The organism is Microbacterium capsulatum (assembly GCF_030865425.1).
Classification (GTDB): Bacteria; Actinomycetota; Actinomycetes; order Actinomycetales; family Microbacteriaceae; genus Microbacterium; species Microbacterium capsulatum.
The window spans coordinates 29,974-254,632 of sequence record NZ_JAVFCB010000005.1 but is presented as its reverse complement, the minus strand read 5'-3'; the positions used below and the strand labels follow the sequence as shown (position 1 = coordinate 254,632).

At 70.2% G+C, this 224,659-nt stretch carries 212 protein-coding genes, 2 tRNA genes, 1 other RNA gene and 1 pseudogene (1 of these 216 cut by a window edge); 62 read left to right on the top strand and 154 right to left on the bottom strand.

Annotation, left to right across the window (positions count from 1 at the left end; genetic code table 11):
* From topA to RBR11_RS10725, 6 genes are all read right to left on the bottom strand, one after another.
* On the bottom strand, window positions 1–2,369 hold the 5' portion of the coding sequence (gene topA, locus RBR11_RS10750) for a type I DNA topoisomerase (RefSeq protein WP_308489325.1). Its footprint begins 469 nt before the window's first position; 2,369 of the gene's 2,838 nt are visible here — the first part of the coding sequence; the start codon lies at window positions 2,367–2,369; its stop codon lies beyond the left edge, outside the window.
* Between the two features lie 62 nt (window positions 2,370–2,431).
* The gene (locus RBR11_RS10745) at window positions 2,432–2,773 is read right to left on the bottom strand and encodes a helicase (RefSeq protein WP_308489324.1); all 342 of its coding nucleotides are present in this window, start codon (window positions 2,771–2,773) and stop codon (window positions 2,432–2,434) included.
* Window positions 2,774–2,819: 46 nt separating this feature from the next.
* A complete protein-coding gene (locus RBR11_RS10740; protein ID WP_308489323.1) occupies window positions 2,820–3,221 on the bottom strand; it encodes a TadE family type IV pilus minor pilin in 402 nt (133 codons plus the stop codon).
* Window positions 3,218–3,427, bottom strand: a complete 210-nt coding sequence (locus RBR11_RS10735; protein WP_308489322.1) for a DUF4244 domain-containing protein — start codon at window positions 3,425–3,427, stop codon at window positions 3,218–3,220. The genes RBR11_RS10740 and RBR11_RS10735 overlap by 4 nt, the downstream gene beginning before the upstream one ends.
* Before the next feature lie 57 nt (window positions 3,428–3,484).
* Window positions 3,485–4,486 (bottom strand): type II secretion system F family protein, encoded by a 1,002-nt coding sequence (locus tag RBR11_RS10730; RefSeq protein WP_308489321.1) that lies wholly within the window; start codon window positions 4,484–4,486, stop codon window positions 3,485–3,487.
* A 5-nt stretch (window positions 4,487–4,491) separates the two neighbouring features.
* Window positions 4,492–5,481, bottom strand: a complete 990-nt coding sequence (locus RBR11_RS10725) for a TadA family conjugal transfer-associated ATPase (RefSeq protein WP_308489320.1) — start codon at window positions 5,479–5,481, stop codon at window positions 4,492–4,494.
* Between the two features lie 348 nt (window positions 5,482–5,829).
* On the opposite strand from RBR11_RS10725, the gene acs reads away from it, so the two are divergent.
* Entirely contained in the window at window positions 5,830–7,794 is a 1,965-nt protein-coding gene (acs, locus tag RBR11_RS10720; RefSeq protein WP_308489319.1) for an acetate--CoA ligase, read from the top strand.
* A gap of 162 nt (window positions 7,795–7,956) precedes the next feature.
* On the opposite strand, the gene RBR11_RS10715 is transcribed toward acs, so the two are convergent.
* Window positions 7,957–8,415 (bottom strand): RidA family protein, encoded by a 459-nt coding sequence (locus tag RBR11_RS10715; RefSeq protein ID WP_308489318.1) that lies wholly within the window; start codon window positions 8,413–8,415, stop codon window positions 7,957–7,959.
* A 2-nt stretch (window positions 8,416–8,417) separates the two neighbouring features.
* Entirely contained in the window at window positions 8,418–8,636 is a 219-nt protein-coding gene (locus RBR11_RS10710; protein WP_308489317.1) for a Sp36 family protein, read from the bottom strand.
* A 75-nt stretch (window positions 8,637–8,711) separates the two neighbouring features.
* Here RBR11_RS10710 and RBR11_RS10705 point away from each other — a divergent pair, with 75 nt between their 5' ends.
* From RBR11_RS10705 to RBR11_RS10695, 3 genes are all read left to right on the top strand, one after another.
* Complete coding sequence (locus RBR11_RS10705) at window positions 8,712–11,333, top strand: transglycosylase domain-containing protein (protein WP_308489316.1); 2,622 nt, start codon at window positions 8,712–8,714, stop codon at window positions 11,331–11,333.
* The gene (locus tag RBR11_RS10700) at window positions 11,330–12,265 is read left to right on the top strand and encodes a metallophosphoesterase (protein ID WP_308489315.1); all 936 of its coding nucleotides are present in this window, start codon (window positions 11,330–11,332) and stop codon (window positions 12,263–12,265) included. Before RBR11_RS10705 ends, RBR11_RS10700 begins: the two co-directional genes overlap by 4 nt.
* A gap of 73 nt (window positions 12,266–12,338) precedes the next feature.
* Window positions 12,339–12,412, top strand: a tRNA-Pro gene (locus RBR11_RS10695).
* Window positions 12,413–12,513: 101 nt separating this feature from the next.
* Here the strand turns inward: RBR11_RS10695 and RBR11_RS10690 are convergent.
* The gene (locus tag RBR11_RS10690) at window positions 12,514–12,954 is read right to left on the bottom strand and encodes a hypothetical protein (RefSeq protein ID WP_308489314.1); all 441 of its coding nucleotides are present in this window, start codon (window positions 12,952–12,954) and stop codon (window positions 12,514–12,516) included.
* A 69-nt stretch (window positions 12,955–13,023) separates the two neighbouring features.
* Here RBR11_RS10690 and RBR11_RS10685 point away from each other — a divergent pair, with 69 nt between their 5' ends.
* Window positions 13,024–13,800 carry an HAD-IIB family hydrolase gene (locus RBR11_RS10685; protein ID WP_308489313.1) on the top strand — a complete coding sequence of 259 codons (777 nt, stop codon included), beginning with the start codon at window positions 13,024–13,026 and terminating at the stop codon, window positions 13,798–13,800.
* A 144-nt stretch (window positions 13,801–13,944) separates the two neighbouring features.
* On the opposite strand, the gene RBR11_RS10680 is transcribed toward RBR11_RS10685, so the two are convergent.
* The 8 genes from RBR11_RS10680 to RBR11_RS10645 form a co-directional block, all read right to left on the bottom strand.
* On the bottom strand, window positions 13,945–15,204 hold the full coding sequence (locus tag RBR11_RS10680) for an alpha-hydroxy acid oxidase (protein WP_308489312.1): 1,260 nt from the start codon (window positions 15,202–15,204) through the stop codon (window positions 13,945–13,947).
* Window positions 15,201–15,941: a FadR/GntR family transcriptional regulator gene (locus RBR11_RS10675; protein WP_373889793.1), complete on the bottom strand. Its 741-nt coding sequence runs from the start codon at window positions 15,939–15,941 to the stop codon at window positions 15,201–15,203. The genes RBR11_RS10680 and RBR11_RS10675 overlap by 4 nt, the downstream gene beginning before the upstream one ends.
* Before the next feature lie 242 nt (window positions 15,942–16,183).
* The gene (locus RBR11_RS10670) at window positions 16,184–16,798 is read right to left on the bottom strand and encodes a thymidine kinase (protein WP_308489310.1); all 615 of its coding nucleotides are present in this window, start codon (window positions 16,796–16,798) and stop codon (window positions 16,184–16,186) included.
* 10 nt (window positions 16,799–16,808) lie between these two features.
* Window positions 16,809–18,224: a malate dehydrogenase (quinone) gene (mqo, locus tag RBR11_RS10665; RefSeq protein WP_308489405.1), complete on the bottom strand. Its 1,416-nt coding sequence runs from the start codon at window positions 18,222–18,224 to the stop codon at window positions 16,809–16,811.
* A 123-nt stretch (window positions 18,225–18,347) separates the two neighbouring features.
* On the bottom strand, window positions 18,348–19,412 hold the full coding sequence (locus RBR11_RS10660; RefSeq protein WP_308489309.1) for an aspartate-semialdehyde dehydrogenase: 1,065 nt from the start codon (window positions 19,410–19,412) through the stop codon (window positions 18,348–18,350).
* A 241-nt stretch (window positions 19,413–19,653) separates the two neighbouring features.
* Window positions 19,654–20,934, bottom strand: a complete 1,281-nt coding sequence (locus RBR11_RS10655) for an aspartate kinase (RefSeq protein WP_308489308.1) — start codon at window positions 20,932–20,934, stop codon at window positions 19,654–19,656.
* Window positions 20,935–21,037: 103 nt separating this feature from the next.
* Window positions 21,038–21,655: a response regulator gene (locus RBR11_RS10650; protein ID WP_308489307.1), complete on the bottom strand. Its 618-nt coding sequence runs from the start codon at window positions 21,653–21,655 to the stop codon at window positions 21,038–21,040.
* The gene (locus RBR11_RS10645; protein WP_308489306.1) at window positions 21,652–22,842 is read right to left on the bottom strand and encodes a histidine kinase; all 1,191 of its coding nucleotides are present in this window, start codon (window positions 22,840–22,842) and stop codon (window positions 21,652–21,654) included. Before RBR11_RS10645 ends, RBR11_RS10650 begins: the two co-directional genes overlap by 4 nt.
* Window positions 22,843–22,938: 96 nt before the next feature.
* On the opposite strand from RBR11_RS10645, the gene RBR11_RS10640 reads away from it, so the two are divergent.
* Window positions 22,939–23,406: a DUF2871 domain-containing protein gene (locus tag RBR11_RS10640; protein ID WP_308489305.1), complete on the top strand. Its 468-nt coding sequence runs from the start codon at window positions 22,939–22,941 to the stop codon at window positions 23,404–23,406.
* Here RBR11_RS10640 and RBR11_RS10635 read toward each other — a convergent pair.
* The 3 genes from RBR11_RS10635 to RBR11_RS10625 are packed head-to-tail and all read right to left on the bottom strand — an operon-like array spanning window position 23,372 to window position 27,408.
* On the bottom strand, window positions 23,372–24,382 hold the full coding sequence (locus tag RBR11_RS10635; RefSeq protein WP_308489304.1) for a DMT family transporter: 1,011 nt from the start codon (window positions 24,380–24,382) through the stop codon (window positions 23,372–23,374). The genes RBR11_RS10640 and RBR11_RS10635 overlap by 35 nt on opposite strands.
* Entirely contained in the window at window positions 24,379–24,972 is a 594-nt protein-coding gene (recR, locus tag RBR11_RS10630) for a recombination mediator RecR (protein ID WP_308489303.1), read from the bottom strand. The genes RBR11_RS10635 and recR overlap by 4 nt, the downstream gene beginning before the upstream one ends.
* Window positions 24,973–24,993: 21 nt before the next feature.
* Complete coding sequence (locus RBR11_RS10625; protein ID WP_308489302.1) at window positions 24,994–27,408, bottom strand: DNA polymerase III subunit gamma and tau; 2,415 nt, start codon at window positions 27,406–27,408, stop codon at window positions 24,994–24,996.
* Window positions 27,409–27,716: 308 nt separating this feature from the next.
* On the opposite strand from RBR11_RS10625, the gene RBR11_RS10620 reads away from it, so the two are divergent.
* Complete coding sequence (locus RBR11_RS10620; protein ID WP_308489301.1) at window positions 27,717–27,896, top strand: DUF1918 domain-containing protein; 180 nt, start codon at window positions 27,717–27,719, stop codon at window positions 27,894–27,896.
* Window positions 27,897–27,951: 55 nt separating this feature from the next.
* Here RBR11_RS10620 and RBR11_RS10615 read toward each other — a convergent pair whose 3' ends face one another.
* The 3 genes from RBR11_RS10615 to ffs form a co-directional block, all read right to left on the bottom strand.
* Window positions 27,952–30,444, bottom strand: a complete 2,493-nt coding sequence (locus RBR11_RS10615) for a glycoside hydrolase family 65 protein (protein WP_308489300.1) — start codon at window positions 30,442–30,444, stop codon at window positions 27,952–27,954.
* 23 nt (window positions 30,445–30,467) lie between these two features.
* Window positions 30,468–31,205, bottom strand: a complete 738-nt coding sequence (locus RBR11_RS10610; protein ID WP_308489299.1) for an HAD family hydrolase — start codon at window positions 31,203–31,205, stop codon at window positions 30,468–30,470.
* Window positions 31,206–31,388: 183 nt separating this feature from the next.
* An RNA gene (gene ffs / locus RBR11_RS10605) (signal recognition particle sRNA small type) lies at window positions 31,389–31,485 on the bottom strand.
* 291 nt (window positions 31,486–31,776) lie between these two features.
* On the opposite strand from ffs, the gene RBR11_RS10600 reads away from it, so the two are divergent.
* The 4 genes from RBR11_RS10600 (at window position 31,777) to RBR11_RS10585 (ending at window position 37,661) form a co-directional block, all read left to right on the top strand.
* Window positions 31,777–32,946, top strand: coding sequence for an HNH endonuclease signature motif containing protein (locus RBR11_RS10600; RefSeq protein WP_308489298.1), 1,170 nt, complete (start codon window positions 31,777–31,779; stop codon window positions 32,944–32,946).
* 181 nt (window positions 32,947–33,127) lie between these two features.
* Window positions 33,128–34,138 (top strand): AAA family ATPase, encoded by a 1,011-nt coding sequence (locus RBR11_RS10595; RefSeq protein ID WP_308489297.1) that lies wholly within the window; start codon window positions 33,128–33,130, stop codon window positions 34,136–34,138.
* Between the two features lie 9 nt (window positions 34,139–34,147).
* Window positions 34,148–35,407 carry a DUF58 domain-containing protein gene (locus RBR11_RS10590; RefSeq protein ID WP_308489296.1) on the top strand — a complete coding sequence of 420 codons (1,260 nt, stop codon included), beginning with the start codon at window positions 34,148–34,150 and terminating at the stop codon, window positions 35,405–35,407.
* Window positions 35,394–37,661 carry a transglutaminase TgpA family protein gene (locus RBR11_RS10585; protein WP_308489295.1) on the top strand — a complete coding sequence of 756 codons (2,268 nt, stop codon included), beginning with the start codon at window positions 35,394–35,396 and terminating at the stop codon, window positions 37,659–37,661. The genes RBR11_RS10590 and RBR11_RS10585 overlap by 14 nt, the downstream gene beginning before the upstream one ends.
* Window positions 37,662–37,693: 32 nt before the next feature.
* Here the strand turns inward: RBR11_RS10585 and RBR11_RS10580 are convergent, their stop codons facing one another.
* From RBR11_RS10580 to RBR11_RS10550, 7 genes are all read right to left on the bottom strand, one after another.
* Window positions 37,694–38,365, bottom strand: a complete 672-nt coding sequence (locus tag RBR11_RS10580) for a DedA family protein (RefSeq protein WP_308489294.1) — start codon at window positions 38,363–38,365, stop codon at window positions 37,694–37,696.
* A gap of 88 nt (window positions 38,366–38,453) precedes the next feature.
* Entirely contained in the window at window positions 38,454–39,353 is a 900-nt protein-coding gene (gene trhO, locus RBR11_RS10575) for an oxygen-dependent tRNA uridine(34) hydroxylase TrhO (RefSeq protein WP_308489293.1), read from the bottom strand.
* Window positions 39,354–39,423: 70 nt separating this feature from the next.
* Window positions 39,424–40,410, bottom strand: a complete 987-nt coding sequence (locus RBR11_RS10570) for a carbohydrate kinase family protein (RefSeq protein ID WP_308489292.1) — start codon at window positions 40,408–40,410, stop codon at window positions 39,424–39,426.
* Between the two features lie 6 nt (window positions 40,411–40,416).
* Window positions 40,417–41,607 carry a trans-sulfuration enzyme family protein gene (locus RBR11_RS10565; RefSeq protein ID WP_308489291.1) on the bottom strand — a complete coding sequence of 397 codons (1,191 nt, stop codon included), beginning with the start codon at window positions 41,605–41,607 and terminating at the stop codon, window positions 40,417–40,419.
* Between the two features lie 44 nt (window positions 41,608–41,651).
* The gene (locus RBR11_RS10560) at window positions 41,652–42,560 is read right to left on the bottom strand and encodes a carbohydrate ABC transporter permease (RefSeq protein WP_308489290.1); all 909 of its coding nucleotides are present in this window, start codon (window positions 42,558–42,560) and stop codon (window positions 41,652–41,654) included.
* Window positions 42,557–43,513 (bottom strand): carbohydrate ABC transporter permease, encoded by a 957-nt coding sequence (locus tag RBR11_RS10555; RefSeq protein ID WP_308489289.1) that lies wholly within the window; start codon window positions 43,511–43,513, stop codon window positions 42,557–42,559. Before RBR11_RS10555 ends, RBR11_RS10560 begins: the two co-directional genes overlap by 4 nt.
* A gap of 5 nt (window positions 43,514–43,518) precedes the next feature.
* Window positions 43,519–44,823, bottom strand: a complete 1,305-nt coding sequence (locus RBR11_RS10550) for an ABC transporter substrate-binding protein (protein WP_308489288.1) — start codon at window positions 44,821–44,823, stop codon at window positions 43,519–43,521.
* A 92-nt stretch (window positions 44,824–44,915) separates the two neighbouring features.
* Here RBR11_RS10550 and RBR11_RS10545 point away from each other — a divergent pair, with 92 nt between their 5' ends.
* A complete protein-coding gene (locus RBR11_RS10545; protein WP_308489287.1) occupies window positions 44,916–45,767 on the top strand; it encodes a MurR/RpiR family transcriptional regulator in 852 nt (283 codons plus the stop codon).
* A 15-nt stretch (window positions 45,768–45,782) separates the two neighbouring features.
* A complete protein-coding gene (locus tag RBR11_RS10540) occupies window positions 45,783–46,445 on the top strand; it encodes a phosphoribosylanthranilate isomerase (RefSeq protein ID WP_308489286.1) in 663 nt (220 codons plus the stop codon).
* A 13-nt stretch (window positions 46,446–46,458) separates the two neighbouring features.
* Here the strand turns inward: RBR11_RS10540 and RBR11_RS10535 are convergent, their stop codons facing one another.
* Window positions 46,459–48,795, bottom strand: coding sequence for a transketolase-like TK C-terminal-containing protein (locus RBR11_RS10535; protein ID WP_308489285.1), 2,337 nt, complete (start codon window positions 48,793–48,795; stop codon window positions 46,459–46,461).
* A 223-nt stretch (window positions 48,796–49,018) separates the two neighbouring features.
* Between RBR11_RS10535 and RBR11_RS10530 the strand changes: the two genes are divergently transcribed.
* Window positions 49,019–49,480, top strand: coding sequence for an Lrp/AsnC family transcriptional regulator (locus tag RBR11_RS10530; protein WP_308489284.1), 462 nt, complete (start codon window positions 49,019–49,021; stop codon window positions 49,478–49,480).
* 4 nt (window positions 49,481–49,484) lie between these two features.
* On the opposite strand, the gene RBR11_RS10525 is transcribed toward RBR11_RS10530, so the two are convergent.
* The gene (locus RBR11_RS10525) at window positions 49,485–50,873 is read right to left on the bottom strand and encodes an LssY C-terminal domain-containing protein (protein ID WP_308489283.1); all 1,389 of its coding nucleotides are present in this window, start codon (window positions 50,871–50,873) and stop codon (window positions 49,485–49,487) included.
* 120 nt (window positions 50,874–50,993) lie between these two features.
* On the opposite strand from RBR11_RS10525, the gene RBR11_RS10520 reads away from it, so the two are divergent.
* From RBR11_RS10520 to RBR11_RS10510, 3 genes are all read left to right on the top strand, one after another.
* Window positions 50,994–51,081 (top strand) — tRNA-Ser (locus tag RBR11_RS10520).
* A 74-nt stretch (window positions 51,082–51,155) separates the two neighbouring features.
* Window positions 51,156–51,554, top strand: coding sequence for a YidH family protein (locus RBR11_RS10515; RefSeq protein ID WP_308489282.1), 399 nt, complete (start codon window positions 51,156–51,158; stop codon window positions 51,552–51,554).
* Between the two features lie 8 nt (window positions 51,555–51,562).
* Window positions 51,563–51,919 carry a DUF202 domain-containing protein gene (locus tag RBR11_RS10510; RefSeq protein WP_308489281.1) on the top strand — a complete coding sequence of 119 codons (357 nt, stop codon included), beginning with the start codon at window positions 51,563–51,565 and terminating at the stop codon, window positions 51,917–51,919.
* Between the two features lie 25 nt (window positions 51,920–51,944).
* Here the strand turns inward: RBR11_RS10510 and RBR11_RS10505 are convergent, their stop codons facing one another.
* The 5 genes from RBR11_RS10505 to RBR11_RS10485 form a co-directional block, all read right to left on the bottom strand.
* Window positions 51,945–52,553 (bottom strand): GNAT family N-acetyltransferase, encoded by a 609-nt coding sequence (locus tag RBR11_RS10505; protein ID WP_308489280.1) that lies wholly within the window; start codon window positions 52,551–52,553, stop codon window positions 51,945–51,947.
* A 39-nt stretch (window positions 52,554–52,592) separates the two neighbouring features.
* The gene (locus tag RBR11_RS10500) at window positions 52,593–53,243 is read right to left on the bottom strand and encodes a phosphatase PAP2 family protein (RefSeq protein ID WP_308489279.1); all 651 of its coding nucleotides are present in this window, start codon (window positions 53,241–53,243) and stop codon (window positions 52,593–52,595) included.
* Between the two features lie 65 nt (window positions 53,244–53,308).
* Window positions 53,309–54,277, bottom strand: a complete 969-nt coding sequence (locus RBR11_RS10495; RefSeq protein WP_308489278.1) for a carbohydrate ABC transporter permease — start codon at window positions 54,275–54,277, stop codon at window positions 53,309–53,311.
* Window positions 54,277–55,497, bottom strand: a complete 1,221-nt coding sequence (locus RBR11_RS10490; RefSeq protein WP_308489404.1) for a sugar ABC transporter permease — start codon at window positions 55,495–55,497, stop codon at window positions 54,277–54,279. Before RBR11_RS10490 ends, RBR11_RS10495 begins: the two co-directional genes overlap by 1 nt.
* A 210-nt stretch (window positions 55,498–55,707) precedes the next feature.
* Window positions 55,708–57,039, bottom strand: coding sequence for an ABC transporter substrate-binding protein (locus RBR11_RS10485; protein WP_308489277.1), 1,332 nt, complete (start codon window positions 57,037–57,039; stop codon window positions 55,708–55,710).
* Window positions 57,040–57,279: 240 nt separating this feature from the next.
* Here RBR11_RS10485 and RBR11_RS10480 point away from each other — a divergent pair, with 240 nt between their 5' ends.
* A complete protein-coding gene (locus RBR11_RS10480) occupies window positions 57,280–58,290 on the top strand; it encodes a LacI family DNA-binding transcriptional regulator (protein WP_308489276.1) in 1,011 nt (336 codons plus the stop codon).
* A 66-nt stretch (window positions 58,291–58,356) separates the two neighbouring features.
* On the opposite strand, the gene rplL is transcribed toward RBR11_RS10480, so the two are convergent.
* The 4 genes from rplL to RBR11_RS10460 all read right to left on the bottom strand — a co-directional run bounded on the left by rplL (window position 58,357) and on the right by RBR11_RS10460 (window position 62,679).
* A complete protein-coding gene (gene rplL / locus RBR11_RS10475) occupies window positions 58,357–58,737 on the bottom strand; it encodes a 50S ribosomal protein L7/L12 (RefSeq protein WP_308489275.1) in 381 nt (126 codons plus the stop codon).
* 49 nt (window positions 58,738–58,786) lie between these two features.
* Entirely contained in the window at window positions 58,787–59,275 is a 489-nt protein-coding gene (rplJ, locus tag RBR11_RS10470) for a 50S ribosomal protein L10 (protein ID WP_308489274.1), read from the bottom strand.
* A 219-nt stretch (window positions 59,276–59,494) separates the two neighbouring features.
* Window positions 59,495–60,349, bottom strand: coding sequence for a formate dehydrogenase accessory sulfurtransferase FdhD (gene fdhD, locus RBR11_RS10465; protein WP_308489273.1), 855 nt, complete (start codon window positions 60,347–60,349; stop codon window positions 59,495–59,497).
* 23 nt (window positions 60,350–60,372) lie between these two features.
* On the bottom strand, window positions 60,373–62,679 hold the full coding sequence (locus tag RBR11_RS10460) for an FdhF/YdeP family oxidoreductase (RefSeq protein ID WP_308489272.1): 2,307 nt from the start codon (window positions 62,677–62,679) through the stop codon (window positions 60,373–60,375).
* 220 nt (window positions 62,680–62,899) lie between these two features.
* On the opposite strand from RBR11_RS10460, the gene RBR11_RS10455 reads away from it, so the two are divergent.
* On the top strand, window positions 62,900–63,580 hold the full coding sequence (locus tag RBR11_RS10455) for a YqaJ viral recombinase family protein (RefSeq protein WP_308489271.1): 681 nt from the start codon (window positions 62,900–62,902) through the stop codon (window positions 63,578–63,580).
* An 8-nt stretch (window positions 63,581–63,588) separates the two neighbouring features.
* Here the strand turns inward: RBR11_RS10455 and RBR11_RS10450 are convergent, their stop codons facing one another.
* From RBR11_RS10450 to RBR11_RS10425, 6 genes are all read right to left on the bottom strand, one after another.
* Window positions 63,589–64,290 (bottom strand): SipW-dependent-type signal peptide-containing protein, encoded by a 702-nt coding sequence (locus RBR11_RS10450; protein WP_308489270.1) that lies wholly within the window; start codon window positions 64,288–64,290, stop codon window positions 63,589–63,591.
* Window positions 64,291–64,434: 144 nt separating this feature from the next.
* Window positions 64,435–65,562, bottom strand: coding sequence for an SseB family protein (locus RBR11_RS10445; protein WP_308489269.1), 1,128 nt, complete (start codon window positions 65,560–65,562; stop codon window positions 64,435–64,437).
* Between the two features lie 49 nt (window positions 65,563–65,611).
* Window positions 65,612–68,104 (bottom strand): ATP-dependent helicase, encoded by a 2,493-nt coding sequence (locus tag RBR11_RS10440; RefSeq protein WP_308489268.1) that lies wholly within the window; start codon window positions 68,102–68,104, stop codon window positions 65,612–65,614.
* A 42-nt stretch (window positions 68,105–68,146) separates the two neighbouring features.
* A complete protein-coding gene (locus RBR11_RS10435; RefSeq protein ID WP_308489267.1) occupies window positions 68,147–69,166 on the bottom strand; it encodes an ABC transporter permease in 1,020 nt (339 codons plus the stop codon).
* Window positions 69,163–70,092 carry an ABC transporter ATP-binding protein gene (locus RBR11_RS10430; RefSeq protein ID WP_308489265.1) on the bottom strand — a complete coding sequence of 310 codons (930 nt, stop codon included), beginning with the start codon at window positions 70,090–70,092 and terminating at the stop codon, window positions 69,163–69,165. Before RBR11_RS10430 ends, RBR11_RS10435 begins: the two co-directional genes overlap by 4 nt.
* Window positions 70,093–70,110: 18 nt before the next feature.
* Window positions 70,111–71,163 (bottom strand): glycerophosphodiester phosphodiesterase family protein, encoded by a 1,053-nt coding sequence (locus tag RBR11_RS10425; RefSeq protein WP_308489264.1) that lies wholly within the window; start codon window positions 71,161–71,163, stop codon window positions 70,111–70,113.
* A gap of 81 nt (window positions 71,164–71,244) precedes the next feature.
* On the opposite strand from RBR11_RS10425, the gene RBR11_RS10420 reads away from it, so the two are divergent.
* The gene (locus RBR11_RS10420) at window positions 71,245–72,183 is read left to right on the top strand and encodes a Bax inhibitor-1/YccA family protein (protein WP_308489263.1); all 939 of its coding nucleotides are present in this window, start codon (window positions 71,245–71,247) and stop codon (window positions 72,181–72,183) included.
* 272 nt (window positions 72,184–72,455) lie between these two features.
* Here the strand turns inward: RBR11_RS10420 and RBR11_RS10415 are convergent, their stop codons facing one another.
* Window positions 72,456–73,742 carry an RNA polymerase sigma factor gene (locus RBR11_RS10415; protein ID WP_308489262.1) on the bottom strand — a complete coding sequence of 429 codons (1,287 nt, stop codon included), beginning with the start codon at window positions 73,740–73,742 and terminating at the stop codon, window positions 72,456–72,458.
* A 22-nt stretch (window positions 73,743–73,764) separates the two neighbouring features.
* A complete protein-coding gene (locus RBR11_RS10410) occupies window positions 73,765–74,190 on the bottom strand; it encodes a YciI family protein (RefSeq protein ID WP_308489261.1) in 426 nt (141 codons plus the stop codon).
* Between the two features lie 117 nt (window positions 74,191–74,307).
* Between RBR11_RS10410 and RBR11_RS10405 the strand changes: the two genes are divergently transcribed.
* Window positions 74,308–74,982, top strand: a complete 675-nt coding sequence (locus tag RBR11_RS10405; protein ID WP_308489260.1) for a DNA alkylation repair protein — start codon at window positions 74,308–74,310, stop codon at window positions 74,980–74,982.
* 256 nt (window positions 74,983–75,238) lie between these two features.
* Here the strand turns inward: RBR11_RS10405 and guaA are convergent, their stop codons facing one another.
* The 7 genes from guaA to RBR11_RS10370 all read right to left on the bottom strand — a co-directional run bounded on the left by guaA (window position 75,239) and on the right by RBR11_RS10370 (window position 85,414).
* Complete coding sequence (gene guaA, locus RBR11_RS10400) at window positions 75,239–76,825, bottom strand: glutamine-hydrolyzing GMP synthase (RefSeq protein ID WP_308489259.1); 1,587 nt, start codon at window positions 76,823–76,825, stop codon at window positions 75,239–75,241.
* Window positions 76,822–77,370: a DUF3817 domain-containing protein gene (locus tag RBR11_RS10395; RefSeq protein WP_308489258.1), complete on the bottom strand. Its 549-nt coding sequence runs from the start codon at window positions 77,368–77,370 to the stop codon at window positions 76,822–76,824. The genes guaA and RBR11_RS10395 overlap by 4 nt, the downstream gene beginning before the upstream one ends.
* 112 nt (window positions 77,371–77,482) lie before the next feature.
* Window positions 77,483–82,090 (bottom strand): ExeM/NucH family extracellular endonuclease, encoded by a 4,608-nt coding sequence (locus RBR11_RS10390; RefSeq protein ID WP_308489257.1) that lies wholly within the window; start codon window positions 82,088–82,090, stop codon window positions 77,483–77,485.
* A 261-nt stretch (window positions 82,091–82,351) separates the two neighbouring features.
* Entirely contained in the window at window positions 82,352–83,140 is a 789-nt protein-coding gene (locus RBR11_RS10385) for an SURF1 family cytochrome oxidase biogenesis protein (protein ID WP_308489403.1), read from the bottom strand.
* 92 nt (window positions 83,141–83,232) lie between these two features.
* Window positions 83,233–84,357: a GuaB3 family IMP dehydrogenase-related protein gene (locus RBR11_RS10380; protein ID WP_308489256.1), complete on the bottom strand. Its 1,125-nt coding sequence runs from the start codon at window positions 84,355–84,357 to the stop codon at window positions 83,233–83,235.
* 72 nt (window positions 84,358–84,429) lie between these two features.
* Complete coding sequence (locus RBR11_RS10375; protein ID WP_308489255.1) at window positions 84,430–84,705, bottom strand: DUF2277 domain-containing protein; 276 nt, start codon at window positions 84,703–84,705, stop codon at window positions 84,430–84,432.
* Window positions 84,706–84,766: 61 nt separating this feature from the next.
* Window positions 84,767–85,414 carry a TetR/AcrR family transcriptional regulator gene (locus RBR11_RS10370; RefSeq protein ID WP_308489254.1) on the bottom strand — a complete coding sequence of 216 codons (648 nt, stop codon included), beginning with the start codon at window positions 85,412–85,414 and terminating at the stop codon, window positions 84,767–84,769.
* 95 nt (window positions 85,415–85,509) lie between these two features.
* On the opposite strand from RBR11_RS10370, the gene RBR11_RS10365 reads away from it, so the two are divergent.
* The gene (locus tag RBR11_RS10365) at window positions 85,510–87,000 is read left to right on the top strand and encodes an MFS transporter (protein WP_308489253.1); all 1,491 of its coding nucleotides are present in this window, start codon (window positions 85,510–85,512) and stop codon (window positions 86,998–87,000) included.
* Window positions 87,001–87,115: 115 nt separating this feature from the next.
* Here RBR11_RS10365 and guaB read toward each other — a convergent pair whose 3' ends face one another.
* The 3 genes from guaB to groES form a co-directional block, all read right to left on the bottom strand.
* Window positions 87,116–88,618: an IMP dehydrogenase gene (guaB, locus tag RBR11_RS10360; RefSeq protein WP_308489252.1), complete on the bottom strand. Its 1,503-nt coding sequence runs from the start codon at window positions 88,616–88,618 to the stop codon at window positions 87,116–87,118.
* 96 nt (window positions 88,619–88,714) lie between these two features.
* A complete protein-coding gene (rarD, locus tag RBR11_RS10355) occupies window positions 88,715–89,653 on the bottom strand; it encodes an EamA family transporter RarD (RefSeq protein ID WP_308489251.1) in 939 nt (312 codons plus the stop codon).
* 370 nt (window positions 89,654–90,023) lie between these two features.
* Window positions 90,024–90,320 carry a co-chaperone GroES gene (gene groES / locus RBR11_RS10350; protein WP_045273364.1) on the bottom strand — a complete coding sequence of 99 codons (297 nt, stop codon included), beginning with the start codon at window positions 90,318–90,320 and terminating at the stop codon, window positions 90,024–90,026.
* Between the two features lie 149 nt (window positions 90,321–90,469).
* Between groES and RBR11_RS10345 the strand changes: the two genes are divergently transcribed.
* Window positions 90,470–91,678 (top strand): class I SAM-dependent methyltransferase, encoded by a 1,209-nt coding sequence (locus RBR11_RS10345; protein ID WP_308489250.1) that lies wholly within the window; start codon window positions 90,470–90,472, stop codon window positions 91,676–91,678.
* A gap of 25 nt (window positions 91,679–91,703) precedes the next feature.
* On the opposite strand, the gene RBR11_RS10340 is transcribed toward RBR11_RS10345, so the two are convergent.
* Complete coding sequence (locus tag RBR11_RS10340) at window positions 91,704–92,483, bottom strand: GntR family transcriptional regulator (RefSeq protein WP_308489249.1); 780 nt, start codon at window positions 92,481–92,483, stop codon at window positions 91,704–91,706.
* Between the two features lie 113 nt (window positions 92,484–92,596).
* Complete coding sequence (locus RBR11_RS10335; protein ID WP_308489248.1) at window positions 92,597–93,505, bottom strand: ABC transporter substrate-binding protein; 909 nt, start codon at window positions 93,503–93,505, stop codon at window positions 92,597–92,599.
* Between the two features lie 261 nt (window positions 93,506–93,766).
* Here RBR11_RS10335 and RBR11_RS10330 point away from each other — a divergent pair, with 261 nt between their 5' ends.
* Window positions 93,767–95,242: an MFS transporter gene (locus RBR11_RS10330; protein ID WP_308489247.1), complete on the top strand. Its 1,476-nt coding sequence runs from the start codon at window positions 93,767–93,769 to the stop codon at window positions 95,240–95,242.
* Window positions 95,243–95,314: 72 nt separating this feature from the next.
* On the top strand, window positions 95,315–96,730 hold the full coding sequence (locus RBR11_RS10325) for a M24 family metallopeptidase (RefSeq protein WP_308489246.1): 1,416 nt from the start codon (window positions 95,315–95,317) through the stop codon (window positions 96,728–96,730).
* An 87-nt stretch (window positions 96,731–96,817) separates the two neighbouring features.
* On the opposite strand, the gene RBR11_RS10320 is transcribed toward RBR11_RS10325, so the two are convergent.
* The 3 genes from RBR11_RS10320 to RBR11_RS10310 all read right to left on the bottom strand — a co-directional run bounded on the left by RBR11_RS10320 (window position 96,818) and on the right by RBR11_RS10310 (window position 100,717).
* Window positions 96,818–97,732 (bottom strand): ABC transporter substrate-binding protein, encoded by a 915-nt coding sequence (locus tag RBR11_RS10320; protein ID WP_308489245.1) that lies wholly within the window; start codon window positions 97,730–97,732, stop codon window positions 96,818–96,820.
* Between the two features lie 48 nt (window positions 97,733–97,780).
* On the bottom strand, window positions 97,781–99,193 hold the full coding sequence (locus RBR11_RS10315; RefSeq protein WP_308489244.1) for a M24 family metallopeptidase: 1,413 nt from the start codon (window positions 99,191–99,193) through the stop codon (window positions 97,781–97,783).
* Between the two features lie 78 nt (window positions 99,194–99,271).
* The gene (locus RBR11_RS10310) at window positions 99,272–100,717 is read right to left on the bottom strand and encodes an MFS transporter (protein WP_308489243.1); all 1,446 of its coding nucleotides are present in this window, start codon (window positions 100,715–100,717) and stop codon (window positions 99,272–99,274) included.
* A 419-nt stretch (window positions 100,718–101,136) separates the two neighbouring features.
* Here RBR11_RS10310 and RBR11_RS10305 point away from each other — a divergent pair, with 419 nt between their 5' ends.
* A complete protein-coding gene (locus RBR11_RS10305) occupies window positions 101,137–101,835 on the top strand; it encodes a GntR family transcriptional regulator (protein WP_308489242.1) in 699 nt (232 codons plus the stop codon).
* Window positions 101,836–101,857: 22 nt separating this feature from the next.
* Here the strand turns inward: RBR11_RS10305 and RBR11_RS10300 are convergent, their stop codons facing one another.
* From RBR11_RS10300 to RBR11_RS10275, 6 genes are read right to left on the bottom strand one after another with little or no spacing between them, the layout of a single operon-like run.
* Complete coding sequence (locus RBR11_RS10300; protein WP_308489241.1) at window positions 101,858–102,262, bottom strand: hypothetical protein; 405 nt, start codon at window positions 102,260–102,262, stop codon at window positions 101,858–101,860.
* Window positions 102,259–103,359: a tRNA (adenosine(37)-N6)-threonylcarbamoyltransferase complex transferase subunit TsaD gene (gene tsaD / locus RBR11_RS10295; protein WP_308489240.1), complete on the bottom strand. Its 1,101-nt coding sequence runs from the start codon at window positions 103,357–103,359 to the stop codon at window positions 102,259–102,261. The genes RBR11_RS10300 and tsaD overlap by 4 nt, the downstream gene beginning before the upstream one ends.
* The gene (gene rimI / locus RBR11_RS10290; protein ID WP_308489402.1) at window positions 103,356–103,868 is read right to left on the bottom strand and encodes a ribosomal protein S18-alanine N-acetyltransferase; all 513 of its coding nucleotides are present in this window, start codon (window positions 103,866–103,868) and stop codon (window positions 103,356–103,358) included. The genes tsaD and rimI overlap by 4 nt, the downstream gene beginning before the upstream one ends.
* Window positions 103,869–103,903: 35 nt before the next feature.
* On the bottom strand, window positions 103,904–104,527 hold the full coding sequence (gene tsaB / locus RBR11_RS10285; protein ID WP_308489239.1) for a tRNA (adenosine(37)-N6)-threonylcarbamoyltransferase complex dimerization subunit type 1 TsaB: 624 nt from the start codon (window positions 104,525–104,527) through the stop codon (window positions 103,904–103,906).
* Window positions 104,524–105,732, bottom strand: coding sequence for a hypothetical protein (locus tag RBR11_RS10280; RefSeq protein WP_308489238.1), 1,209 nt, complete (start codon window positions 105,730–105,732; stop codon window positions 104,524–104,526). Before RBR11_RS10280 ends, tsaB begins: the two co-directional genes overlap by 4 nt.
* Window positions 105,729–107,324, bottom strand: a complete 1,596-nt coding sequence (locus RBR11_RS10275; RefSeq protein ID WP_308489237.1) for a sensor histidine kinase — start codon at window positions 107,322–107,324, stop codon at window positions 105,729–105,731. The genes RBR11_RS10280 and RBR11_RS10275 overlap by 4 nt, the downstream gene beginning before the upstream one ends.
* Before the next feature lie 205 nt (window positions 107,325–107,529).
* On the opposite strand from RBR11_RS10275, the gene RBR11_RS10270 reads away from it, so the two are divergent.
* The 4 genes from RBR11_RS10270 to RBR11_RS10255 are packed head-to-tail and all read left to right on the top strand — an operon-like array spanning window position 107,530 to window position 110,180.
* A complete protein-coding gene (locus RBR11_RS10270) occupies window positions 107,530–108,219 on the top strand; it encodes a SipW-dependent-type signal peptide-containing protein (RefSeq protein ID WP_308489236.1) in 690 nt (229 codons plus the stop codon).
* A gap of 23 nt (window positions 108,220–108,242) precedes the next feature.
* Window positions 108,243–108,902: a SipW-dependent-type signal peptide-containing protein gene (locus RBR11_RS10265; protein WP_308489235.1), complete on the top strand. Its 660-nt coding sequence runs from the start codon at window positions 108,243–108,245 to the stop codon at window positions 108,900–108,902.
* A 25-nt stretch (window positions 108,903–108,927) separates the two neighbouring features.
* Entirely contained in the window at window positions 108,928–109,650 is a 723-nt protein-coding gene (locus tag RBR11_RS10260) for a signal peptidase I (protein ID WP_308489234.1), read from the top strand.
* Window positions 109,647–110,180: a hypothetical protein gene (locus tag RBR11_RS10255; RefSeq protein ID WP_308489233.1), complete on the top strand. Its 534-nt coding sequence runs from the start codon at window positions 109,647–109,649 to the stop codon at window positions 110,178–110,180. Before RBR11_RS10260 ends, RBR11_RS10255 begins: the two co-directional genes overlap by 4 nt.
* A 68-nt stretch (window positions 110,181–110,248) precedes the next feature.
* On the opposite strand, the gene RBR11_RS10250 is transcribed toward RBR11_RS10255, so the two are convergent.
* From RBR11_RS10250 to RBR11_RS10235, 4 genes are all read right to left on the bottom strand, one after another.
* The gene (locus RBR11_RS10250; protein WP_308489232.1) at window positions 110,249–111,061 is read right to left on the bottom strand and encodes a response regulator transcription factor; all 813 of its coding nucleotides are present in this window, start codon (window positions 111,059–111,061) and stop codon (window positions 110,249–110,251) included.
* A 234-nt stretch (window positions 111,062–111,295) separates the two neighbouring features.
* Window positions 111,296–111,745, bottom strand: coding sequence for a tRNA (adenosine(37)-N6)-threonylcarbamoyltransferase complex ATPase subunit type 1 TsaE (gene tsaE / locus RBR11_RS10245; RefSeq protein WP_308489401.1), 450 nt, complete (start codon window positions 111,743–111,745; stop codon window positions 111,296–111,298).
* A 50-nt stretch (window positions 111,746–111,795) separates the two neighbouring features.
* Window positions 111,796–112,920 (bottom strand): alanine racemase, encoded by a 1,125-nt coding sequence (alr, locus tag RBR11_RS10240; protein WP_308489231.1) that lies wholly within the window; start codon window positions 112,918–112,920, stop codon window positions 111,796–111,798.
* Entirely contained in the window at window positions 112,917–113,276 is a 360-nt protein-coding gene (locus RBR11_RS10235; RefSeq protein ID WP_308489230.1) for a holo-ACP synthase, read from the bottom strand. The genes alr and RBR11_RS10235 overlap by 4 nt, the downstream gene beginning before the upstream one ends.
* 262 nt (window positions 113,277–113,538) lie before the next feature.
* Between RBR11_RS10235 and RBR11_RS10230 the strand changes: the two genes are divergently transcribed.
* The gene (locus tag RBR11_RS10230) at window positions 113,539–114,366 is read left to right on the top strand and encodes a DUF559 domain-containing protein (protein ID WP_308489229.1); all 828 of its coding nucleotides are present in this window, start codon (window positions 113,539–113,541) and stop codon (window positions 114,364–114,366) included.
* 153 nt (window positions 114,367–114,519) lie between these two features.
* On the opposite strand, the gene glmS is transcribed toward RBR11_RS10230, so the two are convergent.
* Window positions 114,520–116,370, bottom strand: a complete 1,851-nt coding sequence (glmS, locus tag RBR11_RS10225; RefSeq protein WP_308489228.1) for a glutamine--fructose-6-phosphate transaminase (isomerizing) — start codon at window positions 116,368–116,370, stop codon at window positions 114,520–114,522.
* A 76-nt stretch (window positions 116,371–116,446) separates the two neighbouring features.
* The gene (coaA, locus tag RBR11_RS10220) at window positions 116,447–117,397 is read right to left on the bottom strand and encodes a type I pantothenate kinase (RefSeq protein ID WP_373889791.1); all 951 of its coding nucleotides are present in this window, start codon (window positions 117,395–117,397) and stop codon (window positions 116,447–116,449) included.
* Between the two features lie 67 nt (window positions 117,398–117,464).
* Here coaA and RBR11_RS10215 point away from each other — a divergent pair, with 67 nt between their 5' ends.
* On the top strand, window positions 117,465–118,400 hold the full coding sequence (locus RBR11_RS10215) for a Ppx/GppA phosphatase family protein (protein WP_308489226.1): 936 nt from the start codon (window positions 117,465–117,467) through the stop codon (window positions 118,398–118,400).
* A 52-nt stretch (window positions 118,401–118,452) separates the two neighbouring features.
* Window positions 118,453–119,226: an arsenate reductase/protein-tyrosine-phosphatase family protein gene (locus tag RBR11_RS10210; protein ID WP_308489225.1), complete on the top strand. Its 774-nt coding sequence runs from the start codon at window positions 118,453–118,455 to the stop codon at window positions 119,224–119,226.
* Window positions 119,227–119,256: 30 nt separating this feature from the next.
* Here the strand turns inward: RBR11_RS10210 and RBR11_RS10205 are convergent, their stop codons facing one another.
* Window positions 119,257–120,384 carry a hypothetical protein gene (locus tag RBR11_RS10205; RefSeq protein ID WP_308489224.1) on the bottom strand — a complete coding sequence of 376 codons (1,128 nt, stop codon included), beginning with the start codon at window positions 120,382–120,384 and terminating at the stop codon, window positions 119,257–119,259.
* A gap of 105 nt (window positions 120,385–120,489) precedes the next feature.
* Between RBR11_RS10205 and RBR11_RS10200 the strand changes: the two genes are divergently transcribed.
* Window positions 120,490–121,875: a tyrosine-protein kinase domain-containing protein gene (locus tag RBR11_RS10200; RefSeq protein ID WP_308489223.1), complete on the top strand. Its 1,386-nt coding sequence runs from the start codon at window positions 120,490–120,492 to the stop codon at window positions 121,873–121,875.
* A 77-nt stretch (window positions 121,876–121,952) separates the two neighbouring features.
* A complete protein-coding gene (locus RBR11_RS10195; RefSeq protein WP_308489222.1) occupies window positions 121,953–123,392 on the top strand; it encodes a tyrosine-protein kinase domain-containing protein in 1,440 nt (479 codons plus the stop codon).
* Between the two features lie 164 nt (window positions 123,393–123,556).
* Here the strand turns inward: RBR11_RS10195 and RBR11_RS10190 are convergent, their stop codons facing one another.
* Window positions 123,557–123,712 (bottom strand): hypothetical protein, encoded by a 156-nt coding sequence (locus RBR11_RS10190; protein WP_308489221.1) that lies wholly within the window; start codon window positions 123,710–123,712, stop codon window positions 123,557–123,559.
* Between the two features lie 655 nt (window positions 123,713–124,367).
* Between RBR11_RS10190 and RBR11_RS10185 the strand changes: the two genes are divergently transcribed.
* The 7 genes from RBR11_RS10185 (at window position 124,368) to RBR11_RS10155 (ending at window position 132,619) form a co-directional block, all read left to right on the top strand.
* Complete coding sequence (locus tag RBR11_RS10185) at window positions 124,368–125,897, top strand: sugar transferase (protein ID WP_308489220.1); 1,530 nt, start codon at window positions 124,368–124,370, stop codon at window positions 125,895–125,897.
* 205 nt (window positions 125,898–126,102) lie between these two features.
* On the top strand, window positions 126,103–126,729 hold the full coding sequence (locus RBR11_RS10180; RefSeq protein ID WP_308489219.1) for a hypothetical protein: 627 nt from the start codon (window positions 126,103–126,105) through the stop codon (window positions 126,727–126,729).
* A 7-nt stretch (window positions 126,730–126,736) separates the two neighbouring features.
* Window positions 126,737–128,095, top strand: a complete 1,359-nt coding sequence (locus tag RBR11_RS10175; protein ID WP_308489218.1) for an MFS transporter — start codon at window positions 126,737–126,739, stop codon at window positions 128,093–128,095.
* The gene (locus RBR11_RS10170) at window positions 128,092–129,120 is read left to right on the top strand and encodes a hypothetical protein (protein WP_308489217.1); all 1,029 of its coding nucleotides are present in this window, start codon (window positions 128,092–128,094) and stop codon (window positions 129,118–129,120) included. Before RBR11_RS10175 ends, RBR11_RS10170 begins: the two co-directional genes overlap by 4 nt.
* On the top strand, window positions 129,117–130,007 hold the full coding sequence (locus RBR11_RS10165; protein WP_308489216.1) for a glycosyltransferase: 891 nt from the start codon (window positions 129,117–129,119) through the stop codon (window positions 130,005–130,007). The genes RBR11_RS10170 and RBR11_RS10165 overlap by 4 nt, the downstream gene beginning before the upstream one ends.
* Entirely contained in the window at window positions 130,004–130,657 is a 654-nt protein-coding gene (locus RBR11_RS10160) for a polysaccharide deacetylase family protein (RefSeq protein ID WP_308489215.1), read from the top strand. The genes RBR11_RS10165 and RBR11_RS10160 overlap by 4 nt, the downstream gene beginning before the upstream one ends.
* 210 nt (window positions 130,658–130,867) lie before the next feature.
* Window positions 130,868–132,619 carry a DUF4082 domain-containing protein gene (locus RBR11_RS10155; RefSeq protein WP_308489214.1) on the top strand — a complete coding sequence of 584 codons (1,752 nt, stop codon included), beginning with the start codon at window positions 130,868–130,870 and terminating at the stop codon, window positions 132,617–132,619.
* Between the two features lie 6 nt (window positions 132,620–132,625).
* On the opposite strand, the gene RBR11_RS10150 is transcribed toward RBR11_RS10155, so the two are convergent.
* Window positions 132,626–133,525, bottom strand: a complete 900-nt coding sequence (locus RBR11_RS10150) for a glycosyltransferase (RefSeq protein WP_308489213.1) — start codon at window positions 133,523–133,525, stop codon at window positions 132,626–132,628.
* 104 nt (window positions 133,526–133,629) lie between these two features.
* Between RBR11_RS10150 and RBR11_RS10145 the strand changes: the two genes are divergently transcribed.
* The 3 genes from RBR11_RS10145 to RBR11_RS10135 are packed head-to-tail and all read left to right on the top strand — an operon-like array spanning window position 133,630 to window position 137,198.
* Window positions 133,630–134,820 carry a glycosyltransferase gene (locus tag RBR11_RS10145; protein ID WP_308489212.1) on the top strand — a complete coding sequence of 397 codons (1,191 nt, stop codon included), beginning with the start codon at window positions 133,630–133,632 and terminating at the stop codon, window positions 134,818–134,820.
* Window positions 134,821–134,832: 12 nt separating this feature from the next.
* Entirely contained in the window at window positions 134,833–136,341 is a 1,509-nt protein-coding gene (locus RBR11_RS10140; RefSeq protein WP_308489211.1) for a glycosyltransferase family 4 protein, read from the top strand.
* Complete coding sequence (locus RBR11_RS10135; RefSeq protein ID WP_308489210.1) at window positions 136,338–137,198, top strand: hypothetical protein; 861 nt, start codon at window positions 136,338–136,340, stop codon at window positions 137,196–137,198. Before RBR11_RS10140 ends, RBR11_RS10135 begins: the two co-directional genes overlap by 4 nt.
* Window positions 137,199–137,201: 3 nt before the next feature.
* Here the strand turns inward: RBR11_RS10135 and RBR11_RS10130 are convergent, their stop codons facing one another.
* The 16 genes from RBR11_RS10130 to RBR11_RS10055 form a co-directional block, all read right to left on the bottom strand.
* Window positions 137,202–137,471, bottom strand: a complete 270-nt coding sequence (locus RBR11_RS10130) for an acyl carrier protein (RefSeq protein WP_308489209.1) — start codon at window positions 137,469–137,471, stop codon at window positions 137,202–137,204.
* Window positions 137,472–137,505: 34 nt separating this feature from the next.
* Entirely contained in the window at window positions 137,506–138,732 is a 1,227-nt protein-coding gene (locus RBR11_RS10125; RefSeq protein WP_308489208.1) for a pyridoxal-dependent decarboxylase, exosortase A system-associated, read from the bottom strand.
* Window positions 138,729–140,288, bottom strand: a complete 1,560-nt coding sequence (locus tag RBR11_RS10120) for an acyl-CoA ligase (AMP-forming), exosortase A system-associated (protein WP_308489207.1) — start codon at window positions 140,286–140,288, stop codon at window positions 138,729–138,731. The genes RBR11_RS10125 and RBR11_RS10120 overlap by 4 nt, the downstream gene beginning before the upstream one ends.
* Window positions 140,289–140,300: 12 nt before the next feature.
* Complete coding sequence (locus RBR11_RS10115; RefSeq protein ID WP_308489206.1) at window positions 140,301–141,734, bottom strand: O-antigen ligase family protein; 1,434 nt, start codon at window positions 141,732–141,734, stop codon at window positions 140,301–140,303.
* Entirely contained in the window at window positions 141,731–142,687 is a 957-nt protein-coding gene (locus RBR11_RS10110; protein ID WP_308489205.1) for a YveK family protein, read from the bottom strand. The genes RBR11_RS10115 and RBR11_RS10110 overlap by 4 nt, the downstream gene beginning before the upstream one ends.
* Window positions 142,684–143,394, bottom strand: coding sequence for a hypothetical protein (locus tag RBR11_RS10105; protein WP_308489204.1), 711 nt, complete (start codon window positions 143,392–143,394; stop codon window positions 142,684–142,686). The genes RBR11_RS10110 and RBR11_RS10105 overlap by 4 nt, the downstream gene beginning before the upstream one ends.
* A gap of 65 nt (window positions 143,395–143,459) precedes the next feature.
* Window positions 143,460–144,308 carry a glycosyltransferase gene (locus RBR11_RS10100; RefSeq protein WP_308489203.1) on the bottom strand — a complete coding sequence of 283 codons (849 nt, stop codon included), beginning with the start codon at window positions 144,306–144,308 and terminating at the stop codon, window positions 143,460–143,462.
* Window positions 144,305–145,669, bottom strand: a complete 1,365-nt coding sequence (locus RBR11_RS10095) for a glycosyltransferase family 4 protein (protein ID WP_308489202.1) — start codon at window positions 145,667–145,669, stop codon at window positions 144,305–144,307. The genes RBR11_RS10100 and RBR11_RS10095 overlap by 4 nt, the downstream gene beginning before the upstream one ends.
* Entirely contained in the window at window positions 145,666–147,264 is a 1,599-nt protein-coding gene (locus tag RBR11_RS10090; protein WP_308489201.1) for a lipopolysaccharide biosynthesis protein, read from the bottom strand. Before RBR11_RS10090 ends, RBR11_RS10095 begins: the two co-directional genes overlap by 4 nt.
* Window positions 147,261–148,466 carry a glycosyltransferase family protein gene (locus RBR11_RS10085; protein WP_308489199.1) on the bottom strand — a complete coding sequence of 402 codons (1,206 nt, stop codon included), beginning with the start codon at window positions 148,464–148,466 and terminating at the stop codon, window positions 147,261–147,263. The genes RBR11_RS10090 and RBR11_RS10085 overlap by 4 nt, the downstream gene beginning before the upstream one ends.
* A gap of 11 nt (window positions 148,467–148,477) precedes the next feature.
* Entirely contained in the window at window positions 148,478–149,629 is a 1,152-nt protein-coding gene (locus tag RBR11_RS10080) for a DegT/DnrJ/EryC1/StrS family aminotransferase (protein WP_308489198.1), read from the bottom strand.
* Window positions 149,626–150,252 carry a NeuD/PglB/VioB family sugar acetyltransferase gene (locus RBR11_RS10075; protein WP_308489197.1) on the bottom strand — a complete coding sequence of 209 codons (627 nt, stop codon included), beginning with the start codon at window positions 150,250–150,252 and terminating at the stop codon, window positions 149,626–149,628. Before RBR11_RS10075 ends, RBR11_RS10080 begins: the two co-directional genes overlap by 4 nt.
* Window positions 150,249–151,394 (bottom strand): DegT/DnrJ/EryC1/StrS family aminotransferase, encoded by a 1,146-nt coding sequence (locus RBR11_RS10070; protein WP_308489196.1) that lies wholly within the window; start codon window positions 151,392–151,394, stop codon window positions 150,249–150,251. The genes RBR11_RS10075 and RBR11_RS10070 overlap by 4 nt, the downstream gene beginning before the upstream one ends.
* Window positions 151,391–152,386 (bottom strand): NAD-dependent epimerase/dehydratase family protein, encoded by a 996-nt coding sequence (locus RBR11_RS10065; protein ID WP_308489195.1) that lies wholly within the window; start codon window positions 152,384–152,386, stop codon window positions 151,391–151,393. Before RBR11_RS10065 ends, RBR11_RS10070 begins: the two co-directional genes overlap by 4 nt.
* A complete protein-coding gene (locus tag RBR11_RS10060) occupies window positions 152,383–153,444 on the bottom strand; it encodes a Gfo/Idh/MocA family protein (RefSeq protein WP_308489194.1) in 1,062 nt (353 codons plus the stop codon). Before RBR11_RS10060 ends, RBR11_RS10065 begins: the two co-directional genes overlap by 4 nt.
* 44 nt (window positions 153,445–153,488) lie before the next feature.
* Window positions 153,489–158,861: a DUF4082 domain-containing protein gene (locus RBR11_RS10055; RefSeq protein WP_308489193.1), complete on the bottom strand. Its 5,373-nt coding sequence runs from the start codon at window positions 158,859–158,861 to the stop codon at window positions 153,489–153,491.
* Window positions 158,862–159,097: 236 nt separating this feature from the next.
* Here RBR11_RS10055 and RBR11_RS10050 point away from each other — a divergent pair, with 236 nt between their 5' ends.
* From RBR11_RS10050 to RBR11_RS18365, 7 genes and pseudogenes are all read left to right on the top strand, one after another.
* The gene (locus tag RBR11_RS10050; RefSeq protein WP_308489192.1) at window positions 159,098–160,408 is read left to right on the top strand and encodes a UDP-glucose dehydrogenase family protein; all 1,311 of its coding nucleotides are present in this window, start codon (window positions 159,098–159,100) and stop codon (window positions 160,406–160,408) included.
* 46 nt (window positions 160,409–160,454) lie between these two features.
* The gene (locus tag RBR11_RS10045; protein WP_308489191.1) at window positions 160,455–161,057 is read left to right on the top strand and encodes an acyltransferase; all 603 of its coding nucleotides are present in this window, start codon (window positions 160,455–160,457) and stop codon (window positions 161,055–161,057) included.
* Window positions 161,058–161,255: 198 nt separating this feature from the next.
* On the top strand, window positions 161,256–161,702 hold the full coding sequence (gene rplM, locus RBR11_RS10040) for a 50S ribosomal protein L13 (RefSeq protein WP_045249783.1): 447 nt from the start codon (window positions 161,256–161,258) through the stop codon (window positions 161,700–161,702).
* 27 nt (window positions 161,703–161,729) lie between these two features.
* Window positions 161,730–162,215 (top strand): 30S ribosomal protein S9, encoded by a 486-nt coding sequence (rpsI, locus tag RBR11_RS10035; RefSeq protein WP_308489190.1) that lies wholly within the window; start codon window positions 161,730–161,732, stop codon window positions 162,213–162,215.
* A 16-nt stretch (window positions 162,216–162,231) separates the two neighbouring features.
* The gene (glmM, locus tag RBR11_RS10030; protein WP_308489189.1) at window positions 162,232–163,587 is read left to right on the top strand and encodes a phosphoglucosamine mutase; all 1,356 of its coding nucleotides are present in this window, start codon (window positions 162,232–162,234) and stop codon (window positions 163,585–163,587) included.
* 63 nt (window positions 163,588–163,650) lie between these two features.
* Window positions 163,651–163,917, top strand: a complete 267-nt coding sequence (locus RBR11_RS10025) for a hypothetical protein (protein WP_308489188.1) — start codon at window positions 163,651–163,653, stop codon at window positions 163,915–163,917.
* Between the two features lie 255 nt (window positions 163,918–164,172).
* Window positions 164,173–164,741, top strand: a pseudogene (locus RBR11_RS18365) (sugar transferase).
* A gap of 48 nt (window positions 164,742–164,789) precedes the next feature.
* Here RBR11_RS18365 and RBR11_RS10010 read toward each other — a convergent pair.
* From RBR11_RS10010 to RBR11_RS09935, 16 genes are all read right to left on the bottom strand, one after another.
* Window positions 164,790–166,592: a DUF4012 domain-containing protein gene (locus RBR11_RS10010; RefSeq protein ID WP_308489187.1), complete on the bottom strand. Its 1,803-nt coding sequence runs from the start codon at window positions 166,590–166,592 to the stop codon at window positions 164,790–164,792.
* Between the two features lie 567 nt (window positions 166,593–167,159).
* On the bottom strand, window positions 167,160–168,299 hold the full coding sequence (locus RBR11_RS10005; protein ID WP_308489186.1) for an oligosaccharide flippase family protein: 1,140 nt from the start codon (window positions 168,297–168,299) through the stop codon (window positions 167,160–167,162).
* A gap of 125 nt (window positions 168,300–168,424) precedes the next feature.
* A complete protein-coding gene (locus RBR11_RS10000; RefSeq protein ID WP_308489185.1) occupies window positions 168,425–168,607 on the bottom strand; it encodes a hypothetical protein in 183 nt (60 codons plus the stop codon).
* The gene (locus RBR11_RS09995) at window positions 168,600–169,901 is read right to left on the bottom strand and encodes a hypothetical protein (RefSeq protein WP_308489184.1); all 1,302 of its coding nucleotides are present in this window, start codon (window positions 169,899–169,901) and stop codon (window positions 168,600–168,602) included. The genes RBR11_RS10000 and RBR11_RS09995 overlap by 8 nt, the downstream gene beginning before the upstream one ends.
* A gap of 1 nt (window position 169,902) precedes the next feature.
* The gene (locus tag RBR11_RS09990; protein ID WP_308489183.1) at window positions 169,903–170,898 is read right to left on the bottom strand and encodes a glycosyltransferase family 2 protein; all 996 of its coding nucleotides are present in this window, start codon (window positions 170,896–170,898) and stop codon (window positions 169,903–169,905) included.
* Window positions 170,899–170,917: 19 nt separating this feature from the next.
* Complete coding sequence (wecB, locus tag RBR11_RS09985) at window positions 170,918–172,060, bottom strand: non-hydrolyzing UDP-N-acetylglucosamine 2-epimerase (protein WP_308489182.1); 1,143 nt, start codon at window positions 172,058–172,060, stop codon at window positions 170,918–170,920.
* Window positions 172,061–172,062: 2 nt separating this feature from the next.
* A complete protein-coding gene (locus tag RBR11_RS09980) occupies window positions 172,063–173,157 on the bottom strand; it encodes a polysaccharide biosynthesis C-terminal domain-containing protein (protein ID WP_308489181.1) in 1,095 nt (364 codons plus the stop codon).
* Window positions 173,154–174,206: a polysaccharide biosynthesis protein gene (locus RBR11_RS09975; RefSeq protein WP_308489180.1), complete on the bottom strand. Its 1,053-nt coding sequence runs from the start codon at window positions 174,204–174,206 to the stop codon at window positions 173,154–173,156. The genes RBR11_RS09980 and RBR11_RS09975 overlap by 4 nt, the downstream gene beginning before the upstream one ends.
* Window positions 174,203–175,375, bottom strand: a complete 1,173-nt coding sequence (locus tag RBR11_RS09970) for a glycosyltransferase family 4 protein (RefSeq protein WP_308489179.1) — start codon at window positions 175,373–175,375, stop codon at window positions 174,203–174,205. The genes RBR11_RS09975 and RBR11_RS09970 overlap by 4 nt, the downstream gene beginning before the upstream one ends.
* A gap of 109 nt (window positions 175,376–175,484) precedes the next feature.
* Window positions 175,485–176,489: a 3-oxoacyl-ACP synthase III family protein gene (locus RBR11_RS09965; RefSeq protein WP_308489178.1), complete on the bottom strand. Its 1,005-nt coding sequence runs from the start codon at window positions 176,487–176,489 to the stop codon at window positions 175,485–175,487.
* 32 nt (window positions 176,490–176,521) lie between these two features.
* On the bottom strand, window positions 176,522–177,283 hold the full coding sequence (locus RBR11_RS09960) for an SDR family NAD(P)-dependent oxidoreductase (RefSeq protein ID WP_308489177.1): 762 nt from the start codon (window positions 177,281–177,283) through the stop codon (window positions 176,522–176,524).
* Window positions 177,284–177,288: 5 nt separating this feature from the next.
* Window positions 177,289–177,501 (bottom strand): acyl carrier protein, encoded by a 213-nt coding sequence (locus RBR11_RS09955; protein WP_308489176.1) that lies wholly within the window; start codon window positions 177,499–177,501, stop codon window positions 177,289–177,291.
* A gap of 28 nt (window positions 177,502–177,529) precedes the next feature.
* Window positions 177,530–178,177 carry an acetyltransferase gene (locus tag RBR11_RS09950; protein WP_308489175.1) on the bottom strand — a complete coding sequence of 216 codons (648 nt, stop codon included), beginning with the start codon at window positions 178,175–178,177 and terminating at the stop codon, window positions 177,530–177,532.
* Complete coding sequence (locus RBR11_RS09945; RefSeq protein WP_308489174.1) at window positions 178,174–178,791, bottom strand: sugar transferase; 618 nt, start codon at window positions 178,789–178,791, stop codon at window positions 178,174–178,176. Before RBR11_RS09945 ends, RBR11_RS09950 begins: the two co-directional genes overlap by 4 nt.
* Window positions 178,792–178,794: 3 nt before the next feature.
* Window positions 178,795–179,928 carry a DegT/DnrJ/EryC1/StrS family aminotransferase gene (locus RBR11_RS09940; protein ID WP_308489173.1) on the bottom strand — a complete coding sequence of 378 codons (1,134 nt, stop codon included), beginning with the start codon at window positions 179,926–179,928 and terminating at the stop codon, window positions 178,795–178,797.
* Window positions 179,921–181,777 (bottom strand): polysaccharide biosynthesis protein, encoded by a 1,857-nt coding sequence (locus RBR11_RS09935; protein WP_308489172.1) that lies wholly within the window; start codon window positions 181,775–181,777, stop codon window positions 179,921–179,923. Before RBR11_RS09935 ends, RBR11_RS09940 begins: the two co-directional genes overlap by 8 nt.
* Window positions 181,778–182,125: 348 nt before the next feature.
* On the opposite strand from RBR11_RS09935, the gene RBR11_RS09930 reads away from it, so the two are divergent.
* A complete protein-coding gene (locus RBR11_RS09930) occupies window positions 182,126–182,443 on the top strand; it encodes a hypothetical protein (RefSeq protein ID WP_308489400.1) in 318 nt (105 codons plus the stop codon).
* 104 nt (window positions 182,444–182,547) lie between these two features.
* On the top strand, window positions 182,548–184,467 hold the full coding sequence (locus RBR11_RS09925) for a DUF4012 domain-containing protein (protein WP_308489171.1): 1,920 nt from the start codon (window positions 182,548–182,550) through the stop codon (window positions 184,465–184,467).
* Between the two features lie 21 nt (window positions 184,468–184,488).
* On the opposite strand, the gene RBR11_RS09920 is transcribed toward RBR11_RS09925, so the two are convergent.
* On the bottom strand, window positions 184,489–185,799 hold the full coding sequence (locus RBR11_RS09920; protein WP_308489170.1) for a UDP-glucose dehydrogenase family protein: 1,311 nt from the start codon (window positions 185,797–185,799) through the stop codon (window positions 184,489–184,491).
* A gap of 98 nt (window positions 185,800–185,897) precedes the next feature.
* Window positions 185,898–186,836 carry an alpha/beta fold hydrolase gene (locus RBR11_RS09915; RefSeq protein ID WP_308489169.1) on the bottom strand — a complete coding sequence of 313 codons (939 nt, stop codon included), beginning with the start codon at window positions 186,834–186,836 and terminating at the stop codon, window positions 185,898–185,900.
* Between the two features lie 54 nt (window positions 186,837–186,890).
* Here RBR11_RS09915 and RBR11_RS09910 point away from each other — a divergent pair, with 54 nt between their 5' ends.
* Complete coding sequence (locus RBR11_RS09910; RefSeq protein ID WP_308489168.1) at window positions 186,891–187,511, top strand: TetR/AcrR family transcriptional regulator; 621 nt, start codon at window positions 186,891–186,893, stop codon at window positions 187,509–187,511.
* A gap of 21 nt (window positions 187,512–187,532) precedes the next feature.
* Here the strand turns inward: RBR11_RS09910 and RBR11_RS09905 are convergent, their stop codons facing one another.
* Together RBR11_RS09905 and truA are read right to left on the bottom strand one after the other, a co-directional pair.
* Window positions 187,533–188,201, bottom strand: coding sequence for an endonuclease/exonuclease/phosphatase family protein (locus RBR11_RS09905; protein ID WP_308489167.1), 669 nt, complete (start codon window positions 188,199–188,201; stop codon window positions 187,533–187,535).
* A 363-nt stretch (window positions 188,202–188,564) separates the two neighbouring features.
* The gene (gene truA, locus RBR11_RS09900; RefSeq protein WP_308489166.1) at window positions 188,565–189,428 is read right to left on the bottom strand and encodes a tRNA pseudouridine(38-40) synthase TruA; all 864 of its coding nucleotides are present in this window, start codon (window positions 189,426–189,428) and stop codon (window positions 188,565–188,567) included.
* A 231-nt stretch (window positions 189,429–189,659) separates the two neighbouring features.
* Here truA and RBR11_RS09895 point away from each other — a divergent pair, with 231 nt between their 5' ends.
* Window positions 189,660–191,234: an AMP-binding protein gene (locus RBR11_RS09895; RefSeq protein ID WP_308489165.1), complete on the top strand. Its 1,575-nt coding sequence runs from the start codon at window positions 189,660–189,662 to the stop codon at window positions 191,232–191,234.
* A 1-nt stretch (window position 191,235) separates the two neighbouring features.
* On the opposite strand, the gene RBR11_RS09890 is transcribed toward RBR11_RS09895, so the two are convergent.
* Window positions 191,236–191,718, bottom strand: a complete 483-nt coding sequence (locus RBR11_RS09890) for a GtrA family protein (RefSeq protein ID WP_308489164.1) — start codon at window positions 191,716–191,718, stop codon at window positions 191,236–191,238.
* A 64-nt stretch (window positions 191,719–191,782) separates the two neighbouring features.
* On the opposite strand from RBR11_RS09890, the gene RBR11_RS09885 reads away from it, so the two are divergent.
* Window positions 191,783–192,571, top strand: coding sequence for a glycosyltransferase family 2 protein (locus RBR11_RS09885; RefSeq protein ID WP_308489163.1), 789 nt, complete (start codon window positions 191,783–191,785; stop codon window positions 192,569–192,571).
* Window positions 192,568–194,085, top strand: coding sequence for a hypothetical protein (locus RBR11_RS09880; RefSeq protein WP_308489162.1), 1,518 nt, complete (start codon window positions 192,568–192,570; stop codon window positions 194,083–194,085). Before RBR11_RS09885 ends, RBR11_RS09880 begins: the two co-directional genes overlap by 4 nt.
* A gap of 193 nt (window positions 194,086–194,278) precedes the next feature.
* On the opposite strand, the gene rplQ is transcribed toward RBR11_RS09880, so the two are convergent.
* From rplQ to RBR11_RS09845, 7 genes are all read right to left on the bottom strand, one after another.
* Complete coding sequence (rplQ, locus tag RBR11_RS09875; RefSeq protein ID WP_308489161.1) at window positions 194,279–194,818, bottom strand: 50S ribosomal protein L17; 540 nt, start codon at window positions 194,816–194,818, stop codon at window positions 194,279–194,281.
* 35 nt (window positions 194,819–194,853) lie between these two features.
* Complete coding sequence (locus RBR11_RS09870; RefSeq protein WP_308489160.1) at window positions 194,854–195,843, bottom strand: DNA-directed RNA polymerase subunit alpha; 990 nt, start codon at window positions 195,841–195,843, stop codon at window positions 194,854–194,856.
* A 132-nt stretch (window positions 195,844–195,975) separates the two neighbouring features.
* A complete protein-coding gene (rpsK, locus tag RBR11_RS09865) occupies window positions 195,976–196,374 on the bottom strand; it encodes a 30S ribosomal protein S11 (RefSeq protein ID WP_045249905.1) in 399 nt (132 codons plus the stop codon).
* Window positions 196,375–196,401: 27 nt separating this feature from the next.
* A complete protein-coding gene (rpsM, locus tag RBR11_RS09860; protein WP_159574864.1) occupies window positions 196,402–196,776 on the bottom strand; it encodes a 30S ribosomal protein S13 in 375 nt (124 codons plus the stop codon).
* A 271-nt stretch (window positions 196,777–197,047) separates the two neighbouring features.
* On the bottom strand, window positions 197,048–197,164 hold the full coding sequence (gene rpmJ / locus RBR11_RS09855; RefSeq protein WP_005050492.1) for a 50S ribosomal protein L36: 117 nt from the start codon (window positions 197,162–197,164) through the stop codon (window positions 197,048–197,050).
* Window positions 197,165–197,231: 67 nt separating this feature from the next.
* The gene (infA, locus tag RBR11_RS09850) at window positions 197,232–197,453 is read right to left on the bottom strand and encodes a translation initiation factor IF-1 (protein WP_018171468.1); all 222 of its coding nucleotides are present in this window, start codon (window positions 197,451–197,453) and stop codon (window positions 197,232–197,234) included.
* A gap of 213 nt (window positions 197,454–197,666) precedes the next feature.
* Window positions 197,667–198,338, bottom strand: a complete 672-nt coding sequence (locus RBR11_RS09845; protein WP_308489159.1) for a DsbA family protein — start codon at window positions 198,336–198,338, stop codon at window positions 197,667–197,669.
* Window positions 198,339–198,699: 361 nt separating this feature from the next.
* On the opposite strand from RBR11_RS09845, the gene RBR11_RS09840 reads away from it, so the two are divergent.
* Window positions 198,700–199,716 (top strand): hypothetical protein, encoded by a 1,017-nt coding sequence (locus RBR11_RS09840; RefSeq protein WP_308489158.1) that lies wholly within the window; start codon window positions 198,700–198,702, stop codon window positions 199,714–199,716.
* 97 nt (window positions 199,717–199,813) lie between these two features.
* Here the strand turns inward: RBR11_RS09840 and map are convergent, their stop codons facing one another.
* From map to rpsJ, 23 genes are all read right to left on the bottom strand, one after another.
* Window positions 199,814–200,665: a type I methionyl aminopeptidase gene (gene map / locus RBR11_RS09835; protein WP_308489157.1), complete on the bottom strand. Its 852-nt coding sequence runs from the start codon at window positions 200,663–200,665 to the stop codon at window positions 199,814–199,816.
* A gap of 1 nt (window position 200,666) precedes the next feature.
* Window positions 200,667–201,281 carry an adenylate kinase gene (locus tag RBR11_RS09830; protein ID WP_308489156.1) on the bottom strand — a complete coding sequence of 205 codons (615 nt, stop codon included), beginning with the start codon at window positions 201,279–201,281 and terminating at the stop codon, window positions 200,667–200,669.
* A complete protein-coding gene (gene secY, locus RBR11_RS09825; protein ID WP_308489155.1) occupies window positions 201,278–202,600 on the bottom strand; it encodes a preprotein translocase subunit SecY in 1,323 nt (440 codons plus the stop codon). The genes RBR11_RS09830 and secY overlap by 4 nt, the downstream gene beginning before the upstream one ends.
* A gap of 102 nt (window positions 202,601–202,702) precedes the next feature.
* Complete coding sequence (gene rplO / locus RBR11_RS09820) at window positions 202,703–203,215, bottom strand: 50S ribosomal protein L15 (protein WP_308489154.1); 513 nt, start codon at window positions 203,213–203,215, stop codon at window positions 202,703–202,705.
* Complete coding sequence (gene rpmD, locus RBR11_RS09815) at window positions 203,215–203,400, bottom strand: 50S ribosomal protein L30 (protein ID WP_045249910.1); 186 nt, start codon at window positions 203,398–203,400, stop codon at window positions 203,215–203,217. The genes rplO and rpmD overlap by 1 nt, the downstream gene beginning before the upstream one ends.
* Complete coding sequence (gene rpsE / locus RBR11_RS09810) at window positions 203,400–204,089, bottom strand: 30S ribosomal protein S5 (RefSeq protein WP_373889790.1); 690 nt, start codon at window positions 204,087–204,089, stop codon at window positions 203,400–203,402. The genes rpmD and rpsE overlap by 1 nt, the downstream gene beginning before the upstream one ends.
* Window positions 204,086–204,445: a 50S ribosomal protein L18 gene (rplR, locus tag RBR11_RS09805; protein ID WP_308489151.1), complete on the bottom strand. Its 360-nt coding sequence runs from the start codon at window positions 204,443–204,445 to the stop codon at window positions 204,086–204,088. Before rplR ends, rpsE begins: the two co-directional genes overlap by 4 nt.
* A 2-nt stretch (window positions 204,446–204,447) precedes the next feature.
* Window positions 204,448–204,984: a 50S ribosomal protein L6 gene (rplF, locus tag RBR11_RS09800; RefSeq protein WP_308489150.1), complete on the bottom strand. Its 537-nt coding sequence runs from the start codon at window positions 204,982–204,984 to the stop codon at window positions 204,448–204,450.
* A 6-nt stretch (window positions 204,985–204,990) separates the two neighbouring features.
* Window positions 204,991–205,389 carry a 30S ribosomal protein S8 gene (gene rpsH / locus RBR11_RS09795; protein ID WP_295014331.1) on the bottom strand — a complete coding sequence of 133 codons (399 nt, stop codon included), beginning with the start codon at window positions 205,387–205,389 and terminating at the stop codon, window positions 204,991–204,993.
* A 151-nt stretch (window positions 205,390–205,540) separates the two neighbouring features.
* On the bottom strand, window positions 205,541–206,131 hold the full coding sequence (rplE, locus tag RBR11_RS09790) for a 50S ribosomal protein L5 (RefSeq protein WP_308489149.1): 591 nt from the start codon (window positions 206,129–206,131) through the stop codon (window positions 205,541–205,543).
* Window positions 206,131–206,490, bottom strand: coding sequence for a 50S ribosomal protein L24 (gene rplX / locus RBR11_RS09785; protein WP_308489148.1), 360 nt, complete (start codon window positions 206,488–206,490; stop codon window positions 206,131–206,133). The genes rplE and rplX overlap by 1 nt, the downstream gene beginning before the upstream one ends.
* Before the next feature lie 3 nt (window positions 206,491–206,493).
* Window positions 206,494–206,862: a 50S ribosomal protein L14 gene (gene rplN / locus RBR11_RS09780; protein WP_308489147.1), complete on the bottom strand. Its 369-nt coding sequence runs from the start codon at window positions 206,860–206,862 to the stop codon at window positions 206,494–206,496.
* On the bottom strand, window positions 206,859–207,176 hold the full coding sequence (gene rpsQ, locus RBR11_RS09775) for a 30S ribosomal protein S17 (RefSeq protein WP_308489146.1): 318 nt from the start codon (window positions 207,174–207,176) through the stop codon (window positions 206,859–206,861). The genes rplN and rpsQ overlap by 4 nt, the downstream gene beginning before the upstream one ends.
* Window positions 207,176–207,490 (bottom strand): 50S ribosomal protein L29, encoded by a 315-nt coding sequence (gene rpmC / locus RBR11_RS09770; protein ID WP_308489145.1) that lies wholly within the window; start codon window positions 207,488–207,490, stop codon window positions 207,176–207,178. The genes rpsQ and rpmC overlap by 1 nt, the downstream gene beginning before the upstream one ends.
* Window positions 207,490–207,909, bottom strand: a complete 420-nt coding sequence (gene rplP, locus RBR11_RS09765; RefSeq protein ID WP_055992161.1) for a 50S ribosomal protein L16 — start codon at window positions 207,907–207,909, stop codon at window positions 207,490–207,492. The genes rpmC and rplP overlap by 1 nt, the downstream gene beginning before the upstream one ends.
* Window positions 207,909–208,664, bottom strand: coding sequence for a 30S ribosomal protein S3 (rpsC, locus tag RBR11_RS09760; protein WP_308489144.1), 756 nt, complete (start codon window positions 208,662–208,664; stop codon window positions 207,909–207,911). The genes rplP and rpsC overlap by 1 nt, the downstream gene beginning before the upstream one ends.
* Window positions 208,664–209,044: a 50S ribosomal protein L22 gene (gene rplV / locus RBR11_RS09755; RefSeq protein ID WP_308489143.1), complete on the bottom strand. Its 381-nt coding sequence runs from the start codon at window positions 209,042–209,044 to the stop codon at window positions 208,664–208,666. The genes rpsC and rplV overlap by 1 nt, the downstream gene beginning before the upstream one ends.
* 21 nt (window positions 209,045–209,065) lie before the next feature.
* Window positions 209,066–209,347 carry a 30S ribosomal protein S19 gene (rpsS, locus tag RBR11_RS09750; protein WP_308489142.1) on the bottom strand — a complete coding sequence of 94 codons (282 nt, stop codon included), beginning with the start codon at window positions 209,345–209,347 and terminating at the stop codon, window positions 209,066–209,068.
* Between the two features lie 12 nt (window positions 209,348–209,359).
* On the bottom strand, window positions 209,360–210,199 hold the full coding sequence (gene rplB, locus RBR11_RS09745; RefSeq protein WP_308489141.1) for a 50S ribosomal protein L2: 840 nt from the start codon (window positions 210,197–210,199) through the stop codon (window positions 209,360–209,362).
* A gap of 20 nt (window positions 210,200–210,219) precedes the next feature.
* Window positions 210,220–210,537, bottom strand: a complete 318-nt coding sequence (gene rplW, locus RBR11_RS09740) for a 50S ribosomal protein L23 (protein ID WP_308489140.1) — start codon at window positions 210,535–210,537, stop codon at window positions 210,220–210,222.
* Window positions 210,534–211,190, bottom strand: coding sequence for a 50S ribosomal protein L4 (gene rplD / locus RBR11_RS09735; protein ID WP_308489139.1), 657 nt, complete (start codon window positions 211,188–211,190; stop codon window positions 210,534–210,536). Before rplD ends, rplW begins: the two co-directional genes overlap by 4 nt.
* A gap of 5 nt (window positions 211,191–211,195) precedes the next feature.
* Complete coding sequence (gene rplC / locus RBR11_RS09730) at window positions 211,196–211,855, bottom strand: 50S ribosomal protein L3 (RefSeq protein ID WP_308489138.1); 660 nt, start codon at window positions 211,853–211,855, stop codon at window positions 211,196–211,198.
* A 10-nt stretch (window positions 211,856–211,865) separates the two neighbouring features.
* Complete coding sequence (gene rpsJ / locus RBR11_RS09725) at window positions 211,866–212,174, bottom strand: 30S ribosomal protein S10 (protein WP_017201594.1); 309 nt, start codon at window positions 212,172–212,174, stop codon at window positions 211,866–211,868.
* 636 nt (window positions 212,175–212,810) lie between these two features.
* On the opposite strand from rpsJ, the gene RBR11_RS09720 reads away from it, so the two are divergent.
* On the top strand, window positions 212,811–213,833 hold the full coding sequence (locus RBR11_RS09720) for a hypothetical protein (protein WP_308489137.1): 1,023 nt from the start codon (window positions 212,811–212,813) through the stop codon (window positions 213,831–213,833).
* Between the two features lie 327 nt (window positions 213,834–214,160).
* On the opposite strand, the gene tuf is transcribed toward RBR11_RS09720, so the two are convergent.
* From tuf to RBR11_RS09680, 8 genes are all read right to left on the bottom strand, one after another.
* Window positions 214,161–215,354 (bottom strand): elongation factor Tu, encoded by a 1,194-nt coding sequence (tuf, locus tag RBR11_RS09715; protein ID WP_308489136.1) that lies wholly within the window; start codon window positions 215,352–215,354, stop codon window positions 214,161–214,163.
* A gap of 168 nt (window positions 215,355–215,522) precedes the next feature.
* On the bottom strand, window positions 215,523–217,637 hold the full coding sequence (gene fusA, locus RBR11_RS09710; RefSeq protein ID WP_308489135.1) for an elongation factor G: 2,115 nt from the start codon (window positions 217,635–217,637) through the stop codon (window positions 215,523–215,525).
* Window positions 217,638–217,742: 105 nt separating this feature from the next.
* Entirely contained in the window at window positions 217,743–218,213 is a 471-nt protein-coding gene (gene rpsG, locus RBR11_RS09705) for a 30S ribosomal protein S7 (protein ID WP_295014786.1), read from the bottom strand.
* Between the two features lie 5 nt (window positions 218,214–218,218).
* Window positions 218,219–218,587 (bottom strand): 30S ribosomal protein S12, encoded by a 369-nt coding sequence (gene rpsL, locus RBR11_RS09700; RefSeq protein ID WP_029145644.1) that lies wholly within the window; start codon window positions 218,585–218,587, stop codon window positions 218,219–218,221.
* A 220-nt stretch (window positions 218,588–218,807) separates the two neighbouring features.
* Window positions 218,808–219,455 carry a spermidine/putrescine ABC transporter substrate-binding protein gene (locus tag RBR11_RS09695; RefSeq protein ID WP_308489134.1) on the bottom strand — a complete coding sequence of 216 codons (648 nt, stop codon included), beginning with the start codon at window positions 219,453–219,455 and terminating at the stop codon, window positions 218,808–218,810.
* A 77-nt stretch (window positions 219,456–219,532) separates the two neighbouring features.
* A complete protein-coding gene (locus tag RBR11_RS09690) occupies window positions 219,533–219,976 on the bottom strand; it encodes a hypothetical protein (RefSeq protein ID WP_308489133.1) in 444 nt (147 codons plus the stop codon).
* A gap of 87 nt (window positions 219,977–220,063) precedes the next feature.
* Entirely contained in the window at window positions 220,064–221,122 is a 1,059-nt protein-coding gene (locus RBR11_RS09685; protein WP_308489132.1) for an ABC transporter, read from the bottom strand.
* Window positions 221,123–221,217: 95 nt separating this feature from the next.
* Complete coding sequence (locus tag RBR11_RS09680; RefSeq protein WP_308489131.1) at window positions 221,218–221,370, bottom strand: hypothetical protein; 153 nt, start codon at window positions 221,368–221,370, stop codon at window positions 221,218–221,220.
* A gap of 121 nt (window positions 221,371–221,491) precedes the next feature.
* Here RBR11_RS09680 and malQ point away from each other — a divergent pair, with 121 nt between their 5' ends.
* Together malQ and RBR11_RS09670 are read left to right on the top strand one after the other, a co-directional pair.
* The gene (gene malQ, locus RBR11_RS09675) at window positions 221,492–223,684 is read left to right on the top strand and encodes a 4-alpha-glucanotransferase (RefSeq protein WP_308489130.1); all 2,193 of its coding nucleotides are present in this window, start codon (window positions 221,492–221,494) and stop codon (window positions 223,682–223,684) included.
* A gap of 40 nt (window positions 223,685–223,724) precedes the next feature.
* On the top strand, window positions 223,725–224,213 hold the full coding sequence (locus RBR11_RS09670) for a YajQ family cyclic di-GMP-binding protein (RefSeq protein WP_308489129.1): 489 nt from the start codon (window positions 223,725–223,727) through the stop codon (window positions 224,211–224,213).
* Window positions 224,214–224,659 lie beyond the last annotated feature (446 nt).

The following is a 224,659-nucleotide window of genomic DNA, read 5'->3' as shown; positions in this document are numbered from 1 at the left end:
GAGTCGGCGCCCTTCTTCAGGTACGGGCCGAAGCGGCCGTTCTGCGCGGTGATCTCCTCGCCGGACTCGGGATCGGCGCCGACCACGCGCGGCAGGCTGAGCAGCTGCAGCGCCGTGCCGAGGTCGATCGTGTCCACGGACATCGAGCGGAAGAGCGAGGCGGTGCGCGGCTTGGGCGCGGCCTCCTTCTTCGCCCCGCGCTTCGGCTTCGGCGCCTCGACGACCTCGCCCGTGGTCTCGTCGACCTCTGCGTCGTCCGCGACCGGGTCGTTCTCCTGCACGTACGGGCCGAACCGGCCGTCCTTGACGACGACGACCTTGCCGTTGTCCGGGTTCTCGCCGAGCACCCGGTCTCCGGCGACGGGCGCGTCGATGAGTTCCTGCGCCTTCGCGGCGGTGAGCTCGTCGGGTGCGAGATCCTCCGGGACGTTGACGATCCGCGGCTTCTCGTCGGGGTGCGCCGGATCCACGACCTCGAGGTACGGGCCGTACTTCCCGAAGCGGAGCGTGGCGTCGTCGGTGATCCGCGTCGCGTTCAGGGCCCGCGCGTCGATCTCGCCGAGGTTGTCGACGACCTGCCGCAGACCCACCTGGCTGTCCGAGCCGTAATAGAAGGAGTGCAGCCACTCGACCCGCTTCTGCTCCCCGCGCGCGATCGCATCGAGGTCGTCCTCGAGCGCGGCGGTGAAGTCGTAGTCGATGAGGTCGGCGAAGTGCTGCTCCAGGAGCCGCACGACGCTGAACGCCATCCAGGTCGGCACGAGGGCCTGGCCGCGCTTGGTCGCGTAGCCGCGGTCGATCACGGTGCCGATGATGCTGGCGAACGTCGAGGGGCGGCCGATCCCGTGCTCCTCGAGCGCCTTCACGAGCGAGGCCTCGGTGTAGCGCGGCTTCGGGGTCGTGCGGTGGGGCTTGGCGTCGGCCTCGGAGACCCCGAGCACGTCGCCGACCGCGACCGCCGGGAGCGACTGGTTCTCGGCGGCGTCCGCGTCGCTGCGCTTCTCGTCCCGTCCCTCCTCGTAGGCCTCGAGGAAGCCCTTGAAGGTGTAGACGGTGCCGGAGGCGGTGAACTCCGCCGTGCGGCCGTCCGCATCGACGGCGAGCGTGACCGTCGTCGTCTCGTACTTGGCGTCGGACATCTGGCTGGCGACGGTGCGCTTCCAGATGAGGTCGTAGAGGCGCAGCTCCTCGCGATCGAGGTGTCCCGCGACGGACGCGGGCGTGCGGAACTGCTCGCCCGACGGGCGGATCGCCTCGTGCGCCTCCTGCGCGTTCTTGCTCTTGCCCTTGTACACGCGGGGCTTCAGCGGAACCGCGGCGTCGCCGTACAGCGCCACCGCCTGCGACCGGGCCGCCTGCACCGCCTGGGTGCTGAGGGCGACCGAGTCGGTGCGCATATAGGTGATGTAGCCCTTCTCGTAGAGGCGCTGGGCGACGCTCATCGCCTGCTTCGCGCTCATCGAGAGCTTGCGTCCGGCCTCCTGCTGCAGCGTCGAGGTGGTGAACGGCGCGTAGGGGCTGCGCGTGCCGGGCTTCGCCTCGACCCTGGTGACCTCGGCGGATCCCGCCGCGTCGACGGCTGCCGCGAGCGCGGCGGCGGCCTTCTCGTCGAGGACGACGACGGCCTTCTTCAGCGCGCCGCTGTCGTCGAAGTCGGTGCCGCGGGCGATCGCGCCGCCGTCCAGGCGGACGAGGCGGACCTTGAACCCGGTGGTCCCCGAGCCGGCTGAAGGGGCGGTCGCGGTGGCGTCCACGTCCCAGTACTCGGCCGAGACGAACGCCATGCGCTCGCGCTCCCGGTCGACGATCATGCGGGTCGCGGCGGACTGCACGCGGCCGGCGGACAGGCCGGACTTCACCTTGTACCAGAGCACGGGCGAGACGTCCCAGCCGTACAGCCGGTCCAGGATCCGTCGGGTCTCCTGGGCGTCGACGAGCGCGAGGTCGAGCTCACGGGTGTTGCCGACGGCGGCCTGGATGGCGTCCTTGGTGATCTCGTGGAAGACCATGCGCTTGACCGGGACCTTCGGCTTCAGCGTCTCCAGCAGGTGCCACGCGATGGCCTCACCCTCGCGGTCCTCATCCGTGGCGAGCAGGAGCTCGTCGGCGGTCTTCAGCGCGCGCTTGAGCTCCGCGACGGTCTTCGTCTTGCGATCGCTGACCACGTAGTAGGGATCGAAGTCGTGATCGACGTCGATCGAGTACTTGCCGTACGCCTGCTTGTCCGCCGCGGGGATGTCCTTCTTGTCGGCGAGGTCGCGGATGTGACCCACCGAGCTGAGCACCTCGAAGCCGTCGCCGAGATAGCCCTGGATGGACCTCATCTTCGTCGGGGACTCGACGATCACAAGCTTTTTGCCTTGCGCCACGGGTGCGTCCTTTCTTCGAAGCACACCATACACACCGTGTCGAGGTCGATGACTCAGCACGGTCATCCGTCGCCCGCAGGAGTTTCGGGCGGTCCTGCTCGGGAAGCGGCGACGGTCGGGAGACCAGCGTACGCCGCCGAGACGCGCACCCCGACCACGAGGTCGTCGATGCGGCAGTCGTCCAGGGTCGCGCCGTGGGCGGCCGCGACCCGCGCCGCGACCTCGCAGGGGTCCCCGCCGACCGGGACCGCACCCGAGGCCGTGTCCGCGGCGGCGAGCGCGGCGGCATCGGCCGCGGCCGCCACCCGCTGCGAGGCCGCCCCGGCGCCGCCGACCAGGGCCGCGCCGAGCGCGAGCGCCGCGGTCACCGCGATCCCGCCCAGCGCGACGGCCGATCCGGCCATCAGCCCTCTCCCCTCATCCGCGGCCCGCGCGCTCCGCCGCCGGTCATCACCGGCCGCCCTCCAACGCGCAGCCGGTCGCCCGGATCGGCACCGCGACCCCGCCGAGGATCCGCGCCTCGGCCGACGCGGTGACGCACACGAGGTCGTCGGATCGGCTGACCGCGAACCCTGCGCCGGGATCGGCGCGGGCCACGGCCGCACCCGCATCGCCGGTCGCGTCGCCGCGGCCGAGGATCCGGGCGGCATCGGCGACGGCGTCCTGCAGCGTCACCATGCGCAGCCCCGCGCCGAGCACCCCGACGCCGAGCAGCAGGGTGAGCACGACGACCGGGAGCGCGACCGCGAGCTCGGCGGCCGCGGATCCGCGTTCCCGGCTCGCGGTCGGGTGGTGTCGCGCCCGGGCACCGCCGGGCGCCGGACCCCCGCGGGTCGGCGGCCGGCCGTTCATCCGACGGTCAGCGCCCGGCGCACGAGGTCCGTGAGGATCCCGCGCACCTCGTCGCTGCGCATGATGACGACGAGGAGCCCGGCGAACGCCACCGCCGCCATCGTCGCGATCGCGTACTCGGCGGTCGCGGCGCCGGTGTCGTCGCCGAACAGCCGTGCGGCGCGACGACTCGTCAGGGCGGGCAGGAGGTTCTCGGTCTGATCCATGGTGTCCTTCTCTCTCTTTCTTTCTTCGGGGGGCGGCATCCGGTGGGATCCGCACGATCAGGTCAGCGGGATCGGCGTCGTGGTGAGCACGCTGAGGATGAGCGGCGCGACGCCGAGCAGCAGGAAGGCCGGCAGCGTGCACGCCCCGAGCGGCAGCAGCAGGCTCGAGGAGAGACGTGCGGCACCCTTCCGACCGCGGGTCCGGGCGTCCCGGCGAGCACGGGCGGCCTCGGCGCGGAGCAGCTCGACCGCGGGCACGCCGGCCGCGGCGGACAGCCGCAGCACCCTCTCGATCGCCGGACCCTCTCCGTCGTCCGGTCGGTCCCGGATCGGAGCCGGATCCCGGCCGGGCTCCCCCGTCTCCTCCGCCACGAGCGCGAGCGCCCGGGGGATCGCGGTGCCGCCGGCGAGTGCGACGACGAGCAGCTCGGCGCGGATGCCCGGGATCCCCGCGGGAGGGCGCGCACGCCGTACCAGTGCTCTCGTCCAGGCTCGCGCGGCCAGCAGCAGGGCGATCCCGGCCGCCAGGCACGCCCACCCGGCCGGCTGTGTCGCGAGCACCGTGACGGTGTCGAAGCCGAGAGCGGTGCCGAGCAATAGACCGACGACGGGCAGCCACAGCATGAGCCGCGCGGTGCCTGCAGGTTCGGCCAGCGCGACATCGACCTCGTCCCGGATCTCGCCGGCGCCCTCGAGTGCCGCGGCGATCGCACGCAGCACGTCGCCGAGCGGCGCGCCCACGGTCGCGGCGATGCTCCACGCGGACGCCACGGTCGGCCACACCCCGCCGCAGGAGCGGATCCCGGCGACCAGTGCGCGTCCGCGCTCGACCTCCGCCAGCACGGCGACCGCCTCCGCCGATCCGCTCTCCGCGAGATGACGCCAGGCCGCGAGCGGCGACGCCCCCGCCTGCAGCAGGACCGCCAGGGTGCGCACCGTCTCCGCGACGGCGCCCTCGCCGCCGGGCGCCTCGTCGCACCGGATCCGGAACCGCCGCACCGGCCGGCCGCCCACCCGCACCGCCCGCCCGCCGACAGGCCGGGCGATCGATTCCCGCACCCGCCTCACCACGGCCGCACCTCCGCGATCCCGAGATGCTCGCCGTCGAGCCAGAGCTCCCCGGCCTGCACCAGGCGCCGCACCCCGGAGCGCTCCCGGACGAGATGCAGCACGGAGGCGAACGCGCTCACGGCCTGACGGGCGAGCGCGGGCGGATCCATCCCGGCCAGCGCTCCGAGCGCCTCGAGCCGGGCGGGCACGTCGCTCAGGCCGCTGGCGTGCAGGGTCCCGGCGCCGCCGTCATGACCCGTGTTCAGGGCGGTGAGAAGGTCGCGGATCTCCTCACCGCGGCACTCTCCCACGATGAGACGATCCGGCCGCATGCGCAGGGACTCCCGGACGAGCCGGGCGACGCCGATCGCGCCGACGCCCTCGAGGTTCGGCTGCCGCGCCTCGAGGGAGACGTGATGCGGGTGCCGCGGGCGCAGCTCGGCGACGTCCTCGATCGTCACGATCCGCTCGTCGTGCGGGACGTGCGCGAGCAGCGCTGCGAGCATCGTGGTCTTGCCGGTGCCCGTGCCGCCGGTGATGAGCACGTTCCGCCGTGCCCGCACGGTCTCCTCGAGCCATGCCCGCTGCGCGCCGTCGATCGCGCCGAGCCGGCACAGATCGTCGAGATCCGCCGCCCGCACCCGCGGGATCCGCACCGACACGGCCGTGCCCGAGGTCGCGACCGGCGCGAGGACTGCGTGCACGCGCACGCCGGACGCGAGCCGCACATCCACGCACGGCGCCTGGTCGTCCAGATGACGGCCGCCGAGCGCGATGAGCCGCACGGCGAGGTCGCGCACCTCCCGCTCCGACGCGGACCAGCCGGGCACGGGCTCCGCACCGGATCCGCGATCGAGGAACAGGCCGTCCGCGCCGTTCAGGAACAGGTCGGTGACCCGGGGGTCGGCGGCGTGCACGGCGAGCTCGCCGAAGGCCGGGTCCAGGTCCAGCGGCTCGGAGGCACCCGTGGATCCGCGAGGGACGATGACGAACGGCGAAGGCATGCCCCGACGCTAGGGACCCGGCTCACGCCGCGGAGCGGCCGGGATGCAACCGGTGCGGAACCCGTCGGCGATCCCGCCTGTGCAGAACGAGCGAGGGGCGATGCCGGAGAAGGAGGAGGGCGGCATCCCACGGGGGGAATGGGATGCCGCCCGGATGCGGGCGACGAGGGGGGCGTCGCTGCCGCAGGAAAAGCCGGATTCGAATGATCGGCCGTCGGCCAGTGTACGCAGGAAAGGTCCCCGCACAAAACACGATCCACTACCGACTTCCGACGGTATTGAGGGACGATGGGCACGGCTATATTCGCCACGTCGCGAAGCATCACCGCAAAGGAGCGCCTCCTCATCATGAGCAGCCAGATCGATCACGTCTTCGACGAGACCCGCGTCTTCCCGCCCTCTCCGGAGTTCGCGGCGGCCGCCGTCGCGCAGCCCGGGCTCTACGCCGAAGCCGCGACCGACCGCGACGCGTTCTGGGCCGCGCAGGCCCGCGCTCTGCACTGGCACACGCCGTTCACCGAGGTGCTGGACTGGACGACCCCGCCGTTCGCGAAGTGGTTCGCCGACGGCGAGCTGAACGTCGCCTACAACTGCCTCGATCGGCACGTCGAGGCCGGCAACGGCGATCGCGTCGCCCTGCTCTGGGAGGGCGAACCCGGTGACGAGCGCCGGATCACGTACGCCGAGCTCACCGCGGAGGTCAAGCGCCTCGCCAACGTCCTCACCGGCATGGGCGTCGGCCACGGCGACCGCGTCGCGATCTACCTGCCGATGATCCCCGAGGCGGTCGCGTCGATGCTCGCCGTCGCGCGGATCGGCGCGATCCACTCCGTCGTCTTCGGCGGTTTCAGCGCCGACAGCCTTCGCTCGCGCATCGACGACGCCGGCGCGAAGGTCGTCATCACGGCCGACGGCGGCTACCGCAAGGGCAAGGTCTCGCCGCTCAAGCCGGCCGTCGACCAGGCCCTCGCGGACCGCGGCGAGGGCGCCCAGCTCACGGTCGAGCACGTGATCGTCGTGCAGCGCGGCGGCAACGAGGTCGAGTGGACCGAGGATCGCGACGTCTGGTACCACGACGTCGTCGCGGCCGCCCCTGCCGAGCACGAGGCGCAGGCGTTCCCCGCCGAGAACCCGCTGTTCATCCTGTACACCTCCGGCACCACCGGGAAGCCGAAGGGGATCCTGCACACCTCCGGCGGATACCTCACCCAGGCGTCCTACACGCACCGCAACGTGTTCGACCTGAACCCGGAGACGGACGTGTTCTGGTGCACCGCCGACATCGGCTGGGTCACCGGGCACAGCTACGTGACCTACGGCCCGCTCGCGAACGGTGCCACCCAGGTGCTGTTCGAGGGCACGCCGGACACCCCGCACCCGGGTCGCTGGTGGGAGATCATCCAGAAGTACGGCGTGACGATCTTCTACACCGCGCCGACCGCGATCCGCTCGTTCATGAAGTCGGGCCGGGCGATCCCGAACCAGTTCGACCTGTCCAGCATCCGCGTGCTCGGCTCGGTGGGCGAGCCCATCAATCCCGAGGCGTGGATGTGGTACCGCGAGGTCATCGGCGGCAACACGGCTCCGATCGTGGACACCTGGTGGCAGACCGAGACCGGCGCGATCATGATCTCGCCGCTGCCGGGCGTCACCGCGACGAAGCCCGGATCCGCGCAGACCCCGCTGCCCGGCATCTCGATCGACGTGGTGGACGACGACGGCAACGAGGTCGGGTCGGGCGGCGGCGGTCTGCTGGCGATCACCAAGCCCTGGCCGGCGATGCTGCGCGGGATCTGGGGCGACCCGGAGCGGTACAAGGAGACGTACTGGGAGAAGTTCGAGAAGGAGGGCTACTACTTCGCGGGCGACGGCGCGCGCCTCGACGACGACGGCGACCTGTGGCTGCTCGGCCGCGTGGACGACGTGATGAACGTCTCGGGCCACCGCCTCTCGACGGCCGAGATCGAGTCGGCCCTCGTCGCGCACGAGGCCACCGCCGAGGCCGCGGTCGTCGGCGCCTCCGACGAGACGACCGGTCAGGCCGTCGTCGCGTTCGTGATCGTGAAGGAGAGCTACCTCGCCGCGCACTCCCCCGAGGGCCTCGCCCAGCAGCTGCGCGGATGGGTCGGCGAGCAGATCGGCCCGATCGCCCGCCCGCGCGACGTCTACATCGTGAACGAGCTGCCGAAGACGCGCTCCGGCAAGATCATGCGCCGTCTGCTGCGCGACGTGGCGGAGGGCCGCGAGGTGGGCGACACCACGACCCTCGCCGACACCGCCGTGATGAGCGTGATCAGCGCCCAGGTGAAGTAGGCCCCCAGAAGCGAAGAGGCGCCCCATCCGTTCGGACGGGGCGCCTCTTCTGTGTGTCTTCACGGATCGTGTCCCACTTTCTGCTGCGCAACCGCCGTTTCAGCAACAGAAAGTGGGACGCGCCACGTCAGAAATGGGACACGGTCCGGGGGGACCGCGGGCTCAGACGAGCGTGAAGGTCACCTCGACCTCGACCGGGCTGTCCAGCGGCAGCACCGCCACGCCGACGGCCGCGCGGACGTGCCGGCCGGCGTCGCCGAAGATCTCGCCCAGCACCTCGCTGGCGCCGTTGATGACGCCGGGCTGGCCGGAGAACGACGGATCCGAGGCGACGAAGCCGCCCACGCGCAGGACGCCGCCGAGGCGGTCCACGCCGCCGGCCGCATCCGCGGCGGCCGCGATCGCGTTCAGCGCGCACGTGCGCGAGAGCGCCTTGGCGTCCTCCGCGGTGATCTCGGCGCCGACCTTGCCGGTGGCCGGCAGGGATCCGGCGACGAACGGCAGCTGACCGGACGTGTGCACCAGGTCGCCGTGCACGCGCGCGGCGACGTAGGCGGCCACGGGGGCGGCGACGGACGGGAGCTCGATGCCGAGTTCGGCGAGTCGGGCGCTGACGGTCATTCTCATTCTCCTTCGAACTGGCGCGCGGCCTCCGCCGCGGCGCCGAGACCGGTGTTCGCGGCGGCGTCCCCGCCGACCGGACGCTTCAGGTACGCCACCAGCCCGCCTTCGGGACCGGTCACGACCTGCACGAGCTCCCAGCCCTGCTTGCCCCAGTTGTTCAGGATCGCGGCGGTGTTGTGGATCAGCAGCGGCGTGGTGAGGTATTCCCACGTGGTCATGGCTCTCCCGGTGGACGGTGATGCGCGCGGGCGCGTCAAAGTTTGTGTTCAGGGAACTCCCCTACGATCAAGCGTATGCCTCAGACCAAACGCACGCTGACAAGCGTGCTCAGCGGCCTGGCCGGCCTCGTCGGCCTCAGCGTCGTCGCCGGTGTTCTCGTGACCGCCAGCGTCACCCCGGTGTTCGCCGTGACCGGCGCCGCAGCCACGCAGTCGATCGACCTCTTCGAGAACCTGCCCTCGAACCTGAAGGTCGACCGCCCGATGGAGGCGACGACCATCTACGGCGTCGACGCCAACGGCCAGCCGCAGCAGATCGCCCGGTTCTTCGATCAGAACCGCGTCCCGGTGACGTACAACCAGGTGGCCATGGTCCTCTACGACGCGCTGCTGTCCAGTGAGGACAAGAACTACTACTCGCACGGCGGCGTCGACCTCGTCGGCACCCTGAAGGCGGTCGTCGGCAACGTCACGGGATCCTCCTCGGCCGGTGGCTCCTCCATCAGCCAGCAGTACGTGAAGAACGTGCTGCTGCAGGAGTGCGAGCAGGGCGTTCCCCTCAGCGATCAGAATCGCGACGACAAGCTCAACCAGTGCTGGAACGACGCCGCGGCGACGGTCGGCAGCAAGGGCATCGCCCGCAAGCTGCAGGAGATCCGCTACGCGACCGCGATCGAGAAGAAGTACTCCAAGAACGACATCCTGGTCGGGTATCTGAACCTCGCCAACTTCGGCGGCACCTCCTACGGCATCCAGGCGGCCGCGCAGCACTACTTCGGCGTCTCCGCCTCGCAGCTGAGCCTCGTGCAGGCCGCGACCCTGGCCGGCATGGTGCAGAACCCGAACGCGTACCGGATCGACCAGCCGAACGGGTCGATCTACGACGCCGACACGAAGACGTACTCGAACTCGGCGAAGGACGGCTACAAGGACACCCTGGTCCGGCGCAACTACGTGCTCGGCCGCATGCTCGCGAACGGCAAGATCACGAAGGCCGCCTACGACGCGGCGCACGCGCAGCCGATCACGCCGAACATCGTCAACCCGCCCTCGGGTTGCGGGATGGCCGGCGACAACGCCTACTTCTGCCGCTACGTGCAGACCACGCTGGAGGGCGATCACTCGCTCGACAGCGTGCTGGGCAGCAGCAAGGCGGAGCGCCAGGACAAGCTGTTCCGCGGCGGTCTGAACGTGTACACCTCGCTGTCGTATCCGCTTCAGGGCGCGGCCGTGCAGGCGATGCACGACAATACGACCCCCACGGTCGCGGGCATGTCCTTCGGCGCCGCCACGGTCAACATCGAGGCGAGCACGGGCCGGATCCTCTCCCTCACGCAGAACACGAACTACAGCGAGGAGAAGTCCGACACCGCGACCACCGGGCAGAGCTCGCTGGTGTACGCGGCGGACTATGAACACGGCGGTTCTTCCGGTTTCTCGGTCGGATCGACGTACAAGGTGTTCACCCTCATCGACTGGCTGGAGAAGGGCCACTCCCTGCGGGAGACCGTCAACGGCTCGATCCAGCGTCAGACGATGAACTGTCACGGCACCCCGGTGCCGATGACGTCCGACGTCGCGAACGCCGGCGGCAACCGCGGCTTCGTCGGCACGCCGCTGGCGTTCACCGCCTACTCGCTGAACAGCGGCTTCCTCGCGATGGCCGCCAAACTCGACCTGTGCGACATCAACGCGGTCGCCGACCGCATGGGCGTGCACCTGGGCAACATGGGCAAGACGACGGATCAGAACGTGCCGTTCGACGTGCTGGGATCCAAGGCCATCGCCCCGATCGAGATGGCGGCCGTCTACGCGACGCTCGCGAACAACGGCACGCGCTGCGCGCCGCACGCGATCGACAGGATCACGGGCGCGGACGGCGCCGACCTCAAGCTCCCGCCGACGACGTGCACCCAGGTCATCAAGCCCGAGATCGCGGCCACCGCGGCATACGCCCTGCGCGGCGTCATGAGCAACGGCGCGACCGGCATCACCGCTGCGGCCACGGGTGCCCAGGGCAACCCCAACGACGGCACCCAGCTGATCGGCAAGACGGGTACGCACAACAACGCGCAGACGATGCTGATCGAGTCGAGCACGAAGGTCGTCACCGCGGTGTGGGTCGGCCAGTCGATCGGCGACGTCGACATCAACGACTTCGACTCGAACGGCAACAACGTCCCTTACATCCGCTTCTACCTGGGCAAGGCGATCCAGGGCGCGGCCGACTCGCTCTTCAGCGGCAGCAAGTTCCCGGATCCCGCGCAGAACCTGCTCAAGCAGTCGTACACCAACCTGCCGAGCGTGATCGGCCAGACGATCGATCAGGCCACGCAGACCCTGCAGGGCGCCGGATTCTCGGTCACCGTGGGTCCCGCGGTCGCGAGCAACCTGCCCACCGATCAGGTCGCAGCGCAGGATCCGGGTCCCGGACAGGTCGCGACCGGCAGCGTGGTGACGATCTCGCCGAGCAACGGACAGGGCACCGCGGTGCCCACCGACCTGGTCGGCAAGAGCCTGACCGATGCCGCGACCGAACTGCAGAAGCTGGGCTTCCAGGCGGCCAAGGGAGCGTGCACCCCCAGCGGCAAGGACGACAACGGCACGGTCACCGCGACGACCCCTGCAGGTGGCACGTTCGCGCCGAAGGGCTCGGTCGTCGCGCTGAACTACTCGGCGAAGAACTGCCAGCAGTGACGTCTTCCCGCACCACCCGTTCGGCCCTCATCGCACTCGGTGCGGTGGGGGCCGCCGGCGTCGCGGCCGCGACGTGGGGCATCGGGATCGAGCGCTACCTGTTCACCCTGCGGCACGCGACCGCCCGGTCGCTGCCGGCAGGATCCCGTTCGATCCGGATCCTGCACGTGTCCGACGCGCACATGGCACCGTGGCAGCACCGCAAGCAGGCCTGGCTGGCCTCGCTCGCAGGCCTGCGCCCCGATCTCATCGTGAACACCGGGGACAACCTCGGTCACGTCGACGGCCTGGAGGGCGTCCGCCGCGCGTTCGCCCCGTTCGCGGGCACGCCCGGCGTGTTCGTGCACGGATCCAACGACGTGCACGGCCCGGCGCCGCGCAACCCGTTCCGGTACTTCCTCGGCCCGTCGAAGCGTCATCCCTCCCCGCCGAGCCTCGACACGAAGGCGATGGACGGCTTCTTCACCGACGACCTCGGCTGGACGAAACTGAACAACGCCGCCGCCACGCTCTCCGTGGCCGGATCCCGGGTGGACGTGTTCGGCGTGAACGACGCGCACCGCGACTGGGACGACCTCGAGGTGCTCCCCGCCCGGATCGACGCGCTCGGCGCCCGCCCGGCCGACGTCCCCGTCCTGGGCGTCACGCACGCCCCGTACCAGCGCGTGCTGAACGCGTTCACCGACCTCGGCGCCGACGCGATCCTCGGCGGCCACACGCACGGCGGTCAGGTCTGCATCCCCGGCTTCGGCGCGATCGTCGCGAACTGCGACATCCCGCTGAAGCAGGCGAAGGGCCTCAGCGTCTGGAGCCACGCGGGCCGCAGCATCCCTCTGAACGTGAGCGCCGGCTGCGGTCATTCGATCTACGCCCCGATCCGAATCGCGTGCCGCCCTGAAGCGACCCTGCTGACGCTGCTGCCGCGGGCCTGACGAGTCCGCCACGCGCGGGATCCGCCTCGATTCGGAGCACAGCCCGATTCCGTATAGACTTGAACGGTTGCCACGGGGTGTGGCGCAGCTTGGTAGCGCGCTTCGTTCGGGACGAAGAGGCCGCAGGTTCAAATCCTGTCACCCCGACACCAGACAAGGGGACCGACCCACAGGGTCGGTCCCCTTCGCTTTGCCCGGACGCGGCCGGCCCGTACGCCGAGGCTCTCGAACGCCGGGCACGCGGACGCCTACCCCATCACCACCGCGGACCAGACGAGAAGCACGAGTGCGTTCAGCGAGTACAGCGCCGTGCGGATCCAATGCGTGGAGAGGATCTGGTGCAGATAGGGGCTCTCGGACCCGCGCGGATCCTTCGAGAGCTTCGCCTGCCACGGCCCCCACATGGTCGCCGTCAGCACCAGGGAGACCACCTGCAGGACGAACGACCCCCACACGCCCCAGGCGGGCCACGAGGCCGGCGCGATCCAGGGCAGGACCGCGGCGAGGATCAGGCCGAGCGCCACCGGCGAGAAGACCCAGTACGGGAGCCTCCTCCAGTGCGTGCTCTGCACCTCGCTGAACCTCGCCCCGACCAGACGCCAGGTGCGGAAGATGTCGGCCTCGTGCGCCCAGATCGTGCCGAAGTTGTATCCGCCGATCAGCAGGTCGATCAACAGCAGAACTCTCATCGCAGACATTCTCGGGCGGCACCGCCCCCGGAGCAACCCTCAGCCCGCTCCCGTATCCTGGGAAACGCTATGACGACGCCCCGCCTGGTCGCCTTCGACCTCGACGACACCCTCGCCCCCTCGAAGAGCGCGATCAGCCCCCGCATCGCCGACCTGCTGCTCGCCCTCGCCGAACACGTCGAGGTCGCGATCATCTCCGGCGGCAACGAGGACCAGTTCCGCACCCAGGTGGTCGCGAACCTCGGGCGTGCCGACGCGGCGACGCTCGGGCGGATCCACCTGCTGCCCACCTGCGGCACGCGCTACCTCCGCTACGACGGATCCGGCTTCTCGCTCCTCTACGCGCACGACCTCACCGACGAGCAGAAGACCGCGGCGCTCACCGCGCTGCAGGAGGAGGCCGCGCGCCTCGGCCTCTGGGAGCGCGAGACGTGGGGGCCGATCCTGGAGGATCGGGGCTCGCAGATCACGTTCTCCGCGCTCGGTCAGCAGGCACCGCAGGACGCGAAGAAGGCGTGGGACCCGGACGGATCCCGCCGCGCGGCCCTGCGCGACGCCGTCGCCCCGCGCGTGCCGGACCTGGAGGTCCGCTCGGGCGGATCCACCTCGATCGACATCACACGCTCCGGGATCGACAAGGCCTACGGCATGAGCGAGCTCGCCGACCGTACGGGGATCCCGTTCGCGGAGATGCTGTTCTACGGGGACCGGCTCGACGAGGGCGGCAACGACTACCCGGTGAAGGCCCTCGGCGTGCCCTGCGTGGCCGTGGAGGGCTGGGAGGACACCGCCGACCACCTCGACGCCCTGCTGTCCACGCTGGCGCCGTCACACACCGGTCGCTGAGCGCGCGTCGGCGAGCCGGATCTGAGCCGGATCCGAGCCGGATCCGAGCCGGATCCAGCCCGGATCCGCTCACTGGTCGCGAATCGTCGCTTGAACCGCCGAATGAGGGCGTGTCGCGACCAGCGAACGAAGTGGTGGTGGACGTCAGCGGACGGCGGCGTCCGCGGCGGGCCGGGAGACGGGGACCAGCCGGGTCAGCTGCGTCACGTGGCGGGGCTCCAGCTCGGCGAGCGAGGAGACGCCGAGCAGGCGCATGGTGCGCTCGATCTCGCTGCGCAGGATCGCGATCGTGCGGTCCACGCCGCGGCGTCCGCCGGCCATCAGGCCGTACAGGTAGGCACGGCCGATGAGCGTGAAGTCGGCGCCGAGGGCGACCGAGGCGACGATGTCGGCGCCGTTCATGATGCCGGTGTCGATCATGACCGTGAAGTCCTCACCGACGGCGGCGCGCACCTGCGGCAGCAGGTGGAACGGGATCGGCGCGCGGTCGAGCTGGCGCCCGCCGTGGTTGGAGAGCACGATGCCGTCGACGCCGGCGTCCTTGAGCCGCACCGCGTCCTCGACCGTCTGCACGCCCTTGACGACGAGCTTGCCGGGCCAGATGCCGCGGATCACGGCGAGGTCGTCGTAGCCGATGGTCGGATCCATCGCCGCGTCCAGCAGCTCGCCGACCGTGCCGCCGGTGGTCTTCAGCGACGCGAACTCGAGCTTCGGGGTGGTGAGGAAGTCGATCCACCACCACGGCCGCGGGATCGCGTTGACGATCGTGCCGAGGGTCAGCTGCGGCGGGATCGAGAAGCCGTTGCGCTTGTCGCGCAGGCGCGCGCCGGCGACCGGGGTGTCGACCGTGAACATGAGGGTGTCGAAGCCGGCCTCCGCGGCGCGGCGGGTGAGGCCGTAGGAGATCTCCCGGTCGCGCATGACGTACAGCTGGAACCAGTTGCGTCCGTCGGGGTTGGTCGCCTTGACGTCCTCGATCGAGGTCGTGCCGAGCGTGGAGAGAGTGAACGGGATGCCCGCGGCCGCGGCGGCGCCGGCGCCGGCGAACTCCCCCTCGGTCTGCATGAGCCGGGTGAAGCCGGTCGGGGCGATGCCGAACGGCAGCGCACTCGGTCCGCCGAGGATCGTGGTGGTCGTGTCGAGCTCGGGCGCCGGGGCGAGGATCCCCGGGTGGAACTCGATGTCCTGGAACGCCTGGCGGGCTCGGGCCAGCGACAACTCGCCCTCCGCCGCACCGTCGGTGTAGTCGAACGCGGCCTTCGGCGTGCGGCGCTTCGCGATCGTGCGGAGCTCGGCGATCGTGAGGGCGGATTCGAGGCGGCGCTTGGTGCCGTCGAGCTCGGGCGCCTTGAACCTCATCAGCTCGAAGATCTCGGCGGGCTTGGGCAGCTGTCGCTGAATCATGGGCGATCCTTCCGATCGGGGGTCTGCGTTCCGGCGAGGCCGGTCGCGGCGTAATAGCCGGTGATGTGGTCGCGCACGAGGACGGCAGCGGCGTCGGCATGGCCGCCGTCGATGGCGCGCACGATGTCGCGGTGCTCGGTGCGGAGCCGGTCCGCCATGCTCTTCCAGTCCCGGATCCCCGCGGATCCGGCGAGCACGTACGACTCGACGGCGTCGCGCAGCCCGGTCATCATGGCGGCGACGACGGCATTGCCGCTCGCCTCGGCGAGGGCGAGGTGCAGCTGCGCATCGAGGGCGAGGAAGTCGTGCGGGTCGAGATCGGCGTCCATCGCGTCGAGGATCCGGTGCACGGCGGCGGTGTCGCGGTCCTCCGCCGCGGCGAGGGCCGCCACGACCGCCTGCTCGAGGATGAGGCGGGTTCCGACGACGTCGGCGATCGGGAAGCCCTGGGCGGCGACCTGGAGCCGCAGCAGGGCGGAGAGGCCTCCCCCGGGCGCCGCGATGACGATCGCGCCCGACTGCGGCCCTGATCCGGTCGAGGTGCGGATGAGGCCCATCACCTCGAGCACGCGGATCGCCTCGCGCACGCTGGACCGGCCGACGCCGAGCTCGGCCGCGAGATCGCGTTCGGAGGGCAGCCGGTCGCCCGGGCCCAGCGCGCCGTCGAGGAGCAGCCGCTCGATGTGCTGCAGCACCGTGCGCCAGGTGCGCGCGGGTGCGACGGCGACCTCGGGCATGGCATCGGTCTCCGGCACGACTCCTCCTGTGGTCTGACCACAGGTTAGCGCGTGTGGTCAGACCACGCAAGGCCCGGGCTCGACGGTGCGAAACTCAGTCGATCCGGCGGTTACCGACGTCCGTACCGGCGTGTGGCGCAGAATCGACTGAGTTCGGAACACCGCGAGGCCGAGACGGTGTTCGCGGGGACCGCGGTTCGTCGCGTTGCGCTCGCTCAACGACCGGACGGCGGGGACCGCCCTCAGCCCAGGCGACCGCCGGACTCCTGCAGGTAGCAGTGCCCGCAGAGCGACTCGTACGTCGTCACGAGGTCGGAGCCTTCGCCGTCGATCGCGACCTGATCGCCGTCGAAGACGAAGCGATCCCCGATCCGGCGGCCGTTGAAGACCGCCTTCCGGCCGCAGCGGCAGATCGTCTTGAGCTCCTCGAGCGTGTGCGCGACCGTGAGCAGCCGGCCGGATCCCGGGAAGACGTGGGTGAGGAAGTCGCTGCGGATCCCGTACGCGAGCACGGGGATGTCGTCCTCCACGGCGATCCGGAACAGATCGTCCACCTGCCCCGGTTCGAGGAACTGCGCCTCGTCGACGAGCAGGCACGCCGTCTCGGGGCCGCTGCGCCGGATCCGGTCGCGCTCGCGATGGAACAGCTCGCGCGCCCCCTGCCCCGGGCCGATCAGGAAGTCGACCTCACGGGTCATCCCGAGACGGCTGGCGATCTGGCTCGCGCCCTTGGTGTCGATCTCGGGCTTGGCGAGCAGCACGCGCTGTCCGCGCTCCTCGTAGTTGTAGGCGGCCTGCAGCAGCGCCGTGGACTTGCCGGAGTTCATCGCCCCGTAGCGGAAGTACAGCTTGGCCACGGCGGTGCGATCAGGCCGTGAGCTCGAGCGCCGCCGCGGTCGACGCCATCGCCGAGCTCGCGGCCGCGTCGTCGTCGTTGAGCTTCGTGCCGAGCGTCGGGACCAGGTCCTGCAGCGCGGGCTCCCAGCCGGCGTACTGGTCCGGGAAGCAGCGGCGTAGCAGCTCGAGCATGATCGACGGGGCGGTCGAGGCCCCGGGCGATGCGCCGAGCAGCCCCGCGATCGAGCCGTCCGCGGAGGCGACGATCTCCGTGCCGAACTGCAGCTTGCCGTCGCGCATGACCTGCGCGCGCTGCCCGGCCTGCAGCAGCTCCCAGTCGCCGTCCTTCACGGTCGGCGCGAACTGGCGCAGCGTCTCGACCTTCTTCTTGTGCGTCTTCAGCAGCTCGCTGACGAGGTACGTGATCAGATCGACGTTCGTGAACGCGACCTTGAGCATGCTGCCCAGGTTGTGCGGGCGCACCTGCGTGACGATGTCGAGCATGTGGCCCTGCTTGAGGAACTTCGGGCTGAACGTCGCGAACGGCCCGTAGAGCAGGCTGGCCTCGCCGTCCACGACGCGGGTGTCCAGGTGCGGCACCGACATCGGCGGAGCGCCCACAGGAGCCTGCGAGTACACCTTCGCGTGGTGCTGGGAGACGATCTTCGGGTCCGACGTCTTCAGCCACTGCCCGCCGATCGGGAAGCAGCCGTATCCGCGGATCTCCGGGATCCCGGATCCCTGCAGCAGCTTGAGCGCCCAGCCGCCGGCGCCGACGAAGACGAACCGCGCCTTGATCTCGCCGGGCGTGCGGCCGATGCTGTGGCGGTACTTGACGAGCCAGGATCCGTCCTGCTGGCGCTTGAGCTTGCGCACCTCGTGCTCGGTGCGCACGTCGACGCCGTTTTCGGAGAGGTGCTCGAAGAGCTGGACGGTGAGGGCGCCGAAGTCGACGTCGGTGCCCGCCGCGCTGCGGGTCGCCGCGAACGGCTCGCCCTTGAGGCGCTGCTTCATCAGCAGCGGAGCCCACTTGTTGATGACGCGCGAGTCCTCGCTGTACTCCATGCCGGCGAACAGCGGCTGGTCCTTGAGCAGCGCGTACCGGGCGCGGAGGAACTCGACGTCCTTCTCGCCGCGCACGAACGTCATGTGCGGGGTGGAGTTGATGAACGTCTTCGGCCCGTCGAGGATGCCGCGCTCCACGAACGACGACCACAGCTCGCGGCTCTGCTGGAACTGCTCGTTGATCGCGATCGCCTTGGTCGCGTCGAGTGAACGGTCCTCGCCGCGCGGCGTGTAGTTCAGCTCGCACAGGGCCGAGTGCCCCGTGCCCGCGTTGTTCCACGCGTTCGAGCTCTCCTGCCCGACCTCGCTCAGGCGCTCGAAAGCGACGATCTTCCAGTCCGGCTGCAGCTCGTGAAGCAGGGTACCCAGGGTGGCACTCATGATGCCACCGCCGATGAGGACGACGTCGACGGATTCAGTCACGAGTCCAGTCTAGTTGGCCGCGCGACCGCGGATATTCGCCGCGACGGCCAACCGACCGAGCATCTTTCGCCGAACCGGCGATCAGGCCGAGAGGCGCTGAGCGACGAGCTCGGCGACCTGGACGGCGTTCAGCGCGGCGCCCTTGCGCAGGTTGTCGTTGCTGATGAACAGCGCGAGGCCCTTGCCTTCGGGCGCAGACTGGTCCGCGCGGATCCGGCCGACGTAGCTCGGGTCCTTGCCTGCCGCGTACAGCGGGGTCGGCACCTCCTCGACGACCACCCCGGGGGCGGCGGCGAGCAGTTCGTAGGCGCGCTCCGGCGTGATGTCGCCCGAGAACTCGGCGTTGATCGAGAGCGAGTGCCCGGTGAAGACCGGCACGCGTACGCAGGTGCCGGCGACGCGCAGGTCCGGCAGTCCGAGGATCTTGCGGCTCTCGTTGCGGAGCTTCTTCTCCTCGTCGGTCTCGTTCAGGCCGTCGTCGACGACGGATCCGGCCAGCGGCAGCACGTCGAACGCGATCGGGGCGACGTACTTCTCGGGCTGCGGGAAGTCGAGCGCGGAGCCGTCGTGGACGAGGCGCAGGGTGTCGCCCTGGGCGAGCACGCCCTCGACCTGGCCGAGCAGCTCCTGCGCACCCGCCAGACCGGATCCGCTCACGGCCTGATAGGTGCTCACGATGAGACGCTCGAGTCCGGCCTCGTCGTGCAGGGCCTTGAGCACCGGCATCGCGGCCATCGTGGTGCAGTTCGGGTTCGCGATGATGCCCCTGGGGGTGTCCGCGATCGCCTCGGGGTTGACCTCGCTGACGACGAGCGGCACGTCGGGGTCCATCCGCCAGGCGCTGGAGTTGTCCACGACGATCGCGCCGGCCTCGGCGAAGCGCGGGGCGTAGGCGCGGCTCGCGGTGGCGCCCGCGGAGAACAGGGCGATCTCGACGCCGGCCGGATCCGCGGTCTCGACGTCCTCGACGATCACGGACGTGCCGGCGAAGTCGATCGCGCTGCCCGCCGAGCGGGCCGAGGCGAACAGGCGGAGTTCGCGGATCGGGAAGGAGCGCTCCGCAAGGATGTCGCGCATGACGGTGCCCACCTGGCCGGTGGCGCCGACGATGGCGACGGAGAATCCTGAGTCGGAGATGCGGGTCATTGAAGTTTCCTAGGCGTCGTGCCGTGAGGCGTACGAGGCGCAGGCGCGGCCGCCGGGTGTGGCGGAGGAATCCGCGCCTGGCGCCGGTGTCAGGGTTTGGGCGATTCTACCGTTTCCCCGGGTGTGCGAAGACCGTGTCCCGCTTTCTGTTGCGAATCGGGCGATCCGGGGACAGGAAATGGGACACGGTCTGCAGATTCCGGGACACGGTGCCGGAGGGCCGTGTCGGATCTCGGATCGGTCAGCGGCCGGTGCCGGCGGCGACGACCGCCTCGACCTCGCCGTCGAGGCCGTACGCGGCGTGCACGACGCGGGCGGCCTCGGCGAGCTCGTCGCCGCGGACGACGACGGAGATCCGGATCTCAGACGTCGAGATCATCTCGATGTTCACGCCGGTGGTCGACAGCGCCTCGAAGAGGATCGCGGAGACGCCCGAGTGCGTGCGCATGCCCGCCCCGACGACCGACAGCTTGCCGATCTGGTCGTCGTGCAGGAGCGCCTCGAAGCCCACGTCGGACTGCTCGGCGGCGAGCGCCCTGAGCGCGGCGGCCGCGTCGGACTTGGGCAGCGTGAACGAGATGTCGGCGCGACCGGTCGGGGCCGCGTTCTGCACGATCATGTCGACGTTCGCGCCGCTCTTGGCGACGATCTTGAAGATCTCGGCGGCCTTGCCCGGCACGTCGGGAACTCCGACGACGGTGATCTTGGCCTGGCTGAGGTCGGTGGCGACCCCGGCGACGATGGGCTCTTCCATGGCTTCTCCCTCGGGTTCGCGGGGGTTCTTCATGCCCTCGCCGAGAACGTACGTGCCCTCGTTCGACGTGAAGGTCGAGCGGGCGTGGATCAGGACGCCGTGCCGGCGTGCGTACTCGACGGCGCGGATGTACAGCACCTTGGCGCCGTTCGCCGCCATCTCCAGCATCTCCTCGCTGGTGACGTGCGAGAGCTTGCGGGCGAGCGGCACCACGCGCGGATCCGCCGTGAAGATGCCGTCGACGTCGCTGTAGATCTCGCACACGTCGGCTCCGAGCGCCGCGGCGAGCGCGACGGCGGTCGTGTCGGATCCGCCGCGGCCGAGGGTCGTGATGTCCTGCGTGTCGTCGTTGATGCCCTGGAAGCCGGCGACGATGACGATCGCGCCCTCGTCGAGCGCCTCGCGCAGACGCGTCGGGGTGACCTCGACGATGCGGGCCGCGCCGTGCCGGCTGTCGGTGCGCATCCCGGCCTGCGGGCCGGTGAACGAGCGGGCGTCGAAGCCCATCGAGTGGATCGACATCGCGAGCAGCGCCATCGAGATCCGCTCGCCGCTGGACAGCAGCATGTCGAGCTCGCGCGGCGCGGGGATCGGCGCCACCTGGGCGGCGAGGTCGAGGAGCTCGTCGGTCGTGTCGCCCATCGCGCTCACGGCCACGACGACATCGTTGCCGGCCCGCCGGGTGTCGACGATGCGCTTGGCGACGCGCTTGATGCTCTCCGCGTCGGCGACGGACGAGCCGCCGTACTTCTGCACGATGAGGGCCACGGGTACTCCTGGGGATTGCGGGCGCCGGAGGCGGCGCGCCTGCCCCAATTCTACGAGCGCGCTCCATGCCCGTTCCGGTATGTGACGGGGCTGCGGAGTGCGACTAGAGCAGACCGCGGCGGCGGGCCTCGGAGACGGCACCGGTGCGGCTGTCGGCGCCGAGCTTGTCCAGGAGGTGCACGACGTGCGTCTTCACGGTGGCCTCGCCGATGAACAGGCGGACGGCGATCTCGCGGTTGCTCAGGCCCTCCGCGACGAGCGCGAGCACCTCCTGCTCCCGCCCCGTCAGCTCGACCCGGGGAGCGCGCAGGGCCGCGACGAGCCGCTCGTCCCCGCCGGGGGTGGGCACGGCGGATCCCGCCGCCGCATCCACGATCGCGCGGGAGATGACCTCGATCCCGACCTCCTTGAGGAGGTAGCCGGCGGCGCCCGCCTCGACCGCGCGGATGATCTGCGCGTCGTGGTCGAACGTGGTGAGGATCAGCACGGCCGGCGGATCGGGCAGTGCGCGCAGGGCGGCGGTCGTCGCGACGCCGTCCATGCCCTCGCCGAGCCGCAGGTCGCAGAGCACGACGTCGGGGCGCAGCTCGCGTGCGGCGGCCACCGCCTCCTCCCCCGTGCCCACCTCGGCGAGCACCGCGAACCCGCGCGCCTCGACGACCGCGCGGATGCCGGCTCGGACGATCGGATGGTCGTCGACGATGATCAGCGTGACGCTCATGCCTCACCCCGCGGGAGCGGCAGGGCCGCCCGGATCGTGGTGCCCTCGCCGGGCGCGGTGCGGATCTCCAGCTCTCCCCCGCCCTCGCGCAGACGCGAGCGCATCGCCGCGAGCCCGTAGGAGGCGTCGGACGGGCGCGCGGCCGGGTCGAAGCCGATGCCGTCGTCGGCGACGCCCAGCACGACGGATCCGTCCTTCGCCTCCAGCACGATCTCGACGTTCTGCGCCTGCGCGTGCCGGCGGACGTTCGCGAGCGCGGACTGCGCGACCCGCAGCAGCGCGACCTCGACCGGAGTGGGAAGGGCAGGGAGATCCGGATCCACCCGCAGCCGGGCGCCGATGGCGGTGTCGGCCCGGACGGCGTCGAGCATGCGGGCGAGGGCGTCGGCGAGCGCGGACTCGTCGAGGTCGGCGGGGGCGAGCGCGGCGACGATCCGGCGCAGCTCGGTGAGCGAGTGCTGCGCGAGCTCCTCGATCTGGGCGGTGCTGCGCGGGCGCGTGCCGTCCGGCTCCTCCGCGCGGGCGAGCATGACGATCGAGCTGAGCTCCTGCGCGATCGTGTCGTGCAGGTCGCGGGCCAGGCGGGTGCGCTCGCGGGTCGCTCCGGCCTCGCGCTGGGTCGCGGCGAGCTCATCGTGCAGTCGCTCCGCCTCGTGCTGGGCGCGCAGCAGGGAGTCGATCAGCCGCTCCCGCTCGGCGGCGTCGCGCAGCAGCGCGTCGTAGCCGAGCGAGACGGCGAACGCGAACCCGCCGCCGATGAGCGGCCCGAACAGGTGCGCGAGCGACGTGCCCGGCGCCACCGCACCCGGATGCAGGAACGGCGCCAGTATCGCGGCGGCGAGCACGCCGACCACGAACGGCGCCGACCACGGCAGCCGCAGCACGTGTCCGGCGAGCAGCAGCAGCGGGAACGCGAGCCAGACGTACTCCGGGGACAGCGCGAGCAGGCCGGCCCAGATCGCGCCGAGGCCGAGCATCCACCAGCCCGCCGCGCGGCCACGCGCGAAGCCGGCGCCCGCCGCGTACCAGGCGAGGTAGACCGTCGAGGCGAGCATGACCGGCAGCAGCGGCTGCTCGGATCCGGCGCGGACCGTGGCGATCACCACGAGCACCCCCGTGATGAGGTGCAGGGCGAAGCGCGCACCGCGCAGCATCCGCCGTCGGGCGGAGGTGGTCGCGTCGGTCATCCTCCGATTGTCGCGTGCTCGGGGGCGATCCGTCTTCCCGGCGGGCTCGATCCTTCGATGGATGCGCTCCGCGCCCTCTCAGGGCAGGCTGACGGTATGACGAACTCTCCTGCAACCACGTCCCCCGCGCCCACGACGCAGCGTCGGGCGCTCACCGCACTGTTCCTCGCGGCCGTGATCTGGATCGGCCTGGGCCTGATCATGGGCCTCTTCTACCGTGAATTCACCAAGGCCCTCGGCCACGAGAACGGCGTGAGCGGCCAGCTCGCCCTCGTGCACACCCACCTGCTGGCGATCGGCGCCCTGGTCATGCTCATCGTCCTGGCGCTCGAGAAGGCGTTCCGGCTGTCGGCGAGCAAGCTGTTCCGCTGGTTCTTCTGGATCTACAACCTCGGCGTGCTGGTCACCGGCGCGATGATGGCCTGGCACGGGATCCTGGATATCCTCAAGGTCGAGGCGTCCAAGGCGATCCCGGGGATCGCGGGCGCCGGTCACATCCTCGTCGGGGCGGGCTTCGTGCTGCTGCTGATCACTCTGTGGAAGGGGATCCGCCGGGAGTCGTGACGTCCCGCTCCAGGACATCCCGTTTCGGCAGGGCGACCGGCGCGGTCGTGGGGAACCCCTCCGCGGCCGGGATCGTGCCCGGCTTGGGGCGCAGGCGCCCGCCGGTCGCCGCGAACCAGCAGCCCGCGAGCACGATCGGGAAGCCGATGAGAAGACCGGTCGTGACCGGCTCGCCGAGCAGGATCGTGCCGAGGATGATCGCGACCACCGGGTTGACGTAGGTGAACAGCGGGGCGCGCACGGGCCCGACCTGCCCGATCAGCGCGAAGAACGCGACGAACGCGAGCGCCGTGCAGATCGTGCCGAGCAGAAGCAGCGACACGCTCGCGCGCAGCGTCGGCACCTGGTGCTGCGTGAGCAGGGCCGCCGGCAGGTAGGCGACGCCCACCGCGAGCAGCGCGAACGTGATCGTGCCGATCGAGGGCACGTCGGCGAGCTTGTGAGCGATGATGAACGGCGCGATCGCGTACAGCAGTGCGGTGAACATGATCTCGCCGATCCCGATGAACGCCCCGGTGCCGTGCGGGAACAGGCCGGGGCCGCCGACGATCACCGCGACGCCGACGAAGCCGAGGAGCAGGCCGCCCAGGCGCACGGGCGAGAGCGCGGAGCGGTCGCCGCGGAACAGCGCGATGATCACCGCGAACAGCGGAACGGTCGCGACGAGCAGACCGGTCAGGCCTGAGGGCAGCTGCGACTCGGCGTGGCTGAGCAGCAGGAACGGGCCGGCCATCTCCACGGCCCCGAAGGCCAGCACCCACGGCCACACCTTGAGCGCGGGCTTGAGCGCGCCCTGACGGATCGCGAACGGCAGCAGCAGGAGGCCGCCGAGGAGGGTGCGCCCGGCGACGACCGCGGGCGGGGAGAAGGATCCGACCGCCTCCTTGATGAACAGGTAGGTGATGCCCCAGACGACCGACATGATCGCGAAGAGGATCCAGCCCTTCCGGCCGAAGGCGCCCTGCGCGGCGCTCACAGGACGCGCCGGCCCTCGAACGCGCGGCCCAGGGTGACCTCGTCGGCGTACTCCAGGTCGCCGCCCACGGGCAGGCCCGAGGCGAGCCGCGACAAGGTGATCTGCATGCTCACCAGCAGTCGGCTGAGGTAGCTCGCCGTCGCCTCCCCCTCGAGGTTCGGGTTCGTGGCGAGGATGACCTCCTGCACGGTGCCGTCGGCGAGCCGCGTCATCAGCTGGGCGATGCGCAGGTCGTCCGGCCCGACGCCGGCGATCGGGCTGATCGCGCCGCCGAGCACGTGGTACAGCCCGCGGAACTCGCGGGTGCGCTCGATCGCCGCGACGTCCTTCGCGTCCTCGACCACGCAGATCAGGGCGGGGTTGCGCCGCGGGTCGCGGCAGATCGCGCAGCGCTCCTGCTCCGCGACGTTGCCGCAGATCTCGCAGAACCGCACGCGCTCACGCACCTCGGTGAGCAGCTCGGCGAGCCGCTTCACATCGAAGGAGGGCGTCTGCAGGATGTGGAACGCGATCCGCTGCGCCGACTTCGGGCCGATGCCGGGCAGCCGACCGAACTCGTCGATCAGCTCCTGGACGATGCCGTCGTACATCTCGGTGAACCTCTGGGGGTGTTAGTTGAACCTGGTCTGGGGCTCGTAGGGCTCTTCGCGCAGGAACTTCGCGCCGAGCACCTGGCGGACCACGGCCTCGCCGTAGCGCTGCACACCGGGCGGGCCGGAGCGGGGGGCGGACTGCGCCGGGGCGGGATCGGGGATCGTGGCGGTCTGCGAAGCCGCATTCGCGATCGTCGCGGGCCGGGCCTGCGCGGGGGCCGCCCCACGGGGGGCCTCCCGACGCTCAGGGCCGCCGACGGCCGGCGTCGGCCGGACATCCTCGGGCTCGGGGATCGGGGCGCCGCGATCCGCGTACGGATCGGGACCCGGGCCGTCCGCGTCGTCGGGGAAGGGCGGCTCGTCGTCGAGGACGTCGCCGTCGTGCGGGGGCTCGTACCAGCCGGAGGCGGGCATCGCCTCGACGTCGGCGGGCTCCTCGTCGACGGGGAACTGCGCGGGCGGCGCGGCGGTCGCCGCAACCGGGATCGGCGCTGCCTGGACGGCCGGCGCGGTCGGCTCCGCGACCGGATCCGCAGAGCCCTGCGGGATCGGGGCGACCGCCCACTCCGTGACCGGGGCGGCGGAAGCGGCGCGCACCGGGGCCTTCTCGACGGAGACCTCGGGCTCCTTCGGCGCCTCGGTCGTGGCGGCTGCGGCGTCGGAGGGTCGCGGGGCCTTCCCGCCCTCTCCTAAGCTCCGCTCGGGCGCGTCCGCAGCGGGCAGGGGCGCCGGCAGGTATTTGACCTTGACCGCGAGCTCCGCCTCGATCGCGGTGCGCAGGTGGTCGGACGGGCCGTTGCCGGGCGTCGCGCCCTTGAACCGGGCGACGTCGTTCGGCCCGGGGAAGCCGAGCGTGAGCACCTCGGTGTCGGCGTCGTACGCGAGCGGCTGCACCGCGGTGACGACGAGCCAGGATCCGCGGCTGAGCTTCTCGACCCGGCCGAGCACGGCGGACCAGGCGGCACGGATCCGCTCCACGTCCACCGGGCCGGCGGGCGTCTCCGCGGTTGGGGCGGCGACGGGCTCTGCAGTGTCGGTCGCCGGGGCTGTCGAAGGGGCCGCCACGGGAGCCGGGGTCGCCTCGACGGGCTCGGCGGCCGGCACGGGCTCGGCCGTCTCAGCAGGTTCGGCGCGTTTCGTCTCGGGCACCCCTGCGGGGCGTCCTCGCTCAACGACCGCGGCGGGGCCGGCAGCCTCGACCGGGGCAGGGGCTGCCGCAGCGGGAGCCGGAGCGGTCGGAGCCGGAGCGGCGGGCGCCGAAACAGTCGCAGCGGGCGCCGCGGCAACCGGTGCCGGCGCAGCCGCCGCCGAGCCCGCCAGAGCGGTGAGCACCCGCGCGACGAGCAGCTCGAGGTGCAGGCGCGGGGACGTCGCACCGGACATGTCGTCGAGCGCGGAGCTGACGAGGTCCGCGGCCCGGGACAGCCGGTCGCCGCCGAAGATCGCGGCCTGCGCCCGCATGCGGGCGAGCTCGTCGTCCGGCACGCCGCGGAGCACCGCCGTCGCGCCGTCGCCGACCGCGGCGATCACGATCAGATCGCGCAGCCGCTCGAGGAGGTCGTCCACGAAGCGGCGCGGATCCTGCCCCGTCTGCACGACCCGGTCGATCGCCGGGAACGCGGAGGCGGCGTCGCCCGCGGCGAGCGCGTCGACGATCTCGTCGAGCAGGGCGGAGTGAGTGTAGCCGAGCAGCGCGACCGCGCGCTCGTAGGCGACCTCCACGGTCCCCGAGCTCGTCGACGGGTCGGATCCGGCGATGAGCTGGTCCAGCAACGACAGGGTGTCGCGCGGGGATCCGCCGCCCGCGCGCACGACGAGCGGCAGCACGCCCTGCGCGACGGTCACGCCCTCTTCCCGGCACAGCTTCTCGACGTACTCGAGCATGGCCGCGGGCGGGACCAGCCGGAACGGGTAGTGGTGCGTGCGGGAGCGGATGGTGCCGAGCACCTTCTCCGGCTCGGTGGTCGCGAAGATGAACTTCACGTGCGGCGGCGGCTCCTCGACGAGCTTCAGCAGGGCGTTGAAGCCCTGCGGCGTCACCATGTGCGCCTCGTCGAGGATGAAGATCTTGAACCGGTCGCGGCTGGGCGCGAAGGTCGCCCGCTCGCGCAGATCGCGGGCGTCGTCGACGCCGTTGTGGCTGGCCGCGTCGATCTCGACGACGTCGAGGGATCCGCCGCCGTTGCGGGACAGCTCGACGCAGCTCGGGCACACGCCGCACGGGGTGTCGGTGGGCCCCTCGGCGCAGTTCAGGCAGCGAGCGAGGATGCGCGCCGACGTCGTCTTGCCGCAGCCGCGCGGACCGGAGAACAGGTAGGCGTGGCCGACGCGGTCGCCGCGCAGCGCCGTCATGAGCGGATCGGTCACCTGCGACTGCCCGATCATCTCCCCGAAGTTCTCGGGCCGGTAACGGCGGTACAGGGCTGTGCTCACCCGACCAGCCTAGAGCGTGCGTCCGACATCCGGGCCGGCCGTCCCCCGCGGGCGCCGCCCGCTCGCCCGCCACCCGGCTGCGCGCCGTGCGAGCGCCTGGCTCGGAGATGTACGCCGTCTGCGGACCGGATCCCGGAATCCGTCCGATCGAAGAGCACATGTCCGAGCGAGGTGCTCGCGTCGTGCGCGATCACGACGAGCCGTCCCGCTGCCGGGCTCGCCGTCCATGGCGCCGCAGGCGCGTCGGAAAAGCGCGCGGAAGCCCTCGCCCCGGCCTCGGAACAGACGTAGCCTGGAGACGGAGGTGGATGATGACGCAGGTGGTGGCAGGCGACCGGATCCGCATCCATGGGCGGGTCGTGGGCGACGCGGAGCGATTCGGTGAAGTCCTCGAGCTGCGCGGCGAGCTCCTCGTCGTGCGCTTCGACGACGGACACCAGGCGGTGCTCGCGCCCGGCAGCGATTGCGAGATCACGCACGCCGGATGAGCGGCACGGGTGAGCCGGGGGCGCAGTCCCCCGACTCACCTGCGCGTTCGGCCGCCTAGTCCGCCACGAACCCGACGATCGGGATCGCGGACGTCGTGGGAACGGTCGGCGCGAGGATCGTGCCGTCCTCACGACGGGCCTGGGAGCCGAACTGCGGGCGGCCGGGGATGACCGGGCCCTGGTGCGCGAGCGGCACCCGTGCCGGGGCCGCGACCGTAGCGACGTGCGGGACTCCGCGCACCGAGAACTCGACCGGATCCCCCGCGCGCACCTCGACGAGCAGCTCGCCGGCCGTCAGGGTGACCTGCAGCCGCGATCCCTGCCACTGCAGCGGGTAGGAGAGCTCGGGCCAGTCGACCGGCAGGCGCGGGTCGAAGCTGAGCTCGCCGTCGTGGTCGCGCATACCGCCGAAGCCGCTCACGAGTGCGGTCCACACGCCGCCCGCCGAGGCCACGTGCACGCCGTCGGAGGCGTTGTGGTGCAGGTCGCCGAGGTCGACGTAGATGGCCTTCTCGAAGTACTCGTGCGCGAGATCCTGATACCCCACCTCGGCGGCGAGGATCGACTGCACGACGGCCGACAGCGTCGAGTCGCCCGTGGTCAGCGGGTCGTAGTACTCGAAGTCGGCGAGCTTCTCCGCCTCGGTGAAGTGGTTGCCCTGCAGGAACAGCGCGAGCACGACGTCGGCCTGCTTGAGCACCTGGAACCGGTAGATCACGAGCGGGTGGAAGTGCAGCAGCAGCGGACGCTGCTCGGCCGGGGTGGCGGGCAGGTCCCACACCTCGCGCTCGAGGAACAGCGAGTCCTGCGGGTGGATCCCCAGGGTCGGGCTGAACGGGATGAACAGCGCATCCGCGGCGCGCTCCCACTGCTCGACCTCGGCCGTGTCGATCCGCAGCCGCTCCACGGCCGCGTCGTACGCCTCGGGCGCGTCCTCCGCCATCTCGCGCACCACCCGGGCGGCGAGGCGCAGGTTGTAGCGGGCCATCACGTTCGTGAACAGGTTGTCGTTCACGACGGTGGTGTACTCGTCCGGCCCGGTCACGCCGTGGATGTGGAACGTGTCGCCCTCGTCGCTGGAGCGCCAGAAGCCGAGCGTGGCCCACATCCGGGCGGTCTCCACGGCGATGTCGACGCCGTCGCGGTAGAGGAAGTCGTCGTCGCCGGTGGCCCGCACGTACTTGCCGAGCGCGTAGCTGACGTCGGCGTTGATGTGGTACTGCGCGGTGCCGGCGGCGTAGTAGGCGCTGGCCTCCTCGCCGTTGATCGTGCGCCACGGGAAGAGCACGCCGTCCTCGTTGAGCTGGGTGGCCCTGCGGCGGGCGGCGGGCAGCATGTGCACCCGGCAGCGCAGCGCGTTGCGGGCGAACTGCGGCGACGTGTAGGTGAGGAACGGGAGCACGTAGATCTCGGTGTCCCAGAAGTAGTGACCGCCGTAGCCGGATCCGGACACGCCCTTCGCGGAGACGCCGGCGCCGTCCGCCCGCGCGGAGGCCTGCGCGATCTGGAACAGGCACCAGCGCGTCGCCTGCTGCAGGTCGTCGTGCCCGGCGATCCGCACGTCGCTGCGCTCCCAGTACGCGGTGAGCCAGGCCGCCTGCTTGGCGAACTGAGCCTCGACGCCCTCCACCGCGGCGCGGTCCAGGGTGCGGCGGCAGCGGTCGATGAGCTCGCGCGGGGGCACGCCGCGCGACGTGTGGTAGCTGACGACCTTGGTCACCCGGGTGGGCACCCCGGCCTTCGCCTGCACCCGGAACACGTTCTTCGCGATGTCCTGCTCGACCAGGCGGCGGGCGGTGTACTCGTTGCCCGTCTCGATGAGGTGGTCGGCGGCGACGGCGACCGACATGCCCGAGTTCGTCACCCGGTAGGAGAGGGCGGCGCGCTGCTCCTCCTGCCAGAACTCCGCCGGCTGCAGCACCCGGTCGCCGAACCGCTCGGCTTTGCGCGGGTCGAAGCTCGTGCCGCGACGCGTCGCACCCGGCATCACCGGGACCCCGCCGTACACGTCCTCGCCGTCCTGCCGGTTGATCAGCTGGCACGAGATCGTGACGGGGGCGTCGGCGTTCTCCACGGTCACCTCGAGCCGCAGCACGGCGAGGTGACGCTCCTCGAACGACACGATCCGCTCGTCGCGGATCCGCACCCGCTTGCCCGACGGGGTCTCCCAGAGCACGTCGCGCTCCAGGACCCCGGTGCGGAAGTCGAGGGAGCGGCGGTATTCGCGGATGTCGGCCTCGTCGAAGCTCAGCGGCTCGTCGTCCACGTACACCCGCATGACCTTCGCGTCCGGGGCGTTCACGATGGTCTGGCCGACCTCGGCGAACCCGTACGCCTGCTCGGCGTGCCGGATCGTCCACGTCTCGTGCAGCCCGTTGATGAAGGTGCCGTGCTCGTGCGCGATGCGGCCCTCGATGTGGTTGCCGCGCAGGCCGAGATACCCGTTGCCGAGGCCGAGGAGCGTCTCGGAGACGCCGGGATCGGTGTGCGGGTAGCGGGTCTCGACGAGACGCCACGGGTCGACGGGGAAGAGGTCGCGATCGATCATCCAGTTCTCTCCATACGGTGCGGTCAGGGAAGGAAGCGGGCGAGGTCGTCGACGACGACGGTCGCGCCGTTCATGAGGAGGGCCTCGGATCCGGCTCCGCGGTCGACGCCGACGACGACGCCGTAGCCGGCTGCGACGGCCGAGGCCACGCCGCTCGTGGCGTCCTCGACGGCGACGGCGACGGACGGATCCACGCCGAGGCGCTCCGCGCCGGCACGGAACACGTCGGGCGCGGGCTTGGAGGCGAGGTGCTCGCGCTCGGCGACCACGCCGTCGACGACCTGGGCGAAGAAGTCGCGGATCCCGGCGCTGCCGAGCACCTCCTCGGCGTTCTTCGAGCTGGAGACGACCGCGAGCGGGACGCCGGCGGCGCGCAGGTCCTCCAGAAGGGCCAGGGATCCGGGGTAGGGCGCGATGCCGTCGCGGCGCAGGGCCTCGGAGAACGCGACGTTCTTGCGGTTGCCGATCCCGCAGATCGTGTCGGCCTCCGGATCGTCGCCGACGGATCCCCAGGGGACCTCCACATTGCGGCTGTGCAGCAGGCTGGCGACGCCGTCGTAGCGCTTCTTGCCGTCGACGTAGAGGAAGTAGTCCTCGTCGGTGTACTCGGGCGTGATCCCCCACATCTGGAAGACGTCGTCGAACACCGCCTTCCAGGCGCGCATGTGCACCTCGGCGGTGGGGGTGAGCACGCCATCGAGGTCGAACAGCACGGCAGCGGCTGCGCGGAGATCGGGGAGGGGCGCAGGGGTGTCGGGCACGGCGAAGCCTCCGGTGGCTGAGGGTGGATCGAAAGGATCGGCACGTCTGCGTGCCACCCTGTCCAGGGTAGTGCGGTCCCCCGTCGGCGGGAAGGTGCCGTTCGGAGGCTGGCCCTTTCGCGGCTGCGTGTGCGCCACGGCCCCGCTGCCGTGCGCTGCGTCGGGATCCGGCGCCCGGGCAGAAGAAAAGACCCTCCGCGCACCCAGCAGAGCCCGGTTACCCTTGCTGCGTTTCCGCCCTGGGGGAGTTGGCCTGGATGCCGCCACGCGGAGAGCCGAGGATCAGTCTACCCGAGGTGGAGGGCGGGGCTGACCGCCGGTGCGAGTCCGCCGCTTCGGATCGGCGCATTTCACTCTTCCCTTCTTCGAAGTTTTGTTCTAAAGTGAGATATGGCCACCACTCCGGATCCCTACCTCGCCCGCAGCGGCGAGATCGTGGATCGGTGCCGTGAGCTCGACCGGCGGATCGCCGCGCTCGAGGCGGAGAAGGCGGCTCTGCTGGGCGAACGGGTGGACCTGCTGCTCGACGATCGCGCCAGGAGCGGCGGGATTCGAGGCGGCCGAGCGTTCGATGTTCGCCGAGGTCTCAACCGCTCTGCACATCACCCGTGGGGCGGCCGCACGAGCGCTCGGCACCGGGTGGTCGCTGCGGGATCGGTTCCCCGCCACGCTTGCGGCCCTCGCCGACGGGGAGATCCCAGCCCGGCATGCGGCCGTGATCGTGGCGGCGGCCGGCCCCATCGATCTCGCTGACGGCGAGGCGCACCGCCGGTACGAGGAGCAGGTGCTCCCCTACGCGGCGGCCGAGACCGCCGCCCGCACGGAGGCGTACGCGAAGTCGGTCGTGGCCGCCGTCGCCCCGGAGACCGTCGTGGAGCGCCATGAGCGGGCCCGGGAGGACCGGCGGCTCGTGCTCACCGACTACGACGACGGCAACTCCCTGTTCGGGGTCATCACCTCCACGCCGCTCGCGCACGCCGCGTTCGACCGCGCCACCCGGATCGCGCGCGAGATCAGGACGATCGCGGCGGCGTCCGCCTGCGGCGGGTTCACGGGCCCGAACGCGCCCCGGCCCGGCGAGGAGCCCACCGACGCGCAGTTCGAGCGGCTGACCGAGTTCGAGAGCATCGTCGCCGACCTCGGCGAACCGCTCGCCGACGAGCGCACGCTCGACCAGATCCGCGCCGACGTCGTCACCGACGTCCTGCTCACCGGATCGGGCGACGTCCTCGCCGAGAACGGACTCGACGGGGTCCGCGGCACCGTCCAGGTCACCGTCGCCGCGACCACCCTCGCCGGCCTCGACGATCGACCGGCCGAGTTCGACGGCCACGGGCCGATCCACCCCGACATCGCCCGCGAGCTCGCCACCACCGCCGGGCAGTGGGAGCGCCTGTTCCAGGATCCACGGGGCATGCTCAGCCACACCGACACCTACGCGCCGACCGGGCGGATGAGGCGACATCTCCGCGCCCGCGATCGGCACTGCCGGTTCCCGGGCTGCCGGATGCCGGCGAAGCTCTGCGAGATCGACCACACCTTCGATCACGCGAAGGGAGGGCCGACCGAGATCGGCAACCTGAGCTGCCTCTGCGCGGGCCATCACGCCCTCAAGCACCCGGACCTCGACGACCGCTGGCGGTGGACCGCGCGTCAGAAGCCCGGCGGGGTCATCGTCTGGACGAGCCCGACCGGCCGGATCTACTGCGACGCTCCTCCACCGCGTGTGCAGTTCGCGTGAAGCGCGTCGTTCGCCCACACGCGTCCACCGCGCGAGCCCGCTGCCCCTGTCCGTCCCCGACAACGCATCCACCCCCCGTGAACCCGCCGTTGCAGAGATCCGACGGCCCGGCCCGGTGTCCCCCGCCCCGGGCTACGATCGAGACACGCGGGCGCAACGCGGCGCCCGGCGAGAGGGACGCATGCACGCCACCGACACTGCACAGACCGCTCACGACGCCGTCGACACCACCCCGATCGACGCGGCCGAGTTCGCACTTCGCACGAGCGCCATCCTCGACTCGATCACCGAGGTGATCGACGGCAAGGACGACGCGATCCGCAGCGCACTGATCTGCCTGCTCGCCCAGGGCCACCTGCTCGTGGAGGACGTGCCGGGCGTCGGCAAGACCATGCTCGCGCGCGCCCTCGCCGCCTCGATCGACGCGACCGTCCGGCGGATCCAGTTCACCCCCGACCTGCTGCCCGGCGACATCACCGGCGTGAGCGTCTACAACCCGGTCGCGCAGGAGTTCGAGTTCAAGCCCGGCGCCGTGTTCGCGCACATCGTCATCGCCGACGAGATCAACCGCTCCTCCCCCAAGACCCAGTCCGCCCTGCTCGAGGCCATGGAGGAGGGGCAGGTCACGGTCGACGGACGCTCCCGCCCGCTGCCGGACCCGTTCCTCGTCGTCGCCACGCAGAACCCGCTCGAGATGGAGGGCACCTACGCGCTGCCCGAGGCGCAGCGCGACCGGTTCATGATGCGCATCTCGATGGGCTACCCCGACGCGGCGGCCGAGACCCTCATGCTGCGCCAGCGCGACGTCGCCAACCCGCTCGACGAGATCCGCCCGGTCCTGGCGGCGACCGACGTGCGCGGACTGATCTCCTGGGCCAGGGCCGTGCACGTCGCACCCGCGCTCGAGGAGTACGCGGTGGCGCTCTCGCAGGCCACCCGCAGCGACCCCAACCTGCACCTCGGTGCGAGCCCGCGCGCCACTCTGCAGCTCGTGCGGGCGGCCAAGGTGCAGGCCGCCCTGGACGGCCGCGACTACGTCGTGCCGGACGACCTCACCGTGCTCCTGCCCGCCGTGTTCGCGCACCGAATGATCCCCGCACGGGGGCTGCACCGGGCCGGCGCGCGGCCGATCGAGACGGCGCTCGAGGCGATCGTCCGCCGTACCCCCGTGCCGGTGGGCGCTCCCCGGTGAGGAAGGATCATGGGCCGGCGTAAGACCCTCGCGGAGAGCGCCGCGGTCCCCGGACGGCGGATGACCGGGCGCGGGGTGGCGGCGCTGCTGTCCGGGGTCGGGCTGGCGATCGCGGCGAACGTGCTGTCCGCGCCGATCCTGCTGTACCTCGCCGTGCTGCTGTTCGCCCTGCTGGTGCTGTCCGCGATCGCCGTGTTCGCGCCGCGCCGCCGCGCCGTGGTCGGGCGGACGGTCACCGCCGACCTGCTCACCGTCGGCGACGACACGACGGTCCGGCTGCGGCTCGACCTGCGGACCATGATGCGGGCACCCGCGGGAGCGTGGCACGACGTGCTGCCCCGCGCCGTGCGAGGCGGCTCGTCCGGCGACTTCCCGTCGGCGGACGCGGAACGCACGTCGAACGGCGTGACGATGACGATGACCTACCCGATCAGCGGGGCCCGCCGCGGCCTCGCCTCGCTCGGTCCGCTGATGCTGCGGACAGAGGATCCGTTCGGGCTGTTCGCCCGAGCCGAGGAGCTCGGCGAGGTGACCCCGATCACAGTCGTCCCCGCGATCCTCCCGCTGCCGCGCCTCACCGACAAGACCGGGCGGGCCGGCGGCACCGCGCAGACCTCGTCGCACCGGCTGGGTCAGGGATCCGACAACCTGTCGCCGCGGCGGTACGTGCCCGGCGACTCGATGCGGCGGATCCACTGGCGCGCGACGGCCCACCGCGGCGACCTGATGGTGCGTCAGGAGGAGCAGGAGTCGAGCCCCGATGCGCTGGTCGTGCTGGACCGGGCGGGCGCGCGCTGGCCGTCCACCGCGGAGGCGGCGGATCCGGAGGCGTTCGACCACGCCGTGACCGCATGCGCCGCGGTCGCGGTGCACCTCGTCGATCACGGCTACGCGGTCGACGTGGTCGACGCGACGGGCGTGCTGATCGGGAGGCTGCGCGGCGCCGAGGACGAGCGCGACGGGCTGCTCGTCGCCCTCGCCGCGGTCTCGCCCCGCTCGGGCGAGCGCGACGCCGGCCTCCCCGCCGCAAGCGAGGGGCACACGATCGGTCCGCTCGTCGTGATCACCGGATCCATCGACGAGGTCGACGCCGCCGCTCTGCCGCACGGCGGCGCCGGCACCCCGATCCTGCTCGCCACCGCCCCCGCGCCCGACGCGCTCACGGCGGCGGCAGCGCACGGCTGGCACACGGCCGTGCTCGGCGAGGATCCGGCCCTCGCCTGGGCCGACGCCGGTGCGCAGGAGGAGCCCGCGCATGTCAGCGTCTGAGCCCGACACCAAGGCTCGCCCGGAGAGCCGCGCCCCTGCCGGGCCGGTCACCGCCGCCGTGCTCAGCGCGCTCGGCCTTTTCGTCGCGGTCTGGCCGGTGAGCGGCGTGCTCCGGCCGGGCAGCTGGAGCGCGGGAGCGGCGTCGGTCGGCGGCGCCGTGATCCTCGCCGGGCTCGTGGTGCGGCTGCTGACCCGGCGGAGCCCGGCGTGGCTCGCCGCCCCTGCCGTGCCCGTCGCGCAGATCCTCGCCGGCGCCGTCGCGCTCACCGTGTTCACGTCGCGGACGGTCGGATCCTTCCGGTTCGTCCCCACTCCGGGCGTGTTCCGCACGGTCGGCGCCCTGCTCGGTCAGGCCGCGGAGGAGATCCGCCGCGGCACGGCCCCGCTGACCGCGACCTCCGCGCTGGCCGTCGGGGCGGCGGTCGCCGCCGGGATCCTGGCCGTCCTGATCGACCTCGTGCTGGTGACCCTGCGCACGGCGCTGCCCGCCGGCCTGCTGCCCGCCGTCGTCGGCGCGATCCCGGGGATCGTCGTGCACAGCGAGGTGAATCCGGTCTGGTTCATCGTCGCAGCGGTCGTGATCCTGGCCTTCCTGCATGTGCGGTTCGCCCCGCCGGGATCGGCGCATCGGCGGGCGCCGGTCGCGGCGCGCACCCGGACGACCACGACGGTCACGGTGGGCGCCTTCTCGCTCGTCGCCGCGCTGACCCTCGCCCCGGTGCTGCCCCTGTCCGCCGCCGGCATCGACACGCAGAGCGGCGGCACGACGACGTTGAACGCCTCGCTCGCCCTCGGACAGGATCTGCGCCGCCCGCAGGCGACCACGGCGCTCACCCTCATCTCCCAGGACGGCTCGGTGCCCTACCTGCGGATCGCCACGCTGTCCGACTTCGACGGCGTCGACTGGCTCCCCGATCGGCCCGTCACCGTTCCGCTGACGAAGGGGTTCGGCGCCGTCACCACGTCCGGAGGGGTCGAGCAGCGCAGCACCCGGACCACGATCCGCACGACCGGGATCTCCGGATCGCTGCTGCCGGTGCCGTATCAGGCGACCGGCGTGCGCGGCATGACCGGCCTGTGGACCGCCGCGCCGGACAACCGCACGCTCGTGGCGGCGAACGCGGACGCCGCCGATCAGAACTACACGGTCGACACGACCGTGGTCGCGCCGACCCTCGACCAGATCCGGGCGTCGACCGCGAGCGGATCCGGCGCGCCCGAGGCGCTGCGCCTGCTGCCGAAGAACCTGCCCCCGATCATCGCGGAGGACGCGAAGTCGGTCACCGGCGACTCCCCCACCGACTACGACCGGCTGATCGCGCTGCAGACCTGGTTCCGCGCCGGCTTCCGCTACTCGCTGAAGACGCCGGTCGCCGGCGGCTTCGACGGCACGAACGCCGACGCGGTCGCGACGTTCCTCACCGTGCGCGAGGGCTACTGCGTGCACTTCGCCGGCGCGTTCGCGCTCATGGCCCGCTCACTCGGCATGCCCACCCGGATCGTGGTGGGTTATCTCCCCGGCTCCGCCACCGACCGCCGCTCCGACGGGCACGTCGTCTACGTGGTCTCCAGCGATCAGCTGCACGCCTGGCCCGAAGTGTTCTTCCAAGGGATCGGCTGGGTGCCGTTCGAGCCGACCGCGACCCGCGGCGTCCCGACCGCGTTCGAGAACACCACCACGTCCGACAACGGCACCGGAACGGCGCCGGCGGGCGGGGCGACGCCGGCGCCGACCTCGAGCTCGAGGGTGAAGGATCCGTCCAACATCGACATCCCGAACGCGGGCGCAGCCGGCGCGGCGACCACGGGACCGATGGATCCGCGGCCGGTGCTGTGGACGATCCTCGCGGCGGTCGTGGTGCTGCTCGTCCCGGCGATCGTGCGGCGCGTGCAGCGGGCGGTGCGGATGTCCCGCGCTGGACGCGGAGACGCGATCGCGGCCTGGACCGAGCTGCGCGCGACGCTGCAGGATCTGGGGCTGCCCGCGCCCGAATCGGAGTCCCCGCGCCGCCGCGGCGTGCGGCTGGTCCGCGAGCGCGGGGTGGACGCCGAGGCCGTGGCCGCGCTGGTGGGCGCCGTGGAGCGGTCGAGCTATGCGCCGCCGGGCGAACCCGTCGCCGGCGATCTGCGGCGCCCGCTCGCCGGGATCCGCGCCGAACTGCGCCGGGGCATGCCGGCCCGCAACCGGATCGGCGCCGTCCTCGCGCCGCGCTCCCTGCTCGGCGCGCGGCTCGCGGCGACCACGACCGCCTGACGGGCGGACGCTCGGAAGCCCTGGCCCCCGGGTCAGGATCCTTCCGTGGCGGCGTGGCCCTCGCCGGTCTCGTCCCGCAGCGCCGTCGGCCGCGTGGGCTCCCCCTCGCCCTTGCGCCGGTGCCACCAGCGCAGCAGGTGGTCGATCCCGACTCCGAGGATCACCGCGAACAGCACCGCGATCCCGACGCCGATCAGCGGGTTGTCGTGCACCCATCGGCCGGCCAGCAGCCCGATCGTGAGGGAGTAGACGACCCAGGTGAGGCAGGCGAGCGCGTCGTAGAAGAAGAACCGGGGGTGCGGATAGCGGGTCTGCCCCGCCATGTAGTTCACCGCGACCCGCCCCCACGGGATGTACCGGGCGGTGAAGATCAGGGCGGCGCCGCGCTTGTCCAGCTCGTAGCGGGCCCACTCGAACATCTTCCGCACGCGCGGGCGGCGCATCCACCTCCACCGCTCGGTGCCGACCGTGCGGCCGAGCAGATACGCCATGTTGTCGCCGGCGATCGCGCCGACCAGCGCGGTGAGCCCCAGCAGCACGAGGTTCGGCTCACCGCTGTGCAGCGACAGCGCGGCGAGCGCGACGAGGGCGGTCTCACTCGGCAGGATCGTGGCGAAGCCGTCCACGAAGAAGAACAGCAGCAGCACCGGGAACAGCCAGAGCTGACCGGCGGCGTGCAGCAGCCAGCTGTTCACAAGGTCCATGCGCGGGCACTCCTCGGGTGGGTGTTCACCACACGCTACGCGGCGAAGCGGGCGCGCGCGTCATCCCCGAGGGGGAAGTTCCGACTGTTCATCGCGCGACGGCCGCGTGCTCCGTGCACGGCACCGCGACGCAGTCCGCGCACACGACGGCCTGATGCCGGCAGGACGCATCAGGGCAGTTCGCGGTGCGGTTCGTGGCGGCGCCGCATCCCGCGCACGCCCCGATCACGGCCGCGTGGTCGGAGAAGTCCACGGATCCACGTCCGTCGAACACGTACAGGGATCCCTCCCACAGTCCGTCGTCACCGAACTCCTCGCCGTAGCGGACGATGCCGCCGTCGAGCTGGTACACCTCGCCGAAGCCGCGCGAGCGCATCAGGCTCGACAGCACCTCGCAGCGGATCCCGCCCGTGCAGTAGGTGACGACGGGGCGGCCCTTGAGATCGTCGTAGGCGCCGGAGTCGAGCAGCCCGACGAAGTCCCGGGTGGTCCCGGTGTCGGGCACGACCGCGCCGCGGAAGCGGCCGATCCCGGCCTCGAGGGCGTTGCGGCCGTCGAAGAAGACGACGTCGTCCCCGCGCTCCGCGACCAGTTCGTGCAGGCCGGCGGGGGTCAGACGTTCGCCGCCGCCGATCACGCCGTGTTCGTCGACCTGCAGCTCCTCGGGCGCCCCGAACGACACGATCTCGTCGCGCACCTTCACGCTGAGCTTCGGGAAGTCGGCGCTGAATCCGTCGGCGTCGACCGCCGTGCCCTCGCTCCACTTGACGTCGGCGTCGCGGAACGGCGCGTAGGAGCGGAACGAGCGCAGCCACTTCTTCACCGCCGGCAGGTCGCCGCCGAGGGTGCCGTTGATGCCGTGCCGCGAGATGAGGATCCGCCCGCGCAGGTGCAGCGCGTCGCACAGGTCGCGCTGCCAGAGCCGGATCGCGTCCGGATCCGCGAGCGGCGCGAATGCGTAGAACAGCACGATCTTCGGGGTGGGCACCAGAAGAGTCTAGGAGGCGGAGGGCCTGCCGTCCCGGCCGTAGACACGGCGGCAGGATCCGCCCGCGGGCTCAGCCCGAGTCCCCGAGCAGCGCACGCAGATGAGCGCGCTGCGGCTCGGGGCTCTGCCCCAGCACGGCGCCCACCTCGGCACGCCCGGGGAGGCTGGCGCCGGCGCCCCGCACCGCGACCGCGGCCGCACCGCACGCTGTCGCGAACGCGCAGGCCGTGCCCGGATCGGCGCCGCGGAGGAGAGCGAAAACGAGCCCCGCGCCGAACGAGTCGCCGGCGCCGGTGCTGTCCACGACGTCGACGCGGGGAGCCGGCAGGTCCGTGAACGTTCCGTCCGCGTGCAGCAGGGCGCCGTCCGCACCGCGCTTCATCGCGACGACCGCCGGGCCGCGCGCGGCGAGAGCCCGCAGAGCGGCACGTTCGTCACCCGCGCCGGTGAGGGCCCGTGCTTCCTCGGCGCCGATCACGAGCACATCGACGAGGGGCAGCAGCGCGAGCAGCTCCTCCGCGCAGGCCGTCGGATCCACAGGCACGTCGAGCGACACCGTCGCCCCGGTCGCCCTCGCGCGCCGGGCCGCCACGAACGCCGCCGCGCGCTGAGGGTCGCCGAGCAGCGCGTAGCCGGAGAGATGCAGGTGACGGCCGAAGCGCTCCGGCACCGCGTCGACATCGAGCAACGGGCTCGCCCCCCGGTACGCGAGCATCGTGCGCTCGCCGTCCGGCGTCACCGCGACCACATTCAGCGAGGTCCCCTCGGCGACGGTGCGCCGGACCAGCCGTGTGTCCACGCCGGTCTCCGAGATCCCGGACAGCGCGGCCGTGCCCCAGTCGTCGTCGCCGATGCAGGCCAGCAGCGCCACGTCGATCCCGAGGCGCTGCAGCACGACCGCGGTGTTGGCCGCCGAGCCGCCGAAGCCGGTGCGCTGGTGCGTCGCGACCCCGTCACCACCCGGTCGGGGCAGCGCGGGGATGTCCAGGAACAGGTCGATGTTCAGGTCGCCCAGCAGAACGGCCTCGGGCTCCCGACCCGTCCCGCTCGAGATCATCCGGGGTCACGCCTCCAGTGCCTGGGCGAAGTCGGCGATGAGGTCGTCGATGCCCTCGATGCCGACCGAGACGCGGATCATCCCCTGTGTGATGCCCATCGACACGCGCTCCTCCTCAGGGATGTCCAGGAAGGCCATCGTGGCGGGGAGCTGGGTGACGGTGCGCACTCCGCCGAGGCTCGCCGCGAACGATGCCAGCTCGAGCCGCTTGCACACGCGGGCCGCCTGCTCCTCGCTGTCCACGGCGAAGGCGAGCATCGCGCCCGGCAGGTCCAGCTGCTCCGCCGCGAGCGCGCGCTGCGGATGCGCGTCGTGCCCCGGGTAGTAGACGCGCCGGACCGCGGGGTGGGCATCCAGCCAGGCCACCAGCTTCTGCGCGTTCTCCGACATGCGCTCGACCCGCAGCGGCAGGGTCTGGATGCCGCGCAGCAGCAGCCACGCGTTGAACGGCGACAACGCGCCGCCGAGCTTCGTGAGGGTGTTCCAGCGGATCTGCTCGAGCCAGTCCGCGGGCAGGATGTCCGAGCGCAGGCTGATGATGCCGCCGACCGCGTCGTTGTGCCCGCCGATGAACTTGGTCGCGCTCTCCAGCACGACGTCGACGCCGTGCTCGTGCGGGCGGCACACGACAGGGCTCGCGAACGTGTTGTCGCAGATCACGACGATGCCGTGCTCGTGCGCCGCGTCGGCGAGTGCGCGGAGCGGGGCGACCTTCATCGTGGGGTTGGCGATCGTCTCCACGTAGAGGGCCCTGGTCTCCGGACGGAAGGCCGCGCGCACCGCGTCGACGTCGCTCGAGTCGACGAAGGTCACGCTGATCCCGAAGTCCTGGATGCGGTGGTCGAAGAATTCGTGCGTGGAACTGTAGGTGGTGAGGTCGACGACGACGTGGTCTCCCGTGCGCAGCAGCCCGAGCACGGCATGCGAGACCGCGGCCATCCCGCTCGCCACCGCGAGCGCGGAGTCCGCGCCCTCGATCTCTGCCATCTGGTCGTCGAACTTGTACTCGTTCGGGTTGCCGCACCGGCTGTAGATGTTCACATCGCGTCGGGCGCCGTCCACGACCTGGTCGTAGGCGTCGCCGGCGTACTGGTAGTTCGCCGACATGAAGATCGGGTAGCTGATCGACTGCGTGCTCTCCTCGGGCGAGTAGAACACGGAACGGCTGGCGAGGCTGAGCTGCTCGGAGGCGGCCACGGCGGGTCCTTTCTTCGATGGCGGGTGCGGAAGGGGCGTGACGCTCACTGCTTGAGCGCCCCGCTGGTCAGTCCGCCGATGACGTGGCGCTGGAAGACGAGGTACACCAGGAAGGATCCCAGCGCCGCCAGCAGGATCGCGGCGAGCAGCACCGGGTAGTTCGTGGTGCGATCGCCGACGAAGTCCGTGAGCCCGAGCGGGAGCGTCTTGCGCTCCGGGCTGTTCAGGATGACGAGGGGGAACAGGAAGTCGTTCCAGACCCAGATCACGTTCACGATCGCGGTGGTGAACATCGCGGGCTTCGCGATCGGCACCATCACGCGCAGGAACGTGGAGAACTCGGAGGCGCCGTCGATCCGCGCCGCTTCGATGAGATCGCCCGGCACCGAGGCGAAGAAGCCGCGCATGATGAGCACCGATATCGGCAGGTTGAATGCCACGGTCGGCAGGATCACCCCGAAGTAGTCATCGAGCAGGCCCATCTGCCGGATGATCGCCACGAGCGGGACGAGGGCGATGTAGGCCGGGATCGCCATCGCGACGAGCATCACGATCTCCACGGCCGGCATCCAGCGCGTCCGATAGACCACGAAGGCGTATCCGGCGGCGGTCGCGATCGTCACGGTGATCAGCACCGAGACGATCGTCACCACGAGAGAGTTCACCGCGTACAGCGCGAGGGATCCGTCGGCGAGCGCCTGCGCGTAGTTGCTCCAGTTCAGCGCGGACGGAAGGCTCCAGACCGACGCCTGGAACTCCCGGTTGGTCTTGAACGAGCTGTAGATCATCCAGACGAACGGGAACAGCACGATCACCAGGTGCGCCGCGAGCAGCACGAGCACCGTGATCGACCCCCAGCCCCACACGGTACGCGGCTCTGCGGCGCGCTCCGCCTGTCGCCGGGGCCGCCGCCCGGGTGCCCGGGCCGCGGAGACCGCCATCGTCTCGCTCATCGCACCGCCGCCTTCCGCCCGGGACGGGTCACGGTCAGCACGAACACGCCGACGATCACCGTGACGAGCAGCTGCGCGATCCCGATCGCCGAGGCGTAACCGGCCTCGAAGTCGCCGAAGCCGACCTTGAACAGATAGGTCGAGATCACATCGGTGGCGTGGCTGGGCCCGCCTCGGGTCATCACGAACACGAGGGAGAACGTCTTGAACGACGTGACCACCGCGAGCAGCACGGTCGCCTGCGTGTTGCGGAAGATCATCGGCACGCTGATCCCGAAGAAGGTGCGGAAGTGCCCGGCGCCGTCGAGGGCTGAGGCCTCGTAGACCGCCTCGTCGACGTCCTGGAACGCCGCGACGAAGAGGAGCACGTAGAGGCCGAGGTAGGTGAGGTTCATCACGACGACCACCGCGGGCATGGCGAGGGCCTTGTCGCCCAACCAGCCCCGCGCGAGCCCGTGCAGCCCGATCAGGTCGAGGAACCCGTTGAGAAGCCCGAAATAGGGGTTGTACACGAACTGCCAGAGCAGGCCGATGCAGATCTCGCTGATCACCACGGGGATCACGTAGAGGAACATCGCCACCCGCTTGACCCGCGGCACCACCCGGACCAGCCAGTAGGCGATGACCATGGCCAGCCCCACCTGGAACACGACCGCGGCGACCGCGATCAGCACGTTGTTCTTCAGCGAGGACCAGAACACCCCGTCGCCGAGGAGGCGGGTGAAGTTGTCGAGCCCGATCCACACCCGCGGCGAGATCCCGTCCCAGCGGAAGAACGAGAGCGAGCCCGCGTTGGCGAGCGGGTACGCGACGAACACCGCCAGGAAGGCGAGCGCGGGCGCGAGGAACAGCACCGCGATGACCGACTCGCGTCGCTTCGCCGCGTGCAGCCCCCTCCGGCGGGACCCGGCCGGGACCGCGCGGGCCCCGGCCGTCGTGTTCGCGTCGTGCACGTGCTCTACTTCCCGGCTCGGACCGCTTCGTCGATGGCCTTCGCGGCGCTCGCGGGGTCGGTCGATCCTTCGATCAGCCCCTGCAGGGTGGAGTAGTAGACCGTGGCCGCCTTGGGGCTCATGGTCGTGTCGTAGAACGGGTCGAGATGCTTCGCGGGCTCGACGACGTCCTTCACGATCCCGGCCAGCACGGGGCCGGCGACGTCGGCGGTGGTCGCGCCCTTCAGAGTGACCATCGTCTTGCGCAGCTCCACGTACTTCTTCATGACCGCGGGGCTGGTCATGTATCGGAGGAAGTCCACCGCATCCTGCTTGTCGGCGGCCTTCTTCGAGACCGCGAACGCCGCGGCGACGCCGGCGATCGCGTCGCTCTGGTCGCCGGATCCGCCCTGCACCTTCGGGAACGGGAAGTAGCCGAGGTCGAAGTCCTTCGACGCGTCGGCGGACATCCCGATCTGCCAGGTGCCGTTCAGCACCATGGCGGCCTTGCCGTTCATGAACAGCAGGTTGGCCTCCTGGTCGGACATGCCGTTCGCGCCCGTCGGCAGGTACTTCTTCTGCGCCAGGGTCTGCAGCATGCCGGCGGCATCGGAGGCCTTCGGGCCGAAGGACGCGTTCGCGTCGCCGTTCGCCATGCCGGTGACGACCCCGCTGCCCTGTTCGCGCATCACGCCGTACTGGTACCAGAACGTGGCCGGCCAGCTGTCCTTGTTGCCCAGGGCCACGGGCACCTCGCCGTCGGCGGCGATCTTCGCGCTCAGGGAGAGGAACTCGTCCCAGGTGTGCGGGACGCCCCAGCCCTTGCTCGCAAAGAGCTTCTTGTTGTACCAGACGACCGCGGCGTCCATGTCGATGGGCACCGCATAGGTCTCGTTCTTGAATGTCACCGATTCCATCGCGCTCGGGATGAAGCCGTCGCCCCAGTTCTTCTTCTTGAGCTCGTCGTTGAGGTCGAGCACCTGGCCGCTGTCGACGAAGGCCTTCAAGAAGCCGCCCGGGAGCGTGTAGAAGACGTCCGGCGCCTGGCCGGTCGACATCGCCGTCTGCAGCTTGGTCTTGTACGAGGACTGCTCGGCCGAGACGACGTTGAGCTTCACATCGGGGTGCTCCTTCTGGAAGCCCTTCAGCGCCCAGTCGATGAACGCGACCTTGTCCGGCTGACCCGCGTACGCGTGCCAGATCGTCAGGGTGTGCGCGCCGCCGCCCTCGGAGGCGGCCGGAGCCGCGCCGGTGCCGACGCATCCGCTGAGGATCGTGGCTGCCGTGACGGCGACGGCGAGGGCGAGAGGCTTGCGGAGTCGGAAAGCCATCGGGTACTCCTTGCTGACAGCGATGTCGGGGAAAGTGGTATCACTTTACACACCTCTCTGACTTTGTGGTAACACTGCTTCAAGGAGATGACATGACCTCGACCGAGACTCCGGGCGCACTCGCCCGCCTGCGCGCGGCGCTGCTGAGCCTGTCCGCGACGGAGCGCCGGGTCGCCGACTGGATCCTCGACAGACCGGAGCGCGTGCTCGAGGCGTCGATGCTCGACGTCGCCCAGGCCTGCGACGTCAGCGACACCACGGTGCTGCGGATGTGCCGCAACAGCGGGTTCGCGGGGTTCACCGACCTCAAGCTCGCCCTTGCCCGGGACCTCGCCTCCCCGATGCAGCTGATCCACGACGACATCGCCGACGGCGACGACCCGATGACCATCGCGAACAAGGTCTTCGCCCGCGCCGTCCTCTCGCTGCAGGACACCGCACACGTGATCGACCCCGCCGGCTTCGCCGCTGCCCTCGACCTGCTCGACGCCGCCGGCAGCGTGCTCGTCGGCGGCGTGGGGACCTCGGGCGTGGTGGGCCAGTCGTTCTATCAGCGCTGCCGACGGCTCGGGATCGGCTGCGATGCGCCGACGGACTCGCAGGTGCAGAACATCCACGCCGCCCTGCTGTCGCCCGGAGACCTCGTCGTCGCGATCTCCTACTCCGGCGAGACCCGCGCGGTCGTGGCCATGGCGAAGCGGGCGCGCGACGCGGGGGCGAAGATCCTCGCCGTCACCGGCAACCGGGAGTCCCACCTCGCCAAGGTCGCCGACGTCACCCTGCAGAGCGTGTCGCATGAGACCCGCAACGAGCCGATCGCCGCACGGCTGTGCCAGCTGACACTGTTGGACGCCCTCTGCGTCGCCTACAGCCATCGCCACCTCGACGATGCGCTCGGCCTCGAGCAGCGTGCGGGCCAGGCCATCGTCGAGAGTTCCTTCTGATCCCCGAGGAGACCCATGATCGTCCAGATCTACACCGCGCAGTCCGCCGCAGAGGCGGTCGCGCTCGCCGAGCGCGGCGTGAACCACGTCGGCCTCACGCCGACGACCGTGGGACTGCCCGGGCAGATCGGCGAGGACGTCGCGGCCGAGGCCGTGACGGCGCTGCGCGGTCGCGCCCGCTCCGTCGCGCTGAGCGTGGAGAGCGACCTGGACGAGATCGCCCGCATGGCCCACGCGGTGGGACCGGACATCCTGCACCTGTGCGGAGAGGTCGGCGCCGTGGATCCGAAGGCGGTGCGGCGTCTGCGCGGCATGCTCCCCGAGGGCATGGAGATCATGCAGGCGATCGCCGTGGGCGCGGACGACGACCTCGCCATGGCGATCGCGTACGCCGAGGTCGCCGACTTTCTGATCCTCGACTCGTACACGCCCGACGTGCAGGGCGTCGGCGCCGCCGGCGTCACACACGACTGGTCCCGCAGCGCCGGCATCGTCGAAGCCGTCGACGTGCCCGTGGTGCTCGCCGGAGGCCTCTCGGCCGCGAACGTGGCCGAGGCGATCCGCGCGGTGCGCCCGTGGGGCGTGGACTCGCTGACGCACACGAACCGCGCGCTCCCGGGCGGAGGCTTCGAGAAGGACCTCGACGCGGTCGCCGCCTTCGTCGCCGCGTCGCGCTGACGCCCGGGCCGCCTCAGTCCGTGAGGTCGAGGGCGGCGCGGACGATGCTGTCGACGTCGATCCCGTGGTGACGGTAGACGTCGCCCAGGTCGCCGGCCTGCCCGAAGCGGCTGACGCCCAGGTGCCTCGCCGGCACCCCGCGCACGCCGGCGAGGAACGCGAGGGCGTGCGGGTGCCCGTCGAGCACCGTCACCATCGGCACGGCGCGGTCCGCCGGGAGGATCTGGTCGAGGATCCAGCTTCCGCCCTCCCCGTCGCCGTCGCGCGCACGCAGCGCCTCGAAGAGGAGGCTCGGGCTCGTGACGCAGACCACGTCGACCGGGCGTCCCTGCGCCTCGAGGCGGTCGGCCGCGGCGAGGGCTTCCGGCACCATCGCGCCCATCACGACGAGGGTGGCGCGGGGATGATCGACGGCGCGCAGCCGGAAGCCTCCGGCGACGACCTGACGGCGCCGGCGCTCCCGCGCCGCCGGGTCCGCCGGGATCGCGGCAAGGCGCTGGTCGACGGGCTTGGTCGACAGCCGCAGATAGGCCGAGCGCCCTCCGGGGCGGCCCATCTGCGCCATGGCGGCGAGGAGCATCCACTCCACGTCCTGCGCGAACGCCGGTTCCCAGCTCGTGCACTCGGGCTGCTCGAGGCCGATCGAGGGCGTCTTGATGGACTGGTGCGCGCCGCCCTCACCGGCCAGGCTCACCCCGGAGGGCGTGCCGACGAGGATCGACTGGCCGCCGGCGTAGATGCCGTACGACCACGGTTCGAGCGCACGTTCCACGAAGGGGTCGTACAGGACGCCGATGGGATACAGCGGCTGCCCCCAGCGGCTCCAGGTCGCGCCGAGCTCGCCGATGAGGCTGACCAGATTCACCTCCGCGATGCCCAGCTCGATGTGCTGCCCGCTGGGACGCTCCCGCCAGTGCATGATCGTCTCGCCGTCGTCGTCGAACCAGTCCGGCCGGGCGCTCGTCGACCAGACGCCGACCTTGTTCAGCCATCCCGCGAGGTTGGTGCTCGAGCTGACGTCGGGGCTCGCGGTGACGACGCGGCGGGCGACGTCCGGAGCGGATCGGGTGAGATCGAGCAGCACGCGCCCGAGTGCGGCCTGCGTGGTGCCGGTTCCCGTCGGGGTCCTGCCGAAGTCGACGGGAACGGCCGGAACCGCGGCGTTCGGGACCTCCGGGCGGGCGAGCCGCTCCGCGACCCGGGCGCACAGCCTCCCCGCGTCACTGTCCTCGGCGAACCGCTGCCAGGGTGCGGAGGGATCCTCGCCGAGCCGAGCGCCCAGCTCGGCGTACTGCTCCACGGTCAGCAGCGAGGAGTGATTCTGCGGATGCCCCTCGGTGGGCAGCCCGTGGCCCTTGATCGTGTACGCGATGATCACGGTCGGGCGTGCGTCGTCGATCTGCGCGAAAGCATCCCGCAGGGCCGTCAGGTCGTGCCCGCCGAGGTTGCGGATCGCGGCGCGCAGATCGTCGTCCCCGATCCCGGACAGGAGGGACCGGATCGCGTCGGATCCGGATCCCTCACCGGGCAGGCGCCGGCGAAGCTCTTCGATCGGGCAGCGCAGGAGTCGCTGGTACTCCGGGTTGGGCATGTCCAGGATGCGGGTGCGCAGCGCCCCACCGCCGGGGAGCGCGAACACCTCCTCCAGCCGGCGTCCGAACGCGACCGTGATCACCTGCCAGCCGACGGCGTCGAACATGCGCTCCAGTTTCCCGGCGGCGATGTCGGGGACGACCCGGTCCAGGGACTGCCGGTTCAGGTCGACGATCCAGACGATCTCGCCGAGCTCCTGCACGCGGGTGTCCAGCAGCGCCTCCCACACCGCCCCCTCGTCGAGCTCCGCGTCGCCGACCAGCGAGTACTGGCGGCCGCGTGCCGAGGCACCGGACAGCGACGAGGCGTAGCGACGGGCGATGGCGCCCCAGATCGGAGCGGTGGCACCGATCCCGACGGAACCGGTCGAGTAGTCGACCACGTCCGGATCCTTCGTCCGGCTGGGGTAGCTCTGCACGCCGCCGAACTGACGGAGCGACGTCATGTGCCGTTCTTCGAGCCCGCCCAGCAGGTAATTGATCGCGTGCAGCACGGGAGAGGCGTGCGGCTTGACGGACACCCTGTCCTCGGGACGCAGCTGCTCGAACCACAGCTCCGTCATGATCGTCGCCATCGATGCGCTGGACGCCTGGTGGCCGCCCACCTTGAGCCCGGAGGGGTTGGGACGCACGCGGTTGGCGTGGTGCACCATCGAGGTCGCCAGCCAGAGCACGCGCCGCTCGACCTCGGCGAGGGCGACCAGCGCGGGATCGGCGGACGGAGCCGTGGCGAGCTCTGTGGCGGTGAGCGGGGTCATCGGGATCCTCCTCGGGACGGGGCGTCACGGCGTCCTCGCCGCGCCCTCCATGCCAGGCCCTTGTGGGGACTCCCGCCCGATCGTCCGTCACGGATCGAGGCGAAGCATTCGTAGAAGCAGATTGTCGCAATATTGCATCAGCAGAGATCGCTCTGGACAATACCTGAGGAGGATACTGATCATATGGCGCAGAATCGCGCCGACGCCGTGAACGGACTTGATCATGATGACGCATCGACCCGCCGACCGCTCGGACTCCTCGCTGCTGCGCCAGCTGATCCGATCCCCCACCGCGACGATCGTCGCCCTCGCCGAGGCCACCGGACTCGCCCGCAACACCGTGCGGGCGCGTCTGGACCGCTACGAGCGGGACGGAGTCCTGCGGTCCTTGGAGCGCAGGATCGACCCCGCCTTCCTCGGGTATCCGCTCGGCGCCTACATCGTCACCCGGGTGACCCAGCGCAAGCTCGACAGCGTCGGCGCGGCGCTCGCCGGCATCCCCGAGGTGGTCGAGGTGCTGGGCCTCTCGGGGGTCACCGACCTCCTCATCCGGGTCGCCGCGCGGGACGCGGAAGACCTGTATCGCATCGCGGGCCGGATCCTGGACGTCGACGGAGTCAAGCGCACCAGCACGGGCCTGGTCATGCGGGAGATGGTCCCGTATCGCGTGGAGCAGCTGCTCTGAGCGATCAGTCCCCGGCCACGCCGCGGCGACGCCGGCGCGCCCAGGCCCCGGCCGACTCGCTGGACAGCGCGAGCAGCGCGAGGCACAGCAGCGACGCGGAGAGCAGCGTCCCGTTGAACCCCAGCGTCACGCTCCCGTTCAGGTACTCGATCGCGGTGGACAGCACGCCGATCGCGAGCAGCACCATGAGCACGGCGCGGGACCGTCGCCCGCCGCGCAGCGTGAACCACGCCATCACGAGCTGCGCGAGGGTCAGCGCCACCGCGAACGTGAGGACGACCGCGAGCAGGATCTGCGCCCCCGGATCCCCGTTCGTGACGACCGCCACGGTCTCGGCGTCCAGCAGCACCCCGACCACGAGCGCGACGAGGTCGATGAACCCGCCGAGCGCGACCACGGCCACCGCGACGACGGTCGACAGCGGCGCCCGGCGCATCGACGTCTGCGCGACGGCACGGAGCGCGGCGGCACCGTGTCCCTCCGGATCCGGGACCGCATCCGGCGACGGCACGGACGGATCCGGCCCCGCGGTCGGCACCGCGGTCAGGTCGAGGATCGGCAGGTGCCCGTCCGTGATGAACCGGTCACCGCCGCCGTTGCGGGAGTGGTAGCCGGTGGTGAAGTCGCGGAGATCGCGCACCCGCACCGCGGGATCCGCGTCCCTGGCGCTCGCGACGACGAAGTCGCGCTCGATGTCGGTGTTCTCGTCGATGCGGTGCGTGACCTGCAGGGTGAAGAAGCTGAGCCCGACATCGGTGTCGTAGGTGCCCGCCCCGAGCCAGTCGGTCTTCGCACCGCCGGGCAGCAGCCAGCCGGGAGGGCAGTGCCAGTACCGCACGTGGTGGCGCTGCTTCGGGTTGCCGGCGACCTCCTGCTGGTAGGCGACGTCGTGCCGGCGTCCGAACAGCATGAGCGGCGACACCGGCGCGGTCGGATAGCTGCGCCGGGTCAGCGTCGATGCGATGATCCCCCACGTCGACGCCGCGGTGATCTCGTCGGCGCGATGCCAGCCCGCCCGCGTCATCACGTCGTCGAGCTGCTCCGCCGATCCGTCCACGCCGAGGTTGACCGGGTCGCCCAGCAGCCCGTCCGCCGTGCGGGTGCGCCCGAAGAAGTAGTCCGGAACGTAGAGATCCGAGAGCAGCCGATGCAGGCGCGGCAGCACGAGGTAGGCCATGATCGCCCAGACCGGGATGAACAGCAGCACGGACCAGGGATAGCGGAAGCCCTGGATCGCGATGATGACGGCGAGCCAGACCGCCGAGGCCGTACCGACGAGGAACGCGATCCGGTCGAACACGGTGGACGACGGCAGCGGCTGCTGCATCTGCAGCGCCCAGCGACGGCGTGAAGCGTGCTGCTCCGACGTCTGCTCATCACCCGGGCTCGCCACGTCTGCTCCTTCGCGGTCGTTTCTCATCCTGGCACGCGGGGCCGCCGGGCGCCCGCGTCCGCGAAGCCCCGTGTCCGAGGAGCGCCGCGGGATCGGATAGGATGATCAGGTTGTACTCCTGGTGACGTGTCCGAGCGGCCGAAGGAGCACGCTTGGAAAGCGTGTGTTGTGCAAGCAACCGCGGGTTCGAATCCCGCCGTCACCGCCAGACCGAAGGCCCTGACTCCCCTGAACACCGCTGGGGGACCGGGGCCTTCGTCATGTCCGGGTATCCTCGTGCACATGGACGCCCCCTCCCCCGCCCCGGAGCCCACGGAGCAGCCGGACCGGCGGTTCCCGCAGCGCGTGTACCGGGAGGGCGCCGAGCCGGACGCCCGCTTCACGCTCGCCAACGAGCGCACCTACCTGGCCTGGATCCGCACGTCCCTCGCCCTGCTCGCCGGCGGCGTCGCGCTCGAGTCCCTGGGCCTGGGGATCCATCCCGGGTTCCGCCTGGCGGCCTCGCTCGTCCTCATCGCGACCGGCATCCTCACGCCCGTGCAGGCCTGGTTCGGCTGGGAGCGCGCGGAACGGGCGCTGCGCCGGGCCCGGCCGCTGCCTTCCGCGGCGCTCTCCCTCCCGATCGGGATCGCGGTCCTCGTGGTCGGGCTGCTCGTGCTCCTGGGCGTGCTGTTCCGGTGAGCGCGGGGATGGATCCGTCGGAGTCCGAGATCTTCGACAAGGGGATGCAGCCGGAGCGCACCGCCCTGGCCTGGCGCCGCACCGCCCTCGCGCTGCTGATCGGCGCGATCGCTGCCGTGCGGATCCTGCCCGAGCTGCTGGGCGAGTGGGCTCTCATCCCCGCCGGCGCCGGTGCCGCGGTCGCCGTCGGCATCATGGTGTGGGCGCACCGCCGGCACGTCACCGTGCATCGCACGCTCACCACTGCCGGGCACGACCGCGTCGCGCTCCCCTCGGGCGCGCTGCCGCTCACGATGACGCTGTTCGTCGTCGCCGCCGGGTTCGCCGCACTCAGCGCCGTGCTGTGGACCGCGCTCGCGCACTGAGCCGACGCGCACGGACGCGGCGGCGTCAGGCGGCGGGGATCCGGATCCCGTACTCGGTGCTCCCCGCGCCGGAGGACAGCAGCTCGAAGCCGAGACGCTCGTAGAACGCGCCCGCCGCGGCGTTGTCGGCGTTCATCCCGAGGTGCAGCCCGGCCACGCCGCGTCGGCCGAGCTCGGCGAGCAGCGTGTCGATGAGCCTACGGCCGAGGCCCTGGCCCTGCGTCTCGGGGAGCAGGTCGATGTGCAGGTGCGCCGGATACTCGCGGACGACCGCGCTGCCACGCGGCGCCATCCGGTCTCCGTACGTGAGGAAGCGGTCCTGGGCCGTGGGCTCCGCGGCGCCCGAGCGGCGGTAGCGCACCACCCGAGACGGCCACCACGCGTCGCGGAACCACGCGGCGAAGGCGTCCGTGTCGTCCGTCGCGACGACGTAGCCGATCACCCGCCCGTCGTCCGACTCCACGATCCAGCACAGATCGGGGTCCTGCACGGCGTAGGGCACCGCGAACAGGTCGCCCCAGAGCCGGTCGTCCTCGAGCATGCCGGTGGCATCCCGCCCGACGTCCGCGGTCTTCACGCACACGTCGTACAGGCCGTCGACGTCATCGGTTCGGAACGGTCGGATGCGCGCCACGAGGGCCCCTTCGGTCGCGGAGTTGCGGTTCCCCTCAGCCTAGCGACGCGACGGATCCTGCCCGTCGCCGTGCTCCGACGCGAGACGCTCCGGGTGCCGTGCCCAGCGCCACAGCACCGCGGCGAGGAGGAACGCCGCTCCCGCGCCGATGAGCGCTCCGCCGACCGTGTCGCTGAACCAGTGCACGCTGAGCACCGTGCGCGAGAACCCCATCGCGATCGTCCACACCGCCCCGCAGAGCGCGGTGATCAGCGACGGGAACAGGAACCAGAGCACGACCGCCAGGGCCGCGGCGTTCGCGGTATGTCCGGAGGGGAAGGATCCGAAGTCCGAGGCGACGAGCAGGTCCTGCGGACGCGCCCGCCCGAGCGCGTTCTTCACGACCTGCACGAGGCCCGCGCTGACGAGGAAGCCGATGAGGGCGAACGCCGCACCGCGCCAGCCGCGCAGCAGCCAGGCGAGCGCCGCGACGGCGAGCGGCGTGAGGATTGTCGCCACCCACCCGCCGCCGAGCACGTTCATGACGAGCGCCCAGCCGACCAGCACCGGGCCGCGCCACTCCACCATCTCCAGGTTCCAGGCGTCGTCGAGCGAGACGACCAGCCCGGGCTGCACGGCGATGAGCAGGCCGGTGGCGAGGGCGACCGTCACCCCGACGATGCCGAGGACGAGCGCGATCCGACGGGTCATCCGGCCATTCTTCCGTGGATCCGGTCCCCGAGCCTGTCGAAGGGCCCGGATCCACGGGAGTGTCGCTAGCCCTTCGTCGCGCCGGCCAGCAGGCCGCGGACGAAGAACCGCTGCAGGGCGAAGAACACGATGAGCGGGACGATGATCGAGATGAAGGTTCCCGCCGACTGCAGGAACCACTTGTCGCCCCACGACCCCGACAGCGAGTTCAGCGTCTGGGTCAGCGGCAGCGACGACTCCGGCGCGAAGATCGTCGCCACGAGCAGGTCGTTCCAGACCCAGAGGAACTGGAAGATCGCGAACGAGGCGATCGCCGGCATCGCCAGCGGCAGGATGATGCTGAAGAAGATCTGCCCGTGACCGGCCCCGTCCACGCGCGCGGCCTCGACGATCTCGCCAGGGATCTCCGCGATGAAGTTGTGCAGCATGAAGATCGCCAGCGGCATCGCGAAGATCGCGTGCGCGATCCACACCGTCGCGAAGCTGTGATCCACGTCGCGCAGCTCGAGTCCGGGGAAGATCTGCGTGCCGAACAGCGTGAGCCCGCGCGAGAACATCGACAGCAGGGGCACGAGCGCCATCTGGATGGGCACGATCTGCAGGGCGAAGACGAACACGAACACGAGGTTCTTACCCTTGAAGCTCATCCAGGCGAAGCCGTACGCGGCGAGCGAGGCGATGAAGATCGGGACGACGGTCGCCGGGATCGTGATCGCGAGCGAGTTCAGGAACGATGCCCCCAGCGTGAGGGCCGTGCCGCCCGAGGTGAGGGCGTCCGCGTAGTTCTGCAGCGTGAACGACGGGTTCACGAACACCGTCCACCAGCCGGTGCTGTTCGAGTCGGCGCCGGGGCGGAACGACGTGACGAGCAGCCCGAGCGTCGGGATCGTCCAGAAGACCGCGATGATCACCGCGGCGAGCGTGGCGCCTCTCGACGTGAGCCGCTTCTGCGCGATCGCCTCGTGGCGGCGGGTGTCGCGCGCGACCTCGCGCTTGGTGCGACCGTCGGTGACGATCGCCTGCGTGGCACTCATCAGCGGATCTCCCTCTGCTTGGCCATCTGCCGGGCGTTGTAGACGATCAGCGGCAGCACGAACAGGAACAGCACCACGGCGAGCGCCGAGGAGTGCCCGTAGCTCTGGAACCGCTGCTGCTGGTTGACCATCTCGAAGCCCAGCACGGTGCTGTTCGCCCGGCCGCCGGTCATCACCGCGACGATGTCGTAGACCTTGAGCGAGGCGATCGTGATGGTCGTGAGCACGACGATGAGCGACGTCCGGATCCCGGGTACCGTGACGTTGCGGAAGCGCTCCCAGGCGTTCGCGCCGTCGAGCTCGGCCGCCTCGATCTGCTCGGTCGGGACCGCCTTGATCGCGGCGGAGAGGATCACCATCGCGAACCCGGTCTGCGTCCAGATGAACACGATGAGCAGGCTGATCGTGTTGACGAGCGGCGACGTGTCCAGCCACGAGACCGGCTTCCCGCCGAAGAGCGTCACGATCGCGTTCAGCAGGCCGATCTGGTCGCCCTGGCGGTAGTCGTAGATGAACTTCCAGATGATGCCGGCGCCGACGAACGAGATCGCGACGGGCATGAACACGAACACCTTGAGGATCTTCTCGCCGCGCGCCCGGTCGATGAACACCGCGTACGCGAGGCCGAAGATCGTCGACACGATCGGGGCGATGAGCGCCCAGATCAGGGTGTTGATGACCGACCAGAACCCCTCGGGGTTGGTGAACACCCACTGGTAGTTGTCGAGCGCGACGAAGTCCTTGCCGGTCTTGTCGAAGAACGACTGGATCACGGTGCTCACGGCCGGATAGATGAGCCCGACGAGCAGGAGGATCCCTGCGGGCGCCATGAACAGCACGAGCTGCAGGGTGTAGCCGGATCCCTCGCGGGCACGGTAGTCGGCGAAGAACAGCATCCCGCCTGCGATCAGTGCGATCGCCATGACGTAGATCACCGAGTTCTGATACGGCCGCAGCAGCATGAAGGCAAGGGCGGGGATGAGGAAGCAGGCCGCGAGTCGCAGCCAGAAGTAGCCCTTGCCGTGCCGCGGCGCGTACTCGATGAGCAGCAGCAGGATCGTCGCGACGACGGCGAACACCACGAGCACGATCGGGATCTGCAGCAGCGGGCTCAGGCCGCCGATCCAGACGAAGAAGCTCTTGAGCGAGAAGCCGATCGTCGTCGGCCGCGCCTCCTCGGCGGGCGGGCTCGCCAGCAGGGCGACGAAGACCCCGACCATCGCCACAGCGCCCACGACGAGGGCGCCGACGGTGACGGATCGGGAGGCGGTCGTGCGGCCGGATCTCGAGGATGCGACCACGGAGGAATGCGACATTGCGGACCCCCTTCTGGGTTCGACGGTGAACTCGGTCAGGACCAGCGTGTGGACGACCGCGGGGCCGCCCGCGAGAAGCGGACGAGCCCCGCAGCCGTCACAGTGGTGCTCAGACTAGTTCTTGTAGCCCGCCTGGATGTCGTTCAGGACGTCGGGGGTGGGCTTGCCGTCGATCCAGCTGACCATGCCCTTCCAGAAGGATCCCGAGCCGACCGTGGCCGGCATCAGGTCGGAGGCGTCGAAGCGGAGCACCGTCTTCGGGTCCTGCACGGTCTTCATCGCGTCCTGCAGGAACGGGCTGGAGGCGAGCGACGGGTCGGCGTTCTTGTTCGCCGAGATCACGCCGCCGAGCTTGACGCGAGCGTTCGCGAAATCGGCCGAGGACATGAACGCGAGCACCTTCTTCGTGGCCGCGTTGTCGCTGAAGCCCGCGACGAACTCGCCGCCGCCCTCGACGACCTTGTCGCCCTCCTTGATGCCGGGCATCACGAACGCGTAGACGTCGCCGTCGGCGGCGACCTTCGGCGGCGTGCCGGCCTTGGTCTTCACGTCGAGGAAGTTCGAGGACAGGAACGACGCCTGGTGGGTGAGCGTGCAGGTGCCGTCCGCGACCTTGGCCGCGACGTCCGCGAACGCGGTCGAGTTGATGCTCTTCACGTCGCCGAAGCCCGCGTTGACGTACTTCGGGTCGAGCAGGATCGAGCCCACGGCGTCGAAGGCCTGCTTGATCTGCGGGTCGGTGAACTTCACGTCGCCGGCGACCCACTTGTCGTACACGTCGGGGCCGCTCTGGCGCAGCACGAGGTCCTCGATCCAGTCGGTGCCGGGCCAGCCGGAGGCGTCGCCGGAGGCGAAGCCCGCGCACCACGGGGCCTGACCGGTCTTGGCCTGGATCGTCTTGGTGAGGGTGAGCAGCTCGTCCCAGGTCTTCGGCACCGTGACGCCGAGCTCCTTGAACTTCGCCGGCGAGTACCAGACGTAGCCCTTGACGTTGGCGAGCATCGGGGCGGCGTAGAACTTGCCGTTGAACGTGCCGTAGTTCTTCCAGTCCTTGGACCAGTTCTTGTCGACGTTGTCGGAGACCTCCTTGGGTGCGACCTTGACGGAGCCCGTGTCGACCAGGCTCTTGAGCAGACCGGGCTGCGGCACGATCGCGATGTCGGGGGCGCTGCCGCCCTGCACCTTGGTGACGATGTTGCCCTCGAAGGCCTTGTCGCCCGTGTAGACCACCTTGATGCCGGTGTCCTTCGTGAACTTGTCGAAGGACTTGTTCAGCTGGTCCGCCTCGGTTCCGGTGATGCCGCCGGAGATCTTGACGGTCTGGCCCTTGCCGGACGAGTCTCCGCCGCCCGACGACGATCCTTCCGCGCAGCCCGCGAGGGCGAGGCCGGACACGGCGAGCAGTGCCAGCGGGGCCAGCAGGCGACGTCGCTGCGACATTCCCATACGTTTTCTCCTTCGAATCACGCTCGGATCGCGCGGGTCAGAGTCCCGCGCCATCGGCTCCTCCCAGGAACCGTTTCCAGGTGACACTATTCTCCTCGGCCCTGACACGCAACGTTCTTCCGGTCACAACTGGATAACCCTGGGATGGCATACCGGAATCCGGAAACGAATTGAGGGAACCGGTTCCATGACATCGAAGGAATCGCTAGGGTGAGGGCATCGCTTTTCGAGGAGGAAGCCGTGACCGGGATCATCGATGTGGCGCTGCGCGCGGGCGTGGCGAAATCGACGGCCAGCCGCGCGCTGAGCGGCAACGGCTACGTCTCCGCGGAGACGAGGGAGCGCGTCGAGCGCGCCGCCCGCGAACTGGCGTACTCCGCGCACTCGAGCGCCTCGAGCCTCGCCACCGGCCGCACCTCGACGATCGGCGTGATCATGCCGATGGCCGACCGGTGGTACTTCGCCGAACTGCTCGCCGGCCTGCAGCAGGCGCTCGTCGACCACGGACTCGACCTCACCCTGTACGGGGCCGCCGAGGGCAGCGCCGAGCGCGCCCGGATGCTCGACCACGCCCTCGCCGGGCGCCGTTTCGACGGGATCATCGCGGTCTGCCTGCAGCCGGGCGCGCACGAGTTCGAGCGGCTCACCGCGACAGGTCTGCCGCTCGTGTCCGTCGGCCCCTTCTCCGAGCACGCCAGCACCGTCACGATCGACGACGTCGCGGCATCCCGGGTCGCGACGGAGCATCTCATCGACCTCGGCCACGAGGACATCGCCTTCCTCGGCGACGTGGTCGACGGCGACCGCTTCAGCTTCGGCGAGCGCAAGCGGCTGGAGGGCTACCGGCAGGCGATGACGGCGGCCGGGCTGGAGGACCGGATCCGGGCGCTGCGGACCCCGTCGACGATCCCTGAGGCTTTCGCGACGACGGCGGCGCTGCTCGCGGATCGGCGCCAGCGGCCCACCGCGATCACCGCGGTGTGCGACGAGGCCGCGATCGGGGCTCTCATCGCGGCGGGACGACTGGGGATCGGCGTGCCCAACGAGCTGAGCGTGACCGGCATCGACGACCACCGCTACGCCGAGATGTTCGGGCTGACCACGATCCGGCAGACTCCGCAGCAGCAGGGCGCGGAGGCCGTGCGCCTGCTCCGCGCGCGGATGCTGGACCGCGAATCGCCCATCGAGCACGTGTCCGCGCCGGCGTCGCTCGTCGTGCGCTCGTCGACCGCTCCGCCCCGCGGATCCTGAGAAGGATCCGGAGAAACACGAAGGCCCCGGGAGAACCCGGGGCCTTCGCAGCGTCGGAACGCGAGATTACTTGAGGGTGACCGTCGCGCCGGCCTCCTCCAGAGCGGCCTTGGCCTTCTCGGCGGCGTCCTTGTTCGCGCCCTCGAGCACGGCCTTCGGGGCACCGTCGACGAGGGCCTTGGCCTCGCCGAGGCCGAGCGAGGTGAGCTCGCGGACCGTCTTGATGACCTGGATCTTCTTGTCGCCGGCAGCCTCGAGGATGACGTCGAAGGAGTCCTTCTCCTCGACCTCTTCGGCAGCACCAGCGCCACCGGCGCCGGCAACGGCGACGGGAGCGGCAGCGGTGACCTCGAACTTCTCCTCGAACGCCTTCACGAACTCGCTGAGCTCGATGAGGGTCAGACCAGCGAACTGGTCGAGCAGCTCGTCAGTGGTGAGCTTCGCCATGATGTATCTCCTAGATTGATGGGGTTTGTGGGAAGAAGACCTGCCGGGCTCACGCAGCCTCGGCGGTCTCCAGCTTCTCGCGGAGGGCGTCGATGGTGGCGGCAGCCTTGCCCATCGTCGCCTTCATCATGCCCGCGGCCTTCGCCAGCAGAACCTCGCGGCTCTCCAGGGAGGCGTACTTGTTGACCTCGTCGGCGTCGAGGGCGTTGCCCTCGAAGATGCCGCCCTTGATCACGAGAAGCGGGTTCGCCTTGGCGAAGTCACGCAGAGCCTTGGCGGTGGCGACGAAGTCACCGTGCACGAACGCCACGGCCGACGGACCCTTGAGGTCCTCGTCCAGCGACGTGATCCCCGCGTTGTTCGCGGCGATCTTGGTCAGCGTGTTCTTCACCACGGCGTAGTCCGCGTCCTGACGGATGTTGTTGCGCAGCTGCTTGAGCTGGGCGACCGTCAGACCGCGGTACTCGGTCAGCAGGACGGCGTTCGAGTTCTCGAAGTTCTTCGTGAGCTCGGCAACCGTTGCATCCTTCTGCGCCATGGTCACTCCTTGATGGGTACGGGATGCTCCACGGCGGTGGAGCATCGGCCTCGACCCGCCCGGTTGCCCCAGCAATGAAAAAGAGCTCCGGCGCAAGCGCACGGAGCTCGGGATCTCTGACGAGAATCGGTTCGTGACACCTGCGCGGGCCCCTGCGTTGCAGAGCTTCGATCGGTCGCGCTCTCGCACGACACGACGACCAGCGGTCTTCGGCTCCGGTCAGTCTACGGGAACGTCCGCACCCGGCAAAATCGTGACCCGGTCCGGTCGCGTGTACACGTTCATCGACTGCCCGCGCAGGAACCCGATGAGGGTGAGACCGACGTCCTCGGCCAGCTCGACGGCGAGCGAGGAGGGTGCGGACACCGCCGCGAGGATCGGGATGCCGGCCATCGCGGCCTTCTGCACGAGCTCGAAGCTCGCCCGCCCCGACACCTGCAGCACGGTGCCGCCGAGCGGCAGCCGGCCCTGCTGCAGCGCCCAGCCGACCACCTTGTCGACGGCGTTGTGGCGGCCGACGTCTTCGCGGAGCACGAGCAGCTCCCCCGTGGCGGCCTCGAACAGGCCCGCGGCGTGCAGCCCTCCGGTCTTCTCGAAGACGTCCTGGTGCGCGCGCAGGGTGTCCGGCAGCGTCACGAGGGTGGTGTCGTGGACCGTCGTCCCCTCGGCGGCCACGTCGTACGCCGACACTGTCCGCACCGCCTCGATCGACGCCTTGCCGCACATGCCGCACGAGCTGGTCGTGTAGAAGCTGCGGTCGCGGTCGGGCAGCGGGACCCCCGCGGCGAGGCCGATGTCGAGCACGTTGTAGGTGTTGTCGACTCCGCCGGTGCCCGGCCCGCCGCAGTGGATCGCGGCGCGCAGGTGCTCCCGGTGCGAGATGACGCCCTCGCCGACGAGGAACCCGGCGGCGAGCTCGACGTCGTGGCCGGGGGTGCGCATCGTGACCGTGAACGGCTCGCCCGCGATGCGGATCTCGAGGGGCTCCTCGACCGCCAGCGTGTCCGCGCGCCGATGCGGATCCGTTCCGATCGAGACGCGCGTGACCGGTCGGCGCACCGTGATCCTGCCCATGGGTCGATCCTCCGCGAGCGGTCTCAGCGGCGCTCGAGGCGCACGATCACGGACTTCGAGGTGGGCGTGCCGCTCACGTCGGCCACCGAGTCGAGCGGCACGAGCACGTTCGTCTCGGGGTAGTACGCGGCCGCGTTGCGACGCGGCGTGCTGTACGGGATGAGCCGGAACCGCTCGGCGCGGCGCTCCTCGACGCGCCCGTCGGGAGCCCGCCACTCGCTCACCAGGTCGACGACCTCGTCCGGGGCGAACCCGAGCGCGGTGATGTCCTCCGCGTTGATGAGCACGACCCGGCGACCGCCGTGGATGCCGCGGTACCGGTCGTCCTTGCCGTAGATCGTGGTGTTGTACTGGTCGTGCGAGCGCAGCGTCTGCAGCAGCAGGCGCCCCTCAGGGATGCGCGGGTACTCCAGCGGGTTGACCGTGAACTGCGCCCGCCCGTCGGGGGTGTCGAACGTCCGTGCGTCCCGCGGGCCGTTGGGCAGGAACAGCGTGCGCCCCTTGTCGACGCGCCGCTCGAAGTCGTCGAATCCGGGGACGACGTGCTCGATGTGGGTGCGGATCCGGGCGTAGTCGCCCTCGAGGCCGCTCCAGTCCGCCTGCGGGGCGTTGTCCCGGCCGGCGAACACGAGGGCGCTCAGCCGGGCGACGATCGCGACCTCGCTGAGCAGGTCGTCGGCCGGGGGCGCCAGGCGTCCGCGCGAGGTGTGCACGGCACCCATGGAGTCCTCGACGGTGACCCGCTGCTCGCCGCCGCCGCGGCGGTCGCGGTCGGTGCGCCCGAGCACGGGGAGGATGATCGCACGCCTGCCGGTGACGACGTGCGAGCGGTTCAGCTTCGTGGAGATCTGCACGGTCAGCCCGGTGTTGCGAAGGCCCCGCTCGGTGACCTCGGTGTCGGGCGTGGCCGAGACGAAGTTGCCTCCCATGCCGATGAACACGCGCGCCCTGCCGTCGCGCATGGCCCGGATCGCGTGGACGGTGTCGTGCCCGTGCGCGCGGGGGGCCGCGAAGGAGAACTCCTGGTCGAGCGCGGCGAGGAACGCCTCGGACGGCTTCTCGTAGATGCCGACCGTGCGGTCGCCCTGCACGTTGGAGTGCCCGCGCACCGGGCAGACGCCGGCTCCGGGCCGGCCGATGTTGCCCTGCAGCAGCAGCACGTTGACGACTTCGCGCAGCGTCGGCACGGAGTGCTTGTGCTGCGTGAGGCCCATGGCCCAGCACACGATCGTCGCGCCGGAGCGGCGCACGGTCTCGGCGACGTGGCGCAGCTTGACCTCCGGGATCCCGGTGGCGATCTCGAGCTCCGACCACGGCGTCTCGGCCAGGCCGGCCCGGTACGCCTCGAACCCGGCGGTGTGCGCGGCGATGAAGTCGTGGTCGAGCACGCCGCCGTCCCGCTCCTCGCTCTCGAGGAGGTGCTTGCCGATCGCCTGGAAGAGCGCCTGATCTCCGCCCAGGCGGATCTGCACGAACTGGTCGGCGAGCTTCGTGCCGCCCAGCAGCACGCCGCGGACCGTCTGCGGGTTCTCGAACCGCATCAGACCCGCCTCGGGCAGGGGGTTCACCGCGATGATCGTGGCACCGCGCTGCTTCGCCTTCTCGAGCGCGGACAGCATGCGCGGGTGGTTGGTGCCCGGGTTCTGCCCGGCGACGATCAGCAGCTCGGCGTCGTGGATGTCGTCGATCGTCACCGTGCCCTTGCCGATGCCGATCGTCTCGCCGAGCGCCGAGCCCGAGGACTCGTGGCACATGTTCGAGCAGTCCGGCAGGTTGTTCGTGCCGATCCCGCGGGCGAAGAGCTGATAAAGGAACGCGGCCTCGTTCGACGTGCGCCCGGACGTGTAGAAGATGGCCTGATCGGGATCGTCGAGACCGCGGATCTCGTCGGCGATGGTCTGCAGCGCGTCGTCCCAGCCGATCGGACGGTAGTGGGAGGCGCCCTCGTCGAGGATCATCGGATGCGTCAGCCGCCCCTGCTGGCCGAGCCAGTAGTCGTCGTGCTTCTCGAGCTCGTCGATGCTGTGCGCGGCGAAGAACTCCGGGCCGACCGTGCGCAGCGTGGTCTCCTCCGCCACGGCCTTGGCGCCGTTCTCGCAGAACTCGGCGATGTGGCGGTGGTCGGTCTCCGGCCAGGCGCAGCCGGGGCAGTCGAAGCCGTCCTTCTGGTTCACCCGCAGCAGCGCGCGGGCGCTGCGCACGACACCGGCCTGCTGCTCGGCGATCAGCAGCGCGTGCGCGACCGCCGGCACGCCCACCGCGACCTTCTTCGGATCGCCAGCGGTGAGCTTCGACTCGTCGATGTCGGTGCGGGGTGCCTTCGTCGCCATGCCCCCACGTTACGCCGCCGACGACGCCGCCGTCCCGGTGAACGCCGTCCGGGGGATCCGCCGGCATGCCGATATCGGATGCACCTCGTGCGCGATTCAGATGCCGGCAGGTGCGAACCGGCCGAACGTCGTGGGCGCTCCGAGCGGCGAGCGCGCGTCGGCTTCGGTGTGCGCGGCGTGCCCGGGTGTGCAGGTCGGCGGCCGGAGGTAGCCTCGACAGGTGACCCCGGAACTGGAAGCGCGCATCGTGGCCGATTCGCGCGACCGGGTCGCCTGGCTGCGAGCGCGGGCCCGCGGGATCACCGCGACCGACGTCGCCGGGCTCACCAGCGAGGCCTCGATCGCCCGCGCCGCTGACGCCAAGCTCGGCGCCGGCCCCCGGTTCGCGGGCAACGCCTACACCGATCACGGTCGCCGGCGCGAGCCCGAGATCGCCGCCTGGGTGGCCGCCACGCACGGCATCATGCCGTCCTCCGCCCTGTTCCGGGCCGAGGTCGAGCCGCGGCACCTGGCCACGCCGGACGGCATCATGCAGGATCCGGGCGGACGGGTCACGCTCGCCGAGATCAAGACGACGAACAAGTCGTGGCGCAGCATCCCGCGCACCTATCTGCGGCAGGTGTGGTGGCAGCAGCACGTGCTGGGCGCCGAGCGCACCCTGTTCGTGTGGGAGGAGCACGACGACTTCTCGCCCGTGCACGATGAACCGCACTGCCTGTGGATCGACCGCGACGAGCGCGAGATCGAGAACCTGGTGGGCCTCGCGACCCGCCTCATCGACGAGCTGTACCAGCGCACCACCGGCCGCACTCCCCCGACCCGCACGCCGGCCGCGGTCGAGAGCCGCCGCGACGCGCTGCGCGAGCGCGACATGTTCCGCGCCCTCGCCCTCGCGGACTGAACGCCGGCTCAGTTCGACGTGGCGACGAACTGCCAGATCGGGGTGACCGACAGCCCCTGCGCGCCCTCGCCGGCGCTCGCCGGCATCGTGATCGCGAAGCAGTAGTTCACCGGGGATCCGCCGTTCTGCGCGACGGTCTGCGATGCCGTGGCGGACGTGCCGAGCGGCGATCCGTCGGCGATCACCACGGCGGACCCGGCTGCCGCATAGTCGGCGGCGGAGGCGCACTGGGCGGCGCCAACCGTCCTCACGCCGTACGTCAGATAGTCGGCGAGGGTCCCCGCCGGGTAGGCGCCCGCGGTGAGCCTGACGGTGCCGGCACCCGAGGGGTTGGCGGTCTTCACGCTGAGCAGCGCGTAGACGGTCGTGCCCGGCGAGAGCGCGGCCGCGTCGGCGCCGGGCGAGAACGTCAGCGAGGCCGCCGCGCCCGGAGCGGTGTGGTCCGTGAAGGTCGAGCCGTCCGTCGCGGCGACGATGTCGAACCGCCCCGCCGTGAACGCGCCGTGGGCCCCATCGGTGTCGTACCAGTTCGCCAGCGTCACCGCGGCGCCGACGCCGAGGACCAGGCCTGCGCAGAGCACCGCCCGCGCGCGCAGCAGGCGGTCCGTCCACGCCGCGCGGTCGTGTCCGGCCGCACGACGCTCGCGCCCCGCACCGGGACGCGAGCGCCGCCGCTCCCCCGCTGTGAAAAAGGATCCCCCCGGAACCACGCACGCCTCAACTCGACCTGGAGGCGGAACGGGAGCCTGCGGCCCCGATCAGCCTCGAATCGGAATGGACTTCGAGAACATCCTGTATTCCGAAATATCGTTGCGCAAGAGGGATCGCATTATTCGTGCGCGGCTCGGCGCCGGCTACTCGGCGGGAGCCAGCGCGATCACCGGGGCGAGCGCCTCGCGCCCCACGGCGATCGCGGGTCCGGCGGCGTCGACGAGCACGCCGCTCATCTCCGGGTGCTGCGCGAGCACGGCGCCGACCTGCTCCGCGCTGAACGGCAGCGGCTGGTCGCCGCGGCCGAGCGCGATCACCTCGAGCGGGTGGCTGAACAGCTGCAGGTAGCGGGCCCCGTCGGGCGTGTGCGCCTCGGCGACGCCGAACTGCCCGTCACCGGCGACATCGCTCACGGCGACCCACAGCCGCGCGGTGGTGAGCGCCTCGGCGACCCGGGCCTCGGAGTCGGCCTGACGCGGGGCGGCGAGCAGCGCCTTGATCGCGAAGGTGGGATCCGCCTCCTCGAGCGCCTTCTGCAGGATCTCGAACGGGAACACCACGCGGTGCGGTCCGGAGGCGTTGTCGATGATGAGGCCCGCGAACGGCCCCTCGACCACCTGCTGGTAGACGGCCTGGACCGGCTGCACGACCGCGGAGGTCTCGCCGGGCTCCTCCTCGTCCTGCACCGAGTCGCGCACGGCGGCCGCGGAGCTGAACGCGAGCATGTACGCGCTCTCCCCGTCGTTGACGACGGCGACCGAGAGCGGCTTGCCCTCCTTGATCTGCTCGCCCGCGTCGCCGTGCACGCGCAGGTAGAGGTGGCCCTGCAGGGACTGCCGGAGCACGCCGAGAAGCTCGGCCTGGCTCGCGCCCTCCTCGAGCATCCCGAGGGCCTCGCGCAGCAGCACGTTGTCGGGCATGCCGGGGATCGACTCGGTCTGCTCCGGCGGGTCGGCCGGGGCGAGCGGGAGCGGCGGACGGCCGGACAGCGCGGCGCTCGACACCTCGGGCGCCTCGTCCACGATCGCGTCGATCAGGTCGTGACCGGGCTCGGGGGCGTCCGCCGGCGCCGCGACCGCGGGGCCGGACGGGGAGCCGAGCCCCGTGAAGGCCTGCACGGACACGTTCACGACCGGGACGTTCTCGACGGGTGCGTCCTCGACAGGCGCGTCCGGGGTCGGAGTCGCGACGGCCTCGACACCCGTCTCCTCGGCGGGCGCCTCCGGGGTGACGACGTCGTCCTGCTTCTTACGGCGCGAGAAAAGACCCATCAGGCCAGCCTAATCGGATCCCTCCTGCCGGACCGTCGAGCCGCCGTGATCAGATCTTCTCGATCGGCGCGATCTTCACGAGCAGCTTCTTCTGCCCCGCCGCGTCGAACCGCACGTGTGCGATCCGCTTGGCGCCCTCGCCGGTGATCGCCTCGACCTTCCCTTCGCCGAAGTCGTCGTGGCGGATCCGGTCGCCGGCGTTCAGCTCGAGGTCGCCGTTGTCGCGGACCTTCGCGGTCACGCGGTTCGGGAACTTGTCCATCGCCGTGGAGAGCGGCTTGAGGCCGTCGCGGCGGGGCAGCTCGCGCGGGGCGAAGCGGTCGGATCCGGATCCGCCGAAGCTGCCGGATCCGGTCCCTGAGCCTGTCGAAGGGCGGCGCGCGTTCAGCGCCCGGGACTGGGTGCCGCCGCGGGAATTGACGTCGCCCGGAGACTGCCGCCAGTCGATGAGCTCGGACGGGATCTCCTGCAGGAACCGGCTCGGCATCGCGACGGACACCTCGCCGAACTGGGCGCGGGTCATCGCGAGGGAGATGTGCAGGCGCTTGCGCGCCCGGGTGATGCCGACGTAGAAGAGGCGTCTCTCCTCCTGCGGCCCGCCGGGCTCGTTCGCCGAGATCCGGTGCGGGATGAGGTCCTCCTCGACGCCGGTCACGAACACGGCATCGAACTCGAGGCCCTTCGCGGTGTGCATCGTCATGAGCGAGACCACGCCGGACTCGTCGTCGAGGTCGTCGGAGTCGGCGACGAGCGCCACCTCGGCGAGGAAGTCGACGATCGTGCCCTCCGGGCTGTTCCGGGCGAAGTCGCGCGTCACGGCGATGAGCTCGTCGAGGTTCTCCAGGCGCGCTTCGTCCTGCGGGTCGCGGCTCGCGCGCAGCGCATCCATGTACCCGCTCTTCTGCAGGAGCAGAGTGAGGCCCTCCGCCACCGCGGTCGGCGGGGCGATCTCGCCGGACGCCGGCAGCATGATGTCGGTCGCCTCGCGCAGCACGGCGTCCAGCTGGGCGATCGCGGCCTGCAGCTTGGGCCCGAGGCCGAGCTGGGTCGGGTGCGCGAGCGCGTCGCGGAAGCTGATCCCGTGCTCCTCGGCGAACCGGGCGATCGCCGTCTCGGTGACATCGCCGATGCCGCGGCGCGGCTTGTTCAGGATCCGTCGCACCGCCATCTCGTCGGCCGGGTTGGCGACCGCGACGAGGTAGGCGAGGGCGTCCTTGATCTCGGCGCGCTCGTAGAACTTCGTGCCGCCCATGATCTTGTAGGGCACGGCCGAGCGGATGAAGATCTCCTCCAGCGCACGCGACTGCGAGTTGGTCCGGTAGAACACGGCCATCTCGCCGTACGGCATGCCTGCCCGGCGCAGCGCCTCGACCTCGTCGGCGACGAACTGGGCCTCATCGTGCTGCGAGTAGCCGGTGAACCCGACGATCGCGTGCCCGGCGCCCTTGTCGCTCCAGAGCTTCTTGTCCTTGCGGTCGAAGTTGTTGCTGATCACCGCGTTCGCCGCGGACAGGATGTTCTGCGTCGACCGGTAGTTCTGCTCGAGCAGCACGACCTTGGCGCTGGGGAAGTCCCGCTCGAACTCGGAGATGTTGCGGATGTCGGCGCCGCGGAACGCGTAGATGGACTGGTCGGAGTCGCCGACGACGGTGAGCGCGGCCCCCGGCTCGGCCCCCTCCGCGGTCCCCGAGCCTGTCGAAGGGTCGGGCTCGAAGATCATCATGCCGTTCGAGGCATACGGCTCAGGAGCGCCGCCCTGCACGGGGCGGGTGAGCTCGTGGATGAGCGCGTACTGCGCGGCGTTGGTGTCCTGGTACTCGTCGACGAGGATGTGCCGGAACCGCCGCCGGTACACGTCGGCGATCTGCGGGAACGCGCGGAACAGGTAGACGGTCTGCCCGATCAGGTCGTCGAAGTCGAAGGCGTTCGCCTTCTGCAGCTGGCGCTGGTAGTCGGCGAAGACCTCGACGAAGACGCGCTCCGCCGGATCCGACATGTTCGCCTGGCGGGCGTAGGACTCGGCGTCCTGCAGCTCGTTCTTCAGCTTGGAGATCCGGGACTGCACGGCCGCCGGGGTGAACCCGAACGCGTCGGCCTCGTGGTCCTTCACGAGCCGCTTGATGAGCGCGCGCGAGTCGCCCGAGTCGTAGATCGTGAACGACTTCGTGAACCCGAACTGCTCGGCCTCGCGGCGCAGGATCCGCACGCACGCGGAGTGGAAGGTGGAGATCCACATGCCGCGCGCCGCGTCCCCGACGAGTCGCTCCACGCGCTCGCGCATCTCGGCGGCGGCCTTGTTCGTGAAGGTGATCGCGAGGATCTGGCTCGGCCAGGCCTCGCGCCGGCGCAGCAGAAGCGCGATCCGGCGGGTGAGCACGCTGGTCTTGCCCGACCCCGCCCCGGCCACGATGAGGAGCGCCTGCCCGCGGTAGGTGACGGCGTCGAGCTGCTGCGGGTTCAGGCCGGCCAGCAGGTCGTCGGATCCGGCGCCGGCAGGGGCGGATCCGGGCGGGAGGATGACGGGGGAAGGGGCTTCGCTCATGACCCTTCGAGTCTAGATCGAGCGGCCGACATCGACTCCGGCTCAGGCGATGCGGGTGCCCGGCGGGAGCCGGCGCGCGGGGGTGCGGGTGCGCGCCCAGGCGCCGGCGAACAGCCCGCCCGCGATCAGGATCTGGACGGCGAGTCCGACGAACCAGCTCGGAGTCGTGCCGTCGATCACCTGCTTCGGCATCGGCGGCCGGTAGCCGCCGTCGGGGTTGCACGGGTCCCAGGTCTGGGGCTGCGGCGGGAGCTGGGCGCTGCGCACGCCCAGCTTGATCTGCCCGAACATGTCGGTCGGATACCCGTGCGCGTACGTGGTCGGCGTGGCGTCCGCGAGCACCACGAAGGGGTTCGCGGCGAGGAAGCCCCAGACGTAGTCGTAGCGCGGCATCAGCAGGGTGCTCTCCGTCCAGGAGTCGCAGCTCGGCCGACCGTCCGCGGCGATCGGGCGGTTCTTCACCGGCACCTCGGTGCGGATCGCGGATCCGCCGAGGCCGAAGGCGATCAGCGTGCCCACGGTCAGCGCCGCGACGACGAGGTACGTGTTCGCCACGGAGAACAGCGGCCGCGAGACGAGCCCGCTCAGTCCGACCCCGATCGCCGAGACGATCACGATCTCGGCCGCCAGCACCAGCAGCGAGATCGAGAGCACGCCCGGGTCGACGCCGCCCGCGAACATGGCGACGAGCAGGAACGGGAGCGCGACGGCGAGGAACGCCGCCCCGGTGATGATCGCGGCGAGGAGCTTGCCGATCATGATGTCGCCCGTGCGCGCCTGCGTGACCTGGACGCTCGCGAGCATCGCGGATTCCCGGTCGCCGTTGATCGACGAGCCGCTGAGCGTCGGGGAGATCAGCACGACCAGCAGCAGCACCAGCATCACGATGGCCGAGAAGACGCCGGAGCCGACGACCGGCTGGTAGGAGAAGACCAGGAAGGCCAGCACGGTCACGATGAGCAGCACGAGCGCGAACACGCCGAGCATCACGTACCAGCCCACGCTGCGCAGGCGCAGCGTGAGCTCGAGCCCGGCGATCGTCCAGATCCGGGAGCCGCTCATCGCCCGCTCCCCTCGTCGAGGGCGAGGAACGCCTGCTCGAGATCGCTCTGCGCAGGTGCGAAGCCGATGACCGGGATGCCCGCGGCGACGAGACGGCGGAGCGCCTCCGCCGCGGCGGGCTCGTCCGGCAGAGCGAGGAGCAGATCACCGCGGTCCACGCCGACGGCCTCCTCGGCGATGCCCAGCGCTGCGGCCGCGCGGCTGCGGCGCACCTCCGCCCCCGCCTCGGGAACGTCCTCGGGCAGGATCCGGATCCGCCATGTGCGCGCCCGCACGGCGGGAGCGTCGACGACGGATCCGGCGACCAGGAACACCGTGTCGTCCGCGACCTCCTCCAGCTCGGACAGCACGTGGCTGGAGATGAGGATGGTCCTTCCCTCCTCCGCGAGGCGGCGCAGCAGCGTCCGCAGCTGCACCCGTGCCTGGGGGTCGAGCCCGGAGGCGGGCTCGTCCAGCAGCAGGATCCGCGGGTCGTGCACGAGCGCGCGGGCGAGGCCCAGCTTCTGCTTCTGCCCGCGCGAGAGCACCTTCGCCGGGGTCGACGCGAGCTGCTCCAGGCCGACGAGGTCGAGCAGCTCCGCGGCGCGGCGGTCCGCGTCCGGCGGGGCGAGGTCGTGCAGGCGGGCTGTCGTCACAATGCTCTCCCGCACCGTCAGCGAGAGCCAGGCGCCGAGAGCGTCCGGCATCCAGCCCAGCATCCGTCGGGCTGCGATCGGGTCGGCGACCGGATCGACGTCCGCGACGCGGATGCTGCCGCGATCGGGGGCGAGCAGGGACGCGAGCATGAGCAGCAGCGTCGTCTTGCCCGCGCCGTTCGGCCCGACCAGCCCGGTGATCCTGCCCTCGGCGGCGTGGAAGGTCGCGTCGCGCACGGCGTGCACTCCCCCGAACGACCGCCCCACCCCCTCCGCAACGATTCCGCCCATGCGGTCAGCGTAGGAGATTCATAAGGACGGCGGAAGGGTCCTCCCGGTGCGCCCGGAACCGGACCGTCCGTCGCGGAAGAAGGCCGCTCCGAGGTCGGCGTGGTCGACGAAGACGCCGTCCAGCCCGGTGGCGGCGATCCGCGTCCACTCGGCACGGTAGTCGCCGAACTCGCGATCCTCGCCCGCTCCGCGGAACCGCGGATCCAGGAACGCGTTCTCGGGGCGGCAGGTCCAGGTGAACACCGTGAGCCCCCGCGCGTGGGCGTCGGCCACGACCGTGTCACCGTCGGCGAGCAGCAGGCTCTTGTCCACGCTGATCCCGTCGAGCGCCGATCCCCCCTCGAGACCTGCGACCGCGTCCAGGCCTGCGGGCGTGAGCGCGTCGGCGTAGGTCGACGCCCGCTCCCCGTCGCGCGCGACCAAGTCGGCCGGGGATCCCATCGCCTCGAGCAGATAGACGTACCGCGCCCGCACGCCCCGCGACTGCAGGTCGTCGAGCACGGTGCGCTCGAACGACTCGATCCACAGCGCGTGCTCCCCGTCGGCCCAGCCCGCGGCTCGCAGGTCGCGCTCGACCAGGGCGGCGAGGTCGTGTCCGATGCCGGCGAAGTACGTGGCGTGCTTGATCTCCAGCACGAGGCCGATGCCGTCCGTCTCCGCGAGCAGGGCCAGCAGGTCGCCCAGCCGCAGGATCGGCTCGGCGCCGTCGAACGCGGCGGAGTCCGGGCGCAGCGCGGGCAGCCGCTCCCGGCAGCGCAGGGTGGAGAGCTCCGCCCAGGTGAAGTCCTCGGTGAACCAGCCGGTGACGTCGGCGCCGTCGATGCGCTTGGTCGTGCGGCGGCCCGCGAACTCTGAGTGGTCGGCGACGTCCGTAGTGCCGGAGATCTCGTTCTCGTGCCGGATCACGAGCACGCCGTCCCGTGTGGCGACGACGTCCGGCTCGACGGCGTCGACGCCGTTCGCGAAGGCCAGGCGGTAGGAGCCGGCGGTGTGCTCCGGTCGGTATCCGGGGGCCCCGCGATGCCCGATGACGAGCGGAGAGCCGGGCGGGATCCGTCTGGTCACGCTCATAGCGTACGTCAGTCCCCCTCGAAGGATCCCCGACTACTGTAGAGACAAGATGACCAGCACTTCTGAGGAGTGAGGCCGACAATGAGCAATTTCGCGTTCAACAATCCGGCGTTCAAGGAGCAGGATCCGCGCGCCGTCGCGACCTATCCCGGGAACCCGCAGGCGGGTGCGAACCCGTACGGCGCGAACCAGGCCGGGCAGTACGCCCCGCCGCCCCCGCCCGGACAGTCCGCCCCGCAGGCCGGCGTCAACGCCCACCTCGAGGGCATGTACGCCTCGCCGTCCGCCGGCGCGATCGAGACCAACCGGATGACCGTCGAGGACACCGTGTGGAAGACCGCGGGCCTGTTCGGCATCCTCCTCGTCTTCGCCGCGATCGGCTGGTTCTTCACCCTCGGCGGCGTGAGCGCCGCGGGTGCCCGCACCGCGAGCGTCCTGCCGTGGGTCGTCGGCGCGCTCGGCGGTTTCGTGCTCGCCATGATCGTCAGCTTCACCTCGCGCAAGAAGGTCCGCCCCGGGCTGATCTTCGCCTACGCCGCCTTCGAGGGCCTCTTCATCGGCGGCATCTCGGCGTTCTTCGAGGTGCTCTGGCCCGGCATCGTGATGCAGGCCACCCTCGCCACCGCCGCGGTGGTCGCGGTCACCCTCGCCCTGTTCGCGAGCGGCAAGGTCCGCGCCTCGGCTCGGATGACCAAGATCGTGATGATCGCGATGCTCGGCTACCTGCTGTTCTCGGTGCTGAACCTCGTGCTGATGGTCTTCCACGTCCTCCCCGCCGGCCAGGCGTTCGGCCTGTACAGCACCAAGATCGCCGGCATCCCGCTCGGCCTCATCATCGGCGTGCTCGTCGTCTTCCTCGCCGCGTACTCGCTCGTGATGGACTTCGACCAGATCCAGCAGGGCGTGCGCAACGGCGCCCCGCGCGTCTACGGCTGGCTCGGCGGTTTCGGCATCATGGTCACGGTCGTCTGGCTGTACGTCGAGATCCTGCGGATGATCGCGATCGCCCGCAGCAACTAGGCTCACCGCTCCCACGAAGGCCGCTCTCCTCGGAGGGCGGCCTTCGTCGTGTCGCACAGTGACCCCCCTCTCCCGGGGTCGTTGAGCGAGGACGCCGCAGGCGACCGAGACGAAACGCGGTCTCCCGCGGATCGCCGCCGCTTCGTCCCGCTCCTCGCCGCAGAGCTCTCCCGGGGTCGTTGAGCGAGGACGCCGCAGGCGACCGAGACGAAACGCGGTCTCCCGCGGATCGCCGCCGCTTCGTCTCGCACCTCGCTGCGCTCGGGGCTCGCTCAACGCCCCCGAGGAACGCGCGCCTTCTGCTCGAGCAGCGCCCGCTCGCGGTCGTTGCCGGCAAGGGCGGCCGCGGTCGCGAACTCCGAGCGGGCCTCCTCGACGCGCCCCAGCCGCAGCAGCAGCTCGCCGCGGGTCGCGGGCAGCAGGTGGTAGCCGCGCAGGGCTCCCCCGGCGACCAGGCCGTCGACGATCCGCAGCGCCGAGGCGGGTCCGGTGGCCATGGCGACCGCGGCGGCGCGGTTCAGCTCGACGACCGGAGACGGGGCGATGCGGCCGAGCGCCTCGTACAGCAGCACGATCCGCTCCCAGTCGGTCTCCTGCACCGACGGCGCCACCGCATGGCACTCCGCGATCGCGGCCTGCAGCGCGTAGGCGCCGCGGCCTCGGCCGAACGAGTCGGCGCGGGCGAGCGCGGCCCTGCCGCGGGCGATCCTGCCCCGGTCCCAGCGGCCGCGATCCTGGTCGGCGAGGAGGATCGGATCCCCGTTCGCGTCCGTCCGCGCAGGGAAGCGCGCGGCGGTCAGCTCCATCAGGGCGAGCAGGGCGTGCACGTCCGGCTCCTGCGGCGTCAGCCCGGCGAGCACCCGCGCCAGCCGGATCGCCTCCCGGCCGAGGTCGGGACGCAGCCAGTCCTCCCCCGCGGTCGCCGCGTGCGCCTCGTTGAACACGAGGTACAGCACGCCCAGCACGGCGCCGAGCCGGGTCGGGAACTCGTCCCGCGCCGGCACCTCGAACGGCGCCTGAGCTGCCGCGAGCGTCTTCTTGGCGCGCACGATCCGCTGCTGCACCGTGGCGGTCGGCACGAGGAAGGCCCGCGCGATCTGCTCGGTCGACAGGCCGCCGACCACGCGCAGCGTGAGCGCCACGCGGGCCTCCCGGGACAGCACGGGGTGGCACGCGATGAACACCAGCCGCAGCACGTCGTCGTCGATCGCGTCCGGATCCCAGGGCGGTGCATCCGCGGCATCGTCCTGCTCGCGCGCCAGATCGTGCGCGAGCGCCGCGATGCGGTCGTCGTAGCGCTCCCGGCGGCGCCAGCCGTCGATCGCCCGGCGCTTGGCGACCGCGGTCAGCCACGCGGCGGGGTTCGCCGGCACGCCGTCCCGCGGCCACTGCGCGAGCGCCTCGAGCAGGGCGTCCTGGGCGAGGTCCTCGGCGAGGCCGAAGTCCCCGGTGAACCGGGTGAGAGTGGCGACGATCTTCGCCGACTCGATGCGCCACACCGCGGCGACGGTGCGCTCCACGGAGGAGCCCGCCGTCGCCGCGGTGCCGGATCCGGTCATGGCCGTGAGTCCGCTCGCACGCTCACTCCGCGGCGCGTGCCGCGGCCTCCTCGCGCCAGCCGGCCTCCTTCTTGACCCACTCGTTGTCGGCCGGGAAGTCCTCGATCTCGGTGACGCGACGCACCTCGAGGTAGGCGCCGGGGCCGAGCGGGGCCCGCTTGGCCCACTCCGCCGCCTCTTCGCGTGTGGACACCTCGATGATCCAGAAGCCGTTGAACAGCTCCTTCGTCTCGCCGTAGGGGCCGTCGGTGACCAGGGGCGCCTCGGCCGAGAAGTCGACGACGAAGCCCTCGGCGGCGTCGGTCAGCCCCTCACCGGCGAGCAGCACGCCCGCCTTGATCATCGACTCGTTGTACTTCCCCATCGCCTCGATGACGGCCTCGAACGGCATGTCCTCGTACGCCCGCACACCCTGCTCGTCCGCGCGCATGATCAGCATGAACTTCATGGTCTCTGTCTCCTCATCGGGGGTCGTCCTTCGACCCTCTCATTGAAGACGTCGAACGAGAAGACGCCGGATCGACATGCGCTCGAAGATTCTTCGAAAGATTTCTAGACTCCAGATGTGGAGCCCGCCGAGACCGTCGTCGACGCGATCCGGTCCGCCCTGCGGGAGACGGCGGACCCGGCCCTCGCGCCCGGACAGCAGGCCTACATGAAGTCGGAGATGCCGTTCCTGGGCGTGCGCGTGCCCGCGGTGCGGGTTCTCGTCCGCCGGCTCGCCCGTGGACCCGCCGAGCCGGCCGAGGTGCGCGACACCGCGCTCGTGCTGTGGCGCGAGGCGGAGTTCCGCGAGGAGCGCTACGCGGCGCTCGCGCTGATGGCCCTGGAGCCCGTGCGCGGCCGGATCGACATGATCCCCGTGCACGAGGAGATGATCCGCACCGGCGCCTGGTGGGATCTCGTCGATGAGGTCGCGCACCGCCTCGCCGAGACGCTCGACGCGCACCCCGTCGGGATGTCCGCGCTGCTGCACGCATGGACCACGGACGAGGACCTCTGGATCCGCCGGGCGTCGATCATCGCGCAACTGAGCCGAGGCGCCTCCGTCGACCGCGAACTGCTCACCGCGGCCATCGAGGCGAACATCGACGACGCGGAGTTCTTCATCCGCAAGGCGATCGGCTGGGCGCTGCGCGACCACGCCCGCACGGATCCGGCCTGGGTGCGCTCCTTCGTCGCCGCCCACCCCGCCCTGTCCCCGCTGTCCCGCCGCGAGGCCCTCAAGCACCTCGGGTGAGACCCGATCCCGATCCCGATCCGGATCCCGATCCCGATCCGGATCCCGATCCCGATCGCCGTCGTCGGAGATGTACAGGATCTTCGGATCGGATCCGGAATTCGGTCCGAGGATCGCGTACATCTCCGAAGTCGATGCCCGCACCCCGGAGCGGACCGGAACACGAGAGGGAGCGGACGGGAACACGAGAGGGAGCGGACGGGGACGCGAGAGGGAGCGGGCCGAAGCCCGCGCCCTCTCGGCGTTCAGAAGGGGATCATTCCCATTCGATGGTTGCCGGCGGCTTCGACGTCACGTCGAGCACCACGCGGTTGACCTCGCTCACCTCGTTCGTGATGCGGTTCGAGATCTTCGCCAGCACGTCGTACGGCAGGCGGGTCCAGTCGGCGGTCATCGCGTCCTCGCTGGAGACGGGACGCAGCACGATCGGGTGGCCGTAGGTGCGGCCGTCGCCCTGCACGCCCACCGAGCGCACGTCGGCGAGAAGGACGACCGGGCACTGCCAGATGGCCTGGTCCATGCCCGCGGCGCTGAGCTCCTCGCGGGCGATAGCGTCGGCCTCGCGGAGCACGTCGAGGCGTTCGCGCGTGACCTCGCCGATGATCCGGATCCCGAGGCCGGGGCCGGGGAACGGCTGGCGTCCGACGATCGCCTCGGGGATCCCGAGCTCGCGGCCGATCTCGCGCACCTCGTCCTTGAACAGCGTGCGCAGGGGCTCGATGAGGGCGAAGTCGAGGTCGTCGGGGAGGCCGCCGACGTTGTGGTGCGACTTGATGTTCGCGGTGCCCGCGCCGCCGCCGGACTCGACGACGTCGGGGTACAGCGTGCCCTGCACGAGGAACTTGACCTTCTCGCCCGAGGCCTTCGCCTCGTCGACGAGATCGCGCTGCACCTTCTCGAACGCGCGGATGAACTCGCGGCCGATGATCTTGCGCTTGGTCTCCGGGTCGGTGACTCCGGCGAGGTGGCCGAGGAAGGTGTCGGCCGCGTCGACCGTGATCAGGCGCACGCCGGTCGAGGCGACGTAGTCGCGCTCCACCTGCTCGCGCTCGCCCTTGCGCAGCAGGCCGTGGTCGACGAAGACCGCGGTGAGCTGGTCGCCGATCGCCTTGTGCACGAGCGCCGTGGAGACGGCGGAGTCGACGCCGCCGGAGAGCGCCGAGATCACGCGGGCGTCGCCGACCTGCGCGCGGATCCGCTCGATCTGCTCGGCGATCACGTTGTCGCTGTTCCAGTCGGCGGCGAGGCCCGCGCTCCTGTGCAGGAAGTTCTCCAGGATCGCCTGACCGTGGTCGGAGTGCTTGACCTCGGGGTGCCACTGCACGCCGTAGAGCTTGCGCTCCTCGTTCGCGAACGCGGCGACCTTCGTGGCGTCGGTGGTGGCGAGCACCTCGAAGCCCTCGGGGGCGCGGGCGACCTGATCGCCGTGGCTCATCCACACGTTCTGCGCGACGGGCTGGCCGGCCAGCAGCGAGCTGCCGTTCTCCGGGATGTACGCGTCGGTCGCCCCGTACTCGCGCAGACCGGTGTTCGCGACCTCGCCGCCGAGCGTCTGCGCCATGTACTGGAAGCCGTAGCAGATGCCCAGGGTCGGCACGCCGAGCTCGAACACCTCGGGGTCGAGCTTCGGGGCGCCCTCCTCGTAGACCGAGGACGGGCCGCCGGAGAGCAGCAGCGCCACCGGGTTCTTCGCCGCGATCTCGGCGGCGGTGGCGGTGTGCGGCACGATCTCGCTGTACACGCCGGCCTCGCGGACGCGACGGGCGATCAGCTGCGCGTACTGCGCGCCGAAGTCGACGACCAGCGCCGGGCGCTGCTCGGTGTCAGGAGTGTTGTCGGTCAACGGGCACCTTCCGGGGAGGGAGTGGACGAGGTCAGATCTTGGGGGGCCGCCACGCCGGTCGAGGCCTCCGCGGCTTCGCGCTTCGCGAGGTAGGCCCTGACCTCGTGGGCGACGCGGATCTCCATGATGAAGGACAGGAACGGCACGACGCCGCCGAGGGCGAGCAGGATGAACCGCAGGAACGGCCAGCGCATCAGGCTCCACACCCGGAAGCAGGCGAACAGGTAGACGACGTAGAACCAGCCGTGCGCGACGAGGATCCCCATCGAGAGGTTCAGCCCGTTGCCGGTGGACGTGAGCGTGCAGCCCATCCCGCCGGGCACGAACAGCGAGAACCAGTGGCAGTTGTCGCCGACGATGACCTGCGCGAACCAGAGCGCGCCGCCGGATCCGCCCGCGAAGAGCTCGAGGTGGGGCGGGCCGTACTTCACGACCATCTCCGTCAGCAGCAGGAGCAGCATGACTCCGGTGATGATCGAGGCGATCTGGTAGAACTTCAGCGCCCCGCGGATGGCCGGGAAGCTCGCGGCTTTCGGTTCGGGCATGCGTCCAGTCTAATCGGCGCAACCATGGGGATTCCCCGGGGGGCGGGGGACGACGGAGGCCGCCGGATCCGAGCCGGGCTCGGGATCCGCCGGCCTCCGCGGGCGGGGTCGGTCAGTTGCCCTTGTTGAGGTTCACCTTCGCGGTGGCCTCGCCGTCGGACTGCACGACCGCGAGGGTCCACGGCCCCGCCTTGGTGCTCTTCGGCACGACCGGCGAGGCGGTGAAGGATCCGTCGGCGCCGACCGTGATCGTGCCGAGGTCGACCGTCTCGCCCTTCTTGCCGCGCAGCTCGGCCTTCAGTGTCGCGTTCGGGAGGAAGCCGGATCCGCGGACCGCGAGTCCCTTCCCGATCGAGGCCTTGCCGGCGCCGACGTCGATCGTGCCCCGGAACGGGCCGGGGTCCACCACGCCGTCCACGGTGATCGGCAGGTCGACCGCCGTGCCGGTGGCCGCGACCGCGACGTGCAGCGCCTGCGCACCGGTCACGCCCTGCGGGATCGTGAAGGTGAGCGTGGCTCGGCCCGCCTCGTCGTAGGCGTCGAGCACGGCCGTGTCGACCGCGGCGGTGGCGAGGGCCGTGCCCCCCAGCGACACGGAGACGTCGCCCGGCGCCTTCTCCCCCGCGCTGAACGCGAGCGAGCTGAGCTGCAGGGTGACGCTCTCACCGGGCTTGTAGCCCTTCGCGTCCGCAGCGGCGGACAGCACAGCGCCGATCGCGCGCTGCGCGAGGTCCGGCGTGGCGGTCCTGTTCGCCGCGAACCAGTCCACCATCGACTGCAGGTCGGCCTTGCCCGTGTCCTTCTTGTCGGTGCCCTTGGCCAGGGTGAAGAAGCTGTCGCCGCCGGCCGCGAGGAACGAGTTCGCCGCGACGGTGTACGACGCCGCCGGATCGATCGGCGTGCCGTTCAGGGTGATCCCGGTGATGTGGGATCCCTGCGCGGCCGCCGGGTCGTAGGTGTACTGCAGCCCCTTCGAGATCCCGAGCTTCAGGAACGGCCGGGCCGATCCCGCCGGCTGCCACTGCTCCTCCAGCACGCTCTTCAGCTGCGCTCCGGTGAGCCTCAGCGTCATCAGCGTGTTGGCGAACGGCTGCACGGTGGCCGCCTCGCGATAGGTGACGTTGCCGTCCGGGTCGCTCGCGCCCGTGGAGGCGTACGCCAGGTCGGCGCGGAGGCCGCCCGGGTTCATCACCGCGAGCTGGGCGCCCGTCGACCACTTCTGCACGTCCGCGACGAAGTTGCCGAGCGTGGACTCGCCACCGCGGTTCTCCGTGGTGCCGTTGCTCTGCCGCGCGCGCTTGAAGTCGCTCGCGATCGAGCCGAGGGCGACCCCGCCGAGCTCGTCGGCCTTTTTCTTCGCGGTGTCGACGATCGCCTGCACGGCCGTGTCGGCCGGGAACTGCGGCACGCCCTTGACGACCAGCGGCTTGATCTCGTTGCTGATCGAGAGCAGCCCCTTCGTCTTCGGGTCGACCTTGAGATCCATCAGGCCCAGGTTCTCGCCGTACTGTCCGGCGGAGACCACCGGGCGGCCGTCGATCACATGGTTGTACGCGAGGTGGGTGTGCGCGGAGACGATCGCGTTCACGTCCTTGCTCACGCCGTTCACGATCTCGCCGAGACGGGACTCCGGGGTGATGCTGGCGACATCGGCCGTGGTCGCGCCCTCGTGCACGAGCAGGACGATCACATCCGCCTCGCCGTTGGCGGGGTCGCCGTCCTTGAGGTCGCGCACCACGCTGTTCACCGAGTCGGCGATGCTGCGGACCTCGAGGCCCTTCATGCCGTCCGGCGAGACGAGCGTCGGCAGATCCTCGGTGACCGCCCCGACGAAGCCCACCTTGACGCCCTGCACGTCCTTCACCCAGGCGGGGGTGAGCGCGGGCTCACCGGTCTGCGTGACGAACACGTTGGAGCTCAGGTAGGTCCAGTCCGCGCGCTTCTGCACCCGGTCGCGGAGGTCGGCGTAGCCCTGGTCGAACTCGTGGTTCCCCGCCGCGCTCACGTCGAGGCCGGCCGCGTTGAGCGCGTCGATCGTCGGGTTGTCCTGCTGGATGAACGACGTGAACGTGGAGGCGCCGATGAGGTCGCCCGCGGCCGCGAAGATCGTGTTCGGGTTCTGCGCCCGGATCTGCTTCACCGCCCCGGCGAGCACCGCGGCGCCCCCGGAGGCGCCGTCGGCCTCGACCCGCCCGTGGAAGTCGTTGATCGTCGCGATGTTGATGTCGATCGGGTCGGCCGTGCCCGTGACGCCGACGAGGATCGGGTCGTGGTCGCTCGCGCGGTAGGGCGTGCCCGCCTCGGTGGATCCGAAGGCGTAGCCGCGGTCGCTCCACTCCGGCGAGTTGATGTTCCACACGCCGGCGCCGGTGATCGCCTTCGCCGCGGACGGCGACGCGATCACGTGGTCGAGCGAGCCGAGCTCCCCGTCGAACGAGTAGGTGTACTGGCCGTGTGCGAAGGCCGGCTCGACGTCGGTCCACCCGGCCTGGGCGAACACGTCGATCGGGTCCTCCTTGCCGTAGGCGTTGAAGTCGCCCACGAGGAAGACGTCTCCGCTGCCCGAGCTCTTCTGGATGCTCTGCGCGAACGCGAGCTCGGACTGGGCCTGCTTCACCCGGTCGGCGTTGAAGAAGCCCTGGCCGTCGGCGGGCTCGGCTCCGCCGCCGGTGGGCGGCGACTTCGACTTCAGGTGCGTCGTGATGACCGACAGCACGCGGCCGCCGGGCGTCTCGAACGTCTGCGCGATCGGCTCGCGGGCGTTGCCCCAGACGGTCTCGTCGATCACGGTCGACGCGGCGCCCTTGAGGGTGACGGACGCCTTCCTGTAGACGATCGCGGTGATGATCGCGTCGGTGATGGCCGGGTTGTTCAGCGCCTGCGGCGTGCGGACGTAGTCCCACACGTCACCACCTGCGACCGTGTTCAGCGCCTCGACGAGGTTCCGCAGCGGAGCATCGAGGGCGAGGCCGAACTTCGGCCCGTTCTCCACCTCCATGAGGCCCACGACGTCGGCGCCGAGGCCGTTGATCGCGGCCGCGGTCTTGGAGCGCTGGATCTGGAACTGCTCGGCGGTCTTGGCTCCGCGCGCGTTCGCGTCCTGGCTCGACAGCGTCGTGAAGTAGTTGTAGACGTTGAACGACGCGACCGTGACGTCGCCGCCCACGGTCGGCGGTGCCGTCGGGCGCGGGTTCTCCGCGCCGAACGTCGGCTTGTGCGCGGCGTCGCTCGTGCTGTCGATCGGCACGATCGGCTGCAGGCGCCAGTCGCCGAAGCCGTAACTGAGGATCTCGCCCTCGGCCGGGAAGTTCACCGAGTCGCCGTTGCGGACGACGGTGTCCTTCGTGAAGTACGGCTGGTCGCCGGTGTGCGCCTTGTTGCTGATCTGCAGCGACCATCCGTCGTCGAGCAGGATCCTCTTCGCGCGGTTCTGCGCGGTGATCGCGTCGGCCTCGGCGCCCGGGCGGGCGAGCTCGGTGGCCTTGACGTTCAGCTCCCCGGCGTTCAGCCACAGCGTGCCGTAGTTGTACAGCTGGTGGCTCGAGGCGACCCTGTAGCCGCCGGTCGGGGCGACCAGCATGCTCTCGTACGCCTCGCGGTCGGCGCCGAGCACGGTGTCGGGAAGCGCGACCGGAGCCGGAACGCCGACGCCCGCGGTGACGACCGACACGTCTCCGGCCGCGGCCGGGCCGATCTGGGTCTGCCCGCCGAACTCGGACACCCGGCCGGTGACCGAGACGAGGTCGCCGAGGCTCAGGCTCGGGGTGAGCGCGTTCAGGTAGACGAAGACGCCGTCCGAGGCGCCCGCGGTCTTCACGTCGCCGCCGGTGCCCCGGGTCTGGATCGTGATGCCCTTGTAGCCGCCGGTGCGGTAGTCGCCGGTGACGACGCCCTGCACGGTGACCGTCTTGTCGACGAACGGCGAGACGTCGGTGGTGCCCTGCACCTCGGCGATCGTGTTCGTGACGCCGGGGGCGCCTCCGGTGCCCGGGTCGGTGCCGGGATCCGTTCCCGTGCCGGGGTCGGTCCCGGCGTCCTTCGAGTTCTGCGGCGTGATCGTCGCCGAGAGGGTGAAGTCCTTGCCGTTGTCGTCGGTGTCGGCGCCGCCCGTGCGGTTCATCGACTTCACGTCGGCGTTGCCGGCCGGCGCCGCGGAGAGCGAGCCCTCGAACGTGTTCGAGGTGCCGTAGCCGAGCAGGTCGATCACGTTCGCGTCGCCCGCGACGGATCCGGTCGGGAGCGTGATCGCGGCGGTGCCCTTCACGAGCGCGATCGTCCCGCTGGTGCCGCTCGGGTTCAGACCGCCGACGACGTCCGGCGTCGGAAGCGCTGCGCCGTTCGCGCCGTTGCTGCCGCCCTGCACGAGGAAGTGGCCGTGCGCGGGGATGGATCCGGCCAGCGGCACGACGCCGGACGAGGTCCCGGTCGAGGTCGCGGAGCGGTACTGGATCGACGTGCCCTCGAGCAGGATCGCCTCGCCGGTCGGGTTGTAGAGCTCGACGAACTTGTTCGTGAACGCCGCCCCTGCACTCCCGCCGGAGAGGTACGCCTCGTTGATCACCACCCCCGTCCCGGAGGGGTTGGCGAAGGCCGGAACGGCGATGAGGGAGCCGAAGCCCACGGTCGCCACGGTGGTCACGGCGAGCGCGCACAGACGCGCCCTCCTTCTGCGTCGCGCGGCGGGAACGTCGCGGTTCACGCCATCAGGCACGGATGTCACAGCGCTTGTCTCCTCGGGGATGGGGCGGCGAGCCCTGGTGGGACCGCCGAGCCGCGCCCGCGGGCGACGGCGATCCCCCGACGATAGGCGAGGCTATGGACAAACCTCAAGAACCATATGGATACGCTGAAAGCTGTTCACTTGCGGGACAGGGGATCGTCATCCGCTCCCGCGCGAAAGCGCAGAACCGGGCCCGCCGATGCTCACACGAGCACGCGACGACGACAGGGCCGAAACCCCTGGTCGCGTGGCGTTCCCCGCTCAGGACGGGTCGGTCGCCGCGCTCGGACCGTCGATGCCGTGGCGCTCCTCGAACTCCTCGACCTCGCGCTCCCAGGCGTCCTTGGCGAGCCGGTACCAGAGGTAGAACGCGAACCCGGCGAAGACCGCCCACTCCACGGCGTAGAAGATGTTCAGCCAGTTGATCGGGGACTGCTGGACCGGCGCCGGAGAGGAGATCGCGTCGAGCCCGCCGAGCGGCTTCTGCGCGGCCAGATACGGCCGATACACATCGAGCTCGTCCGTGTCGTGCCAGAAGCCGAGCAGGGCGGCCGGCGACATCCGGTCCATCCTCCGCGGCTGGTCCTGGGGCGGCGAGTCCGCACCCTCCTCGGAGATGAGCCGGCCGGTGATGGAGACCACGGATCCGTCCGCCGTCTTCTCCAGGCGCTGCGCGGCCGCCTTCGCCGCGGCCTCGTCCGGGGCCCAGCCGACCGCGATCGCGATCGACGTCGGCTCGGCGGTGCCCGCGATCCGGAGCTGCCCCGTCACCCAATACCCCTCGGCGCCGTCGTTGAAGCGCGAGGCGACGAGGAGGAAGTCGCCGCGCACCCAGGATCCGCGCACCTCGGTGCGCTGGCCGACGAGCGGCGCGTCGAGGTACTGCCCGGGCCTGACGACCTGGTCGATCGGCTTGACGTTCTCGGTGATGTCCGGCGGCGGCGGGTTCGAGTCGATCGCGCGCCCGAGCTGCCACTGACCGAGCCAGGCGAACACACCGGCCACGACGAGGCAGAGCAGGAGCATGCCGATCCAGCGCCCGCGGAGCATCACCTCGCGCAGGGTCGGCGGGAACTCCGGCGCGACCGGGAGCTGCGGAGACGGGGACGACACGGTGCGTTCGGGAGCGGTGCTGCGGCGGATCAGGAGCGCTCGTACGGCGAGAGCACGACCTCGACGCGCTGGAACTCCTTGAGGTCGGAGTATCCGGTGGTCGCCATCGACTTGCGCAGGGCCCCGATGAGGTTGGCCGTGCCGTCGGCGACGGGGGCCGGGCCGTAGAGGATCTCCTCCAGCGTCGCGACGCCGTCGACCGCCACGCGGCGGCCGCGGGGCAGCTTCGGGTGGTGCGCCTCGGGGCCCCAGTGGTAGCCGCGGCCGGGGGCGTCGGTGGCGCGCGCGAGGGCGACGCCGAGCATGACCGCGTCGGCGCCGGTGGCCAGGGCCTTCACGATGTCGCCCGAGGTGCCCACGCCGCCGTCGGCGATCACGTGCACGTAGCGCCCTCCCGACTCGTCGAGGTAGTCGCGGCGGGCGGCGGCGACGTCGGAGACCGCGGTCGCCATCGGCGCGTGGATCCCGAGGGTCGCCCGGGTCGTGGAGGCCGCTCCCCCGCCGAAGCCGACGAGCACGCCGGCGGCGCCCGTGCGCATCAGGTGCAGGGCGGCGGTGTAGGTGGCGGCGCCGCCGACGATCACCGGCACGTCGAGGTCGTAGATGAACTTCTTCAGGTTCAGCGGCTCGGCGACGCTCGACACGTGCTCGGCCGAGACGGTCGTCCCACGGATGACGAACAGGTCGACGCCCGCCTCGACCACGGTCTGGTAGAGCTCCTGGGTGCGCTGCGGAGTGAGGGAGCCCGCGACCGTGACGCCGGCCTCGCGGATCTCGGCGAGGCGCTCCTTGATGAGCGCGGGCTTGATCGGCTCGGAGTACAGCTGCTGCATGCGCGCGGTCGCCCGCGTCTCGTCGAGCCCGGCGATCTCGTCGAGCAGGGGCTCGGGGTTCTCGTACCGGGTCCACAGGCCCTCGAGGTCGAGGACGCCGAGTCCGCCGAGCTGACCGAGCATGATCGCGGTGCGCGGGCTGATCACGGAGTCCATCGGGGCGCCGATGACCGGGATCTCGAACGGGAACGCGTCGATCGTCCACGCCGTGGAGACGTCCTCCGGGTTGCGGGTGCGCCGGGAGGGCACCACCGCGATGTCGTCGAACGTGTATGCGCGACGAGCGCGCTTGCCTCGGCCGAGCTCGATCTCCTGAGTCACCCCCTCAGACTACCCGGCCCGCCTCTGCGTCACGGGTCAGACGGGGGTGCGGTCCGTGGCCGCGCCCGGGGATCAGGCGGCGTAGCGCCCGGAGGCGATCGCGCGGGCGCGCTTCTTCTCGGCCTCCTCCTCGCGGTTCTTCGGCGGCGTGGTCGCGACGAGGTCGTCGAGCAGGTGCTGGGTGAGGTGCGCGATCTCGGCGACGGCGTGGTCGAACGCCTCCTGGTTCGCCTTGGACGGCTTGGTCGTCCCGGCGATCTTGCGCACGTACTGCAGGGCGGCGGCGTGCACCTCGTCGGAGGTGGCGGCGGGCTCGAAGTTGTGAAGGGTGTGGATGCTGCGGCACATGCCCGTCACGCTACGCCGCACCGCCGACGCGGGGAAGCCGCGGCGCCCGCCCGGACCGCCGCTACAGGCGGTGCTCGCTGCGCGGCAGCACCTCGAGCACGTGCGGCAGCTTGTTCGGGAAGCACGCCCGGAACAGCTCGGTGATCTGCGGATCGGATCCGTAGTCGTCGACGATCCGCAGGCCGATCAGGGTGCTGATCAGCATGCCCTCGGCCAGGAAGCTGCGGGCCTCGTCGGCGTCCAGTCCCATCTCGTCGCGGAAGAACCGCCAGACCTCGGCGAAGCCGCGGCGTGCAGCGACGCCGATCGTCGGGTGGCTGCCGAGCAGATACGCGTGCGCGAGGGTCTGATGCAGGCCGCGCACCTCGATGAGATCGACGTACGCCTCGCCGATCCGCTTGCCGACCGGGTTCTCGCCGCCCTCGTCCGGGGCGGCGAGCGCGGCGCGGAACGCGCCGAGCAGCCGATCGAGCGCGAAGCCGATCGTGGCGAGGAAGAGGTTCTCCTTGGAGCCGAACAGCCGCACGACGTAGGGCTGGCTCACGCCGGCCGCTCGGGCGACCTCGTCGGTGGTCGCGCCCTCGTAGCCGCGCGCGCCGAACACCGTGAGCGCGGCGAGGATGATCTGCGCACGACGCTCGTCCGAGGAGAGGCGGCGGCCCGTGTCCTCGGGCTCGGCGGCCCTGCCGGAAGCCGTTGCGGATGTCATCCCGAAAGATTATCAGCGAATGACTTGACTTGTAATCATGGGATTACTACATTGCTTCCCAGGCAAGTAATCATCCAATGACAACTGGAGCTTCCATGTCCGAGTCCTCCCCCGCCGTCGCGGCCCGCCGCCCGCATCCGATCGCCCTCGTCATCGCCGCCGCGGCACTGCCGATGTTCATGGCGACCCTCGACAACCTCGTCATGACCAACGCCCTGCCCGTGCTGCACCGCGAGATGGGCGCGAGCATCGAGCAGCTGCAGTGGTTCGTGAACGCCTACACGCTCGCTTTCGCCGGTGCGATCCTCGTCTTCTCCGCGCTCGGCGACCGGTTCGGCCGCCGCACCGTGTTCGCGGCCGGCATCGCCCTGTTCGGCGCCGGCTCCCTCTTCGCCGCGCTCAGCGCGGACCCGGGCCAGCTGATCGCCGCCCGCACCGCGCAGGGTCTCGGCGCCGCGGCGGTCATGCCGCTCTCGCTGGCGCTGCTCACCGGCGCGGTTCCGGCCGCACGCCGGGCGCTCGCGATCGGCATCTGGGGCGGCGTGTCCGGCCTCGGCGTCGCCGTCGGCCCGCTCATCGGCGGCGCGATCATGGAGGGCTGGAACTGGCAGGCGATCTTCTGGATCAACGTGCCCGTCGCGATCGTGGCGATCCCGCTCGCCCTGCTCGTGCTGAACAACGACTTCGGCGCGCGCGTCCGCATCGACGTGCCGGGCGCGGTGCTCGCGGCGGCCGGGGTGCTCGCGCTCGTGCACGCGATCGTGCGCGGCAACGACGACGGCTGGGACTCGGTCGGCGTGATCGCCGAGCTCGCCCTGGGCGGTGCGCTCGTGCTCGCGTTCCTCGTCTGGCAGCTGCGCTCGCGCACCCCGCTCATGCCGCTGCGCCTGTTCCGGGACCGGTCCTTCTCGATCACGAACGTCGTCGGCTTCGCGTTCAGCTTCGGGACGTTCGGATCCGTCTTCATCCTCATCCAGTACCTGCAGGTCGTGAAGGGAGCGACGCCGCTCGAAGCCGCCGTGCAGACCACGCCGTGGACGCTCGCGCCGATGTTCGTCGCCCCGATCGCCGGCATCATCGCGCCGCGCGTCGGGACCAGGATCCTCCTCGTGGCCGGCCTGCTGCTGCAGGGCGTCGCCCTCGGCTGGATGGGCCTGGAGATCACGCGCGACCTCGACTACGCCACGCTCGTCGCGCCGTTCATCCTCGCCGGCGTGGGCATGGGACTCGTGTTCGCGCCCTCCGCGACCGCGCTGCTCGCCACGCTCGGGCTGGTCGACCACGCCAAGGCGTCCGGCGTGAACTCGACCGTCCGCGAGCTCGGCGTCGCGCTCGGCACCGCGGTGATGACGGCGATCTTCGTCGGCGCGGGCGGTCAGCTGCTGCCCGACCACTACGTCGACGCCGCGCGCCCCGCCGTGCTCACCGGATCCGCCGTGCTCTTCGCCGCGACGCTCATCGCCCTGCTGCTGCCGGCGGGCCGGGGTGCGCACGGGGCCGGGGAGGCCGCGATCGCGGCGGAGTCCGAGTCGGCGTCGGCGTCGGCGTCGGCGTCTACCGCACCGGAGCCCGTCCCGGCGGCGTGATCCACACGATCATCCGGCGGGAGAAACGACGAATGGCGGGAGGATCCGTAGGGATCCGCCCGCCATTCGTCTTCCGTCCAGCCATCCGTCCCGGCGCGGGACGGACGGCTTCGGGTCACTTCTTGTAGTTCGGGGCCTCGACCACGATCTGCACGTCGTGCGGGTGCGACTCCTTGAGCCCGGCCGCGGTGATGCGGACGAACTTGCCGCGGGCCTTGAGCTCCTCGATCGTGCGCGCACCGACGTAGAACATCGACTGGCGCAGGCCGCCGACGAGCTGGTACGCGACGGCGGAGAGCGGGCCGCGGTACGGGACCTGGCCCTCGATGCCCTCGGGGATGAGCTTGTCGTCGCTGGGCACGTCGGCCTGGAAGTAGCGGTCCTTCGAGTACGAGGTCTGCTTGCCGCGGGTCTGCATCGCGCCGAGGGATCCCATGCCGCGGTACTGCTTGAACTGCTTGCCGCCCTGGAAGACGATCTCGCCCGGCGACTCGTCGGTGCCGGCGAGGAGGGATCCGAGCATCACGGCGTCGGCGCCGGCGACGAGCGCCTTGGCGATGTCACCGGAGTACTGCAGACCGCCGTCGGCGATGACCGGGACGCCGGCCGGGCCCGCGGCGAGCGACGCCTCGTAGACGGCGGTGACCTGCGGCACGCCCACGCCGGCGACGACGCGGGTGGTGCAGATGGAGCCGGGGCCGACGCCGACCTTGACGGCGTCCACGCCCGCGTCGACGAGCGCCTGCGCACCCTCGCGAGTCGCGACGTTGCCGCCGATGATGTCGATGTGGTCGAAGGACGGATCCGCCTTCAGACGCTTGACAAGGTCGATCACGCCCTGCGACTGGCCGTTCGCGGTGTCGACGACGAGCACGTCCACGCCCTTGTCGCGCAGCGCCTCGGCACGCTCCCACGCGTCACCGAAGAAGCCGATCGCGGCGCCGACGCGCAGGCGGCCCTGCTCGTCCTTGGTGGCGAGCGGGTACTTCTCGCTCTTGTCGAAGTCCTTGATGGTGATGAGGCCGGCGAGCTTGCCGTCCGCGTCGATGAGCGGCAGCTTCTCGACGCGGTGCTTCGCGAACAGCGCGATGACCTGCGCGGCCTCGACGCCGACCGGGGCGGTGACGAGGTTCTCGCTCGTCATCACGTCGCGGGCGAGCGTGGTCTGCTTCGCCTTGCCCGACACGAAGCGCATGTCGCGGTTCGTGACGATGCCGACGAGGCGGCCCTCGGGGTCGACCACGGGCAGGCCCGAGATGCGGTACTTCGCGCACAGCGCGTCGACCTCGGCGATCGTGGCCTCGGGGGTCGTCGTGATCGGGTCGGTGATCATGCCCGACTCGCTGCGCTTGACGCGGTCGACCTGCGTGGCCTGGTCGGCGATGGAGAGGTTGCGGTGCAGGATGCCCAGGCCGCCCTCACGGGCGATCGCGATGGCCATGCGCGCCTCGGTCACGGTGTCCATGGCGCTGGAGAGCAGCGGCGTGGCGACCGAGATCCGGCGCGTCACGCGGGACGAGGTGTCCGCCTCGCTCGGGATCACGTCCGTGTGCCCCGGAAGAAGCAGAACGTCATCGTAGGTCAATCCGACAAAGCCGAACGGGTCGTGCTGCTCCATGGGCTGGGGGGCTCCTCTTTCTCGCGTGTGTATAGCCTAAGCGCGGAATCTGAGCGTTTCATTCCCGCGCATGTCGATGGGATCCCGAATCCGATGTCAGAGCGGATCGGGGGTCGCCTCGAGCGCGGAGCGGCTCCGTTCGCGCCGTGCGGTGACCGCGAGGTCGGCGACGAACACGGCGATCGCGATCCACATCACGGCGAATCCGATCCAGCGCGCCGGTGGCATCTCCTCGTGCTTGAGGAGCACCCCCTCGGCGAACTGCATGACCGGGGTGATGAACTGGATCATACCGATCGCGACGAGGCCGATCCGGCGCGTCCCGGCCGCGAAGAGCAGCAGCGGCACGGCCGTGGCGATCCCGGCGAAGCTCAGCAGCAGCGCGTGCACGGGACCGTTCGCGCCCATCGTGATCCCGGTCGTCGCGCCCACCGCGATGAGCTGCACGACCGCGACCGGCAGCAGCCAGAGCGACTCCAGGGTGAGCCCGCTGATCGCGTCGACGGAGGGTCCGATCTTCTTCTTGACCAGGCCGTACAGGCCGAACGACGCGGTCAGGAGCAGCGCGATCCAGGGGAACTTCCCGTACGCGAAGACGATCACACCGATCGCGACGACGGTGATCCCGATCGCGACCCACTGCATCCGGCGGATCCGCTCGTGCAGCACGAAGAAGCCGAGCAGCATCGTGGCGATCGGGTTGATGAAGTAGCCGAGGCTCGTCTCGACGATGTTGCCGCCGAGGGTGGCGAGGACGAACACCTGCCAGTTGACGTAGATGAGCGCGCCGGCGAGGGCCGTGAGCGCGGCCAGGCGCGGCTGCCGCAGGATCGCGATGACGCGGGCCCAGCCGCGGGTGACCGTGAGCAGGATCAGGCAGAAGACGAAGGACAGCGCGACGCGCCATGCCACCAGCTCCCACGCGCCGGTCGGCTCCAGCAGCAGGAAGTAGAGGGCGAGAAGGCCCCAGAGCAGGTAGGCGCCGACCGCCGAGGCGACGCCGACGGACTGGGCGCTGCGTTCAGTGGTGGTCACCGATCAACCCTAATGCGACGGCGCTCCCCCGGATGGTCCGCCTGCCCTCTCGGCTCGGCCCTGCTTGTTCAATCTCTCCGCGCTCACACCCCACGCTCACTCCCCACGCTCACGCCCCACGCTGCTCTTCTCGCCGGAAAACGGAGAGCCGGGTCCGTCGATCCGGCGTGTCGATGGGGATCCGTCCGCGACGCGCCGCGATCCTCTCCGTTTTCCGAGGCCGGATCGGATCCTCCGGGGCCGGATCGGATCCTCGGGGCCGGATCGGATCCCCGGGGGCCGGGGGGCCGGGGGGCCGGATCCCGGGGGCCGGGGACGACGAAGGCCCGGATGCGCAGGGCATCCGGGCCTTCGATACGTCAGTGCGAGCTCAGCGCACGACCACCGCGAGGACGTCGCGAGCCGACAGCACGAGGAACTCCTCGGCGCCGAACTTCACCTCGGTCCCGCCGTACTTGCTGTAGAGCACGCGGTCGCCGACGGTCACGTCGAGCGGAACGCGGTTGCCGTTGTCGTCGATGCGGCCGGGGCCCACGGCCACGACCTCGCCCTCCTGGGGCTTCTCCTTGGCGGTGTCGGGGATGACCAGGCCACTCGCGGTGGTCTGCTCGGCCTCGACCTGCTTGATGACGATGCGGTCCTCGAGCGGCTTGATGGAAACCGACACGGTCTACCTCTTTCTTGACGGTTCAAGACTGGTTAGCACCCTCAGCCCGAGAGTGCTAACGACAGTCTAGGCACATCGCTGGCACTCATGCAATGCGAGTGCCAGCCGGGCGGGAGTTCCGCGGAGGCGCCCCGCCCTAGGCTGGACGGATGGACATGGCCGAGCTCACGACCCTGCTGACGCCCGAGGCACTGCGGATGCTGGACGAGCTCGGGCCGATCGAGTCCACCGACGCCGCCGCGAAGGCCGTGATGCGGCTGCGGTCCGCCGGGCACTCCCCCGCGTTCGTCTCGGCCGTGGTCGGGCAGGCCCGGCTGCGCACGAAGGCCACCGCGAAGTTCGGCGAGTTCGCCCCGCGCATGCTGTTCACGCGGGCGGGGCTCGAGCAGGCGACCCGGCTCGGCGTCGCCGCACGGCACGCCGGCCGGATGCGGTCGGCCGGCGTCGGGCACGTGTCGGATCTCGGCTGCGGGATCGGCGGCGACGCGCTCGCCTTCGCCGGCGCCGGCCTGCGGGTCACCGCGGTGGACGCGGACGAGGTCACGGCCGCGCTGGCGGCGTTCAACCTCGCGCCGTTCGGGTCGGACGCCGAGGTGCGGCACGGGTTCGCGCAGGATCATGCGCCGGGCTCTTCGACGAACTCGGAGACAGGGACCGAGGCGGTCTGGCTGGATCCCGCCCGGCGCACCTCGGGGCACAGCGAGACCAAGCGGGTCTCCGCCGACGACTACTCACCGTCGCTGGACTGGGCGTTCGCGCTCGCGGAGCGGATCCCGACCGGCATCAAGCTCGGGCCCGCGCACGATCGCGACGCGATCCCCGCCGGCGTCGAGGCGCAGTGGGTGAGCGCGGACGGCGACGTCGTCGAGCTCGTGCTGTGGTCGGGGATCCTCGCCCGCGAGGGCGTCCGGCGAGCGGCTCTCGTGATCCGCGGCGACCGCAGCCACGAGCTGACCGCGCCCGCCGACGCCGAGGACGCCGAGGTCCGCGAACTCGGCGCCTATCTGCACGAGCCCGACGGGGCGGTGATCCGCGCCCGGCTCATCGGCGACCTCGCCCGCAGCCTCGACGCGGGCATGCTCGATCCGCACATCGCGTACCTCACCTCCGACGCGCCCGCCGACAGCCCGTTCGCGGCATCGTTCCGGGTGCGCGAGGTGCTGCCGATGAACCCGAAGGTGATCGGCGCGACGCTGAAGAAGGCCGGCATCGGCCGGCTCGAGATCAAGAAGCGCGGAGTGGACGTGGATCCCGCCGTGTTCCGCAAGAAGCTGGCCTTGCGCGGCGCCGAGGCGGCGACGCTGATCCTCGTGCGCGTCGGCGACAAGCGGCACGCGATCCTCGCCGACCGGGTCTGACGCCGGCGCACGGCGATCGCCCGGATCAGCTGTTGACGAGCGTCATCTCGAACGAGTAGAGATCGGGCCGGTAGCAGTGCCGGCCGAACTCGACGGCCCGGCCGTCGTTGTTGTACGCCGTGCGCTCCATCGTGAGCACCGCGGCGCCCTCGGGGATGCCGAGAAGCCGGCCTTCCTCGGCCGTGGCGCCGCGCGCGCCGACCTGCTGATACGCCACGCTGATCTGCGTGCCCCGCCCCTGGAGCACGCCGTAGAGGCCCCGCGTCCTGAGGTCGTCGTCGGCGATCGAGGCGAACTCGATGGGCAGCGAGTTCTCGAGCACGGCGAGCGGCACGCCGTCCGCATACCGGAGGCGACGCAGGTGCAGCACGTCCACCCCCTCCGGCACGGAGAGGATCTTCGCCGTCTCCGCATCGGCGGGGACGACCTCGCGCACGAGAAGATCCGTGGTGGGGTTCCGCGAGCCGCGCAGCAGGTCGTCGTAGAGCCCGGAGAGCTCGAACTTGCGGGTCACCGGTCGCTGCACGACCTGGGTGCCGATGCCGCGACGCCGCACCAGCAGCCCCTTGTTCACCAGCTCCTGGATCGCCCGCCGGATCGTCGGGCGGGAGATGCCGAGACGCTCGCCGAGCGACACCTCGTTCTCGAGCCGGATGCCGGTGGGCAGCGTGCCGTCGGCGATCGCCGCCTCGATGATCTCGGCGATCTGGTAGTAGAGCGGTATGCGTCCGGAGCGGTCGAGGCGAAGGAAGAGATCGCCGGTCGGAAGAGGCTCGCCGACCTCGCCGTTGCCCGTCGTGCTCATGTCGCCCCCTGACCGTGAAAGCCCCTCCGACTTTGTCACAATCATAAGACAACAGCATGAACAGCCCGGGACCCGGCCCGCGTGACGGACCGGGTCCCGGCGTTCGCGGTCGGCTACGCCCGGGCCGCGACGAGGTCCCGGGTGAACCGGGTGTCGACGAGATCCTCGAAGGCCGGCGCCGTGGGCACCATCTTCTCATCGGCGAGGATCCCCATCCAGCGTCCGACCGCAGCGGGATCGAAGGCCGCGCTCGCCCACACCTGACTCGCGGCGAGCTCCGCCTGCACCGACCGGAGCAGCTCCTGGTCGGCGTCCGGCCACCGCTCGGCGAGCACGGCCCGGACGACCGGGTCATCCGCCGACATCCGGGTCATGGCCTCGGCGATGCACGCGCTGAACCGGGAGATGCGGTCCGCGAGCTCGTCCACACGGTCGGCGAGGCAGTAGTAGACACTGTTCGGCATGATGCCGCCCGCCTCGAGGTGCCGGAAGACGATCGTCCCGCCGCCGGCCGCCTGCAGCTGCGCGGCCGAGGTGAGGTCGAGGATGATCCCGTCGCCCGTGCCCGCGCGGTACATGTCCAGCAGCATCCTGGTGGACAGATCGCGGATGAACGTCACGTCGCGCGGGTCGATCCCCTGCTCGCGGATCAGACCCGCCGTGAACGCGTACGGAGCGCTGCCGCCGGCACCGGGGGCGAGGATCGTCATTCCCCGCAGCTGTGCGAGGTCGAACGCGGGGATGTCCTCGCGCAGGACGATCGCCATCGGGAACTGGTGGTTCAGCTGGCAGACGACGGTCAGCCGCGGTTCGGCACCGTAGAGCATCCCCGGCACCCAGATCCCGCCCAGGGCCAGGTCCGCCTCCCCCGAGACGAGGTCGTCGAGCACGCCCGTCCACGGATCCTTCGCCCGAGCGACGACCGTCAGCCCCGCCTTCTCGAACAGCCCCGCCGCGTCGGCCACGTACTCGGGCAGGTAGTTCTGGCCGTTCGCGGTGGCGGAGATCCTCAGTGCGTCCATAACAGCTCCTTCGCTTCGCCGGGCGGCCCCGCCCGGCGATCATCTGGTGGCGACTCGGGGCAGCACAGCCGCTGCTGCGGCGCCTCTGCCCTCGCCTCAGCGTACGTCAACTAAGACATGAACGGAAGACATCTTATTGATCTCTTGACTTAACAAAGTTCGAGGACTAGAACTTCCCTTACACCACCCCCGACAATCACGTGCAGGGACGGTCAGTTCAACGTCGAACTCCTGCACGGCAAGGGATAAGGAGATCCCGCAATGACCACCAACGATCGGGCCGAAAGGCACGACACCGCCGCCCCGCCCTCCCCCGGCGTCCCGAAGCCGGGCGAGGGCACGCTCACCACCGCCATCGAGCGGATCGGATGGACGCGCGTCCATACGTTCGTCGTCGTCATGGTGCTCGGCGGGATGTTCTTCGACGCGCTCGAGCAGGACACCACCGGAGCCATCGTCGAAGGACTCAAGGCCAGCTTCGGCATGGGCACAGCCCAGATGACGCTGCTGAACACGGTGATGATCATCGGCGGACTCGTCGGCCGGCTGCTCACCGGCTGGATGGCGGATCGCTACGGTCGTCGGTTCGTCCTCTCGTTCAACCTGGTCCTGTACACGATCGGCGGTCTGCTCAGCGCCGTCGCGCCGGATGCCGGCTGGCTCTTCGTCACCCGCTTCATCGTCGGTGTGGGCCTGGGCGGCGAGTTCACCGTCGGCCTCGCGCTCGTCTCCGAGATCGTGCCGACCCGGTTCCGCGGAACGGTGGCGGCGTCCCTGAACATCGGCTCCGGCGGCATCGGCAACTTCGTCGCCTTCGGCCTCTTCCTGATCGTCCTGGGACCGCTCAACGACGTCCTCGGCGGCACCGCGAGCAGCTGGCGCTGGCTCTACGTGTTCCTCGCGGTTCCCGCGCTCCTCGTCATCGTCATCCGCCGGTACATGCCCGAATCCCCGCGGTTCCTGCTGTCCCAGGGGCGCGTCGACGAGGCCAACCGCGCCCTCACCGTCCTCAACTCGCAGAGCCTCATCCCGCGCTCGGAGCAGAAGACGCTCACGCCGCGGGTGTACGTGACCGAGGCCGACGTCCCCAAAGCGGCGAACCGGCGCGTCCCGCTCCGCAGCCTCTTCGCCACGCACTCGCTCGGCCGGACGGCGGCGATCGGAATCGCGTCCTGGATGTCCTTCGGCGCCCAGATCACCCTGCTGGTCCTGATGCCCACCATCCTCCTCTCGAAGGGGTACAGCATCACGGCGAGCCTCGGATTCACCATGATCATGAACCTCGGCAGCCTGGTCGGCGCGAGCGCGGCGGCGTACTTCGCCTACCGGTTCCGGCGCAAGGCGGTCGTGGTCCTGGGGGCGGTCCTCGGCTGCCTCTCGGCGATCGCCTTCGCGAGCTTCTCGAACGGCGTCGCGCTGATCCTCGTGCTGGGCGCCGTCTTCCAGTTCTTCGCGCTCCTGCTCAACACGACCCTGGCCGCGTGGTCGCCGGAGATCTACCCGACGCACGTCCGCGCCCTGGGGACGTCGGTCGTCAACGGGATCGGCAACGTGTCCGGTGCCGTCATGCCGCTGATCGCCGTCCCGCTGTTCGCCGCGTTCGGCGTCCCCGGCGTCTTCATCCTCCTCGCCGGGATGTACGTCCTGCTGGCGATCGCCGCGGTGTTCGCGCCGGAGACGCACGGCAAGACGCTCGAGGACATCAACCCCGAGGACGCGGTCATCAGCATCGCCTGACCGCGCCGGGGACGATCCCCACCGCCCGGCGGCTTCGACGCCGATTCAGACAAGACAGAGAGAAGAGAAGACATGAGTTCGACAGAGCAGCTGCTGAAGGGCTTCGAACCCGACTTCGAGTTCGTCGGAGCGCCTCCGCTGGCCGAGGCCGAGTATGCGGATCGGATCCGCCGGGTGCGCCGGGACGCGACGGTCGCCGGATACGACGCCGTGGTGGTGCACACCGGCCCGGCCGGCTGGTACCACACCACCAACGACTATCTGCGCTACCTCTGCGACTGGGCGCGGGAGGGCGTGCTGATCATCCCGACGGACGAGACGGGCACGCCCGAGATCGTCTCCTTCTGGACCGAGACGGTCCTGCTGCCGCCGAAGGGCGAGCCGGTGGGCATCGACGACATCTGGCAGGTCTCCCCCTTCGGGCGGGAGAGCGTCGGCCGTCCGGGGTCGCCGTTGAAGAAGACGGTCGAGGCGGTGGCCGACATCCTCGATCGGCTCGGGCTCTCCCGCGGGAGCATCGGGCTGATCGGCGATGCCCAGGGCAGTGCGGCCGGCTTCTTCACGGGGATCCGCGCGGTGATGCCAGGCGCCGAGTTCGCGAACGACAACGGGATCGTGGACCGGATGCAGCGGGTGCGGTCGGCGGGCGAGGTCGCGCTGATCCGCTCGGCGGCCCAGCTCATCGACATCGCCTGCCAGGCGGCGTACCACGTCACCCGCCCCGGCGTCACCGACTACGAGATCTACGCGGCGTTCACGTACGCGCAGCTCTCCCGGGGCGGCGAGACCGGCGACGGCTACCAGATCGGCATCAGCAGGTACGGCGCGCACTGCGGCAAGCCCTACGGGCACGTCGTGCGCCCTGGCGACCTGATCAACCTGTACGTCTCGAACGTCAGCTACCACGGCTACTGCGCGCAGACCGCGCGAATGATCGCGGTGGGCGACGTGACCGAGGAGCAGGACCGTGTCCTGGAGATGTGCACCGAGGGCGTGTACCGGGCGGAGCAGCTCATCAAGCCCGGGGCGCGCTTCCAGGATCTGCACAACGCCGCGTTCAGCTCGTACATCGAGCGGGGCTACATGACGGACGCGGAGACGCGCACGATGCCCTACATCTGGTCCGCCCTGGACGACGGCAGCCCTCGGCAGGTTCCGAAGCAGTACGTCGAGGACGAGGACTGGGAGGCGCAGGGGCGCAAGCTCATGCACGTGTGGCCCGCGACGAAGGGACCGCACAACCCGAACCTGGGTCACGCCGTCGGCACCCCGATGCTGCCGCACTACAACGTGACGTCGCACAACACCGACGTCATGGAGCCCGGCATGTGCTTCGTGCTGCACGCGCAGTGGCTCGAGCCGCTCGTCTCCGGATGCAACGTCGGCAACATGTACGTCGTCACCGAGGACGGGTTCGAGAACCTGAGCAACCACACGCCCCTGGACACGCACCGTGTCGAAGTCGCGAAGTCGCTGACGCTCGCGTGACGCGCACCTCCCTCTGAGGACACCCGCTCGGCCGGGGTCCGGTGAAGCACCGGGCCCCGGCCGATCCACGCGCGGGAACGACGCTGCTCATGCGGGCTCCAGCTCCGTCGCCATGTCCATCGCCGTCACGTCGACCAGATCCTCGTACGGGATCGGATCGCGGAACAGCGGAACATCGTGCTGGAACGCGATCCACCGTTCGTAGGACTCGCGCGTGATGCGCGTGCTCTCCCAGGTCTGCGTGGCGAGGAGGTAGTCGATCACCGGCTCCAGCACGGCGGGGTCGGCGTGCGGCAGCACCTGCGTGCCGATGCTCAGCAGCTCAGGCACCTTCTCGCTCATCACGCGGTCCATCGCCCGCTGCACGCCGATCAGCATGCGGCCGACCCGATCGCTCAACTCCTCGACCCGATCACGACGGACGTAGTAGACGCTGTTCGGCACCGGACCGCCGAGCCGGGCCAGGTTGTAGCTCATCGCTCCCGCCCCGCGCGCCTGCAGGCTCGCCGCCGTGTAGAGGTCCACCAGGATCGCGTCGCCCAGGCCGGATTCGAAGCACTCGGTGAGCAGCTCGGTCGACAGGTCCCGGACGAAGCGGCAGTCGCGGGGATCCACGCCGGCCTCCTTCATCACGCCGGCCAGGAAGGTGTATCCGGCCGTGCCGCCCGCACCGGGCACGACGATCGTCTTGCCGCGCAGGTCGGGCAGCGTGAAGCCCTCGACGGGCGTGCGCAGGACCACCTCCTGGGCGTACCGTCCGTTGAGCTGCCCGACGCACACGAGATCGCGGTCGGAGCCGTGCAGCATCGCGGGCACCCAGAGCCCGCCCAGGGCGACGTCGGCGGTCCCGTCGGCCAGCTTGTCGAGCAGGTCCTCCCAGGGATCCTGCGGATCTCGGATGACCTCGAGGTCCTGCTCGGCGAAGTAGCCGCTCTGCTCGGCAAGGTTGTGCACGAGGTAGTTCTGGCCCCATCCGGTCGATACCAGGTTCAGCGTGTCCATGAATGTCTCCTCACTATGTCGTCTCTGGTCGTCGTGCCGCCGACGGCCCTACGCACCGACCCGGTAGGGCTCCAGCGGAGTGTGGTGCGAGAGGTTCTCGTAGCCGTCCTCCGTCACCAGGTAGAGGTCCCCGATGTTGGAGCCGGCCACCTGCGGCTCGAGCCACTGCGCGTGCAGCACGAAGATCATGCCGGGCTTCAGGATCTCGGTGTTGAGCGAGGTGATGTTGTACTCCAGGAAGCCCATCATGTCGATCTGGTGGCCGAGGTTGGGGTTGTGCGGGCCCGGCGTCGCCGGGTAGACGTGCATGAGCGTGCGTCCCTGGGCCTCCCAGTCCGGATCCGGGACGTGCTGGTACGGGATCCTGCGGGGCGTGCCGTCGTCCTGCGCGCTCCAGTTGAACGGCATCCTGCCCGTCTCGACCGAGTCGAGGTATCCGCGCTCCACGTAGGCCTCGAACGCCGCGTTGTTCAGCGCGCTGGCGGGGATCCCCGGCCGGATGACCCGTTCGGCCCTGCGCACGGCGTCGACGGTCATGTCGAGCACTTCCTCCTGCTTGGCGGTGATGTCGCCGACCACCATCATCCGCGAGGTCTGCGAGGAGTAGCCGTGGTAGCAGACGTTCGAGACGTAGAGGTTGAGGATGTCGCCGTTTCGGATCGTCCTGCCGTAGGGCTTGCCGCAGTGCGTGCCGAACTCGTTGACGCCGAGCTGGTAGCCGTCACCGGTCTCGCCGCCGCGCGTCATCTGGGCGTAGGTGAAGGCGGCGTACACCTCGTAATCGGTGACTCCCGCACGCAGGACGTGGCACGCGGCCTCGTAGCCGATGCTCACCAGCCGGCTGGCGGCGCGGATCTGATCCTGCTCGGCCTTCGAGCGGACCAGCTGCATGCGATCGATGATCCCGGCGTCCTCGACGAACTTCGCACTCGGCAGGGCCTCGCGCAGGCCGGACCAGATCGGCGTCGACTGGAGGTCTCCGATCAGGCCGATCTGCGTGCGGGTGAGTCCCATCCGCTTCAGCACCGAGACGGACGCGGCGATGACGTTGTCCGTGGTGTTCCCTGGACGACCCGTGTACTCGCGGCCCACGATGCCCACCTGCCAGATGTCCGCGATGCCGACGGCCTCGCCGGCCGGCGGGAGCAGCACCGCTCCGGAGTAGATCGTGAGCAGCTCCGGTGCGATGTTCTCGTCGGTGGGGAGGATCAGTACTCCCTCCCGCGGCCAGTCGCACACGTAGCGCAGGTAGCCGTTCGAGGTGTGGTACCAGCCCACCATGCTCGCGTTGATGAGGATGACCTCGTGACCCGCGACGACGGCGTCGCGACGGATCCGGCGGATGCGGTCCTCGTAGTCCGACTCGGGCACCTGGCCGATCGGTTCGAACTCGAAGGACGGTTCGAACCCCCTCAGCAGGTCTTCGAAACGTTCGATCTTGACGGCGCCTGGTTCACGCATCCGGCATCCTCTCTCTACGGTCCCGTGTGCCCGGGAATGGGGTGATCAGGTCTGTGCGGTCGCGGCCGGGGAGGTCGGTCATACCTCGATCTCCTCGAGGTCGCGGCCCCGCGTCTCCGGCGGCACCAGGACGGCCAGCGTGATGATGCCGTACATCACGGCGAACATCACGAAGACGCCGTTGATCCCGACCGCCACGGCGACCGCGGCTGCGATCGGCGGCAGCAGCATGCTCGACGACGTCGAGATGGCGTTCAGGAACGAGGTGCCCCGGGCGCGGATCGCGGTCGGGAACTGCTCCGGCCACCACGCGGCCAGGGTCGTGTTCAGCAGCATCGAGCAGATCTTGAACAGCGCGCCGAAGAGCATGATCGTCACCGGATCCTGTGCGAACAGGGCGAAGGAGATGCCGACGATGCAGCCGGCGAAGGCCGCGAGGATCAGCACCCGCTTGCGCGCGACCTTGCCCGCGAGGAATGCGGCCAGCGATGCGCCGGTCAGCCCGCCGAGGTTGGTGATCATCGTGAACAGCAGGCTGTCGGTGATCGAGTACCCCTTGTCCATCAGCATGACGGGCAGCAGGACGAAGAGCGTGCCGTTGGCTCCGAAGGAGAGCCACGACGCGAGGCCGAGGGCGGCCAGCTTGCGGATGGACTTCCCGGTCGTGAAGAGCACCTTCAGCGGCGACTTGTCCTTCGACGCGGGAGCGGGGATGTCCGCCTCAGTGACGAAGGTCTTCACCTCGTCGTCCGAGACCTTGGTGCGCAGCGACCCGGACTCGAGGATCGTCAGCACCCTGTTCGCGCCGAGCACGTCCCCCTTGGACAGCAGATACCGCGGCGACTCGGGCAGATACCGTCGGAAGAACACCACCATCAGCGATGGGACCGCGAGGAAGACCAGCAGCCACCGCCAGCTGTGCACGGTGCCGCCGAGCATGTCGTTCATCCCGCCGAGCACCAGCAGGAAGAGCGCATAGGCGACGAAGTTGCCGATGCCGCCGGATCCGATGTTCAGCGAGGCCGACACCGTGCCGCGGTGCCGGGTGGCGACCATCTCCGAGATCATCGCCAGGCCGATGGTGAACTCACCGCCCAGACCGATGCCGACGACGATGCGGAAGAGGACGAACAGCTCGATGTTCGGGGACAGCGCCGTGAGAAGTCCCCCGATCGTGTACAGCAGCAGATTGAGGCTGAGCACCCAGCGGCGTCCGAACTTGTCGCCGAGGTAGCCGGCCAGCAGGCGTCCGATGATGAAGCCGAACGTCTCGAACGTCGCCATGAATCCGAGCTGCTGGGTCGTGGTGTCGAAGCTCGCGTGCAGGCCGCCGGCGATGGCGCCCATCGCGTTCTCCTCGAGAGCCGAGAAGAACATTCCGGCGAGGACCAGGGCGAGGATGACCTTCTGCGCGCGATTGAAGCCGATCCTGTCGAGAACGACCGGTATCGCGGCGGTTCCGGTCGGAAGGGGGGCGCGCTGCCCCTGATCGCGTGTCGATTGAGAGTGCTGCTGTCCATCCATGACGGTCTCCTTTGACCTGGGTATGGCCCGAACATCGGCGAGAAGCGTGAATCGTCAACGGGACTGCGTGGGCGAACGCGTCGAAATCCAGACCGCGGCGGCGATCGCGGAGCCCTCCGGGTGGAGAGAGCCGGATCACCCGTCCATCTCACTGGTATGCAATGTGGTGACCATAGCAACCGCGAACGAACGTTGTAAACCCCAATTTGCCCGAAAAATCAGGGATCAATTGACTTGCAGTCAACGTCAGTTGATCTACATCTACCCTGATTGCATACCAGTTGCTAAGATCGGGCTCATTCGGAATCCTCAGCGAGCTCTGCGGACTTCCGGCGGCGCCGGCGGCGCCGGCGAGTTCGCGCGCCGTTTTCGACGGAAGGAGGGCATCGAGCGACGTGTGGCGACCGCGACTTGCAAGAATGGCTCATGCATACCGCGCGGAGCACACGGTGACCACGGATCAGCAAGAGGCGATCTCCTCGTCGGAGCAGGCGTATCTGCTGACCCGCGAGGCGATCATCGCCGGCGATCATCCCTCCGGCGCCCGCCTCACCGAGCGCGTGATCTCCGACGCCCTGCACATGTCCCGGGTGCCCGTCCGGGAGGCGCTGCGGCGCCTCGAGGACGAGGGGTACATCCGCACCTATCCGCAGCGCGGCGCCGTGGTCAACCAGCTCACGCTCAAGGACGCGGTCGAGCTCTACGACATGCGGCGCATCCTCGAGGTGCCGGCGGCGCAGCAGGCGGCCCTCGCGGTGGCCGAAGGGCGCGCCTCTCCGCATCTGAAAGACGCGCTGGATCAGGCGGCGTCGGCGACGCTGGCGGTCGACCGGTCGGAGATCCAGCTGGCGAACAGGAGCTTCCACGCCGCCGTCGCCGCATTGAGCGGCAACGACCTGCTCATCAAGACCACGGCTCCGCTCCTCGGCCGCTTCCGGTGGCTGAGCGCGCTCAGCGGCGGAGCGGATCCGGATGTGGAGCTCGCCGAGCACTCCGGGTTGTGCGAGGCGATCTACGCGGGCAACGCCGACCTCGCAGGGGCCCTGGCCTTCGCGCACATCGAACGAGGCAGGCTCTCATCGCTGCCGAAGCTCGCCCTGGTCCTTCCCCCGCGCTAGCGGCACCGACCGCCACTTCGCGCTATCCGAACCAGCCGAACCGGTAGGCCGCCCAGATCAGCCAGCCGGCGCTGTAGAGCGTCGCGACGGAGCCGAGGACGAGCGCCCAGATCGACATCGTCCGGCTCTCCAGCGGGCGGCGCAGGGACAGTGTCGCGGCGACCACGGCGATGAGCGCCACCGGGATCCCCCAGCCGACGAAGAGGGACGCGAACAGCGCGACGATCGCGGAGAGCAGGGCCCACGGCGCGAGCCGCGGCTCGTCGACCGGGATCGCGTCGGTGCCGACCGTCGGCTCCCAGGCCGTGTCCTCGACGGCGGATCCCTCGTGATCGAGCTGCGGGCCGCTCTCCGTGCGCACGGGCGTCGGCGCGGTCGGCAGCTTCGTGTACCGATCCGGATCCGTTCCCCCCGTGCTCACGGTCATCCGATCCCGGCGACGGCGCTCTCGGCGGCGCGGCCGGCGGCGGCGACCTGGATCTCGGTGACCGGCAGCGTGGAGTCCGCGCCGAACGCGAGCGTGGACGCCGGGCGGCCGGACGAGATGAGCTCCGCGGCGAGCACGGCGATCATCGCTCCGTTGTCGGTGCACAGCGACAGCGGCGGGATCCGCACGGTCACGCCCGCGGCGGCCGCCCGCTCCAGAGTCAGCTCGCGCAGCCGGCGGTTCGCGATCACCCCGCCGCCGAGCAGCAGCCGGGGCACGCCGCGGTCGGCGCACGCGGCGAGGGCCTTGGTCACGAGCACGTCGACGACGGCCTCGCGGAAGCTCGCGGCCACGTCGGCGACCGGGACCGGTTCGCCGGCGGCCTCAGCGCGCTCGATCCAGCGTGCGACAGCCGTCTTCAGGCCGGAGAAGGAGAAGTCGTAGCGATGCTTCTCGAGGTCGGAGGCGCGGGAGAGCCCGCGCGGGAACCGAATCGCGGCCGGGTCGCCGTCGAGCGCCGCGCGGTCGATCTCGGGGCCTCCCGGGTACGGCAGGCCGAGGATCCGGGCGACCTTGTCGAACGCCTCCCCCGCGGCGTCGTCCATCGTCTCGCCGAGCAGCTCGACGTCCGTCGTCAGGTCGCGCACGTGCAGCAGCGAGGTGTGCCCGCCGGAGACGAGCAGCGCGATGGTCGGGTACTCGAGCGGTTCGGAGTCGGGCGTGAGGATGTCCGCTGCGATGTGCCCGACGAGATGATTGACCGCGTACAGGGGCTTGCCGAGCGAGACGGCGAGGCCCTTCGCGGCGCCGATCCCGACCATGAGCGCCCCGGCGAGGCCCGGTCCGCTCGTGACGGCCACGGCGTCGAGGTCCTCCAGGCGCACCCGCGCCTCGGCGAGGGCGCGCTCGATCGCGGGCTGCAGCTCCTCGAGGTGGGCGCGCGCGGCGACCTCCGGCACGACCCCGCCGTAGCGCGCGTGCTCGTCCATGCTCGACGCGATCGCGTTGGACAGGAGCGTTCGCCCGCGGACGATCCCGATCCCGGTCTCGTCGCAGCTCGTCTCGATCCCGAGCACGAGCGGTTCGATCGCGCTCATCCGTGTCCCACTTCTTGTTGTGGCGTGTCCCCATTTCTGCTGTCCGAAGGCCCTTCGGACAGCAGAAAGTGGGACACGGTCTTTCGGTCCCGCCCGCGCAGGTCGAGCTTCATCACGATCGCGTCGACGTCGTCGGGCTGGTAGTAGCGGGGGCGCCGGCCGATCTCCACGAAACCCTCCGAGACGTACAGCCCCTCGGCGACCGGATTGTCGGCGCGCACCTCGAGGAACACCTCGTGGGCGCCGCGGGCGGCGGCCTCGCCCAGCAGCACCCGCAGCAGCGCTCTGCCGCGGCCGGATCCACGATGCTCGGCGTCGAGGGCGATGGTCTGGATGTCGGCGTCCGGGGAGCCCGCCAGGGCGCGCACGCCGCCGTAGCCGACGATCCGCTCCGCACCGCCCCCGGGCTCGACGTCGACGAAGTAGCGCCCGTGCGGGCTGTCGAGCTCGGCGGTCATCAGCTCGGTGCTCCACGCGTCGGTCGGGAACGAGCGGCGCTCGATGTCCATGATCCCGTCCAGATCCGCGCCGGTGGCCGGGCGGATCACAGGCCCACCCGCTTGGGCGCGGCGGGCACGCGCGCGTCGGGGGCGCGCAGGTACAGCGGCTCGGATCCGGCGAGCGTGCGGCCCGCGGCGAGCGCGCGCCGGGCGACCCGGGCGAGCGCCGCGGCGGAGAGCGAGGCGACCTCGATCCGGCGGAGCGCCCCCAGCCGGCGGTCGATCTCGGCGCGCGGCACGAGCACCGTGTCGACGACGACGTGCGGGATGCCGTCCACGTCGAGTCCCTCGTACACGGTGACGGCGCTCTCCCTGCGGCGGGCGTCGGTGAGGATCGCGAACGGCTGGGCCGGCGCCTCCTGCTCGTAGAACGCGAGCGCGGCGGCGTGGTGGCTGGGCACCGCGACGACCGGGATCCCCCGGCCGAGCGCGAACGCGCGGGCGGCGGCGATCCCGATGCGCAGGCCCGTGAACGGCCCGGGGCCCATGCCGGCGGCGACGTGGTCGATCCGCTCGTCACCGACGCTCGCGAGCACCTGCTCCATCAGGGCGCCGATCACCTCGGCGTGCCCGAGCGGTTCGGCGTTCGCGACCTCGACGAGGGTGCGTCCGTCACGGCCGATCAGACCGACGGCGGTGCCCAGGGAGGTGTCGACGCCAAGAATCACTCCTCCAGGGTAGTCAACGACTCCGTCGGCCGCGCGCGCCGCCACCGGTCACCGCCGCGATCGCGCGCCTGGCCCGCGGCCTCGCCGGCCGCGGCGGAGAGCGTGTCGAGGTCGAACCCGAGCACTCCGGCCTCGGCCCAACCGATGCTCGCCGACATCCGCATCCCCGCGAGGGGCCCGGTCTCCTCGAGCCTCGAGACGCGGGAGAGGACCTCCCGCAGGTGGTGCTGCATCTGCTCCTCCCCGCCGGGCAGGAGCACGAGCTCCTCGGCACGGGACAGCCAGACGGAGTCGGCCGTCGCCGGCATCGCCTCGCGCACGTGGGCGTGGAACATCTCCACGACCCTCGAGAACACGGCCTGCCCGCTCGCCTCCCGCAGGTCCTCGGGGTCGTCCAGACGGACGCGGAGCACCGACCACGCGGTGTCGCGGTGCTGCTCGGCGCGCGCCAGGCGGTCCCGCAGCAGATCCTCCCCCACGCCCGAGGCGCCGCCGGACGTGCGGCCCGACGTGCCGCGGTGCGCGGGCTCCTCGCGGACGAGGAGCAGGATCGTCACCGTCGCGCACACGCAGCTGAGCAGGATCCCGACGCCGTTCACGTCGCGCAGCATGCTGAGCTCGTCTCCCGGATTGGATCCGACGCCGAAGAACCCTGCGACGACGCCGAGTACGGCCACGACGCCGAACGCCCCGGAGATCAGCACGAGCGGCATCACCGCATCCCGCATGCCGAGCCGGGTCTGCAGCCGCAGCAGTTCGGACGCGACCAGGACGGCGAAGACCGCGACGGCCGAGAACACGATCCGGAACATCACCGGGTACAGGTCCGAGGTCGCGGAGGACGCGAGCAGCGCCGGGATCGCGAAGAGCGTGATCCCCACGGCGATCCAGTTCACCCGGCGGGCCGCGTAGTGCCGCACGCCCGCCCAGATCAGCGGCTCGAAGCACAGCACGAGACCCGCGGACAGCGCCCGCATGACGGCGTTGTCGGTCTCGTTGCCGACGACCCACAGGTAGGTGCCGATCATGCCCATGCCGAAGGCCGCCGACCATGCCACGGTCGCCGCACCCGGTCGGGGCAGCAGGCCGAGGGTCACCACGAGAGCTGTCGTCAGCGTGACCACGGCGATGAGGCTCACCGAGAGGTCGACGTGGATCCCCCCGGTGAGAGGGGCGGCTGCACCGTGGACGAGTGCCGGGATCATGTGTCCTCGCTCTGGATCGTGCGGCGCGGGAAGCGCACCCGGATGCGGGTGCCGGCGCCGGGTGCGCTGCCGACCTCGACGGACCCGCCGTGCTCGGTGACGATCCCCTGCACGACGCCCATCCCGAGCCCTGTGCCGGGGACGCCGCTGCGCACGGCCTCCTCCGCCCGGAAGTACGGCTGGAAGATCCGCTCGACATCGGCGGCGGTCATCCCGCGCCCCGTGTCGACGACGACGAGTTCGGCCTGCCCGTCTGCGGCGACGCCGACGTCGATGTCGATGCTGCCCCCGCTCGGGGTGTACTTGACCGCGTTGCTGAGCAGGTTGTCGATCACCTGCCGCAACCGGAACGGATCGCCTTGGATGAGCACGGTGTCCGACCCGGATGCCGCCAGTCTCTGCTGCCCCGCCTGCGCCGTCGGCGCGAACAGCGCGACCGCCGCATCGACGAGAGCGCGCAGATCGACCGGCTCGAACACGCGACGCGCGGCGGGTGCCTCCGCGAGCGCGGCCGCGACGAGGCTCTGCATCCGCTGCCCTGCGTGCTCGACGACCTCGAGCTGGTCGCGGGCCCGCTCCGGCAGATCGTCGCGGTCGAGCATGAGTTCGATGTGCCCGAGGATCGCGGTGAGCGGGTTGCGCAGTTCGTGCGACATGATCGCCGACATCGTCCGCCGCGCTTCCGCCGCCTCCCGCAGGGCCGTGACGTCTTCGACGACGAGAAGGGTGGGCCGGGGCCCGTCGAACAGGCTGTCGATCGACTGGGTCGAGACCTCGAGACTCCGCCAGCGCCCCTCCACGTCGAAGAGCCAGACCCGCTCATCCTGCAGGTGCTCGCCCCGGGCGGCACGGGCGAGCGTGGTGCGCTCGGGCGGAAGCGGTTCGCCCTCGCGGTCGTCGTACTCGACCGCGGGCGACGGCAGCCGGGCCCCGTAGCTGTCGCGCCCGTAGAGACGGCGGTAGGCCTCGTTCATCTTGAAGACCGTGCCGTCCGCGGCGAGCGCGAGGAGCGCCGTGTCGAGCGCGTCGATGATCTGGGTGATCTGCTGCTCCCGCGTCTTCGCGCGGCGCTCGGCCCGGTCGGCCTGCTCCGACTGCCGTCGCAGCAGGCGCCGGGCGGCGTGGCGGCGACGGACCCCGATCCGGATGGAGGTGCCGAGGAAGCCGAGCGCGAGCGCTGTCACGAGGGCGCGCAGGATCCCGTCCTCGAGCGCCCCGCCCTGCGTGCCGAGAACGAGCAGGGAGGCGGTGATGAGCGCGATCGCGCTCAGGATCGTGGCGACCGAATAGTAGGAAGCCAGCCAGACGATCGGAAAGACCCAGAGGAAGGTCAGGCGGACGTCCTGCGCCTGCGCGGTGAGGCCGATCGCGATGATGTCGAGGAACGGCACGACCTGCGCGACCCGGGCCGGCATTCGGCCCCACGGCACGACGATCACGAGGACCGTGACGAGCACGACCATGAGCAGTCCCGCCGCGAACAGGGGCCTGGCGAACACGGTCGGCTTGAGGCCGGCGATGAGCACGGCGGACGTCGCCACGGCGGCGCCGAAGATCAGCTGCCACCGCCAGATCGACGTCGTCCGCGCCATGTGCCGATCCTCCGTCGGCGGCTCTCCGCCGCATGCGTGTCTGAAGGGAAGGGCCGTTTCTCAGGGCCCGCTCAACTCTGCCGCAAGACTACTCAAAGATCAGCCGAAGTCCGTTTTTTCCTCCTCCGCCTGGCCATAACGTCAAGTCATGGCCGGACCTGCCTGGGGACGCCGGGTCCGGCCCCATGAACCAGAAGTACCCGACATGAGACGACACACCCAGGAGGACGCCATGGAAAGCACCGGCACCACCCAGACCCGCAGCGCAGCGCGCCGCATCCGCACGACCGCCTCGACCCGCAAGAAGGTCCTGGCGCTGCTGGCCGGAGGCCTGGCGCTCGGCGTCGGAACGGCCGTCACGCTGGCCAGCTGGAACGACTCGGAGTTCGCGACCGGCACCTTCACCGCCGGCACGTTCAACATCCAGGGGTCGACGACCTCGGCGACCACCGGGTTCAGCGACCACAACGTGAACAAGGGCGGGACGGCCGCGACGCTCGGCTTCACCGCCCCGTTCAGCAACATCTCCCCGGGCGACGTGGTGTACGCGCCGTTCTGGGTGCGCCTGGACGGCACGACGACGAACAACGCCACGCTCGTCGCATCGGCCGAGACGGGCAGCGGCACGAACGACGTGAACGTCTCGTACGCCGTGTACTCGGTCGGCCCCGCCGCCGCCTGCGACGCCACCGCCGTCACCGGCGGCACGCTCGTCGCCTCGGGCAGCGACCTGACCGGCTTCACCGCCGGAGCGAGCGTCTCCCTGGCCAAGGGCGCCAGCGCCGGCACCGCCGGCACCGCCGCCCAGCTGTGCGTGGTCGCGACCGCGAAGTCCACGCTGGTCCAGGGCGCCACCGCCACGACCACCCTGTCCTTCACCGCCACCTCGTACTGAGACCCACTCGGGAAGACACCCTCATGAACGCGCACGACGCCCCGACCCCCCGCAGCCGTCAGGCGCTGCGGGCGGGCCGGCAGCGGGCCCGCGGGATCCGGCTCCGCCGGATCCGCGCGGTCCTCGCCGGCGGGCTCGTGCTCGGTGTCGGCGCGGGGGTGACTCTCGCCAGCTGGAACGACGTGGAGAACACGACGGCCACGATCACCGCGAGCCGGTTCGGGATCCGCGGTGCGACGGACGGCACGACCTTCGCTCAGTACAACCCGACCGCGGCCACCCTCGGCTTCTCGGCCGTGGACGCGGCGGCGCTGTCGCCGGGCAAGACGATCTACGCGCTGTTCAGCGTGAAGACGATCTCCGGGTCCACGGCCGGCACCGTCCGCCTGATGGCCGGCACCTACGGCACGGGCACGCTCGCCGACTACCTCACCTACGGAGTGCGGACCGTCACGACGGCGCAGTGCGCACAGGCCTCCGACTACACCTCCACCGGCTCCGCAGCCGTGGTGCCGGACGGATCCGCCCTGAACACCTCGGCCACCGGGTCCCAGACCCTCACCGCGAACGGCACCGCACAGGTGAACTACTGCTTCGCGATCACGCTCCCCACGAGCACCCCGAACGCGGCTCAGGGCCTGACCCTGACCCAGACCTGGCAGTTCTCGGCGACGTCGAGCTGACCGCGATATCGAAGGAGAAGAAGAGATGACGATCGACCTGGCGAACCAGATGGCGACCACGCGGCGCGCACTCCGCGACCAGCAGCAGTACATCGCCCCGACCGGATCCGTCGCGTCTTCCTCTGCGTCCGGCGCGCGAGTGGGACCGCGCGCCGGCGGGGAGCTGAGCACCTCGGCCGGCACGCGCAGGGGACCGCGCGCCGGCCGGGTGCTCGGTGAGGTGCTGCTGTGGGTGGCCGCGCTCGCCGGCCTCGCGAGCATCGCCCTCGTGATCCTCGCGATGACCGCGCACATCACCCTGATCATGTTCCGCACCGGGTCGATGGCCCCGACGATCCCGACCGGATCCGTCGCCATCGTGCAGCAGATCCCGGCGTCCGAGGTGCACGTCGGCGACGTCGTGACGGTGGACCGGCCGGGACTGCTCCCGGTCACCCATCGGGTCCGCGAGGTCGCCGCCGGTTCCACGCCGCAGCAGCGGACGCTGACCCTCCGCGGCGACGCGAACGCCCAGGACGACACGGCGCCCTACGCCGTCTCCACCGTGCGGATCGTGCGGTACTCCGTACCGGGTCTCGCCCCGCTGATCCTGCTGCTCGGCGACCCGTTCGTGATCGGCGGGTTCACGGTCGGCGCGGCCTCCCTGATCGTGTGGGCGTTCTGGCCGAAGGACGGACGGCGCTCGCGGCGCGACGAGCAGGCTCAGGACGCGGCCACAGACGCCGTCGGACCGGATTCCCGGCCATGAACGGCGAGCTGCCGGTGACCGGCGCGGCGCGACGGAGGGCGGTCCTCGCCGCCGTCGCGCTGCTCGCCGCGGCGCTGGCGCTGCTGCTGACCCGTCCCTCGGACTCGGACGCCTCGTTCACGGACACCGAGAACGCCCGCACCACGGTGACCGCGCTGAGCATGCCCGCCCCGACCGTCACCGGATGCACGGTGCAGACGACGACGGGCTCTAAGGGCCCGGTCTTCCAGAGCGTCACCCTCTCCTGGACGTCGCCGTTCTCGGGAGCCTCCACGGTGACCGCGGCATCGGCGAAGAAGTCCGGGACCGTGCCGTCGTCCTCGATCGTCGCGGACGGATCCTCCGGCGGCGCCTACGCCTACCACGTCACGCTCAGCCAGACTCAGCTGTCCTCCCTGGTCGGGAACGTGTCGAACAGCACGACCACCCTCACGATCCAGGACACGCTCCCGGGCGGGACCTGGACCAGCCCGACGTCGACCCGCACGCTCACGGTCGGCGCGAGCGGGCTCAACGCGAGCTGCTCCTGAACGGATCCGGCGCCTGCCGGCGGCGGGCGCCGTCGGTCATGCCGGCTGGTCGCCGGCGGGCTCGGCCGTCAGGCCGGCTGCTGGGACTGCGCGTACTCGGTGAGCCGGTAGCCCACCCCGCGCACGGTCTCGATGTAGCGCGGCGCCGCCGTGCTGTCGCCGATCTTGCGGCGCAGATTCGTCATGTGCGCCTCGACGGCCCGCTTGTCGGGCTCGCTGACGTACCCCTCGGATCCGAACTCCTCGCCCCGCAGCACGAGCGCGAGGTCCGCCTTGCTGCGCACCCGGCGCTTGGACTCGAGCAGGGTCGCGAGCAGATCGAACTCGGTCGGGGTGAGGTCCACCTCCTGCTGGGCCAGCAGCACGGTGTGCGTGGACGGATCGAGCCGGATGTCGCGATGGGACCGCCAGCTGGTCGCATCCTGTGCGGCGGGCAGGACGTTCGCCGCGGGATCGCGCGCCGGCTCGGATGCGGCGGGAGCGCCGACGGGGCTCTCCGGGCTCTGCCGCGGGCGGCGCAGCAGCGCCTCGATCCGGGCGCGCAGCTCGCGCGGACGGAACGGCTTGACGAGGTACTCGTCGGCACCGGCACCGAGACCCATCACCACGTCCGTCTCCTCACCGAGCGCGGAGATCATCAGGATGTAGGTCGGGCTGACCCGGCGGATCCGGCGCGCGACTTCGAAGCCGTCGATGCCGGGGAGGTTGATGTCGAGAGTCGTGATCACGGGCCGGTGCTGGGCCACGGCGTCCACGCCGTCGAGCCCGGAGACGGCGATGACCGTCTCGAATCCGGCAGAACGGAACACCTCGTCCAGGAGCGAGCCCACATCGGGGTCGTCCTCGATGATCACTGCGGTGCGCACGGGTGCGGCGTTCATACGTTCCTCGTTCATGCCCGGCCTCGGTCACGCCCGTAGGGCGCTGAGGAGCCTCGGTTTCCGGATTCTAACCAATAACAGGTGCGATATACCAGTCGTCCGACGCGGTCCGATACCGACCTCGATGGGCCGGCCGTTCGCTGGTCGCGACACGCCGTCCGTCGCCGGGAATGAGGGCGTGTCGCGACCAGCGAGCGGAGCCGGCGGGCCCGCGCCGGTGCGCGGCCGGGCACCTCAGCGGGTCACCCGGGCGATCGTCACGACGCGGGGGGCGTCGGCGTCCAGGTCCTCGTCGGGCGTCCCGGCGTCGGGCGTCCCGACGCCGGATCCGGACCCGACCGGGCGCTCCAGCTCGATGTCCCACCACGCGTCCGCGAGGTCCTCCGCCATGCCGCGGCCCCACTCGACGACCACGACGGATCCGGGCACGTCGACGTCGAGGTCGTCGAGCTCCGCGGCCGATCCGAGCCGGTAGGCGTCGACGTGCACGAGCGGCGCCCGACCGACGAGCGAGGGGTGCGTGCGCGCGATCACGAAGGTCGGGCTCTGCACGGGGCCGCGGACCCCGAGGCCCTCGGCGAGGCCACGGGTGAACGTCGTCTTCCCGGCGCCGAGCGGGCCGGTGAGGATGAGCACGTCGCCCGCGAGGAGGTCGGCGCCGATCCTGCGGCCGAGCTCCTCCATCGCCTCGGTCGTGGCGATCTCGTGCCGCCCGGCGAGGTCGTCGAGAGCGGTCACGACACGCTCCGCCGAGGCACCCGGGATCCGATCCGCGTCACGATCTCGTAGTTGATCGTCCCTGCGGCCTGGGCCCAGTCCGTCGCCGAGGGCAGACCGAGCGTCGGGTCGCCGAACAGGACGACCTCGTCGCCGACCTCGACCGGGGCGTCGCCGACGTCGACGATGAACTGGTCCATCGCGACCCGGCCGGCCACGGTGAACCGTCGTCCGCCGATCATGACCGGACCGCGGCCCGAGGCGTGCCGGGGCACGCCGTCGGCGTAGCCGAGCGGCACGAGCGCGAGCGTGGTCTCGGCGTCGGTGCGGTGGTCGTAGCCGTAGGACACGCCGGTCCCCGCGGGCACGCGGCGGACGGCCGCGACGGCGCCGCGCAGGGTCATCGCGGGGCGCAGGCCCAGGTCGCCCGAGCTGCGGTCGTCGAACGGGCTGAGGCCGTACAGCCCGATCCCGATCCGGACCGCGTCGAGCCGGGTCTCCGGCAGGTCGATCGCGGCGGCGGTCGCGGCGAGGTGGCGGACCTCGGCGCGGATCCCGAATGACGCGGCCGCGGCGCAGGCCGCCTCGAACGCGGCGAGCGCGGCCCGGTCGTCCTCCGCGGAGGCGTTGGAGAGGTGGCTGAACAGGCCGACGATGCGGATCCGGCCGATCCGCTCGAGCCGTGCGGCCTCGGCGAGCACGCGCTCGGCGTCGGCCGGGGCGATGCCGTTGCGGCTCAGCCCGGTCTCGAACTTGAGGTGCACGTCGACCGGACCGTGGCCGGATCCGGATCCGGCCTCGGCCGCCGCCGCGAGCTGCGCGAAGGAGGAGATGCCGAGCTCGATCCGCGCCTCGGCGGCGTCGTCGAAGCGCCGGCCGGGCTCGTGCAGCCACGCCATGATCCGGGCGTTGATCCCCTGACGGCGCAGCTCCAGCGCCTCCTCGACGCAGGCGACGCCGAGCCGCGTCGCACCCCCGGCGAGGGCGGCGACGGCGGCCGCGGCGGCACCGTGGCCGTAAGCGTTGGCCTTCACGACGCCGATCACGTCGACCCCCGTGAGCCGGCGCAGGTGCCGGGTGTTGTCGCTGATCGCGTCGAGGTCGATCGTCGCCTCGCGGAACGGGACGGAACGCCCGGTCATGCGCTGTCCCCCTCGAGCACGACGTGCGCGGCGGCGAGGCCGGCATCGTGGCTCATCGAGAGATGCAGCGCGATGACGCCTCGCGCCGCGACCGCTTCGGCGGTGGATCCGTCGAGCACGAAGTACGGGCGCCCCGACGGCTCGGAGGCGACCTGGATCTCGGTCCAGTACACGCCGTCGGATCCGCCCAGGGCCTTGATCAGCGCCTCCTTCGCGGCGTACCGCGCGGCGAGCGACGGGATCCGCAGCTCCCGCTCGGCCGGCGCGAACAGCCGCTCGCGCAGCGTCGGGGTCCGCTCCAGCGTGCGCTCGAACCGCGGGATGTCCACGATGTCGATGCCGGTGCCGATGATCACCGATTCAGCCTACCGGGGCCGCTCCGGTCGCTGAGCCCGTCGAAGCGCCCGGCCCGCGATCGTGCGGGACGGCGCATCCGGCGGGAGATCCGACACTCGGCGGGAGGATCGGGCGCGGATCTCCCGCCCGCTGCCGGTTCTCCCGCCAGATGTACCGAGAACCCGGGCGACTTCGTCCTGCACAACGTGCGCCGTCGGAGATCTCCGCACCCATCCCGTGATCGCCGCCCCGGAGCCTGGCCGCACATCGGACGATGGCTCGATGCCGGATCCTGCCGCACTCCTCGAGATCCGCGGCGTGGCCCGCGGCGTCGACCTCCGCGCCTTCGGCTGCACGCGCAATCACCTCGCCACGGCCGTCGCGCGCGGCGAGATCCACCGGGTGCGGGACGGCGTCTTCGCGTCCCACACCGCACCTCCCGAGGTTGTGACCGCCGCAGCGCACGGAGGCGCGCTCACGTGCGCCAAGGCGCTGCATCACCGTGGGATCTGGACGCTCGCGGAAGACGATCGGCCGCACGTCTGGCTCGGTGCCGGCGGACGCCCCCATCCGCACCCGGACTGCCGCTGCGTCGTGCATTTCCGCGCGGGCACGATGCGGCTGGGCCTGGCCGACGTCGAACACGCGCTGATCCACGCCTTCCACTGCCACGGCGACGAGTTCTTCTTCGCCGCGTTCGAGTCGGCCTGGAACAAGATGCTCATCGGATCCGCTGCACGGTCGCGCATCCGCGCGGCGCTGCCCACTGCCGGACGTTGGCTCGTGGACCTGGCCCGTCCGGACGCCGAGAGCGGGCTGGAGTCGATCCTGCGGCTGCGCCTGCATCTGCTCGGGATCCGGCTCGAGTGTCAGGTGCGGATCCCCGACGTCGGGCGGGTCGACTTCGTCATCGAGGGCAGGATCATCCTGGAGGCCGACGGCAAGGGGAACCACGACGGACTCTCCCACCGCCACCGCGACCTGCAGCGCGATGCCGCCGCATCGCGTCACGGGTACGAGACCTTGCGCTTCGATTACGCCATGATCATCCACGACTGGGACACGGTGCTCGCCGCGATCCTTGCCGCACTGGCCCGCGCCCGTGCTTGACCCGCAGCGGGCCTGGATCCGCCGTCGGGCCCAGATCCGCCGTCGATCATCGGGCGGGAGAAATCACGATCGGCGGGAGATCCAGGCTCGGATCTCCCGCCGACTGCACGAACTCCCGCCAGATGCGCGAGCCCTTCGAACGCCTTCCGGGCCCTACTCCACGGTGACGGACTTGGCGAGGTTGCGGGGCTGGTCCACGTCGAGGCCCTTGGCGGTGGCGAGGGCCATCGCGAAGATCTGCAGCGGGACGACCGCGAGGACCGGCTCGAAGAGGGCGCCGGCCAGCGGGATCCGGATCACCTCGTCGGCGAAGGGCAGCACGGCGGCGTCGCCCTCCTCCGCGATCACGATCACGCGCGCGCCGCGGGCCCGGATCTCCTGGATGTTGGAGACGACCTTGGCGTGCAGCAGCGCGGAGTGCCGCGGCGACGGGACGAGCACGAACACGGGCTGACCGGGCTCGATGAGCGCGATCGGGCCGTGCTTGAGCTCGCCGGCGGCGAAGCCCTCGGCGTGGATGTACGAGATCTCCTTGAGCTTGAGCGCGCCCTCGAGCGCGATCGGGTAGCCCACGTGGCGGCCGAGGAACAGCACGGAACGGGTGTCGGCCATCCAGCCGGCGAGCTGCGCGACGTGCGCCTGCTCTTCGGCGAGCACCTTGGCGACCTTGCCCGGAAGAGCCTCGAGCTCGGCGACCGCGGCGGCGGACTCGGCGGCGGAGACGGATCCGCGCACCCGGCCGACGTGCAGGCCGAGCAGCAGCAGGGCGGTGATCTGCGCGACGAACGCCTTGGTCGATGCGACGGCGACCTCGGGGCCGGCGTGCGTGTAGACGACGGCGTCGGACTCGCGCGGGATCGTCGCGCCCTGCGTGTTGCAGACGGAGAGCGTGCGCGCGCCGCGCTCACGGGCGTACTTGACGGCCATGAGCGTGTCCATGGTCTCGCCGGACTGGCTGATCGAGACGACGAGCGTGTTCTCGCCGATGACCGGGTCGCGGTAGCGGAACTCGTGCGCGAGCTCGACGTCGGCGGGGATCCGGGCCCACTGCTCGATCGCGTACTTGCCCACGAGCGCGGCGTACGACGCCGTGCCGCAGGCGGTGATGATGACGCGGTCGATTCCGCGGAACAGGTCGTCCAGGCCGTCGAGCTCGGGGATCACGACCTCGCCGTCCCGGATCCGGCCGCGGACCGTGTTGGCGACGGCCTCGGGCTGCTCTGCGACCTCCTTGGCCATGAAGCTCGGCCATCCGCCCTTCTCGGCGGAGGCGGCGTCCCAGGAGACTTCGAACGGCTCGGACTCGACGGGGTTGCCGGCGAAGTCGGTCACGGTGACGGCGTCGGGGGTGATCGCGACGATCTCGTCCTGCCCGATCGCGAGCGCTCGGCGGGTGTGCTCCACGAACGCGGCGACGTCGGATCCGAGGAAGTTCTCCCCCTCGCCGAGGCCGATCACGAGCGGCGAGTTGCGGCGCGCGCCGACGACGAGGCCGGGCTGGTCCTGGTGCAGGGCGAGCAGGGTGAACGCACCCTCGAGGCGGTTCACGACCGCGCGGAACGCCTCCTGCAGGTCGCCGGTGCGACGGTACTCGCGGCCGAGCAGGGCGGCGGCGACCTCGGTGTCGGTCTCGCTGCGGAAGGTCACGCCGTCCGCGATCAGCTCGGCGCGCAGGGCGGCGAAGTTCTCGATGATGCCGTTGTGGATCAGCGCGAGGCGGTCTTCGTCGGCGAGGTGCGGGTGCGCGTTCGCGTCGGTGGGTCCGCCGTGCGTCGCCCAGCGGGTGTGCCCGATGCCGGTCGTCCCCTCGGGGAGGGCGGCGTCGGCGAGCGAATCGCGCAGGACCTGCAGCTTGCCGGCCTTCTTGCGCATCCCGAGGGATCCCGACTCATCGATGACGGCGATGCCGGCGGAGTCGTATCCGCGGTACTCCAGACGGGCAAGGCCGGCGAGCAGGATGTCCTGGCTGGGCCGCGGGCCCACATATCCGACGATTCCACACATGGGTCCCAGGGTACGGGGACCCATTTGCACGGACTCCGTACGAACCCGCCGAGGCCCGGAATCCTGGGAGCGGGCCTCAGAGCTTGCGCAGCAGCACCGACTCCACGGCGTGCGAGGCGCCCTTGTTCAGCACGAGCGTGGCGCGGTGCTTGGTGGGCATGACGTTCTCGATGAGGTTCGGCAGGTTGATCTCGTTCCAGTACCCCATCGCGGTCGTGACGGCCTCCTCATCGGTGAGGTGCGCGAACACGTTGAAGTAGGACGACGGGTTCGTGAACGCGCCCTGGCGCAGCGCCAGGAACCGGTCCACGTACCACTGCGCGATGTGGTCGAGGTTCGCGTCGACGTAGATGGAGAAGTCGAACAGGTCGCTCACCGCGACGTCGTTCGGGGCGGGCGGCGGCTGCAGCACGTTCAGGCCCTCGACGATCACGACGTCGGGGCGGCGCACCACGACGTGCGCGTCCGGGACGATGTCGTACCGGATGTGCGAGTAGAACGGCGCACGCACCTCTTCCGCGCCGCTCTTCACCTTCGTGAGGAACTCGATCAGAGCGCGCCGGTCGTACGACTCCGGGAAGCCCTTGCGGTCCATGATCCCGCGGCGCTCGAGCTCCGCGTTCGGCAACAGGAAGCCGTCGGTCGTGACGAGCTCGACCCGGGGCGTGCCGGGCCAGCGGCTCATCAGCTCGCGCAGCAGACGCGCGATGGTCGACTTGCCGACGGCGACGGATCCGGCCACGCCCACGACGAACGGCGTGGTGCTGTCGTCCTCGTCGAGGAACTGGCTCGTCGCCTCGCCGAGACGCTTGGTCGACGTCGCGTACAGACTGAGCAGGCGGCTCAGCGGCAGGTACACCTCCTGCACCTCGCGCAGGTCGAGGCGGTCGCCGAGGCCGCGGATCCCGACGACCTCGGTCTCGCTCAGCGGCTGGTCGAGGTCGGCCGCGAGGCGCGCCCAGTCGGCGCGATCGATGCGACGGTACGGCGACAGCGGCGCGAGGGTGTCGGAGCTCACGCGGTCCATCGTAATGAAAGCGCGCCGGTTCGCTGTGCCGCGCTCTCGTCCGGAGGCGCAGGAGTATTCTCTCCCCGTGCGTCTCGGAGTCCTCGACATCGGATCCAACACGGTCCACCTGCTCGCCGCCGACGTGCATCCCGGCGGCAGACCGCTGGCGACCACGAGCGACCGGTCGATCCTGCGGCTGATGCGCTTCCTCACCCCGTCCGGCGCGATCTCGGAGGAGGGCGTGCGCGCGCTCGAGGAGGCCGTGGAGCAGGCCCGCCGCGTCGCCGCGCAGGAGAGGGTGGACGCGCTGCTCGCGACCGCGACGAGCGCCATCCGCGAGGCGGCGAACGGGCCCGAGGTGATCGCCCGGGTCGAACAGGCGCTCGGACAGCCGCTGCAGGTGCTCAACGGCGAGACCGAGGCGCGGCTGACGTTCCTCGCCGTGCGCCGCTGGTTCGGCTGGGCGGCGGGGCAGATCCTGCTGTTCGACATCGGCGGCGGATCGCTCGAGCTCGCGGCCGGCTCCGAGGAGCTGCCCGATCTCGCCGCCTCGGTGCCGCTGGGCGCCGGCCGGCTCACCGTGCAGTTCCTGCCCGACGACCCGCCCGGAGAGGAGGCCGTGGAGCGGCTGCGCGCGCACGCCGCCGAGGCGATCGCCCCGGTGGCCGCGCAGTTCTCGGTGCTCCCCCGGCCCGATCACGTCGTCGGCTCGTCGAAGGCGATCCGTTCCCTGGCCCGGCTCGTCGGCTATCCCGTGCCCGGCTGGTCGGGGTACGAGCGGATGCTGCTGCCGCGTGCGGCGCTCGGATCCTGGATCCCCCGCCTCGCGCGTCTGCCGGCCATCGCCCGGCAGGAGCTGCCGGGGATCACCCCGGACCGCACGTTCCAGATCGTCGCGGCCGCCGTGGCCCTGCACACCGCGATGACCGCGATGCGCGTGGACGAGCTGGAGGTCTCGCCGTGGGCGCTGCGCGAGGGCGTGCTGCTGCGCTACATCGAGGACCAGGCGCACGGCGCCTGATCGGATCGTCGTCTTCGGCGCCGTCCGACCCCGCTCCCCCTACCCTGGTGTGATGAACGACCCGAAGGACCCGCGGGCGGCGGACGCATCCCCCGCCCCCCTGACTCGGCGCGAGCTCCGAGCACGGCGCGACGCCGATGCGACGGCCGATGCGGAAGCCGCCTCCCCGGCATCGCGCGCCCCGTTCGCCGGCGCGTCGCCGACCGGGTCGCCCGCCGCCGTACCGGACCACGAGTCGGTGCCGACGATCCTCACCGTGTGCACGGGCAACATCTGCCGCTCGCCGATGGCGGAGGTGCTGCTGCGCGCCCGGCTCGGCGGCCTCGGGGTCCGCGTGCACAGCGCCGGCACCCACGGCCTCACCGGCGAGGGGATGACGGATCTCGCCCAGGAGGTCGCGATCGCCGCCGGCGCCGATCCTCACGACGCCGCCGCGCACGAGGCGCGCTATCTCCTCGACCCGCTGCTCGCCGAGTCGGATCTGATCCTCACGATGACGAGGGAGCATCGCTCGCACGTCGTGCAGATGATGCCGTCGCTGCTGCGCAGGGCCTTCACGATCCGGGAGTTCGCCCGCCTCGCATCGGCGACCGGCGACGACGAGATCCATGCGGCGATGGCGGGCCCCGGCCCGGACCGGAGGGCGCGCCTGCAGGCGCTCGGCCGCGTGCTCAGCGACCACCGGGGCATGGTCCCCGGCTTCCCCGAGGACGACGACGTGCTCGACCCCTACCGTCGACCCCGCGAAGTGTACGAGGAGGCCGCGGCGCTGCTCGCTCCCGCCCTGACCGAGGTCGAGCGGGTCGTCACCCTCGCACTCGCCTGACGCGGGCGTCGACCGGGCGGGAAACGGGCGTCAGCCGGCCGGCGGGGACGGGACCGTCAGCGACGGCGTTCCCGTGTCCGAGGGCGTCGTCGGCGCCGCGGTGGGCGAGGTCCCGCGAGTCTGCTGACCGTTCGTGGTGCCCGCGCCCGTCTCCGGATTCGTCGTACCCGCGACGGGCTGCCGGGGTGCGGCCACCAGCGCCTGGACGGCCGCGCGATACGCCGTGATCGCGGCGGCGCCGCCCTGCGCCAGGTTCGTCGTCGCGATCCGCGTCGCCGCCGCGGTGACCGCGTCGCGCAGGGTCCGATCCCGACTCGAGTACTCGTCCACCATCCTCGCAGCCAAGGTGGGGAACGCGGCCGCGACCGAGGCGCGGCGCGCATCGTAGGCGGCGATCGTCGACGACACCTTGTCCGAAATGGCCGCGAGCGGGGCTGTCATTGCCTGCCAGGCGCGCGTGCGCGCCTGGCTCTGGTCGGCGGCCTTGGCGATCGAGTCGAGGGAGCGTTCGTCGACGCGCACCGTGTCGTCGGCGGGCAGCGTAGGCAGGGTGATCGCCTTGAGTGCGTTGGTCGTCGCCGCCGCATCGGCGATCGCACCGGTCAGCATCGACGAATCCGCCAGTCGTACGGTGTCACCCGCGCGGTCGACGAGACCGGGCTGCAGGCTCACGAACGCCGCCTGCAGGGACTGCACGTCGTCGAGGGCGTCGCGGATCCGGGCGGCCGTCTGGGCATGCGAGTTGCGCACGCCCTGCGCCAGATCCTCGACGGCAGCCTCGCCGGCCTGCAGGGCGGCGTACGCGTCGGCGGCGGGATTCGCATTCGCGGCGTGCACCACGCCCGCCACCCCCGCGCTGGCGAGCACGACGGCCGCGATCACGCCCGCCGTCACGTTGACGACGTCGCGGCGGGGCCCGCGCGAGCCACGACGGGTGGACTTCGCACTCTGAGCCGGCAGGACGATGGGAGCGGCGTCGCGCTGCGACGCCTGAACCGTCCGCACCAGTGCTGGCACGTCCGCCACCGCGACGACCTGGCGCAGCCCCGCGCGCTCCCCACCGAACATCTCGTTGAGCCGGCGCACGGTGTGATGGTCGTCGAACACGATCCGCGTACTGCGCGGGCCGTCGGGGAAGAGCGCTTGCAGCCTCGACATGCGGAACTCTCCTCGTCCTGTGCTCGGTCGGAGTGCGTGAGCGCCCGATAGTCTCGGTACCACCGCACCCCGTCCCGCCATTGTGCCAGTCCCGTGAGGAGCCTCGTGGATCTTCCCTCCTTTCTCCGCACGATGCGCCGCCAGTCCGTCCTCATCATCTCCGGCGTCGTCGTCGGCGTCTCGGCCGGCGTGCTCGTCTCCCTGTTCACGCCCCAGCGGTATGAGGCGAGCACCGACGTCTACATCGCGGCGCAGTCGTCAGCCCAGGCCAGCACCGCCGATCGGACGCAGGCGAGCTCGTACACGCGTCAGGCCGTCGAGAGCTACCGGATGCTCATCACCAGCTCGCTGGTGCTGCAGCCGGTGATCGACAGCCTGCGTCTGCCGACGACGGTCGCAGCCCTCACGCCCTCCGTGCGCGCGACCACGGGCCAAGACAGTCTCGTCATCACCATCTCGGCCTCCGCGCCCGTGGCCGTGCAATCGGCGCGCCTCGCCAACGCGATCTCCGAGAGCTTCCAGACCGTCGTCGAGCAGAAGCTGGAGAAGCCGTCGGAGACCGCGACCTACCGGATCCAGGTGATCTCAGTGCAGCCCGCCCTGGTGCCCGTTCGGCCCGCCGCACCGGCCCTGCCGTTGTCGCTGGCCCTCGGCGCCACCGCCGGTCTCGCCGTCGGGATCGGCGCCGCCGTGCTGCGCGGCCAGCTCGACACCCGGGTGCGCACCCGGGACGAGCTCCAAGCCGCGGTCGACCTCCCGGTGCTCGCCGTGACGGCGTTCGATCCGTCCGCGTCGCAGCGTACTCTCGTGCTCGCGGCGCAGCCGCGCAGCCCGCGCTCCGAGCCATATCGAACGCTGCGCACGAACGTCGGATTCTTCATCCCGCCCGGGCGGTCTGGTGTGTTCGCGGTCACGAGCTCGTCCCCCGGCGAGGGCAAATCGACCCTCGCTGCGAACCTGGCGCTCAGCTTCGCCGAGGCCGGTCACCGGGTCGCCCTGCTCGACGCGGACCTGCGCAAGCCGCGCGTGGCGGCCAGCTTCGGCGTGAACGGCGATGTCGGGCTGAGCGACGTGCTTGCCGGACGGATCAGCATCAACGACGCGCTGCAGCGATGGAAGACAAGCACCCTGTTCGTGCTCCCCGCCGGAGCCATCCCGCCGAACCCCGCAGAACTGCTGGGATCGCCGTCGATGGAGGTGCTGATAGAGCAGCTGACTGCCGCGTTTGACATCGTGCTCATCGACACGCCCCCCGTCCTTCCGGTAACGGACGCCGTGGTTGTCTCTCACCTCTGCACGGGCGTGATCCTGGCTGCCGCCACCGCCGGCGTCGCCGCGGCCCGGATCGCGGACGCCGCCACCACGGTGGATGCGGCCAGCGGACGGGTCATCGGAACGGTGCTCACGAAGCAGCCGACGCCCAGGGGCGGTCGCAACCCGTACGCGGGCTACGGGCACGCGTTGGACGCACCGCGCATCGCCGCTTCCTGACCCGCGACGCGACTGTCGAATCAGGCCGCGATCACTCGGTAACATTGTGAGACCGTGAATTCAAGAGGGGGGCGGGCATGGATCTCCACGATTACGTGCGCATTCTGCGGAAGAACTGGATCCTGATCCTGATCGTCGTCGTCGGCGTCGCGGGAGGCGCCGGGTACGCAGCCCTGCAGCACCCGAAGTACAACGCTTCGACCCAACTGTACGTGTCGGTGCGCACCGAGGGAGCCGCGACCGGCGACCTCGTGCAGGGCCAGACGTTCGCCCGACAGATGGTCACCAGCTACGCCGACATCGTCGGCACCGCGCTGATCCTCGCCCCTGTCATCCAGAAGCTGAATCTCGACACCACGTCTGCGCAGCTCGCGAAGCAGGTCACCGCGACGACACCGTTGAACACCGTCCTGATCGACATCTCCGTCGTCGACGGCGATGCGGATCGTGCGGCGAAGATCGCGAATGCCGTCGCGGTGAGCTTCACCGACGCCATCCAAAGCACATTGGAGAAGCCCACGGGCGGCAACAACAGCCTCGTGCAGGTGACCGTGACCGAGCCCGCTGCGGCGCCGGCCGCACCGTCCAGCCCGAACATCCCGCTGACGCTGGCGCTCGGCGCCGTCCTCGGCCTCGCCCTCGGCCTGGGCATCGCGGTGCTGCGCACCATGCTCGACACGCGCGTGCACACCCTGCACGACCTCGAGGCGATCACCAGCAAGCCGGTGCTGGGCGGGATCGCCAAGGACCCCGACGCCGCCAAGCGACCGCTCATCGTGCACGCCGACCCGCGCGGCCCGCGCGCGGAGTCTTTCCGCGCCCTGCGCACCAACCTGCAGTTCCTCGCCGTCGACGACGGTCCGCGCGTCTTCGTCGTCTCCAGTGCCGGCCCGGGCGAGGGCAAGTCGACGACCGCCGCCAACCTCGCCATCGCCCTCGCCGAGACCGGTGCACGCGTGGCCCTCATCGATGGCGATCTCCGTCTCCCCCGCGTCGCCGACTACATGGGCATCGAGGGGGGTGTGGGCCTCACCGACGTGCTGATCGGACGGATCGACGTCGCCGACGCGCTGCAGAAGTGGGGCGGCAGCAACCTGTTCGTGCTGACCAGCGGGCGGATCCCGCCGAACCCGAGCGAGCTGCTCGGGTCGACCGCGATGGACCAGGTGCTCGCCCCGCTCGGCGACTACTTCGACTACGTGCTGATCGACGCCCCGCCGCTGCTCCTCGTCACAGACGCGGCAGTGCTGGGCAAGAAGGCACGGGGCGTGATTTTGGTGTCGGCGTCCGGCGAGACGAGGAAGCAGGAGCTCACAGGCGCCATCCGGACGCTCGAGACCGCCGGCGTCGACCTGCTCGGCGTGGTCGCGACGAAGCTGCCCACCAAGGGCCCGGACAGCTACGGCTACGGTTCGTACACCTACGGGATGACCCATTCGACGACCGGCGAGATCACGACCGTCCAGACGACCGGCAACGGCAAGAGCCAGAAGCGCCGGAAGCGCGCAACGGCCTGATCCGTCATCCCGCGACCGATGCGGGATGACGCCCCGGACGCGGGCACGACCACCCGTCTTCTGCCTCGCACCGAGGCGCACCCCCGGATCCCACCGAGAACTCGGCCGCAGGGATGGCGCTGCCGCGGCTGGGGACACGGCGAGTGCCCCCGGCCGCGGCACCGCTACTTGCAGGTGTCCCCGATCGTCACGGGAGTCGCCCGGGACATCGGCGTCGTCCACACGGCGAGCGGGCCGCCCGGGCCCGGGGCCTGGAACTCGACGCTCACCGTGTGCGAGCCCGCGAAGCGTGTGAGGATCTCGACCTTGCTCAGGCCCACGGCCGCGTTCTGCAGACACTGATCGATGCAGGCCGAAGGTCTTCGAGAGGTCGGCGACCGACGCCGGATCGACCCGCCTGTCCGCGATCTTCAAGCTGCTCCGCTTCACGGTCGTAGCGGGCTTGACGGCGTTCTGCGAGAGGCCGCCTGTCACCTCGGCGACAGTCCGCACCGCGACGAGATTGGCCCCGACGCACAGGAGCTTCTCTCCCAGGCCTTACCAGCCGCCCTTCGTCGTCCGGCGAGCGCGCATCCGCACAGTCGGGGACGCCACGACCGGCAAGACCCTCCCCGCCCCGACGCACGCGATCGCCGGGCGGATCCTCGCGCTCGTCCGCGAGGCGGGGGCGTCCTCCGGCGACCGGGATACCAAACCTGACCTGCGGAAAAGGAACTCGCAAACAGGACGCGGATGGATCTTCCCCCGGCGGCCGTCATGGGCTAGAGTCACATCATTCGAGCAGGTCGTCTGCACGCCTCTGCCGCCTGGGAACGGCGGAGGACATCGGGAATTGGGATCCCGGTGGGAGACGGCACCGAGGGGTCGGTCGCGCGAATGCACCGTTCGTCGTCCACGAACGGCACTGGGGAAGCACTGGGGAAGGACAATGACGCACTGGGGACTGCGTATTGTCATGGCTCGAGGAGCCACGACATGACCTCCGTGAAGGAGGCACTGGGCCTCGCACGCCCGGGCATGTTCACGCCGCTGCCGACGCTACAGACGGACAAGTCCGTCATGGTCGACGCAGCGACGGCTCCGCGAGCCTCCGCCGCGCTCACGCGTCGGCGGGAATGGGAGCACCGCTTCCGCGGGCGCCTGCTGCTCAGCGACACCGCGACGGTGCTCAGCGCCGTCGTCTCGAGCGCCGCCATCGAGATGAGCGGGGGCGCGGCCGGATCCGACGTCGCCCTGCGCGCCGTCCTGCTGGCGACGATCTGGATGGTGCTGCTCGGCACGCTGCGCACCCGCGATGCGGCGCTCTTCCGCAGGGGCGCCGAAGAGGCGAGGACGCTGGCGACGGCCACCGCCCTGTCCTTCGGCGTCGTCGCCATGGCGGCGGCCGCACTCGGATGGGAAGCCATGCGGCCGACCGTCCTGGTCGGCCTGCCGATCGGACTCGCAGGACTCCTGCTCAGCCGACTCGCCTGGCACAGCCGCCTGCGCGCCCTCCGCCGGAGGAACCGGTTCGTGTCTCGCACCCTCGTCGTCGGCAATCGCGTCGACGTGGAGAGCGCGATCCGGGCCCTGATCCCGGCGGAGAAGTCCGGTTATGCGGTCGTTGGGGCGACCCTGCTGGATGGCAATGCGCGCGACCTCGTGGTCCGAGACGCGCGAATCCCGGTCTTCGGCAACGCGATCACGGTGGGGACCGTGGCCGCGGAGCTGAGCACCGACACAGTCGTGCTGGCGAGCCGTCCGAGTGGGGACCCGGACTTCGTCAAGCGACTGAGCTGGGGATTGGAGGGCACGGCTGCCGAGCTCGTGCTCTCCGATCCCCTGCCAGACGTCGTCGGCACGCGTCTGCACTTCTCCAGTGCGGACGGACTGCCGCTCATCCACGTGCGGATCTCGGACTTCCGTGCGCATCGCGTGCTCAAGCGCATCGTCGATGTCACCGTCGCCTCGCTGGCGCTGATCCCGATCGCGATCCTCGCGCCCGTGATCGCCGTGCTGATCAGACTCGACTCGCCCGGTCCGGTGTTCTTCCTTCAGGAGAGGGTGGGACGGGATGGCCGCATGTTCCGGATGGTCAAGTTCCGCTCCATGCACACGGACGCCGAGCAGCGGCTGATCGCCTTGCAGGACCAGAACCAGGGCGCCGGGCCTCTCTTCAAGATGAAGGATGATCCGCGCGTCACCCGGGTCGGCCGGATCCTGCGCAAGCTCTCGCTCGACGAGCTCCCGCAGTTCTGGAACGTCCTCGCCGGCGACATGAGCGTCGTCGGCCCCCGCCCTCCGCTGCCGCGTGAGGTGATCGACTACGCCGACCAGGTCTTCCGGCGCCTCTACGTCAAGCCCGGGATCACCGGCCTCTGGCAGGTCTCCGGACGCAGCGATCTCTCCTGGGAGGAGAGCGTGCGCCTCGATCTGCGATACGTGGAGAACTGGTCCGTCACCGACGACCTGCACATCATGTGGCGCACGGCGAAGGTGCTGATCCACCCGCACGGAGCGTACTGATGACCGGCGGCCACCCTGCCGCGCCGCATAGACCGGGTCCGCGGTCAGGCCTCCCGTCGCCGTCAAGTGCTCTTCCTCCCCCAGAGCATGGCGAACCCCTGGCCGCGGGCCCCTGGGCATCAGAAACATCGGAGCTGTACCCGTGACTCGGGAGGTCGCGGGCGGGGGAGCACACGGCCCGTAGGGCCGAGGGGAGGCGACAGCGATGTCGGACGACGCACGCGGAAGCGGGATGACCCGGGCGATGAAGATCGCGATCGCCGTGGTCGGCGCGCTTGCGGCCGCGGGGATCATCACCGCGATCGCACTGACCGCGGCCGCCGGCCCCGGAGCTCGTCCCGGGCCGCACCCGGCGACCACCGCCGCGGCCCGGAGCACGTCGGGCCCTCTGCCCGGCGCCACGCCGACCTCCGGCTCCGAGGTGCCGCCGCCACCGGCCACCCCGCTCAGCGCGTTGCCTCCGGCGAGCGCCCGACCGGCCAAGCCGCTGATCAGCGCCCCGCTGCCCGCATCGGGCTCGAAGGACGGCGGGATCGTCGACGGATTCCCGACCGCCATCGCCGGGCCCGCGGCGGGCTCGACGGTGCGCTCGAGCTCGATCGCCGCGCAGAGCACCGTGATGCAGGTGACCCTGTCGGCGCTCTCGTCGGCATCGCAGAACGACATCCGCGCCGAGTACCGCACGCGCTGGGCCGCGGCGGGTCTGAACGAGCAGCCGACGGCCGACGGCACGATGACCTTCGTCGGAGCCTACGAATCCCTCACCCTGTCCTTCGGCTCCTCGGGCACGGGCACGCTGTACACCGTCTTCGGGGTCCTCCGGACGCAGTGAGGCGACCGTGTACATCTCCTTCTCGAACAAGCCGAGGACCGCCTCGGGCCAAGGCAGCACCGCGCGTCGGCCCGGCCTGCGCACCGTCTCGTCGACGGTCGTCGCCTTCGGGATCGTGTCGATGCTCACCGACATCTCATCGGAGTCGGTCACCGCGGTCCTGCCGCTGTACGTCACCGCCTACCTCGGTCTGTCCACCATCGCCTTCGGCCTCCTCGACGGCCTCTACCAAGGCGTCAGCGCACTGGTGCGCATCGCCGGCGGCTACACGTCCGATCGGCTGGGGCGGCCCAAGTGGGTGGCCTTCGTGGGCTACGCCGTCGCGGCCGTCGCCCGTCTCGGCCTGCTGTTCGCCTCGGGCTTCACCGCGCTGACCGTGGTGATCTCGGCCGACCGGATCGGCAAGGGCATCCGCACCGCCCCGCGCGACGCCGTGATCACGGCCTCCTCCCGTCCCGACAACCTCGGCACCTCGTTCGGGGTGCACCGGACCCTGGACAACATCGGCGCCGCCGTCGGCCCGTTGCTGGCGTTCCTCATCCTGCTGCTGATCCCGAACGGCTACGGCACGATCTTCCTCGCCTCGCTCGCGTTCGCCGTGATCGGCGTCATGATCCTCGGGCTGTTCGTGCCGAACGTCCGCACCGCCCGGAGCGCGGCGGACTCCGGCGATCGCGCGGGGGCGCTCGGCGGCGCGGTTCGCGCACCGCGCCCGAGGTTCGACTGGGCGACGGTCGCCTCGCGGCCGATGCGACGCGTGCTGGCCGCCTCCGGCATCCTCGGCCTGCTCACGATCGGGGACGGCTTCATCTACCTGGTGCTCCAGGCCCGCAGCGACTTCGCCGCCCAATGGTTCCCGCTGATGTACGTCGGCACCAACATCGCCTTCCTCGCGCTGGCCATCCCGTTGGGCCGGCTGTCCGACCGGATCGGTCGCGCGCGCGTGTTCGTGTTCGGCCATGTCGGCCTGCTCGCCGCCTACCTCGTGGCGGTCCTGCCGATGCAGGACGTCGCCGCCACGCTGCTCTGCCTCCTGTTCCTCGGCGGCTTCTACGCCGCGACCGACGGCGTGCTCGCCGCCCTCGCCGCGCAGCTGACGACGCCCGAGACCCACGGCACGGGCATCGCGGCGGCGCAGACGGTCGTGGCGATCAGCCGCTTCCTCTCCGCGGCCGGATTCGGCCTGCTCTGGTATGCACTCGGCCGCGAGTTCTCGCTGTTCCTCGTCGCGGGTGCGCTGCTCATCGCGATCCCGGTCATCGCCCTGCTGCTGCGGCCGCACCTCAGCGCGCCGCACGGCGAGACGGAGGCGTCGGGCGCGCGCGGAGAACCCGCACCCGCGGCGGACGGAGGGCATGCGCCATGAGCACCCGCGCCAAGTGGCTGCTCATCATCGTCGTCTCGGTGCTCGCGCTCGGCGGGACCACCGCGGTCGGCCTCTCCGCCTGGTCGCAGTACCGGAGCCAGCAGGACGCCCCCGCCGCCGTCGGCACCTCCGCACCCGGCACCCCTGTCACGGGCGCCCGGATCGTGTTCCGCAACACCGCGACCGGACAGGGCTACGGTCATGTCGCCGTCGTCCCGCTCGCGGATCCGACCGGCGCCCGCAGCATTCTGGATCCGGCCTGCGATCGCGTCGCCGCGACGACCGACGCCATGTCCTGCCTCTCCTCCGAGCGCAGCATCACGCCCACCTACTCGGCGCGCATCTACGATGCGTCGGGGAAGACGCAGCGCGCCCAGTGGGCGCTGCCCGGCGTCCCCAGTCGCACCCGCTTCTCCCCGGACGGCACGATGGTCGCGACGACGTCGTTCGTGACCGGCCACGCCTACGCCACGATCGGCTTCTCGACCGACACCGAGATCCGCCGGGTCTCCGACGGATCCGGGGTGCCGCCGCTCGAGACCTGGACCCTCCTCATCGACGGACAGCCGAGCGCACCCCTCGACCGCAATTACTGGGGCATCAGCTTCATCGACGACAACACGTTCTACGCGACGGTCGGCATGACGACCGCCGGGCGCACCTATCTGGTGAAGGGCGACATCGCGACGCGCACCATGACCTCGGTTCTCGACGCGGTCGAGTGCCCGTCGCTCTCGCCCGACGGCACGCGCATCGCGTTCAAGCGGGTGACCGGCGGCTCGGGCGCGACGGTGCACTGGACGCCGGCCGTGTACGACATCGCTTCAGGGAAGGTCACCGTGCTGAGCGTCGAGAAGCGCAGCATCGACGACCAGATCGTGTGGCTCGACGACGCCACCCTGCTCTACGGCGTGCCGAACGCGACGCCCGGCGACTCCGACGTCTGGAAGCTGGCCGCCGACGGGGGCGGCACGCCGACGGTGCTGATCCCGCACGCCTGGTCGCCGACGGTGGTGGCCCGATGAGCGCCGATGCGCAGGGCCGGGTCCCGGTGAGCGTTATCATCGCCGCGCACGACGAGGAGGCCGTGATCGGCCGGTGCCTCGACGCGTTGACCCCCGCCGTGCAGGGCGTGCCGCTGCAGGTCATCGTGAGCGCCAACGGATGCTCCGACGCGACGGCCGAGATCGCACGGGCGCGGGGCGCACAGGTGGTGGAGCGCCCCGAGCCCGGCAAGCCGGGGGCGCTCAACGCCGCCGAGCGCGTCGCCGTGGGGTTCCCGCGGGTCTACCTCGATGCCGACATCGTCCCGCCGGCGGGAGCGCTGGGAGCGCTGGCGGCGGCGCTCCGCGAGCGCCCCGGTGTGCTCGCGACGATGCCCGTGCGCCGCGTCGTCACCACGGGCCGGACCTGGCCGGTGCGCGCCTACTTCCGCATCAACCAGCGCCTGCCCGTGTTCCGCTCCGGCCTGTTCGGCCGCGGGCTCATCGTCGTCTCCGAGGCCGGGCGCGCACGCTTCGCGGAGTTCCCCGCCCTGACCGCGGACGATCTCTTCCTGGACGCGCAGTTCGCCGAAGCGGAGAAGAGCGAGGTCGCCGGGGTCGTCGTGGAGGTGGAGTCCCCGCGCACCACCGCGGACCTCGTCCGCCGGCTGGTCCGGGTGCGCCGCGGCAACGCGGAGATGCGGCGCGCGGCCGAGACGGAGGGCGTGGCCGTGCGCTCCGCGGACCGCTGGTCGTGGTTGCGCGACGTGGTGCGGCACGACCAGCGCCTCGCCCCGGCCGCGGTGGCCTACCTCGCGATCACCCTGCTCGCCGCGGTCCGCGCCCGCCGCAGCCCGAGTGGCGACTGGGGCCGCGACGAGAGCACGCGGACGCCCGGCACGGAGCCGCAGAAGGCGGGACCGTCATGAGGACCCATCTCTGCTTCCACGGCATCGGGGTACCGCGTCGCGAGCGCGAGCCGGGCGAGGCGCACTACTGGGTCGCCGAGGATCTGCTCCTCCGCGTCCTCGACCTGCTGCCCGGCCGCGACGACGTCGACCTGAGCTTCGACGACGGCAACCGCTCCGACGTGGACATCGCGCTGCCCGCCCTCGCGGAACGCGGCCTGACCGCGACGTTCTTCGCGCTCGCCGGCCGCCTGCAGGATCCGGACAGCCTGGATCCCGAGGCCCTCGTGCGACTGCGGGCCGCCGGGATGCGCATCGGCACGCACGGGTGGGCGCACATCCCCTGGCGGGGCCTCGAGCCCGGCGAGGCGCAGCGCGAACTCATCGACGCCCGCGCCGCGCTCGAGCGGGCCGGTGGGACGACGATCCGGCATGCCGCGCTCCCGCTGGGCCGCTACGACCGCGCGCTGCTGCAGCGCCTGCGTGCGACCGGCTACGAGCGGGTCTTCACGAGCGACCGGATGCCCGCGGTCGAGCGCGCCTGGCTGAGCCCGCGGTACAGCGTCACGGCGACGGACAGCGTCGAGTCGGTGCGCGGAATCCTCGCGCACCGCGCGGGTCCGGGCGACGCCGTGCGGCTCGGAAAGGCCGTGCTCAAGCGTCTGCGCTGAGCGCCGGGGCCGCATTTCGACACGAATGCGCTCTCATGCGATTCGCATCGGAATATTGAAATATCGAAATATCGAGGAGGAGGAATATCGGCATACCGGGAGAGTCCTGAAAATTCCGCGAGGTTCCGCGGAACCGAACAGATACTGTCTTAACTCGTTCGTTATGTTGCAGACCCCCCATCTGCGTCTGAATCCATCGAAATACCGGTTATGAATCCCTCCCCCACACGCACATCGCTTCGTCGTATCCGTTCCCGCCGTTCCCGATTCGCCTTCATCGCCGCAGGCGCAGCGCTCGTCGTCGCAGCCGGCACCTTCGCGGCCGTCACCGGCGCGTTCGCGCCCTCGTCCGCCGACGCCGCCGTCAGCATGTTCCCCGACACCATGACCCCGAAGGTCGCCGCCGAACCCGACCACAAGGCGGTCGAGCTCGGCATCACGTTCACCCCTGACCGCACCGGCGAGGTCACCGCGCTGCGGTACTACCAGGGCAGCGACGCCCGCGGCGTCACCGATGCGACGCTGTGGTCGTCGGACGGCGCCGTGCTCGCGCACAAGTCGTTCCCCACGTCCCAGACGGTCGGCTGGCGGACCATCCCGCTGGACGCCCCGGTCCCGCTCACCGGCGGCCGCACCTACGTGGCCTCCTACAACGCCCCGAACGGCGGATACGCCGCCACCGAGAACGACCTCACCACCGCGAAGCAGGTGAACGGCTTCTCGCTGCGCGCCGACGCCGGCGTCTACCGCTACGGCCACACGGACGCCGTCCCGAAGTCGACCTATCGCGGATCCAACTACCTCGTCGACGTGGTCTTCCATCGCACGGGGCACCACGCTCAGGCGGTGACGGCGCCCACCACGTCGCCGAAGCCGAGCACGTCGCCGAGGCCCACCGCCCCGGCCACGACCACGCCGACTCCGGCGCCCACGACGATGGCGAAGCCGAGCCCCGCGCCGACCACCCCGCCGACCTCGACCGCGCCTCCGGCCGTGACCGTCCCCGGCACCACCACGCCGCCGGTCTCGAGCGCCGGCTGCGTCGGAAGCGCGAACACCCCCGGCGGCGCCGACCCCTGGGGCGGCTGCTGGCCCGGGCCGCAGAACACCGGCTATCCGCACGGCCTGCCCGGTGACACGCGGGCGCCCGTCACCCTGACGACGTACACCGGACCGACGACCATCACGAGCTGCGGCGTCGTGATCGATTCGAAGATCGTCAACGACACGATCATCGTGCAGGCCGGCAACGGCACGACGTCCAAGGACACCCCCTGCGTGACCATCCGCAACTCGCTCGTGAAGGGCGTGATCTACAGCGAGCAGGCCAGCTACGGACCGGTCCTCATCGAGGACACCGAAGTGCACCCCTCGGACCTGCCGTGGTGGGAGAACATCGGGCGCAGCAACTTCTTCGCCTACCGGGTCAACTCCCACGGCGGCGAAGGCGTCATCAAGTGCGACACGCACTGCGAGGCCGCGGACAACTGGGTGCACGGCATGCAGCTGGGCGGCTCGTACCACTACAACGCCTTCGGCGGAAACGGCACGAACGACTTCCGCATCCTGCACAACTACGCGAGCTGCGGCGACTGGGAGAGCACGTCCAACCCGGGCAGCGATGCGGGGTGCTCCGCGGTGATCGGGTTCTACGGCGACTTCGGGCCGATCCAGAACATCACGATCGACCACAACTACCTGGCGTCGACGTTCGACATGAGCGCCTCCGGGCTGAACACCCAGGCCGGATACTGCCTCAACCCGGGCTACTACCCGGGCAAGCCCTACCCGGACACCCACAACCTCACGGTCACGAACAACCTGTTCGCCCGGGGCGGCTCGGGCAAGTGCGGGGTGTTCGGGCCGACGAACAGCCTCAACGCGATCGGCGCCCCGAACGGGAACATCTGGCAGGCCAACCGCTACAGCGACGGCACGGCCATCGCCCGGGTGGAGCAGTGACCGCGCTCAGCGCGGGATGAGCCGATCCCCCAACCCCAGCACGTCAGGGCGCTCCGATGGTTTCAGGAGCGCCCTGACCGCTGTCCAGGAGCGGCCTCGTCCGAACACGCCACGACGGACCTCGACGCCGACGCTGAGCCAGAAGTAGAGCGCCCCGCGGACCGGGCCGCTGCGGCGGCGGTACAGCCGGATCCGGTTCAGGATCTTCATGACGTGGGTCCTCGAGCTCTCGCCGGATCCGCCGCCGACGTGCACGGCGCCGGCGTCCGGCGTGTACCGCGTCGACCAGCCGGCGTCCGCCGCGCGGAGGCTGAGATCCGTCTCCTCCGAGTACAGGAAGAACGACTCATCCATCCCGCCGAGTGCGCGGTAGCAGTCCGAGTCGACGAGCAGGATGGCGCCCACCGCCCAGTCCACGTCATGCTCGGTCTCGTACGCGGCCGGATCCTCGATCCGCTCCGCGAAGGCGGGGCGCTGCGTGAAGCTCAGCCCGCCGACCCGGCCCAGCGTCGGCGCGCGGCGCAGCGTGGGCGAGAGCCCGCCGTCCGCCTCGCGGACCCGCGGAGCGACGATGCCCACCCCCGGCCGGTCGAGCACCGTGAGCATGCGCGGCACGGCGCCCGCATCGAGCGCCGCGTCCGGGTTCAGGATCAGGATCGCACGGGCCGGCGGGGACTCCGCCACCGCCCGGTTCATCCCCCCGGCGTAACCGACGTTCGTGGAGCGCACGACCGTGCAGTCGTCGCGCGCGTCCAGGATCTCGAGCGTGCGGTCGGTGGAGCCGTTGTCGACGACCACGACGGAGGCGACGGCGTCCCCGAGGGCGGCCGGCACGCTGTCGAGGAGCGCGGAGACGTGCTCCTCGCTGTTGTAGGTCACCACGACGACGGCAACGTCCACGCTCACGCGATCATCGTATCGACAGCGCCCCTCCGCCGCACCGTCTTTCCGCCCGTCAGAGGCGATTTTCCGCGCCCCTGCGCGGAGTCGGGTCGATTAGGATCGGTGGGGTGACGACGACGCCACAGACCCGCTCCGCCGGACGACGCGCACCGGTCTCGATCGTCTGCGTCTACAACGACGAACCGGTGCTCTCCTCGTGCCTGCGGCGCTCGGTCGAGGCCCAGGTCGCGGACGCCCCGCAGACCGAGCTCATCGCCGTCGACAACCGTGAGAACCGGTTCTCCTCGGCCGGTGCGGCGCTCAACGACGGGGCGCGCCGGGCGCGCAACGAGGTCGTCGTGTTCGTGCACCAGGACGTGGTGCTGCACTCGCTGCCGGCCCTCGAGGAAGCCGCCGCAGAGCTCCTCGACGCCGGGGACATCGGCATCATGGGCGCGGTCGGCATCGACGGCGACAAGCGCATCATCGGGCGGATCCGCGACCGGATCGTGCGCATCGGCGAGCCCGCACCCGAACCCAGGGACGTCGACACCCTCGACGAGGTGCTGCTCATGGTCCCGCAGGAGCAGCTGCTCGTCGAGCCCCTCTCCGAGGATCCGCTGCTCGCCTGGCACGCCTACGGCGTCGAGTACGCGTTGCGGATGCGTCGGGCGGGACGCAGGGCGGTGGCCCGCGACATCCCGCTCACGCACAACAGCCTCAGCACGAACCTCGCCAAGCTCGATCTCGCGCATCGACACGTCGGCGACGCCTACCCCGAGCTGCTTCCGATCCAGACCACCTGCGGCACCGTGCACCGCGACGGCCTCGCCGACTCCCTGGCCCAGGGGCTGCGCCGGTTCCGCAGCGCGCGGATCTGGTGGGGCGAGTCGCACGTCGCCCGCGAGGTGCACCGGATCAGCCCGGACAGCACCCAGGTGTTCGCCGACATCCGCATGCTCATCGACGACGTGCTCGAGATCTCGGGCCTTCGCTCGCTGCACGTCATCGACCTGGACCCCGAGGCCACCGCGGAGCACGCGGACGACCTCTCCCGGTTCGACCGCCCGTTCTCGGTGTCCACGGCGGACACGGATCGCGCGCGGGCGGCGATCGCCGCCCGCGAGCCCGACGAGCTGATCTTCGTGGCGGGCCTGGAGGACGACTCGCAGGCCGCCCTGTCGCCGTTCGGTGCGCACCCGCACGTGCTGGGCAGCTCGGCGTCCACGGGGCGCTGGGCGCTGATCGGCGTGAGCGCCGACGCGCTCGCGCCGCTCTGGCCGTCGCGGCGCAACCGCCCCCTCCCCTGGTTCGCCTGAGGACGGGCACCGATGGGATCGCGTGAGGGGACGCGGGCGACGCGGATCGCGGCGGCGCTGTGGGGCGGGCTGATCCTCGCCACGGACCTGCTGCCGCCGCGGGTGCGCTACGGGTACGTGCACCGCTGGACGCGGGCCGCGTTCTCGCGGCCGCTGCGCTCGCTCGCCGCGCTGCCGGCCGACCCCGCCGATGCGGGTCACGGCGATCCGGCCGACCCCGCCGATGCGGGTCACGGCGTTCCGGCCGGCTCCGCCGACGCGGCGCGCCCCACACCGGCGCCGGACGCGGTGCGGTGCCTGCTCGTCGCGGACGGCCTCGACGTCGGCGGCATCGGCACCGTCATCGAGATGCTCGCGCTCGGGCTCGCGGAGCACGGAGTGCATCCGGTCGTGCTCTGCCCGGAGGACGGCGCGCGGGCCGCGCGCCTCCGCGCCGCCGGCATCGAGGTGCTGCTCGCCGCCGACACCGCCGCCGCGCACGAGGCGATCCGGCGCGCGCGCCCCGACGTCATCCAGCTGCACAGCGCTCCGCCGCCGCTCGAGCGCGCAGCGCTGGACAGCGGACGCCCGCTGATCCCCGTGATGCACAACACGGAGATCCACTTCACGCGGGCCCGCTGGGCGCGGTTCGCGGCCCTCATGGCGCGTTCGGCGCAGGCCGTCGCCGTGAGCGAGACCGTGAGCGCGTTCCACCGGCGCCGCATCGGCGACGGCACCCCCACCACCGTGATCCCGAACGGATCACCGGCCGTGCGCACCCCGTCGCCCGCACAGCGCCGGCGCGCACGGTCAGCCCTGTCGGACGTCGTCGGCACGGAGATCGGCGAGGACGTCGTCTTCGTCTGCCTCGCCCGCTACGACGCGCAGAAGAACACCGCGGGCCTCGTCGCGGCGTTCACGGCGGCGATCGAGCACGGCGCCGCGCCGGTGCGCCTGGTGTGGGCCGGCGACCCCTCGGATGCGGCGGAGGTGCGCCGCGCCGACGCCGTGCGGCGCTGTTCTCCGGCCGCGGACCGGATCCACCTGCTGGGGAACTCGGACGCCGGGGCCCTGCTCGCGGCCGCGGACGCCTTCGTGCTGGACTCCTTCTTCGAGGGCTGGCCGATGGCCGCCACGGAGGCCTCGGCGATCGGCCTGCCGCTCGTGCTCAGCGACGTCGGCGGGGCGCGCGAACTGGTCGCGCGCGACGTAGCGCGCTCCGTGCTCGTGCCCAATGCGACGGGCCCGGCGGACCTCGTCAGCGACGCGCGCGTGCGCGCGGCCCGGTGGCGCTCCGCCGCCCAGACCAATGCCGCAACGCTCGGCGCGGCGGTCTCCGCCGTCACGGCGACCGTGCTCGCCGAGCGGAGCGGGGCGTCTCCTCACTCGACGGAGGGTCCCGATCGCGGCGGCGTGCAGGCGATGCGCGCCGCGCATGCCGCGCTGATCCGCGGCGCCGCACGGCACGCGGAACGTCTGGATGACGGCGCCGGATCCGGTCGCACGACCACCGGCCCGCGACGACAGGGTGGCGACGGATGACCGGGCCGGATCTCGTGCCGATCACGGCCGACGAGGCGGAAGCCGCGGCGGCGTTCCTGCACGCCGAGCTGAATCCCCGCGTGTCCGCGGCGGCATGGACGGCGCTGCTGCGTCCGCCCTGGCAGGACGCGGGACCCGACAGCGGCGTGCTGCTCCGCGACGGAGACCGGATCGTCGGCGTCTGCGCCGCCGTGCGGTCGCTGCGCGACGTCGGCGGCGCGTCGATCCCGCTGTGCAACCTCGCGGCGTTCTGCGTGCTCGACGGGTACCGCATGCACAGCGTGCGCATGATCCGGGCCCTGCTCGCGCGGCGCGACGTGCAGTTCACCGACTTCTCCCCCAGCGGCAACGTCGTCGCGATGAACGAGCGGCTGGGATTCTCCCGGCTCGACACCGCGACGCGTCTCGTGCTGAACCCGCCGGCGGGACTCCCCCGGGGCGTCCGGCTCAGCAGCGACCCCGCGGTGCTCGCCGCGGTGCTGCAGGGCGACGATGCGCGCATCCACCGTGACCACCGCGACGCACCGGCCGCCCGGCATCTGCTCGTCCAGAAGGGCGACCGCTACGCCTACCTCGTGTATCGCGCGCATCGCATGAAACGGCTCCGGCTGTTCGCCCTGCCGTTGTACGCCGGCGGCGATCGCGCCGTGCTCGAGGAGGCGTGGCCCGCCGTGCGCGCGCACCTGCTGCGTCACGACCGGCTTCCGTTCACGCTCGCGGAGCGCCGCCTGCTGGGCTTCTCCCGAGGGGTGGGGCGCGTGCTGCGCAACCCCCGCGCGCGCATGGTCCGGGGGGCGGGGCTGGATCCCGCCGGGGTCGACTATCTGTACAGCGAGCTCGCGCTCGTCGAATGGTGAGGCTCAGCCGGCGGCGGTCGCGCCGACCTTCTCGTCGATGAACGCCGCCAGGGTCCCGACGGTCTCGAACAGCTCGGCGCCGAACTCGTCGTCGCCGATCGTGATGTCGAAACGGTCCTCGAGAGCGGCGACGAGCGCGACCACGCCGAACGAGTCCAGCTCGGGCAGCGCCCCGAACAGCGCCGTCTCGGGCCGCAGATCCTCCGGGCTCTGCGTCAGCTCGAGGGCGTCGATGAGGACCTCGCGCACGGCGGGCAGGATGTCGGCGGTCATCGTTTTCTCCTTCAGGCGGTGATCGATCGGGCGGTCAGACGAGGACCTCGGCGGGCGCCGGGTGTCCGAGGAACGCGGTGGGGCTGGCGGTCAGCCCGTAGGCGCCCTGCTGGAAGATCACGACGAGGTCGTCGATCGCAGCGCCCGCCGGCAGCGGGATCCCGTCCGCGAGCAGATCCAGGGGCGTGCAGAGGCAGCCGACGACGGACATCTCCTCGTCCGCCGGGATCGCGAGACGATTGCCGAGGGCGACCGGGTAGTTGCGCCGGATGGCCTGGCCGAAGTTGCCGGAGGCGGCGAGCTGGTGGTGCAGGCCGCCGTCGACGACGAGGAAGGTGCGCCCGCGCGACACCTTGCGGTCCACGACGCGGGTCACGTACACGCCGCACTCGCCCACGAGGAACCGGCCGAGCTCGACCACGGGACCGGCCTCGGGGAAGTGCTCGGCGATCGGTCCGCTCACCAGCCGCTCGAGGTTCTCGGCCACCGCCTCCAGGTCCAGCCGCGCGTCGCGCTCGGTGTACGGGATGCCGAAGCCCCCGCCGAGGTTGAGATAGCGCAGCGGCGCGGGCAGGGACCCCGCGAGCTGCGCGACCAGGTCGACCGTCCTGCGCTGCGCTTCCGCGATGATCTCCGCGTCGAGGTTCTGCGAGCCGGCGAAGACGTGGAAGCCGAGGACGTCGGCACCGCCCGCGAAGGACCGCAGGAGTTCGGGCACCTGCTCGGAGTCGATGCCGAACTGCTGCGGGCCGCCCCCCATCCGCATCCCGGATCCCTTCACCGCGAAGTCCGGGTTGACGCGGATCGCGACCCGCGGTTCGACGCCGAGCCGGTCCCCGGCCGTGACGACGCGCCCGAGCTCGGTCGACGACTCGACCTCGACGATGATGCCGGCGGCGACCGCCTGGCGGATCTCCGCCGGCGTCTTGCCCGGGCCGGCGAAGCTCACGTGATCCGGGCGGATCCCGGTGTCCAGAGCGTGCCGCATCTCCCCGGCGGAGGCGACGTCGATCCGATCCACCCGCTGCGCGAGGTGCTGGACGATCGCGGGCATCGGGTTCGCCTTCATCGCGTAGCTCAGCTCGACCCGCGACGGCAGCAGTCCGCGGAGCAGGTCGATGCGGGCGTCGAGCAGGCCGCGGTCGTACGCGAAGAACGGCGTCGAACCGACCCGCGCTGCGAGCCGGCTCAGCGGCTGCCCGCCGATGCGCAGCTCGCCGTCGACCGTTCCGAACGCGTCGATGTGCTCCTGCACGTTCATGACGACACCTCCGTCTTGATGCGGGCGCGATCGAACTTGCCGTTCGGCGACCGCGGCAGATCGGCGCGGACGTCCACCCGTGCGGGCAGCATGTAGGCCGGGAGCACCGGGCGCAGGGCGGCGACCAGGGCGTCGGCGTCGAGCGCTCCGCCGGCGGCGGTCACCACCAGCACGATGCGCTGGCCCAGGGCGGGGTCGTCCACCCCGACGGCGACGACGTCGCGCACCAGCCCGGTGCCGTACACCGCCTCCTCCAGCTCGGTCGGGCTGATCCGGTAGCCGGAGGTCTTGATCATGTCGTCGCGACGCCCCACGAACGACAGGAAGCCGTCCTCGTCGGCCACGACGGTGTCGCCCGACCACACCGCGAGCTCGGGCGCCCGCCAGTCCTCGCCGGGGCGGCGGATGGGGCGGAACCTCTCCGCGGTGCGTTCGGGGTCGTTCCAGTAGCCGAGCGCCACGAGCGCACCGCGGTGCACGAGCTCGCCCTCCTCGTGCGGCGCGCACGGCGTGCCGTCCGGTCGCAGCACGAGGATCTCCGCATTCGGGATCGCCTTGCCGATCGAGTCGGGCCGGCGATCCACCTCGGCGGGATCCAGGTACGTCGAGCGGAACGCCTCGGTGAGGCCGTACATGAGATAGGGGTCGGCCGCGGTGAACACGTCGCGCAGCCGTGCGAGCGTCGTCCGGGGCATCCGTCCGCCGGTGTTCGCCCAGTAGCGGATGCGGCGGGCGGCGTCCTCCGGCCATTCGACGCCGGCGAGCTGCAGCCACAGCGGCGCGACGCAGGTCAGGCCGGTCACCCCGTGCGCCGCGCAGGCGCGAGGCACGTCCCGCGGGAGCAGATAGTTCATCAGCACGCAGTGCGCTCCGACCGCGAACGCCGTGGTCACCTGGCTGAGCCCCGCGTCGAAGCTCAGCGGCAGCACGCTGAGGATCACGTCGTCGGAGGTGTTGCACAGATACGTGCTCACGCTCTCCGCGCCGACGATGAGGTTGCGGTGGCTGAGCACCACGCCCTTCGGCCGGCCGGTGCTGCCGGAGGTGTACAGGATCGCGGACGGGTCGAGATCGATCGTCCCCGGATCGGCCGGGCCTGCGCCGGGCGGATCCGGGAGCGCCCAGGCGTGCGCCCCGTGGTCCCCGGTCGGCACGGGGGCCGTGTCCCCCACGACGACCACGTGCGCGACGGCCGATCCGGCGAGCGCCTCGGCGAGGGCCGGCAGACGGTCCGACGAGGTCAGCAGGAACCGCGAGCCGCTGTCGGCGAGGATGTGTCCGACCTGCGCCGGCTTGAGCACGTGGTTGATCGGCACGAACAGCCCGCCGGCCGCGGAGGTGCCGAACAGGGCCGCCACGGTCTCCAGCCGTTTCTCCAGGTAGATCGCGACGCGGTCGCCGCGCTGCAGCCCGATGCCCTGCAGCTGGACGGCGAACGCCTGCGCCGCCGCCCAGGCCTCCGCATAGCTCTGCGTCTCGGACTTGTACGTCAGCGCCGGGGCATCGGGGGCGACCGCGGCTCGCTCGGCGAGCAGGTCGTGCACGTGCGTGCGCATCGGCGCTCCCCGTCAGGCCTCGCCCGCCGAGGCGCGCCGTGCCGGGGGGAGCTCGGTGGCGACGTCGGGCAGCTCGGGGCGCGCGGTGTAGCGCATCGACGCGGTGAGCACCTCGTCCGCGGCCGCGATCGAGCGCATCGAGGCCGTCAGTCCGATCATCAGGAACAGCAGGCCGGCGGACATCGGGAAGGACAGCCCGTCGAAGAACGCGAACAGCACCGCGATCGTGATGAGGCAGGATGCGAAGGCCCGGCTCATCGACTTGGTGTCCTGGAAGGGGGAGTGCCCGCTGGCCCAGACCGCGCTGCCGATGGCCGCGCTCACCATGCCGCCGAGGCACAGCGCGCCGAGGACGCCGAGCTCGACGGTGAGCAGCACCCAGGCGTCGTCGAAGATGTAGTACCTCGGCAGGAAGGTGCCGAACCCCTGGCCGATCAGGGGCGAGGACGAGAGGAACTCCGGGACCCGCGCGAGGGCCGCCGTGCGGGATTGGGTGCTGGGATCGTCGGAGGCGCCGACGAAGAGCTTCACGATCGTGCCGAACATCCCGGGGATGAGCGCGAACACCGCCCCCGCGAGGACGGCTCCCCCCACCCCGATCACCCAGCGGTAGGCCGTGGGGATCGCCGGGAGGAGGGTGATGACGGCGACGGCGAGGCCGATGATGGCCGAGCGCGAGACCGCGACGAGCGAGGCCAGCAGGATGAACCCGACCGCGAGCCACCACCAGCCGGCGTTGCGCGACGGAGTGGTGCGGAACCCCTTGTTGACCGCGGCGGTGATGGCCAGCGGCAGCGCGGACACGACGGCCGTGCCGTACTCGAGCGGATGGATCGCGGTGCCGGAGGCGCGGGTGAACGACCCGCGGGTCGCCGCCTCGGTCGCCTCGAACGCCAGCCCGGGGATGGAGGTCGTCCAGTCGAGCAGCGTCTGGCCCGAGAAGAACTGCGCGAGCCCGAACGCGGCGAGCGCGGCCCCCGCGATCGCCAGGCGCCGCACGAGCGCGGCGGCATCCGAGTAGGTGCGGATCCCGTCCATGGCGACCAGCAGCACCCCGCTCCATGAGGCGAGCCGGAGCAGCGCCGTCGTCGCCGGGCTGACCTGGTCCGCGGGCTGGCCGCGGAGCATCGCCGCGGCGAAGCTCACCAGCACGACGACGAGGAACGCCATGAAGACCCAGCGGAGGGGCTGACGCACCGGGCGGGCATCGAGGTCCCGAGCCTGCAGCCGGCTCAGCAGCCACCAGAAGAGAAGTACGAGGCCCCAGAGCATCGACGGCCGTCCCAGGCTTCCGAGCGCCGAGATCGTGACGTTCGAGGGGATCGCGACGAGCAACACGAGGTACACGGTGAGCATCGTGGCCGCGCTCACCCCTCCATGACGCACGGTGAAGTTGCGCGTCTCGGCCGAGACCGGGCGGACCCGGGACCCGGCGAGCAGGCTCATGTGCGCCTCGCGGCGCGGTGGTGCGTACGGCCGCGCCCGGCTCCGACGGTCTCACCGGCGGGCGCGGCGTCCTTGTCGGACCGGTCGGACCGATCGGACTCGTCGGCCGTGTCGTCGACGGGGACGCGAGGCCGCTCGGCGAACCCCGGACGACCGGCGGTGTCCGGCACGGGCTCCGCCCCCTCTTCGGGCGCGGGATCCGTGGGCGCGATCTCGCCTGCGGCCGGGCCGTCGTCCGCGGAATCGTCGTCGATCGGGTCGAGGAGTTCGTCCTGCGAGGACTCGCCGGGGGCCGCCCTCCTCCTCCGTGCGTCGCCCTTCACCCGGCCGCGACCGCCCCGGCGCCCGGCCTTGTGCGGTCGGCGCGCCAGCCCGTCGATCAGGCTCGCGACGATCAGTGTGAGCACGACCAGTCCGAGCGCGACTCCTGCGCTGATCAGGATCCGCGTCTTCTGCTGCAGCGTGCTCTGCGTGTCGAGGGTGAGCGTCGACACCGAGATGCGGTCGTCGGTCTTCACCTTCTGCTGCGTCTGCAGCCGGTCGAGCTCGACCTTGGTCTCGTCGATGAGAGCCGCCAGCACGTCCTCGGTCGCGGCATCGGTCTTGCCGGTGACCGTGATCTGGATCACGGGTCCGGAGACGGTCGGATCCCGCTCGACGAGGACATCGGTGCCCGGGTAGTCCTTCACGATGGGACCCAGCACCTCGTCGGAGCGCATGACGCGGACGACGATGTCGGCGGCCTGGGTGAGCCCGCCCAGGAAGAGGTACGGGTTCGTGGTCCCGACCGGGATGGTCCCGGACCCGGGCAGCAGCAGCTGCGTCGACGTGCGCTGGTGGCCGGGCTGCACGGCGATGAACGTGCCGAACCCCGCGACGAGCGCGAGAATGATCCCCGGCACCGCGATGTACCAGCGCCGGACGAACCCCCCCATGGTGTCTGCGATGTTCATGCGAAGCGGCCTCCTGTCCGCGCTCCCGGAGTCGGCGCGTCGACCCCTTTCAGGGCCCTCCTCCTGCGCCTCGACCGGATCGATCGGTCGACGATGACCGCCGCCGAACAGCCGGTGATGAACCCGGCGAGCACCATGGCCGCCCCCGCGAGCGTGAGCTCGCTCCGGCCCGGTGTGACGTGCTGGATGTCCGTGCTCAGCGGCTCGACGGTCGCGGTGATGCGGTCGGACACCGGAGTGATGGTGGCGGCCTGCTGCGCCGCGGTCACGTCGATGATCTGCTTCAGTGCCTCCTGCTGGCGGTCCAGGACCCACTGCCGGGTGCGTCCCACGATCTGGATGTCGATGGTGGCGGACGGGAAGCTGCTGATCCACTGGTTCCCCGTGTTGCGCAGCGAGACCATGACCCCTTGGCGCACCCCCGCGCCGTAGTACGGGGCGTTCGCGTCGGAGAACGTCTCGACCGGTTTGCCCTGGTTGATCGAGGTGGCGACCGCCCCGGCGAAGGCGATGATGCTGATGTCGGTGGATCCGCTCTCGGGCAGCAGCGTCGAGCGGGACGGGAGCGTGAAGGTGACGGTGGTCTGCGTGGCGTAGGAGCCGCCGTCCTTGTAGAAGAGGTAGGACAGACCGGCGAAGACCAGCACGATGGCGAGGAGGACGTACCAGCGCCTCCCCATCGCGGACAGAGCTTCGCGAACCGTCACGCGCCCTCCCCCTCCTCCCGTCGCCAGCATAGCCTCAGGTCTGACGGCGGGGCCATGATCCTCGATCATCGCCGCAACCGTGCTTTCAGCGCCTGCATGCCGTCCTTGCCGAGAGCGGCGATCGCCATCCTGCGCAGGGTCGACCGTGCCGTGTCCCGCGTCCAGCGCGCAGGCGCGACCAACAGTCGGTCGCCCGCGATGCGCGCGGCGCCCGGCGGGTCGATGTCCTGCAGCATCCCCGGAAACAGGTGCGCCCAGGGCTCCGCGGAGACCAGGCGTCCGCGCACCCGGTTGCTCACGTTCTCGCCGTGCACGACCTGCAGCCACCCGGGTTCGCCGTCGAGCGCGACGACCGGCATCGAGCGTCCGAGCATGATGTGCCAGTCGTCCCAGCAGGTGCGCGGTTCCGCCCACGGCTCCGCGACCGAGCAGAACGCGTTCTCGGGATCATGCCGCAGATACACGCCGTCCGCGTCTCTGACCAGCCCGTTGACGACATACAGGGCGCGGCGCTCCTCGAAGTCCACGGCCGCCCTGATCCGGCTCAGGAAGTCGACGGCGAGACCGTCGTCGTTGTCGACGTTCGTGGTCAGCAGCATGCCGTTCCCGTGCCGCACGACGTCGCGCAGATCGGCGATCAGCGTCTGCCGCGGCACCTCCTCCCGGAAGATCGCCGTGAACAGGCCCCGCTGCACGTACGGCCGGATCGCGTCCTTCAACCACGCGGGGCTGTCCGGGTCGAAGTACACGACCCAGTCGAAGTCGGCGCCGACCTGGGCCGCGACCGACGGCGCGCAGTACCGCTCGAACAGGCACCACCGGTTCGCCAGCCAGTGCTCGCTCGCCCTGATCCGCGCCTCGACCCCGCCCGTGGGGAGGTTGAAGCGGGTGAGCAGCACGTGGTCGACGTTCATGGCACCCGGACCGCCGGCCGGGAGCGGTCGCGCAGGAACCGGCGCAGCTCCCCCTCGTCGTCGAGATCGACCCGCTCCGGCGCTCGGGCGTCGGCCGGCTGCTCCGGGCGGGTCGCGTAGGGCCAGGCCGCCCGCCGCGCGGCGTCGGGGCGATTGCCGAGCAGGTCGTCGAACACTCCCACGTAGGCCTCGGCCTGCGGCTTCCAGTCGAGTTCGGCGACGACGCGCCGACGGGCGGCGATGCCGAGCTCGACACGGCGATCGGGATCGGCGAGCAGCGCCTCGATCTCGTCCGCGAACGCGGTGATGTCTCCGGACGGGACGAAGACGCCGGTGTCCCCGGCCGAGACCCGCGTCTCCACGAGCTCGAACGAGACCGGCGGCACGCCGTAGGCCATGTACTCCATGGTCTTGTTCATCGTGGAGACGTTGTTGAGCGGCGTGTCCAGGTCGGGGCCCAGGCCCAGATCGGCGGCACTCAGATACTGGGCGATCTGCGCAGGCCCGACCCTGCCGGTGAAGACGACGTTGTCGTCGAGACGTCGCGCGGTGCACTCCCGCCTGAGGTCCTCGAGGCAGTCCCCGAAACCCATCAGCACGGCCCTGATCCCGGTGCGGCCGCGGCGATGCACGAGCTCGTCCATGACGGCGAGGATGTTCTCCACGCCGTCCTGCGGTCCCATGATCCCCAGGTACGCGAGCAGGTGCTCCGCTCCCGCCCTGATCTCCGGCGCGGGATAGACCGGTCGCATCACGGTCGTGTCCGGTCCGCTCCGCACCACCGTGACCCGGGCCGGCGGCAGCCCCCCTCGACGCTCGGCGACGCGCTTGTACGAGCCGTTGGTGGAGATCACCCGGTCCGCGACCCGATAGGTGTTCCGCTCGAGCAGCACCAGCCCGCCCAGCTGCATCCGGCCCGCGATCCCGGTCGGTCTCCCGAACCGGGACAGGTAGAGCTCCGGGTTGAGGTCGTGCTGGTCGAACACGAAGCGCACTCCGGCGACGCGCCACAGCGCCGCGAGCAGCCAGTAGGTGTCGGGCGGGTTGCAGGCCTGGATCACGTCGAACCCGTGCCGGCGGCGCACCCGCAGCGAGAGCAGCGCGGTGCGCACCCACGAATAGGCGAACTCGAGGGCGAAGCCGAACAGGCCCCTCGCCTCCGGCGCCGGCGCGTACTTGTAGATGTGCACGCCGTCGATGTCCTCGTGGGCCGGATCGCCCGGGCCCTTGGGGCAGATCACGGAGACCTCGTAGCCCTGCGCCCGGAGGGCCTGGCACTCCAGCCACACCCTCCGGTCCAGCGGCACGGGCAGGTTCTGGACGATGATCAGCACGCGCCGGCGTGCGCCGTTCCTGTTCATGTGTGCTCCCCTTCTCCGGCCGGCGACGCCGCCGACCGGATCCTGTTCTTCCACGATCCGCCGCGCGCTGTCCGCATCCGGCTCAGCCCGCGGATGCGCGCCCCGATCCTCGAACGTCCCAGCAGCGCGAGCGCGTCCGGCAGCACCCGCGGCGCCAGCAGCCGCGTGGCGAGCAGGTGCACGGCCAGCACCGCGCACCCGATCAGCAGCAGCGCGGCCCACGACGGCAGCGCGACGGTCGCCGCCCGCACCCCCCAGCCGGCCGCCGCCGAGCCGACCACGGCCACCGCGACGAAGACGAACGGGCCCGCGACGACCCTCGCCCGCGCGCCCAGCACCCGGGCCGTGAGGAACCACCGGGTCACCGTCGCCACGACGCACACCCCGAGGAAGCCCCAGGCGATGACCACGAGGCCCAGGCGCGAGAGCGCCGCCGTCGTGCCGAACGTGATCCCGTCGATGACGAGCGCGTACACGAACCAGGTCCCCGGCCTGCCCACGCCGTAGAACAACCCGTTGTCGAGCCAGGCGCCGACCGACAGGATCCCGGCGAGGGCGAGGATCTGCGCCACCGGATAGCTCTGGTCCCAGCCGCGTCCGAACACGATCGGCACGACGAGCGGCGCCGCCACGGCGAGCATCGTGAGCGGGAGGGAGAGCGCGAAATAGGTCAGCCGCAAGGCCCGCAGATACGCCGCGAGCAGCCGCTCCTCGTCATCGCGGATCTTCGCGAACGCCACCTGGGTGACCGGCACGATGGCGCTGCCGGTGAGGTCCTGCACCACCTGCACGAGCCGCTGCGCGATGGTCATGTAGCCGAACGCGCCGATGCCGAGCACCGCGGAGATGACGGCGGCCTCCCCCCACGCCCTCAGCATGGCGACGAACTCCACGCCGAGCACCTGCCCGCCGAATGCGCCCATGACGCGGAACTCGGCCCGGGAGAACGCGAACGTGGGCCGCCACCGCGACGTGATCCACGCCAGGACCGTGGTGATCGCGGGGGCGACCAGACTCTGCGCGACGAGCGCCCACACCCCGAACCCGCTGAACGCCATGATCATCGCCACGACCTGCGCCACCCCGGCGGCGGCCGCGCCCTGCCCGGCCAGCACGCCGAAGCGCATGCCCCGGCGCAGCAGCGCCATCGGCACGGATCCGGCGGCGGTCAGCACGACCCACAGCGAGAGCGCCTGCAGCACCGGTCTCACGCCGTCGTCGTGGAAGACGACGGCGAGCACCGGCGCCAGCCCGAACAGGGTCGCGCACAGCACACCGCCCGCACCCAGCGAGAACCAGAACGCGGTGCTCAGCATCCGCTGGTCGCTCTTGTCGACCTGCACGATGTAGGCGGCGAATCCGAGATCGGCGAGCAGGAAGAAGAACGGCAGCACCGTGGATGCCGCGGCGACGGTGCCGAAGTCTGCGGGGCTGAGCAGACGGGTGAGCACCGCGATCGTCACGAAGCCGAGCAGCCGCACGGCCCACTTCTGCACCGTCAGCCACAACACGCCGGACGCGGCGCGCCCGCTGACGTCGCCGGTCGCCTCCCCCACGGCGGCCTCCGCCCGCTTCCCGATCGACGGCTTCGTCATGTCCGGCTCCCCGCCGCGACGCCGGGGACCAGACCCAGGCGCCGCCGGAGCATCCCCTCCACCCGCCGGCCCTCACGCGGGAGATCGCACAGCCAGTCCCGGGCGTGATACGCGCCGACGGCGTCCCGGTAGAACGCGGCCAGCCGGTCCGACATCGCGTCCAGCCCGAACCGCTCCTGCGCGAACCGCCGGCCGAACGCTCCGAGCGCGGCGCGCCGAGCCGGGTCCGCGAGCAGCGGCTCCGCGATCCGCACCAGATCCTCGACCGGGCGCTCGGGGCGGTCGGCGCTCCAGAAGCTCGATCGGGCGAGCATCGCGGCGCTGCGCTCCTCGAACAGGCAGGACCACCCGGCCTCGCCGTGCACGATCAGCGGGCGCGCGAACGCCAGCGACCGTGCCGCCGAGCCGCCCATGCCCAGCATGATGTCGGCGGCCGCATAGGCGGGACGGGGATCCGCGCGGGGGCCCAGCAGGCGGACCGCCTCGTACCCCAGGTCGTGGTTGACCGCGTCGGCGCGCGCCCCCAGCGCGGCCTCGGCGTCGCCGCCGCCGACCACGTACAGGCCCGCTCCGACGGCCGCGAGGGGGCGCACCGCGTCGATGGCCGTCGCGATGGCGGTCGCCTTCATCCGGCTGTCCAGTCGGCTCACGATCCCGAGCAGCGGGCCGTCGCCCAGTCCGTTCGCGGCGCGGAAGCGCTGGCCCGCGGCGGCGTCGGGCATGTCTGCCTCCAGGTCGACGGGCGGGGAGATCAACACGGTCCGACCGGGCCGGCCGTCGAGCTCCTCGGCGAGGTACTCGGTGCCGACGATCAGCGGCATGTGCCGGTGCACCACCGAGGTGACGCTCATCTCGTACACGGTCTGGGCCCAGGGCCGGCGCCCGAAGATCGCCGGACCCCAGTAGGTGGGCCGCGCCGACCCCCACATCCCGCACACGTGCACGAGGTCGACGTCGTGCTCATCGGCGATCCGTCGCAGCTGGCGCGCCTGCGCGGACATCCCGTCCGCAGGGGCGAACGACTCGATCGCCACTGCGCGGGTGCGCGCGTAGTCGAGGAGCGAGAGCGCGTCGTCCGCCGTCGCCCGGGGGCCGATGAGGATGGATTCGATCCCCCGCTCGCGCAGCCGCCAGGCGAAGTCCACGGCGTTGATCTGGGTGCCGCCGAGCTCCAGGCTGTTCAGGATGACGAGGACGCGCATGATCGGCCCCCTCAGACCATCGAGCCCTGCGCCGGCGCACCGACGGTCTCGGGAAGGGACCGGCCGACGGCGTCCCGCAGCGCGTCCGCCACGGCCTGCTGCTGGATCGCGGTGAGATGCGGGAACATCGGCAGCGACAGGATCCGCGCGGCGGCGGCCTCCGCGACCGGGAACTCGCCCGCGCGATGCCCGAGACCCGCGTAGGCCTCGGTGAGCGGCACCACGGTCGGGTAGTGGATCCCGACGCCGATCCCGGCGGCGGTCATCCCCGCCATCACCCGGTCCCGCTCCTCGACGCGCACCACGTACAGGTGCCAGACGTCGAGGTTGCCCGGAACCGGGGCGGGCAGCCGGACGCCGGCGACGCCGTCGAGAAGTGCGGCGTAGCGGACCGCGGCGGCCCGGCGTGCCGCGTTCCAGTCGTCGAGCCGGCGCAGCTTGGCGCGCAGCACCGCCGCCTGCACCGCGTCCAGGCGCGCGTTCATGCCGATGTTGTCGTGCACGTATTTGACGGAGCTGCCGTGCGCGGCGAGGTTGCGGATGAGAGCGGCGGTCTCGGCGTCGTCGGTCATCACCGCCCCCGCGTCCCCGGCGGCGCCGAGATTCTTGCCCGGGTAGAAGCTCGTCGCGGAGATCCGCCCGAGCGCGCCGGCCCGCCCCGCCTCGCTCGAGGCGCCCTGCGCCTGGGCCGCATCCTCGATGAGCACGAGGCCGTGCCGCTCGGCGATCGCTGCGAGGCGTGGCACGGGTGCGGTCTGACCGAACAGGTGCACCGGCACGATCGCGCGCGTGCGCGCGGTGATCGCCGCCTCGACCGCGTCCGGGTCCATCAGCAGGTTCGCGTCGTCCACGTCGACGAACACGGGCACCGCGCCGATCCGCGAGGCCGCCTCGGCCGTCGCGATGAAGGTGTTGGCCGGCATGATCACCTCATCGCCGGCACGCACGCCCACCGCCCGGTATGCGAGCTCGAGCGCGTCGGTGCCGTTGGACACCCCGATGACGTGACCGACGCCGATGTACTCCGCGTACTCGCGCTCGAAGGCGTCGACCTCCGCGCCGCCGATGAATCCGGCGCTGCCGAGCTGGCTGCGCCACACCGGAAGCACCTCGTCGACGATCTCGGCCTGCTGCGCGGCCAGATCCAGGAACGGCACGTTCATCTCTTCTCCCCCAGATCCCGTGCGGGCACCCCTGCCCACGTCCGTCCGTCCGGCACGTCGGCGATCACGGCCGCCCCCATGCCGATCACCGCGTCGGTCCCGACGGTGATCCCCTGTCGCACCGACGCGTTCATCCCGAGATACGCGCCCTCCCCGACACGCACGCCCCCGCCGAGAGAGACGCCCGCGGCGAGGGTGACGAAGTCCTCGAGCACGTCGTCGTGGGTGACCGTGCTGTTCGGCATGATCACCACGTGCCGTCCCACCGATGCGTCCGCCGTCACCACCACGGAGTCGAGCAGGATGCTGCCCGCGCCGACGACGCTGCTGTGTCCGATCCGCGCCGACCGCGCCGCGAAGATCCCGTAGCGCTCCTCTCGCACGCCGGCCTCCGCGAGGCGCGCGACGATGCTCCGCCGTCCGGATCCGGGTCCGACGCAGACGAGGAGCCGGTCGCTTCCCTCGACTGCGAGCCGCACGGGGCCGAGCACCGGCACGCCGGCGACCTCGGTCCCCTGCCGTGCGCTGTCGTCGTCGAGGATGCCGACCACGCCGACGACGCCCGCCGCGATGACCTCGCGCGCGAGCCCGCTTGCGCCGATCAGGAGCAGCCGCTCGCTCATGGCGGCGCACCGATCGGGTCTCTCAGCACCGCGATCACGCGATCCTGATCGACGTCGGAGAGGGCGTGGTACAGCGGCAGGATGAGGGTGCTGTCGTTCAGCCGTTCCGTCACGGGCAGCCCGCCGGAGGGCGCTTTGTCGCGGTACGGCGGCTGGCGATGCGCCGCCATGATGCCGCGGCGCGCCGAGACGTCGGCGGCGGCGAGCGCCTCCAGCAGCCCCTCCCGGTCGGTTGGATAGCCGTCGCCGACCTCCACCCAGAACGACTGCACGTTGCCGGCGCCGTAGGCGGGGTCCTGCACGGCTCGCAGCCCGCCGATCTCCGCGATGCTCGCCCGGTAGCGGTCGGCGAGCGCGCGCCGCCGGGCGACGATCTCGGGCAGACGGCCGAGCTGCACGAGGCCGACGGCGGCCTGCAGATCGGTCATCCGGAAGTTGAACCCGACCTCTGCGTACTCCTCGGCGGGCGGCAGCGTGGAGCGGTGCCGGTCGGCGGCCGAGACGCTCATGGCGTGCTCCCGCAGGTGGCGGGCGCGCCGCGCCCAGTCCTCCCGCACGGTGGTGATCATGCCGCCCTCGCCCGTGGTGAGGAGCTTGCGGGGGTGGAACGACCAGGCGGCGATCTCGGCGCCCGCCCCGACCGGGCGGCCCTTGTACGTCGACCCGGCACCGCACGCGGCATCCTCGATCACGACGATCCCGAGCGGATCCGCCACCGCGCGCACGTCGTCGAGGTCGAGCGGCACTCCGCCCTGGTCGACCCCGATGACCGCGCGGGTCGCCGGGGTGACCGCGGCGCGCACGGTCGCGCCGGTGAGATTCCCCGTGAGCGGATCCACGTCGGCGAACACGGGGTTCGCGCCGACGTACCGCACGGCGTTGGTCGTCGCGATGAACGAGAAGGACGGCACCACCACGTCGTCGCCGGGCCCGATGCCCGCGACGACGAGCGCGAGGTGCAGGGCGGTCGTACAGCTGGTCGTGGCGACGGCGTACGCGGCCTGCATCGCCGCGGCGAACTCCTGCTCGAACCGCGCCACCCGCGGCCCCTGGGCGACCCAGCCGCTCGCGATGACCTCGGCGACGGCGTCGGCCTCCTCCTGGCCGAGCCAGGGGACCATCACGTTGATGCGTGCGCTCATGCCCGCACCTTCGTCCGTCCGGCGGAGATCTCCTCGCGCAGCGGGCGCCACCACTCGACCAGCCGGGACAGCCCCTCCTCGAGGTCGATCGACGACCGCCAGCCGAGGTCGCGCTCCGCGGCGGAGACGTCGGCGAGGCGCCGGGCCACGTTGTTCACCGTGCGCGCGGGGCCGAACTCGACATCGAGATCGGATCCCATCACCCGCAGCAGTGCCTCGGCGAGCTCGCGCAGGCTCGTCTCCGTGCCGCTCGCGATGTTGTACGTGCCCTCGACGACGTCGCTCTGCGCGGCGAGCACATTGGCGCGGGCGATGTCGGGAACGCAGATGAAGTCCATGGTCTGCAGCCCGTCCCCGAAGATGAGCGGCGGCTTGCCGTCGGCGATCCGCTCCATCCACCGCACCAGCACCTCGGTGTAGAGCCCGTGCACGTCCATCCGCGGGCCGTAGACGTTGAAGTAGCGCAGCAGCACGTAGTCGATGCCCCTCATCGCGCGGTAGCTGCGGATCAGTCCCTCGTTGAAGGTCTTCGCCGCGCCGTACAGGGTGTCGTTGTTCTCGTGGTGATGCCTCTCGGTGGTGGGGAACTCCTCCGCCATGCCGTAGACCGAGGCGCTCGAAGCGGCGATGAGCTTCTGCACCCCGTGCGCGACGGCGGCCTCCACGACGTTGAACGTGCCGTCCACGAGCACCTCGAGAGCCAGCCGAGGCTCCTCCGCGCACTGCGTGATCCGGATCGCGGCCTGGTGGAACACGAGGTCCTTGCCCGCGGTGACATCGTCGACGAGGCGGCGGTCGCGGATGTCGCCGTCGATGAGGGTCGCGCGTCCTGTGGCGATCGCGTCGTCGAGATTCGCGACCCGTCCGCGCACCAGGTTGTCGAGAACGTCGACGTGCGCGGCTCCGGCGTCGAGCAGCTGGTCGACGAGCGTGGATCCGATCGTGCCGGCGCCGCCGGTCACGAGGATGTTCGCGCCTTCGATACGGTTCATGCCAGCTCCATTTCGGTCGAGGTCTGCACGGGATGGGGGGCGCCGCCGGTGGCGAGACTGCAGCTGGCGGCTTCGAGGATCGACAGCACCCGCAGCCCGGAAGCGCCGTCCGTGCGCGCCGGACGGTGCTCGCGGATCGCGGCGGCGAACTCGGCGGTCATGCCCGACAGCGCCTCCCGCTCGGGGAGGGCCGGGGCCCAGGTGTCGCCGAGCCGGTAAGAGATGTTCGCGGCCCTGGCGTCGCTCGTGGTCGCCTTGGACTGCTCGAGCAGGTCCACGCCGCGGTCGTACACGCTGACCCGCTGCTGCGGGTTCAGGTCGTCCCACACCAGGGTGCGCCGGGTGCCGCCGATCACCATCTGGCGGATCTTGGTCGGGCTGAGCCAGTTCACGTGGATGTGCGCGATCGCCCCGTCGGCGAGCGGCAGCGTGAGATAGCCGATGCAGCTCTTGCCCGTCGCGAGCGGGTCCGCCCCCTGCGCGGTCACCGTCGCCGCGTCCAAGCCGTTCGGCAGGATGAAGTCGATGATCGACAGGTCGTGCGGGGCGAGATCCCAGAACACGTCCACGTCGGGCTGGATGAGGCCGAGGTTGATGCGCACGCTGTCGACGAAGAGGATGTCGCCGAGCTCGCCCGCGGCGATGAGCTCGCGGATCTTCAGCACGGCCGGCGTGTAGCAGTAGGTGTGGTCGGCCATGAGCACGAGGCCGTTCTCGCGCGCGGTCTCCACCATCTCGATGCCGCGGGCCCGCTCGTCGGCGAAGGGCTTCTCCACCGTGACGTGCTTGCCGGCGGCGAGCGCGGCCATCACGATCGGATGGTGGGTGCGGGCGGGCGTGGCGACCGCCACGGCGTCGATGGACGGATCCGCGAGCACCTCCTCGAGGCTCGTCGACACGGGCACACCGCCGACGCGGTCGGCGACCTGACGGGCGCGCGCCTCGTCGAGGTCGCAGATGACGGCGAGATCCCATTCCGGGCTCGCAGCGTAGTTGCGTGCGAGGTTCGGTCCCCAGTAGCCGGCACCGACCACGGCGACGCTGAGCCGTTCAGTCACTTCAGTCCTTGTCTGCCGTGCCGCCCTCCCCGACGGCACGACGCCTACGAAGCAGGTGTGAAGGTCACATCCACCCAGTAGTTGTTCGTGGACAGATTCGTGGGGAAGTTCGTAGAGCCGATCCATGCGCTGCCGAGCGCGGGCACGGAGAAGTGCCCGTACGTCGTGGCGATGGCCAGCGTGCCGAGATCGACGGCATAGCGCCCAGTGGTGCTGTACAGGCCGACGCGGTACTCCGTGCCGGCCTGCAGCGTGACCGGGGTCGAGAGGGCGGCCGTCTGCCAGCCGCTCGCGGTCTCCCCCGTGAACGCGATCTGCGCGAGCTGCTGCCCCGTGCCGCTCCACAGATATCCGGTGTGCACGCCGGTGTTGGCGCTGCCCTTGTAGAACCGGATGCCGGTGACCTTGCCCGCGACGTCGACCGTGAAGCGCGTCGCGACCTGCACCGTCGAGGTGTCGTTCCACCACGGGTTCGCCGGCAGCCCGTTGCCGAAGATCGTCAGCACGGGCGGCGCAGCGGCGGTCGTGAACGACCAGGTCCCCCCCGTCACCTGCGCCCCGGACACGGTGACCGCGGCCTGGTACGTCGTCGTCCAGGCCAGGGGCGCCGCCGGGGTGAAGGTGACGGTCTTCTTCGTCACGTCGTACACGGACGATCCGGTGACCGCGCCCGACGGCCCGCTCAGCGCCAGCGTCGCCGCACCGGGATCCGTGCCGAAGGTCGCCGTGACCGTCGTGGTCGGTGCGACCGCCGTGGCCGAGGGCTGCGGCGTCTGCGCGGTCACCGTGTACGTGGCGGGGCTCGGCGACGGGCTCGGGCTCGGTGAGGGGCTCGGGCTCGGTGAGGGGCTCGGGCTGGGCGACGGAGACGGGCTCGGGCTCGGGCTGGGCGACGGGCTCGGCGACGGACTCGGAGAAGGCGACGGCGACGGGCTCGGCGACGGCGACGCGGCCTGCGTCCCGCCGAACACGATCTCGGCGTCGACGAAGTACGCGGTCGCGTTGTACGAGTTCGTCGGGAAGCCTCCGCCCGTGCCGTAGCGGTACAGGCCGTTCTGCGTGGCGATGCCGGTGATGTGCCCGTTCGTCTGCGCCGTGTTGAAATAGCCCGACTGCGAGGCGTAGTGCCCGGTCGGCGCGTAGTACGACACCACGTAGGTGGTGCCCGGCGACACGGAGACCGGCGTCGAGAGCGCGGCGCGTTCCCAGCCGTCCGCGGTCTCGTCGGCGAACGTCACCTGCGCGAGGAGGCTTCCGCTCGCGGTCCACAGCGATCCGACGTGCACCCCGTTGTTCGCGGCTCCGCGGTAGTAGCGGATCGCGGTGACCTGCCCGGGTGCGGAGACGGTGAACGCCGTGCCCACTTCGATCGCAGAGCTGTCCGACGTGGACGGCACTGTCGGGAGCGCCTGCCCGAACAGGGTCTCGGCCACACCGCTGGTCGTGGCGACGAACTCCACGTCGACGAAGTAGTTCGACGAGTTCCCGGACACCGTGGTGGGACGCCCCGAGGTGCCGTACAGGTAGGTGCCGTTCCCGGGCGACACGGCGGTCAGCGGGCCGCTCGTGACCGGCGACGAGAAGCCTCCGGGCTGATACGTGTAGTTCCCCTGCGGAGCGAGGTACGACACCGTGTAGGTCGTCCCGGGCCCGACGGACACGGGGTTGCTCAGCACCGCGCGCTGCCAGCCGCTGCCGGTCTCCGCGGTGAACGTCACCGAGGCCAGGGGCGTCGATCCGGCCCCCCACAGCCATCCGGTGTGCGTGCCGACGTTCGTGCCGGCCTTGTAGAACCGCAGCGCGCGGATCTGCCCGGGCTGCGACGTCGTGAACGACATGCCGAGGATCACGGATGCGCTGTCATTGGTCGCGGTGGTGGTGCCGGTCGGCAGTGCGCCGAACATCGTCACCGTCGTCGCGCCGGAGGTCCCGACCGTCTGGAACGACCAGGTGCCCCCCTGACCGGCGGCGCCGTTGCCGCCGGTCACGTTCGAGACGGCGACCACGATCGGGGCGTCGGAGGGCAGGGCGGACGTCGGCGTGAAGGTCACCGTCTTGCCGTCGCTCGAGATCGCCGTGGTGCCGGCGATCGCCGCGCCGTTGCTGCTCACCGCGACCGTGACGGACGCCACGGCGGCGTCGAACGCGGCGCTGATCGTCGACGAGGTCGCGACGTTGACGGCGCCGTCCTGCGGAGTGGTGCCGATCAGGTTCGGGCCGACCGCCTGTCGGGCGAAGACGACGTCGACCGAGTAGTCGGTGGTCGAGGTCTGGTTCGGGAACCCGCCCGAGTACGTGAACACCGCACCGTTCGCAGGCACCGTGAGCGGCCCGCGGGTGTACGCGGCCGAGAAGCGGCCGGCCGTGACCGAGTATCCGCCCGACGGTGCCGTGTACGACACGACGTAGGTGGTCCCCGCGGTGATCGCGACCGGAGTCGACAGCGTGCCGGTCTGCCAGCCCTGTGTGGACTCCCCGGAGAACGTCACCGTGGCCAGCGCCGTGCCGGTGGCGCTCCACAGCGTGCCGGTGTGCGTGCCGGTGTTGCCGGCGCCCTTGTAGAAGCGCAGCGCCGTGATCGTGCCCGCCGCCGAGCTGGAGAACTTCACGCCGAGCGTGACGGAGGCGGTGTCGGCCGCCGTCGCCTGACCGGGCGTGCTCAGATCCGTGAACAGCGAGCAGGGGCACGTGCCGTCCGGCAGCGTGGCTGCGGCGGTCGCGAACGTCCAGCTGCCGGTGCCCGGGGCGAGGCCGACGCCGTTCGCGTCGGTGGCGGCCACCGTCACGGTGTACGTGGTCGATGCAGCGAGCGCCGCGGACGGCGTGAACGTCGCCTTGTTCGACGTCGCGTCGTAGGTCGTGGTGCCCGCGACGCTCGCGCCCGTACCGTCCTTCAGCGTGACCGACAGGCTCGAAGCGAGCACCGAACGGGAGAAGGTGATCGTGACCGGAGCCGTGGGCGGGTTGCTGGAGGATCCCTGCAGCGGCGACGCGGAGAGGATCCGCAGCGGCGAGCTGTCGACCGTGTCGAACATCACGTCGACGTAGTAGTTCGTCTCGTACCAGGTCGAGGTCGGCATGGCGCCGACGGAGCCGAAGACTCCGGGGGCCGCCGCGCCCACGCCCGAGGCGACGGACACGGGCGTGCTCGCGGTCGCATGGTACGGCCAGTACAGCGCGTCGGCGGAGTAGCCGCCCTTCGGCGCCGTGTACGACACGGTGTACTTCTGCCCGGCGATCACCGACACCGGGGAGGCGAACGACGCGCTCTGCCAGCCGGTCGCCGTCTCACCCGTGAACGTGACCGACGCGAGCTTCTGCCCCGACGCGTTCCAGAGCGAGCCGACGTGGGTCCCGGTGTTGGCCGAGCCCTTGTAGAACCGCACGCCGTTGACGACGCCGTCGCTGGTCGGGGTGAACTGCAGGCCGAGCTCCACGGCACCGGTGTCGTTGGCGCTGGGCGTGCTCGGCACCGCGTTGCCGAAGGCGCTGTACGGCGCCTTGACCGTGATCGACACCGCCGTGCCCGCCGCGGAGAAGTTGCCGCTGTCGTCGATCGCGCGGGCGATGATCTTCGCGGCCCCCGCGCCCTGCTGGTAGTAGCTGTAGGTCCACGACGTCGTGCCCGTGGCGGGGTGCCAGGTGGTCCCGCCGTCGGTCGACACCTCGACGCCGGCCACGACGCCACCCACGTCGGAGGCCGTTCCGGTCACGGTGACCTTGGTGCCGCCGGAGATCGTCGTCCCCGCGGTCGGGCTCGTGATGGAGGTGGTCGGCGGGGTCGTGTCGGTGCTGGCGGTCGCGGCGACGAGCCCGCTCATCAGCGTCGACGGCTGTGCGCCCATGTCGGCGAGCAGGTTGACCTCCGCCTGCTGCATGCGCACGTCCGCGGGTGCCCCGGCGCCGTCGTGGGTCTGGTCGAGCCCCCATCCCCACTGGATGCTGCCGGCGCTGAAGACGAGCGCGCCGCTGGCCGCACGGTACAGGGTCAGATGGTGGGTCGTGGTGCCCGCCACCACGGTGTTGCCGTAGTCGGTGAGGTACTGCGGCGTGGACCCGATCGTCGTGGAGAGATCCACGAGGCCGGCCGGCCGGAACCCGTTGTCGACGTCCTCGTCCGACTCGTACCCCACGGTGTGCGCCGCCAGGGCCTGCGAGGCGCCCGCCGCGAGCGAGGTGAGGCTCGTGTTCCGCCAGAGCCGCGTCTTGCCCTGGGCCTGGGTCACGGTGATCGCCAGATCCGTGTTGTTGCTCATGTACATGGTGCCGGTGAGGCCGTTCTCCGGCAGTGTGCCGCCGTTCGCGGCGGTCGCGAATCGTGGATCCCGCCAGGTGCCCGTCCAGGTGGGAGACGGGTCGATCTTCGCGTTCGACCAGGTCTCCTTGTACGACACGAGGGTGCGGTAGGCCGTGTTGGATCCGTCCACCGACGCCTCGTAGCGGGTGTGCCAGTACATCTCGTTGCCCGAGAGGAACTGCAGGTTCACGCCGGCGTCACGGGCCGCCTGCACGTTGGCGCGCTGCCCGCCCGACCAGTACTCGTCGTGCCCGACGGAGAGGAACACCTTGTGGTTCAGCAGCTCGGAGCCGCGGCGGTCGGAGTCGACCCCCGCCAGGTAGCTCACGTCGTAGCCGTTGCGCTCCAGGAACCGCACCGTGGCGAACTCGCTGGAGAAGTAGAAGTCGCGTCCGCCCTGCCAGCCGCGCGTCGCGATCGGACGGTTGTAGCTGATCTTGTAGGCGCGTCCGTTCGCGGCACCCTGGTAGAAGTCGGATCCGCCGTACGTGTTGTAGGCCTGCCAGGTGGGATCCGAGGTCTGGAACACGATGTCGGAGTGGTTGCCGTCGTTGCGGACGATGAAGATGATGTGGCTCTGCCCGCCGGTGTCCGTCCGGGTCAGCAGGGCGATGTAGACGCCGGAGACGGCCGTGGACGGCACGTTCCAGGACGCGGAGACGCCCCAGGTCCCGCAGTCGTACAGCTCGGTGGTCACGTCGGAGATGCACTGCGGCTGGTTCTGCGGCAGCGAGGCCGTGACCGGGACCGATTGGATGTACCGTGCGCCGAGCCCCTGGTACCACCCGGTGCGGTAGATGTCGACGGTGTACGCCTTCGCGTTCGTGTCGACCTTGAAGTCGATCCGGCTGCCCGCGTTCACGCTGATGTCGGTGGCGAAGCCCTGGATGCTCGGGTCGCCGGCGCCGCTGATGTCCCACACGCTGGGATCGGTGCCGGGCTTCGAGTTCTCGCACACGATCGGATTGATCGTGGCTCCGCAGGAACTGCCCGCCGCCGTCGCGGCCGGTGCGTCCATGCCGATGAGCGCGCTGGCGACCACCGCCAGCGTTGCGATGAGTGCGAAGGCGCGCGAGCCGCGCCGGCGCGTACGGATACGCGCGTCCCCAGTTGTGTCCATCTCCCCAGTTCCCAGTCCCGAGAGTCGTCCGCCCCCACAGCGAACGATGATCTCCCAGTGAGGACGCACCCGATCCGATGAACAGATGAACCGGGATATCAGGCCCTCGCGGTGCAGTCTAGCGCCAGCGGGCGGTTTGCGACAGACTCATCTTCCGGAGAACCTGCGGCCCTTTCGAAATCCGCATCGCCGCGGGCGCGAGAGCGGGATCCGGCAGGTCGTCGGGGAGGGGGCGCATGAGGATCTCTGTCATCGGATGCGGCTATCTGGGGGCCGTGCACGCCGCCGCCATGGCGTCGATCGGGCACGAGGTGATCGGCATCGACGTCGACGTCCGCAAGATCGAGGCGCTGGCGCAGGGGCGCGCACCGATCTTCGAGCCGGGGCTGCCCGAGCTGCTCGTGGACACGGTCGGCTCCGGAGCCCTGCGCTTCTCGACGGACATCGCCGACGCGGCCCGCTGCGACGTGCACTTCGTGACGGTGGGCACTCCGCAGCTTCCGGGGGCCCACGGCGCCGACCTGCGGTTCGTGCAGGCGGCGTTCGCGTCGCTGCGTCCGCACTTGCGCGACGGCGTCGTCGTCGCCGGCAAGTCCACGGTTCCGGTGGGCACCGCCGCCGATCTCGCCGGGGCCGTGCGCGAGACCGGATCCACCCTGGTGTGGAACCCGGAGTTCCTCCGCGAGGGCTGGGCGGTGCAGGACACCGTCGCGCCGGACCGGATCGTGGTCGGGGTTCCGCCGGGCGCCGCCGGCGAGGGCGCCGCCGACGTGCTGCGCGGCGTCTACCACACGGCACTGGCCGCGGGCACCCCCTACATCGTCACGGACTATGCGACGGCCGAGCTCGTCAAGGTGTCCGCGAACGCGTTCCTCGCCACGAAGATCTCCTTCATCAACGCGATGGCGGAGATCGCCGAGGCGACAGGCGCCGACGTGACCCAGCTGGCGGACGCGCTCGGGCACGACACCCGCATCGGGCGCCGCTTCCTGGGGGCGGGGATCGGGTTCGGCGGGGGCTGCCTGCCGAAGGACATCCGGGCGTTCGCCGCCCGCGCCGAGGAGCTCGGGCTGCGCGACTCGGTCGCGTTCCTGCGCGAGGTCGACGCGATCAACCTGCGCCGCCGGGAGCGCGCGGTCCAGCTGGTGCTCGAGGAGACCGGCGGATCCGTCGTCGGCCGCCGGGTGGCGGTGCTCGGGGCCGCGTTCAAGCCCCACAGCGACGACGTGCGCGACTCCCCCGCGCTGGACGTCGCCGTGCGCCTGCACGGCCTCGGGGCCCGCGTGATCGTGACGGATCCGCAGGCGGTCCCGAACGCCCGCGCCTTGCACCCGCAGCTCGCCTACACGACCGACCGCGACGAGGCGCTGCGCGACGCCGACGTCGTGGTCGTCGTGACCGAGTGGGACGAGTACCGCCGGCAGATGTCACCCGAGGACGTCGCCGCGCTCACCGGCGGACGCATCATCGTCGACGGACGCAACTGCCTCGACGCCGCCCGGTGGCGGGCCGCGGGATGGCGCTATCGCGGGCTGGGGCGACCGTGACCGGCGTCGGGATCCTCGTCCTCGCACGTCTGCAGGGAGACCGGTCATGACCATCGACGACTCCGCCCTCATCGCCACCACCGCCGACGTCGACGCGCGTGCGAGCATCGGCCCCGGCACGCGGATCTGGCACCTCGCGCAGGTCAGGGAGCTGGCCCGGATCGGCGCCGACTGCAACGTCGGCCGCGGGGCGTACATCGGCCCCGGCGTCGTGATCGGCGACAACTGCAAGCTGCAGAACCACGCACTGGTCTATGAGCCGGCGCGGCTCGGCGACGGTGTCTTCATCGGGCCCGCCGCGGTGCTCACCAACGACGAGTTCCCGCGCGCGGTGAATCTCGACGGCTCGCTGAAGTCCGGTGAGGACTGGCACGCGGTCGGGGTGGTCATCGGCGACGGCGCGTCGATCGGCGCGCGCGCGGTGTGCGTCGCGCCCGTGACGATCGGCGCCTGGGCGCTCGTCGCCGCAGGCGCCGTCGTCACCAAGGACGTGCCCGCGCACGGGCTCATGGTCGGCGTCCCCGCACGGCGGATCGGCTGGGTCGGCCGGGCAGGGCGCCCGCTCGCGCAGGACGGCGAGGAGTGGGTGTGCCCCGTCAGCGGCGAGCGCTATCGCGAGGCGGACGGCGGGCTCACCATCGTCGGCTGAGCGCGCAGCCGGTGCCAGGCCGTGGAATTTGGGCCGGGGCCGCCCATGCCGTAAGCTATCGGATTGGTGTGCGATCACTGCTGGTCGCACACGCGAACGTGAGCCCTCCACTGGCGTGTTCCTCTCCCCTCGGGAGGAGAACCACCCCGGAGTGGGATTCACGAACCTCTCCGTTCGAATCAAGAAAGCAGCACTATCGTGACGCGCACTTACACCCCGAAGGCCGGGCAGGTCCAGCGTGACTGGGTCGTCATCGACGCCACCGACGTCGTTCTCGGTCGCCTCGCCTCGCACGCCGCAGCGCTCCTGCGCGGCAAGCACAAGGCCACCTTCGCCAACCACATCGACTCGGGTGACTTCGTCATCATCGTGAACGCCGACAAGGTCGCGCTCACCGGTCAGAAGCTCCAGAAGAAGATCGCCTACCGCCACTCGGGCCACCCGGGCGGGCTCAAGGCCGTCGCCTACTCCGAGCTGCTCGAGAAGAACCCGGTCCGCGCCGTCGAGAAGGCGATCCGCGGCATGCTCCCGAAGAACAGCCTGGGCCGTCAGCAGCTGGCGAAGCTCAAGGTCTACACCGGCTCCGAGCACCCGCACGCCGCTCAGCAGCCGAAGACGTACACCCTCGACCAGGTCGCCCAGTAAGCGCCGTTTACGAATAAGGACATACTCGTGGCTGACATCCAGGACACCACCGACTTCCCGCAGAACTTCTCCACCTCGACCCCTGAGGCCGAGGCCGAGACCGCTGCACCCCGCCCCGTGCTCAGCGTCCCCGGCGCTGCCGTGGGCCGTCGCAAGCAGGCCATCGCCCGCGTGCGCCTCGTCCCCGGCGCCGGCACCATCACGGTGAACGGCCGCTCGATCGAGGACTACTTCCCGAACAAGCTGCACCAGCAGCTGATCAACGACCCGTTCACGGTGCTGAACCTCGCCGGCGCGTACGACGTGATCGCGCGCATCTCCGGCGGCGGCCCCTCGGGCCAGGCCGGCGCGCTGCGTCTCGGCATCGCCCGTGCGCTGAACGAGATCGACGCCGAGAACAACCGGCCGACCCTGAAGAAGGCCGGCTTCCTCTCGCGCGACGCCCGTGTGAAGGAGCGCAAGAAGGCTGGTCTCAAGAAGGCCCGCAAGGCTCCGCAGTACTCGAAGCGCTAAACCCTACAGTCCCTCTATGGCTCTGTTCGGTACGGACGGGGTGAGGGGGCTGGCCAACGGCCCCCTCACCGCCGATATCGCGCTCACCCTGGCCCAGGCGACTGCTGTCGTCCTGGGCCAGGGCCGTATTGCCGAGGCCCGCAAGGCCGCAGGCAAGCGGCTCACCGCCGTGGTCGCCCGCGACCCGCGGATCTCCGGGCACTTCCTCAGCGCCGCCGTCGAGGCGGGCCTCGCCTCCTCCGGCGTGGACGTGCTCGACGCCGGCACCCTGCCGACCCCGGCCGCGGCGTTCCTCATCGCCGACATCGACGCCGACTTCGGCGTGATGATCTCGGCGTCGCACAACCCCGCGCCCGACAACGGCATCAAGATCTTCGCCCGCGGAGGCGTGAAGCTCCCCGACGTCGTCGAGGAGCGCATCGAAGAGGCGATGGACGGCGAGAAGCTGCGCCCGACCGGCGCGGACGTCGGCCGGGTGAGCCGGTTCTCCGACGCCGAGGACCGCTACGTCATCCACCTGCTCGCCTCGCTGCCGCACCGTCTCGACGGGATCCACGTCGTGCTCGACTGCGCGCACGGCGCCGCCAGCGGCGCATCCCCCGAGGCGTTCCGCAACGCGGGCGCGAAGGTCACCGTCATCGGTGCGGATCCGGACGGGATCAACATCAACGACGGCGTGGGCTCCACCCACCTCGACAAGCTCGCGGCGGAGGTCGTGCGCGTGGGCGCCGACGTCGGCATCGCGCACGACGGCGACGCGGACCGCTGCCTCGCGGTCGACGCGGACGGCAGGGTCGTCGACGGCGACCAGATCATGGCGATCCTCGCGATCGCGATGAAGGCCCGCGGGCGCCTCGCCGACGACACGCTCGTCGCCACGGTGATGAGCAACCTCGGCCTGCACGTCGCGATGCGCGAGCACGGCATCACCGTGCGGCAGACCGCGGTCGGCGACCGGTACGTGCTCGAGGACATGAACGCGGGTGGCTACTCGCTGGGCGGGGAGCAGTCCGGCCACGTGATCATGAGCGACTACGCCACCACCGGCGACGGCGTGCTCACCGGCCTGCACCTCGTGGCCGAGATGGCACGCCAGAAGAAGTCCCTCGCCGAGCTCGCCTCGGTGATGACGGTGTACCCGCAGAAGCTCGTCAACGTGAAGAACGTCGACCGCACCCGGGTGGACGACCACCAGGTGCAGATCGCCGTGCGCGCCGTCGAGGCCCAGCTCGGGGACACCGGGCGCGTGCTGCTGCGCGCCTCCGGCACCGAGCAGCTCGTGCGCGTGATGGTCGAGGCGGCGGACGAGGCGTCGGCCCACGACTACGCCCACCAGCTCGCCGAGGTCGTGCGGGAGCACCTCGCCCTGTGAGACCGCGTCTCCGACGGCGCGCTCACCGAGGGCGCGCCATCGGGGAGCGGCACTCTCGGCCCGGTGACGCCGGGTCGACTGCGCCGCGCGCTGCCCTGGTTCCTCGGATACGCGATCGCGCTCGTGCGGATCGCCTTCTGGTCCGAGTATGTCGACAAGGGCGCCGGGGTCCTCCTCACCCGTCTCACCGAGCTGGTCCCGATCCTCACCTGCGACCGCATCGAGTTCGGCTCCAACATCTTCCTGTTCGTGCCGCTGGGAAGCCTGCTCACGATGCTTATCCCCCGGCTTCCTCGAGCCATGGTGGAGGTGTCATACCCGGTCGGGTGAGGCTCTGGGGGTCTGTCCAGCTGACACGACTCGTCGGTGTATTCGGCCGCGAGAATGCAGTCGGCGATCGATGACGGTCGAGGCTGTGGGGCGAGATCGAGCTGCTCGTGGTACCGGCCCTGACCGGCGTCGCGGGCCCGCGCCTGCACTCAAGTCCTGCCCCCGCCCCCCATCCAGGTCGACTACCCGGCCTTCGAGGGTGCGAAGTACGTCGCCACGCGCACCTTCGACGTCATCGCGTCCACGATCGCGCTCGTGCTGCTGAGCCCGGTCTTCGCGATCCGCGCGCTGCACGTGCGGCAGAACGGCGGCAGCGCCCTGTTCCGACAGCCGCGCATGGGGGCCGACGGACGGTCGTTCGGGATGCTGAAGTTCCGCACGATGGTGGTCAACGCCGAGGATCAGCTGCCGGGTCTGCTCGACCGCACCGACGGCAACGGGGTGCTCCTCAAGATGAGGAACGGCCCCCGGATCACCCGGTCGGCCGTCTGCTGCGCCGGCACAGCCTGGACGAACTCCCCCAACTGTTCAACGTGCAGAGGCGCAGCATGTCGCTGCTCGCACTGCGTCCCCCTCTCATCACGGACGCGGAGCGCTACCACTATCGGAAGCAGCAGCGTCGCTTCCGCGTGCGCCCGGGCATCAGCGGGCTGTGGCAGGTCAACGTCCGCTCGGATCTTTCCTCGGACGACAGCGTGCGGCTCGACCTGTTCTACGTCGAGAACTGGTCCCTCACCGGAGATCTCATCATCCTCTGGCGCACGCTGCGGTCGTCTTCACCGGCGCCGGCGCGTACTGAGCATCCTCCCCCTCGGGGCCGTTGAGCGAGCACCGAGCGCAGCGAGGAGCGAGACGAAACGCGCCTCCCCACCCTACTTGCAGGCCGGCTCGATCTTGATCGGCGTCGCACGCGACATCGGAGTCGTCCAGACGGCAAGCGGCCCTTCCGTCTTCGCCGTCTTGAACGAGAAGTCGATCGTGTGCACGTCGTTCAGATGGCTGAACACCTCGAGCTTCACGGCAGGGCGCCCCAGGTGCTCGCCCTGGCTCCGCGGAGAGACGGGTTTCCCGTCGAGCGTCAGGCTCGCGAGCTGGCTGCCGACCGGGCCGTAAACGACGATGTAACTGCTGATGTCCTCTGCGGCGAAGTAGGGCCCCGTAATGTATGGAGGCAGTCGGCTTGCCTCGTTCTGAGTGAGCGTCGAAGTCAAAACAGACTGTCCCTTGACCGCCCCATCTGCCCGGCAGACGTTGATGCCCATGTTGAGGTAGTAGCTCTTCTTCGATCCGGTGTTGTCGTTCACGTAGACGCCGACGACTGTCTGGTCGGTGTTCCCGGTCGGCATCATCCCACTCATGCGGGAACTGTCGACGAGCTTTGTCTGATTCGGATCGTCGCTCTGGTACAACAGTCGCCCCTCCGCGGCTGCGCGGAACAGTGCTTGGATGAGCTTGACCGGGGACATGTCGCCAGAGGTCACCTTGGTGAAGATCGAGTCCGCCGCCGACGCGAAGAATCGATCCTGATCCTTGAACTCGGGGTAGCGGAAGTAGACCTCGTTGAGCAGAAGGGGTACGGCGTTCTGCGAGGTGAGCTGGTCGCCGGTCGCCAGCGTGACGGGGCCGGTTGCGTCGAGGATGTATGACAAAGCGACCGGGTCGATCGACAGCACGCCCTGGAACCTCGTGTGAATATCGCTGGCCCACCACCCGTGCAGGATCTGCACTGCCGTGGGGAAGTTCGGCACCATCGTGAAGTCCGCCGAAAAGCGCCCGATCTTGTCGCCATAGATGTTGACGGCCTGGGGGTCGAGGGACGCCACCGGCTTGGAGCGGGGCATGCCTTTGAAATCCGTGCTGCTTACTACGGTGCCGCGGACGATCTTGCCATTCTCGACATGCACGGGAAGGAACTGGGCCGCGTTGCCACCGAGACTGCGCGCCTCGGAGTTCCCCTGGAACATGAGGACGTAGTCCTTGGCACCGTTCGCGCCCAACGCGTCCGGCAAGACGCTCAGAACCTCCCGCGCCGTCGACATCGTCGGGCCGACCTTTTTCAGCGCGGTCTCCAGCTTTGCAACCCCATCTGCGACAGGTCCGACCAATGCGGATCGGTCGACCTTCTTGAGTCCGGCCAATGCCTTCTCGATGCCGGAGTCGCCTGCAGCGAAGGTCTTCGAGAGGTTCGTGATCGCGGCGACATTGATGCCTCCATCAACGAACGCGAAGTCGCTCAACTTGACACTCGCGGCAGGCTTCACGACGTCAGTCACAAGTCCATCGGTCACTTGCGCAACAATGCGGACAGCCACCAGGTTCTGGCCGACCATCGGGAGCTTCTCGCAGAAGCTCCACTGCCAGTCCCTAGTCACACTAACCGCGGCGGCGGCCTGCTGCGACGCCGCGTCCGCGCCCTTCGCCCCCGCATCGAGATCCCCGACGAGGATCGCCTTCTGCACCAGTTGCACATCCGTCATCGCCGCCGTGAGGTGCGTACGCGCCGACATCGCGTTGTCATAGACGTGCTTGCCGATGATCGCGGCCACGATCCCGGTCCCGATGAGGATGATTAGCACGCCTCCCGTGATCCATTTCCAGGTCCCGCCTCGGGGTGCAGAATCGTTCGAATCCGACCGCGCACGGTTTCCGCGACGCGTGACAGGCGTTGTGATCATGGGAACATTCAACCAGCCTGCGCAATGACGCCGGACTCGCAATCCGGGTCACCCAGTAGCACCGACCCGTCCACTGTGGATCGCAGATCTGCTCTCGTCATTGGGAGCCACATCGGACAACGTACTAGCCCAGCGACTTGATGCCCCGGCCCATCGGATCAGCTGAAATCCGATCGCCTTGGTCCACGTGGGCACCGTAGCGCGATCATTGCGCGGTACGTCGGCCCGCGGCACCCAGACGACCCGCCAGATCAGACGCGGCTTCCGACGCCACGGCGTCCTCCGAAGTTCGAACCACCAACCGATCGCGGAGACGCACCCTCGGAGTGGAACGTTCGTTTGCCACGCCTGCATCTCCGGCGTGGGATCGGGGACGTCAATCGTCACCATGCCGACGGACGGAAGGATCGCGTTCATAGCCCAGGCGGCTCCGCCGGCCTCGATCACCGCCATGAACGCGCGGCGCGACTGTGACGCCTTCGCGCATCCCGAGGACCACTCTCGTCGCCGTCGAAGACTCGTTATCCTCCTCGGCCCGAGCCGCCATGTTCCCGTCCCCTGCCCGCATCAAAACGGCCTCCCGAGCAGGACTGCCAGCAGCGCCTTGAAATCGCTCGGCCGTAGAGCCAGATCAAGCCAGCGCGACCGGAGGCCGATGAGCAGCACGGATGTCGAGAGGAGGTAACCGATGCTCGACGCGATCGCGGCGCCAGTTGCGCCGAGCAGCGGTCCAAGGACGAAGAGGAGAACGATCGAGACGACCAGTCCTCCCGCCTGAGCGAAGCTGATCAGCCAGCCGCGACCGTGAATCGACAGCAGAGCGACGCACCCCTGGCTCGTCGCCAGAAAGACCGCTCCTCCCAAGCCGATGAGCGTGGGGACGACGGCATCAGAGAACTCAGTGCCGAAGACCAGTTCGATACCCCAGGGCGCCGCTATCGCGAGGGGGACCGCAGCGAGCAGACCCACCAGCGCCAGCAGGCGGACGAGTCTGACTCCGTCAGTGGCACCGTCTCTGTGATCGCGCGCACTCTGGCGGAAGGCCGCCGCCGAGACCACCTGCGCCACGAAGTCGGGCAGCAGAGCGATGGTGACCGAAATGGCGTAGTTGCCCGCCGCGTAGGCACCGATCACGGGGAGTACCAGGATCTGGTCCAGTCGGTACGAGGCAGCCTCGGCGATCTGGCCGGGCGCGAACCTCCCACCTAGGCGCAGGAGTCGCAGAACAGGTGTTTTGGTGCCGGTGAGCCTCGCTCGCACGAATGTGCTGGACAACGCGAGGGTCACTACATAACTGAACACCTGAGCCCACAGACTAGACGCGACCGAGAGGGCGCCTGTGGCCCACAGCGCCGTTACAGCCCCGGCGAAGCTCACACTGGGAGCAGCCAATGTGAGCGCGTACTGGACGGTTTCGCCCCGTCCGATGAGCACACTGGAGTCGCCGATCCAGAGGATTCCGGTAAGCACGCAGACAGGGAGCGCAATCGCGAACGAAAGCACCACGCTGGAACTGAGCTGAGACTGCAGAAAGGGGAACGCGACCAGGACACCGCAGCCGGTCACTGTCGCCGAAAGAACGGCGAGGAGCCGCACGCTGCGCACGTGCTGGGAGATCGCGACCTCGTCGCCCGCCGCGGCGACCCGGAGGACGGTCGGGGATCCGAAGCTGAGCAAGACGGGAAGCAGCAGAATCGCAGAGATCATGGAGCCCGACTCGCCTCGGCCCGCCGCGCCCAAACCGCGAGCCAAGATCGGTGCAACGACAAGAGGTGCGGCCAATGCAGTCCCCCGGATAGCCAACGCGACCGCCGCAGAATTCCGGGACCGGTTCACCACCGGACCACTCCGCCGAGACGCTCCTGGACGATCACTGCCGGCTTCGCGCGGCGGCGGTCGCGAAAGTCGACGCGAAGGTCCGGGAATTCGGGGAACGGGAGTTCTTCGATGCCGTGATGAAGGCGGTCGAACCGTGGGATCGCGCAGGCACACCACTCCTCGATGAGATCAGCCAACTCGTCGGTACCTCTCGTGCGGCGGGGGCTGCATCGCTTGCTCCGGTCCGGTTTCGAAGATGGCGCTCGATCCATCGCGGCCTTGTGGGTACGGAGGCGCGACCGCGAGGAAGAACGCGAGATAGAGTACTGACGCGCCAGCGGGTTGATAGAAGGCGCCGTTGGCGGTGACCGCGTTCACGAGCAGGATTACATACGCCCAGAGGATCGCCCGAGTGACGTCCATCCGCACACGGTGGTGTATACGTGCGATCCGGATCAGCACCACGAGCAGCACCAGCACGAGACCGACCGCGCCAGCCCAGCCAAATACCGAGTAAAGCTCGACGTATTGATTGTGAGCCATCGGCGCCAGTACATCGGGCTCGGGGACGAGCGCCGTGTTACCCATGCCGAACCCAGCTCCGAAGAGATAGACGAGCGGTGAGTGGAATGTATCCAGCACGGCCACGTTCGCGCGAGGCAACTCGACCAGCCGGTCGATCAAGCTCTGTTCCGCTGTGACGTCGTAGTTGACGACCGAAGAATTCTGGATTCCGAAGCTGACCAGCACGACGTCGACGCGCTCTTGCACGATCGGGACATACGAGTACAGGCACAACCCGATGACCGCGACAGCGCCGAGCCCGAGGACCAGCCGGGAGAAGCTCTTGCGATTGATGAGCAAGATGATCGCGAAGGCGATCGCGACGTTCGCGATCGCGGCCTTGCTGAGCGAGATGGCAGCGCTCCCCGCGATGAGGAGCATCCAGAAGGCCCTGGACCTTCCGGGGAATCCTTGGGTAAGCAGGAGGTAACAGCCGACGACGACTCCGATCGACGTCAGGCTCCCGACCAGGCTGGAGTACCTGTCCATGCCGCCGCGGTCCGTGGCGGTGGCGAACCACCCGATCGGTCCGGTGACCAACTGGAGCGGCAGGGTCATACTCGCCAACGCGAAGAACACCACGAATGTCTTGACGTGCGCAGTCAGGTCCTCGAACGTTTCCGTGAATAGATACAGCGCGAAGATGATGGGCACAGCGAAGAGGAACCGGCTCAGACCCGTCGCGGCTCCCGCCACGGATATCGTTGCGAGCGAGACCACGAATCCCAGCGCCGAGATCCAGATCCAGAGGACGATCGGTCCCCACGAAGGGCGGCGCCGTTTGGGCCTCGGGCGGACGATGAGCTCCGCGAGCAGGAAGAACGCGATGAGAGCGTAGACGGTGATATAACCGCTGAAGCTGACGTTCCGCAACATGTGCATGTTAACGACGACGAACACGATCGCGAATTTTGCCCGGTTGGACATGCTATCCACCCCATCCGCGCGTCGACGTCCGGTCCGACCGTCCGGCCTGACGGTCATCCACCGCCTGCTGCGTCGACGCGAGCACGACGTAGTCGTAGAGGAGGGGAAAGAACAGCGGGCGCAGGTCATCGGTTCGCATCAGCATCGTCTGCACGAGCTCCGTGACGCGGACCCGGTTGAGGATCCGCACCGTGCGACGGATAGCCTTCTCCGCGCCCGTGGACGCGCTTCGCGGCTCCGTGAGTCGGAAAATTCGTACGTCAACAGCTTCCGGCGCTCTGTCCAACACCATCGGGGCTCCATAGTAGGCCGCGCGATAGACCTTGCGCGCGAAGGCCCGGATGTCCATGTCAACTTCTTCGTGGTACGAGATCGCGCGCGGGCAGTACACGTTCTTCAGGCCGTGTCTGACCACTCGATACCCGAACTCGACGTCTTCGCCGCCGTAGAAGCGAAACGTCTCGTCGAATCCGCCGAGCGTGGAATAGTCGCCCGCACGGATAGAGAACGACATGGCGACGATCTGGTTGGCCGGTATCTGCTCGCACGGCACATCGGGCGTGAGAGAGTTGCGATGCCGCGAGTTCTTGTAGTGGTAATAGTTGCTCCGCGTCACCCAGGACTCGGGAAAGCGGATCTGACTGGAAACGACGCTGCCAGCCTCGCGATGGGCATCGATGTGAGCGGTGAGAAAGCTGTGGTCCACCCGCATGTCGTCGTCCAAGAACACGAGGATCGCCCCTCGCGCGTGCCGGGCCCCGTGGTTCCGCTTGGCCGCGAGCACATTCGGCGCCAGATGGTGCCGCACGGACGGCCTACTAGTGGAGAACTCGTCGCACACCTCGCGGGATCCACTCCCGGCCTCCGAATCCACGACCAGGACTTCGAACCGGTCCGGGTCGATGCCGTGCTGCGAAACGAGGTCCTGCAGCAAATGCCGAAGAGGCGCCGTCCGATTGTGGGTGGGGATGATGACGCTCACCAGGATGTCGTTCACTCGGACGCCCTCCTACCGCTCATGCGGACTCCCCCGCCAGTCGAAGGCCCGCCCGCTGACCGTGGGAGTGTGCCGAACCACGAAGGAATCCGAGCACACGGTAGGACACGTCAGCGATCTCGTACCCTCTAGGAATCCGGCGATGCTCGTTCTCGCGCGATGCCAGGGCGATCCTCACCGAATCCAGGATTTCGTTTCGCGCGACCCCGGAGGTGACGATCGCGCCGGCGTCGAGGGCTTCCGGACGCTCGATGAAGTCACGAAGCGTAATGGCCGGGAAGCCCAGCAGGCTGGACTCCTCACTGATCGTCCCGCTGTCTGAGAGCACAAGTTTTGATTCCAGCTGGAGCTTGCAGTAGTTGTGGAAACCGAAAGGCACATGGTAGCGAACGCGGTCGTTCTCGGCGATTCCGAGTGCCTCGAGGCGCTTGCGCGTGCGCGGATGCGTCGAGACCAGGACAGGCAGCTCATACTCGACGCTGAGTTCGACGAGCGCATCGATCGCCGAGCGGAGGCGGCTCGGGCTGTCGACGTTTTCCTCGCGGTGCAGACTGACGAGGAAGTACTCCCCCGGGTTGAGTCCCATCCGCTCGACCGCGTCGCTCGCCTCGATCTGTTCACGGTTCTGCTCGAGCACCTCGCGCATCGGTGAGCCTGTTAGCAGGATCCTGGCGGGATGGATCCCCTCTGCGAGGAGGTTCCGTCGCGCGTGCTCGGTATAGACGAGGTTGTAGTCCGACACATGGTCCACCAGCCGCCGATTGGTTTCCTCCGGGACGTTCTCATCGAACGAGCGGTTGCCGGCCTCCATGTGGAAGACCGGGATGCGCATGCGCTTGGCCATCACCGCAGAGATGCAGCTGTTGGTGTCACCCAGCACGAGGAAGGCGTCCGGCCGCTCAACGATCAACACCTTCTCGATCTTGGCAAGAATCGATCCCAGGGCTGCCCCGAGTGAGGACGTGTCCGCCTCCAGGAAGTGGTCCGGCTTGCGCAGCCCGAGGTCTTCGAAGAAGACCTCATTGAGCTCGTAGTCGTAGTTCTGCCCGGTGTGAACCAGGACGTGTTCGGTGTGCTCGTCTAGGAGCTTGATCGTCGCCGAGAGGCGGATGATCTCCGGTCGTGTGCCGACGACCGTCAGCACCTTCAGCTTCTCGGTCATGCTCAAACCACCTCGGCGATCGTGTCGGGGTTCTGCGGGTCGAAGATGTCGTCGGTCCAGAATGATGTGTACAACATTTCGGAACCGACGTTCGTGATGTTGTGCGCCCACAACGTCGGTATGTCGACCGCACCGGGTTCCTCGCCGGAGATCTCGAATGAGACCACCTCATCCGTGAACAGTCGGCGCAGGGAGATCCGCCCGACTCCAGACAGGACTGTGAACCGCTCGACTTTCCGTCGGTGGTAGTGATCGCCGCGGGTGACGCCAGGGACCGTGGTCGAGAACGATGACTGTGCGTTGCCACCATGCGTGCGAACGATCTCGAAGAAGGCCCCCCGAGCGTCGGCGTGAGGCTGCAGCCGGATCGGAGCCTGTCGAGAGAAGGCGTACGACCGGTAGGTGTTGAAAAGGTCCCGCCCGAACGCAGTACTCACGTCAGGGATTTCCCCCTCAGTGTAGAGAGCAGCGATCTCGCTCAGCCGACCAAGCAGGCTGGAGACGCACTCGCGCCGCTCCCTCGCCCTGCCCTCCTCGAGTGAGATGGTTCCCCGGAGGAGATCGGCCGCGTCTTGCGCATGCAGCAGCGTCAGCTCGCGATCCTGCTGCACCTCAGGCTCCTCGCCGCGAGCCAGGAGGTGACAGAAGGTCGCGGTAACCGCGTTGTAGAAGGGTTGACCGTGCTCGCCGAACAGGTTAGGGAGTCGCACGTCGCAGAACTCGGCGCCGACGTCCTCCGCCGCCGCCGCAATGATCGCCGCTGCTCGGCTCTTCGCGTCGCCGTAGACCGAGCCGTTGTTTACCTGGGTCGAATTAGCGAAGACAACCACGACGGGCGGCTCAGCCGCTGCGCGCAGAGCCGACGCGAACTGCTCTGCGAACCGGACGTTCCCGGTCGCGACGTTCTCATCGGGTCCCCGGTTGACGCCCGCGAGGTGGATCGCGCGGGCGCTACCGTCGATCAGGGCTGCGGCTCTGTCCGCATCGAAGGCGTCACCGACGGGAATCCCCGCGAATTCGTCGCCTTCAGCGTGCGTGGCCGCGCGGACATGCCATCCGAGGAAGCCGTTGGCACCGGTGAGGGCGATCTTGCTCACGCGCCGCTCTCCGCCGCCGTATCGATGCCCGCCAGGGCGAGCTCACGGCGCACCTCGGGCAGGGTCAGCAGCAGCTGCTCAACCGCCTCGACATCCATCCGCTCAACTGTGTGCGAGTCGTAGTCCTCGAAGCTGTGCTGCTCAACATTGCCCTCTTCGAAGTAAAGGCTGTAGTTGAGATCCCTGCTGTCGGCGGCGACGCGGAAGTAGTCCCCCATGTCGTGGGCTCGGGAGAGCTCCTCCCTGGTCGCCAGTGCCTCGGAGAGCTTCTCGGCATGCCTCGTGCCAATGACTTCGATGCGGGCGCGGGAACGGAACAGGTTTAGGACGGCCTGGGCAAGTGTCGCGATCGACGTCGCACGGGCCTTGCGCACGAACAGGTCCCCCTGATGCGCATTGTGGAATGCGAACTCCACGAGGTCTACGGAATGTGCGAGCGACATCATGAACCGCGTCATGTCCGGGTTGGTCACCGTGATGTTGTTGCCGGTCTTCAGTTGGTTGATGAAGAGCGGGATCACGGATCCGCGGGAGTACATGACGTTGCCGTAGCGCACGCAGGAGACGGTGGTTCCGGCATGCGGATTGTTGAGCCCGTAGGACTGCGCGACCTTCTCCATCATCGCCTTGGACAGGCCCATGGCGTTGACTGGATAAACGGCCTTGTCCGTGCTCAGGCAGACGACGGACTTCACCCCGTTGCGATCTGCGGCGCGCACGACATTCTCGCTGCCGTGCACATTGGTCCGTACGGCTTCCATCGGGAAGAACTCGCATGATGGGACCTGTTTGAGCGCCGCAGCGTGGAAGATGAAGTCGATGTCCCGGGTCGCCCGATCGACGCTGTCGAAGTCACGCACGTCGCCGACGTAGAAACGGAGTCGGCTGTCTCTCACCTCATGCCGCATCAGGTCCTGCTTGGCCTCGTCCCGGCTGAAGATCCGGATCTCGGCGACGTCGCTTTCCAGCAGTTTGCGGGCCACTGTATGCCCGAACGAGCCCGTTCCTCCTGTCACGAGAACCTTTGCCCCGTCGTACGATCCTGTCATCTCCGCCTGCTCTTTCCTCGTGCCGCCTCGACCAGCACACTCTCGATTCTGTCAATTCCGGATTCCCGGGTGAAATTGTCGCGGTACGCGCGAGCCGCATTCGCCCCCATCCGACACCTTTCCTCCGCCGAACTCGCCGCGACGGCGCGCAGCGAGGACTCGAGCGCTTCGACGTCCTCGGGGTCGGCCGTGAAGCCGAGACCATGCGCCTCGACGAAGGCCCGCACATCACCCTGGACCGTGGTAAGTACCGGAAGTCCGGCAGCGAGCACGGCCTGGAGTTTGGAGGGAATGGTGCCGCGGAACACGGGGAGGTCTTTGAGTGGCACCAGAGCCACGTCCGAGCGGGCGTACACTTCGGGCATTCTCTCACGCGGCACGGGCCCGTGAAATGAGACGTTCTCCACGCCCAGATCGCTCACCAACGTCTGCAGCTCCTCGTGAGCGACCCCGTCGCCGACGATTTCAAGGTGCACGCCGGTATCCTTCGCGGCATGCACGGCCCTGATCGCCGTGCCTAGGTCTTGCATCGCCCCAACGTTGCCGGCATAGACCACGCGAACCGCGGCGCCGCGGCGGACACGGACGCGAGGTGCCTCGGACCCACTTGCGTCGCCAGCCCAGTTGTAGATGAGCATCGTCGACGCAGCGGGGGAGCCTCTGTCAACCAGAGTCGACACCATCGTCGGAGCGATCCCAATGACAGCCGCCGCCTGGCGGTACATACTGCGCAGCCACGGGGTCAGCGCCCGGCCGATCAACGATGCGCCCCTGCCCTCCCCCACCATCGTGGACCCCAACACCGAATCGGGCCACAGATCCTGGACATGGAGCACATACGGAACCCCGAACAAGAGCCGCCAGATCCAGGCGGGAACGCCGGCGGTCATTGGCGTCGCATAAACGTACACCACGTCAGACCCCTTGGCGAACCTGCGAGCGGTGAGCGCGGACAGCGCAAACGAGGTGTAATTGACCACGCGCTTCAGCGCGCTCTGTGAGTGGTCGATGAACATCGGAACTCGAAGAACCTGAACCGGGCCCAGCTGATCGCGTCGACGCCATCGCTGCCGATACCCCTGCTGCAATACTCCAGAGGGATAGTTCGGGAATCCGGTAAGAACCTTCACCACGTGCCCGCGTTCCGCCAGCGATTCGGCAATGTCCACGGGGATGGGAGCAGGCTCGGGGGCGAAGTATTGCGACAGTAGAAGAACCTTCACAAGCTGACGCCTTCCGGCATCCGGCCGCTCGGTTCCGCGACAAGGAGCCGCCGATTCACCATTTGAGCAGCATCCCCGCCCACGATAGACCCACGCCGAACCCCAAAAGCATCACCATCATCCCAGGTACGAGCGCACCCGAACGCACGGCCTCCGCGAGCGCAATCGGAATGGTTGACGAGACCGTGTTTCCCGTCTCTTCAAGAGAGAGAAAGAACCGTTCTTTGGGGATATCGAGTTTGCGCCGCAGATGATCGAGCATGAACGCGTTCGCCTGGTGGAACACGAACAGATCGACCTCGTCCTTTTCCAGCCCGCTCCGCTCCAACAAATCGTTCACAGACTGCGGCACCACACGCAGCGTGAAGTTGAATATGTCCGGGCCATCCATGTAGAGGTCGAACTGCCCTGAGTCCAGCTGTCGTGCCGCCGCATCGGCGGACGGCTGAATCTCGCGCCCGTCACGGATGCCGCCCCCAGGAACAATCAGACTTGCCGCGCCCGCTCCGTCAGTGCCATAAACAATCTGAAATCCGTCATGTCTCGCGTCGGAATCGATGATGCTCGCTGTGGCGCCATCGCCGAAGATCGTGCGCACGGATTTGTCGCGTTCGTTGAGCAGCTTCGTGTACGTGTCACTGGTGATAAGAAGTATGCGAGTCGCTTGCCGAGACTCGATCAGACCCTTTGCGAGCCCGAGCGCGTAAACATATCCCGAGCATCCCAGATTGATATCCACGGCACCGATGCCGGTGGGCAGCCCCAGCCGATCCTGCACGATACCAGCAATGCCGGGGAGGACGAAATCAGACGTTTGCGAACAGACGATGACATAGTCCACGTCATTTCGTAGTTCGGGCCGGGCGGCGAAGCACTTTTCGGCGGCTCGCACGGCGAGGTCGGAAGAGTACTCGTCGCCACTCGCCACGTGTCGCGAGCGAATGCCCGTTTTCGCAGAGATCTTTTCGACACTCCATTCCGGAAACGACGCGGAAAGATCGTTGTTGCTCAAAGTCCCCGGAGGGAGGTAGTACTCCACGGCCCTGATCCGCATGCCCATGATGGTCTTCCTTAGTCTGTTAGATGCGCGAACTACTGCGCCGTGTAGCCGCCGTCGACGGACAGCACGCTACCGGTGATCCATCGCGCTGCTGGTGAGGCGAGGAACAATGCAGCCGACGCCACGTCGTCAGCTGTGCCGATCCCGAGAGGATGCGCATCCTCGATCCGAGCCCAGACTTCACCGCCGAGTCGTGCGTGCAGTTCCTCGGTCAACGGCGTGGTGACGATTCCTGCGGCGATCGCGTTGACGCGAATCTTTTCGCGAGCGAGTTCCAGCGCGAGTGACTGCGTGAGGGAAGCCACGGCACTCTTCGTGGCGGCGTACACGCTGACACCGCTTCCCCCTACGAGACCGATCGCTGACGACAGGAACACGATGTTCGCCTCGTCGGCACGGACATCTTTCCGTCGGAACGACTTCGCGAGCATCACCGCGCTTGTGACGTTGACGTCGAACATCCGCCGAGCAGTTGCAGCCGAAACTGCGCGCAACGGCGTGACTTGATGAACGCCGGCGGCGTGCACCAGCACGTTGAGCGGACCGAGCGCTGCCACAGCCTCGGGAAGGATACGTCCCACCTCGTCATCATCGGCGACATCCGCAACGATGACGACGTGCCCGCTCCCGGCGAGCTCCTGCTGTACTGCGTGGAGCTCGCTCTCCCGCCGCGCGATCAGGGCGACCGTCGCACCACGCTTGCTGGCTTGAACGGCGATCGCACGGCCGATCCCTGATGACGCCCCTGTGATCGCGACTCGATACCTATCCAGCGAAGAATTGGAATCTGCCATGGAGCTCAGGCTCGTGTCAGTGGGAGGAGGTCGGCAACGGTAACCGCATGAGCGAGACCATCCGCGTCGACCTCAACGCCGACCCGCTCGTCGACTTCGGCAATGAATGTGAGGTTCGACAGAGAGTCCCAACCTTTGTCCGCCAGGTCATCCGTCAATGCGACCGATTCGACTTCGAGAATTTCTGCTACCAGTTCGAGCAGTTCGTTCTGTTCCATGCGTTGGCCTATCTGTTCATATCGATGGTCATGAAGGGCGACGAGCGAGGATCCGTGCGGGTACACCGACCACGGTGGTGTCGGGTTGGACGGATCTCATCGCCGCCGCAGAGGCGCCGACGACGCTGCGACGCCCGACCTCGAGCCCCTGGAGGATGAACGCGTTAGCGCCGAGCAGCGCTTCCTCTCGGATCGTCACCGCACCAGAGATCGCGGCTCCGGGGTTTACTGAGACGTAATCTTCGATCGTTGTGTCGTGGCCTACGGTCACGTTGAGGTTGAGATGGACGTGTCGGCCGAGTTCGACGTTCGACGTTATGCGCACCCCGGCGCAAACCACAGCCCCCGGAGCGATCCGAACGTCAAACCCCATCGTTGCTGACGAGTGGACCACGGACATGGGCACAATGCCAGCCTCGCTGAACCGTTCATCGAGTACGCGACGAACGGCCGCACTGCCGATCCCGAGGAGGTATCGAACTGAGCTGCCTGCGTATTCGCGGAGGGCGTGTTCCACGGTCCCCAGGTATCTGACGCCCTGCCTCTCGAGCAGGCGCAGATTCTGCTCGCTTGGCGCGTCGTCGACCACGCCTTCGATGTCGATCCCCTGGTCACGCAGAACGTCGAGAACTTCTCGCCCGAACCCCCCGGCGCCGACGACGAATGCACGAGTCATGCGTCACTCCCCTCGAACTTCGACATCGTGGCCTGTCCCTCCGCCGAAATCCCCTCCCGTACAGCCATCGACTTGATGGTCGCGAGAATGACTCGTGCGTCGAGACTCAGACTACGGTTGTCCACGTACTCCACGTCGAGGGCGAACTTGTCCTCCCAGCCGAGCGCATTTCGTCCGCTTGCCTGAGCGAGCCCGGTGATCCCCGGCCGCACCTCGTGACGCCTCGCTTGCAACGGGGTGTACTTCGGCAGGTACTCGACGAGCAGCGGGCGAGGCCCAACCACGCTCATGTCTCCCCGAAGTACGTTCCACAGCGAGGGCAACTCGTCTAGACTCGTCGCGCGCAAAGCGCGACCGAAACCCGTCAGCCGATCCGCGTCGCTGACGAGGCCCCGGGATTCGTCGATGTCGAGCATCGAGCGGAACTTGCGAAGCAGGAAGATCCGGCCGTTGAGGCCCGGGCGCGCCTGCACGAACAGCACCGGCTTGCCGAGGCGAGTCCTCACCAGGATCACCACGATCACAAGCACAGGAGACAGGACGACGAGCGCCACCGCTGAGGCGACGATGTCGAGGAATCTTTTGATGAAGTCGTACGGCCGAACTGGTGCCATGCTTTAGCGCTCCCTGAGGAAGTCGTGGATCCTGTCGACCACTCGCGCCCGCTGCGACGCCGTCAGCGCGGACCCGCTCGGCAACGTCAGGCCCCGCTCGAACAGTCGCTCCGAGGCGCCGTTGATGACACCGCGGAGGTGTGCGAACACCGGCTGCTTGTGCATTGGCTTCCACAGCGGCCGGCTCTCGATGTCGTCCGCCGCCAACGCCGCCGACAAGTCGCTCGGAGTCCAGCCCGTGCGCTCTTCATCGACGAGGATCGAAGTCAGCCACACGTTGTCGTTCTCGTCCCCCTCGGCACCGAACACCTCGACACCGTCGACGCTCGCGAACAACTCCTTGTAGAGCTCCCGCATTTCGCGGCGCCGCGCGATCATCTCGTCGAGCCTGCTCAACTGCGCGCGGCCGAGTGCGGCGAGCAGATTGCTCATCCGATAGTTGTAGCCGACATCTGTGTGCTCGTAATGCGCGACCGGTTGGCGGGCTTGCGTGGCGAGATAGCGCACACGCCGTGCGAGGTCCTCATCATCGGTGAGGAGCATGCCTCCGCCCGAAGTCGTCATGATCTTGTTGCCGTTGAATGAGACGACCGACGCACGGCCGAAGCTCCCGGCGGCGCGGCCCGCATGCGATGCGCCCAGAGATTCCGCGGCATCGGCGAGCAGCGGCACGCTGAACTCCTCAGCGATCGCCGTGATCGCCGTGTAATCGACGGCCTTGCCGAGCAGGTCGACGGGAATGATAGCGGCGACCTCCTCCCCCGCCTCACGCAGCGACGTGAGCGCCTGTCTCAGCAGCACGGGATCCATGTTGCCCGTCGCGAGGTCAGCGTCGACGAAGAACGGCTCGGCACCGGTGTAGACGATCGCGTTGGTTGTCGCAGCGAACGTCATCGTCGAGGTCACGACGACATCACCGGGCTTCACTCCGAGCGTCAGCAATCCGAGGTGCAGGGCTGCCGTGCCCGAACTCAACGCAACACCGTATGCCACTCCGAGACGGGCGGCGAGCTCCTGCTCGAACGAATCGACGTCGGGCCCGAGCGGGGCGATCCAGCCTGAGCGGATAGCCGCGATGATCGCGCTCTCCTCCCGTTCGGTCACGTCGGGCGAAGACATGTAGATGCGTTCAGCCACGCGCGGCCTCCTCAGTAACGATCGAGTCGATCACCAATGTGTCGCTGTTACGCGGCTTCTCCGCCATTCGCGCCTTCCAGCCGTGGATGTCTAGCCGTTCCGGGCTGATCACGTCAGCGTGCGTGTGCGAGATCTGCGGGTGGAACGGACGCTCGAGCCGCTCCCGATCGCCCACTAGCTCCTCATGAAGCTTCTCGCCATGGCGGAGGCCGGTGAACACGATCTCGATCTTCTTGCCCGACATCGTGATCATCCGCTCGGCGACCTCGAGAATCGACACCGGCTCACCCATGTCGAGGATGAGCACCTCGCCCGCTCGGCCGATTCCCCCCGCCTGGATCACGAGCTGGCACGCCTCGGGGATGGTCATGAAGTAGCGGGTGGCGTCGGGATGTGTGACCGTGATCGGCTTATCTTCCGCTATCAGCCTCTGGAAGGTCGGCAGCATCGATCCCCTGCTGCCGATCACGTTGCCGAATCGCACCGAGAGATACTGCATGCCGGTCTCTTCGCCCGCCCAGGCGGTGAGCTTCTCGGCGACCCGCTTGGAATGGCCTAGCACACTCGTGGGATTAGCCGCCTTGTCGGTCGAGACATTGACGAAGTGACTCACTCCGACCCGTCGCGCGGCCTGTAGCACGTTGAGGGATCCAACAACGTTTGTCTTCCACGCCTCGTCCGGATACTGTTCGAGCATCGGAAGATGTTTGAGCGCCGCGGCGTGGAACACGACCTCGGGCCGGCGCTCGTCGAAGATGGCGTTCAGCACGGCCGCCTCGCGGATGTCTGCAAGCACTACCTCTTTCGAGTCGAGCAGGCCGTTCCCCGAAGTCCCGAGCTGCGCGGCCTGCAGGCCCGTCTCGTCACGATCCAGCATGATCAGCTCGGCGGGCCCGTACTTCGCGAGCTGGCGGCAGAGCTCCGTCCCGATGGATCCTCCCGCTCCTGTGACCAGCACGCGCTTGCCGGTGATGTAGCCCGCGATCAGCTCGACATTGGTGTCGACAGGGTGCCGACCGATGAGGTCTTCGATGTCGATGTCGCGCACGTCCACTTTCGCACGCGCATCTATCGTGAGATCGGTGACGGTCGGGGTGACAGATACGGCGAGTCCGGCGGCGTCGGCCGCATCGCTCAGCCTGCGCAGCACCACGCTGTCCGCATTCCCGAGCGCGATCACCAACCGTGTTGCCCCACTCTGCTGGGCGATCTCGGCAAGCTGGCCGGTGCGCCCGAGCACGGGGACGCCACGGAGACGCAGATTGCGCTTCGCGGGGTCGTCGTCGATGAGCCCGACCGGACGGATCGGTGACACCGGATCGGTGAGGATCGTGTGCACCAGGCGATCACCTACGTAGCCCGCGCCGACGATGAGCGCGCGTTCCGCGGTGTTGCCGGGCTTTCGTGCCCGCTCGACCGCGAACCGCGAAAGATAGCGCACACCGAAGATGAGCAGCAGCACGAACGGGCCCGCCAGCAGCATCGTCGCACGCGGCACCCCGATCTCGCGGCCGTACGGCACCACGAGGAGCGAGAGCACGGCCGCGATTCCCAGCACGATGAAAGCAAGGGTGCGCACGACCTCGAACGAGCCGAAGGCGTACCGTCCTCGATACAGCGCGACATAGTAGCCGACCGCGAGCTGGATCGTCGCGGCGATCACGCCGAGCAGAATCGTCGCGGCCCATCCGCGCAGCGGGAGCGTGAAGTCCAGACGCAGTGTTACGGCGAGGAGAGTGCCGATGACCCAGGCCATTGCGTCAAGAGCGGCCATCAGCCCCCGTCTGCGCCGCGGCTGCAACGGAATGCGAATGCCTCCGGCCGCCGCGTCGAACCTTTCCGAGCTCACCGTTCCACTCCAATCATCGAGCGCGAGACGGTCACGACTCCTCTTCATCGAACGCGCGCGCACCGATATTCTCCCATACTGGGAGACTGCTGGGAGAATCGTCTGGGCCGCCGCGCCGGCCGCACCGTCGAACAAGGCCGCACCCGTCGTACAAGGAGGACGGCGGAGACCTCGACGCGACCAACTCGTACGGCATGACCAAGGCGATGCTCGAGCGAATCCTCTCGGACATCGCGGCCGCGGAGCCCGGGTGGCTCATCGCTCTGCTGCGCTGCTTCAACTCAGTCGGCGCCCACTCCAGCAGGCGACGACTACCCGTCCGCCGACGGCAGCGGCGAACGCGACTACATCCACGTCGTCGACCTCGCCGAAGGGCACGTCGCCGCACTGGAGAAACTGGACCAGGTCGACGGATCCCGCGCCTGGAACCTCGGCACCGGGGTCGGCACCTCGGTCACCCAGATGATCGCCGCGTTCGAGTCTTCGACCGGCCGGCCCATCCCGTACTCGGTCGTGCCGCGCCGCGAGGGCGATCTCCCGCAGAGCTGGGCCGACACCACCCGCGCCGAGACCGAGCTCGGCTGGAAGGCGGCCCGCGGCCTCGCCGAGATGGCCCGCGACGGCTGGCGCTGGCAGTCGCAGAACCCGAACGGCTTCGTCGGCTGAGACCTCAAGCCCTGCAGAGCCCCCCAGCTGGCCGATATTCCATGATTATGAAGAACGTAGTTCTGGCCGAGTGTTCTCCTCGCTCTCTTCTCTAGAATCGAGCCGTGAGCTCCCGCCGCAAGGAGAGCAAGGTCGCCGACTCCGATCCGGCCCCCGGATCGGACGATCTCCTCGCGAGCCCTCAGGACGAATCCGATGACTCCGGCGTTTCCGGGAAGGGAGGACGGCGCAGGCCGCGCCGCCCCCTCCTGAAGAGCGCACGCTTCTGGGTCCCGATCTCGATCCTGCTGGTGCTCCTCGCCGTCGCGGGCGCGGGCGCTCTCGTCGCGAAGCACCTCTACGACCAGGCGATGTCGGCGAAGGCGGATCTCGAGAAGGCGATCCCGCTCGTCGACCAGGTGCAGAAGGACATGCTCGCCGGAGACACGGCGACGGCCAGGGCCACGATCGCGCAGATCTCGCATCTGACCGCCATGGCGCAGAGCAAGACCAGCGGCACGCTGTGGAAGAACGTCGAGTGGGTGCCGGTCGCCGGCCCCAACCTCACCGCGGTGCGGGTGCTCGCCGGGTCCGTCAACGACCTCGTCGACAACGCGATCACGCCGCTCACCGCGATCAACCTGGACGCGCTCATGCCGAAGAACGGCGGCATCGACGTCGCCAACCTCACGGCTCTGGCCGGGACGATCGAGACCGCGGACAAGAGCGTGACCCGCATCCGCGCGAGTCTCGACAAGCTCGACCGTTCGGCCCTCGTCGCCCCGGTCGCCAGCGGCGTCGCCAGGCTGGACGCCGCCATGGCGAAGATCGAGCCCGTCGTCACTCCCGTGCACAACGCGCTCACGATCCTGACCAAGGCCCTCGGCGTGAACGGCCCCCAGCACTACCTGCTCATCTTCCAGAACAACGCCGAGTCGCGCGGGACCGGCGGCAACCCCGCTGCGATCGCGATGCTGACCGCTGTGAACGGCAGGATCACTCTCACGCAGCAGGCGGGAACCGGCGACTTCAAGAACGGCCGCCCGGATCCGATCATCGCTGTGAACCCGCAGACTGTCGCCCTGTACGGCACGAAGATCGGCCGCTACATCCAGGACACCACGCTCTCGCCCGACTTCAGCGAGACGGCGCAGATCGTGCGGGCCTTCTGGGCGGAGTCCTTCGGCACCCCGGTCGACGCGGTCGCGTCGGTGGATCCGGTCGCGCTGAGCTACGTGCTGCGGGCGATCGGCCCGGTGACGATGCCGCCGCCCTTCGGCGACGTGCTCACCGCCGACGACGCGGTGCCGCTGCTGCTCAACCAGGTCTACGCGAAATACCCTGATCCGGAGACGCAGGACGCATTCTTCGCCGCCGCCGCGCAGAGCGTGTTCCAGGCGCTGCTGACCACGCATGCGGATCCGAAAGCGCTGCTGACCGCGCTCACCCAGGCGGCGAACGAGGGACGTCTGATGTACTCCCCCAGCGACAAGGCACAGGCCGACCTGCTCGCCGGCACCCCGGTCGGCGGCAACATGCCCGCCGACAACACCAAGACCACCGACCTGGGCGTCTACCTCGACGATGTCACCGAGGGCAAGCTCGACTACTACATGCAGATGGGGATCGCCGCGTCGAGCACGCAGTGCCAGAAGGGCGCGGCGCCGACGTTCCGCACCACGGTGACGCTGCAGAACACCCTCGATCCGGGAGCCGTCGCCGGCCTGCCGGAGTTCATCTCGCCCGGGCACTACTTCCCCCGGGGCGACGTCTCGACCGACGTGTACCTGTACGGCCCGGTCGGCTCACGCCTCACCGGCGTCACCGTCGACGGCCAGCCGGTCTCCGCCACGGGGCAGCCGCACCTGGGCCGCACCGCCGTGAAGGTGAACGTGCTCACCCGCCCGGGGCAGACGGCGACCGTCGTCGCGTCGTTCGACGCACCGGCCGGCGGGTACGGGCCGCTCGAGGTGCGTCACACGCCCATGGTGAAGCCGACCCCGGTCGCGCTCGATACCCCGGGCTGCGCGCCGGCGAAGAAGTAGCGGGCGCTTCCGGACGACGGCCTACGGGCGGCCCATGCCCAGATACGTCCATCCGGCGGCGCGCCAGGCCGCCGGATCGAGGCAGTTCCGGCCGTCCACGACGATCCGCCCCGGCATCAGCGCGGACGCGTGCTCGGGCGCCAGCTCACGGCGGTACAGATCCCACTCCGTGACGAGGACGATCGCATCGGCGCCGGGCAGCGCCTCGTCGCGGTCGGCGACGTACCTCAGCTGCGGGTGCACGGCGCGCGCGTTCGCGATCGCCTCCGGATCCGTCACGACGACGTCCGCGCCGAGACCGCGCAGCCGGATCGCGACCTCCAGGGCCGGCGAATCCCGGACGTCGTCGCTGTACGGCTTGAACGCGGCGCCGAGCATCGTGATGCGCCGCCCGACGACGCTGCCGCCGAACGCATCGACGACGAGCCGGACGGCGTGCTCGCGGCGGCGCAGGTTGATCGCGTCGACCTCGCGGAGGAACCCGACGGATCCCCCGCGGCCGAGCTCCTCGGCGCGGGCCGCGAACGCGCGGATGTCCTTCGGCAGGCAACCGCCGCCGAACCCGATCCCCGCACCCAGGAAGCGCCGCCCGATGCGGGTGTCGTGCCCGATCGCGTCGGCGAGCAGGGTCACGTCGGCGCCGGCGGCCTCGGCGATCTCCGCCATCGCGTTGATGAAGGAGATCTTGGTGGCGAGGAACGCGTTGGCCGCGCCCTTCACGAGCTCGGCCGTGGCGAGGTCCGTGGCGATGAACGGGCTGCCGCCGGCGATCGAATCGGCGAACACCTCCCGGAGCACATCGGTCGCCCGCCGGCCGGCCTCGTCGTCGGCCGCGCCGACGACGAGGCGGTCCGGGTGCAGCGTGTCCTGCACCGCCCACCCCTCGCGGAGGAACTCGGGGTTCCACACCAGCGTCGCCCCCGCGGCCTCGATCGCGCCCCGCAGCGCGGCGGCGGTGCCGACCGGGACCGTGGACTTGCCCGCGACGACGTCGCCGGGGCGCAGGTGCGGGACGAGGGCGGCGAGCGCGGCGTGCACGTGCCGCAGATCGGCGGCCGAGGAGTCCGGCAGCTGCGGCGTGCCGACGGCCAGGAAGTGCACCCGGGATCCGGCGACGTCCGCGAAGTCCCCCGAGAACGTGAGCCGCCCGGAGGCGACACCGCTCGCGAGAAGCTCGTCGAGGTGCGGCTCGAAGAACGGGGCGCTGCCGGCCGCCAGGTCCGCGACCTTCGCGGGATCCGTGTCGATGCCGACCACCTCGTGCCCGATCGACGCCATCGCCGCCGCGTGCACGGCTCCCAGGTACCCGCAGCCGATCACAGACATCCGCATGAGGACACCTCACCCCGCTCTCCTCACCGGCACGCGGAATCCGGGCGACGCATCGGCGACGAGCGGGTGAACGATCGGCATCCCCGGCTCGGCCGCGTTCAGCCGGCGAGGAACTCGGCGACGGCCGTCCCGCACAGCTCGGGCTGATCGATCCACGGCAGGTGCCCGGCGTCCTCGACCTCGACGAGACGGGCGTCGGGCAGCCGCGCCGCGATCCCGCGCCCGACGTCGGGAGCACCCAGCGGATCCTGCGAGCCCCAGAGGAACAGGACAGGACAGTCGATCCGCCCGAGCTCGGGGACGAGCGCGCGGGTCGCCCGCAGTTCGCGCGCGAACAGCCCGCCGCCCGGCGGCACGAAGACCCGCTCGACCATCGTCGTCCAGCCGCGCACCGCCCACGGCAGCCGCGCGCCGGCGGCGAGACAGACGCCGAGCGCGTCCGGGACGCGGCTCGGATCCGCGACGAGGCCTGCGCGCGCCCAGCCCGCGCGCAGGCCGGCGGCATCGCGGGGCGGCCGCAGCGCCGTCCGGTACAGCAGGGAGTTCACGCCGCGCGTCCCCACGAGACGGTGGAAGAGCACCGCACGGGCGGAGGATCCGGCCGGCTCGCCGAGCAGCACGAGCCGCGCCACCCGCTCGGGATGGGCGATCGCGAAGGCGAGGGCGAAGTAGCCGCCCATCGAGTTGCCCACGAGCGGCGCACGATCGAGCCCGAGCCCATCGAGTAGCCGCTCGACGAAGGCGGCGCCGTGGGCGCGCAGGTCGACCCCGCGGTAGTCGAACGGACCGCTGAGCCCGCACCCCGGGCGGTCCGGCAGGATCAGCCGATGCTCGTCGGCGAGGGCGGGAAGCAGCGGCAGCCAGGACGCTGCGACGCTGTTGCCGCCATGCAGGAGGACGACGGGATCGCCCTGCCCGACCTCGTGCAGGCACGCCCGCATGCGCGGGTCCGGGAGATCCACGAAGCGCGTCTCGGGTTCGAGGCCGTAGCCGGCGTAGGCGAGCGACTGCATCCGTGCGAAGGCGGTGGCATCCATGATGCGCTCTTTTCATTGAGCAATACTCATCGAATATCGACTATGATCGCCCCGATGGACGACGACGTCAAGAGGCGGCCCTACGCATCGCCGACTCGCCGCGCCCGGTCGGAGGCGACGCGCGCGCGGATCCTCGACGCGGCCGCAGGACTGTTCGTCGCGGGCGGCTACGCCGGCACGAGCACCCGGACGATCGCCGCGGCGGCCGGGGCGTCCGAGGCGTCGGTGTTCGCGAACTTCGGATCGAAGTCGCGTCTGCTCGCGGCCGTGATCGTCGACCGCGTGACGAGCGACGGCGACTTCCCGCTGTCCCGCAACCACGCGCTGACCGGCACGCCGAGCCGGGGCGAGGCCGTCGCGGTCCTCGCGGGGATCGCGCGCCGCGGGCACGAACCCAGCTGGCGCCTGCTCGCGGCCGGCGCCGCAGCGGCGGCCGACGATCCGGAGCTCGCGGCCGCGATGCGGCACGGGGCGGAGCGGCGCCTCGCCGACATCGCTTGGTTCGTGCGCTCGATCCTGGGCATCGAGGACGACGCCGACCGGATCGCGGAGGGGATCTGGGCCGTCGGCGCGGTCGAGGGGTACCGGCACCTCGTCGTCGACCAGGGCTGGCCGGTCGACGAGTACGAGTCGTGGCTGGCACGGATGATCCTCGCGACGGCCGACGCGCGGTGATCCGGGCGGATCCGCTCCCGGCTACTTCGGGTGCGCGGTGACGAGGATCGGCAGGTGGTCGGACTCGCCCTGCGGAAGCGTGCGGACCGTCTCGACGATGAAACCCGACGCCGCGGCGAAGTCGTAGAAGCCGCGGAACACCCGGTAGCGGGTGTACGTGTGCTGGTCGCTCATCACGAGTTCGTAGCCGACGTCGCGCATGTGCTCGGAGAGGCGCTCCTTGAACACGGGGTAGTTGAAGTCGCCGACGATGAGCTGCGGCAGCCCCCAGCCGAGCTCGGACAGCTCGGCGAGCGCGGCGCGGATCTGGTCGCGGCGCAGCGCGTTGCGCGCGGTGAGCGGGGCGGCGTGCAGCGAGGCGATGAGGAAGTCGCGGCCGGCGTCGATGTCGCGCAGCCGCACTCCCAGCAGGCGCTCATGCGCGGGGCGCAGCACATGGTCGTGCAGGGACTTCTTCACCGAGACCGTGGCGGAGTCGACGAGCTTGAAGTCGCTCTCCCGGTAGTAGATCGCGAGCCCCAGCCGGTTGCGCTGGGTGGTGTGCGCGAGGACGAGGTCGCCCGCCCGCTCCGGGAGAGAGGCGGTGTCGCCCTCCTGCAGACAGAGGACGTCAGGATCATGCCCCGCGACGAGGTCGTCGAGCTCGTGCGCAGCCCGGTGCTTGCGCAGGTTGTAGGAGATGATCCGCACGGGACCACCGTACTCGCGCGCACTCTCCTCCGGCTGGGTATGACGGCGGGTTCGCCCGGGCATTCTCCGGCCCGCCCTCCGCCCGGGCGGATCCGCCGGCCGGCCGGATCCGCCGGCCCGATCCGCCTCCCCCCTCTTCGCTCGCTGGTCGCGAATCGTCGCCACTCCGGCCGAATGAGGGCGTGTCGCGACCAGCGAGCAGTGGAGGGAGAAGCACCCCAGAAGCTCGCTGGTCGCGAATCGTCGCCACTCCGGCCGAATGAGGGCGTGTCGCGACCAGCGAGCAGCCCGGCGAGCAGGGCGGATCGGATCCGGCTCGACGGGCGGGATCGGATCCGGCTCGACGGGTGGATCGGATCCGGCTCAGCCGTCCAGGTCGCGTCGGTTGCGGGTCTGCTCCGCCCTCGCGGAGAGCAGCGCGTCGGCGGGGTAGCCGACCTCGGTGAGCGTCAGCCCGCGGGCGGCGAGCACCTTGAACGCGCTCGTCCGGGTGAGCTCGTCGCGGAGCGCGGTGAGGTCCTCCACCGCGAGCCTCCCCTCCCCCACGGCGGCGCAGGCGCCGACCAGGGCGCGCACCATGCTGTGGCAGAACGCGTCGGCCTTGACCTCGGCGACGAGCACCCCGGACGCGTCGCGGGTCCACCGGTAGTCGAGCAGGGTGCGGATCGTCGTCGCCTCCTCGCGCGCCTTGCAGTACGCGGCGAAATCGTGCAGTCCGATCAGGGTGCACGCAGCGGCGTCCATCGCCTGGTCGTCCAGCGCGCCGCGGATCGTGGTGGTGTCGTGCCGCAGCAGCGGGTCGTAGCCGGCGCGGGCGTCGGCGAGCCGGTACCGGTAGCGGCGCCACACCGCGGAGAAGCGCGCGTCGAACCCCTCCGGCGCGAGCGAGGTGCGGGTGACGGTGACGTCCGGGTACTGGCCGAGCACGCCGTTGATCCGCCCCGCGAGCGAGCCCGCGGGATCCACCGCCGCCCGCCCGTTGCGCGAGGCCACCCGCCCCCACTGCTGTTCGTCGAGGTCGACGTGCGCGACCTGCCCCGTCGCGTGCACGCCGGCGTCGGTGCGGCCGGCCACGGTGAGCTGCGGCCCCGCCACGGCGTCGCTCGAGGGTCCGACGATCCGGGCCAGCGCGGCCTCGAGCGTGCCCTGCACGGTCCGCAGCGTCGGCTGCTTCGCCCACCCGCGGAAGTGGGTGCCGTCGTAGGCGATGTCGAGACGGATGCGCACCGATCCAGGGTACCGATCCCCGCCCCGCCGATCCCCGCCCCGCCGTCCCCGCCCCCGCCCCGCGGCGCCCTCCCACCGAGAAACCACTTTCCGTATGACACACCACACCAGGCCGGGTGTCTCGTGCCGAAAGTGGTTTCTCGCGCAGTGGGGCCCCGTGCCGAGCTGTGCCACACTGAGTCGCAGGCGACGGCGGTGCCCGACCGCACGACCGAGATCGAAGGAGATCCCATGGTCAGCAGCACGTTTCCGGATGTCGAGATCCCCGACGTCTCCGTCCACGAGTACCTCTTCGGCGATCTCCGCGAGCAGGACCTGGATCGGGTCGCGCTCGTCGACGGGATGAGCGGCGCCGAGACCACATTCCGCCAGCTGGTCGGCCAGATCGACCTGTTCGCCGGTGCGCTCGCCGCGCGCGGCATCGGCGTCGGCGACGCGGTCGGCCTGCTCTGCCCGAACGTCCCCGCGTTCGCGACGGTGTTCCACGGGATCCTCCGCGCCGGCGCGACCGCGACCACGATCAACGCGCTCTACACCGCCGAGGAGATCGCGAGCCAGCTGCAGGACGCCTCGGCCTCCTGGCTGATCACCGTGAGCCCGCTGCTCCCGCAGGCGCAGGCGGCCGCCGAGCGGCTCGGGATCCCGGCCGCGCAGCTCATCGTCCTCGACGGCGCGGAGGGGCATCCGTCCCTGCGCGACCTGCTCTCCGAGGGGCACGCGGCCCCGGCGGTGTCCTTCGATCCGGCCACCCATGTCGCCGTGCTGCCGTACTCGTCCGGCACCACGGGGCGCCCCAAGGGGGTCATGCTCACGCATCGCAACCTCGTCGCGAACGTCGCGCAGAGCACGATCGGAATCGATCTGAACGACGAGGACCGGGTCCTCGCGGTACTGCCGTTCTTCCACATCTACGGCATGACCGTGCTGCTCAACCTCGCCGTGCGCGAGCGTGCCGCTCTCGTCACGATGCCGAAGTTCGACCTCGTCGAGTTCCTCCGGATCATCGCCGAGCAGCGCACCACGTGGCTGTTCATCGCCCCGCCGATCGCCGTGGCCCTCGCCAAGCACCCGCTCGTCGACCAGTACGACACGAGCGCGGTCAAGGTCGTGTTCTCCGGCGCCGCGCCACTGGACGGATCCCTCGCCGCAGCGGTCGCCGCCCGCCTCGACTGCGTCGTCCGCCAGGGCTACGGCATGACCGAGACCAGCCCGGTCACCCACACGATCCCGGTCGACCGTGACGACATCGACCTCTCCTCGGTCGGCCTGCTGCTCCCGAACACCGAGGGGCGACTGACCGCGGAGGACGGATCCGAGATCCTCGCCCCCGCCGACGGCCCGAGCGAACCCGGCGAGCTGCTCATCCGCGGCCCGCAGGTGATGAAGGGGTATCTGAACCGCCCGGACGCGACGGCCGAGATGATCGACGCCGACGGCTGGCTGCACACGGGCGACGTCGCGACGGCGACCGCCGGCGGCGTGTTCCGGATCGTCGACCGTCTCAAGGAGCTCATCAAGTACAAGGGCTACCAGGTCGCCCCGGCCGTGCTCGAGGCCGTGCTGCTCGCGCATCCGGCGATCGCCGACGCGGCCGTGATCGGCGCGCCGGACGAGGACGGCCAGGAGGTGCCGAAGGCGTTCGTCGTGCTGCAGGCCGACGCCGAGCTCGACGCCGACGGCGTGATGGCGCACGTCGCCGCGCACGTCGCCCCGCACGAGAAGGTGCGGATCGTCGAGTTCGTCGACCGGATCCCGAAGTCCAGCTCCGGCAAGATCCTCCGCAAGGACCTGCGCGCCCGGGGCTGACTCAGCGCCCCGGCTCGACCGGATCCGGTTCCGCGACGGCCACGACCGCGGGCGCCGTCCGGAACACGATGTAGTGGTACAGCACGAACCGCACGAGCACGATGATCGCGATGCTGGCGAGGTTGATCACGTTCACGACCGCGGGGCCGGGCTGACGGCCGGTGAGCCCCAGCATGATCTCGGCGCCGAGCCACACGATGCCCGCACCGAGCCCGGTGCAGACGAGGTTCGTCACGAGGAACAGCACGATCTCGGCGACGCGGCCGCGGCGGTCGCGGTGGCGGAACGTCCACTCCCGGTTGCCGATGTAGGCGTTCACCAGGGCGACGAGCGAGGCCGCGACCTTGGCGACGACGAGGTCCCATCCGAACGCGTAGACGAACAGGTTGAAGGCGCCGACCTCGATCAGGGTGCTGATCCCGCCGACGATGAGGAAGCGGGTGCCGACTCCGGCGAGACGGCGCAACCGGGAACGGCGATCCATAGCCCCACTAGACTACCCGGGGAAGGCGCGGCTCGTGACGCCTCCACGGACATCTGAGGATCGTGTGCAGTACGCCCATCTTGCCGTCGTGATGCCGGCCTACAACGAAGTCGAAGGCATCGGCGGTTTCATCGACGAGATCCGCGACGCGGTCGCCCCGCTCGCCGCGCGCGTCACCTTCGTCGTCGCAGACGACCGCTCCACCGACGGCACCGCCGACGCCCTCTCCGGCATCGCCGACGTGCGCGTCGAGACGCAGCCCGCGAACCGCGGGCACGGGCCGACCGCTCTCGCCGCCTACCGCGCGGGCCTCGCGCTCGACCCCGACGCCCTCGTCCACGTCGACGGCGACGGGCAGTTCATCGGATCCGAGATCGCCGACGTCGTGCGCGCACTGCAGAGCACCGGCGCGGACGTCGTGCACGGCGTGCGCCGCGGCCGCACCGACGCCTGGTACCGCCGGGCGCTGACCGCCTGCGTGCGGCTGCTCATCGCCGCCTCGGTCGGCCACGGCGTGCCCGACGTGAACACTCCCCTGCGGGCGTACCGCCCCGCGTCCCTGCGGATCCTCGTCGACGCGGTGCCCGCCGAGGCCCTCGTCCCGCACGTGCACTTCTCGCTCGCGGAGGTCCGCGCCGGCCTGTCCGTCCGATACCTGCGGGTGCGCAGCATCCCCCGCCGCGGCGCCTCGTCGACGGGCACCATGTGGGGCAAGGTCGCCCGCCCCTCGCTGCCGCCGAAGAAGCTCGTGCTGTTCGCCCGGGACGCGCTCCGCGAGGTGTGGCGCTGCTCGCTCCGCCCCGGCGCCCCGCTGCGCCGCATCGGCGCCGCCGCCGTATCCTCGTCGTCATGATGCGGAGCCGCACCGTCCAGGGCCTCACGGGGACGCTGTTCTGGATCCTGTTCGCCGCCCTGATCGCGGCGAACGCGCTCGTGATGTGGCACAGCCTCACGGTGCTGCGGTTCTGGGAGGACGAGGCCTTCAACCTCACCGTCCCGCGCAACCTGCTCGCCGGTCTCGGCTACACGAGCGACGGCACGCTGTCGGGTTCGACCCTGACCCCGTTCGACCCGCGGATCTCGACCGGCCCGGTCGTCCTGCTGCCGGTCGCGGCCCTGCTCGCGACCGGGATCGATCCGGTGATCGGCGCCCGCCTCGTGCCGCTCGCATACTGGGTGCTGCTGCTGGTCGGGGTCGGCGTGATCGGCAGGCGCCTCGCCGGGCGCTTCGGTGCGCTCATCGCCGTCGCGCTGCCGCTCGCGTTCGACACCGCCGGCAGCGTGTCGCCGATCCAGGGTCCCGCGGACCTGCTGGGCGAGATCCCCGCCGCGGCGCTGATCGTGTGGGCCCTCGTGGTCCTCCCCCGCCGTGCCTGGCCGGCGGGCCTGCTGCTCGGGCTCGCGGTGCAGGCGAAGCTGATCGCCCTGCTGGCGCTGCCCGCGTTCGCGGTCGCGCTGTTCCTGCTCACCCCGCCCGGCCCCTTCCGCGCGAGAGTCGTCGCGACGCTGCGCCGCGGGATCCTGCCACTCGTGCTGGTGGCCGCCCCGACCGTGCTGGTGGAGCTCGCCGCGCTCGTGTCACTCGGCCCGTCCGGCTACGTCGAGCACCTGCGCGGTCTGGTCGGATTCGTGCGCAGCGGCGGCCAGCACTACCAACCGACGACGGTGCCGGAGAAGCTGAGCACCCTCGCCGGCGCCTGGTTCGTGCCGGGTTGGCTGGTCGCGCTGGCGGTCGTGCTCGCGGCCGCCGTCGTCGTCCTCGCGGCGCTGCCGTGGCGGGATCGGGATCCGCAGCTGCTCGCGCTCGGGTTCGGATCCGCCGTCGGGCTGCTCGCGTTCGTCGGCTGGTGGGCGCAGGCCGCGCAGCTGCCGCTGTGGGTCCGGCACCCCGCCGTGGGCGTCTTCGCGTTCGCACCGATCCTGGCCGCCCTCGCGGTGCGGGCCGCGGGCGCGCTGTGGCGACGCTACGGCCCCCAGGAGGCCGCAGGACGCTCCGACGGCCGTCCGGCGCTGACCATACCCGTGCGGGCGGTGGCGGTGGTCTCAGCGGCCGTTCTGACCGTCGTGGTGGCCGGCGGTGCGCTCGGAGACGCCGCGCGCACGCTGCGGCCGCCGAACACGCAGACGCTGGCCGAGCAGCGCGCGGCCGCGGCGCCGATCGCGGCCTGGGTGCGGCAGAACGGCGTGGACTGGCTCGCCGCGCAGCCCTGGGGCCCACCGGTGTCGTACGTCGTGCTCTCCGGCGCGCACGCGGGCCTGTTCGACGCTCCGGCGATGCGGAACACCCGGATCCTGATCCTGGGTCCGTGCCCGGGCGGATCCCCCCTGGCGACCTCCCCCGGCATCTCGGTCTGCCCCGCCCCCTGAAGGCCTGGCCCGCGCTCTGAAAGCCTGCCCCCTGGCGCCCCTCGTCGATCCTGCTCGCTGGTCGCGACATGCCCTCATTCCCGGCCGATGGCGACGATTCGCGACCAGCGAGCGGATCCGCGGATCGTTCACCCGCGAAAGACGAAGCCCGCCGCCCCACAGGGGGACGACGGGCTCCGAACGATGAGCGAGCTTACTCGGCGGCCTCGGCGGCAGCCTCGTCGGCGGCGGGCGCCTCCTCGACGACCTCGGCCTCGACCTCGGCCTCGGCGGGGGTCTCGACGACCTCCTCCACGACCTCCTCGACCGGCTCGGCGACCGGAGCGGCCTCGGCCTTGGCGGCGGGCTTCGCGGCCTTCTTCACCTTCGGGGTGACGGGCTCGAGGACGAGCTCGATGACGGCCATGGGGGCGTTGTCGCCCTTGCGGTTGCCGACCTTGGTGATGCGGGTGTAGCCGCCCTCGCGCTCCGCGACCAGCGGGGCGATCTCGGCGAACAGGACGTGCGTCGCCTCCTTGTTGCGCAGGACCGACAGCACGCGACGACGCGCGTGCAGGTCACCGCGCTTGCCGAAGGTGACGAGACGCTCGGCCAGCGGACGCAGGCGCTTGGCCTTGGTCTCGGTGGTCTTGATCGACTTGTGCACGAACAGCTGAGCGGCGAGGTTCGCGAGCAGCAGACGCTCGTGGGCGGGGCCGCCTCCGAGGCGGGGACCCTTCGTGGGCTTGGGCATGTTTTTCTAGCTCCTGGATCGGAAAGGTTCGGGTATCAGAAGGACTCGTCTTCGGAGCCGCCGTAGAAGTGGGCGCCGTCGAAACCGGGCACCGAATCCTTGAGCGACAGGCCGAGCGAGACGAGCTTGTCGCGCACCTCGTCCACCGACTTCTGTCCGAAATTGCGGATGTTCATGAGCTGCGTCTCCGACAGGGCGACGAGCTCGGAAACCGTGTTGATGCCTTCGCGCTTGAGGCAGTTGTACGAGCGGACCGACAGATCGAGGTCCTCGATCGGCATGGACAGCTCGTTCGAGAGGACGGCCTCGACCGGCGCCGGGCCGATCTCGATGCCCTCGGCCTCGACGTTCAGCTCGCGGGCGAGGCCGAACAGCTCGGTCAGCGTGCGACCCGCCGACGCGACGGCGTCGCGCGGGATGATCGCCGACTTCGTCTCGACGTCCAGCACGAGCTTGTCGAAGTCGGTGCGCTCGCCGGCGCGGGTGGCGTCGACGCGGTAGCTGACCTTGAGCACGGGCGAGTAGATCGAGTCGATCGGGATCTGGCCCGCCTCGGCGTACTCGCTGCGGTTCTGAGCGGCCGACACGTAGCCGCGGCCGCGCTCGATGGTGAGCTCGAGCTCGAACTTCGCGGTGTCGTTGAGGGTCGCGATGACCAGCTCGGGGTTGTGCACCTCGACGCCGGCCGGAGCGGAGATGTCCGCCGCGGTGACCTCACCGGCGCCGGTCTTGCGCAGGTAGGCGGTGATCGGCTCGTCGCGCTCCGAGGAGACGACCAGCTGCTTGATGTTGAGGATGATCTCGGTGACATCCTCCTTCACACCGGGGATGGTGCTGAACTCGTGGAGGACGCCGTCGATGCGGACGCTCGTGACGGCCGCGCCGGGGATCGACGAGAGCAGGCTGCGACGCAGCGCGTTGCCGATCGTGTAGCCGAAGCCGGGCTCGAGCGGCTCGATGACGAACCGGCTGCGGTTCTCGGCGATCTTTTCCTCGGTGAGAGTGGGACGCTGTGCGATGAGCACTGTTGTTCCTTTCGATCACGTGCCCGCTATATGACACGTGGGGGGTGAGGTCTTGAGTTGTCTATGACGCGGGCAGTCGCCGCGATGCGCCCCCGGTCCCGAGCGGGTCGGGATCGGAGGCGCAAGAGGCGATCAGACGCGGCGGCGCTTCGGCGGGCGGCAGCCGTTGTGCGCCTGCGGCGTCACATCCTGGATCGAGCCCACCTCGAGGCCGGCGGCCTGCAGCGAGCGGATCGCGGTCTCGCGACCGGAGCCCGGGCCCTTGACGAAGACGTCGACCTTCTTGACGCCGTGCTCCTGCGCCTGGCGGGCGGCGGACTCCGCGGCCATGCCGGCGGCGTACGGCGTCGACTTGCGCGAGCCCTTGAAGCCCACGCCACCGGACGAGGCCCAGCTGATGACAGCGCCGGACGGGTCGGTGATCGAGACGATGGTGTTGTTGAACGTCGACTTGATGTGGGCCTGGCCCAGCGCGATGTTCTTCTTCTCCTTGCGGCGCGGCTTGCGCGCGGCGGCCTTGGGTGCAGCCATGAAAGTGTTCTCCTATTCCCTGGCCGCTTAGCGGGCCTTCTTCTTGCCGGCGACGGTGCGCTTCGGACCCTTGCGGGTGCGCGCGTTGGTCTTGGTGCGCTGACCGCGGACCGGAAGGCCACGACGGTGGCGGAGGCCCTCGTAGGAGCCGATCTCGACCTTGCGGCGGATGTCGGCGGCGACCTCGCGACGGAGGTCACCCTCCACCTTGTAGGTGCCTTCGATGTAGTCGCGGAGGGCGACGAGCTGGTCGTCGGTGAGGTCCTTGACGCGGATCGACTCGTCGATCTCGGTGGCCTTGAGGATCTCGACCGAACGGGTACGGCCGATGCCGTAGATGTACGTGAGGGCGATCACCACGCGCTTGTCGCGCGGGATGTCGACGCCGGCAAGACGTGCCATGCGGTAACTCCTGGAGTGTTGTGGAGGTGTGGAGCAGGATCGGTGCCCGGGCCTCCGCCCGAGGTGTCCCCCTCGCGGGTTCTGATCCTGCCTGTGAAGTGCCGCCCTCTCGGGGTCGTTGCGCGAGGACGCACAGCGACCGAGACGAAACGCGGTCGAATATTCAGTTGTCCTTGCAAGGGGTTTCGCCTCGCTCGCGCTGCGCGCGTGCTCGCTCGACCTTGAGTCGCGAGCGCATCAAGGCGGCTGCGCCGCCGTGATCCGCTCCGACTCAGCCCTGGCGCTGCTTGTGGCGCGGGTTGCTCTTGCAGATCACCATGACGCGGCCGTGGCGGCGGATCACCTTGCAGTGGTCGCAGATCGGCTTGACGCTGGGGTTGACCTTCATGTTGTTTCCTTTATCGCTGTCTTCACCGGGCAGGCGCGGACGCCTGGGGTGTTACTTCTCGACCGGCCTAGCGGTAGCGGTAGACGATGCGGCCGCGCGTGAGGTCGTAGGGCGAGAGCTCCACGACGACGCGATCCTCGGGGATGATGCGGATGTAGTTCTGCCGCATCTTTCCGGAGATCGTTGCAAGAACCTTGTGCCCGTTGCTGAGCTCAACGCGGAACATCGCGTTGGGCAGAGCCTCGGACACGACGCCCTCGATCTCGATGACACCGTCTTTCTTAGCCATAGCCTCGCTGACGCTTCTGCAGACCGGTCGATCTGCGGTGGGTGGGTGGTTGTGATGCCCGCGGATCCGGACACGCCGGACCAAGGCGCAGAGCACCAAAGATCTATGGTAGTCCGCATCCGCGGATCCGCCAAATGGGATCCGGGACGCCGTTCGCGGAAAGGGAGAAGGGCGCGGTCCCGCAGGATCCGCGCCCTTCCGGGACCTGTCCTGCTACTTCAGGTGCGGCAGGATGTCCGCGTTGGGGTTCATCGTGACCGGGATCTGCTTCCCGTTGATCACGAGGGTCGGGGTGCCGCTGGCGCCCTGCGGCAGCTGCGCCGCCTGGGCCCATTTCTGGTACTTGTGCGCCTTGATCTCCTTCTCGAGATCGCTGGTCACGTTGACCCCGGCCTGCTTCGCGATGTCGATGATCTGGTCGTCGGTGAGACCGGCCGAGCCCTCCTGGGGCTGGCCCGCGTAGAGCGCCTGCATGAAGGCGTACGCGTTCTTGTAGTCGTGGATCGCGACGGAGTACATCGCCGACGCGGCGCGGCTGGAGTAGCCGGCGGGCGAGGTGCGGCTGTCGAGGATGGAGACCGGCTGCACCTGCAGGGCGCTCTTGCCGGAGTCGACCTGCTGCTTGATGGTGTCGCCCTCGGACTGCTCGAACTGGTTGCAGATCGGGCAGAGGAAGTCGACGTAGGTCGTGACGGTGTTGGTCTTCGAGTCGCCGAAGACGATCCCGCCCGTGTCGGTGATGTGCGAGCCGACCGGCTTCTCGCCCGGGTCGGTCGCCTTGTTGTTCAGGAACACGACCACACCGACCAGCACGATGAGGACGGCCACCACGGCTGCGGTGACTCCGATGGCGAACCCGTTGGTCCTGCCCTTGGCAGCGGCCATGTATCTCTCTCCCGTTCCGGATCCGCGCACGCGGATCCGATTGCTGTGTCCTCCCATTGTGCCGGATCCGGCTTTGAGGCCCGTGCGAGCCCCGCCCCCGCACGCCGCCCCGCGCCCCGCGCTCCCGCGCCCCGCCCCGCGCGCTCCCGCCTGGCCCCGCGCTCCCGCCTGCCCCCTCACGCGAGAAACCAGATCCAACATGAGACATCAGCCCGGACGTGGTGTCTCGTGCAGATTGTGGTTTCTCGGCACCGTCGCCGGCCGCGTCCGCTCGCTCCGCACAGCGCGGCGCTCGTGCCGGTTCTGCACCGACTGCGGAGGCGGCGCGGATCCGGTGCCGCGTACGGCCCACGATGGCACCATGCCCCTCCTGCTCTCCGACCGCGCCACGACCGCCGCGCCTGTGCCGTTGGTCACCGTCGGCGAGGCGCGCGCCTTCGGGATCCGGATCCGCACGACCGCGTTCGTCAGGATCCGGCCCGGGATCTACGCCGACCGCACGGCCTACGAGGCGCTGAAGCCCTGGGAGCGCTACGCCGTCCGCGTGCACGCGTTCGTTCGCGCGCACCCCGACGCCGCGCTGTGCCTCGAGTCTGCCGCGGTCGTGCACGGACTGCCCCTGTTCGGCGAGACCCGCGACATCCATGTGCACAGCCCCGAGCGGCCGCGCTCACGACGCTTCGGCGATGTGGCCGTGCACACGAGCGAGGACGAGCGTGTTCTCGAGCGGCGGGGCGGGGTGCTCGTCACGTCGCTGCTCGACACCGTCGCCGACCTCGGCCGGGCGCTGCCCCCGGCGCGTGCCCTGGCGGTGTTCGACGCTGCGCTCTCCCCCGCTCAGGGTGGCCCGCTGAGCCTTGGCCGTCTGCGCGGGCTCGGTGCCTCCCGGGTGTCGTCGCGCGGTTCCGCACGGCAGCGCTGGCTGTGGGAGCATGCCGACGATCGTGCCGAATCGCCCGCGGAGAGCGTCAGTCGCGCCGTGATCGAATGGTCCGGGTTCCCGCGACCGGAGCTGCAGAGGGTGTTCCACTACGAGGGCGCGGAGGATCGCGTGGACTTCCACTTCCCGGGCTCGCGCGTCATCGGCGAGGCGGACGGCTGGGGAAAGTACGGATTCGAGGACCCCGACGCCGCCGCCGAACGCCTGATCGAGGAGAAGCGACGCGAGGACAGGCTCCGACGGCACGGACACCCGTTCGGCCGCTGGGATCTCGCCGACGCATGGCGGGTGACACCGCTGCAGAGAGCGCTGACCACCGCGGGCGTCGCGTACGCGCGACCCGCCGACCCGGTCATGCTGCACACGCTGCAGGACCGCCGCCGTGACGCGCCACGGCGTTCTCCCGGGGCGTTCGCTGCGCGAGAAACCAGATCCTGAACGAGACACCAATCCAGGCCCGATGTCTCATGCCGAATGTGGTTTCTCGCCCGCGGACCACGCGGCGCGGGGCGGAGGACCGGCGCGGCCCGGCGCCTCAGGCGGGGATGGGCGCGGGCGTGATGCCGAAGGGGGCCAGGCCCGCCCGGCCGCCGTCCTCGGCGGTGAGCACCCAGATGCCGTCGTCGTGCAGCGCGACGCTGTGCTCCCAGTGCGAGCCGTCGGATCCGTCGGTCGTCGTGACGGTCCAGTCGTCGTCCTCGACGTACGTCCGGTCGGATCCGGAGGTCACCATCGGCTCGATCGCCAGCACGAGACCCGGGCGCACCTCGGCGCCGCGGTCGGACGTGCGGTAGTTGAACAGGCTGGGCGCCTCGTGCATCTTGCGGCCGATGCCGTGACCGACGTACTCGCGGAGGATCCCGTACTCCGGCGCGACGGAACTCGGGCCCGCGCCGAGGATGTGGTCCTCGATCGCGGCGGAGATGTCGCCGAGGTGCGAGGCGGTCGCCATGGCGGCGATGCCGGCCCACATGGACCCCTCGGTCACCCGGGAGAGGTCCTCGCGGGCGGACACCAGCTCGGGCTGCGCGGGATCCGGCACGACCACGGTGATCGCGCTGTCGCCGTTCCAGCCGCGGAACTGCGCCCCGCAGTCGATCGAGACGATGTCACCGGGCTGCAGCACCCGCGATCCCGGGATCCCGTGCACGACCTGGTCGTTCACGGAGATGCAGGTCGCGTGCCGGTAGCCGCGCACGAGCTTGAAGTTCGACTCCGCGCCGCGCTCCCGGATCACGCGGTCGGCGATCGCGTCCAGCTCCCCCGTGCTGACGCCGGGGGCGACGGCCGCGCGGACGGCGGTCAGCGCCGCGGCGGTGATGAGTCCGGGGTCGACCATCGAGCGCAGCTGCGCCGGGCTCTTGTAGATCGAGCGGCGGAACGCCACGTCAGACCGCAGCCGTGCGCACGATCCCGCGCGCCGCGAGGGCCGCGAAGATGCGCTCCGTGATCTCGTCGAGGCCGCCGACGCCGTCGATCCGCTCCACGATCCCGCGGGCGCCGAACGCCTCGAGGATCGGGGCGGTCTGCGCCTCGTAGATGTCCAGGCGGTGCGCGATCATCTCCGGGGTGTCGTCGGAGCGGCCCTGCTCGGCCGAACGCAGGTTGAGCCGGGCGATGCTCTCCTCACGGGGCACGTCGAGCTGGATCACGACGTCGAGCGACGTGCCCTGGGCGGCGAGGATCTCGTTCAGGTGCTGCACCTGGGCCGCGTTGCGCGGGTAGCCGTCGAGCAGGAAGCCGTCCTCCGCGTCCGGCTGCGACAGACGGTCGCTGACCAGCGCGCCGGTCAGCTCGTCCGAGACCAGGTCGCCGGCGTCGAGGATCGCGGTGACCTGCTTGCCGAGCTCGGTGCCCGCCTTGATGTTGGCGCGGAAGATGTCGCCGGTGGAGACCTCGGGGATGCCGAAGGCCTCGGCGATCCGCAGACCCTGCGTGCCCTTGCCGGAGCCCTGCGGGCCGACGATCAGAAGTCGCGCGGTGGTGTGTGCGGATGCCGTCATCGGAGAAGCCCTTCGTAGTGTCGCTGCTGCAGCTGCGCGTCGATCTGCTTGACCGTCTCCAGTCCCACACCGACGATGATGAGGATCGAGGCGCCGCCGAACGGGAAGTTCTGGTTCGCCCCGACCGTGGCCAGAGCGATCAGCGGGACCAGCGCGATCAGGCCGAGGTAGAGGGATCCGGGCAGCGTGATCCGGGTGAGCACGTAGTCGAGGTACTCGGCGGTCGGACGTCCGGCGCGGATCCCCGGGATGAACCCGCCGTACTTCTTCATGTTGTCGGCGACCTCGACCGGGTTGAACGTGATCGCGACGTAGAAGTAGGTGAAGCCGATGATCAGGAGGAAGTACACCGCCATGTAGATGGGGTGGTCGCCCTTGACGAAGTAGGTCATGATCCAGGTCGCCCACGCCGGCGGCGTCTTGCCGTCCTGCGGGATGTTGAACTGCGCCACGAGCATCGGGATGTACAGCAGCGACGAGGCGAAGATGACCGGGATCACGCCCGCCATGTTCACCTTGATCGGGATGTACGTGTTGGTGCCGCCGTACGTGCGCCGGCCGACCATGCGCTTGGCGTACTGCACGGGGATCCGTCGCTGGGACTGCTCGATGAAGACGACGAGCGACATCACGACGATGCCGACGGCGAGGACGAGGAGGAAGACCTCGAAGCCGCGGGTCTGCCAGATGCTCCACATCGCGCCGGGGAAGGTCGCGGCGATCGACGTGAAGATGAGCAGCGACATGCCGTTGCCGATGCCCTTCTCGGTGACGAGCTCGGCGAACCACATGATGAGGCCGGTGCCGGCCGTCAGCGCGATGATCATGAGCAGCTGCGCGTACCACACGTCGTTGGTGAGCAGCTGCTTGCAGGCGGCGACGCCGGTCTGACCGAAGAGCTGGCCGCTGCGGGCCACGGTGACGAGCGTCGTGGACTGCAGCAGCGCCAGCGCGATCGTCAGGTAACGGGTGTACTGGGTGAGCTTGGCCTGACCGGCCTGGCCCTCCTTGTGGAGGGTCTCGAAGTGCGGGATGACCACGCGCAGCAGCTGGGTGATGATCGAGGCCGTGATGTACGGCATGACTCCGAGGGCGAAGATCGACAGCTTCAGCAGCGCGCCGCCGGAGAAGAGGTTCACGAGACCGAGCAGACCCTCGGTTCCGCTGTTCGACGCGAGGCATGCGGCGACGTTCGGGAAACTCACGAACGGCGCGGGGACGGTGGATCCGAGGCGGTACACGGCGATGATCGCGATCGTGAAGCCGATCTTGCGACGAAGATCCGGCGTGCGGAAGATCCGCGCGATGGCGCTAAACAAAAGCTTGCCTCCTGAAGGGGACGAGCGTCCGATATCTGGACACTCAGAACCCAGGGTAACGCAAGAGGGGCCGGAGAAATCTCCGGCCCCTCTCGACGGGTGTTACTTGACGGATCCGCCGGCGGCGACGATCTTCTGCTCCGCGGAGCTGGAGACCTTGTCGACCGACACGGTCAGGGCCACGGCGATGTCACCGTTGCCCAGGACCTTGACCTTCTCGTTCTTGCGGACCGCGCCCTTGGCGACCAGGTCGGCGACGGTGACGTCGCCCCCGGCCGGGTAGAGCTCGGCGAGCTTGTCCAGGTTCACGACCTGGTACTCGACGCGGAACGGGTTCTTGAAGCCGCGCAGCTTCGGGGTGCGCATGTGCAGCGGCATCTGCCCACCCTCGAAACCGACGCGAACGGTGTTGCGGGCCTTGGTGCCCTTGGTGCCGCGACCGGCGGTCTTGCCCTTGGAGCCCTCACCGCGACCCACGCGGGTCTTGGCGGTGTTGGCGCCGGGGACCGGACGCAGGTGGTGCACCTTCAGGACGCCGGGACGCGAGACGGGAGCCTCGGCGACGGCCTTCTTCGCGGCGGGCTTCTTGGCCGCCGCTTCCTTCTTCTCAGCCATTAGTCGATCTCCTCAACCTTGACGAGGTGAGCGACCGCGCGGACGTAGCCGCGGGTCTGAGCGTCGTCGGGACGGACGACCGAGTCGCCGATCCGCTTGAGGCCGAGCGAACGCAGCGTGTCGCGCTGGTTCTGCTTCTCGCTCACCTTGGACTTGACCTGCGTGACCTTGAGGCGCGCAGCCATCAGACACCTGCCTTCTGCGCGGCGATGGCCTCGGCCTCGGCGCGGACGAGACGCGCCGGGGCGACCTGGTCGAACTCGAGGCCACGACGCGCGGCGACCGCACGGGGCTCCTCGAGCTGCTTCAGGGCCTCCACCGTCGCGTGCACGATGTTGATCGTGTTGGACGAGCCGAGCGACTTGGACAGCACGTCGTGGATACCGGCGCACTCGAGCACGGCGCGGACCGGGCCACCGGCGATGACACCGGTACCGGCAGCGGCCGGACGCAGCAGCACGACGCCGGCGGCGGCCTCGCCCTGCACCGGGTGCGGGATGGTCGACGCGGAGCGCGGCACGCGGAAGAAGTTGCGCTTGGCCTCCTCGACACCCTTCGAGATCGCGAGCGGGACCTCGCGGGCCTTGCCGTAGCCGACACCCACGAGACCGTTGCCGTCACCCACCACGACGAGCGCGGTGAAGCTGAAGCGACGGCCGCCCTTGACGACCTTCGACACGCGGTTGATGGTCACCACGCGCTCGAGGAACTGGTTGTCCGCGCGGTCGCGCGAGTTGCGGTCACGGCCGCCCTGGCCGCGGTCGCGGCCACCACGGCCGCCGCGGCGCTCGTCGCGCTGCGGAGCCTCGGAACCGGCCGCGTTCTCGGCGGCAGGAGCCGTCTCGGTCACTTCGTTCTCCTTGATGTCACTCACAGTGCCAGCCCCCCTTCACGGGCGCCATCGGCGATGGCCGCGACGCGACCGGCGTACCGGTTGCCGCCGCGGTCGAACACGGCCTCGGACACGCCGGCGGCCTTCGCGCGCTCGGCGACGAGCTCGCCGACCTTGCGGGCCTTGGCGGTCTTGTCACCGTCGAACGCGCGCAGGTCGGTCTCGAGGGTGGAGGCAGAGGCCACGGTGTGGCCCTTGCTGTCGTCGACCAGCTGCACGAAGACGTGACGGGCGGAGCGGGTGACGACGAGACGCGGACGCGCCTCGGTGCCAACGACCTTCTTGCGAAGGCGGGCGTGACGACGCGAACGGGCGTCGGACTTCGACTTGATCGCCATGGTTACTTACCACTCTTTCCGGCCTTGCGGCGCACGATCTCGCCCGCGTAGCGAACGCCCTTGCCCTTGTACGGCTCAGGCTTGCGGATCTTGCGGATGTTCGCAGCCGCCTCACCGACGGCCTGCTTCGAGATGCCGCTGACGGTGAGCTTGTTGGTGCCCTCGACCGTCAGGGTGATGCCGGCGGGCGGGTCGACCAGCACGGGGTGCGAGAAGCCGAGAGCGAACTCGACCGAGTCGCCCTTCTGCTGCACGCGGTAACCGGTGCCGACGACCTCGAGGCCCTTGGTGTAGCCCTGGGTCACGCCGATGATGTCGTTGCTGATGAGGGTGCGGGTCAGGCCGTGCAGCGAACGCGAGGCGCGCTCGTCGTCCGGACGGGTGACGAGAACCTGGTTCTCCTCGACCGACACCGCGATGGGGGAGGCCACGGTGAGCGAGAGCTCGCCCTTCGGGCCCTTCACCGACACCTCGCGGCCGTCGACCGAGACGGTCACGCCCGCGGGGATCTCGATGGGAAGTCGTCCAATACGCGACATTTCAGATCACCACACGTAGGCGAGAACTTCTCCGCCCACGCCCTTCTGCTCTGCCTGACGGTCCGTGAGCAGACCGGAGGAGGTGGACAGGATCGCGACGCCGAGGCCACCGAGCACCTTGGGGAGCTCCGTCGACTTCGCGTACACGCGGAGACCGGGCTTCGACACGCGCTTGATGCCCGCGATCGACCGCTCCCGGTTCGGGCCGTACTTCAGCTCGATCGTGAGGTTCTTGCCGACACGGGCGTCGGAGACCTCCCAACCGGCGATGTAGCCCTCCTGCTGGAGGATCTCGGCGATGTGGGTCTTGAGCTTGCTCGACGGCAGGGTCACGGAGTCGTGGTGCGCCGAGTTCGCGTTGCGCAGACGGGTCAGCAGATCTGCGACCGGGTCTGTCATCGTCATAGTTGTCTTCTTTCGTTCATGAGGTTCCGGCTGCCGTTACACGGCAGACGGCCTGCGATGAGCACGCAATTTTCAATTGTACGTCAAGCGCGACACGCCCGAAGACCGGATCCTGGGAGGACTCCCCGGATCCGGTCTTCGAGACGAGGTCTTACGCCTGCGCGTCGGCCGCGCGGAACGGGAAGCCGAGGTGACGCAGGAGCGCGCGACCCTCTTCGTCGTTCTTCGCGGTGGTGACGATCGTGATGTCGAAGCCGCGGACGCGGTCGATCTTGTCCTGATCGATCTCGTGGAACACGCTCTGCTCGGTGAGACCGAACGTGTAGTTCCCGTTGCCGTCGAACTGCTTGTCCGAGAGACCGCGGAAGTCGCGGATACGGGGCAGGGCGAGGTTCACCAGACGGTCCACGAACTCCCAGGCGCGGTCGCCACGGAGGGTGACGTGCGCGCCGATGGGCTGACCCTCGCGCAGCTTGAACTGCGCGATGGACTTGCGGGCCTTCGTGACGATCGGCTTCTGGCCGGTGATCTTGGTGAGGTCGTCGACCGCACCCTCGATCACCTTGGAGTCGCGCGCCGCCTCACCGACACCGGTGTTGACGACGACCTTGACCAGACCCGGGATCTGCATGACGTTGGCATAGCCGAACTCGTCCTGCAGAGCCTTCTTGATCTCGGTGTTGTACTTCTGCTTCAGGCGCGGCTGGATCTTGCCAGCCGGCGCGGCAGTCTCGGTGCTCATCAGAGGTCCTTACCGCTCTTCTTCGCGTAGCGCACGCGGACGGTGCGCTTCACGCCGTCCTTGACCTGCTCCTCGACGCGGTGACCGACACGGGTCGGCTTCTTCGTCTCGGGGTCGACCAGGGCGACGTTCGAGATGTGGATGGGAGCCTCGATGGTCTCGATGCCGCCCGTCTTGGTGCCACGCTGCGTCTGGCCGACGCGGGTGTGCTTGGTGGCGTAGTTCACGCCTTCGACGATGACGCGGTTCTGCTCGACGAGGACCTCGAGGACCTTGCCCTGCTTCCCGCGGTCGCCGCCCTTGGCCTGGGTGCGACCGGAGATGACCTGAACCAGGTCGCCCTTCTTGATGTTCGCCATGAGTTACAGCACCTCCGGGGCGAGCGAGACGATCTTCATGAACTTCTTGTCACGGAGCTCACGACCGACCGGGCCGAAGATGCGGGTGCCGCGGGGCTCCCCGTCGTTCTTCAGGATCACGGCGGCATTCTCGTCGAACTTGATGTACGAGCCGTCGGGACGACGGGTCTGCTTCACGGTGCGGACGATGACGGCCTTGACCACGTCGCCCTTCTTGACGTTTCCACCGGGGATCGCGTCCTTCACCGTGGCGACGATGGTGTCGCCCAGACCCGCGTAACGGCGGCTGGAGCCACCGAGGACGCGGATCGTGAGCAGCTCCTTGGCACCGGTGTTGTCGGCGACCTTGAGGCGGGACTCGGTCTGGATCACTTTGCCTTCTCCAGGATCTCCACCAGACGCCAGCGCTTGGTGGCGCTCAGCGGGCGGGTCTCGTTGATGAGGACGAGGTCGCCGATGCCGGCGGTGTTGTTCTCGTCGTGCGCCTTGACCTTCGTCGTGCGGCGGATGACCTTGCCGTACAGCGGGTGCTTCACGCGGTCCTCGACCTCGACGACGATGGTCTTGTCCATCTTGTCGCTGACGACGTAGCCGCGGCGCGACTTGCGGTAGCCACGGGCCTCGGCGTCGCGCACATCGTGCGAGACGACGTCTGCCTCGACGGCAGCAGCCTTCTTCTCAGCCATTACTCGGCCTCCTCCTTCGGCGCCTCAGCCTCATCGGCCTTCTTCGCCTTCGCCTTGGACGCCTTCTTCACCGGCGCCTCGACCGGAGCCGGCGTCGCACGGATGCCGAGCTCGCGCTCACGGATGACGGTGTAGAGGCGCGCGATGTCGCGCTTGACGGCGCGGATGCGGCCGTGGCTCTCCAGCTGGCCCGTGGCCGACTGGAAACGGAGGTTGAACAGCTCCTCCTTGGCCTTGCGCAGCTCCTCGACGAGGCGCTGGTCTTCGAACGTGTCGAGCTCGTTAACTGCGAGCTCCTTGGTGCCGATCGCCATTACGCGTCGCCCTCCTCGCGCTTGATGATGCGTGCCTTGAGCGGCAGCTTGTGAATGGCACGGGTGAGCGCCTCGCGAGCGAGCTGCTCGTTGACACCCGCGACCTCGAAGAGGACGCGACCCGGCTTGACGTTGGCGACCCACCACTCGGGGGAACCCTTACCGGAACCCATGCGGGTCTCGGCCGGCTTCTTCGTGAGCGGACGGTCGGGGTAGATGTTGATCCACACCTTTCCACCACGCTTGATGTGACGGGTCATCGCGATACGAGCGGACTCGATCTGACGGTTCGTCACGTAAGCGGGCGTGAGGGCCTGGATGCCGAACTCGCCGAAGGAGACCTTCGTGCCGCCGGTGGCCGCGCCGTCGCGCTTGGGGTGGTGCTGCTTGCGGTACTTGACCTTGCGAGGGATAAGCATCAGGCAGACGCTCCTTCTGCGACGGGAGCCTCGTTGCGCGGGCCGCGGCGACGGTCGCCACCACGGTCGTCACGACGGGACTTCGGTGCGTTGGCCTGCTCGCGAGCAAGCTCCTTGTTGGTGAGGTCGCCCTTGTAGATCCAGACCTTCACGCCGATGCGGCCGAAGGTGGTCTTGGCCTCGTAGAAGCCGTAGTCGATGTTCGCGCGCAGCGTGTGCAGCGGCACACGACCCTCGCGGTAGAACTCCGACCGGCTCATCTCCGCGCCGCCGAGGCGGCCCGAGACCTGGATTCGGATGCCCTTGGCACCGGCGCGCTGGGCACCCTGGAGGCCCTTGCGCATGGCGCGACGGAAGGCGACGCGAGCAGAGAGCTGCTCGGCGATGCCCTGGGCGACGAGCTGAGCGTCGGCCTCGGGGTTCTTCACCTCGAGGATGTTCAGCTGGATCTGCTTGCCCGTGAGCTTCTCGAGGTCGCCACGGATGCGCTCGGCCTCGGCGCCGCGGCGGCCGATGACGATGCCCGGGCGCGCGGTGTGGATGTCCACACGCACGCGGTCGCGGGTCCGCTCGATCTCGATGTTGCTCACGCCGGCGCGGTCGAGCTGCGTCTGCAGGAGCTTGCGGATCCGGATGTCCTCGGCCACGTAGTCGGCGTAGCGCTGACCCGGCTTGGTCGAGTCAGAGAACCACCGGGACACGTGGTCCGTGGTGATGCCGAGGCGGAAGCCGTACGGGTTTACCTTCTGTCCCATTACTTGCTCGCCTTCTCGTTCGCGGCGGCCTCGGGGGTCGCCAGCACGACCGTGATGTGGCTCGTGCGCTTCTTGATCTGGAACGCGCGGCCCTGGGCGCGGGGCTGGAAACGCTTCAGCGTCGTCCCCTCGTCCACGAAGGCGTTCTTCACGTACAGGTCCTGGTCGTTCAGGTACTCACCGTCACGATCGGCCTTGACCTGAGCGTTCGCCATCGCGGAGTGCACGAGCTTGTAGATCGGCTCGGAGGCGCTCTGCTGCGCGAACTTCAGGATGGCGAGGGCCTCTTCGGCCTGCTTGCCCTTGATGAGAGCGACGACACGACGAGCCTTCTGAGGGGTCACGCGGATGTGTCGCACGCGTGCGATGGACTCCACCATTTCTCTCTCCTCTCAGTCGCCTTAGCGGCGACGGCCCTTCTTGTCGTCCTTCACGTGGCCGCGGAAGGTGCGGGTGGGCGCGAACTCGCCCAGCTTGTGGCCGACCATGGTCTCGGACACGAACACGGGGATGTGCTTGCGTCCGTCGTGCACGGCGATGGTGTGTCCCAGCATGGCGGGGATGATCATCGACCGGCGCGACCAGGTCTTGATGACGTTCTTGGTACCGGCATCGTTCTGAACGATCACCTTGCGAAGCAGGTGCTCGTCGACGAAGGGGCCCTTCTTAAGACTGCGAGGCATCTTCTCTTACTCCTACTTGCGCTTCTTGCCAGCGTTACGGCGACGCACGATGTACTTGTCGCTTTCCTTGTTGGCGTGACGGGTGCGTCCCTCAGCCTGGCCCCAGGGGGTGACGGGGTGACGTCCACCGGACGTCTTGCCCTCACCACCACCGTGCGGGTGGTCGACCGGGTTCATGGCGACACCGCGGACGGTCGGGCGGACGCCCTTCCAGCGCTTGCGGCCGGCCTTGCCCCAGTTGATGTTCGACTGCTCGGCGTTGCCGACCTCGCCGATCGTCGCACGGCAGCGCGCGTCGACGTTGCGGATCTCGCCCGAGGGCAGACGCAGCTGAGCGTAGGGGCCGTCCTTCGCGACCAGACGCACGGAGGCGCCGGCCGAGCGGGCCATCTTCGCGCCGCCGCCGGGACGGAGCTCGATGGCGTGGATGACGGTACCCGTCGGGATGTTCTTCAGCGGCAGGTTGTTGCCCGGCTTGATGTCGGCGCCCGCACCGGACTCGACGATGTCGCCCTGCTTCAGCTTGTTCGGCGCGATGATGTAGCGCTTCTCGCCGTCGAAGTAGTGCAGGAGCGCGATGCGCGCCGTGCGGTTGGGGTCGTACTCGATGTGAGCGACCTTGGCGTCGATGCCGTCCTTGTCATTGCGACGGAAGTCGATGAGACGGTACTGACGCTTGTGGCCACCGCCGATGTGGCGGGTGGTGATGCGGCCCTGGTTGTTGCGGCCACCGGTCTTGCTGAGCGGACGCAGCAGCGACTTCTCCGGCGTCGATCGGGTGATCTCGGCGAAGTCGGCCACCGACGAGCCGCGGCGACCCGGGGTCGTGGGCTTGTACTTGCGAATAGCCATGTTCTGTCCTTATCCCCCGGTCAGTTCACTGCCGTGAAGATGTCGATGGTGCCCGACTTCAGGGTGACGATGGCGCGCTTGGTGTCCTTGCGCTTGCCGGTGCCGAAGCGGGTGCGACGAGCCTTGCCGACGCGGTTGATCGTGTTGACGGCCGCGACCTTGACGTCGAAGATCTTCTCGATGGCGAGCTTGATCTCGGTCTTGGAGGCGCGCGGGTCCACCAGGAAGGTGTACTTGCCCTCATCGATCAGGCCGTAGCTCTTCTCGGAGACGACGGGCTTCAGGATGATGTCGCGCGGGTCCTTGTTGGCAGCCGCGGCGAGGATGTTGTCGCTCATGCCGAGACCTCCTCGGTTGCGCCGGACTTCAGCGCGACGAACGCGTCGAAGGCCGCCTTGGTGAAGACGATGTCGTCGGAGTTGACCACGTCGTAGGCGTTCAGCTGGTCGAAGTACAGCACGTGCACACCGCCCAGGTTGCGGACGCTCAGGGCGCTGAGGTCGTCGCCGCGGTCGATGACCACGAGGACGTTCTTGCCCGGGAGCGCCTTCAGGTAGGCGGCGGCCGTCTTGGTGGACGGCTTGCCCTCGATCCCGAAGGACTCGACGACGTGCAGACGCTCGCCGCGGAAGCGGTCGCTCAGCGCGCCGGCGAGGGCGGCCGCGATCATCTTCTTGGGGGTGCGCTGCGAGTAGTCGCGCGGCTTCGGGCCGTGGACGATGCCACCGCCGGTCATGTGCGGCGCGCGGATCGAGCCCTGACGGGCGTTACCCGTGCCCTTCTGCTTGAAGGGCTTGCGGCCGGCGCCGGAGACCTCACCGCGACGCTTGGTCGAGTGGGTGCCCTGGCGAGCCGCGGCGAGCTGCGCCACGACGACCTGGTGGATCAGCGGAACGTTGGTCTTGACGTCGAAGATCGCGGCGGGCGCGTCGACCGAACCGGTCTTCTTGCCGCCGGCGAAAACGTCGAGCGTGAGAGTCGTGTCAGCCATGAGACTCAGGCACCCTTCACTGCGTTGCGGACGTAGACGATGCGACCGCGCGCGCCGGGGACGGCGCCCTTGACGAGCAGCAGACCCTTCTCGGCGTCGACGGCGTGCACCGTGAGGTTGAGAACGGTCACGCGCTCGCCACCCATGCGACCGGCCATGCGCATGCCCTTGAAGACACGGCTCGGGGTCGAGGAAGCACCGATCGAGCCGGGCTTGCGGTGGTTGCGGTGCGCACCGTGGGACGCCGAGACGCCCTTGAAGTTGTGGCGCTTCATGACACCGGCGAAGCCCTTGCCCTTGCTGGTGCCGACGACGTCGACCAGCTGACCGGCCTCGAAGGTGCCGTCGACCGTGAGCTCCTGGCCCAGGGTGTAGTCGCCGGCGTCCGCGGTGCGGATCTCGGTGACGTGACGACGCGGGGTGACACCCGCGGCCTCGAAGTGCTTGACGAGGGGCTGCGTGACCTTGCGCGGGTCGATCTGACCGGCCGCGATCTGCACGGCGTTGTAGCCGTCCTTCTCAGGGGTGCGGATCTGGGTGACCACGTTCGGGGCCAGCTCGATCACGGTGACCGGGATCAGCTTGCCGTTCTCGTTCCAGACCTGGGTCATGCCGAGCTTGGTGCCGAGCAGGCCCTTGGAAATCTTTGCGTTGATGTCGACCATCGTGATCCCCTTACAGCTTGATCTCGATGTTGACGTCAGCAGGAAGGTCGAGACGCATGAGCGAGTCCACGGCCTTCGGCGTCGGGTCGACGATGTCGATCAGACGCTTGTGGGTGCGCATCTCGAAGTGCTCGCGGCTGTCCTTGTACTTGTGGGGCGACCGGATGACGCACACGACGTTCTTCTCGGTCGGAAGCGGCACCGGGCCGACGACGGTCGCGCCCGCGCGGGTCACGGTGTCGACGATCTTGCGGGCCGACGTGTCGATGACCTCGTGGTCATACGACTTCAGGCGAATGCGGATCTTCTGTCCCGCCATTGTCTGCTCTCTCTCATTAAGCGTCGTACCTGCCCGGACCGGGTGATCCGGGGGCATTGGACGCGCGACGGCGCGTTCTGCGCCTTCGCACTCCTCCTCCTGGCTCGCGTCGCGGATCCGGGGATCCGTTCCCTGAGCCTGTCGAAGGGGCGCACCACTGTTCTGCTGTCAGCCCGGAGCCTCACGACTCGCGGAAGCCGACCCCCGCACATGGCAGGGCCTCGGTGAAGAGGTGTCGGTTGTCTGTTCTGCTGCCCGCGGCCCAGATCCCTGCGTGAAGCACGCCGTCTGTGCACTGCCCTGGCAGTGATCCGGCGCACGTCGGAACGCACGCCGGAATGTGGAACCTGTCCATTTTGCCATGCCGGATTTCACTTCTGCAAACCCGGGCGTGTCGCGCCTCCTGTGAAGTCCCCGAACACCCTCCTCCCCCTCCGCCCGTCCCTCTCCGCTCGCTGGTCGCGACACGCCCTCATTTCGCCCGTTTGGCGACGATTCGCGACCAGCGAGCAGGGGTGGGAGGGGGGACCGGACGAGGGCGGATCTTGATCCTGCACCGGTGCGCGACACACGGCCTTGTGCACGGGATGCGGCCGCGGCGCCCCGAGGGAGCCTGCGGGCGGGGATCCTGGCGGCATGCGCCCCTCCTCCCCTCTCCCCCTCGAACTCGGTTCCGCGTTCACGACGACCGAAGCACGCGCGGCCGGGATGTCGCCGCGCCAGCTGCGCAGGCCGGAGCTGCTGATCCCGTTCCGCGGCGTTCGGATGACCGGCTCGTCGGAAGAGAACGAGGACGACGCGGATCCGTTCCGCGATCCGCTGGCCGCGGCGGTGCGGGTCCTCTCCCACGCCTATGCGCTCGCACTGCCGGAGGACGTGCATCTCAGCCATTCGACGGCGGCGGTACACCACGGGATCCCGCTGCCGGCCCGGGCGTTCCCGATGGCGGGCAGCCCCACCAGGCCCCCGTCGGAGCGGGTCCTCGTGGAGGCCGCGATGCCCGCACCGGGCCGGGCGCCCCGAGGGCCGCGCGTCCGCGGGCATCAGTCCCTGCCGAGGCTCGAGCCGGTCATGCGGCTCTCCGGAGTAGCGGTCGCGACTCCGGCCGCGACGTGGGCCTCGCTCGCCGGTCGGCTGAGCATCGACGAGCTCGTCGCGGTCGGTGACGCGATCGTGCGGGTCCCGCGGGTTCCGGGCCCCGACGGTCGCGTGTTGGGTGCTCCGCTCGCCACGTTCGACGACCTGGACGCGGTGATCCGGGCGGGGCGCCGGCTCGGAGTCGTGCGGCTTCGGGAGGCGCGCACGCTGATCCGCATCGGATCCGCCTCGCCCAGGGAGACCGAGCTGCGCCTCGCGCTGACGACCGGCACCGGGCTGCCCGCCCCCGCGCTCGACGTCGACGTGTATTCGCGGGGCGCATTCCTCGGATGCAGCGAGATCGCGTACCCGGACTTCCAGGTCGCCGTGGAGTACGAGGGCGACTACCACCGCACGGATCGGCGACGGTGGGCCAAGGACATCGAGAAGTACCAGGCCTACGCGGACGCCGGGTGGCGCGTCGTGCAGATCACCGCCGAACACCTGCGCCGCCCGGGAGAGCCCGCACGTCGCGTGCGCGCGGCGCTGCGCCAGGCCGGCTGGTCTCCCCGCCGCCGCTGATCCCCCGCGCCGCCGCTGATCCCCCGCGCCCGCTGATGCTCCCCGCCGCCGCTGATCCCCCGCGCCTGCCCTCCTCGCCCTCCTCCTCGCCCGCCCTCCATCCCCTGCCCTGCGTCCCCTGCCCTGCTTCTGCCGCTCGCTGGTCGCGAATCGTCGCCATTCCGCCGGAATGAGGGCGTGTCGCGACCAGCGAGCAACAGGTGACGAGAACGACGGCGGGTCCGGGAACGACGGCGGACCCGGATCCGGGAACGCGGCGGATCCGGATCCGGGAACGACAGAGGGGCCGGCCCCGAAGGTCCGACCCCTCTGCGAGGAAGCAGGTGCTTACTTGATGATCTTGGTCACCGTGCCGGCGCCGACGGTGCGGCCACCCTCACGGATCGCGAAGCCGAGGCCCTCTTCCATGGCGATCGGCTGGATGAGGTCGACCTTCATGTCCGTGGTGTCGCCGGGCATGACCATCTCGGTGCCCTCGGGCAGCGAGATGACGCCGGTGACGTCCGTGGTGCGGAAGTAGAACTGCGGGCGGTAGTTCGTGTAGAAGGGGTTGTGACGGCCACCCTCGTCCTTGTTCAGGATGTAGGCGGTGCCCTCGAACTCCGTGTGCGGAGTGATCGAGCCCGGCTTCACGACGACCTGGCCGCGCTCCACGTCCTCGCGCTTGGTGCCGCGGAGGAGAAGACCGCAGTTCTCGCCGGCCCAGGCCTCGTCGAGCTGCTTGTGGAACATCTCGATACCGGTGACGGTCGTCTTCTGCGTCGGGCGCAGACCCACGATCTCGACCTCGGAGTTGATGGCCAGAGTGCCACGCTCGGCGCGGCCCGTGACGACGGTGCCACGACCGGTGATCGTGAAGACGTCCTCGATCGGCATCAGGAACGGCTTGTCGCGGTCGCGGATCGGGTCCGGGATGTTCTCGTCGACGGCGTCCATGAGCTCGACGATGGAGTCGACCCACTTGGCGTCGCCCTCGAGAGCCTTCAGGCCGGAGACGCGCACGACCGGCACGTTGTCGCCGTCGAAGTCGTTCTTCGACAGCTGCTCGCGGACCTCCATCTCGACGAGCTCGAGGATCTCCTCGTCGTCGACCATGTCGGACTTGTTCAGCGCGACGAGCAGGTACGGCACGCCGACCTGCTTGGCGAGGAGGATGTGCTCCTTCGTCTGCGCCATCATGCCGTCGGTGGCGGCGACCACGAGGATCGCGCCGTCCATCTGAGCGGCACCGGTGATCATGTTCTTGATGTAGTCGGCGTGACCCGGGGCGTCGACGTGAGCGTAGTGACGCTTCGGGGTCTCGTACTCGACGTGCGAGATGTTGATCGTGATACCGCGCTGACGCTCCTCGGGAGCGGAGTCGATCGACGAGAAGTCACGAACGACGTTGACGTCGGACGGGTACTTCTCCGCGAGCACCTTCGAGATCGCTGCGGTGAGCGTGGTCTTGCCGTGGTCGACGTGACCGATCGTTCCGATGTTCACGTGCGGCTTGGTCCGCTCGAACTTGGCCTTAGCCACTGGGTCCTCCTCAGGACGGTCGTGCAGGACGCCCGGGCACTGGATTGTGACCGGATCCCTGCGGGTTAGGTTCTCAGTTTAGTAGAGAGGCGATGTGAAGTTGTCTGAGTGCCTGGCGGGCTCCCCCTTCGACGAGCTCGGGGATCGGAGCCCGCCAGGCTCCAGGGCTTACTCGCCCTTGGTCTTCTGGACGATCTCGTCGGCGACGGCCTTCGGGACCTCGGCGTAGCTGTCGAACTCCATCGAGTAGACGGCACGGCCCGAGGTCTTCGAGCGCAGGTCGCCGATGTAGCCGAACATCTCGGACAGCGGGACCAGCGCGCGGACGACCTTGACTCCCTGGGCGTCCTCCATCGACTGGATCTGGCCACGACGCGAGTTCAGGTCGCCGATGACGTCGCCCATGTACTCCTCCGGAGTACGGACCTCGACGGCCATCAGCGGCTCGAGCAGCACGGGGTTCGCGCGGCGCACGGCCTCCTTGAAGCCCATGGAGCCCGCGATCTTGAACGCCATCTCCGAGGAGTCGACGTCGTGCGACGCGCCGTCGATCAGGATCGCCTTCACGCCGACCATCGGGTAGCCCGCGAGGGCACCGGTCGCCATGGCGTCCTGGAAGCCCTGGTTGGTGGGCTCGATGTACTCGCGCGGGATGCGGCCACCGGTGACGTTGTTGACGAACTCGTAGCTCGTCTCCGGGGTCACCTCGAGGGGCTCGATCGTGAACTGGATCTTGGCGAACTGGCCCGATCCACCGGTCTGCTTCTTGTGCGTGTAGTCGTGCTTCTCGACGGCCTTCTTGATCGTCTCGCGGTACGCCACCTGCGGCTTGCCGACGTTGGCCTCGACCTTGAACTCGCGCTTCATGCGGTCCACGAGGATGTCGAGGTGCAGCTCGCCCATGCCCTTGATGGTCGTCTGACCGGTCTCGGGGTTGAGCTCGGTGCGGAAGGTCGGGTCCTCCTCGGCGAGCTTCTGGATCGCGGTGCCCAGCTTCTCCTGGTCGGCCTTGGTCTTCGGCTCGATGGCGACCTCGATGACCGGCTCCGGGAACGTCATCGACTCGAGGACGACCGGCTGCGCGATGTCGGCGAGGGTGTCACCGGTGGTGGTGTCCTTCAGGCCGATGACGGCGTAGATGTTGCCGGCGGTCAGCTTGTCGACCGGGTTCTCCTTGTTGGCGTGCATCTGGAAGATCTTCCCGATGCGCTCCTTCTTGCCCTTGGTCGAGTTGATGACCTGCGCGCCGGACTCGAGCTCGCCCGAGTAGACGCGGACGTAGGTCAGACGGCCGAAGAACGGGTGCACGGCGACCTTGAAGGCCAGGGCGGCGAAGGGGTCGGTGGCGTCGGGGTGACGCTCGATGACCTTCTCCTCGTCCTTGGGGTCGTGCGCCTCGATGGCCGGGATGTCCAGCGGCGACGGGAGGAAGTCGATGACCGCGTCGAGCATCGGCTGCACGCCGCGGTTCTTGAACGCCGAGCCGCAGAGGACCGGGTAGATCTCGCTCGCGACGACCATCTTGCGGATGGCGCCCTTGATCTCGGCGACGGTCAGGTCCTCGCCGCCGAAGAACTTCTCGAGAAGCTCCTCGTCGGTCTCGGCGACGGTCTCGAGCAGGTGCTGACGGTACTCCGCAGCCTTCTCCTTGAGGTCGGCCGGGATCTCCTGGATCTCATACGACGCGCCCATGGTCACGTCACCCTTGGCGTCGCCGGGCCAGACCAGCGCGCGCATCTCGATGAGGTCGACGACGCCGACGAAGTCGTTCTCGGCGCCGATCGGGAGCTGCAGCACGAGCGGCTTGGCGCCCAGGCGGTTGATGATGGTGTCGACGGTGTAGTAGAAGTCCGCGCCGAGCTTGTCCATCTTGTTGACGAAGCAGATGCGCGGGACGTTGTACTTGTCGGCCTGACGCCACACGGTCTCGGACTGGGGCTCGACGCCCTCCTTGCCGTCGAAGACGGCGACTGCACCGTCGAGGACGCGGAGCGAGCGCTCCACCTCGACCGTGAAGTCCACGTGACCGGGGGTGTCGATGATGTTGATCTGGTTCTTGTTCCAGAAGCAGGTCACGGCGGCGGACGTGATCGTGATGCCGCGCTCCTTCTCCTGCTCCATCCAGTCGGTCGTCGACGCACCGTCGTGGGTCTCGCCGAGCTTGTGGTTCACACCCGTGTAGAACAGGATGCGCTCGGTCGTCGTGGTCTTACCGGCATCGATGTGCGCCATGATGCCGATGTTGCGGACCTTGCTCAGGTCGGTGAGCACTTCTTGTGCCACGGGGGTGTGTCCTTATCTTCTTGCTGTCGTTATGCGACGAAGGAAAGTGTGAGGGGTGCCGGGATCGGATCCGCGTCGCGGATCCGATCCCGGCTTGTCCGCTGATTACCAGCGGTAGTGAGCGAACGCGCGGTTCGACTCGGCCATCTTGTGAGTGTCCTCGCGGCGCTTGACCGCGGCACCCAGGCCGTTCGAGGCATCCAGGATCTCGTTCTGGAGACGCTCGGTCATGGTCTTCTCGCGACGGCTCTTGGCGTAGCTGACGAGCCAGCGGAGGGCGAGGGTGTTCGCGCGGTGCGGCTTCACCTCGACCGGGACCTGGTAGGTCGAGCCGCCGACGCGGCGGCTGCGGACCTCGAGGGTCGGGCGCACGTTGTCGAGCGCCTTCTTCAGGGTGGCGACGGCGTCCTGACCGTTCTTCGCCTCGACGCCGGCGAGGGCGCCGTAGACGATCGACTCGGCGAGCGACTTCTTGCCGTCGACGAGGATCTTGTTCACCAGGGAGGTGACGATCGGAGCACCGTAGACCGGGTCGTTGACAACCGGGCGCTTGGGGGCGGGGCCCTTACGAGGCATCTAACTCAACCCTTCTTCGCGCCGTAGCGGGAACGAGCCTGCTTACGGTTCTTGACGGCCTGGGTGTCCAGGGCACCACGGACGATCTTGTAACGGACACCCGGAAGGTCCTTCACACGACCACCGCGCACGAGCACCAGGGAGTGCTCCTGCAGGTTGTGGCCCTCGCCCGGGATGTAGGCGGTGACCTCGGTGCCGTTGCGGAGCTTCACACGAGCGACCTTGCGCATCGCCGAGTTCGGCTTCTTCGGGGTGGTGGTGTACACACGGGTGCACACGCCGGCCTGCTGCGGGTTCGACTTCAGGGCGGGAGCCTTGGTCTTAGAGACCTTGGGCGTGCGACCCTTGCGAACCAACTGCTGAATAGTTGGCACTGCTTCTCCTTGTTGTGCTGCACGGTGACAGCGTGATGGGTTTCACATCAGACCCGCCCGCAGGCCGAGATCGACCTGCGTTGGAAATGGTGGGTATGCCGTGGGGGCGGAACCGGCGAGTGCCGGTGCCCAGCATGCGCGCGTCAAGACACACGCATACCCGCTCTATGGTAATGCGCGGTAACACGGTCGGTCAAATGCGCGGCGGCGGCGCGCCGGGTCAGAGCGTGTCGGGATCGAAGGGCGAGTCGAGCTGCTCGGTGAGCTCGGCGAGCATGGCCTCGATCTGCGGCTCCACGTACTCCGCGATCGCCGCCTGCACGCGCAGCCGGTGCCGCAGCAGCAGGCCGCAGATCTCCCGCCCGACGACGTTCGCGTAGTCGTCGGCGAGGGAGACCTCGCGGCGCAGCGCCGCCTTGGCCTCATCGCTGAGCGGGGGCAGCGGCGGCATCTCTGCGGCGTCCTCGTCGGCCATGCCGGCGATCGTGAACAGGAAGGGCGCCCCGGGGATCGGATCCGGATCCAGGGGCAGTCCCTCGTACTCCGGCTCGAGATCCTCGGTGGGACGGTAGCCGCGGGAGCGGTTGCGGTCGGCCTGCTGGTCGAGCTCGCCCTGCAGCATCGGCAGGTTGCGCGCGGTGTACTCGGCGACGGCGTGGTCCACGATCGTCTTGATCCGGGTGGAGAGGCCGTGCTGCACCCCGTGCGGGACGTTGGACCCGATCCCGGCGGCGGACAGCACCGGGGAGCCCAGGCAGCGCCGGCACGGCGCGGTGCGGCCGCGGTGCGTGGACGGCTCCCAGCGCGGCACCCAGCGCAGCCAGGCCTCCACGGCCTGATCCACCTGGGTCTCCAGCGAGCGCTCCACGGCACCAGCGTACGGCGCGGACACGCCCGGGGCGCCGCGGCGCGCGAATCCGTGCCGCGGCCGATCCTCCGCGCCGGTCAGGGCCCCTCGTCCTTCTCCCACGGCCAGCGCGGCGCCCGCGCTGCCGTGCGCCGCAGCGCGATCCCGATCCATGCCGCGACCAGGGCGGCGAGCACGATCACCGCGCTCGCCCCGCCCAGCACGAGGTGCCCGGCCGCGGCGGTCGCGCGCACGGCGCCGGAGCCCTCGGCGACGGCCGTGCCCCACACGCCACCGAGGTGCACGATGGCGGCGGACAGCGCGAGGAACACGCTCGCGACGAAGGACGGATGCAGTTCGGCGAGCACGCGCCAGAGCACGAGCGCGAACACGATGACGGCGAGCCCCATGCCGACGATGCCGGGGAGCTGCCCGAGCCGGGGCACGGAGATGATGTCCTGGTCGGTGTACAGGCTGAGCACGCCGAGGCCCATGATGGCCAGGGAGAAGAAGATCGCGACGGCGATCACCCATGCCAGCACGGGTCGAACCCCCGCGGAGCGGGGCTCGCGGGGGTCCTGCGATGAGGCGTTCGTGATGACCTCCCTGTGGCAGCGGAGCGGTGCCGGCTACTGCGGCAGCTGCGGCCCGGCCTCGAGGACGCGCTCGTACTCGCGCTGCGCCTCCTCGTTCTGCGCCGTACGGCGGGCGCCGGTGCGCGCGGCCCACGCGCCGAACCAGATGGTGAGTTCGCGGCCGAAGACGAAGGCGGCGATCGCGAGCGGCGCGAGCAGCTGGTCGCCCACGAGCGTGCCGATCTCGGCGGTGCCGAGGGTCCAGAAGGCCACGGATCCGATCGCGCCGAGCAGGTGCCCGGCGTAGGCGAAGGCGCCCACGATGATCCCGAAGACGACCCAGAAGCCCCAGCGGCCGCGGTTGATGATCGCGCCGAGGAACCAGAAGCCGATGAAGAACACGACGACGGGCACCCAGAGGCCGGCGCTGCGCAGCTGGTCGAGGGCGTAGGTGCCGATGTTGGTCGAGTCGGCCTTGCCGGTGAGGGCGGCGACGCCGAGCGCCGTGCCGAGGTAGAGCACCGCGAAGCAGACGGCGGCGAGCAGCCCGATCCCGAAGATCGCGCCGCGATTGCCCCGCTCGCGCGGGGCCTCGGGGGCCTGCACGAAGATCGGCAGGGGGGCGGCGTCGGCGGCCGATGCCGGCGCCAGGTGGGTGGCGGGCGCCAGGACCTGCGTCTCGGCGGCGACGGCTTCCGGGGTGAGCGCCGACGTCCCCCCGATCACGGTGGTCTCGGCGGGCGACAGCGGGTGCGACTCGGCGGCCAGCGGGGCCGGCGGGGTGAACGTGCCGCCGAACGTGCCGGGGAAGGCGGCCTCGGCGGCGGCGAAGGCGGCGACATCCGGGTCCTCGGCGGGAGCGACCGGCTTCTCGGCCGACGCCGAGGGCTGGGCGGCGGCGCTCTCCGCAGCGGGAGCGCCCTCCGCCGCGCGGGCGGCCTCGGCGAGGCCCTCGTTCGCACTCGCCGCGACGGCGGCGTGATCGGCATCGGCCGCGGCAGCGGCGTGATCGGGCTCGGCAGCGGGTGCGGCGGTGCCGTCCGCGGGCGCGGCGTCCACGACGTCGTCGACGTCGTGCGCCTGCGCCGGCTTCGAAACCTCGTGGTCACTCATGGGAGCTCCTCAAATCGGATGCGGTTCTTCGAGGTTAGCTCCGGTATCCCGCACGCGGCCGGAGGCGTGCCGGAAAGTGTCGAGGCGCCGTCCGCTCAGCGTACGGCGACCCCGAGGGCGTCGGCGAAGTACTTCAGCATCACGGGCCCCATCGGGGCGGCGAGGTAGAACAGACCCGCCACCACGCCGGCGCAGAACAGGCCTGCGAGCCAGGCCACCGCCGTGTTGCGTCCCCCGATCCGAGCCATGCTCAGAGAATACGAGCGCGCCTGCCCGCCGCTCGGGAGGCGCGCGGATCGACAGGGGGGTGTCGGATCCGTCCGGTGCGGGCCGTCACGGATCCCCGTCCGTTCCCCCGCATGCGCGAGAATGAGCGCCACGATCACCGAGGAGGATGCGATGGGCGGGGACCAGGAGCCACAGGGCGCGGACGCGCCGAGCGAGACGCTGCTCGCGCTGGCTGAGGCGTACGGCGTCTCCCCCGCGTACTGGTCGTTCTTCGGGGAGCACGTCACGGTGCCCGCGTCGACCCTGCGAGCACTCCTCGGCGCGATGCGCGTCGACCTGGCCGACGAGCACGCCGCGCTCGTCGCCCGCGAGGAGCAGCCCTGGCGACGGCTCGTCCCCGACTCGGTCGTCACCCGGGAAGGATCCGGGGAGCTGGCCCTGCACGTCGCCGACGGATGCACCGCTCGCGCCGAGATCGCGCTCGAGGACGGCTCCGTGCGCGAGCTCGCCCTGCCCGAGGCCCCCGCCGGAACCCGGACGCTCGACGGCGACACCGTGCATCGGTTCACCGTCGCCCTGCCCGCCGACCTCCCGCTCGGCTGGCACGAGATCCGCGCCGAGGAGCGCACGACCGACGGCGACACCGTGCGCACGGCGACGGGCGCCCTCGTCGTCACCCCGCACCGGCTCGCCGATCCGCCCAGCCGTGACGGCAACAAGGGCCGCGCCTGGGGCGTGATGGCGCAGCTCTACTCGGTGCGCTCGCGCGCCTCGTGGGGCATGGGCGACTTCGCCGACCTCGCCGCGCTCGCGTCGACCTCGGGCGCGGAGGGGGCCGACTTCCTCCTCATCAACCCGATCCACGCCGCCGAGGTGACCTCGCCGATCGAGCCCTCACCGTACCTCCCGGCGAGCCGCCGCTTCATCGCGCCGCTGTACGTCCGGCCCGAGGGGATCCCGGAGTCGGCGGATCTCTCCCCCGCCGACCGGAGGCTCCTGGAGGACGCGAGGGAGCCGCTTCTCGCCGCCGACACGAGCACCGACCTCATCGATCGCGACGCGGTCTGGGGCGCCAAGCGCACGGCGCTGGAGCGGATCTTCGCGGTGCCGCTCTCCGCGCAGCGCCGGGCCGCGTTCGACGCGTTCACCGCCCGGGAAGCCCGCCCGCTCGCAGACTTCGCGCTCTGGTGCGCCCTGCAGGAGCACTTCGAGGGCACGGATCCGGACACCCGCCCGGACGGCTGGACCGACATCGGATCCCCCCTGGTGGCCGAGCTGCGCATGAAGCTCGCCGGCCGGATCGCCTTCCACCTCTGGCTGCAGTGGGTCGCCGAGGAGCAGCTCGCCGGCGCCCAGCGGGCCGCGCTCGACGCCGGCATGCGGATCGGCATCATGCACGATCTCGCGGTCGGCGTGCACCCGCTCGGCGCCGACGCCTGGTCGGGCCGCGGCCTGTACGCGTCCGGGGTCACCGTCGGCGCCCCGCCGGACATGTACAACCAGCAGGGGCAGGATTGGTCGCAGCCGCCGTGGATGCCCGACGCTCTCGCCGCGCAGGGCTACCGTCCGCTGCGGGATCTCCTCCGCGGGCTCCTCCGGCACGCCGGGGCGCTGCGGATCGACCACATCATCGGACTGTTCCGGCTGTGGTGGATCCCGCCGCGCTCCTCCTCGACCGCCGGCACGTACGTGCACTACGACCACGAGGCGATGATCGGGATCCTCGCCCTCGAGGCGCAGCGCGCCGGGGCCGTCATCATCGGCGAGGACCTCGGCAACGTCGAGCCGTGGGTGCGCGACTACCTCGCCGAACGCGGGGTACTGGGTACGTCCGTGCTGTGGTTCGAGAACGACGAGAACGGGCCGCTGCAGCCCGAGGGCTATCGACGGGACGTGCTCGCGACCGTCACCACGCACGACCTGCCGCCGACGGCCGGCTATCTCGCCGGCGAGCACGTCGAGCTGCGCGCCCGGCTCGGCCTGCTCGAGCGACCCCTCGAGGAGGAGCGCGCGATCGCCGTGCAGGAGCGCGATGCGATGCTGCAGCGGCTGCGGGACCGGTGGATCCTCGCGCCCGAGGCCGGCGAGGAGGACATCGTCCTCGCGCTGCACCGCTACCTGGCGGCGGCGCCGTCCCGTCTGCTCGGAGTCGCGCTCGTCGACGCCGTCGGCGAGCGCCGGGCGCAGAACCAGCCCGGCACCTACCGCGAATACCCGAACTGGCGCGTGCCGCTGGCCGGGCCCGACGGAGAGCCCGTGCTGCTCGACGACCTCGCCGGACTCGACCGGTTCCGACGGCTGACCGCCGGACTGAACGAGGCGCTGACCTGGTGACCCGCCGAGCGTCCCGCGGGCCGCTCGATACACTGCCTGTATGGCTGACTCTTCGTTTGACATCGTTTCCAAGGTGGATCGGCAGGAGGCCGACAACGCGCTCAACCAGGCCCGCAAGGAGGTCGAGCAGCGCTACGACTTCAAGGGGACCGGCGCCTCGATCGCGTGGAGCGGCGAGAAGATCGTCATCACCGCGAACTCCGCGGACCGCGCCCTCGCCGTGCTCGACGTTTTCCAGTCCAAGCTCATCAAGCGCGGCATCTCGCTGAAGAGCCTCGAGTCCGGCGACCCGCAGGCCAGCGGCAAGGAGTTCCGTCTCGAGTCGACCCTCAAGGAGGGCATCAGCTCGGAGAACGCGAAGAAGATCGGCAAGATCATCCGCGACGAGGGCCCCAAGTCCGTCAAGTCGCAGATCCAGGGCGACGAGCTGCGCGTGCAGTCCAAGAGCCGGGACGACCTGCAGGAGGTCATCTCCCTGCTCAAGAACGCCGACCTGGACCTGGATCTGCAGTTCATCAACTACCGGTAAGGGGTGCCTCTGACCTGGGGTTTCTCTTCCCGGTCCGCAGGGAGTCGCAAAACCGCGAAAGAAGGCTCGAAATGAGATACACGGTTGAGCCCGATTGGAGCAGCCTCAAACGGCAGAATCGTGTTCTGGCCAGGAAGATCTCAGGCGATGAAGAATTCGAGGGTTCTGTGGGCGGATGGGGTACCGCTGGCCTGTCGATCTTCGCCGACGGAGACCCGGCGGGCGCTCCGCGGGTCGTGACGCCAGACGAGTGGGTAATCCTGCGGATCAGCCTCTGAGCTGAGGCCCGGGGAGGCCTCTCGTCGCCGCCGGTGAACGGGCCCGAACGCCAGACAATCGCGGCGAGAGGCCGACGGACGACCGTCCGTCGGCCTCTCGCACGCCCCCCGCCCGCCGACATTCTCAGCTGCGCCACGGAACCCTCACACCCACCGCTATTTGTGCCT

What these genes read in the sequence shown, in the direction of transcription:
- RBR11_RS10745 (WP_308489324.1), bottom strand. Translation starts at nt 2,773, where the DNA reads ATGGCCGGATCGGCCGTCGCGCTGGGCGGGATCGCGGTGACCGCGGCG.
- RBR11_RS10740 (WP_308489323.1), bottom strand. Translation starts at nt 3,221, where the DNA reads ATGAACGGCCGGCCGCCGACCCGCGGGGGTCCGGCGCCCGGCGGTGCC.
- RBR11_RS10735 (WP_308489322.1), bottom strand. Translation starts at nt 3,427, where the DNA reads ATGGATCAGACCGAGAACCTCCTGCCCGCCCTGACGAGTCGTCGCGCC.
- RBR11_RS10725 (WP_308489320.1), bottom strand. Translation starts at nt 5,481, where the DNA reads ATGCCTTCGCCGTTCGTCATCGTCCCTCGCGGATCCACGGGTGCCTCC.
- acs (WP_308489319.1), top strand. Translation starts at nt 5,830, where the DNA reads ATGAGCAGCCAGATCGATCACGTCTTCGACGAGACCCGCGTCTTCCCG.
- RBR11_RS10715 (WP_308489318.1), bottom strand. Translation starts at nt 8,415, where the DNA reads ATGACCGTCAGCGCCCGACTCGCCGAACTCGGCATCGAGCTCCCGTCC.
- RBR11_RS10710 (WP_308489317.1), bottom strand. Translation starts at nt 8,636, where the DNA reads ATGACCACGTGGGAATACCTCACCACGCCGCTGCTGATCCACAACACC.
- RBR11_RS10705 (WP_308489316.1), top strand. Translation starts at nt 8,712, where the DNA reads ATGCCTCAGACCAAACGCACGCTGACAAGCGTGCTCAGCGGCCTGGCC.
- RBR11_RS10690 (WP_308489314.1), bottom strand. Translation starts at nt 12,954, where the DNA reads ATGAGAGTTCTGCTGTTGATCGACCTGCTGATCGGCGGATACAACTTC.
- RBR11_RS10685 (WP_308489313.1), top strand. Translation starts at nt 13,024, where the DNA reads ATGACGACGCCCCGCCTGGTCGCCTTCGACCTCGACGACACCCTCGCC.
- RBR11_RS10680 (WP_308489312.1), bottom strand. Translation starts at nt 15,204, where the DNA reads ATGATTCAGCGACAGCTGCCCAAGCCCGCCGAGATCTTCGAGCTGATG.
- RBR11_RS10675 (WP_373889793.1), bottom strand. Translation starts at nt 15,941, where the DNA reads ATGCCCGAGGTCGCCGTCGCACCCGCGCGCACCTGGCGCACGGTGCTG.
- mqo (WP_308489405.1), bottom strand. Translation starts at nt 18,224, where the DNA reads ATGAGTGCCACCCTGGGTACCCTGCTTCACGAGCTGCAGCCGGACTGG.
- RBR11_RS10660 (WP_308489309.1), bottom strand. Translation starts at nt 19,412, where the DNA reads ATGACCCGCATCTCCGACTCAGGATTCTCCGTCGCCATCGTCGGCGCC.
- RBR11_RS10650 (WP_308489307.1), bottom strand. Translation starts at nt 21,655, where the DNA reads ATGAGCGTCACGCTGATCATCGTCGACGACCATCCGATCGTCCGAGCC.
- RBR11_RS10645 (WP_308489306.1), bottom strand. Translation starts at nt 22,842, where the DNA reads ATGACCGACGCGACCACCTCCGCCCGACGGCGGATGCTGCGCGGTGCG.
- RBR11_RS10640 (WP_308489305.1), top strand. Translation starts at nt 22,939, where the DNA reads ATGACGAACTCTCCTGCAACCACGTCCCCCGCGCCCACGACGCAGCGT.
- recR (WP_308489303.1), bottom strand. Translation starts at nt 24,972, where the DNA reads ATGTACGACGGCATCGTCCAGGAGCTGATCGACGAGTTCGGTCGGCTG.
- RBR11_RS10620 (WP_308489301.1), top strand. Translation starts at nt 27,717, where the DNA reads ATGATGACGCAGGTGGTGGCAGGCGACCGGATCCGCATCCATGGGCGG.
- RBR11_RS10615 (WP_308489300.1), bottom strand. Translation starts at nt 30,444, where the DNA reads ATGATCGATCGCGACCTCTTCCCCGTCGACCCGTGGCGTCTCGTCGAG.
- RBR11_RS10600 (WP_308489298.1), top strand. Translation starts at nt 31,777, where the DNA reads ATGTTCGCCGAGGTCTCAACCGCTCTGCACATCACCCGTGGGGCGGCC.
- RBR11_RS10595 (WP_308489297.1), top strand. Translation starts at nt 33,128, where the DNA reads ATGCACGCCACCGACACTGCACAGACCGCTCACGACGCCGTCGACACC.
- RBR11_RS10590 (WP_308489296.1), top strand. Translation starts at nt 34,148, where the DNA reads ATGGGCCGGCGTAAGACCCTCGCGGAGAGCGCCGCGGTCCCCGGACGG.
- RBR11_RS10585 (WP_308489295.1), top strand. Translation starts at nt 35,394, where the DNA reads ATGTCAGCGTCTGAGCCCGACACCAAGGCTCGCCCGGAGAGCCGCGCC.
- RBR11_RS10580 (WP_308489294.1), bottom strand. Translation starts at nt 38,365, where the DNA reads ATGGACCTTGTGAACAGCTGGCTGCTGCACGCCGCCGGTCAGCTCTGG.
- RBR11_RS10570 (WP_308489292.1), bottom strand. Translation starts at nt 40,410, where the DNA reads ATGATCTCGAGCGGGACGGGTCGGGAGCCCGAGGCCGTTCTGCTGGGC.
- RBR11_RS10560 (WP_308489290.1), bottom strand. Translation starts at nt 42,560, where the DNA reads ATGAGCGAGACGATGGCGGTCTCCGCGGCCCGGGCACCCGGGCGGCGG.
- RBR11_RS10550 (WP_308489288.1), bottom strand. Translation starts at nt 44,823, where the DNA reads ATGGCTTTCCGACTCCGCAAGCCTCTCGCCCTCGCCGTCGCCGTCACG.
- RBR11_RS10545 (WP_308489287.1), top strand. Translation starts at nt 44,916, where the DNA reads ATGACCTCGACCGAGACTCCGGGCGCACTCGCCCGCCTGCGCGCGGCG.
- RBR11_RS10540 (WP_308489286.1), top strand. Translation starts at nt 45,783, where the DNA reads ATGATCGTCCAGATCTACACCGCGCAGTCCGCCGCAGAGGCGGTCGCG.
- RBR11_RS10535 (WP_308489285.1), bottom strand. Translation starts at nt 48,795, where the DNA reads ATGACCCCGCTCACCGCCACAGAGCTCGCCACGGCTCCGTCCGCCGAT.
- RBR11_RS10530 (WP_308489284.1), top strand. Translation starts at nt 49,019, where the DNA reads ATGATGACGCATCGACCCGCCGACCGCTCGGACTCCTCGCTGCTGCGC.
- RBR11_RS10515 (WP_308489282.1), top strand. Translation starts at nt 51,156, where the DNA reads ATGGACGCCCCCTCCCCCGCCCCGGAGCCCACGGAGCAGCCGGACCGG.
- RBR11_RS10510 (WP_308489281.1), top strand. Translation starts at nt 51,563, where the DNA reads ATGGATCCGTCGGAGTCCGAGATCTTCGACAAGGGGATGCAGCCGGAG.
- RBR11_RS10500 (WP_308489279.1), bottom strand. Translation starts at nt 53,243, where the DNA reads ATGACCCGTCGGATCGCGCTCGTCCTCGGCATCGTCGGGGTGACGGTC.
- RBR11_RS10495 (WP_308489278.1), bottom strand. Translation starts at nt 54,277, where the DNA reads ATGAGTGCCACGCAGGCGATCGTCACCGACGGTCGCACCAAGCGCGAG.
- RBR11_RS10490 (WP_308489404.1), bottom strand. Translation starts at nt 55,497, where the DNA reads ATGGTCGGGGTCTTCGTCGCCCTGCTGGCGAGCCCGCCCGCCGAGGAG.
- RBR11_RS10485 (WP_308489277.1), bottom strand. Translation starts at nt 57,039, where the DNA reads ATGGGAATGTCGCAGCGACGTCGCCTGCTGGCCCCGCTGGCACTGCTC.
- rplL (WP_308489275.1), bottom strand. Translation starts at nt 58,737, where the DNA reads ATGGCGAAGCTCACCACTGACGAGCTGCTCGACCAGTTCGCTGGTCTG.
- rplJ (WP_308489274.1), bottom strand. Translation starts at nt 59,275, where the DNA reads ATGGCGCAGAAGGATGCAACGGTTGCCGAGCTCACGAAGAACTTCGAG.
- fdhD (WP_308489273.1), bottom strand. Translation starts at nt 60,349, where the DNA reads ATGGGCAGGATCACGGTGCGCCGACCGGTCACGCGCGTCTCGATCGGA.
- RBR11_RS10460 (WP_308489272.1), bottom strand. Translation starts at nt 62,679, where the DNA reads ATGGCGACGAAGGCACCCCGCACCGACATCGACGAGTCGAAGCTCACC.
- RBR11_RS10445 (WP_308489269.1), bottom strand. Translation starts at nt 65,562, where the DNA reads ATGGGTCTTTTCTCGCGCCGTAAGAAGCAGGACGACGTCGTCACCCCG.
- RBR11_RS10440 (WP_308489268.1), bottom strand. Translation starts at nt 68,104, where the DNA reads ATGAGCGAAGCCCCTTCCCCCGTCATCCTCCCGCCCGGATCCGCCCCT.
- RBR11_RS10435 (WP_308489267.1), bottom strand. Translation starts at nt 69,166, where the DNA reads ATGAGCGGCTCCCGGATCTGGACGATCGCCGGGCTCGAGCTCACGCTG.
- RBR11_RS10430 (WP_308489265.1), bottom strand. Translation starts at nt 70,092, where the DNA reads ATGGGCGGAATCGTTGCGGAGGGGGTGGGGCGGTCGTTCGGGGGAGTG.
- RBR11_RS10425 (WP_308489264.1), bottom strand. Translation starts at nt 71,163, where the DNA reads ATGAGCGTGACCAGACGGATCCCGCCCGGCTCTCCGCTCGTCATCGGG.
- RBR11_RS10420 (WP_308489263.1), top strand. Translation starts at nt 71,245, where the DNA reads ATGAGCAATTTCGCGTTCAACAATCCGGCGTTCAAGGAGCAGGATCCG.
- RBR11_RS10415 (WP_308489262.1), bottom strand. Translation starts at nt 73,742, where the DNA reads ATGACCGGATCCGGCACCGCGGCGACGGCGGGCTCCTCCGTGGAGCGC.
- RBR11_RS10410 (WP_308489261.1), bottom strand. Translation starts at nt 74,190, where the DNA reads ATGAAGTTCATGCTGATCATGCGCGCGGACGAGCAGGGTGTGCGGGCG.
- RBR11_RS10395 (WP_308489258.1), bottom strand. Translation starts at nt 77,370, where the DNA reads ATGCCCGAACCGAAAGCCGCGAGCTTCCCGGCCATCCGCGGGGCGCTG.
- RBR11_RS10385 (WP_308489403.1), bottom strand. Translation starts at nt 83,140, where the DNA reads ATGCTCCGCGGGCGCTGGATCGGCATGCTCCTGCTCTGCCTCGTCGTG.
- RBR11_RS10375 (WP_308489255.1), bottom strand. Translation starts at nt 84,705, where the DNA reads ATGTGCCGCAGCATCCACACCCTTCACAACTTCGAGCCCGCCGCCACC.
- RBR11_RS10370 (WP_308489254.1), bottom strand. Translation starts at nt 85,414, where the DNA reads ATGACATCCGCAACGGCTTCCGGCAGGGCCGCCGAGCCCGAGGACACG.
- RBR11_RS10365 (WP_308489253.1), top strand. Translation starts at nt 85,510, where the DNA reads ATGTCCGAGTCCTCCCCCGCCGTCGCGGCCCGCCGCCCGCATCCGATC.
- guaB (WP_308489252.1), bottom strand. Translation starts at nt 88,618, where the DNA reads ATGGAGCAGCACGACCCGTTCGGCTTTGTCGGATTGACCTACGATGAC.
- RBR11_RS10345 (WP_308489250.1), top strand. Translation starts at nt 90,470, where the DNA reads ATGGACATGGCCGAGCTCACGACCCTGCTGACGCCCGAGGCACTGCGG.
- RBR11_RS10340 (WP_308489249.1), bottom strand. Translation starts at nt 92,483, where the DNA reads ATGAGCACGACGGGCAACGGCGAGGTCGGCGAGCCTCTTCCGACCGGC.
- RBR11_RS10335 (WP_308489248.1), bottom strand. Translation starts at nt 93,505, where the DNA reads ATGGACGCACTGAGGATCTCCGCCACCGCGAACGGCCAGAACTACCTG.
- RBR11_RS10330 (WP_308489247.1), top strand. Translation starts at nt 93,767, where the DNA reads ATGACCACCAACGATCGGGCCGAAAGGCACGACACCGCCGCCCCGCCC.
- RBR11_RS10325 (WP_308489246.1), top strand. Translation starts at nt 95,315, where the DNA reads ATGAGTTCGACAGAGCAGCTGCTGAAGGGCTTCGAACCCGACTTCGAG.
- RBR11_RS10320 (WP_308489245.1), bottom strand. Translation starts at nt 97,732, where the DNA reads ATGGACACGCTGAACCTGGTATCGACCGGATGGGGCCAGAACTACCTC.
- RBR11_RS10315 (WP_308489244.1), bottom strand. Translation starts at nt 99,193, where the DNA reads ATGCGTGAACCAGGCGCCGTCAAGATCGAACGTTTCGAAGACCTGCTG.
- RBR11_RS10310 (WP_308489243.1), bottom strand. Translation starts at nt 100,717, where the DNA reads ATGGATGGACAGCAGCACTCTCAATCGACACGCGATCAGGGGCAGCGC.
- RBR11_RS10305 (WP_308489242.1), top strand. Translation starts at nt 101,137, where the DNA reads ATGGCTCATGCATACCGCGCGGAGCACACGGTGACCACGGATCAGCAA.
- RBR11_RS10300 (WP_308489241.1), bottom strand. Translation starts at nt 102,262, where the DNA reads ATGACCGTGAGCACGGGGGGAACGGATCCGGATCGGTACACGAAGCTG.
- tsaD (WP_308489240.1), bottom strand. Translation starts at nt 103,359, where the DNA reads ATGAGCGCGATCGAACCGCTCGTGCTCGGGATCGAGACGAGCTGCGAC.
- rimI (WP_308489402.1), bottom strand. Translation starts at nt 103,868, where the DNA reads ATGGACATCGAGCGCCGCTCGTTCCCGACCGACGCGTGGAGCACCGAG.
- RBR11_RS10280 (WP_308489238.1), bottom strand. Translation starts at nt 105,732, where the DNA reads ATGATCCCGGCACTCGTCCACGGTGCAGCCGCCCCTCTCACCGGGGGG.
- RBR11_RS10275 (WP_308489237.1), bottom strand. Translation starts at nt 107,324, where the DNA reads ATGGCGCGGACGACGTCGATCTGGCGGTGGCAGCTGATCTTCGGCGCC.
- RBR11_RS10270 (WP_308489236.1), top strand. Translation starts at nt 107,530, where the DNA reads ATGAGACGACACACCCAGGAGGACGCCATGGAAAGCACCGGCACCACC.
- RBR11_RS10265 (WP_308489235.1), top strand. Translation starts at nt 108,243, where the DNA reads ATGAACGCGCACGACGCCCCGACCCCCCGCAGCCGTCAGGCGCTGCGG.
- RBR11_RS10260 (WP_308489234.1), top strand. Translation starts at nt 108,928, where the DNA reads ATGACGATCGACCTGGCGAACCAGATGGCGACCACGCGGCGCGCACTC.
- RBR11_RS10255 (WP_308489233.1), top strand. Translation starts at nt 109,647, where the DNA reads ATGAACGGCGAGCTGCCGGTGACCGGCGCGGCGCGACGGAGGGCGGTC.
- RBR11_RS10250 (WP_308489232.1), bottom strand. Translation starts at nt 111,061, where the DNA reads ATGAACGCCGCACCCGTGCGCACCGCAGTGATCATCGAGGACGACCCC.
- tsaE (WP_308489401.1), bottom strand. Translation starts at nt 111,745, where the DNA reads ATGGAGGAGCTCGGCCGCAGGATCGGCGCCGACCTCCTCGCGGGCGAC.
- alr (WP_308489231.1), bottom strand. Translation starts at nt 112,920, where the DNA reads ATGACCGGGCGTTCCGTCCCGTTCCGCGAGGCGACGATCGACCTCGAC.
- RBR11_RS10230 (WP_308489229.1), top strand. Translation starts at nt 113,539, where the DNA reads ATGCCGGATCCTGCCGCACTCCTCGAGATCCGCGGCGTGGCCCGCGGC.
- glmS (WP_308489228.1), bottom strand. Translation starts at nt 116,370, where the DNA reads ATGTGTGGAATCGTCGGATATGTGGGCCCGCGGCCCAGCCAGGACATC.
- coaA (WP_373889791.1), bottom strand. Translation starts at nt 117,397, where the DNA reads ATGGACCGCGTGAGCTCCGACACCCTCGCGCCGCTGTCGCCGTACCGT.
- RBR11_RS10210 (WP_308489225.1), top strand. Translation starts at nt 118,453, where the DNA reads ATGAACGACCCGAAGGACCCGCGGGCGGCGGACGCATCCCCCGCCCCC.
- RBR11_RS10205 (WP_308489224.1), bottom strand. Translation starts at nt 120,384, where the DNA reads ATGTCGAGGCTGCAAGCGCTCTTCCCCGACGGCCCGCGCAGTACGCGG.
- RBR11_RS10195 (WP_308489222.1), top strand. Translation starts at nt 121,953, where the DNA reads ATGGATCTCCACGATTACGTGCGCATTCTGCGGAAGAACTGGATCCTG.
- RBR11_RS10185 (WP_308489220.1), top strand. Translation starts at nt 124,368, where the DNA reads ATGACCTCCGTGAAGGAGGCACTGGGCCTCGCACGCCCGGGCATGTTC.
- RBR11_RS10180 (WP_308489219.1), top strand. Translation starts at nt 126,103, where the DNA reads ATGTCGGACGACGCACGCGGAAGCGGGATGACCCGGGCGATGAAGATC.
- RBR11_RS10170 (WP_308489217.1), top strand. Translation starts at nt 128,092, where the DNA reads ATGAGCACCCGCGCCAAGTGGCTGCTCATCATCGTCGTCTCGGTGCTC.
- RBR11_RS10165 (WP_308489216.1), top strand. Translation starts at nt 129,117, where the DNA reads ATGAGCGCCGATGCGCAGGGCCGGGTCCCGGTGAGCGTTATCATCGCC.
- RBR11_RS10160 (WP_308489215.1), top strand. Translation starts at nt 130,004, where the DNA reads ATGAGGACCCATCTCTGCTTCCACGGCATCGGGGTACCGCGTCGCGAG.
- RBR11_RS10155 (WP_308489214.1), top strand. Translation starts at nt 130,868, where the DNA reads ATGAATCCCTCCCCCACACGCACATCGCTTCGTCGTATCCGTTCCCGC.
- RBR11_RS10140 (WP_308489211.1), top strand. Translation starts at nt 134,833, where the DNA reads ATGGGATCGCGTGAGGGGACGCGGGCGACGCGGATCGCGGCGGCGCTG.
- RBR11_RS10135 (WP_308489210.1), top strand. Translation starts at nt 136,338, where the DNA reads ATGACCGGGCCGGATCTCGTGCCGATCACGGCCGACGAGGCGGAAGCC.
- RBR11_RS10130 (WP_308489209.1), bottom strand. Translation starts at nt 137,471, where the DNA reads ATGACCGCCGACATCCTGCCCGCCGTGCGCGAGGTCCTCATCGACGCC.
- RBR11_RS10125 (WP_308489208.1), bottom strand. Translation starts at nt 138,732, where the DNA reads ATGAACGTGCAGGAGCACATCGACGCGTTCGGAACGGTCGACGGCGAG.
- RBR11_RS10120 (WP_308489207.1), bottom strand. Translation starts at nt 140,288, where the DNA reads ATGCGCACGCACGTGCACGACCTGCTCGCCGAGCGAGCCGCGGTCGCC.
- RBR11_RS10115 (WP_308489206.1), bottom strand. Translation starts at nt 141,734, where the DNA reads ATGAGCCTGCTCGCCGGGTCCCGGGTCCGCCCGGTCTCGGCCGAGACG.
- RBR11_RS10110 (WP_308489205.1), bottom strand. Translation starts at nt 142,687, where the DNA reads ATGAACATCGCAGACACCATGGGGGGGTTCGTCCGGCGCTGGTACATC.
- RBR11_RS10100 (WP_308489203.1), bottom strand. Translation starts at nt 144,308, where the DNA reads ATGAACGTCGACCACGTGCTGCTCACCCGCTTCAACCTCCCCACGGGC.
- RBR11_RS10095 (WP_308489202.1), bottom strand. Translation starts at nt 145,669, where the DNA reads ATGAACAGGAACGGCGCACGCCGGCGCGTGCTGATCATCGTCCAGAAC.
- RBR11_RS10090 (WP_308489201.1), bottom strand. Translation starts at nt 147,264, where the DNA reads ATGACGAAGCCGTCGATCGGGAAGCGGGCGGAGGCCGCCGTGGGGGAG.
- RBR11_RS10085 (WP_308489199.1), bottom strand. Translation starts at nt 148,466, where the DNA reads ATGCGCGTCCTCGTCATCCTGAACAGCCTGGAGCTCGGCGGCACCCAG.
- RBR11_RS10080 (WP_308489198.1), bottom strand. Translation starts at nt 149,629, where the DNA reads ATGAACGTGCCGTTCCTGGATCTGGCCGCGCAGCAGGCCGAGATCGTC.
- RBR11_RS10075 (WP_308489197.1), bottom strand. Translation starts at nt 150,252, where the DNA reads ATGAGCGAGCGGCTGCTCCTGATCGGCGCAAGCGGGCTCGCGCGCGAG.
- RBR11_RS10070 (WP_308489196.1), bottom strand. Translation starts at nt 151,394, where the DNA reads ATGAGCGCACGCATCAACGTGATGGTCCCCTGGCTCGGCCAGGAGGAG.
- RBR11_RS10065 (WP_308489195.1), bottom strand. Translation starts at nt 152,386, where the DNA reads ATGAACCGTATCGAAGGCGCGAACATCCTCGTGACCGGCGGCGCCGGC.
- RBR11_RS10055 (WP_308489193.1), bottom strand. Translation starts at nt 158,861, where the DNA reads ATGGACACAACTGGGGACGCGCGTATCCGTACGCGCCGGCGCGGCTCG.
- RBR11_RS10050 (WP_308489192.1), top strand. Translation starts at nt 159,098, where the DNA reads ATGAGGATCTCTGTCATCGGATGCGGCTATCTGGGGGCCGTGCACGCC.
- RBR11_RS10045 (WP_308489191.1), top strand. Translation starts at nt 160,455, where the DNA reads ATGACCATCGACGACTCCGCCCTCATCGCCACCACCGCCGACGTCGAC.
- glmM (WP_308489189.1), top strand. Translation starts at nt 162,232, where the DNA reads ATGGCTCTGTTCGGTACGGACGGGGTGAGGGGGCTGGCCAACGGCCCC.
- RBR11_RS10010 (WP_308489187.1), bottom strand. Translation starts at nt 166,592, where the DNA reads ATGATCACAACGCCTGTCACGCGTCGCGGAAACCGTGCGCGGTCGGAT.
- RBR11_RS10005 (WP_308489186.1), bottom strand. Translation starts at nt 168,299, where the DNA reads ATGATCTCTGCGATTCTGCTGCTTCCCGTCTTGCTCAGCTTCGGATCC.
- RBR11_RS09995 (WP_308489184.1), bottom strand. Translation starts at nt 169,901, where the DNA reads ATGTCCAACCGGGCAAAATTCGCGATCGTGTTCGTCGTCGTTAACATG.
- wecB (WP_308489182.1), bottom strand. Translation starts at nt 172,060, where the DNA reads ATGACCGAGAAGCTGAAGGTGCTGACGGTCGTCGGCACACGACCGGAG.
- RBR11_RS09975 (WP_308489180.1), bottom strand. Translation starts at nt 174,206, where the DNA reads ATGACAGGATCGTACGACGGGGCAAAGGTTCTCGTGACAGGAGGAACG.
- RBR11_RS09965 (WP_308489178.1), bottom strand. Translation starts at nt 176,489, where the DNA reads ATGGGCATGCGGATCAGGGCCGTGGAGTACTACCTCCCTCCGGGGACT.
- RBR11_RS09960 (WP_308489177.1), bottom strand. Translation starts at nt 177,283, where the DNA reads ATGGCAGATTCCAATTCTTCGCTGGATAGGTATCGAGTCGCGATCACA.
- RBR11_RS09955 (WP_308489176.1), bottom strand. Translation starts at nt 177,501, where the DNA reads ATGGAACAGAACGAACTGCTCGAACTGGTAGCAGAAATTCTCGAAGTC.
- RBR11_RS09950 (WP_308489175.1), bottom strand. Translation starts at nt 178,177, where the DNA reads ATGACTCGTGCATTCGTCGTCGGCGCCGGGGGGTTCGGGCGAGAAGTT.
- RBR11_RS09945 (WP_308489174.1), bottom strand. Translation starts at nt 178,791, where the DNA reads ATGGCACCAGTTCGGCCGTACGACTTCATCAAAAGATTCCTCGACATC.
- RBR11_RS09920 (WP_308489170.1), bottom strand. Translation starts at nt 185,799, where the DNA reads ATGCGGATGTCTGTGATCGGCTGCGGGTACCTGGGAGCCGTGCACGCG.
- RBR11_RS09915 (WP_308489169.1), bottom strand. Translation starts at nt 186,836, where the DNA reads ATGGATGCCACCGCCTTCGCACGGATGCAGTCGCTCGCCTACGCCGGC.
- RBR11_RS09910 (WP_308489168.1), top strand. Translation starts at nt 186,891, where the DNA reads ATGGACGACGACGTCAAGAGGCGGCCCTACGCATCGCCGACTCGCCGC.
- RBR11_RS09895 (WP_308489165.1), top strand. Translation starts at nt 189,660, where the DNA reads ATGGTCAGCAGCACGTTTCCGGATGTCGAGATCCCCGACGTCTCCGTC.
- RBR11_RS09890 (WP_308489164.1), bottom strand. Translation starts at nt 191,718, where the DNA reads ATGGATCGCCGTTCCCGGTTGCGCCGTCTCGCCGGAGTCGGCACCCGC.
- RBR11_RS09880 (WP_308489162.1), top strand. Translation starts at nt 192,568, where the DNA reads ATGATGCGGAGCCGCACCGTCCAGGGCCTCACGGGGACGCTGTTCTGG.
- rplQ (WP_308489161.1), bottom strand. Translation starts at nt 194,818, where the DNA reads ATGCCCAAGCCCACGAAGGGTCCCCGCCTCGGAGGCGGCCCCGCCCAC.
- rpsK (WP_045249905.1), bottom strand. Translation starts at nt 196,374, where the DNA reads ATGGCTGCACCCAAGGCCGCCGCGCGCAAGCCGCGCCGCAAGGAGAAG.
- rpsM (WP_159574864.1), bottom strand. Translation starts at nt 196,776, where the DNA reads ATGGCACGTCTTGCCGGCGTCGACATCCCGCGCGACAAGCGCGTGGTG.
- rpmJ (WP_005050492.1), bottom strand. Translation starts at nt 197,164, where the DNA reads ATGAAGGTCAACCCCAGCGTCAAGCCGATCTGCGACCACTGCAAGGTG.
- infA (WP_018171468.1), bottom strand. Translation starts at nt 197,453, where the DNA reads ATGGCTAAGAAAGACGGTGTCATCGAGATCGAGGGCGTCGTGTCCGAG.
- RBR11_RS09845 (WP_308489159.1), bottom strand. Translation starts at nt 198,338, where the DNA reads ATGGCCGCTGCCAAGGGCAGGACCAACGGGTTCGCCATCGGAGTCACC.
- RBR11_RS09840 (WP_308489158.1), top strand. Translation starts at nt 198,700, where the DNA reads ATGCCCCTCCTGCTCTCCGACCGCGCCACGACCGCCGCGCCTGTGCCG.
- RBR11_RS09830 (WP_308489156.1), bottom strand. Translation starts at nt 201,281, where the DNA reads ATGACGGCATCCGCACACACCACCGCGCGACTTCTGATCGTCGGCCCG.
- rplO (WP_308489154.1), bottom strand. Translation starts at nt 203,215, where the DNA reads ATGGCTGAGAAGAAGGAAGCGGCGGCCAAGAAGCCCGCCGCGAAGAAG.
- rpmD (WP_045249910.1), bottom strand. Translation starts at nt 203,400, where the DNA reads ATGGCTGCGCGCCTCAAGGTCACGCAGGTCAAGTCCAAGGTGAGCGAG.
- rplR (WP_308489151.1), bottom strand. Translation starts at nt 204,445, where the DNA reads ATGGCGATCAAGTCGAAGTCCGACGCCCGTTCGCGTCGTCACGCCCGC.
- rplF (WP_308489150.1), bottom strand. Translation starts at nt 204,984, where the DNA reads ATGTCGCGTATTGGACGACTTCCCATCGAGATCCCCGCGGGCGTGACC.
- rpsH (WP_295014331.1), bottom strand. Translation starts at nt 205,389, where the DNA reads ATGACGATGACAGACCCGGTCGCAGATCTGCTGACCCGTCTGCGCAAC.
- rplE (WP_308489149.1), bottom strand. Translation starts at nt 206,131, where the DNA reads ATGAGCACCGAGACTGCCGCGCCGGCTGGCAAGATCCAGCCGCGCCTG.
- rplX (WP_308489148.1), bottom strand. Translation starts at nt 206,490, where the DNA reads ATGGCGAACATCAAGAAGGGCGACCTGGTTCAGGTCATCTCCGGTCGC.
- rpsQ (WP_308489146.1), bottom strand. Translation starts at nt 207,176, where the DNA reads ATGGCTGAGAAGAAGGCTGCTGCCGTCGAGGCAGACGTCGTCTCGCAC.
- rpmC (WP_308489145.1), bottom strand. Translation starts at nt 207,490, where the DNA reads ATGGCGATCGGCACCAAGGAGCTCGCAGTTAACGAGCTCGACACGTTC.
- rplP (WP_055992161.1), bottom strand. Translation starts at nt 207,909, where the DNA reads ATGCTTATCCCTCGCAAGGTCAAGTACCGCAAGCAGCACCACCCCAAG.
- rpsC (WP_308489144.1), bottom strand. Translation starts at nt 208,664, where the DNA reads ATGGGACAGAAGGTAAACCCGTACGGCTTCCGCCTCGGCATCACCACG.
- rplV (WP_308489143.1), bottom strand. Translation starts at nt 209,044, where the DNA reads ATGGTGGAGTCCATCGCACGCGTGCGACACATCCGCGTGACCCCTCAG.
- rpsS (WP_308489142.1), bottom strand. Translation starts at nt 209,347, where the DNA reads ATGCCTCGCAGTCTTAAGAAGGGCCCCTTCGTCGACGAGCACCTGCTT.
- rplB (WP_308489141.1), bottom strand. Translation starts at nt 210,199, where the DNA reads ATGGCTATTCGCAAGTACAAGCCCACGACCCCGGGTCGCCGCGGCTCG.
- rplW (WP_308489140.1), bottom strand. Translation starts at nt 210,537, where the DNA reads ATGAGCGACAACATCCTCGCCGCGGCTGCCAACAAGGACCCGCGCGAC.
- rplD (WP_308489139.1), bottom strand. Translation starts at nt 211,190, where the DNA reads ATGGCTGACACGACTCTCACGCTCGACGTTTTCGCCGGCGGCAAGAAG.
- rplC (WP_308489138.1), bottom strand. Translation starts at nt 211,855, where the DNA reads ATGGTCGACATCAACGCAAAGATTTCCAAGGGCCTGCTCGGCACCAAG.
- rpsJ (WP_017201594.1), bottom strand. Translation starts at nt 212,174, where the DNA reads ATGGCGGGACAGAAGATCCGCATTCGCCTGAAGTCGTATGACCACGAG.
- RBR11_RS09720 (WP_308489137.1), top strand. Translation starts at nt 212,811, where the DNA reads ATGCGCCCCTCCTCCCCTCTCCCCCTCGAACTCGGTTCCGCGTTCACG.
- rpsG (WP_295014786.1), bottom strand. Translation starts at nt 218,213, where the DNA reads ATGCCTCGTAAGGGCCCCGCCCCCAAGCGCCCGGTTGTCAACGACCCG.
- RBR11_RS09685 (WP_308489132.1), bottom strand. Translation starts at nt 221,122, where the DNA reads ATGAGTGACCACGAGGTTTCGAAGCCGGCGCAGGCGCACGACGTCGAC.
- RBR11_RS09680 (WP_308489131.1), bottom strand. Translation starts at nt 221,370, where the DNA reads ATGGCTCGGATCGGGGGACGCAACACGGCGGTGGCCTGGCTCGCAGGC.
- malQ (WP_308489130.1), top strand. Translation starts at nt 221,492, where the DNA reads ATGAGCGCCACGATCACCGAGGAGGATGCGATGGGCGGGGACCAGGAG.
- RBR11_RS09670 (WP_308489129.1), top strand. Translation starts at nt 223,725, where the DNA reads ATGGCTGACTCTTCGTTTGACATCGTTTCCAAGGTGGATCGGCAGGAG.